This is a genomic window from Polyangium sorediatum (genome assembly GCF_029946465.1).
GTDB classification, from domain to species: Bacteria; Myxococcota_A; Polyangia; order Polyangiales; family Polyangiaceae; genus Polyangium; species Polyangium fumosum.
In genome coordinates this window covers 1-230686 of the sequence record NZ_JARZHI010000008.1, presented here as the reverse complement: position 1 = coordinate 230686, position 230686 = coordinate 1, and the positions used below count along the sequence as shown (strand labels likewise).

At 69.6% G+C, this 230686-nt stretch carries 157 protein-coding genes, 1 tRNA gene and 1 pseudogene (1 of these 159 cut by a window edge); 80 read left to right on the top strand and 79 right to left on the bottom strand.

Annotated features, from left to right (window positions below; all coding sequences use genetic code 11):
• Positions 1 to 53: the 5' portion of a hypothetical protein gene (locus QHF89_RS12890; RefSeq protein ID WP_136934311.1), read on the bottom strand. It extends 163 nt beyond the left edge of the window; the window shows 53 of its 216 coding nt (coding positions 1–53); the start codon lies at positions 51 to 53; the stop codon falls past the left edge of the window.
• A gap of 846 nt (positions 54 to 899) precedes the next feature.
• Here QHF89_RS12890 and QHF89_RS12885 point away from each other — a divergent pair.
• The 8 genes from QHF89_RS12885 to QHF89_RS12850 all read left to right on the top strand — a co-directional run bounded on the left by QHF89_RS12885 (position 900) and on the right by QHF89_RS12850 (position 16499).
• The gene (locus QHF89_RS12885; protein WP_136968645.1) at positions 900 to 1346 is read left to right on the top strand and encodes an acyl-CoA thioesterase; all 447 of its coding nucleotides are present in this window, start codon (positions 900 to 902) and stop codon (positions 1344 to 1346) included.
• An 89-nt stretch (positions 1347 to 1435) separates the two neighbouring features.
• A complete protein-coding gene (locus QHF89_RS12880) occupies positions 1436 to 3025 on the top strand; it encodes an ABC transporter substrate-binding protein/permease (RefSeq protein WP_284720425.1) in 1590 nt (529 codons plus the stop codon).
• A gap of 11 nt (positions 3026 to 3036) precedes the next feature.
• On the top strand, positions 3037 to 3729 hold the full coding sequence (locus tag QHF89_RS12875) for an amino acid ABC transporter ATP-binding protein (RefSeq protein ID WP_136934307.1): 693 nt from the start codon (positions 3037 to 3039) through the stop codon (positions 3727 to 3729).
• A gap of 56 nt (positions 3730 to 3785) precedes the next feature.
• A complete protein-coding gene (locus tag QHF89_RS12870) occupies positions 3786 to 9275 on the top strand; it encodes a trifunctional serine/threonine-protein kinase/ATP-binding protein/sensor histidine kinase (RefSeq protein WP_136968643.1) in 5490 nt (1829 codons plus the stop codon).
• A 120-nt stretch (positions 9276 to 9395) separates the two neighbouring features.
• Positions 9396 to 11564, top strand: a complete 2169-nt coding sequence (locus QHF89_RS12865) for an FAD-dependent oxidoreductase (protein ID WP_136968642.1) — start codon at positions 9396 to 9398, stop codon at positions 11562 to 11564.
• Positions 11565 to 11731: 167 nt separating this feature from the next.
• On the top strand, positions 11732 to 12559 hold the full coding sequence (locus tag QHF89_RS12860; RefSeq protein ID WP_136968641.1) for a hypothetical protein: 828 nt from the start codon (positions 11732 to 11734) through the stop codon (positions 12557 to 12559).
• Between the two features lie 17 nt (positions 12560 to 12576).
• Positions 12577 to 13602, top strand: a complete 1026-nt coding sequence (locus QHF89_RS12855; RefSeq protein ID WP_136968640.1) for a polyprenyl synthetase family protein — start codon at positions 12577 to 12579, stop codon at positions 13600 to 13602.
• A 41-nt stretch (positions 13603 to 13643) separates the two neighbouring features.
• Complete coding sequence (locus QHF89_RS12850) at positions 13644 to 16499, top strand: acetoacetate decarboxylase family protein (RefSeq protein WP_136968639.1); 2856 nt, start codon at positions 13644 to 13646, stop codon at positions 16497 to 16499.
• Between the two features lie 22 nt (positions 16500 to 16521).
• Here the strand turns inward: QHF89_RS12850 and QHF89_RS12845 are convergent, their stop codons facing one another.
• Positions 16522 to 17286 (bottom strand): SDR family NAD(P)-dependent oxidoreductase, encoded by a 765-nt coding sequence (locus QHF89_RS12845; protein ID WP_136968638.1) that lies wholly within the window; start codon positions 17284 to 17286, stop codon positions 16522 to 16524.
• Positions 17287 to 17393: 107 nt separating this feature from the next.
• Positions 17394 to 18395, bottom strand: coding sequence for an NAD-dependent epimerase/dehydratase family protein (locus QHF89_RS12840; RefSeq protein ID WP_136968637.1), 1002 nt, complete (start codon positions 18393 to 18395; stop codon positions 17394 to 17396).
• A gap of 114 nt (positions 18396 to 18509) precedes the next feature.
• Here QHF89_RS12840 and QHF89_RS12835 point away from each other — a divergent pair, with 114 nt between their 5' ends.
• Positions 18510 to 19205 (top strand): LamB/YcsF family protein, encoded by a 696-nt coding sequence (locus QHF89_RS12835; protein ID WP_284720424.1) that lies wholly within the window; start codon positions 18510 to 18512, stop codon positions 19203 to 19205.
• Between the two features lie 297 nt (positions 19206 to 19502).
• The gene (locus tag QHF89_RS12830) at positions 19503 to 20279 is read left to right on the top strand and encodes a hypothetical protein (protein WP_136968635.1); all 777 of its coding nucleotides are present in this window, start codon (positions 19503 to 19505) and stop codon (positions 20277 to 20279) included.
• 371 nt (positions 20280 to 20650) lie between these two features.
• On the opposite strand, the gene QHF89_RS12825 is transcribed toward QHF89_RS12830, so the two are convergent.
• The 4 genes from QHF89_RS12825 to QHF89_RS12810 are packed head-to-tail and all read right to left on the bottom strand — an operon-like array spanning position 20651 to position 25323.
• On the bottom strand, positions 20651 to 21241 hold the full coding sequence (locus QHF89_RS12825; protein ID WP_136968634.1) for a hypothetical protein: 591 nt from the start codon (positions 21239 to 21241) through the stop codon (positions 20651 to 20653).
• 4 nt (positions 21242 to 21245) lie between these two features.
• The gene (locus QHF89_RS12820; RefSeq protein WP_136968633.1) at positions 21246 to 22910 is read right to left on the bottom strand and encodes a vWA domain-containing protein; all 1665 of its coding nucleotides are present in this window, start codon (positions 22908 to 22910) and stop codon (positions 21246 to 21248) included.
• Positions 22907 to 23797 carry a hypothetical protein gene (locus tag QHF89_RS12815; protein WP_136968632.1) on the bottom strand — a complete coding sequence of 297 codons (891 nt, stop codon included), beginning with the start codon at positions 23795 to 23797 and terminating at the stop codon, positions 22907 to 22909. The genes QHF89_RS12820 and QHF89_RS12815 overlap by 4 nt, the downstream gene beginning before the upstream one ends.
• The gene (locus QHF89_RS12810; RefSeq protein ID WP_136968631.1) at positions 23794 to 25323 is read right to left on the bottom strand and encodes an AAA family ATPase; all 1530 of its coding nucleotides are present in this window, start codon (positions 25321 to 25323) and stop codon (positions 23794 to 23796) included. Before QHF89_RS12810 ends, QHF89_RS12815 begins: the two co-directional genes overlap by 4 nt.
• Positions 25324 to 25488: 165 nt before the next feature.
• Here QHF89_RS12810 and QHF89_RS12805 point away from each other — a divergent pair, with 165 nt between their 5' ends.
• Together QHF89_RS12805 and QHF89_RS12800 are read left to right on the top strand one after the other, a co-directional pair.
• A complete protein-coding gene (locus tag QHF89_RS12805) occupies positions 25489 to 27432 on the top strand; it encodes a multicopper oxidase family protein (RefSeq protein WP_284720423.1) in 1944 nt (647 codons plus the stop codon).
• A 48-nt stretch (positions 27433 to 27480) separates the two neighbouring features.
• Entirely contained in the window at positions 27481 to 28533 is a 1053-nt protein-coding gene (locus QHF89_RS12800; RefSeq protein WP_136968630.1) for a C2 domain-containing protein, read from the top strand.
• Between the two features lie 4 nt (positions 28534 to 28537).
• Here the strand turns inward: QHF89_RS12800 and QHF89_RS12795 are convergent, their stop codons facing one another.
• The 3 genes from QHF89_RS12795 to QHF89_RS12785 form a co-directional block, all read right to left on the bottom strand.
• Entirely contained in the window at positions 28538 to 29317 is a 780-nt protein-coding gene (locus tag QHF89_RS12795; protein WP_284720422.1) for a Uma2 family endonuclease, read from the bottom strand.
• 102 nt (positions 29318 to 29419) lie between these two features.
• Positions 29420 to 29788, bottom strand: coding sequence for a copper-binding protein (locus QHF89_RS12790; protein WP_136968628.1), 369 nt, complete (start codon positions 29786 to 29788; stop codon positions 29420 to 29422).
• Between the two features lie 601 nt (positions 29789 to 30389).
• Complete coding sequence (locus tag QHF89_RS12785; RefSeq protein ID WP_284720421.1) at positions 30390 to 31142, bottom strand: VOC family protein; 753 nt, start codon at positions 31140 to 31142, stop codon at positions 30390 to 30392.
• 248 nt (positions 31143 to 31390) lie between these two features.
• On the opposite strand from QHF89_RS12785, the gene QHF89_RS12780 reads away from it, so the two are divergent.
• Both QHF89_RS12780 and QHF89_RS12775 read left to right on the top strand, forming a co-directional pair.
• Positions 31391 to 32146: a hypothetical protein gene (locus QHF89_RS12780; protein ID WP_136968626.1), complete on the top strand. Its 756-nt coding sequence runs from the start codon at positions 31391 to 31393 to the stop codon at positions 32144 to 32146.
• A gap of 88 nt (positions 32147 to 32234) precedes the next feature.
• Positions 32235 to 34220, top strand: coding sequence for a hypothetical protein (locus QHF89_RS12775; protein ID WP_136968625.1), 1986 nt, complete (start codon positions 32235 to 32237; stop codon positions 34218 to 34220).
• A gap of 368 nt (positions 34221 to 34588) precedes the next feature.
• Here QHF89_RS12775 and QHF89_RS12770 read toward each other — a convergent pair whose 3' ends face one another.
• Together QHF89_RS12770 and QHF89_RS12765 are read right to left on the bottom strand one after the other, a co-directional pair.
• Positions 34589 to 35278 (bottom strand): hypothetical protein, encoded by a 690-nt coding sequence (locus tag QHF89_RS12770; RefSeq protein ID WP_136968624.1) that lies wholly within the window; start codon positions 35276 to 35278, stop codon positions 34589 to 34591.
• On the bottom strand, positions 35275 to 35928 hold the full coding sequence (locus QHF89_RS12765) for a hypothetical protein (RefSeq protein WP_136968623.1): 654 nt from the start codon (positions 35926 to 35928) through the stop codon (positions 35275 to 35277). Before QHF89_RS12765 ends, QHF89_RS12770 begins: the two co-directional genes overlap by 4 nt.
• Positions 35929 to 36027: 99 nt before the next feature.
• Here QHF89_RS12765 and QHF89_RS12760 point away from each other — a divergent pair, with 99 nt between their 5' ends.
• Positions 36028 to 37071, top strand: a complete 1044-nt coding sequence (locus QHF89_RS12760; RefSeq protein ID WP_136968622.1) for a hypothetical protein — start codon at positions 36028 to 36030, stop codon at positions 37069 to 37071.
• A 21-nt stretch (positions 37072 to 37092) separates the two neighbouring features.
• Here the strand turns inward: QHF89_RS12760 and QHF89_RS12755 are convergent, their stop codons facing one another.
• Positions 37093 to 38511, bottom strand: a complete 1419-nt coding sequence (locus tag QHF89_RS12755; RefSeq protein WP_136968621.1) for a serine/threonine protein kinase — start codon at positions 38509 to 38511, stop codon at positions 37093 to 37095.
• A 9-nt stretch (positions 38512 to 38520) separates the two neighbouring features.
• Entirely contained in the window at positions 38521 to 41307 is a 2787-nt protein-coding gene (locus QHF89_RS12750) for a hypothetical protein (protein WP_136968620.1), read from the bottom strand.
• 97 nt (positions 41308 to 41404) lie between these two features.
• Here QHF89_RS12750 and QHF89_RS12745 point away from each other — a divergent pair, with 97 nt between their 5' ends.
• Positions 41405 to 42877, top strand: a complete 1473-nt coding sequence (locus tag QHF89_RS12745; protein ID WP_136968619.1) for a multicopper oxidase family protein — start codon at positions 41405 to 41407, stop codon at positions 42875 to 42877.
• A 111-nt stretch (positions 42878 to 42988) separates the two neighbouring features.
• Complete coding sequence (locus QHF89_RS12740) at positions 42989 to 44743, top strand: hypothetical protein (RefSeq protein ID WP_136968618.1); 1755 nt, start codon at positions 42989 to 42991, stop codon at positions 44741 to 44743.
• Positions 44744 to 44756: 13 nt separating this feature from the next.
• Here QHF89_RS12740 and QHF89_RS12735 read toward each other — a convergent pair whose 3' ends face one another.
• The 3 genes from QHF89_RS12735 to QHF89_RS12725 are packed head-to-tail and all read right to left on the bottom strand — an operon-like array spanning position 44757 to position 47576.
• Positions 44757 to 46031, bottom strand: coding sequence for a tetratricopeptide repeat protein (locus QHF89_RS12735; RefSeq protein ID WP_136968617.1), 1275 nt, complete (start codon positions 46029 to 46031; stop codon positions 44757 to 44759).
• Between the two features lie 22 nt (positions 46032 to 46053).
• Positions 46054 to 47223 (bottom strand): collagen-like domain-containing protein, encoded by a 1170-nt coding sequence (locus tag QHF89_RS12730; protein ID WP_136968616.1) that lies wholly within the window; start codon positions 47221 to 47223, stop codon positions 46054 to 46056.
• Positions 47220 to 47576, bottom strand: coding sequence for a hypothetical protein (locus tag QHF89_RS12725; RefSeq protein ID WP_284720420.1), 357 nt, complete (start codon positions 47574 to 47576; stop codon positions 47220 to 47222). Before QHF89_RS12725 ends, QHF89_RS12730 begins: the two co-directional genes overlap by 4 nt.
• Positions 47577 to 47667: 91 nt before the next feature.
• On the opposite strand from QHF89_RS12725, the gene QHF89_RS12720 reads away from it, so the two are divergent.
• Together QHF89_RS12720 and QHF89_RS12715 are read left to right on the top strand one after the other, a co-directional pair.
• A complete protein-coding gene (locus QHF89_RS12720) occupies positions 47668 to 48852 on the top strand; it encodes a hypothetical protein (protein ID WP_136968615.1) in 1185 nt (394 codons plus the stop codon).
• Entirely contained in the window at positions 48849 to 49967 is a 1119-nt protein-coding gene (locus tag QHF89_RS12715; protein WP_284720419.1) for a metallophosphoesterase family protein, read from the top strand. The genes QHF89_RS12720 and QHF89_RS12715 overlap by 4 nt, the downstream gene beginning before the upstream one ends.
• A gap of 483 nt (positions 49968 to 50450) precedes the next feature.
• On the opposite strand, the gene QHF89_RS12710 is transcribed toward QHF89_RS12715, so the two are convergent.
• Entirely contained in the window at positions 50451 to 51995 is a 1545-nt protein-coding gene (locus tag QHF89_RS12710) for a short-chain fatty acid transporter (RefSeq protein ID WP_136968614.1), read from the bottom strand.
• Between the two features lie 148 nt (positions 51996 to 52143).
• On the opposite strand from QHF89_RS12710, the gene QHF89_RS12705 reads away from it, so the two are divergent.
• Positions 52144 to 53265: a serine/threonine-protein kinase gene (locus QHF89_RS12705; protein WP_136968613.1), complete on the top strand. Its 1122-nt coding sequence runs from the start codon at positions 52144 to 52146 to the stop codon at positions 53263 to 53265.
• A gap of 39 nt (positions 53266 to 53304) precedes the next feature.
• Here QHF89_RS12705 and QHF89_RS12700 read toward each other — a convergent pair whose 3' ends face one another.
• Complete coding sequence (locus QHF89_RS12700) at positions 53305 to 54345, bottom strand: WD40/YVTN/BNR-like repeat-containing protein (protein ID WP_136968612.1); 1041 nt, start codon at positions 54343 to 54345, stop codon at positions 53305 to 53307.
• A gap of 913 nt (positions 54346 to 55258) precedes the next feature.
• Between QHF89_RS12700 and QHF89_RS12695 the strand changes: the two genes are divergently transcribed.
• Both QHF89_RS12695 and QHF89_RS12690 read left to right on the top strand, forming a co-directional pair.
• The gene (locus QHF89_RS12695; RefSeq protein ID WP_136968611.1) at positions 55259 to 55708 is read left to right on the top strand and encodes a VOC family protein; all 450 of its coding nucleotides are present in this window, start codon (positions 55259 to 55261) and stop codon (positions 55706 to 55708) included.
• A gap of 48 nt (positions 55709 to 55756) precedes the next feature.
• Positions 55757 to 57238: a C39 family peptidase gene (locus QHF89_RS12690; RefSeq protein ID WP_136968610.1), complete on the top strand. Its 1482-nt coding sequence runs from the start codon at positions 55757 to 55759 to the stop codon at positions 57236 to 57238.
• Positions 57239 to 57419: 181 nt separating this feature from the next.
• Here QHF89_RS12690 and QHF89_RS12685 read toward each other — a convergent pair whose 3' ends face one another.
• On the bottom strand, positions 57420 to 60521 hold the full coding sequence (locus tag QHF89_RS12685) for an efflux RND transporter permease subunit (protein ID WP_136968609.1): 3102 nt from the start codon (positions 60519 to 60521) through the stop codon (positions 57420 to 57422).
• Complete coding sequence (locus QHF89_RS12680; RefSeq protein WP_136968608.1) at positions 60518 to 61711, bottom strand: efflux RND transporter periplasmic adaptor subunit; 1194 nt, start codon at positions 61709 to 61711, stop codon at positions 60518 to 60520. Before QHF89_RS12680 ends, QHF89_RS12685 begins: the two co-directional genes overlap by 4 nt.
• Positions 61712 to 61818: 107 nt before the next feature.
• On the opposite strand from QHF89_RS12680, the gene QHF89_RS12675 reads away from it, so the two are divergent.
• Positions 61819 to 62622, top strand: coding sequence for a hypothetical protein (locus tag QHF89_RS12675; protein ID WP_136968607.1), 804 nt, complete (start codon positions 61819 to 61821; stop codon positions 62620 to 62622).
• Between the two features lie 19 nt (positions 62623 to 62641).
• Here QHF89_RS12675 and QHF89_RS12670 read toward each other — a convergent pair whose 3' ends face one another.
• From QHF89_RS12670 to QHF89_RS12645, 6 genes are all read right to left on the bottom strand, one after another.
• On the bottom strand, positions 62642 to 63496 hold the full coding sequence (locus QHF89_RS12670; protein WP_136934620.1) for a hypothetical protein: 855 nt from the start codon (positions 63494 to 63496) through the stop codon (positions 62642 to 62644).
• Positions 63497 to 63578: 82 nt separating this feature from the next.
• Positions 63579 to 64211 carry a hypothetical protein gene (locus tag QHF89_RS12665; RefSeq protein WP_136968606.1) on the bottom strand — a complete coding sequence of 211 codons (633 nt, stop codon included), beginning with the start codon at positions 64209 to 64211 and terminating at the stop codon, positions 63579 to 63581.
• Positions 64212 to 67259: a tetratricopeptide repeat protein gene (locus tag QHF89_RS12660; protein WP_136968605.1), complete on the bottom strand. Its 3048-nt coding sequence runs from the start codon at positions 67257 to 67259 to the stop codon at positions 64212 to 64214.
• A 15-nt stretch (positions 67260 to 67274) separates the two neighbouring features.
• Complete coding sequence (locus QHF89_RS12655; protein WP_136968604.1) at positions 67275 to 68444, bottom strand: hypothetical protein; 1170 nt, start codon at positions 68442 to 68444, stop codon at positions 67275 to 67277.
• 100 nt (positions 68445 to 68544) lie between these two features.
• Positions 68545 to 69063 (bottom strand): hypothetical protein, encoded by a 519-nt coding sequence (locus tag QHF89_RS12650; protein WP_136934616.1) that lies wholly within the window; start codon positions 69061 to 69063, stop codon positions 68545 to 68547.
• Between the two features lie 207 nt (positions 69064 to 69270).
• Complete coding sequence (locus tag QHF89_RS12645) at positions 69271 to 70434, bottom strand: DNA alkylation repair protein (protein WP_136968603.1); 1164 nt, start codon at positions 70432 to 70434, stop codon at positions 69271 to 69273.
• A gap of 143 nt (positions 70435 to 70577) precedes the next feature.
• Between QHF89_RS12645 and QHF89_RS12640 the strand changes: the two genes are divergently transcribed.
• Positions 70578 to 74486: a serine/threonine-protein kinase gene (locus QHF89_RS12640; RefSeq protein WP_136968602.1), complete on the top strand. Its 3909-nt coding sequence runs from the start codon at positions 70578 to 70580 to the stop codon at positions 74484 to 74486.
• A 171-nt stretch (positions 74487 to 74657) separates the two neighbouring features.
• The gene (locus QHF89_RS12635) at positions 74658 to 75272 is read left to right on the top strand and encodes an OmpH/Skp family outer membrane protein (RefSeq protein ID WP_284720418.1); all 615 of its coding nucleotides are present in this window, start codon (positions 74658 to 74660) and stop codon (positions 75270 to 75272) included.
• A gap of 93 nt (positions 75273 to 75365) precedes the next feature.
• Here the strand turns inward: QHF89_RS12635 and QHF89_RS12630 are convergent, their stop codons facing one another.
• From QHF89_RS12630 to QHF89_RS12620, 3 genes are all read right to left on the bottom strand, one after another.
• Complete coding sequence (locus QHF89_RS12630; protein WP_284720417.1) at positions 75366 to 76541, bottom strand: hypothetical protein; 1176 nt, start codon at positions 76539 to 76541, stop codon at positions 75366 to 75368.
• Complete coding sequence (locus tag QHF89_RS12625; protein ID WP_284720416.1) at positions 76541 to 77593, bottom strand: hypothetical protein; 1053 nt, start codon at positions 77591 to 77593, stop codon at positions 76541 to 76543. The genes QHF89_RS12630 and QHF89_RS12625 overlap by 1 nt, the downstream gene beginning before the upstream one ends.
• Positions 77594 to 77711: 118 nt before the next feature.
• Positions 77712 to 78443 carry a hypothetical protein gene (locus tag QHF89_RS12620; protein ID WP_136968599.1) on the bottom strand — a complete coding sequence of 244 codons (732 nt, stop codon included), beginning with the start codon at positions 78441 to 78443 and terminating at the stop codon, positions 77712 to 77714.
• Positions 78444 to 78557: 114 nt separating this feature from the next.
• On the opposite strand from QHF89_RS12620, the gene QHF89_RS12615 reads away from it, so the two are divergent.
• From QHF89_RS12615 to clpA, 3 genes are all read left to right on the top strand, one after another.
• Complete coding sequence (locus QHF89_RS12615; protein ID WP_136968598.1) at positions 78558 to 81113, top strand: glycogen/starch/alpha-glucan phosphorylase; 2556 nt, start codon at positions 78558 to 78560, stop codon at positions 81111 to 81113.
• A 100-nt stretch (positions 81114 to 81213) separates the two neighbouring features.
• Positions 81214 to 81537 carry an ATP-dependent Clp protease adapter ClpS gene (clpS, locus tag QHF89_RS12610; protein ID WP_136934609.1) on the top strand — a complete coding sequence of 108 codons (324 nt, stop codon included), beginning with the start codon at positions 81214 to 81216 and terminating at the stop codon, positions 81535 to 81537.
• 5 nt (positions 81538 to 81542) lie between these two features.
• Complete coding sequence (gene clpA, locus QHF89_RS12605; protein WP_136968597.1) at positions 81543 to 83867, top strand: ATP-dependent Clp protease ATP-binding subunit ClpA; 2325 nt, start codon at positions 81543 to 81545, stop codon at positions 83865 to 83867.
• A 63-nt stretch (positions 83868 to 83930) separates the two neighbouring features.
• Here the strand turns inward: clpA and apaG are convergent, their stop codons facing one another.
• Positions 83931 to 84317: a Co2+/Mg2+ efflux protein ApaG gene (gene apaG, locus QHF89_RS12600; protein WP_284720415.1), complete on the bottom strand. Its 387-nt coding sequence runs from the start codon at positions 84315 to 84317 to the stop codon at positions 83931 to 83933.
• Between the two features lie 234 nt (positions 84318 to 84551).
• Here apaG and QHF89_RS12595 point away from each other — a divergent pair, with 234 nt between their 5' ends.
• Positions 84552 to 85487 (top strand): rhomboid family intramembrane serine protease, encoded by a 936-nt coding sequence (locus QHF89_RS12595; protein WP_284720414.1) that lies wholly within the window; start codon positions 84552 to 84554, stop codon positions 85485 to 85487.
• Positions 85488 to 85493: 6 nt separating this feature from the next.
• On the opposite strand, the gene QHF89_RS12590 is transcribed toward QHF89_RS12595, so the two are convergent.
• Positions 85494 to 86705 carry a hypothetical protein gene (locus tag QHF89_RS12590; protein WP_136934606.1) on the bottom strand — a complete coding sequence of 404 codons (1212 nt, stop codon included), beginning with the start codon at positions 86703 to 86705 and terminating at the stop codon, positions 85494 to 85496.
• Positions 86706 to 86785: 80 nt separating this feature from the next.
• Here QHF89_RS12590 and QHF89_RS12585 point away from each other — a divergent pair, with 80 nt between their 5' ends.
• From QHF89_RS12585 to QHF89_RS12570, 4 genes are all read left to right on the top strand, one after another.
• Positions 86786 to 86986, top strand: a complete 201-nt coding sequence (locus QHF89_RS12585; protein WP_136968595.1) for a hypothetical protein — start codon at positions 86786 to 86788, stop codon at positions 86984 to 86986.
• A 125-nt stretch (positions 86987 to 87111) separates the two neighbouring features.
• Positions 87112 to 88263 carry an acyl-CoA dehydrogenase family protein gene (locus tag QHF89_RS12580; RefSeq protein ID WP_136934604.1) on the top strand — a complete coding sequence of 384 codons (1152 nt, stop codon included), beginning with the start codon at positions 87112 to 87114 and terminating at the stop codon, positions 88261 to 88263.
• A gap of 5 nt (positions 88264 to 88268) precedes the next feature.
• Positions 88269 to 88898 (top strand): hypothetical protein, encoded by a 630-nt coding sequence (locus QHF89_RS12575; protein ID WP_136934603.1) that lies wholly within the window; start codon positions 88269 to 88271, stop codon positions 88896 to 88898.
• 132 nt (positions 88899 to 89030) lie between these two features.
• Positions 89031 to 90599: a hypothetical protein gene (locus tag QHF89_RS12570; protein ID WP_136968594.1), complete on the top strand. Its 1569-nt coding sequence runs from the start codon at positions 89031 to 89033 to the stop codon at positions 90597 to 90599.
• On the opposite strand, the gene QHF89_RS12565 is transcribed toward QHF89_RS12570, so the two are convergent.
• Complete coding sequence (locus QHF89_RS12565) at positions 90596 to 91711, bottom strand: 1-aminocyclopropane-1-carboxylate deaminase/D-cysteine desulfhydrase (RefSeq protein WP_136968593.1); 1116 nt, start codon at positions 91709 to 91711, stop codon at positions 90596 to 90598. The two genes, QHF89_RS12570 and QHF89_RS12565, sit on opposite strands and share 4 nt — an antisense overlap.
• A 117-nt stretch (positions 91712 to 91828) precedes the next feature.
• On the opposite strand from QHF89_RS12565, the gene serC reads away from it, so the two are divergent.
• From serC to QHF89_RS12540, 6 genes are all read left to right on the top strand, one after another.
• Positions 91829 to 92917: a 3-phosphoserine/phosphohydroxythreonine transaminase gene (gene serC, locus QHF89_RS12560; RefSeq protein ID WP_136934600.1), complete on the top strand. Its 1089-nt coding sequence runs from the start codon at positions 91829 to 91831 to the stop codon at positions 92915 to 92917.
• Between the two features lie 172 nt (positions 92918 to 93089).
• Positions 93090 to 94541, top strand: coding sequence for a serine/threonine-protein kinase (locus QHF89_RS12555; protein WP_136968592.1), 1452 nt, complete (start codon positions 93090 to 93092; stop codon positions 94539 to 94541).
• Between the two features lie 52 nt (positions 94542 to 94593).
• Positions 94594 to 95646: a tetratricopeptide repeat protein gene (locus QHF89_RS12550; protein ID WP_136968591.1), complete on the top strand. Its 1053-nt coding sequence runs from the start codon at positions 94594 to 94596 to the stop codon at positions 95644 to 95646.
• An 87-nt stretch (positions 95647 to 95733) separates the two neighbouring features.
• Positions 95734 to 96387, top strand: coding sequence for a helix-turn-helix domain-containing protein (locus QHF89_RS50170; RefSeq protein WP_136968590.1), 654 nt, complete (start codon positions 95734 to 95736; stop codon positions 96385 to 96387).
• An 851-nt stretch (positions 96388 to 97238) separates the two neighbouring features.
• Positions 97239 to 97538 carry a KGG domain-containing protein gene (locus QHF89_RS50165; RefSeq protein ID WP_136934640.1) on the top strand — a complete coding sequence of 100 codons (300 nt, stop codon included), beginning with the start codon at positions 97239 to 97241 and terminating at the stop codon, positions 97536 to 97538.
• A gap of 159 nt (positions 97539 to 97697) precedes the next feature.
• Positions 97698 to 98441 (top strand): MBL fold metallo-hydrolase, encoded by a 744-nt coding sequence (locus QHF89_RS12540; protein ID WP_284720412.1) that lies wholly within the window; start codon positions 97698 to 97700, stop codon positions 98439 to 98441.
• Here QHF89_RS12540 and QHF89_RS12535 read toward each other — a convergent pair whose 3' ends face one another.
• The 6 genes from QHF89_RS12535 to QHF89_RS12510 form a co-directional block, all read right to left on the bottom strand.
• The gene (locus tag QHF89_RS12535; RefSeq protein ID WP_136968588.1) at positions 98442 to 100907 is read right to left on the bottom strand and encodes a M1 family metallopeptidase; all 2466 of its coding nucleotides are present in this window, start codon (positions 100905 to 100907) and stop codon (positions 98442 to 98444) included.
• A 31-nt stretch (positions 100908 to 100938) separates the two neighbouring features.
• Entirely contained in the window at positions 100939 to 101874 is a 936-nt protein-coding gene (locus QHF89_RS12530; protein ID WP_136968587.1) for a fatty acid desaturase family protein, read from the bottom strand.
• A 155-nt stretch (positions 101875 to 102029) separates the two neighbouring features.
• Positions 102030 to 102320 (bottom strand): type II toxin-antitoxin system RelE/ParE family toxin, encoded by a 291-nt coding sequence (locus QHF89_RS12525; protein ID WP_136968586.1) that lies wholly within the window; start codon positions 102318 to 102320, stop codon positions 102030 to 102032.
• Complete coding sequence (locus QHF89_RS12520; RefSeq protein ID WP_136968585.1) at positions 102317 to 102547, bottom strand: addiction module protein; 231 nt, start codon at positions 102545 to 102547, stop codon at positions 102317 to 102319. The genes QHF89_RS12525 and QHF89_RS12520 overlap by 4 nt, the downstream gene beginning before the upstream one ends.
• An 82-nt stretch (positions 102548 to 102629) precedes the next feature.
• Positions 102630 to 103958, bottom strand: a complete 1329-nt coding sequence (locus tag QHF89_RS12515) for a M18 family aminopeptidase (RefSeq protein ID WP_136968584.1) — start codon at positions 103956 to 103958, stop codon at positions 102630 to 102632.
• A gap of 123 nt (positions 103959 to 104081) precedes the next feature.
• On the bottom strand, positions 104082 to 105647 hold the full coding sequence (locus tag QHF89_RS12510; protein WP_136968583.1) for an alpha/beta fold hydrolase: 1566 nt from the start codon (positions 105645 to 105647) through the stop codon (positions 104082 to 104084).
• 771 nt (positions 105648 to 106418) lie between these two features.
• On the opposite strand from QHF89_RS12510, the gene bla reads away from it, so the two are divergent.
• From bla to QHF89_RS12490, 4 genes are all read left to right on the top strand, one after another.
• On the top strand, positions 106419 to 107258 hold the full coding sequence (bla, locus tag QHF89_RS12505; RefSeq protein WP_284720411.1) for a class A beta-lactamase: 840 nt from the start codon (positions 106419 to 106421) through the stop codon (positions 107256 to 107258).
• 222 nt (positions 107259 to 107480) lie between these two features.
• A complete protein-coding gene (locus QHF89_RS12500; protein ID WP_136968581.1) occupies positions 107481 to 108614 on the top strand; it encodes a GNAT family N-acetyltransferase in 1134 nt (377 codons plus the stop codon).
• A 104-nt stretch (positions 108615 to 108718) separates the two neighbouring features.
• Entirely contained in the window at positions 108719 to 110746 is a 2028-nt protein-coding gene (locus QHF89_RS12495; RefSeq protein ID WP_136968580.1) for an OPT family oligopeptide transporter, read from the top strand.
• A gap of 70 nt (positions 110747 to 110816) precedes the next feature.
• Positions 110817 to 112001 carry a mechanosensitive ion channel family protein gene (locus QHF89_RS12490; RefSeq protein ID WP_136968579.1) on the top strand — a complete coding sequence of 395 codons (1185 nt, stop codon included), beginning with the start codon at positions 110817 to 110819 and terminating at the stop codon, positions 111999 to 112001.
• Here QHF89_RS12490 and pbpC read toward each other — a convergent pair.
• Together pbpC and QHF89_RS12480 are read right to left on the bottom strand one after the other, a co-directional pair.
• Positions 111982 to 114420, bottom strand: coding sequence for a penicillin-binding protein 1C (gene pbpC, locus QHF89_RS12485; protein WP_136968578.1), 2439 nt, complete (start codon positions 114418 to 114420; stop codon positions 111982 to 111984). The genes QHF89_RS12490 and pbpC overlap by 20 nt on opposite strands.
• A complete protein-coding gene (locus QHF89_RS12480) occupies positions 114417 to 120155 on the bottom strand; it encodes an alpha-2-macroglobulin family protein (protein WP_136968577.1) in 5739 nt (1912 codons plus the stop codon). The genes pbpC and QHF89_RS12480 overlap by 4 nt, the downstream gene beginning before the upstream one ends.
• A 237-nt stretch (positions 120156 to 120392) precedes the next feature.
• Between QHF89_RS12480 and QHF89_RS12475 the strand changes: the two genes are divergently transcribed.
• Genes QHF89_RS12475 through QHF89_RS12460 form a run of 4 tightly spaced genes read left to right on the top strand, consistent with a single transcriptional unit; the run spans position 120393 to position 125162 of the window.
• Positions 120393 to 121487 carry an ABC transporter ATP-binding protein gene (locus QHF89_RS12475; RefSeq protein WP_284720410.1) on the top strand — a complete coding sequence of 365 codons (1095 nt, stop codon included), beginning with the start codon at positions 120393 to 120395 and terminating at the stop codon, positions 121485 to 121487.
• On the top strand, positions 121484 to 122206 hold the full coding sequence (locus QHF89_RS12470) for an ABC transporter permease (protein WP_136968576.1): 723 nt from the start codon (positions 121484 to 121486) through the stop codon (positions 122204 to 122206). The genes QHF89_RS12475 and QHF89_RS12470 overlap by 4 nt, the downstream gene beginning before the upstream one ends.
• Positions 122197 to 124155 (top strand): Gldg family protein, encoded by a 1959-nt coding sequence (locus tag QHF89_RS12465; protein ID WP_136968575.1) that lies wholly within the window; start codon positions 122197 to 122199, stop codon positions 124153 to 124155. The genes QHF89_RS12470 and QHF89_RS12465 overlap by 10 nt, the downstream gene beginning before the upstream one ends.
• On the top strand, positions 124152 to 125162 hold the full coding sequence (locus QHF89_RS12460) for a DUF4340 domain-containing protein (protein WP_136968574.1): 1011 nt from the start codon (positions 124152 to 124154) through the stop codon (positions 125160 to 125162). Before QHF89_RS12465 ends, QHF89_RS12460 begins: the two co-directional genes overlap by 4 nt.
• 987 nt (positions 125163 to 126149) lie before the next feature.
• Here QHF89_RS12460 and xerD read toward each other — a convergent pair.
• Positions 126150 to 127040, bottom strand: coding sequence for a site-specific tyrosine recombinase XerD (gene xerD, locus QHF89_RS12455; protein WP_136930798.1), 891 nt, complete (start codon positions 127038 to 127040; stop codon positions 126150 to 126152).
• A gap of 177 nt (positions 127041 to 127217) precedes the next feature.
• Here xerD and QHF89_RS12450 point away from each other — a divergent pair, with 177 nt between their 5' ends.
• Both QHF89_RS12450 and QHF89_RS12445 read left to right on the top strand, forming a co-directional pair.
• Complete coding sequence (locus tag QHF89_RS12450) at positions 127218 to 128138, top strand: N-formylglutamate amidohydrolase (protein ID WP_232379684.1); 921 nt, start codon at positions 127218 to 127220, stop codon at positions 128136 to 128138.
• A gap of 40 nt (positions 128139 to 128178) precedes the next feature.
• Complete coding sequence (locus QHF89_RS12445; RefSeq protein WP_136968573.1) at positions 128179 to 129417, top strand: hypothetical protein; 1239 nt, start codon at positions 128179 to 128181, stop codon at positions 129415 to 129417.
• A 378-nt stretch (positions 129418 to 129795) separates the two neighbouring features.
• On the opposite strand, the gene QHF89_RS12440 is transcribed toward QHF89_RS12445, so the two are convergent.
• On the bottom strand, positions 129796 to 130845 hold the full coding sequence (locus tag QHF89_RS12440; RefSeq protein ID WP_136968572.1) for a hypothetical protein: 1050 nt from the start codon (positions 130843 to 130845) through the stop codon (positions 129796 to 129798).
• Positions 130842 to 131960 carry a bifunctional chorismate mutase/prephenate dehydratase gene (locus tag QHF89_RS12435; protein WP_136968571.1) on the bottom strand — a complete coding sequence of 373 codons (1119 nt, stop codon included), beginning with the start codon at positions 131958 to 131960 and terminating at the stop codon, positions 130842 to 130844. Before QHF89_RS12435 ends, QHF89_RS12440 begins: the two co-directional genes overlap by 4 nt.
• A gap of 150 nt (positions 131961 to 132110) precedes the next feature.
• Between QHF89_RS12435 and QHF89_RS12430 the strand changes: the two genes are divergently transcribed.
• Complete coding sequence (locus tag QHF89_RS12430) at positions 132111 to 132245, top strand: hypothetical protein (protein ID WP_284720409.1); 135 nt, start codon at positions 132111 to 132113, stop codon at positions 132243 to 132245.
• 26 nt (positions 132246 to 132271) lie between these two features.
• On the opposite strand, the pseudogene QHF89_RS49965 reads toward QHF89_RS12430, so the two are convergent.
• Positions 132272 to 132418 (bottom strand): annotated as a pseudogene (locus tag QHF89_RS49965) (FmdB family zinc ribbon protein); the annotation flags it as partial.
• Between the two features lie 259 nt (positions 132419 to 132677).
• Between QHF89_RS49965 and smc the strand changes: the two are divergent.
• Entirely contained in the window at positions 132678 to 136280 is a 3603-nt protein-coding gene (gene smc, locus QHF89_RS12425) for a chromosome segregation protein SMC (protein ID WP_136968569.1), read from the top strand.
• Between the two features lie 42 nt (positions 136281 to 136322).
• Here smc and QHF89_RS12420 read toward each other — a convergent pair whose 3' ends face one another.
• Positions 136323 to 137354 carry a DUF933 domain-containing protein gene (locus tag QHF89_RS12420; RefSeq protein ID WP_136968568.1) on the bottom strand — a complete coding sequence of 344 codons (1032 nt, stop codon included), beginning with the start codon at positions 137352 to 137354 and terminating at the stop codon, positions 136323 to 136325.
• Between the two features lie 98 nt (positions 137355 to 137452).
• On the opposite strand from QHF89_RS12420, the gene QHF89_RS12415 reads away from it, so the two are divergent.
• The gene (locus QHF89_RS12415; RefSeq protein ID WP_136968567.1) at positions 137453 to 137929 is read left to right on the top strand and encodes an acyl-CoA thioesterase; all 477 of its coding nucleotides are present in this window, start codon (positions 137453 to 137455) and stop codon (positions 137927 to 137929) included.
• Here the strand turns inward: QHF89_RS12415 and QHF89_RS12410 are convergent.
• From QHF89_RS12410 to QHF89_RS12360, 11 genes are all read right to left on the bottom strand, one after another.
• Entirely contained in the window at positions 137892 to 139343 is a 1452-nt protein-coding gene (locus tag QHF89_RS12410; RefSeq protein WP_136968566.1) for a class I adenylate-forming enzyme family protein, read from the bottom strand. The genes QHF89_RS12415 and QHF89_RS12410 overlap by 38 nt on opposite strands.
• Positions 139325 to 140398 (bottom strand): mandelate racemase/muconate lactonizing enzyme family protein, encoded by a 1074-nt coding sequence (locus QHF89_RS12405; protein ID WP_284720408.1) that lies wholly within the window; start codon positions 140396 to 140398, stop codon positions 139325 to 139327. The genes QHF89_RS12410 and QHF89_RS12405 overlap by 19 nt, the downstream gene beginning before the upstream one ends.
• Positions 140399 to 141349, bottom strand: coding sequence for a 1,4-dihydroxy-2-naphthoate polyprenyltransferase (locus QHF89_RS12400; RefSeq protein ID WP_136968565.1), 951 nt, complete (start codon positions 141347 to 141349; stop codon positions 140399 to 140401).
• A complete protein-coding gene (gene menD / locus QHF89_RS12395) occupies positions 141346 to 143127 on the bottom strand; it encodes a 2-succinyl-5-enolpyruvyl-6-hydroxy-3-cyclohexene-1-carboxylic-acid synthase (protein ID WP_136968564.1) in 1782 nt (593 codons plus the stop codon). Before menD ends, QHF89_RS12400 begins: the two co-directional genes overlap by 4 nt.
• Complete coding sequence (locus QHF89_RS12390) at positions 143124 to 144533, bottom strand: isochorismate synthase (RefSeq protein ID WP_136968563.1); 1410 nt, start codon at positions 144531 to 144533, stop codon at positions 143124 to 143126. The genes menD and QHF89_RS12390 overlap by 4 nt, the downstream gene beginning before the upstream one ends.
• On the bottom strand, positions 144534 to 145277 hold the full coding sequence (ubiE, locus tag QHF89_RS12385; RefSeq protein WP_284720407.1) for a bifunctional demethylmenaquinone methyltransferase/2-methoxy-6-polyprenyl-1,4-benzoquinol methylase UbiE: 744 nt from the start codon (positions 145275 to 145277) through the stop codon (positions 144534 to 144536).
• Positions 145274 to 146482: a hydroxymethylglutaryl-CoA reductase, degradative gene (locus QHF89_RS12380; protein ID WP_136930811.1), complete on the bottom strand. Its 1209-nt coding sequence runs from the start codon at positions 146480 to 146482 to the stop codon at positions 145274 to 145276. The genes ubiE and QHF89_RS12380 overlap by 4 nt, the downstream gene beginning before the upstream one ends.
• Positions 146479 to 147468, bottom strand: coding sequence for a 3-deoxy-7-phosphoheptulonate synthase (gene aroF / locus QHF89_RS12375; RefSeq protein ID WP_136930812.1), 990 nt, complete (start codon positions 147466 to 147468; stop codon positions 146479 to 146481). Before aroF ends, QHF89_RS12380 begins: the two co-directional genes overlap by 4 nt.
• 5 nt (positions 147469 to 147473) lie before the next feature.
• The gene (locus QHF89_RS12370; RefSeq protein ID WP_136968562.1) at positions 147474 to 148613 is read right to left on the bottom strand and encodes a polyprenyl synthetase family protein; all 1140 of its coding nucleotides are present in this window, start codon (positions 148611 to 148613) and stop codon (positions 147474 to 147476) included.
• Positions 148614 to 148675: 62 nt separating this feature from the next.
• The gene (locus QHF89_RS12365; protein WP_136930814.1) at positions 148676 to 149245 is read right to left on the bottom strand and encodes a GbsR/MarR family transcriptional regulator; all 570 of its coding nucleotides are present in this window, start codon (positions 149243 to 149245) and stop codon (positions 148676 to 148678) included.
• Positions 149246 to 149470: 225 nt separating this feature from the next.
• Positions 149471 to 151219 (bottom strand): phosphoenolpyruvate carboxykinase (GTP), encoded by a 1749-nt coding sequence (locus QHF89_RS12360; protein WP_136930815.1) that lies wholly within the window; start codon positions 151217 to 151219, stop codon positions 149471 to 149473.
• Between the two features lie 140 nt (positions 151220 to 151359).
• Between QHF89_RS12360 and QHF89_RS12355 the strand changes: the two genes are divergently transcribed.
• On the top strand, positions 151360 to 152220 hold the full coding sequence (locus QHF89_RS12355) for a metallophosphoesterase (protein WP_136968561.1): 861 nt from the start codon (positions 151360 to 151362) through the stop codon (positions 152218 to 152220).
• Here QHF89_RS12355 and QHF89_RS12350 read toward each other — a convergent pair.
• From QHF89_RS12350 to QHF89_RS12330, 5 genes are read right to left on the bottom strand one after another with little or no spacing between them, the layout of a single operon-like run.
• Entirely contained in the window at positions 152217 to 154193 is a 1977-nt protein-coding gene (locus QHF89_RS12350; protein ID WP_136930817.1) for an FTR1 family protein, read from the bottom strand. The two genes, QHF89_RS12355 and QHF89_RS12350, sit on opposite strands and share 4 nt — an antisense overlap.
• A 44-nt stretch (positions 154194 to 154237) precedes the next feature.
• Positions 154238 to 155188 (bottom strand): GNAT family N-acetyltransferase, encoded by a 951-nt coding sequence (locus tag QHF89_RS12345; RefSeq protein WP_284720406.1) that lies wholly within the window; start codon positions 155186 to 155188, stop codon positions 154238 to 154240.
• The gene (locus tag QHF89_RS12340; protein ID WP_136968560.1) at positions 155185 to 156381 is read right to left on the bottom strand and encodes an aminotransferase class V-fold PLP-dependent enzyme; all 1197 of its coding nucleotides are present in this window, start codon (positions 156379 to 156381) and stop codon (positions 155185 to 155187) included. The genes QHF89_RS12345 and QHF89_RS12340 overlap by 4 nt, the downstream gene beginning before the upstream one ends.
• A 16-nt stretch (positions 156382 to 156397) precedes the next feature.
• Entirely contained in the window at positions 156398 to 157636 is a 1239-nt protein-coding gene (locus tag QHF89_RS12335; RefSeq protein ID WP_136968559.1) for a hypothetical protein, read from the bottom strand.
• 56 nt (positions 157637 to 157692) lie between these two features.
• A complete protein-coding gene (locus QHF89_RS12330; RefSeq protein WP_136968558.1) occupies positions 157693 to 159438 on the bottom strand; it encodes a M14 family metallopeptidase in 1746 nt (581 codons plus the stop codon).
• Between the two features lie 127 nt (positions 159439 to 159565).
• Between QHF89_RS12330 and QHF89_RS12325 the strand changes: the two genes are divergently transcribed.
• Positions 159566 to 163009: a protein kinase domain-containing protein gene (locus QHF89_RS12325; RefSeq protein WP_284720405.1), complete on the top strand. Its 3444-nt coding sequence runs from the start codon at positions 159566 to 159568 to the stop codon at positions 163007 to 163009.
• Here QHF89_RS12325 and QHF89_RS12320 read toward each other — a convergent pair.
• From QHF89_RS12320 to QHF89_RS12305, 4 genes are all read right to left on the bottom strand, one after another.
• Complete coding sequence (locus QHF89_RS12320; protein ID WP_136968556.1) at positions 163006 to 165294, bottom strand: Rv1355c family protein; 2289 nt, start codon at positions 165292 to 165294, stop codon at positions 163006 to 163008. The genes QHF89_RS12325 and QHF89_RS12320 overlap by 4 nt on opposite strands.
• On the bottom strand, positions 165291 to 168065 hold the full coding sequence (locus tag QHF89_RS12315) for a hypothetical protein (RefSeq protein ID WP_136968555.1): 2775 nt from the start codon (positions 168063 to 168065) through the stop codon (positions 165291 to 165293). The genes QHF89_RS12320 and QHF89_RS12315 overlap by 4 nt, the downstream gene beginning before the upstream one ends.
• Positions 168066 to 168466: 401 nt before the next feature.
• On the bottom strand, positions 168467 to 168931 hold the full coding sequence (locus tag QHF89_RS12310; protein ID WP_136968554.1) for a hypothetical protein: 465 nt from the start codon (positions 168929 to 168931) through the stop codon (positions 168467 to 168469).
• 163 nt (positions 168932 to 169094) lie between these two features.
• Positions 169095 to 170105: an RNA polymerase sigma factor gene (locus QHF89_RS12305; protein ID WP_284720404.1), complete on the bottom strand. Its 1011-nt coding sequence runs from the start codon at positions 170103 to 170105 to the stop codon at positions 169095 to 169097.
• A 104-nt stretch (positions 170106 to 170209) separates the two neighbouring features.
• Between QHF89_RS12305 and QHF89_RS12300 the strand changes: the two genes are divergently transcribed.
• The 8 genes from QHF89_RS12300 to QHF89_RS12265 all read left to right on the top strand — a co-directional run bounded on the left by QHF89_RS12300 (position 170210) and on the right by QHF89_RS12265 (position 179579).
• A complete protein-coding gene (locus QHF89_RS12300; RefSeq protein WP_136968553.1) occupies positions 170210 to 170749 on the top strand; it encodes a L,D-transpeptidase family protein in 540 nt (179 codons plus the stop codon).
• A 60-nt stretch (positions 170750 to 170809) separates the two neighbouring features.
• A complete protein-coding gene (locus QHF89_RS12295; protein WP_136968687.1) occupies positions 170810 to 171247 on the top strand; it encodes an EVE domain-containing protein in 438 nt (145 codons plus the stop codon).
• 33 nt (positions 171248 to 171280) lie between these two features.
• Entirely contained in the window at positions 171281 to 172033 is a 753-nt protein-coding gene (locus tag QHF89_RS12290) for a hypothetical protein (RefSeq protein WP_284720402.1), read from the top strand.
• Positions 172034 to 172543: 510 nt separating this feature from the next.
• On the top strand, positions 172544 to 173629 hold the full coding sequence (locus tag QHF89_RS12285) for a 3-oxoacyl-[acyl-carrier-protein] synthase III C-terminal domain-containing protein (RefSeq protein WP_136968552.1): 1086 nt from the start codon (positions 172544 to 172546) through the stop codon (positions 173627 to 173629).
• Positions 173626 to 174732 (top strand): NAD(P)/FAD-dependent oxidoreductase, encoded by a 1107-nt coding sequence (locus tag QHF89_RS12280; RefSeq protein WP_136968551.1) that lies wholly within the window; start codon positions 173626 to 173628, stop codon positions 174730 to 174732. The genes QHF89_RS12285 and QHF89_RS12280 overlap by 4 nt, the downstream gene beginning before the upstream one ends.
• Positions 174733 to 175946: 1214 nt before the next feature.
• Positions 175947 to 176255, top strand: a complete 309-nt coding sequence (locus QHF89_RS12275; RefSeq protein ID WP_136968550.1) for a hypothetical protein — start codon at positions 175947 to 175949, stop codon at positions 176253 to 176255.
• Positions 176256 to 176642: 387 nt separating this feature from the next.
• The gene (locus QHF89_RS12270; protein WP_284720401.1) at positions 176643 to 179099 is read left to right on the top strand and encodes an efflux RND transporter permease subunit; all 2457 of its coding nucleotides are present in this window, start codon (positions 176643 to 176645) and stop codon (positions 179097 to 179099) included.
• A 42-nt stretch (positions 179100 to 179141) separates the two neighbouring features.
• Positions 179142 to 179579, top strand: a complete 438-nt coding sequence (locus QHF89_RS12265) for a hypothetical protein (RefSeq protein WP_136968548.1) — start codon at positions 179142 to 179144, stop codon at positions 179577 to 179579.
• Between the two features lie 13 nt (positions 179580 to 179592).
• Here QHF89_RS12265 and QHF89_RS12260 read toward each other — a convergent pair whose 3' ends face one another.
• From QHF89_RS12260 to QHF89_RS12245, 4 genes are all read right to left on the bottom strand, one after another.
• A complete protein-coding gene (locus QHF89_RS12260; protein WP_136968547.1) occupies positions 179593 to 181197 on the bottom strand; it encodes a DUF1501 domain-containing protein in 1605 nt (534 codons plus the stop codon).
• An 8-nt stretch (positions 181198 to 181205) separates the two neighbouring features.
• On the bottom strand, positions 181206 to 182216 hold the full coding sequence (locus QHF89_RS12255) for a hypothetical protein (RefSeq protein ID WP_136968546.1): 1011 nt from the start codon (positions 182214 to 182216) through the stop codon (positions 181206 to 181208).
• 1 nt (position 182217) lies between these two features.
• Positions 182218 to 183990 (bottom strand): hypothetical protein, encoded by a 1773-nt coding sequence (locus QHF89_RS12250; RefSeq protein ID WP_136968545.1) that lies wholly within the window; start codon positions 183988 to 183990, stop codon positions 182218 to 182220.
• A gap of 69 nt (positions 183991 to 184059) precedes the next feature.
• On the bottom strand, positions 184060 to 185166 hold the full coding sequence (locus QHF89_RS12245; RefSeq protein ID WP_136968544.1) for a hypothetical protein: 1107 nt from the start codon (positions 185164 to 185166) through the stop codon (positions 184060 to 184062).
• A gap of 379 nt (positions 185167 to 185545) precedes the next feature.
• Here QHF89_RS12245 and QHF89_RS12240 point away from each other — a divergent pair, with 379 nt between their 5' ends.
• Together QHF89_RS12240 and asnB are read left to right on the top strand one after the other, a co-directional pair.
• Positions 185546 to 186931, top strand: a complete 1386-nt coding sequence (locus tag QHF89_RS12240; RefSeq protein ID WP_136968543.1) for a KamA family radical SAM protein — start codon at positions 185546 to 185548, stop codon at positions 186929 to 186931.
• Between the two features lie 75 nt (positions 186932 to 187006).
• Positions 187007 to 188761: an asparagine synthase (glutamine-hydrolyzing) gene (gene asnB, locus QHF89_RS12235; RefSeq protein ID WP_284720400.1), complete on the top strand. Its 1755-nt coding sequence runs from the start codon at positions 187007 to 187009 to the stop codon at positions 188759 to 188761.
• Positions 188762 to 188771: 10 nt separating this feature from the next.
• Here the strand turns inward: asnB and QHF89_RS12230 are convergent, their stop codons facing one another.
• From QHF89_RS12230 to QHF89_RS12220, 3 genes are all read right to left on the bottom strand, one after another.
• Positions 188772 to 189953, bottom strand: coding sequence for an ABC transporter substrate-binding protein (locus QHF89_RS12230; RefSeq protein ID WP_136968541.1), 1182 nt, complete (start codon positions 189951 to 189953; stop codon positions 188772 to 188774).
• A gap of 289 nt (positions 189954 to 190242) precedes the next feature.
• Positions 190243 to 191205: an SUMF1/EgtB/PvdO family nonheme iron enzyme gene (locus QHF89_RS12225; protein ID WP_136968540.1), complete on the bottom strand. Its 963-nt coding sequence runs from the start codon at positions 191203 to 191205 to the stop codon at positions 190243 to 190245.
• Positions 191202 to 192107, bottom strand: a complete 906-nt coding sequence (locus QHF89_RS12220) for a hypothetical protein (RefSeq protein ID WP_136968539.1) — start codon at positions 192105 to 192107, stop codon at positions 191202 to 191204. The genes QHF89_RS12225 and QHF89_RS12220 overlap by 4 nt, the downstream gene beginning before the upstream one ends.
• A gap of 324 nt (positions 192108 to 192431) precedes the next feature.
• Here QHF89_RS12220 and QHF89_RS12215 point away from each other — a divergent pair, with 324 nt between their 5' ends.
• From QHF89_RS12215 to QHF89_RS12190, 6 genes are all read left to right on the top strand, one after another.
• Positions 192432 to 192692, top strand: coding sequence for a hypothetical protein (locus QHF89_RS12215; RefSeq protein ID WP_136930839.1), 261 nt, complete (start codon positions 192432 to 192434; stop codon positions 192690 to 192692).
• Between the two features lie 103 nt (positions 192693 to 192795).
• Positions 192796 to 193650 carry an MNIO family bufferin maturase gene (gene bufB, locus QHF89_RS12210; protein ID WP_284720399.1) on the top strand — a complete coding sequence of 285 codons (855 nt, stop codon included), beginning with the start codon at positions 192796 to 192798 and terminating at the stop codon, positions 193648 to 193650.
• On the top strand, positions 193640 to 194482 hold the full coding sequence (locus QHF89_RS12205; protein ID WP_136968538.1) for an HvfC/BufC family peptide modification chaperone: 843 nt from the start codon (positions 193640 to 193642) through the stop codon (positions 194480 to 194482). Before bufB ends, QHF89_RS12205 begins: the two co-directional genes overlap by 11 nt.
• 60 nt (positions 194483 to 194542) lie before the next feature.
• Positions 194543 to 194977, top strand: a complete 435-nt coding sequence (locus QHF89_RS12200) for a secondary thiamine-phosphate synthase enzyme YjbQ (RefSeq protein ID WP_136930841.1) — start codon at positions 194543 to 194545, stop codon at positions 194975 to 194977.
• Entirely contained in the window at positions 194974 to 195393 is a 420-nt protein-coding gene (locus QHF89_RS12195) for a hypothetical protein (RefSeq protein WP_136930842.1), read from the top strand. Before QHF89_RS12200 ends, QHF89_RS12195 begins: the two co-directional genes overlap by 4 nt.
• The gene (locus QHF89_RS12190; protein WP_136968537.1) at positions 195390 to 196097 is read left to right on the top strand and encodes a lysophospholipid acyltransferase family protein; all 708 of its coding nucleotides are present in this window, start codon (positions 195390 to 195392) and stop codon (positions 196095 to 196097) included. The genes QHF89_RS12195 and QHF89_RS12190 overlap by 4 nt, the downstream gene beginning before the upstream one ends.
• Before the next feature lie 13 nt (positions 196098 to 196110).
• On the opposite strand, the gene QHF89_RS12185 is transcribed toward QHF89_RS12190, so the two are convergent.
• A complete protein-coding gene (locus QHF89_RS12185; protein WP_136968536.1) occupies positions 196111 to 197010 on the bottom strand; it encodes an SGNH/GDSL hydrolase family protein in 900 nt (299 codons plus the stop codon).
• 96 nt (positions 197011 to 197106) lie between these two features.
• On the opposite strand from QHF89_RS12185, the gene QHF89_RS12180 reads away from it, so the two are divergent.
• The gene (locus tag QHF89_RS12180; protein ID WP_136968535.1) at positions 197107 to 198543 is read left to right on the top strand and encodes a site-2 protease family protein; all 1437 of its coding nucleotides are present in this window, start codon (positions 197107 to 197109) and stop codon (positions 198541 to 198543) included.
• A gap of 349 nt (positions 198544 to 198892) precedes the next feature.
• On the opposite strand, the gene dut is transcribed toward QHF89_RS12180, so the two are convergent.
• Together dut and QHF89_RS12170 are read right to left on the bottom strand one after the other, a co-directional pair.
• Positions 198893 to 199330: a dUTP diphosphatase gene (gene dut / locus QHF89_RS12175; RefSeq protein WP_136968534.1), complete on the bottom strand. Its 438-nt coding sequence runs from the start codon at positions 199328 to 199330 to the stop codon at positions 198893 to 198895.
• A 14-nt stretch (positions 199331 to 199344) separates the two neighbouring features.
• Entirely contained in the window at positions 199345 to 200121 is a 777-nt protein-coding gene (locus QHF89_RS12170; RefSeq protein ID WP_136930846.1) for a S1 RNA-binding domain-containing protein, read from the bottom strand.
• A 236-nt stretch (positions 200122 to 200357) separates the two neighbouring features.
• Here QHF89_RS12170 and QHF89_RS12165 point away from each other — a divergent pair.
• Positions 200358 to 200433 (top strand) — tRNA-Lys (locus QHF89_RS12165).
• A gap of 534 nt (positions 200434 to 200967) precedes the next feature.
• A complete protein-coding gene (locus QHF89_RS12160) occupies positions 200968 to 205233 on the top strand; it encodes a DEAD/DEAH box helicase family protein (RefSeq protein WP_284720398.1) in 4266 nt (1421 codons plus the stop codon).
• A gap of 155 nt (positions 205234 to 205388) precedes the next feature.
• On the opposite strand, the gene QHF89_RS12155 is transcribed toward QHF89_RS12160, so the two are convergent.
• A complete protein-coding gene (locus QHF89_RS12155; protein ID WP_284720397.1) occupies positions 205389 to 208418 on the bottom strand; it encodes a DUF4215 domain-containing protein in 3030 nt (1009 codons plus the stop codon).
• A gap of 337 nt (positions 208419 to 208755) precedes the next feature.
• Here QHF89_RS12155 and QHF89_RS12150 point away from each other — a divergent pair, with 337 nt between their 5' ends.
• On the top strand, positions 208756 to 211074 hold the full coding sequence (locus tag QHF89_RS12150) for a WD40 repeat domain-containing protein (RefSeq protein ID WP_136968531.1): 2319 nt from the start codon (positions 208756 to 208758) through the stop codon (positions 211072 to 211074).
• On the opposite strand, the gene QHF89_RS12145 is transcribed toward QHF89_RS12150, so the two are convergent.
• Positions 211063 to 215499, bottom strand: a complete 4437-nt coding sequence (locus QHF89_RS12145; RefSeq protein ID WP_136968530.1) for a protein kinase domain-containing protein — start codon at positions 215497 to 215499, stop codon at positions 211063 to 211065. The genes QHF89_RS12150 and QHF89_RS12145 overlap by 12 nt on opposite strands.
• A 155-nt stretch (positions 215500 to 215654) precedes the next feature.
• Here QHF89_RS12145 and QHF89_RS12140 point away from each other — a divergent pair, with 155 nt between their 5' ends.
• Positions 215655 to 216998, top strand: a complete 1344-nt coding sequence (locus QHF89_RS12140; RefSeq protein ID WP_136968529.1) for a sigma 54-interacting transcriptional regulator — start codon at positions 215655 to 215657, stop codon at positions 216996 to 216998.
• Positions 216999 to 217088: 90 nt separating this feature from the next.
• Positions 217089 to 217499, top strand: coding sequence for a DoxX family protein (locus tag QHF89_RS12135; RefSeq protein ID WP_136968528.1), 411 nt, complete (start codon positions 217089 to 217091; stop codon positions 217497 to 217499).
• Between the two features lie 377 nt (positions 217500 to 217876).
• Here the strand turns inward: QHF89_RS12135 and QHF89_RS12130 are convergent, their stop codons facing one another.
• Complete coding sequence (locus QHF89_RS12130; RefSeq protein ID WP_136968527.1) at positions 217877 to 220918, bottom strand: LVIVD repeat-containing protein; 3042 nt, start codon at positions 220916 to 220918, stop codon at positions 217877 to 217879.
• Positions 220919 to 221426: 508 nt separating this feature from the next.
• Here QHF89_RS12130 and QHF89_RS12125 point away from each other — a divergent pair.
• The 4 genes from QHF89_RS12125 to QHF89_RS12110 all read left to right on the top strand — a co-directional run bounded on the left by QHF89_RS12125 (position 221427) and on the right by QHF89_RS12110 (position 230219).
• The gene (locus QHF89_RS12125) at positions 221427 to 221882 is read left to right on the top strand and encodes a hypothetical protein (RefSeq protein ID WP_284720396.1); all 456 of its coding nucleotides are present in this window, start codon (positions 221427 to 221429) and stop codon (positions 221880 to 221882) included.
• Between the two features lie 577 nt (positions 221883 to 222459).
• On the top strand, positions 222460 to 226320 hold the full coding sequence (locus tag QHF89_RS12120; RefSeq protein ID WP_136968525.1) for a serine/threonine-protein kinase: 3861 nt from the start codon (positions 222460 to 222462) through the stop codon (positions 226318 to 226320).
• The gene (locus QHF89_RS12115; protein ID WP_284720395.1) at positions 226317 to 227936 is read left to right on the top strand and encodes an SIR2 family protein; all 1620 of its coding nucleotides are present in this window, start codon (positions 226317 to 226319) and stop codon (positions 227934 to 227936) included. Before QHF89_RS12120 ends, QHF89_RS12115 begins: the two co-directional genes overlap by 4 nt.
• Positions 227937 to 227948: 12 nt before the next feature.
• A complete protein-coding gene (locus QHF89_RS12110) occupies positions 227949 to 230219 on the top strand; it encodes a patatin-like phospholipase domain-containing protein (RefSeq protein ID WP_136968523.1) in 2271 nt (756 codons plus the stop codon).
• Positions 230220 to 230686 lie beyond the last annotated feature (467 nt).

Genomic DNA, 230686 nt, shown 5'->3' with positions numbered 1-230686 from the left:
TCGTCCTCCGGGCAGCGGACGGTCAAACCATCGATTTGGACGAGCACGTGCAATGTTCCACTCCGAGCCAATGCCAGCGGAGCACGACGAGGGCCATCGGCGCCGCACGCGGCGCAGGGCCGGGGGCTCACGTGGCGCTCGTCGCGCGCCTTTCAACGGTGGAAACCGCAGCCGTTGGGCTCAGGTCGAGCCCCGCGACGGGCGCGGCGGGGCTCGGGCAGGATGCGGCGTGCGACGCTCGAGAAACCCGCCCGCCTCTGCCCGGCGATGCGAAAGCGCTTGGGCGCGCTCCTCCGCGAGGAGGCGCTCGCCTTCGATGCGGGTGGATGCCCATGGCAGCGCGCCGGTGGGAGGGTCGATCGCGGGGGCGTTCGCTTCCGAGGCGCGCGAGCGGGTCGACAGGGACGATTGCGAAGGGTGATCTCCCCGCTCGTGCACCGCGCCCGGCGGCGGATGTCGATGCAGCCCGCTCGAGGCCAAAGGCGAGGCCTCGAAGCGACGCCCGCCCGACGACACGAACCGCGCCGCCTGCGGCACGGCCCCGCGCCCGCCGTGCATCCCTCGCGTGAGGACCGCGGCAAAGCAGCCTCCCTCGACGCCGAAAAAGACGCCGAGGAGCACGAGGACCGAAAGCACGGTGACCACGACGCCCGCGCGCGTTCTCCCCCGCCGCCTCGCGCAGCCGGCATCCACGATGCCCGAGGGAAGAGAAGGGGCGCAAATCATTGGACCTCACAGGTTCTAACGGCGGGCCGCGCCCAAACTCAAGGACAAAGCGCGCGACGCTGAGGTTTTTCTGCGGGAACACCTCGAAGGCTTCGATGGAGGCCGCGGCACGCTTGCCCCCGCGCCTCCGCTTCCGCCTCCGCCTCCGCGCCCGTTTCGTGTATGGGTTCGCCATGAGCGAACCGGCCTCGCGCGACGGCTACCCGCACTTCTTGGTCATTCCGACGCGGTGGATGGACAACGACATCTACGGCCACGTCAACAACGTCGTTTATTACTCGTATTTCGACACCGTCATCAATCGCTGGCTCATCGGCGAAGGCGGGCTCGACATCGAGCGGGGCGACGTGATCGGCGTGGCCGCGGAGTCGCATTGCCGGTACCTGCGCGGCGTGTCGTTCCCGACGGACATCGACGCGGGGCTCCGCGTGGGCAAGCTCGGCCGCTCCAGCGTGCGGTACGAGATCGGGCTCTTCCCGCGCGGCGAGGCGCGCGTGGCCGCGGAGGGTTATTTCGTCCACGTCTTCGTGGATCGGGCAAACCGCAAGCCGACGCCGATCCCCGATCGGATCCGCGCCGCGCTCGAGCGGCTCGTCGTGCCCCCGAGCGCGGTCGGATGACCTCCAAAGGTCTTGCGTTCGTCCCGCCCGTCCCGCATCCTTCGCGCTCGTTCGGGATCCTTCCCGGTAGGAGGTGCTCGAAGAAAACGATGCGCAAGCGTCGCCTCGCGGTCACGCTTCTCCTTTTGCTCCCGCTGCTCGCGCTCGTAGCCCCCGGAAGGGCGCTCGCCGAGGAGCCCGCGACTGCGCCCGCGACGGCGAGGAACGCCATCGCCGAGGCGCGCGCCCGTGGGGAGATCCGCTGGGGGAACGATTCACAAGGCGGCGCGCCGTACGTCTTCCAGGATCCGATGGATCCAAACCACCTCATCGGCTTCGAGGTGGATTTCGCCGCCGCGCTCGCGAAAAAGCTCAGCGTGCGCGCGAGGCCCGTGCAAGGAGCGTGGGACGGGCTGCTCGCGCTGCTCGAGCGCGGCGATTTCGACCTGGTCATCAACGGCATCGAGGTCGCCGAGGAGAAGAAGCGCGTCGCCGATCTGTCGCGCCCTTATTACGTCGCCGCCATGCGGCTCACCGTGCGCAAGGGCGACGCGGGCGCGCCGCGTACGCTCGGCGCGCTCCGCGGGCGCAAGGTCGGCACCTTGCCCGGCTCGCTCGCCGCGCGGCTCTCGGAGCGCGAAGGCGCCGAGGTGAAGACGTACGACGGCGGGCAAAACGACATCTACGACGACCTGCGCATCGGGCGCACCGACGCGGTGCTGCTCGACGATCCGATCACGCTTTATTACGGGGCGATCGATCCCGCGCTGGAGGTCGTCGACGGCTCGTTCGGCGAGGTCTCGTATGCGGTGGGCGTCCCGAAGGGGGATGCCGAGACGCTCGCCGCGGTAAACGGGGCGATCGAGGCGCTCGCGAAGGAGGGCACGCTCGCCGCGCTGTATGCGCGCTGGGGCCTCTGGAACGAGCCGACGGAACGATTGCTCGGCGGGCCGAAGCCCCCGTCCACGGCCGTCGCCGAGGCGCACGACGCGTGGCGCGCCGCCGTCGGAAGACCCCTGCCCTTCTGGTCGCGCGTGAAAGAGCGGTACCCGGCCACGCTCGGCCTGTTCGCGCGGGGCGCGCTGCTCTCGCTCGTGGTCTCGCTGCTCGCGATGACCGTTGCCGTCACGCTCGGCATGGCGCTCGCGCTCGCGCGGGTCTACGGGCCGAAGCCGCTCCAGTGGCTCGCCGTAGGCTACATCGAGATCTTCCGCGGCACGCCGCTGCTCGTGCAGCTCACGATGGTGTACTTCGGCCTGCCCGAGCTCGGCGTGACGCTCTCGCCCTTCGTCGCGGGCGTGATCGCGCTCGGGCTGAACTACGCCGCGGCCGAGGCGGAGAACTACCGGGCGGGGCTCGGGAGCGTGCCGGCGGGGCAGATGGACGCGGCGCGGACGCTCGGCCTTTCGAAGCTCGCGTCGCTCCGCCACGTCGCGCTGCCGCAGGCGATCCGCGTGGCCTTGCCGCCGACGACGAACGACTTCATCGCGCTGCTCAAGGACAGCTCGCTCATCTCGGTCGTCACGTTGACCGAGCTCACGAAGACGTACACGAGCCTCGCCAGCGCCATGCGGGATCACCTGGGCCTCGGCCTCGTGGTGGCGCTGTTTTACCTTGGCTTGAGCCTCCCGTTCGCGCGCCTGTCGCGCAGCGTGGAGGAGCGGCTCGGATCGAAGGTCCGGCGGCCGGCTTCTGCTTAGAGGAGGGAACGATGTCGATCTGCGTCACCGATCTGGTCAAGCGACATCCCGGCGCCGCGGCGCCCGCGCTCGCGGGGCTCTGCATGAAGGTGCCGACGGGCAAGATCGCCAGCGTCCTCGGCCGCAGCGGCGCCGGAAAGACCACGCTGCTGCGCTGCTTGTCGGGGCTCGATCCGTTCGACGACGGGACGATCGACGTCGGCGGCGTGACGTTCGGCGCGGGCGCGAAGCACGGCTCCTTCGGCGGGAGAATCGGGCTCGTCTTCCAGACGTTCGAGCTCTTCCCGCACCTCTCGGTGCTCGACAACTGCACGCTGGCGCCGCGCGTCGTGCGCGGCGAGGCGCGATCCCGCGCGGAGGCGCGGGTCAAGGAGCTACTCGCGGAGCTCGGTATCGAGGACAAGGCGAAGGCGTACCCGGAGGCGCTCTCCGGCGGGCAGAAGCAACGCGTGGCGATCGCCCGCGCCCTCGCCATGGAGCCTTCGGTGCTGCTCTACGACGAGCCCACGAGCGCGCTCGATCCGGCGCTGAAGCATGAGGTCGGTCGGACGCTGCGGCGCGTGGCCGGCACGGGCGTCACGCAGATCGTCGTGACGCACGATCTACCCGTGGCGCGCGAGGCCTCGGATCTCGTCTTCGTGCTCGACAAAGGGCGCGTGGCGGCCTTCGGCCCGCCGGCTGAGGTGATCGCCGAAGCCGCGTGAAGCGACCGGATCCTTGACAAGGGGAGGCACCTCGTTTCCCCTCGTTTTGGGGATCCATGAGTCTCTTTCCCGGCTACGAGATCACGACGAAGCTGCACGAGACCACGCGGACGCTCGTGTACCGGGGCCGCCGCGCGCACGACGGGCTGCCCGTGGTGCTGAAGGTGCTGCGCCTCGACCGGCCGAGGCCCGAGGAGCTCGCGCGATTCCGCCGTGAATACGAGATCACGAGCGGCCTCAAGCTCGACGGCGTCATTCGCACGCACGAGCTCCTGCGCCACGACGGCCGCCTCGCGATCGTGCTCGAGGACTTCGGGGCCGAGCCCCTCAGCGCGTTCCGGGCCCGCGCGCGGCTGCCGATCGAGGAGCTCTTGCCGATCATGGCCGAGCTCGCCCGCATCCTCGGCGAGGTCCACGGGCGCAACATCATCCATAAGGACGTGAACCCGTCCAACATCGTCATCCACCCCGAGACCCGCGAGATCAAGCTCATCGACTTCGGCATCGCGACGGCGCTCTCGCGCGAGAGCGCGCCGATGCGGGATCTCAACGTGCTCGAAGGCACGCTGCGTTACGTGTCCCCGGAGCAGACCGGCCGTACGAACCGCGCCGTCGATCACCGCGCGGATCTCTATTCGCTCGGCATCACGTTCTACGAGCTCCTCACGGGCCACGTCCCGTTCGAGTCCTCCGACGTGGTGGAGCTCGTGCACCAGCACATCGCGCGCGAGCCCGTGCCCCCGCACGAGCGCGCCCCGCAGATCCCCGCCGCCGTCTCCGACATCACGCGCAAGCTGCTCGCGAAGTCCCCGGAGGATCGATACCAGACGGCCTTCGGGCTCGCGGCCGATCTCGAAGCGTGCGTCGCGGCGCTCGAAGAGGGCCGCCCGATCGAGCGCTTCCCCCTCGGCCGGCGCGATGTGCCGGACAAACTCCAGATCCCGCAGAAGCTCTACGGCCGCGAGGCGGAGATCGGAAAGCTGCTCTCCACGTTCGACCGCGTGAGCGAGGGCAAAGCCGAGATCGTCCTCGTCGCCGGCTACTCGGGCGTCGGCAAGAGCGCCCTCGTCAACGAGGTGCACGAGCCCATCCTCGCCAAGCGCGGCTACTTCGTCTCCGGCAAGTTCGATCAGCTCAACCGCGACGTCCCCTACAGCTCGCTGATCCAGGCCTTCCGCGACCTCGTCCGGCAGTTCCTCACCGAGAGCGAGGGACACCTCGTGCTCTGGCAGAAGCGGCTCTCGGCCGCGCTTGGTCCGAACGGACAGGTGATCCTCGACGTCCTCCCCGAGGTCGAGCTCATCGTCGGCGCCCAGCCGCCGATCTCGCCGCTGCCCGCGAACGAGGCGCAGAACCGCTTCCATTTCGTGTTCCAGAGCTTCGTCCGCGCCCTGACGGCCGGCGGGCATCCGCTCGTCATCTTCCTCGACGATCTGCAGTGGGCCGACGCGCCGTCCCTGAAGCTCCTGCACCTGCTCGTGACCGATCCCGACATGAAGCACCTGCTCGTGATCGGCGCGTACCGCGACAACGAGGTCGGCTCCGGGCATCCGCTGCGATTGACGCTGGAGGCGCTGGAGAAGGCCGGCGCGCCCGTGACCGAGCTCTCGCTCTCGCCGCTCTCGATCGAGCACGTCGAGCAGCTCGTCGACGACGCGGTGCGCAGCGGCGAGGGCACGCTGCCGCTCGCGGAGATCGCGCTCGAAAAGACGGGCGGAAACCCCTTCTTCCTCGGCCAATTTTTGCGTTCGCTCGCCGACGAGCGCCTGCTCCGCTTCGATCCGTCGGCCGCGCAGTGGCGGTGGGATCTCGGCGAGATCCGGCGCCGCGACATGACCGACAACGTGGTCGAGCTCATGGCGGCGAAGATCCAGCGGCTCCCCGAGCGGGCCCAGCGCGTGCTCGAGCTCGCGGCCTGCATCGGCGCGCGCTTCGAGCTCGCGACGCTCGCGAAGGTGCACGATCACCCGCTGATCGAGACGGCGACGGGGCTCTGGGACGCGCTGCGCGAGGGGCTCGTCGTGCCGATCGGCGACGCCTACCAACTCGCCGAGCCCGCGGTGCTGGAGAGCACGGACGGGATCCCCGACGCGCACTACAAGTTCCTGCACGACCGCGTGCAGCAGGCCGCCTACTCGCTCATCGAGGAGCACCGGCGCGCCGACATCCACCTGCAGATCGGCCGCCTCCTGCTCGAACGCACGCCGCCCGAGAAGCTCGACGAGCGCCTCTTCGACGTCATCAGCCAGCTCGATCAAGGCAGCGAGCGCATCGAGAGCCCCGAAGAGCGCGCCGAGGTCGCGCGGCTGAACCTCATCGTCGGGAAGAAGGCCAAAGCTTCGGCCGCGTACGAACCCGCGCTGCATTACCTCGACGCCGGCATCCGCCTCCTGCCGCCGGGGAGTTTTTCAGAGCGGTACGAACTCGCGTTCGAGCTCTACATCGAGGCCACGGGCGCCGCGTACCTGAATGGCGATTTCGAGCGCGCGCAGCGCCTCTCGCAGGGCGCCCTGGAGCACGCGCGGACGGCGCTCGACAAGGTGCGGATCCACGAGCTGCGGATGCTCTTCCACACCGCGCGTATCGAGTTCGACGCGACGATCCGCGTGGGCCTCCAGGCGCTCGAGCTGCTCGGCGCGCCGCTGCCCGAGGACATCGACACGAATGGCATGCTCGCGCGGTACGCCGAGACGGCGGCGCTCATCGGCGACAGGCCTGTGGAGTCGCTCGCGGATCTGCCCGACATGGCGGATCCGACCCAGGTCGCGCGGCTGCGGCTGCTCGTGACGCTCACGGCCCCGGTCTACATCGGCAAGCCCATGCTCTTCGTGCCCATCGTCTGCGAGATGGTCAAGCTCTGCGTCGAGCACGGGCACTCGCCGCTCTCGCCGTTTGCCTTCGCCGAGTACGGCGTCGTGCGCAGCGCCTTCGGGGATCCGGACGCCGGCAACGTCTACGGCGACCTCGCGATCCGCCTCATGGATCGCTTCGACGCGCGGGCCCTCAAGGCAAAGGTCTACACGCTCGTCGGAAGCTTCATCAAGATCTGGAAGGAGCACCTGCGTGTCTCCTTCGACTTCCTGCGCGAGGCCGTCACGACGGGCCTCGACGTCGGGGATCACGAGTTCGTCGGGTACTCGGCGGCCATCCACGCCGCGGCGATTTTTTACGCGGGCGAACCGCTCGACGTCGTGGTCGCGGACGTGGCCCAGCACATCGACGTGCTTTCGCGCGTCAAGCAGGAGCACGGCCTCTCCTTCGCGCGCATCGTCCGGCAAACCGTGCTGAACCTCATGGGCAAGTCGAAGGACCCGGTCCTGCTCGTGGGCGAGAGCCTCGACGAGCGGACGGCGATCCAGCACTTCCTCGAGGTGAAGAGCGAGAACGCGCTCGGCCTCCTGCACATCTCGAAGTGCATGCTCGCGTATCTCTTCGGGGACACGGCGCTCGCGATCGAGGCCGCCGACGCGGCGAAGCCCTACCTGAACGCGCTCACGGGGCACATGACGGCGGGGCAGCTCCCGCTCTACCACTCGCTCGCGCTCCTGCGGGCCGCGCGCGTGGCGACGCCCGAGAAGCGCGCGGAGCTGCTCGCCCAGGTGGACGAGAACCAGGCCCTCGTGAAGCGCTGGGCCGATCAGGCGCCGGCGAACTACCTGCACAAGTACGAGCTCGTCGAGGCGGTGCGCGCGCGGCTGCTCGACCGCGCGGCCGAGGCGATGGACCTCTTCGAGCGGGCGATCAAGGGCGCCGCGAAGCACGGGTTCGTGCAGGAAGAGGCGCTCGCGTACGAGCTCGCGGCGGAGCATTACCTGGAGCTCGGGCGCACGAAGATCGCCGCGACGTACATGGGCGAGGCGCGCTACGGCTACGTGCGCTGGGGCGCGTCGGCCAAGGTCGCGTCGCTGAACAAGGAGCACGCGGAGCTGCTCGGATCGGCGGCCCCCCCGCCGCCGAGCACCGCGCAAGGCCCCGCCACGGTGAACCTCGGCGTCGAGTCCACGACCGGCAGCGGCGGCGAGTCGATCGATCTCGCGACCGTGATGAAGGCCGCCCGCGCGATCTCCGGCGAGATCGTCCTCGAACGGCTGAGCTCCACGCTCATGCGGATCCTCCTGGAGAACGCAGGCGCGCAGCGCGGCTTTTTGATCCTGGAGCGCGAGGGCCAGCACGTCGTCGCCGTCGAGCACACGATCGATCAGGCCGACGTCATCACGCACGACGCGACGCCGCTCGATCAGGAGAAGCGCCTCTCGGCTGCGATCGTGAAGTACGTGAGCCGCACGCGCGAGAGCGTCGTGCTCCGTGACGCGGCGCGTGAAGGCCGCTTCACCGCCGATCCGTACATCGCGTCGGCGCGGCCGAAGTCCGTGCTCTGCGCGCCGCTCCTCGATCGCGGCGCCGTGACGGCCATCATCTACCTCGAAAACAACCTCATCGCGGGCGCCTTCACGGCGTCGAGGCTCGACGTCCTGCGCCTCCTGCTCTCGCAAGCTGCGCTCTCGCTCCACAACGCGCGGCTCTTCGCCGACCTCGAAAAGACCTCCACGCGCCTGCGGGCCTCGAACGATCTGCTCGAAGAGTACAGCCGCACGCTGGAGCAGAAGGTCGACGAGCGGACGCGGGAGCTCTCCGTGAAGAACGCCGAGCTCGGATCGACGCTCGAACAGCTCCGCGACACGCAGCAGCAGCTCGTGATGCAGGAGAAGCTCGCGAGCCTCGGCGCGCTGACGGCCGGCATCGCGCACGAGATGAAGAACCCGCTGAACTTCATCATCAACTTCGCCGAGCTCTCCTCCGGGCTCGTCACGGAGCTCGACGAGGGGCTCACGCAGCTCGACGGCGCGTCGGAGCCGGTCGCGCTCGAGGAGATCCAGGAGACGCTCTCCCTCTTGCGCCAGAACGTCGCGAAGATCGGCGAGCACGGCGTGCGCGCGAACCACATCGTGAACGGGATGCTCCTGCATTCGCGCGCGGGAGGCGGAAAACACGAGCCGGCGGATCTGAACGCCGCCCTCGCCGAGGGGCTCGATCTCGCCTACCACGGCTATCGCGGCAAGCTGCCGGGGTTCCACCTGAAGATCGAGAACGACTGCGATGCCTCGATCGGCCTCGTGGAGATCGCAGTCCAGGACATGGTCCGCGTATTCATCAACGTGATCAACAACGCCTGCTACGCAATGCAGGAGAAGCAACGAACGGCCGGCCCCGGCTTCGCGCCGACGCTCGGGATCCGCACGCGCAGCGACGGCAGCCTGGTCGAGGTGCGCATCCGGGACAACGGGACGGGCATCCAGGACGAGATCCTCGGAAAAGTCTTCAATCCGTTCTTCACGACGAAACCGCCCGGCGAGGGCACCGGGCTCGGGCTCTCGATCTGCTACGACACCGTGGTCCAGGGGCACCGCGGTTCGATGCAGGTGCACACCGCGCAGGGAAAGTACACCGAGTTCGTCATAACGCTGCCCAAACGTCAGAAGCAGCCGGGCGGCGCCGCCGGGCCCGCGTCTTCAAGCGGCGTGGACTCACGAAAAACCATAAGCTGACGCTAGGGAAGGTTCCGCGGACGGCCCGCGAGCAAGTCAAAAAAAACGTAGTGGGCTCACCCATCTCGTGCCGTTCGTCCTTGAAGAAGGAAGAGACCTGCTGCATTGTCCATAACGGACATGCACGTTCCCGGACGCCCCATTCGGGTGGCAATCATCGGAGGCGGGTGCGCATCGATGGCGGCCGCCTTCGAGCTGACGCGGCCCGAGCATCGCGGCCTCTACGACGTCACGGTCTACCAGATGGGCTTCCGGCTCGGCGGCAAAGGCGCCTCGGGCCGCGGGCCGTCGGGCCGCATCGAGGAGCACGGGCTGCACCTCTGGATGGGGTTTTACGAGAATGCGTTCCGCCTGATGCGCTCGTGTTATGCCGAGCTCGGGCGGAATCCGCGCGCCTGCCCCATCGCGACGTTCGAGGACGCGTTCGCGCCCGCGCCCGTCGTTGGCGTGACCGATCGCCTGCCGAGCGGCGCGTGGGAGCCCTGGGTCGCCCATTTCCCGCCTGGCAAGGGCATGCCCGGCGATCCGCTGGAGGAGCGCAACCCCTTCAGCGTCGCGGGATACCTGGAGAAGGCGCTCGCGCTCGTCCCCGAACTCTTGCGTTCGGCGAATGCGGGGCGCCCTGCGCCTGGCTGGCCCGCCTCCGAGGGCGCGCGCCGCGCCGCGGCGTCGCCGGGCGACGTGCTCGGGATGATCGAGCGGATCCTGCGGTACGGACAGCTCGCCACGACGGCGGCGGTGTTCGAGGCCGTGGACCTCCTGCGCACGGCGCTGCAATCGTTGTTCGCCCTGTCGCCGCGGGACAGCGTGCAGGCGACGCTCCTGCGGCTCCTCGACGCGATCGGCGTGGTCGTGCGGCGGGAGCTCGACGCGATCGTCGGCGGGGACATGGGGCTGCGGCGCGTGTGGGAGGTCGTCGAGCTCATCCTCTGCATCGTGCGAGGCTCGCTCCGGTACGGGCTCGCGTTCCACCCGGATGGGTTCGACGCGATCAACGAGTACGAATGGACGGATTGGCTGCGCCGAAATGGCGCGTCCGAGCGCTCGCTCGACTCCGGGTTCATCCGCGCGCTCTACGATCTCGCGTTCGCGTACGAGGAGGGCGACGTGCGGCGCCCGGCCCTCGCGGCGGGCGTCGCGCTCCGCGGCGCGCTCCGGATGTTTTTCACGTACCGCGGATCGCTGTTTTTCCGCATGCAGGCCGGCATGGGCGACATCGTGTTCGCCCCGATGTACGAGGTCTTGAAGCAGCGGGGCGCGCATTTCGAGTTTTTCCACCGCCTGCGCAACGTGAAACTCGCGCCACCCGAGGCGGGGCCGGCGCACGTCACGGCGCTCGAATTCGACGTACAGGCCGAGATCGTGGGCGGCGGCGAGTACGCGCCGCTCGTCGACGTCAAGGGGCTGCCCTGCTGGCCCGCGAAGGCCGACCCCCGGCAGCTCGTGGACGGCGAGCGCCTGGAGCGCGAGGGCTGGGCCTTCGAATCGCACTGGGAGACGCGTCGCGCGCGTGAAAAGACGGTACGCGTGGGCGACGATTTCGATTTCGTCGTGCTCGGCGTGAGCATCGGCGCCATTCCGCACGTCGCCCCCGAGCTCGTCGAGCGGGCGCCGTCGTGGCGCGCGATGGTACAGAACGTGAAAAGCGTCGCGACGCAGGCGTTCCAGGTGTGGCTCCGGGCAGACGCGCGGGAGCTCGGCTGGTACCGCCCCGCGCCGGTGAACCTCTCGGGGTTCGTCGAGCCGTTCGATACGTGGGCGGACATGACACACCTCGAGCGCGTGGAGAGCTTCGAGGAGCCGGTCCGGTCCATTGCGTATTTTTGCAGCGTCTTGCCGGACGTCGCGCCCGAGGGCCCGGATCTGCCGGGCATCGCGCGCGCCTACGTGCGCGACAACATCGTGCGTTTCCTCGATTGGGACGTGGGCTGGCTCTGGCCCGCGGCCGTCCGCAGGCCGGGCGAATTCCGCTGGGATCTGCTCGTCGACCCCGAGGAGGCGCGCTCCGGCGCGCCGCGGAGCACGGGCCCGGCGCGGTTCGATTCGCAGTTCTGGACCGCCAACGTGAATCCTTCGGATCGGTACGTCCTCTCGATGCCCGGGAGCATCAAGTACCGCATCTCGCCGCTCGACATGACCTTCGACAACCTGACCATCGCCGGCGACTGGACGCGCTCCGGGCTCGATACGGGCTGCGTCGAGTCGGCCGTGATGTCGGGGCTGCTCGCCGCGCACGCCATCAGCCATCACCCTCCCCTCGACGAAATCATCGGATACGATCACCCATGAGCCAATGGAATCCGCATGATCGCCCTCCCCCCCACGACGCGCCCGTGCACGACCGACTGCGGCGGGATCCTCCCGCGCGCACGCAGCCCATTCGGGACGTGCCCTTGATGTTTCGCTCCCCGCCGGAGCGCCGCCCCGAACCCAGCCCCGCGCCGAATGGTTCTTCGATGCCGAACGGCCGCCCTTCGCTCGAAACGGGCGTGTCCACGGCGTATCGCGTGTACGACGAATACATGCGCCGCGGCAGGGACGCGGCGCGTGGATTCGGCGGCTCGTGGAACGAGGTCGGGCCGCTCTCGTATGGCGACATGGCGCGCAGGGCGATGCGGTACTGGTCGGACGCCCTTGGCATGATGTTCGATTTCGCCGGCCCCATGGGCTTCATGCCTCAGGGACGCGCGCCGCAATCGCCGTATGCACCGCCCTACGGCGGCTACGATCCGCGCGCGGCCTATGCGCCGCAAAACCGATACGAGCCGCCGCCGCCCTATGGAAGGCCCGAGCCCCCGCCCCCGTACGGCCGATACGAGCCGCCGCCGCCCGAGCGCTACGAGCCGCCTCCGCAAGGCGCGCATGCGCCGCCGCCGCGCGAGCGCTACGAGCCGCCGCCGTTCGAGGGGCCCCGCGCCCCGCCGTGGGCCAGCCGCGGGCCGGGTCCCGCGGCCCCCGCGCCCCCTCTGCGCCCGCCGCTCGAGCCTTCGGCGCGGGAAGCGGGCATTGCATTGCGCTTCGACGTGCACCTCGGCCGCGCCGCTGAGGTGCGCCTCCACCTCGGGCCCGGCGCCGCCGGAAAACCCCTCGTCGCCCCGGCGCTCGCCGCGCTCGACGTCGAGGGCGCGCCGCCGCTCGAAGGGGTCCGCTTGTCGAATGACGGCGCCATCGGGATCACGCTGCAAATCCCGCCCGAGCAGCCCGCCGGCACGTACAGCGGCGTGGTGATCGACGAGGCGAGCCGCTCCCCCGTCGGTCGCGTGACCGTCACCTTGAAGGCCTGACGAAGGCCGAGGACGCCATGCTCGCCGAGATCGTCCCCGCCGTCTTGCAAGAATACGGTGCGGCCGCGCGCTCGCGGCTCTTTCAATACATCCCGACGCGCGAGCCGCGGCGCTGGCTCTACGACCTCGTGGCGGAGTATCCGCAGCGCGGCGGCCGTGGCTTCCGGCCGAGCCTCTGCATCGCCACGGCCCGCGCCTTTGGCTGCCCGCCCGAGGACGCCCTCGACACGGCCGCGTCCATCGAGCTCTTGCACAACGCCATGCTCGTCCACGACGACATCGAGGACGAGAGCGAGCGCCGCCGGGGCAAACCCACGCTGCACACGACGCACGGCGTCCCCATCGCCATCAACGTCGGCGACATGCTCGGGCTCCTGGGCCTCCGCCCGCTGCTCGTGAACTTCCGGACCCTCGGCCCGCGCCTCGCGCTGCGTATCCTCGAAGAGACCGAGCGGATGGCCTCGGAGTCGGCCGAAGGGCAGGCCATGGAGCTCGGCTGGCGCCACGAAAACTCGACGAGCGTACGCGAATCCGATTACCTCGAAATGGTCCTCAAAAAGACGTGCTGGCTCGGGATGATCCACCCGATCCGCGTCGGCGCGATGATCGCCACGTTCGACTCGGTCGATCCCGACTCGTTCATCCGGTTCGGCTTTTTCCTCGGCGCGGCCTTCCAGATCCAGGACGATCTTTTGAACCTGACCGGCGACGAGAACGATTACGGCAAGGAGCTCGGCGGCGACATCCACGAGGGCAAACGCACGATGATGCTGATCCGCCTCTTCGAGGCGGGGACGGCGGAGGAGCGCGCGCGCCTCGGCCGCCTGCTCGCGCTCCCGCGCGCCGAGCGCACCCGCGAGGAGATCACCTGGGTGCGCGAGCGGATGGACCATTACGGGTGCATCGAGTACGCGCGTGAGGTCGCGCAGGGGCTCGCGGGCGCGGCCTCGCACGAGTTTTCCCTCCTGTTCGGCGCGCTGCCGGACTCCAAGGACAAACGGTTCCTCGAGGCCCTCCCCCGCTGGGTCATCGAGCGGGCTTGACGAGCGGGCGCGGCAAGACGACAACATCCCGGAGACGAACCATGGCAAAACCGCCCTTCAACGTGGCGCGGGGCCTGTATCCCGCGATGCAGCTCATCCCTCCTTTTTCATTCAAGGGGGTGACGATGCGGGTCTTCCCGCTCCTCGCCGACATGGAGCGGGTGCAGCGGTTCGTCGACCAGTACCTCAACCACATCGCCCCGGACAAGGTCGGCCAGTTCCGGGTGTTCCTGCCGTACGTGTACCTCCAGCTCGTGCATTACGGCAAGATGTCGATCGACGCCGCGAACCTCGGCTGGATCGCGCAGCACGAGATCAATTTCACGATCCCGCTCGCGTGGTACGAGGAGCAAGGGTCGAACCTCGTCTTCAAGGACTGGATCTACCTCACGCCGTACATCTTCGTGAACAACCCGCTCTCGATGACGACGGGGCGTGAGGTCTACGGGTGGCCGAAATCCCCCGGGTATCTCGTGCCGACCCTGAGCGGGTGGGTCGACGACCCCATGGCCCCGCAGCTCCTCGCCAAGGTCGCCGCGCAGCTCTTTCCGCGGACGTACGCGGGCGAGAAGCTCGAAGAGCGCACGCTCCTCGAATTCGTGCAGGCGCCGCCGCTCACGCCGTTCGAGTGCCCCCCGGACCTCACGCAAGCGTTCTACCCCTGGGCCGCGGCGCAGAACGTCGTGAACAGCGCGAGCCGCTGGATGTCGAGTTGCCTCGACATCCTCTACGGAATGGGGATCCTGCACAAGCAGCCCGGCGCGACGGCCGCGAATGCCGTAAAAATGGCCCAGCAGCTCGCGCAGCTCATCGTCGGGCTCTACACCTCGAACCCGTATTGGACTGCGCTCAACCTCAAGCAGTTCCCGAGCGCCACGAAGCCACACCTCGCCGATTACCAGGGGTTCGTCACGACGAAGCTCCTCATCGACGGCATGAACCAGGTCGGCTTCTTCGGCAACAGCCACCTCCTGCTCGGCGACATCACGGGCGGATATCGCGTCCACATCCACGGGTATTCGGATTTCCCCCTCGTCGACACGCTCGGGCTCCAGGTCTCGGGCGCGCCCACGCGTGGCCCACACGGCGAGCCGGTGGACGTGCTCGAGCCCGTGTTCCCGTTCTGGCTCGATTTCGACGTGAAATACCCCTGGGGCGAGGTGCTCGCGTGGCGCACGCCCTTCTCGGGCGGCTGGAAGAGCGACGGCTGGGTGCCCGATTCGCTCACGGCGCCGGACCCGGAGCCCATCCCGCTCTTCAACACCGCGCGAGGCGTCCCGGTCGACCCCATCCCGGGGCCCTTTTATTTCCCGGACGCGACGCTCCGCGTGCTCCCGATGCTCGCCGACCGGGGAAAACTCCAGGCCTTCTGCGACGCTTACCTCAACGGGATGCTCCAGGGCACCGGGTATCAAATCGACGCCTGGGGCACGCACGTGTACATGATGGTGTCGAGCGTCGACGAGGTCGGATCCGAGACGAACAACGTGGGCGTCTGGACGGACCGCGACGTCGAGATCCTCCTGCCGGTGCTCTGGTATTTCAACGGCGAGCTGCGCGGCGGGGCGATGATCCCGATCTTCTCCTACGCGAATCGCGCCACGGCCGCGATCTCGGCCTCCGAGGTGAGCGGCATTCCCACCTTGCCCGCCACCCTCGCGAGCCCGCCCGATCGATGGATGGACCACGCCGGGCCCTCGCCGAAGACGCCGCAGCCCCTGCTCACCGTCGTGGCCGAGGTGCTCCCCGCGGTCGGGTATGGCCAGAAGGCCGAGCAGCAGCCGGTCATCGAAATCATCCAGGGCGCAACGACGCCGCCCGCCCCGACGAGCTCGTTCCTCCTGAACGAGAGCCTCCCGCACCTCCTGCAGCAGGAACACAAGCGGAAGGTGTCGACGGCGAACGAGCTGCGCACGGAGCTCGAAATGGCGCGCGCCCTCGCGCTCGGGCCCCTCGTGATGAGGGCTTCGCTCGACATCCTCACCTTGAAACAATTCCGCGACGCCCAGGATCCGATCGCCGCCTGCTACCAGAGCGTCGTCCTCATCGAGCGCGTGCTCGAGAACGTGTTCGAGCTCGACGAGTTCGAGCGGCCCCTGGAGATCCGGCTGCACGAATATCCGAGCCAGCCCATCGTGAAGACGCTGGGGCTCTCCTGGAAGGCCGTGGACGTGAGCGGCCCGGCCGAGGTGTACGTCATCGAGCCCGTGCGGCCCTTCTGGGCCCGCGTCGCGATGCGGCAGCACCTCGGCCGAAACCTCGCGATGCGCGCGGGCTGCACGCAGTGGATCATCCCGCCCCAGGAACAACTGCTCGCGTCCCTCCTCGAATCGCCGAGCCTCGGCATGGAAATGCTCGCCGACGTGGACGCCGGGGTGCCGCGGCAAATCGGGCCGCGCGCGCGGGACATCGCCACCTCGATGGGGGGGGCCCTGTCGCAGCCGAACCGCGCGCAGGTGCTCGCGACGATCGATCCCCAGATGGTCGTCGAGACGATCCTGAGCGGAGAATGGGAGGACCAGGGGCCGACGCGCTGGGAGCGAGGCAAGGCCGAGATCGTCCGGACCCTCGACGCGATTCGCGCCGAGGCCGGGCCCGACGAAGCGGCGGCGCGCGCCGGGGAGCTCACCTCCCTCACCGTCGAAGTGGATCGACGTATCCCCAAGGAGAGCCGGCTCCGCCCGTACGCGGAGGCGGCGCTCCAGCAGCTCGCGACCGCTGCGGCCACGGCCGGCGGCTCGGCGAAGGCGTTCGCGCCGGAGGCAAAGGTCGCCTTCTTCGCGCCGGACCCCTCGGCGTCCTTCGGGGCGACGCCCGAGGATTACGCGAAGGCGCTCGACGGGGTGATCCTGATCCTCGCGAAGGCCTGGCAGAAGGCCGATTTCGTGGAGCCCTGACGAAGGCGGGGCGCGCCGGCGCTCAAAGGGCGCCGAACGCCCCGTCGGCCGCGAACGTGGAGCCGCTGCAGAACGAGGACTCGTCGCTGCCGAGGAAAAGCACGAGGTCGGCGATCTCCTCGTTCGTGCCATAACGACCGAGGGGGATCATGCTCGTGAACTTGTCCTTCACGGAGTTCGGCGCGTCCGGGGCCGCCAATCGCTCGATCGAGCGCATCATGCGGTTGTCGACGGCGGCGGGGTGAATCGAGTTGACGCGCACGCCGACGGGCGCGAGCTCGAGCGCGGCCGAGCGCATGAGGCCGGTCACCGCGTGTTTGCTCATCGCGTACGCGCTGAGCCCGGCCATCCCCGAGAGCCCGAGGATCGACGAGTTCACGATGATGCTGCCCTTGCCCTGCTTCACCATCGGCGGGGCGCTGTGCTTCAGCGTGAAGAACGTCCCGCGCACGTTCACCCGATAGACCTCGTCGAGCTCCTCCGCCGTGATGTCGGTGATCGGCTTGACCACGCCCTCGACGCCGGCATTGGCGAAGACGATGTCGAGCCGCCCGAATGCGTCGAGGCACGCCGCGACCGCGCGCGCCACGTCCGCCTCCTCGGTGACGTCGCCGGTCGCCATGGCGACGGACGCGCCGTGTTGCGCCACGGCGTCGCGCAGCGGCGCTTCCTGGCGAGCGAACGCGAAGACCCGCGCTCCCTCCCGTACGAACTTGTCGATCGTTGCTCTGCCAATCCCGCCCGTGGCGCCCGTGACGAGCGCCACCTTGCCCTCGATTCGACCCATGGGGACGACCTCCTCCGTTTGCGGATCCACCCGGAAAAACCGCGTTTGCCCGAGTCTATGCCCATCCGCCTCGCTTTGGAAACAGCACGACGACGGCGCGCGGCCGATCAGGCGCGCCGCTGCGAGCGGTACCACGCAATCGCATCACGCAACGTTTCGTCAAGCGGGCGGACGCCTTCCCCGAAGCGCATCGTGGTGCTCGGGGCGCCCATGGCGTACGCGTCGAGCACGAGCAGGAGCGCGAGCGACGGGAGCGGCGAAGGCCGGCCGCCGAGCGAGAGCGCCGCCTCCATCCAAAAAGCCCCCGTGGCGGAGAGCCGGGCCGAGGCGCGCAAAAACGGCGGCCTCACGCCCGCGAGCTCGCAAATGCGCGCGGCGAGCACGTCCGTCGGGACGTCGTGGCCCGTGATCGGCAGGGGCGCGCCGAATGCCTCGGCCTCGAGCGCGCCGCGGATCGCCGCGGCCGCGTCGCGAACGTCGACGATGTTCACGACCCGCCGCACCGTGGCCGGGACGGCGCCTGCGAGGAGCTGCGGGACGAGCGCGAGCTCCGTGGGTTTGTCGTCCCAGGGGCCGAGGAAGGCCGTGGGATTGGCGAGGACGGCGGGCAGGCCGTGGCGCGCGGCATCGAGGACCATCCCCTCCATGTGCGCCTTGACGGCGAAGTAAGGATGGCTCTGCCGGCGAAAGCTCGTCTCGAGCGCGGCGAGGCCCCCTTCCTTCCGCGGCAGGGTCGTGAACGAGCCGATGTACACGAGGCGCGCGCCGCTGCGGAAGGCGGCGTCGAGGACCGCGCGGGTGCGCGTCACAGCATACCGGAGCGGATCCCGTTCGGCCGAGGATTGCGGGGCGAACCGGTTCACCGGATAGGGCGCTGCGGCGTCGACGAGGACGTCGTGTCCGCGGGCCCACGCGTCGATCTGGCCTGGCGCGTCGGCGTCGCCGACGGCGAGATCGACGTCGAGGCCGGCGAGGTTCGCGGGGCTCTTCCGACGCGTGGCGGCGGTGACGTGGTAGCCGCACGCGAGCAGCTCGCGCACCATCGCTTGACCGATGTGCCCCGTGGCGCCGAGGACGAGGGCACGGGCGCGGGCGCCGCTCGAGAGCATCGACCGCGGAAACCACGCCGGCCCGGCGGCGTCAAGCACCCACGCGGCGGGCGCGGCGGGCGCTTCGATGAGACTACCCAGGCGGCGGCGCCCTGCGTTACGATGGTCGTCCTCATGCGCGCGGTCAGCCTCAACATCCCCGTGGGCCTTCGACAGGACGAGCCACGGGAGCTCTACAAGTTCGCCACGATGGCGAGCATCACCTGCGGAGGCCCCGGCGTCGACGAGCGGTCGATCAAGCGCGCGATTCAGCAGGCGAAGGAGTCGTGGGCGAAGATCGTCGCGCTCGTCTCGTTCCCCGCGCACGGAGGACCGATCGGGCCTTCCGTGGAGCCGGAGGACGTGCGAAGCGCGGTGCGCGATCAGTGTATCGCGATGCTGCGCGTGGCCGAGTGGCAAGGCGCGCGGATCTTCGCGGTGAAGGCGACGGACGCGCTCCTGCTCGCGGCGACGGCGAACCGGCACGTGGCGGACGCGATCCTCGACGGCGCGTTCGAGGGGCTCTCGATGGACGTGCCGGTGATCGGCCCGTTCGAGGGCCCGATGCTCGACTACGTGCGCACGGGCGGGCTCGATTATCTGCGGGAGGCGTACGCGGATCGGGGCTACCACGCAGACGGGAACCTGATCCCGGAGGGCGAGCCGGGCGCGAGGATCGAGAGCGCCGCAGCCGCCGCGGAGAACGCGCTGCGTCTCGCGAGGACGAGCCGCTTCGACGCGATCGGGGTGCATGGCGAAGGCCCCTTCGCGGTGGAGATCGCAGGGGCGGTGCGGACGGCGCTGGAGAGCCAGGGGCTCCTGTCGCGGTAGGCGCAGCGGTCGCTCTGCGCGTTCCAGTCGTCACGCCGCGAGCTACAGCGGTCGGTTCGCGAGCTACAGCGGTCGCTTCGTGACGTACAGCGGTCGCTTCGCGAGTTCCAGCGGTCGCTTCGTGGCGTACAGCGGTCGCTTCGCGACGTACAGCGGCGATGCCGTGACGGGCGCAGGCGGCGCTGCGGCGCGCAGCGGTCGTTTCGGGACAGGACGAGGCGACGAACGGACAGGCGCAGGTGGTTTCCTGACGGCCGGAGGTTCGTTACGCTACGCCGCATGCCTACGAATCTCGAAATGATTCCGAAAACACGCCGGCTCACGCTCCTTCGATTGGGCGAGCAGTTCGGCTCGCAGGACACGCTCGATCAGGCCCACCAGACGCTGGCCGCTTACGAAACGTTCGCGCCGCTGCTCAAGACGTCGGGCTTCGGCGCAAAGCACGCGGCGGAGCTCGGAGGCGCGCGCGACGGGCTGATCCACGCAGGCGTGGGGCGGGAAGCGGCGAAAGGCAAAAAGAAGGTGACCGGGGAGGCCTACGTGAAGGCCTGCAACCAGGCGACGACAGCGCGCATCAACACGCGCGCGGTGCTCGCGGGGGTCAAGGAGGACCTGGAAGCGAGTGGGGAGTCCGAGGAGGCCGCGGCGACGGTCTCGGCGGCGCTTCGGCAGACGCGGTCGGCGGCGAAAAAGGCAGAGCCCTTGGCGCAACAGCTCGCGCTGCTCGGCGACACATTGAAGCACCCGGTGGTGGCGGCGGTGGCAGCGGATCAAGGCGGGCCCGAGGCGCTCGTGGAGATCGAGGCGTCGATCACGGCGCTACGAAAAGCCGATCAGGAAGACGTGGGCGTGCGCGGGACACCGGTGGAGACGGAGACCCTCGACCTGCTCGACGGGATCATCGTGCAGCTCGTGCGAAGAGCGCGGCGGGCCGCGATCGCCGCGTCGAAGCGGCTCGGGAACCCGGCGATGGCGGAGGCGTTCAAGCTCGACAAGCTTTACCGATCGAAGGGCGGGAGCAGCGCGGAAGACGAGGGCGGCGAGGACGAGGATGGGGAGGATGTCAAGGGGTAAGAGGGGCGTGGCGCGTCGCGCCGGGGCGCTGCCCCGGACCCCGCGGGGGCTGTCCGCCCCTCGACCCGGACCAGGCACGGCCTGGACCGAGGTGGAAGAACTGCGCTCCGCGCAGTTCTTCCAACGGGCCGGTGGCAAGACCATCGAGGTGGGTTCCAACCTGGCGACACGAACGTGGCCGGCTGAACCTGCAGCGCCGCGGCCTCCGTGGACAGGATCGTCGCCGGTCTTGCCACTGGCTGTTCGATGAACTGCGCATCGCGCAGTTCATCGACCCTGGGTCCAGCGCCTCGCTGGTCCGGGGTGGAGGGGGCGGACAGCCCCCTCCTGGGGCCTGGGGCAACGCCCCAGCGAAACCGCTTCAGAGAGGCTCACCCCTTCCCCGCCGCCCGCCGTGCCCGCTCCGCCTCGGCCATCAGCCGGCCGTAATCGAGCCGCTCGAGCGCCGCGCGCGCCTCGGCGAGGCTCTCCCCCGCGACGGACGCGCCGAGACCGAGGACGAGCCTGCGCGCGAGCTCCTCGCGGCGCAGGGGGCTTCCGCGGAGCAGGTCGAGCGTCACGAGGCTGGTGCCGCGCGCGACGTCGAAGAGGCCTTCGCGTGCTGCGGTGCGCGCGCGTCCCTCGAAGATACGTTTTAGCGTGGATTCGGGGATCATGCGCCGTTCGAGCACGAGCACGAGGAGCGCGAGCCGCTCGATTGCGCCTCGATCGAGCCCTGCGGCCACGGGGTCGAGCTCCAGCGGATCGACGGGCTCGATCGCGAGGTCGCGGCAGAGGTCTGCGAGTTTGGCCCGCGCGACGTCGACGTCCAGCGCGGCTGGCTCGATCTCCGCGAGGACCTGGCCGAGCGCGGCGAGGATTGGCGCGAGCTGGAGGGGCACGCTCTCCGGCAGGAGGCGGGCGTCTTGCGTGGCCGGCGCGGCGGCGGTGGGCTTCGCGGTCCAGTTTTTCAGGAAGGACATGGCTTTATCCGCTGGGGTTCGTCGTGCCTGGATCGTCGAACAACGAGAACGCGAGCTCCGCCGCGACGCGCGGGAAATCGCCGAGCGCGCGCACGGCGACGACACGCGCTCCGGCTTGCTCGTAGCGGCGCACCTTCTCGCGGCTCGGCGCGTGCAGGAGGAGCACGAAGGCCGGTGAGCGCTCGGCTGCGCGCGCGAAGATGGCCGCGTTTTGCCGGGCTGCGTCGTAGTTTGCGTCGAAGTCGCTGTCGGTGATGACCACGCGGATCGGCTGCTCGTCGCGGGTCTCCTCGACCGAGGCGGCGAGGATGTCGAAGGGGAAGTGCGTGCCGCCGCCGATGTAGCGCATCAAGAACTTCGAGAGCACGCGCTCGGAGCGGCAGAAGTCCCACGCCTTTTCGTGGCCCATCGAATAGACGAGCGCGCGCGCCGCGCCGCCTGCGCGGATCGTGCCTGTCGCGAGGATCTGCGCGGCGAGGGTCATCGCGTTGAGGGCGCGCTTCGGGTCGGGCATGGAGCCGCTGACGTCGAGGTAGATCTCGGTGCGGCCGAGGAAGGACGGCGTGCTCTGGCCTTCTTCGTCGGCGATGCGCTCGCGCAGCAGCGGCATCGCGGCGCCGAGCGTCTCGCCGCGGCGGAGGAGCGTGGCGACCCAGTCGATATCGGCGACCGGATCACCGGGCTCCCATTCGAGGTGCGTGGTGGGCACGAGCGCGTCGGCCCAGACGCGTGCGGGCGGCGGCCGGAAAAGATACTTTTCGGCTTCGCGGCGGTAATGGGCCGCCATTGCGGTCGTGAGCAGCTCGGATTTGCCCGCGCCGTCGCCGGGCATCGCGCCCGCGCGGCGCTCGAGGCTCTGATCGGCGAGCTTTTCCGCCAGGTCTTTCGGGAAAAAACCTTCGCGGATCGCCCGCTCGATCGCCGCTTTTTCGGACTTTTTCGGCACGAGCGCCGCGGCGAGGTCCTCGGCGGAGAGCTCGCCTTCGGCGCAGTCGCCGCCGCCGGTATGTTTTGGCGCGGGGCTCGCCATGGCGTATCGCCAGGCGATCGAGGCGAAATAGAGGTACTGGAGCGTGACGTCGGGCGCGAACGCGAAGAGGTTTTGCGCGACGAGCTTCGCGTCGAGGCGGTGGTCCGGAAAGGCGCGCTCGAATGCGGCGGCGGTTGTCCCGAGAAGCTCCCCTTCCCTTCGTTGCCAGAGCTCTTCCATCACAGCGCGCTGGAACGTGAAGAGCATGTCGTCGGGTGAGCGCGCGCCGCGCGCCGCGAGGATGCGGCAGAGATCGTCCTCGATCGAGGGCAATCCCCCCTGTCCGAGCCTCTCGTCGACGAGCAGATCGTAAAATGGCCCCGTGAGCGAGCGCGGCAGGCGCGGAAGGAACGTGCGTTCGAGCAGGAGGAGGCGCGCGTGCTCGACGGGGCTGCCGGGGAACGCCACGTGGTGGCCAATCTCGTGGGCGATCAAAGCTTCGAGCGCGTCTTCGAGCGCGGCCTCGGTGATCGGGCGCGCGCCGAGGCGGATCGTGCGCGAGGTGAGGTCGATGCGGGCGAAGGTCTCGCCCTCGGGATCCACGACGGGCTCGCCGAGGAGGAGATACGGCGAGTACCGGGCGCGCGCGCGGGGGAAGGCGCGCGCCGCGAGGGAGGTGATGCGCTCCTCTGCGCTCAAGGGCTCTCCACGAGCCAGAGGCGCTGCGAGTCGAGCGCGGTCGCGACGACGAGGCCCGCGCGCGAGGCGGCGACGCTGTGCCCACGTTTCCAGTGCGGGAGCGGGACGCGCGTGTCGCTCACGTACACGACGCCTTGCCCGAGCGTGACCGTGGGCAAGCTCGGATCGGCCTCGATCTTGTCGGCGAGGCACGGCGAGCGGAACGCGAGGTTCGGGGCGCCGCGCGCGCCGAGGAGCACACCGGCGGCGAGATCGGGCCGCTTGCGATCGTGGACGCAGACGAGCGTGGGCGCGCCGAAATGCACGCGGCCCGGCAGAAACGCGGACTCGACCTCGCGCAGATCGACGGTCCGCACCGAGAACGGGCCTTTCCACGTGGAGCGAGCGCGCGGCGCGAGGGCGGCGTCGAGGATCTTGAGGAGCCGGCCTTCGAGGTCGAGCAGCGCGCCGGGGTTCGAGGACGTGCTCGGCGCGGCCATCGCCGCGGCGACACACAGGTTGAGCCACGGCGGCTCGCCGAAGAGGCCTTCGCCGAGGTTCCACGCCTTCGCGAGCAAGCCCAAACGCGTCTCGACGGGGAGCGTCGGGAGCTTGTCCGGGAGAACGTCCACGAACAGGAGCTCCACGAGGTTTTCGGGCCTGCGCGCGCGCGGCGTCTCGCCCTCGCCCACGACGCCGGGGCGGATGTAGCCGAGCCCGATCGCCTCGACCACGAGCCCGAGCCAGGCCTCGAAGATGCGGAGCGAGGCTTCGGAGCCGTCGAGGTTCCCCGCGAGTCGCTTGCCCGGGCCGAGGACGAGCGCTTCGAAAAGCGCGCCGTCCCACCGGGAAAAACGGCGTTCGCCTTCCCGGAGATGATGTGTCGCCAGCGCTTCGAGATCCGTCACGAGGCGCCTCCTTCCAGGCGCTCGGCGGCCGCGAGCCTGCGTTGGTAGCTCTCGTGGAGGCTCTTCAGGAGCACGAGATCCTCGTAGATCGGCCCCGAGAGATCGGCGCGCTTCAGCAGCTCTTCCATCGCGCGCTGCACCTTGCCCACGCGGCGCTTGAGCTCGGCCGTGGTGACCCCGAGCGCGCTCGCCTCGGCCTCGGCTTGCAGCGCGCGCACGCCCTCGCGCAGCGGCGCGTAGGCCGCGTGCTGGACGGCGGCTTGATCGAAGAGGCGCGTGATCCAGGTGGCGCGGTCGAGCAAAAGGACGCGGGCTTCGGCCTTTTGAAAGAACGCGCTTTGCGGGTTCGGGCGGAGCTTGTCGAAGAGCGTGAACGGCAGGACGAGGCGCACATCGGTGACGGAGACCTCGCTCTTGCCGCGGAAATACGCGAGGGCCTTGGCGAAGAGCAGGATGGCCTGGAGCGCGCGGGCCGAGACGCCATTTTCGGTCTGCGTGCAGACGTGGACGTTCTTGTCGAGCGGGCAATCCTCGTTGCAGACGTGCGCGACCTTCTTGCCCGCGAGGTGGAGCGTGTCCTTGTTGCGGTATTCGAGGACGTCCGAGGCCCGGCGGCAAAAATCGAGCTGGCCGGCGAAAAAGCCGAGCACGTCGAGCACGCGCGCGGGGACCGGGACACAACGGATCTCGGCCTCGGCGCGATCGAGCTCGTCGGCGGAGAAGACGACGTCGGCGGGGATGCGGGTCTCGGGCGGGCGGGCTGTCGCGACACGCTCGGCGAGGGCGTCGAGCGAGCGGGCGTGGAAGGGCGGCGCGCGGACGACGGCGTCGATGCGATCCTTGAGGGCCTCGATGACCTGGAACGTGCCGCCGCCGGAATCCTCGTTCGCCGTGAGGTACCAGGCGGATTTGCCGGCGAGCGCGACCTGCTCGAAGCTCTCGGCGTAGCCCTCGGCGAGGAGCGAGAGCAGCGCGGACTGGGTCTTCGTGGGGATGCGGTTGTACTCGTCGATGATCTTGACGCGCTTGCCGATCCAGCGGCGCCACTCGACGCGGATCTCGCCGGACGCCTCGGCCTTGACGAGGCTCGCGGGCAAGGGGCTGCCGAGCAGATCGGCCGTGGTGAGCTGGGGATGGCCGTGCTGGACGATGCGGCGGATCTCGTCGAGGGGGATGCCGGCGAGCGCGGCCATGATCGTGGCCATCGTGGTCTTGCCGCGGCCCGGGGCGCCGACGAAGAGCAGGCGTTGCGAGGTGACGAGGCAAAGGAGCGGCAAGAGGACGTACGAGGCGTGCGCGGCGCGGCCGAGGTCGACGCGCGCTTCGCCTTTGCCGAGCGTCGTCGATTCACCGAGCTCCATGTCGAGGTACGGGCACACGAGGGCTTGCGTGGCGATCCACGTGTAGGCGCGGCGGAGCTTGCCCGAGAGGCCCGCGCTCCTCGGCGGCCCGAGGACGAGCGCGCCGTCCTTTTCGACGCGGGCGCGGCCGTCGAGCCAGGATGCGACGAGGCGGTGGGGATCCATGCGTGACGACGACTATGCCAGAGTTTGCCTCCTCGATGACCAGATCCTGGCCATCCAGTGACCACCTCTGGCCATCCGAGAGGACGCCTGATCTTTTACACTCCCTCTCGTTCAGCTCGAAAGCAACGAACCACCGGCGCGCGGAGCCGGGAGCGGAGGGATGAGATGAAACAAGCGGTCCTTGGCTTACCAATGCATCACGCAGGTCGATGCGCGTTCCTCTTGCTGAGCGCGGCGCTCGGCGGCTGCTCGGACGAAGCCGCGACGCCCGCGGGTCCGCCGGAGATCTTCGAGAACCCGCCGGAGCTCGCCCCGAACGCGGCCGGGGTCCACGAGCTCCGGCTCGCGCCGAGCGAGGTGAAGATCGGCGGGAAACGGTATTGCCTGCGGACCTACAATGGCTCGATTCCGGGCCCGACGATCCGCGTGCCGGCCGGCGCCGATCGCAAGGTGCGGGTCAACCTCCACAACGATTTCAAGCGCTCCGATTACCGCCTGGTGGCCGGGGCCGCGAATACGTCGGCGGTCACGTGCCACGATTTCAACCTGACGAACCTGCACGCGCACGGCACGCACGTGCAGCCGAACTACGCGACGCCCGCCGCGGGAGACCCCTGCGAGGGATCGGGCTGCGGCCCGGACGCGCGGTACCACGCCGACGACGTGCTGCACGAGGTGCCGCCCGGCGAAATGGCGCAATACCGCTGGGATCTCGACGAGGACGGGCCGCACCACGAGGGGTTCAACTGGTATCACCCGCACATCCACGGCTCGACGGCCATTCAGGTGACGAACGGGGCCGCGGGCGCGCTCGTCATCGAGGGGGATCTCGACGAGGTGCCGGGCATCGCCAAGGCGAAGGAGCGAATCATGGTCCTCGGCGGCGTGCCCATCAACGTCGAGTCGACGCGGCCGCTCGCGGACGGCGAGGCTTGCAGTGAGGATACGCTCTCGGCGAACGATTTCGAGGGCGCGGAGAACGATACGAAGCCGACGCTCGTGAGCGGCAAGCTCTTGCCGCACATCAAGACCTCGCCGAACCAGGTCGAGCGTCTGCGGATCGTGCACGCCGGCACGCCGAACGAGCTCGGGATGAAGCTCCACCCCTCGGACGATCCGACCTGCGAATCGTTCGACGTGCTGCATCCGATCGAGATCACGCAGATCGCCCGCGACGGCATCACGCTGCCGCAGTTTTACGTGAGCGATACGATGTGGGTATCCCCCGGGTATCGGATCGAGGCCCTCGTAAAGATGCCCGCCGAGAAGACGACGCTTTGCCTCGTGGGGCGGCGCCCGTCCGATCTGCTCGGGAGCCTCGTGGCGATCTTCGACGTGGATGCGGAAAACGGAGCGCCGACGGAGACGAACATGCCGGAGGCGTCGGCCGTCGCGGCCCTCGCCCCGCCCACGACGTTCATGGGCAAGGTCGACGGCCAGATGGTGCAGGCGAGCTGCGAATCGGTCGACAAGATCCACCAGAAGATCGCGCTGCTCGTCCCCACGCCCGGGGAAAAACCCGACCCGGAGAAACCCGCCGAGCTCGGCTCGTGTGATCCGGGCGACCACATGCACGGCATCGATCCGGACGCGCCGACGTGTTTTTGCCCCGCCCCGAACATCAGTTGCCGCCGCTTCGACGATCGGCGCGCCTGGGGGTACCGCAGCGACCGGGTGATGGAGGTGGGGACGACGGAGAAATGGGAGATCCGCGCGTTCGACGGGCACCCGTTCCACATTCACATCAATCCGTACCTCGTCTGCGCGAACGATTCGAACAAGGAGCCGAACTTCCCGCACTGGCGCGACACGTTCTGGGTGCAGGCGGAGGACGGGCCGCGGCAGATCCTGACGAACTTCCGCAAGTTCACGGGCCAGTTCGTGCTGCATTGCCACAAGCTGAACCACGAGGACATGGGGATGATGGAGCTCGTCGAGATCTGCCCCGAGGGCGACACCAATTGCCTTTGCCAGGGCACGGACGCGAACGGCAATTGCATCAGCCAGGGCGGGTGCAAGGCCGAGGATCTCCAGTGCCAGTTCGCCAAAGCAGCGACGGAGGCGTACCCGCTCCCGCCCGCGCCAAACCCCGCGCTCTGCGGGCCGTGAGGCGGCGCGTCCCCTACCCTTCCCGCTCGTTCTGGCGTACGGTGGGGCATGCGCCGGATCGGATTCGTTTCGCTCGTGCTCCTCGCCGCGGCCTGCGCCGAGCCGATGGGGGAGCCCGGGACCCCGAGTGCCTGGAAGGAGCCTCCCTGGCTCGTCGTCCGTGTCGACACGGTGGAAGTCACGCCGTACCGGCCGGGCACCGAGGTGCCCTGGGACGACATCGAGCCCCAGCCGACCGACGGCACGGCCTGCGGCATGCTCGGCCGCGTGATGGCCACGACCGATCCGATCACGGGCAAAGGAGCCGAGGCCCTTTGCCCCATCGATCCGCGCCCGCGGCCCGCGAACGCCGACCCGCGGCTGCCCGATCTCGTGGTGCTGCTCGGCGTGGGCAACGCGGCCCATTACCAGACGCCGACCGCGCACGACGCCATGCAAGCCACATTCAACGGCGAATTCGTGATCCCGACGAATTCGATCCCGGCCGAGGGCATCACGCTGGCGGTGGTGGATCGGGACGGGGCGTCTGCGGAGATCATCGGCGGGGTGAAGCTCAGCCGGCAGGAGCTGCTCGCGGCGCAGGCGACGCGGCCCGTGTTTTCGATGCGCGGCGGGGGCGTGATGCGGATGGATCTCGCCGTGATGGCGTATACGAACCCGATGGAGACGGCCGAGGCGGCAGTGACGGCGCAAGCCGGCGGCGCGCTGGTGTCGCTGCGGCCGATTCGCGCGGGCGAGGTGGTCGAGATTGCGGCGCGCGGGCAATACCGGATCGGCACGGGGCGCGGCGCGTGGATCGATCCGCGCGGGTATTTCGAGAACGAGCCGCACGACCCGAACTTCGACAACGAGCCGTTCCGGTCCGCGCCGCACGGCGCCGGCATTGCCGTGGTGGGCGGCGGCGACGCGCGGATGGGGGCGATCGTGGCGCCCTGCGCGCGTTTCGTGGCCCGCACGCCCGGGCTCGTGTGGGTGGGGCTGAACGACGCGGACCCTCGCAACAACGAGGGAAACGCGACGTTCACCGTGAAGGTGGCCGGGCCCCTGCCGGCCGAGTGGTCCGAGGGGAAATCGACGACGCCGTGCGGGACGTTTCCGTGAAGGGTCAGCGCAGGGCTTCGTCGGCGGTCTTCGCGACGAGGGCCTGATCGAGCCAGCGGTCGAGGGTCGCGAGGTCCGCCGTCCTGTCGATGCGCGCGTCCTGGGCTGCGTCGAGCGTCATCCCGCGCTTGCCGAGCTGCCGGCGGAGGACCGCCCGCGCGTGGGCGAGCTGGCCCGTGCGCTCCCCCTCTTCCCTCCCCACCTCCCGCACGGCCTCCAGGCTCTCGTAGCCGCGGCGCTGCAAGAGGTTGCGCAGCGTGACCTCGTGCGCGGCCTCGCGGTCGTACAGGGCCTCGACCGGGACCGCGTTCTTGAGGATGCCCGGCGCCACGAGGGATTCACCCGGCCCCAGGGTCCGAAGCTTCGGCCCCGGCGTGTAGACCTCGACCCTTCGCGGGCCCGTCAGCCGCACGACCCACACGTGCTGCGTGCCCGCCGCGAGGAGCTCGGCGATCTTCGACTGCAGCTCCTCCTCGTCCTGGCCGCGATCCGCGTACTCCACCGCGAGCGGCGGCGCACCTTGCACCCAGCCGGCCACGTCCGGCACGTTGCCCACGGCCACGTCCGGCGCCCGCATCATCCCCGGCTCCGGCGTGAATCCAGCGTCCACACCCGCCTGCTCGACGGCCGGATCCGTCTCCAGCACGGTGCCGCCGAGCAGGTTCGCCCGCGCGCCGCGCCCGCCCGTCGGCAGACACAGGACAGGATGACCCTTCGAGAGCTCGTACGGATCCCCGGAGCGGAGCTGATGAGCCTGGAAAGGACCGGGCGCGAAGAGCTTCACACAGGAGACGATACCACGGGAAGTGGCGGGGAACAGGCTGTTTTTGTGACGTCGAGGGTCGAAAAAGGCCGAGACAAACGGGCCTTTCGAGACACCCCCTGACTACTTCGGGGCCGCGGGCGTGATCGACTCGATGAAGAGGCGCCCGTCGCGGTCCGAGAACGTGAACGACACCTCGTCGCCGACCTTCACGTCGCGCAGGAGCTCGGGCTTGGCGACCTCGAACATCATGCTCATCGCCTTCATGTAGCCGGGGATGTCCTCGTGGGCGATCGTGATGTTGTCCTTCTTCTCGCCGATCGCGCGCACCTTGCCGCGCGTCGTGTACGTCGCGCTCGGGGCAGCGGTCGGGACAGCCCCGCCGCTCGGTTGCTCCTGCGAGCGCGAACAGGCAGGCGCGGCCGCGAGCAGCATCGCCAAGGCGATCGCAAGCACCGCCGGGCTCGTTCGATGAATGGAAATCACGCGCATGCGGATGCTCTACCACCGAGGAGGCAGAAGCGAAGGCGGAATCCGAAGCAGAGGCGGACGCGGGGGGCGGACGCGGCAGGGGGGGCGGAAGAGCCTCGGTGGCTGGTGCCGAACACCTGCGCCGCGTGCGGCACGACGCATCGGTGTGCTTCCGCCCTGACGCGAGGGTCTCCAAACGTTCGACCCCCCTCGCGTCCTCGTCGCGCGAGGGTCTCCAGGCGTTCGAACACCCGCGCGTCACCGTCGCGCGAGGGTCTCCAAACGGTCGAACCGCCGCGCGTCACCGTCGCGCGAGCCCGTCCGAACGTTCGACCCCCCGCGTGTCACGTTCGCCTCGGGCTGTCGGGACGTCGGAACACCCGCGCGTCACCGTCGCGCGAGGGTCTCCGAACGTTCGAACCCCCGCGCGTCACGTTCGCCCGCGCCCCTTCGAACGCTTTCCCACCCTCGCGCGCCCGAAACCTGCGTTGTCTATCCGGACGTATCCAGGGGCGCCGGACCTCCCGCCGCAGACCGATCCCTGGAACCACTCGAGGTTCTAGAGCGCTGACCCGTTCGGCGCTCGGCGAGATCACGAAGCGATCTCGCCTCGGGCGATGTTCTAGGCGCGCGGCGCGGACGCGTGCAGGGCAAACGCGGCGCCCTGCGCGTCTTCACACACCGCGATCCGCTCCCCGCTCGGGAGCTTCCGCGGGGTGAGCACCTTGCCTCCGCGCGCGTTCACCTTGGCGAGGGCCTCGTCGAGGTCCTCCACGTGGAAAGCAAAGAGCCAATGCGGATGGATATGCGGCAGCCGCGCGCTGCTGACCATGCCGCCCACGCTCGCGCCCCCTTCGTCCCACGAGAACTTCGCATACACGCCGAACTCCGGATCGAGCTCCTCCGTCTCGGTCGCCTTCCAGCCGAAGAGCTCGGAATAGAGGGCCCAGGCGCGCGCATGATCCCGCGTGTTGAGGTCATGCCACACGACGACGCCCGTGCTCGCGGCGTGGCCCGGCGAGACGAGCGCGAGGACCGAGCCGAACGGGTCCCGCAGGATCACGCGCGTCGCGCCGCCTTCCAGCGTGCGCGTCGGTCCGAGCGGCTCCCCTCCCTGCGCGAGGATACGACGCGAAAGGCCCTCGACATCCCGCACGCCGATATGCCCGAGCCAATGCGCCGGAGCGCCCCGGGCCGCGGCGCGCTCGGGCAAGGGGGAACATCCGGCGACCGCCTGATCCCCACGGAAAAATACGCTGCCGCCCGGGGTGTCGCGCATCTGAAACCCGAGCACGTCCGCGTAAAACGCCTGCGCCGCGCCCGTATCGGTGGTCCTGAGCTCGTACCAGCAAAACCTGGCCATCGCTTCGTTCACCACGCGCAAGCTATCCGCGGCGTAGGGGCCTCGCAACGTTCCATGCGTTCCGGCGGCGTGATCCAGGATGCCGCGGCGGGCCATCCACGAGCGCGCCAGGTGGTCCTGACGAACCAGCCCCCGGCCCTGCCCGCCGCGCCGCGATCCGCCTCGAACCCCCCCGCCGAGGAAGGACCCACCCGCCCGAGCAGCGCTTCCCCGCCCGCTTCCGCTCGCGCGGAGCCCGTCCCGTGGTATGGGACGGCTTCGTGAGCGCCACCTGGTTCCTCTACAGCCCCCTCTCGCCCCGCGCGCTCTCCGCGCTCGCCGACGAGTACGAACGTCACCTCGAGGCCTACATCGACGAGCACGTCGAGCGGATCGACGAAGACGAGACGGTCCCCGAGGTCGCAGCCGGCGGCGAGATCCCGCCCGTCGCCGAGCTCCAGGCCGCGTACGCGCTCGCCAAGCGCCCGCTCCCGAAGCCCATCCTCGCCCGCTACCGCGCCTGCAAGTCCGTCATCACCCTCGACCAGGCGTCCGACCTCGAGGTGGGCCCCTGCCGCGGCCTCGTCTCGACCTTGCGTTACCTCCTGCCGCGCGCCGGCGAAGGCGCGCTCGTCTTCCCGAACGACGTGCCGCTCGTCCCCGTCGAGGAGATGCTCGCCCGGATCGAGACGAAACGCGGGCTGCCAGGGTTCGACGGCGACGAGGACGACGACGAGGACGACGATTCCCCCATGCTCGGGGCCCTCCAGGGCAAGACGAAGGAGGCGCCCGGCCAGGTGCGCGCGCTCCGCGTGCTCGCCTCACTCGAAGGGCTCATGAACGACCCGGAGCTCTCCCTCGATCTGCGCGGGACCCTCCAGCGGTCCACGAAGCTCGCGCAGCGGTACGCGGCCCTGCTCGTGGAGGATGGTGCCGTCTCCGACGCGAGGGCGAGCAAGGAGCTCGGCGTGACGGTAGAGGAACTCACCAAGATGGCCGATGCGCTCGATCGGACCCTGCTCGCGCTGAAGGAGTAGCCGGCGCGCGGCCGCGGCCCGAGGACCACCTTTCCGGAGAGACAGTCGCGAAGACGTGGGGTAGCGTCGCGCACCCGCCCTCGAAGTCATGACCAAGCGCCGCATGCAACAGCTCGACCTCTTCGGAGGTTTCGAGCCCCCCGCCCCGCCGCCTCCGTCCGCGCCGATCAAGATGGGCCGCTCCGAGCCGCTCGTCTGGGTGGCCGAGGTCTGGTTGCTCCGCGAGTACGACGCGTCCGAGGCCTCGATCCTCCGGCACCTCACGCTGCGCAAAGGCCTGAACGTGCTCTGGGCCCCGCCCACGCCCGAGGACGTGGAGAACCGGCTGGGCGACGGGCAAATCACGGGGCACACGGCCGGCAAGACGACGTTCTGCCGCATGCTGCGCTACCTGCTCGGCGAGCAGCGCTTCGGCACGACGCGCGCGCAGGAGAAGATCCGCGAAGCGCTGCCCGAGGGCTGGGTCGTGGCGACGATCGTCGTCGGGGACGAGCGCTGGATCGTGGGGCGGCCCTTTGGCCTCGGCCTGCATCCGTTCGCGGCGCGCGGGCTGTCGTTCGCCGAGGCGCTCGCCGAGCGCGGGCGCGGCGGCTATCAGGACTTCCTCGCGGACATCCGGCGCGTGGTGATGGAGCCCGTGCCGGTGAAGGAGCTGCCGCACCAGCGGGAGCCGATCGCGTGGGAGCACGTGCTGCCGTGGCTGACGCGGGATCAGGAGTCGCGGTTCGCAGGGCTCGTGGAGTGGCGGGATCCGTCGAGCGAGTCGGAGAGCCCGCGGCTCGTGCTCGACGATCGGCACGTGGTGCTGCGAGCGCTCTGCGCGCTCATGTCGGACGAGGAGAGCGAGGCGCAACGTCGCTACGAGGATCTCGCGCTGGAGAAGCAAGGCCTCGAAGAGAGGGCGCCGAGGCTGGCAGATCGGGCCGCGGAGGATCGGCGCAGGCTCGCGCGGCTGCTCGGGGTCGAAGACGACACGAACGACGCGGGGCCGCTCTTCGCCGCGCGCTTCCGCGAGACCGTGACGAGGCGGAAGGCGAGCCTGGCAGCCGCAGAGGAGGCGCTCGCGGCGCAAGCGCTCGAGGTGGAGCAAGCCGAAGGCGCCGCACAGCAAGCAGCCGAGGCGTGCGGCGCGCGGGTCGAAGCGCTGCGCGAGGCAGAAGCGCGTCGCGAGGAGGCAAAGCGGCCAAGCGAGAAGAAGCGGGAGGCCGATGAAGGCACGCCCGCGCCGCTGCCGATGCGCGCAGGCCTGTGCAGCGTGCCGCTCGACGTGGCGATGGCGAAGGGATGTCCGCTCGCAGCTTCACATCCGGCAGCAGCGCCGATGACGCGCGAGGGGAAGAAGGCGCTCGCCGAGGCGGTGATGGAAGCGAAGCGGACGCTCGCGGAGGCGCGAGCCGCGCAGAAGGAAGCGGCGGCCGAGCACACGCGGCGGCGAAGCGCGCTGTCCGCCGAGGAGAAGCGCATCGCGCGGGAAAGAGCCTCGATCGAGGAGGTCGAGCGGCTCTACGACTACATGACGGCCGCCGAGCGCGAAGCCGACGCAAACACGGAGCGGCTCGCCGTGGTGACGGACGAGGTGAAAGCCTCCTCGGAGCGGCAAGCCGCGCTGCGGCGCGAGCAGGAGGAGGCCGAAGCGCGAATCTCGGAGCGGTTCCGCGACGTCGTGCGCGCGCTGCTCGGCGACCACGTGGAAGCACGCGTCGAGGTGAAGGGCCGGCGGCTGGAGCTACGCGTCGAGGACCGAGGTGAGCGAGACGGCGCAGCGATGCAGACCATCAAGCTGCTCGCCTTCGACCTCGCCGCGATGAAGCTCTCGATGGACGGTCACGGTCAACTCCCAGGGCTGCTCGTCCACGACGGCCCACGCGAAGCCGACATGGACGGGCGCATCTACGAGCGGCTGTTCCTCTACGCACGCCACCTGGAGGAGAGCGCAAACGGGTCGCTCGCCTTCCAGTACGTCGTGACCACGACAGCCCCGCCGCCAAAGGAAATGCAGAAGGAGCCCTACCTCCTGTTCCCGCTGCTCGACGCCTCGAAGCCGGAGGGCCGGCTGCTCAAGATGGATCTCTGACGGTCGCGGCACCGCGCTGGCTGGGGCTTTGCCCCAGGCCCCACCAGGGGTTGTCCACCCCTGGACCTGGACCAGCGAGGCGCTGGACCCGGGGTCGATGAACTGCGCTCCGCGCAGTTCATCGAACAGCCGGTGGCAAGACTGGCGACGATCCTGCCCACCACGGCGCGGCATGTCGAGCCGGCAGCGTGCCCGTCGCCGGCTCGAAACCCACCTCCATGGTCTTGCCACCGGCCCGTTGGAAGAACTGCGCGTTGCGCAGTTCTTCCATCCTCGGTCCAGGCCGTGCCTGGTCCGGGGTCGAGGGGGCGGACAGCCCCCCGCGGGGTCCGGGGCGGAGCCCCGGGTGCGGCGCGGCGGCTGCTAGGTCACGGATTGTCGAGGATGATTCGTTCGGGCGGCAGATCTGCGGGCTGCGGGGGGGTGGTTCCGTCGGGCTCCGGCAATGCGGGGGGGAGCATGGGCACTTCGGGTTGGACGGGAACCGGATAGATGGGGGCGGGTGCGGCTGGTGGATCGATGTATTGCGTTTGTGGGATTTCGGCGCCGCGTGGACCACAACGACCGCCGAGGCTGCCCACGGCGTCGTTGTAATAGTTGACGGCGTCGACGGCGTTGCCGTGTGCGTCGATCTTCGTGGCGCGACCGACGGCTGTCATGATGAGGCCGATGGCCTCGACGCCGATGCCGCCGAGCAAAAGGCCCCACATGAGATCGGGGTCGTTTTGGTAGGCGAGCCCTGCGAGGCCGGCCATGCCGCCCACGCCGAGCGTGAGGCCTGCGATCGTCAGCCCTACGGCGGCGTCGCCTGCGCTTTCGGCTGCGAGGGCGTGCCGCTCGGCGTCGGGCACGCAGGCTACGTAGTCGGCCAGGCCTCGATATCGCACGCCGGTTGCGACGAGGCCTTGGGGCGAATGCACCTGGAATTCGTTCTCGTAGCGGAGCGTGAGCTCGTGTGGGGCGAGCACGCGCGGCTCGACGGTGGTGAACCCGGAGCCGCAGCCTGCGAGCGCGGCTGCCGAGAGCCCGAGGATCACGAAGGCGTGCCGTGTGCTCATTGGAGTCCTCCGGCGGGCCGGGCCGCGCAAGGTGAGTCGGGCAGGCGCGCGAGGTCGTTGTAGGCATTGACCTCGTCGATTGCGCTCGCGACGTCGGCCTCGGGCTCTGGCCGGGTGAAGCCGAGGCTCAGCGTGATGATCGGGAGCGTCAGGAGTGCCACGACGGCGAGCACCACCGCGGCTTTGCCCAGGTCGCCGCCGCCGCCTCCCCCGCCTCCGCCGCTGCTCTTGCCGCCGCCGCCTCCCCCGCTGATGCTGCTGGAGCCGCCGCTCGATGCGACGCTTGGGGTCGCCGCTGTCCGGGGGATGGCCCGAGGCGTGGTCGAGCCGCTGCCGGATCCCACGATCACCAGGGGCGAGGGGCGCACGACGATCCAGGGACGATAATAAACCACGCCGGTCGATCCGCCGTAATACGACGAATACTGCTGCGGCTCCGCCGGCAGGTTCCGGACGGCCTCGCTGCAGTTGATGCCGGAGATCTCGCTCGGGAGCGAGGCGACGACGTGATCGTCTTGCCAGAGGACACGGGCGCGCCCGTCCTGCGGCGGCACGTAGTCGGACGTGTAGCTGCCGCACCCGGCCAGGATCCCGAGGGACCCGACCGCCAAGATTGCCTTGCTCGTGCCCCACGGGCTCGCCATCGCCATACGCGGCTCCTCTGCAATTGCATGTTTTCGCACTGCCTCCGCGCCCCGTAAAGGACAATTTGCCAGATCCGCGCCGTCTCACGTAGACTCCGACCCCCCATGAAGCTCGGCGCCCGCGCCCTCCTCGCCGCAGGCCTCTTCGCGAGCGCCACGCTCGCGCCCTCGCCCGTCCGCGCCGAGGAGCCCACGGCGAGCGCCGAGGCGAAAGCCGGGGCCCGCGCCGCCGCCGAGAACGGCACGAACGCGTTCAAGGCGTCGCGTTACGCCGAAGCCGTCGACATGTTCCTGCGCGCCGAGGCGCTCTTCCACGCGCCGACCCACGTGCTCATGCTCGCGCGCTCGTATGCGGCCCTTGGAAAGCTCGTCCTCGCAAAGGAGGCCTACCTCTCGATCGTGCGCGAGGAGCTCGGCCCGAAGGCGCCCGCCGCGTTCAGGAACGCCAAGGCCGACGCGGAGAAAGAGCTCGCCGACCTCTCGCCGCGCATCCCGTCCCTCCAGGTGAGCACCACGCCCGAGGCGAAAAATGTCGTCGTCACGGTCGATGAAAAGCCGCTCCCCGCGGCGCTCCTCGGCATCCCGAGCCCGATCGATCCCGGCACGCATGTCCTGCGCGCGACGGCCGAGGGCATGGCGGCGCCCGAGAAAAGCGTGACCATCAAGGAGGGGGAAAAAGCGGCCGTCGTGCTGGAGCTCGCGGCCGTGGCGAGCGCCGCGCCGATCACGCCGGTGCGCACGCCCGTGGGGCCGACGGGGCCCGCAGGTGGGCGGGAGCAGCCGCCCGGGAAGACGAGCCCGGGGCGGATCGCGGGGGTCGTGCTCATGGGGCTCGGCGTGGCGGGGCTCGGGGCCGGCGGCGTCTTCGGGGGCCTGTCGCTGGCGAAACGGGCGGAGGCGGACGAGGCGTTCGACACGTGCGGCGCCGGCTGCTGGGGACCACCGGCGGATGCGGTGCGCGCGCTCGACGAGGACGCGAATCAAAAAGGGACGATCGGCGTCATCGGCCTCGCCGCGGGCGGCGCATTGACGGTCACCGGCGTCGTGCTGTTCGTGGTGTCGAAAGGAACGCCTGGGAAGGCGCCGTCGAAGGCGCTCGTGACCCCGTGGATCGGGCCCCAGGGCGGCGGGGTCGTCGGTCGGTTTTAGGTTTTACGGGGCAACCCCCGCTCAATACCCGTAGTCCGTGACGACCTTCTTCGTCACGCTCTTCTTCGTGGCCGCCCCTTGGGTCGTCACGGCCGGCGCGGCGCTCGACGTCGAGGCGGGTTTGGCCGCGGCAGAGGCGCTCGCCGGAGGCGCGATCGTGGCCGCCGAGGCCGACGGCGAGGGCGCCGGGGCGGCCTGTTCGGGCTCGGGCGTGGGTGCAGGGGCGGCCGCGGCGCTCGAAGGTGCCTCCGGGACCCGGGAGCCGCCGCGGAGAACGATGTACCCCCCGCCCGCGGACACGGCGACCACGACCGCGAGGCCCGCGGCGACGAGCCCTCCCTTGCGTTTGCCCGCTGGGACCGAGGCGCGCTCGCTCTGCGCCCAGGTCTGCCGCGTCAGCGAGGCGCTGTTGGGCGGCGACGACCCCGGGTCGGAGGGGCTGCTCGGCGGGCCGGCGAGGGCACCCGCGCCGAGCGGCGTCGAGACCGGCGGCGGCTCGGGCGTGGCCACGCCCAAACGCGGCGGCAAGGAGAGATCGGAGACCGAAGGGAGCGGCGAACGCTTGAGCTGCCCGCTCGCGCGTTTTTCCTCCCAGGCGGCGAGCGCGACGCGGAACTCGTCGGCGCTCTGGAAGCGCGCGGCCGGATCGCGGTGCATGCCCTTGACCACGATGCCGCAGATCTCGTCGTCGAGCATCGGGCTCACGGCCTTCGGGTGTGGCTGCGACTCGAAGACGATCTTGAACATCAGCTCGGCGAACGTCTCGCCGCTGAAGGGCACCTGGCCCGTGAGCATCTCGTAGAGCATCACGGCCACGGTGTAGAGATCGCTGCGCGCGTCGACGGAGCTCGCCGCGCGCGCCTGCTCGGGGCTCATGTAGAACGGCGTGCCCATCACGACGCCGGTGCGCGTGTGCTGCGCGGCCTCGCCCGACATGCCCGAGAACTTCGAGATGCCGAAGTCGAGGATCTTCACCCAGTCGTCGTGCCCGGCCTTCTTCTTCTGGAGGAAGACGTTGTCGGGCTTGAGGTCGCGGTGGATGATGCCCGCGGCGTGCGCGGCTTCGAGGCCGTCGAGGAGCTGCCGGAAGAGCTCGACGATCTTGTCGATCGAGATCCGCCCGCGCTTGGCGCGCTCCTTCAGCGTCTCGCCCTCGAGCAGCTCCATCACCATGAAGCGATCGCCCTGCTCGGTCGTGCCGAGATCGAGGACCTCCACGATGTGATCGGAGCCGATCTGCCCGGCCGCCTGCGCCTCGCGTTCGAAGCGAACGAGCGCGTCGCCGTGCAGCTCGGTCGCGGCGCGCGAGAGCACCTTGATCGCGACCTGGCGCTTCACCCGCAGGTTCTCGGCGACGTACACGACCCCCATCCCGCCGCGCCCGAGCAACCGGACGATGCGGTATTTTCCGTCGATGATCGCGCCTTCTTCGAGCTTCATCGGGATCCGCTAGATGGGGCAGAGGAGCGGGCTCATACAGGTGCCGCCGCAGCAAATCGTCGGGTCGGCGCACTCGTTGTCAGGGTCGGTGTACTCCAGGATGGCCGCGCAAATGCCGTTGCCGAACGTGTGCTTCGCGCCGCTGCACGACATGCACGTCCCGGCGCAGGCCGAATTGCAGCAGAAGCCGTCGACGCAGAAGCCCGTCGTGCACTGGGCCGCGGTCGAGCAGGCCGAGCCGAGCGGCAGCGCCCCCGCCGCCGTGCACGTGCCGCCCGAGCAGGTGAACCCGGCCGCGCAATCCGCGTTCACCGCGCACGTCGTCTTGCACGCCGTCGTGCCGCAGACGTAGGGGCTGCAGGCCTTCGTGCCGGCGTCGGTGCAGGTGCCCGTGCCGCTGCACGTGTCGGCCTTGGTCTCGACGCCGTTCGTGCAGCTCGCCGCGACGCACACCGTGCCCGAGGCGTAGAGCTGGCAAGCGCCGGCGGCGCAGAAGCCGTTCGCGCCGCAGGTCGAGGCCGCGGCGGCCGTGCACTCGTTGTCCGGGTCGGTGCCGGTCGTGATGCTGCCGCAGACGCCGTTCGTGCCGCCCTTCTTCGCCGCCGAGCAAGCCTGGCAGAGGCCCGTGCACGCGGTGCTGCAGCAGAAGCCGTCGACGCAGAAGCCGCTCGCGCATTCGTTCGTGCCAGCGCACGCCGCGCCCGTCCCCTTTTTCGCGACGCAGGCTTGCGACACGCAGTAGGACGTCGAGGCGCAGTCGGCGTCGGCGGCGCACGAGGCCTTGCAAGCGCTCCCGCTGCACGTGTAGGGGCTGCAGGGCTGCGTGCCGGCGTCGATGCACGCGCCCATGCCGTTGCACGTGTCGGCCTTCGTGAGCGTCGATCCCGAGCACGAGGCCGCGACGCACGCGCTGCCCGCGGGATAGAGCTGGCAGCTCCCCATGCCGCTGCAGAAGCCGTTCGTGCCGCACGTCATCACGCCCTGATCGGTGCACTCGTTGTCCGGGTCGGTGCCGACGAGGATCACGCCGCAGGTGCCGTTCGTCGAGCCGCCGCCCTTCTTCGCCGCCGAGCAGGCCTGGCAAAGGCCGGAGCAGGTCGTGTCGCAGCAGACGCCGTCGACGCAGAAGTTGCTCTGGCACTCGTTCGCCGCCGCGCAGACCGTGCCGAGGGGCTTTTTCGTGCCGCAGATGCCGTTCACGCAGGCGTTGCCCGACGTGCAGTCGGCGTCGGCCACGCAGGTCTGCTTGCAGGTCCCCGCGCCGCAGGCGTAGGGCGCGCACGCCTTCGTGCCGCCGTCGGCGCACGCGCCCATGCCGTTGCAGGTGTCGGCGTTCGTCTGGGTCGATCCCGTGCAGCTCGACGCGATGCAGACCGTGCCCGCGGCGTAGAGCTGGCAAGCGCCCGCGCCGTTGCAGACGCCGTTCGTCGCACACGAGGGCGCGCCTTGATCGAGGCACTCGCTGTCCGGATCGGTCCCGACCACGATGGCCCCGCAGACGCCGTTCGCGCCCGAGCCCTTCTTCAAGGTCGAGCACGCCTGGCAGGTGCCGCCGCAGGCCGTGTTGCAGCAGACGCCGTCGACGCAAAAGCCGCTCGCGCACTCGTTCGCGCCGCCGCAGCTCGCGGCCGCCGCCTTTTTCGGCACGCACGCGCCCGCGGCGCAGTACTGGCCCGCGGCGCACTGCACGTCAATCACGCACATCGAGGCGCAGACTTCGCCGGCGCACGCATACGGCGCGCAGCTCGCCGTGCCCTTGTCGACGCAGCTCCCCATGCCGTCGCAGGTGTCGGGGTTCGTCTGGACGCCGCCCGCGCAGCCGCCCTGCGCGCAAATCGTGCCCGCCATGTAGTTGCGGCACGCGCCCTTGCCGTCACACGTGCCGTCGTTCCCGCACGAGCTCGGGCCCTGATCCAGGCAATCCCCGTGGGGATCGGTCCCTTCGAGGATGGCCGCGCACGTGCCGTTCGCGCCGCCCGTGAGCGCCGCCGTGCACGCCTCGCAGTTGCCCTCGCAGGCCGCGTCGCAGCAGACGTCGTCCGCACAGAAGCCGCTCGCGCACTGGTTCGCCTTGTTCCCCTGGCACGCCTCGCCGATGGCCTTCTTGTCGAGGCACTCCCCCGAGGCCCCATCGCAGTATTTCCCGGCCGCACAAGCGTCGTCGTTCGTGCAGTCGGTCGCGCACACGTTGTTCACGCAGGCGGTCGGCGCGCAATCGACCGTCCCCGTGTCCATGCAGGTGCCGGCGCCGTCGCAGGTCTTCGCGAGCACCTTCGTTTGATCGACGCAGGACTGCGGCGCGCATTCGGTCCCTGCCTTGTAGAGCGCGCACGCGCCCTCGCCGTCGCAGGAGCCATCGTGCCCGCACGACGACGCGCCCTCGTCCGCGCACTCACTCTCGGGATCGAAGCCCGCGATCACGGGCGCGCACGTGCCGTTCGACTGCCCCGTATCCGCCGCCTTGCAAGACACACACGTGCCCGTGCACGCGGCGTCGCAGCAAACGCCGTCCACGCAGAAGCCGGATCCACACGCGAGGCTGTCGCTGCACGGCTCGCCGTTCGCGTCGCCGCCCTGCCCGCCCCCGCCGCCCATACCGCCGCCGCCTTGCCCCGCCGTGCCCCCGTCCGGAGGGCCCTCGCCGTAGGGCCGATCGGGCGAGACGCACCCGTACGTGAGCAGCAGGATCGACAGCGAAACGAACACGAACGTCCACGCCCGTCCCCCGCGCGCGATCATCGAAGAGCGGCGCAGGTGGCGAGGCCCGACAGCCGAGCCGGAGACGTGGACCGACATCCTGGGCATCCTACGAGCAGATGCCTTTCGCTCGCAAGACGCGCCGTCGCGCCGCGGCTTGCATTCGTGAGGGGCTCGGCGGATGCTCGCTCCTGCGATGTCGAAGCTCCCTCTCGCCGCGCCCCGGAAAACACATCTCCCGCGCCGCCGAGCGCCGCTCGTGCTGCTCGGGCTCCTCGGCCTCGGCTGCGGTGGCCCGGACCCGGGTGCGCAGCCCGAAGGCTGGGATTCCGCGGTCGCCATGCGCCCCGCGACGGACCGAAACATCGATCCAAAGACCTTCGAGATGGACCTCGAAGCTCGCATCGAAGAGCTCGAGCTCGTCGCCGGCCTGAAGACGCCCGCGTGGACCTACGACGGCAGCATCCCCGGGCCGTTCGTGCGGGCGAACGTGGGCGATCGGCTCATCGTGCATTTCCGCAACACGCTGCCCGAGCCGACGACGATCCACTGGCACGGGCTACGAATCCCCGCGGCGATGGACGGGGCGGCGGAGCACAGCCAGCCGGCGATCCAGCCGGGCGAGACGTTCACCTACGATTTCGTCCTGCCGGACGCGGGCCTCTTCTGGTACCACCCGCACGTCCATTCGGCCGCGCAGCTCGGCTTTGGCCTCTACGGCGCGCTGCTCGTCGACGACCCGACCGAGCCCGCCGATCTCGGCGACGAGCTCGTCCTCGTGCTCTCGGACATGGCGATCCGCGATGACGGCTCCCTCCAGGATCCGCAGACGGGCCTCGATTTCGGCACGCTCTTCGGGCGCGAGGGTGATCTCTTGCTGGTCAATGGCCGGAAGAACCCGGTCATCCAGGCGCGCGCGGGCCGGCGGCAGCGGTGGCGGCTCGTGAACGCCGCGAAGAGCCGATATTTCCAGCTCGCGATGAAAGAACACACCTTCACGCGTATCGGCAGCGACGGCGGCTTCATGGAGAAGCCCGTCGAGTCCGCGGCCCTCGTGCTCGCGCCGGGCGAGCGCGCCGACGTGCTGGTCGTGCCCCGCGGCGCGCCCGGATCGACGTTCGCCGTGCGCTGGGTGCCCTATGATCGCGGCTATGGAACGACGTTCAACCGGCCCGAGGAGGAGGTCTTCCGGGTGCGCCTCACGGACGAGGCCGAGGTCACGGAGACGCCGCGACCGAAGACGGATCGCGTGATCACGCCGCTGGATCTCGCGGGCGCGACGCCCATCACGCTCGACCTCACGCAAGGCGAGGTCGACGGCAAGATGGTAATGGGCATCAACGGCGTGCCCTCGTGGGAAGCCGTGCCGGTCCCCGCAATGGTGGGCGAGACGCAGGTATGGACCGTGAAAAACACGATGGACTTCGACCACCCATTCCATTTGCACGGCTTTTTCTTCCAACCACTCGACGCGTCGCTCGCCCCGATCCACCCGATGGAGTGGAAGGACACGGTCAACGTCCCCGTCGACGGCACGGGCCGCTTCGCCGTGCGGTACGACGATCGGCCGGGGATGTGGATGTTTCATTGCCACATCCTCGATCACGCCGACGCCGGGATGATGGGCATGCTCGATCTGCAAGGTGGATCCGGGCATTCCGCGCACTGACGGGCCGGCTGCCGGGGGGCGCCACGTTATGCCCGCGGACGTTTCCGTGGCCGGGCCCGCGCCCTCGACCTTGTGCCCCCGCCCTCTCCTCGTGGATGATGGCTCGCCCCGATGCGCAGCCGCCCCGACGTCACCGTGTACCTCGACCCCGCCGAGCCGACCGCCGGCGACACGCTCCGCGTTCACGTTCACCTGAAATCCAAGACCGAGACGCCCTTCGACGCGATCGACGTCGAGCTCGTGGGCCGCGAGTCGCGCTACAAACGCACCTCCTCCAGCGGCAAGACCCGCACCCGCAGATACCATCGCCGCGAGATCGTGCGGCTCGGGAAGCGTTTTCCCGCAGGCGTCCTCCAGCCGGGGACCTTGGACCAGGCGATCGATTTCCCCCTCCCGCACGGCCTCCCGCCCACCTACCGCAGCGGATACAGCACGATCGAGTACGAAATCTCCGTCCACGTGCACATCCCGTGGTGGCCCGATCGACACGAAACGTACGTCATCCCGATCCGCGTGCCGACCACGCGGGCCGCGCCCCCCGAGCCGCGCGTGTTCACGAGCCAGGCCGGCGAACACCGCGGCGAAGACCCCGTGATCGAGCTCTCCCTCGAAGATCAACGCCTCCCCGTCCACGGCGGCCTCACGGGCGCCATCGCGCTGACGGGCCTCGGCGATCGCAAGCTCCGGCGCATCGAGCTCGCCACGAGCGCGATCGAGACCGCGCTCGTGACGAGCACCGCCGGCCCCGCCGAGGTCGACCGACGCACGTGGACCCTCTTCGAAGGCACGCCCGAGGAAGGCACCTCGATCCCCTTCCGCATCGGCATCCCCGCCGAGCTCGTGCCGACCTTTCACTCCCCGTTCATCCGCGTCGACTACGCGCTCGAGGTCGTCGCCGTCGTGGCCTTCGGCCGCGATCTCTCCCTGCGCGTGCCCGTCGCCGTCGAGCGCCAGAAAGGCCTACGCAAGCCCACGAAAGGCCTGCCGCTCGTCGGCAAACAACGTCACCTCTCCGTCTGGCGCGCAGCCGCCGAGGCCATCCGCGCCGCCGGGGCCACGGTCGTCGACTTCGATCCCGAGCAGGCCGTGCTCGTCCTCGACGTACGAGGCATCCGCATCGAGGTGACCGAAGAGCATCGCGAGGGCCTCGGTCCGTGCGTCGTCGCCGAGCTCTCGTTCCCCGCCCTCGGCCTCGATCTGCGCCTCGCCGAGCGGCGCTGGACCGATTTCGGCGCAAAGCTGCCCGGCCTGGACAAACGCCTCGCGAAGCGCTTCACGGTGCGCGCGCGCGAGCCCGTCCAGGCCGCCCGCCTGCTCAGCGCCGAGGTGCACGAGGCCCTCGACGTCTTCGACGAGGCCGCCCTCGACGACGAACACACGGTGGTCGTGCAGAAAGGCGGCGTCTACCAGGTCGCAGGCCTCGAGCGCTTCCTCGCGCGTGCCCAGTTGCTCGCGCACCGCCTCGCGCACGCGATCGCCACGTTGCCCCCGCCCGCCGCGCTCGCGCCGGCCCTTCCCGCCTTCCAGCACTTCGCCGCGCAGCGCGGCGCGCGCCTCCGGGTCGGCGATCTCGCGGTGGAGAACTTCTCCCGCGCAGGGATCCCCCTGTCGCTCGATCACCGCTGGGAGGGCGAGCGCCCGGCCGAGAGCCGGCTCTGGTCGCCGCGGCCCGAGCGCGAGCTTCCTGCCTCGTGGAGCGCGACGCTCACCAAAGCCACGGGGCGCGAGCCCCTGCTCGAAGAGACACGCCTCGGCGTTCGTTTGCCGCTCGTGCAGGACCCCGAGGAGATGCTCGCCACGGCCGACGCGTTCGCCGCTGCCGTCGCCTCGCTCGCGGGCGCGGCGAGTCTCGGGCCCTATCGCTGAGGGCGGTCGTGCGTCAGGGCGCAGGCGCAGGCGTGGGACGTGGTGCGGACCGTTCGAGGACCGCGAGTTCGATGCGGTGCAAGAGATCCACGCTCCGCGCGTCCCCAGGCGTGGCCTCGACGAGCTTGCGCGCATGGTGCTTCGCCTCCTCGAAGATCCCAAACCGCAGCGTCAACAGCGCGAGGTTCCGGCGCGCAGCCGTGAGGCCCGGATCGGCGCGCAGCGCGGCGAGGTAACGCTCCCGGGCGCGGTTGTAATCGTTCTTCTTGTCCGCGATGATCCCCAAGTCGAAGAGCGCCTCCGCGTCGTTCGGGGCTTCCTTGGCGATCGGCGCGAGGACCTTCTCCGCGCCGTCGAGATCGTTCTCGCGGATGAGCAGCGCGCCGAGCAGGACGGCCGCGTCACGACCGGCCCCTCCCTCGAACGCCCGCCGAGCGGACGCGACCGCCTCCGCCGCCCGACCTTGCTGATCGAGCGCCAGCGCGAGCGCGTAGTCGAGCAGCGGCTCGCGCGCGTCCACGAGCGCCGCGCGCGCGACCTCCTCGGCCCGCTTCCCCTCGCCGTTCGTGGCAAGCGTGGCGGCGAGCGCGGCCTGCGCGAGCGCATCGGCCGGGCACCTGCCCGCGGCGTCCTGCGCGGCTTCGAGCGCGCGCGGCATGTCCCGGAGGTGGAGCACGACGAACGCACGGCGCGAGGCGCAGGCGCAGCTCGCGGGCTTCAGCGTGAGGCACCGATCGACGACGGCAAGCGCAGCCGCGTGATCACGCGCCCGCGCCTGGGGCTCGGTGATCACGTCGAGGGCGCGCCGCGCGTCGCCGTCGCGGAGCACGGTCTGCCACCACATCTGCGGCGTCGAAAAGAGCCACTCGGCCGACGCGCCGAAGAGCACGAGGCCGAGGGCCACGACGGCGGACGCGACGAGCCGCGCGTTCCTGCGCGGAGCCACGATCGCCGCGCACGCGGCGAGCCCCACCCACAGGGGCACGGCGACGAACAACACGCCGCGGCCGAGCGGCGCGCGAGGGCCGCGGAAGTACGCGCCGACGACGAGGGACGCGACGACCGAGAGGACGAGCGCGACCGCGGCGATCCGCGCCTCGGGTGAGCGGACGCGGGCGGCGAGGCGGAGCGCGCCGAGCACCACGGCCGCGAGCACCACGGCCGCGACGAGGGCGCCCCCGATCGAACCGGAGCCGGGCTCGGGCGCGAAAAGCGGCGGCGCGATCGCGAGGGCGAACGCGTGCGCCGCGCGCGTGACCGTGTCTACGAGGATCGAGAGGATGGACACGACGAACGAGGACGCCCGTCGCTCAGTTGGTCACCATGACCCAGCCGTTGATCGCGTCGTTCGAGTTCAGCGAGGTCGCGGAGACGTTCCGCACGCAGAACCCGACGCTGTACGTCCCTACCGCGAGGCCCGACACCGTGCCGGCGGCGGCGAACGGCGCGCGCGCCGAGATGCTCGCCGTGGTCGTGTACGAGGTCGGGTAGAACGGGATGATCTGACCTCCGGAGGCCTGGTAACAGAGGCCAAAGCCGACCGACGTGGCCGTCCCCGAGCTCGACCCGAGGATGGCCACCGCCGAGCCCGTGATCCGTTGCGCGGCCGCGACGACGTTCACGCTCACCGGCGTCGCCGCCCACGCGAACACGAGCGAGCCCCCGTTCACGGAAATGCCCGGCGCATCGAGGCTGCGGACCGATACGATGCCCGTATCGCCCTTCGGCCCCTGCGGACCGATCCCACCCGTCTCGCCCTTCGGACCCTGCAGACCGGTCGCGCCCGTCGGCCCCTGCAGACCGGTCGCGCCCGTCTGACCCGTCGCACCCGTCGCACCCGTCGCGCCCTTGGCACCGATCGCGCCCGTCGGACCCGCAGCACCCGTCGGACCCGCCGCACCCGTCGGCCCCTGCGGACCGGTCGCGCCCGTCGCGCCCTTGGCACCGGCCGCGCCCGTCGGACCCACGGGACCTTGCGGCCCCATGGGACCCACGAGCCCCGTCGGATCCCCGACCCACTTGCCCGTGCCGTCGATCACGAGGGTATCGCCGACCCAGACCGACGTCGGGTGGATGTCGCCGATCGCATCGCCCGCGACCATCGCGTAGGGCACGCTTTGCACGGGGGATCGCGGCGTCATCTCGGGATCGCTACCGACCTTGATGCCGAGATACCGCACCGAGCCGTCGAAGACGTTCTTGTCGAAGGCCGTGACCGTCCCGAGGTTCGCCGAGAAGTACCCCTCCTCGAACGTGATGTCGTGCGACTCGGTCCAGATCGGATCGGCCGCCGCGGGATCGGCGTAGAGCGCGAACGTCACCTGGAGCGTGCCATTCACCGGGGCATTCTTTTCGTCGTAGAGTCGGCCCTGCTGGGTGATGGTCTGCGGCACCGCGGCCTCTGCGACGGCGGCGCCGGCAGAGAGCGCGAAAGCGACGGCCGAAGCCGAGATCAGGCGCGTGATCATCCCGTTGCTCATGGCAAGCTCCCGTTCGCTCCAATGAGGCCGCCCTGCATCCGATAGCTGGGCGATGTCGTCTTCGTCTGGTTCTGCGTCGGCTGCCCGAGCGTGAAAACCATCTTGTAGCTCGGGCTCCTCACCACGTTGCCGGCGCTCACGGTGTCCGTGCCGGGAGGCCCTGGCGGGACGGGAGGACTTCCTCCGTCGCCGCCCGTGCCGCCGTCGCCGCCCGTGCCGCCGCCACCACCGCCGCCGCCCGTGCCGGCCGTGGATCCGGTCGGCGTGGTGGACGACCCGTCGCCGCCGCACGCCGCCATCCCCAAAAGGAGCAGCGCTGAGAGATACAGAGCCCCGTATTTCATCCGGTTCATGGATGGCCTCGCGGTGGTACGCCTCCGAAGAGCATTAAACAGCCGTTCAGGCTGGAAAGACAAGCTCGAATTTCAGCTAAGCTCTGCGATCGTGACAGGCTTCATCGCTTCCTCGAGGCGGCCTTCGATACACGGACCCGCCCTCGCAGCCGCCGCCTTCCTCTTCCTTCCCGCGCTCCCTGCCGCTGCCGACGAGGCCCCGCGGAACGCCGACGCGCCGGCCGCCACGAAAGCCCAGGCCGCCGGCGAACCCAAGGCCCCGCCGAATCCGCCTCCAAGCAGCGGCCGCAAAGCCCTCGCCGTCGCCGGCTCCTTCGTCCCCGGCGCGCTCGTGCATGGCACGGGGCACCTCGTCCTCGGCCATACCCGCACCGGCCTCGTGCTCCTCGGCGCCGAGGGCCTCGGGGCGGGGCTCATCGTCGCCGGGCTCGGCGGCGCGGCCGCGACCGGCGCGACGCGCAGGTTCATCGGCCCGATCATCCTCGGCACCGTCACCGGCGCCGCGTTTTTTTTCCTCTCGGCCCTCGCCGACATTTACGGCGTCCTCGCGCCCGAAGGCGGCACCGGCAGCCCCCCGGTCTATTTGCCCTCGGTCGAGACCCAGCTCGGCGTCATGTTCGTCCACGACCCGAACTTCGCCTACAACGCCTTCCTCACGCCCGGCGCCGACCTCCGCGCTGGCTCGGTCCGCCTCTCGGCGCTCGGCTATTTCGCGCTCGACGACACGAACGCCCGCACCCGCATCTCCGCCGCGTATCGCTTCTTCGGCCCCCGCACCTCGACGAGCGAACGCGCGCGCGACGGCTCGTACCTCGACATCGAGGTCGCCCTGACGAACCACAGCTACGGCACCGAGGGGTTTTCGGTGACGACGGGCGAGGTGAACCTCCTCGGCCGGCTCGACCTCGCCCGCATCGGCCCCACGTTGCGCGGCTCCTTCGCCGAGCTCGGCCTCGGCATCGCGTATGCCGCGCACCGGTACCCCGGCATCGGCGTCGAGGCGAACGATCTCCTCACCCCCCGCATGGCGTTCGGCATGTACCTCGGCCACAGCGGATACCCCCGCGGCGAGGCCATGGCCTATTACGAGCACCGCCACGACGGCTTCGCCGGCGGGCTGAAGAGCCCTGGCCTCGGCAGCGGCATCGCTGGACATTTCGGGGCGCAGACCCGGCTCTTCTTCTCGCCTCGCTGGGGAGCGCTCTTCGACGTGCAGGGCGGATCGGCGCTCGTCGGCCGCGCCTCGCTCCTCTTTCGGTATGGAGGGAACCCGTGAAGCCCATCGCCTCGTTCTTCGCCGCGCTCCTCGTCGCGTCCGCTGCGCCGCTCTTCGCCTCTTGCCTCGACGTCGCCGAGGGCCGCGCCCGCCGGGATCTCGACATCGGCCGCGCCTCGCAGGGCGCCGTCCGCGTCGACGTCGCCGAGGGCCTCGCCGCCGTTCGCCGCCTCGGCCCGCGCGAGCTTCATCTCTGGGCCTCCGCGCCCACGCTCTCGTTCCGTTTGACCACGGGCGCCGCCGAGGGGGGCGCCTGGGACGTTCGCATCGAAAACCTCCTCCCCGACGCGGAGCTCGTCGCCGCCACGAAGGCCGGCGCGCCCCTGCCTGTCGAAATCGTCGCCGCGCCCTTCCCCACCGAGCGCACCTTCCGCCTCGAACTCCCTGCGAACGAGGAGATCACGCTCTCGCTCGCCGCGCCCGATCGGGCCTTGCTCGACCCGTGGCGGTTTGCCGTCTTCGCCGACGTCCAGGAGGCCATCGGCGACGTCCAGGACATTTATTCGAAGATGAACACGACGCCTGGCATCCGCTTCGCGCTCATCAGCGGCGACCTCACCGCGCAGGGCACGCCCGAGCAGCTCGAAACGTTCCAGCGCGAGATGAAGACGCTCGTGTTCCCGTGCTACGCGACGCTCGGCAACCACGAGCTCGGCACGCGGGACGACCTCTACCACGAGTATTTCGGCCGCGGGAACTACACCTTCGATTTCCGGGGCGTGCGCTTCACGATGATCGACTCGGCGAGCGCCACGCTCGATCCACTCGTCTACACGTGGCTCGACGGCTGGCTCGAAGGGAGCCGCGACCGCTTGCACGTCGTCACGATGCACATCGTGCCGATCGATCCGGTCGGCTCACGCAACGGCTCGTTCGCGAGCCGGGCCGAGGCGGACAAGCTCCTCGCGCAGCTCGCCCGGGGCGGGGTCGACCTCACGTTTTACGGGCACATCCACTCGTATTACGCCTTCGAGAACGCGGGCATCCCGGCGCACATCACGGGCGGCGGCGGCGCGATCCCGGAGCGGATGGACGGCATCGGCCGTCATTTCCTGACGGTCGACGTCCTGCCGCCCGGCAGGATCGAGCAAGTGGCCATCGTTCGCGTCGATTGATCCCGCGAACAAAAAGAAAAAGCGCCTACTCGACGGCGGGGGGGGGGAACCGGAGCAGGCGCTCGCGGAGGACTAAAGCAACCCGCGTACCAACCTCAGGAGCCCCCTGCTCCGCGAAGATCCACGCCGGATCGACCTTCCGACATCGCAATCTTGCAAGGAGGCGTTGCATCCGTGCGAGACGCCCTCGCCTCCACCGCACATCGGCAATGCTGATCACATTGTCGAGCGATGGATAAAAAAAGAGCGCCTACTCGACGGCGGGGGGGGGGGCCGGAGCAGGCGCTCGCAGAGGACTAGAGCAACCCGCGGGCCAATGGAATCGATTCGATCTTTCCACGGCTTAGGTGCGCCCTCCCCCCCTCGAATCGCATCTCTGCAATGCACGGCGATCACTTCTGCATTCACAGAACGTGCCCATTGTCACACGGCGCAGGATGTCGACATGAAGGAACGGATTCGCGCGTCGCCGCATTCGGCCGTTCAGAGCGGATACGGCAACGTCGCGCCGAGCACGGTCACGAGCAGAAGCACGACCGGCAAGAGCACGAGGAATACGATGAACGTGTAGCCCATCACGTCGCGCGCTTTGAGGCCGAACAGGCCGAGGATGGGCAGCATCCAGAACGGCTGCACCAGGTTCGCCAGCGCCTCGCCGAGATCGTAGACGGCCACCATCCAGCCGAGATGCACCTTCAGATCGTGCGCCGCCTGCATCACGTACGGCGCCTCGATCACCCATTTCGACCCCCCGCTCGGCACGAACACCCCGAGCACGGCCGAGTACACCGCCACGACGGCCGGGTACGTCCGAGGCGTCGAGAGCCCCACGAAAAAGCCCGCGATCGACTCGTTGAGATGCGTCTTGACGATCAGCGCCGCGATCCCCGCGTAGAACGGAAACTGCAGGATCACGCCCCACACGCCCGGCGTCGCCTCCTTCACCGCGCGCATCAGCCGCGCCGGCGTCCCGTGCAGGAGCACCCCGAGCGTCAGGAAGATCAGGTTCACCGTGTTGAGGTTCAGCGCGTTGAGCCCCTGCCCGCTCGAAGCGAAGTACCCCACGAGGTAACCACCGGCCAGGAGCACGAACAACACGCTCAGGATCGGCGCGTGCTCGAGCCACTCCCCCGGCGTCGCCTTCCGCAGCGGCTCATCGGCGTCGAGCGGCGAGCGCCCGAGATCAATCCCGAGATCCGCCGCACTCCGCGCCCGCGCCGCGGACGGCGCGTACAGGTACACGAGCACCGTCACGAGGACGATCTCGACCCCGACGGACACGAGGCTCTGCCACAGGAAGATCGTGTCGGACAGCGGGATCACGCCGCCCGGCACCTTGCCACCTGCCTCCACGATCGCGCGCGTGGCCGGCTGCAGCGCGCTCGGCGTCGCCATCTGCAGGGCTGCGCTCCCGCTGAGCCCCTGCGCCCAGATGCTCCCGAGCCCGAGGAACGCGCTCGCGGCGACGGCGCGGTAATCGACGCCGCGCACGCGCCGCGCCGTCTCCTTCGCGAGCATCGCGCTGAAGATCAGCGAAAACCCCCAGTTGAACCACGACGACAGCATGGCGAACAACGCCACCCACGCGATCGCCACCCGCGGCGAGCGCGGCACGGCGGCGAGCGCGCGGATCAGCCGATACACCGGCCGCGTCGTCGCGACGACGTAACCCGTGATGATCACGAGCGACATCTGCAACGTGAACGGGATGAGCTCCCAGAACCCGCCGCCCCAGATCGCCGCGACCTCGGCCGCCGCGCTCGCTGCGCCCTGCTTCGACGACAGGCTCACCCACGCCGCGATCACCACGAGGAACGTGGCCACGAGCGCGAACACGAACGCGTCGGGGATCCACCGCTCGGCCCACGCCGTGAACCGCGCCGCGATCCGCTCGAGCGCGCCCGCGGGCGGATCGTCGTTGGAGGACGGGGGTTCGGGGGCGTGGCTCGGCCCGTCCGAGCGCAGCCCCCGAGCGTTGGAGAGCGCTTTGGGCTTTTCGAGGGAGCTCGGCAGCTCGGCACCGGACATACGGCGGAGGGTACTCGCCTCGCGCGCGGCTGTCGCGCTCGTCTACGAATGAGATCCGCCGTCGGGATTTTGGTCCTTGCTCCTCGGTCGTGCTCGACTGTTTGTATCTACCGACCCATAGGCGCGCAGAAGTCGAAGCAGGTGCATCATGACCGGAAGCTTGGAGTCGTACGTCCGCGTTGGGAGCGTCATTGCCGACAAGTACGTGGTCGAGCGGATTCTCGGCCGGGGCGGCATGGGGATCATCATCGCCGCGCGCCACACGGTGCTTCACGAGCGCCGCGCGATCAAATTCATGTTGCCGCACGTCCTCTCCGACGGCACGGCCGTCGAGCGCTTCCGGCGCGAGGCGCGGGCAGCATCCAAGCTCAAGAGTGAACACGTCGTCCGGGTCCACGACATCGATCGCCTCGCGAATGGCGCCTTCTACATCGTGATGGAGTACCTGGAGGGGCAAGACCTCAAGGCGGTCGAGAAGGCCCGAGGTCCCCTGCCCTTCCGGGAAGCGTGTAGCTACGTGCTCCAGGCGTGCGAGGCGATCAAGGAGGCGCACGACGCCGGGATCGTTCACCGCGATCTCAAGACGGCCAACCTGTTTCTCACGAAGGGCCCGCGAGGCGAGCCGTGGATCAAGGTCCTCGATTTCGGAATCGCGAAGCTCGTCGACGAGGCTGAGGGGAAGCGGATGGACATCACCGAGACCAAGCTCGCGCTCGGCACGCCCGCATTCATGGCGCCGGAGCAGATGAAATCGTCCCGGCAAAGCGACGCCCGCGCCGACATCTGGTCGCTCGGCGTCATTCTCTACAAATTGACGACCGGGGTATTTCCCTTCGATGCACCGTTCCTCAACCAGATGGCGCTCCGGATCCTGTCGCCGGAACGCGCCATGAAGCCCTCGACGCACAACCGCTCGTTGCCGCCGCTCTTTGATGCCATCGTCGGCCAATGCCTCCAGAAAGACCGTGAGCGGCGCTTCAGGAGCGTTGCGGAGCTCGCAGACTTTTTGTGCGCGCTCGTCGAATCCGCACCAGCCGTACGCGACGAGCAGGACGACGCGAGCGACGCCGTGACGCTCGACATAACGACGAAGAGGCAACCTGCGGCGGCTGCAGGAGGCGGAGCGCCCGTGAGAGGAGGGCCCAATCGCGAGGTCATCTCGCCCAAGCTGGGCGACTCGTGGAAGTCCGTGCCATTCGTGAACTCCGTCGAGTGGGATGTGTCTGAACGAAGCGGGGAGGATGTGACGACGCAGCGGGCGCGGCGATGAGGGAGCGCCCCTCGACCTCGGCCGCGGCGCGCCATCGCCTCACCCGCCCACGAGTTCCATGACCTCGGTCCCGAGCCCCTCCACGGCGAGGTGCACGATCGTCCCCTGATCGCCCACCAGGAACCCATCGGCCCCGTCGAACACGACGCCGTGAAGATCCTCGCGGACAGGGAGCTTGATTCGCTCGAAAGTCCGTTGGTCCTTCTCCCACCCGCCGTGCCACAGCGCGCCGCCACGGCCGACCACGAGGTGGTCGCCCGACCATTTGTTTTGCCAGGCCGCTTCCATCCCCTCCGCAGGCGGCGCGGAGCTTCCATCACGACGCCACAGCTTCCAGACGGACAGCGGGATCCTCCCGACCTCCGTCATCTCGCTGCTGATCACCACGTTCGGGTCCCTATGAAAAACATTGATGAAGTCCGCCGGCAGATCCCCGCCGGCGAAGGACGGCCTCGGATGGCATGAAAGCTCCCCGGCCGTTTGCGCTTGGTCGCATTCGACGATCGCGCCTCCGGAGCCGAGCACGCACAACCTGTGTGGCTGGCACGCATGGAAGGCGTAGAGGTCGGCCGTGCTGCCCGAAGGCACCGGCTTCCATGTCCCCTCCCCGATCCCATTGTCGAAGCGCCGCAGGATCACCCCGCCGGCGCCCAACGCCAGCGTGAGCGCCCGATCGTGATACAGGCCGAGGAGATCCACGTCCGTGCCCGTCTCTTCGATACGCCACGTCCCATCGGCCCTACGCGCGGCCGCGGTGCCGTGCGCGCCGACCACGAGGAGCATGTCCGGCTCTGCCATGGGCCTCGTCGGCACCTGCACCATCGCGAACAAGTCCTTGGTGGTGCCCGTCGCTTCGCGCTGCCAGCCCTTCTCGTCGTCCCGCCGCAGCGCCACGCCGCGATCACCGACGGCGAAGGCCCGCTTCTGCATGATGCTCACCGCGCGCAGCGGGACCGTCGTGCCCGAGGACTCCCGCTCGAAGCGGTATTCGACGGGGCGTGACGCATCACAGACGCGCATGGGGCGCAGCGCTCGACCCTCCACCCGGAAGGGCGCCGGATCCTGACCGAGCGAGCGCATTGGCTCCATCCGGACGACCCCTCCATTCGAACACGGGCCCGTCGTGGGCCGGGCCGTCGGCGTCATGGACGGGGCGCAGGCCGGAAGGAGGAGGCAAAGGAGGGCGCCGGACCAGGGAGAGAAGCGAACGAACGGTGTCATCGTCTGGACCGTCTCCGGGGGAACCAGGACACCGACCTCCTGTCAATCAGAAACACAGTTTCCCGGACAACCCAGCACCATCTCGTCGAGACGGCCATCGACAGAACCCCGAACACGAGCCGGGGTCTCCTCCCCAAGGAGAGACCCAAGCTCCACCCTATGGCGGCGAGGGGCGCGGAGGCCCGGAATCTGGCCGAACATGTGCCCTCTGCCGTCGACGGCGCGTGTTTGGCGTCGCAACGGATGTGTCCCGCGGGCGACCCCCCGAAGGACGTTGCCCGCCCCCCCTGACGCTGGCCTCGACGCTGGCGGATGGGCCCCTCGACAAGGCCCATCACGGGCGGACGCGTGAGGTCTTGCAGCTCGACGAGGACCCTCGGCCGCCTCCGGCCCTTGTCTTCAGGCTCGACCTTGCCCGGTGCACACGCCTCGCCACGTGTCCGGCGGCAAGACGCTTCCTCTGTCGCGCCGACGCACCCTGGTTCCGCTTCGTGCCTCGATGACCTGCGGCGACGACGTAGCTCGGCGCGGCGTGGAACAGACGAGGACGGGGGCCGATGCCGCCTGTCGAGGATGCCGAGGGGCAACGGCTCGGGAGGAGCCTCTCGAGGACGAGCCCATCGCAACGCTCGTGGTCTCCCGCCGGCGTTCGTCAGCGCCGCGCACTTGGTGGGCAGGATCGTCGCCTGTGTTGTCCAAAGCCCCAGCACGGCGCCTTCGTTGTCAACGTGCCCCTCGTGAGGCACGATGCCTCCGAGGGGAGGCAACACCCATGGCCGTCCAATTCAACCACACCATCGTTCTCTCGCGTGACCGGGAGAAATCCGCGCATTTCCTGGCCGACATCCTCGGCCTCGTCGTGGCCAAGCCGTTCGGGCCGTTCTTGCCCGTCGCCACCACCAATGGCGTCACGCTGGATTTCATGACCGTCGGCACCAACATCGCGATCCAGCACTATGCCTTCCTCGTCTCCGAAGAGGAGTTCGACCCGATCCTCGCCCGCCTCGTGCAGCAAAAGGTTCCCATTTGGGCAGATCCGCACGGCCAGCACCCGGGCCGGATCAACCGCAATGACGGCGGGCGGGGCGTGTACTTCTTCGATCCCTCGGGTCACGGCATGGAGGCCTTCACCCGCCCGTACGGCAGCAACCCGTCCTCCGAGCTGAACGGCGTCACGGAAGAGGTCCCAGGCGCCGCGGCTTCGAACGAATTCCCCCGCTGATCCAAGCCTTGGGAACTTTGCGCGTCCAAGCACGTTCGGAGTCCCTCGATGCCCTCTGCCCGCCTCCTCGCCGTCCTCGCCCCGCTCCTCCTCCTCGCCTGTAGCCGCAGCTCCTCGCCTCCGCCGCCCGAGCAGGTCGCCTCTCCGGCTCCGCTTGGCCTCGCTCGTGTAGACCTCGCGAGTGTCCTCCTCGAAGGCATCCCGCACGTACGACAAAAGCCCGATTTTTGCGGCGAGGCTTGTGTCTCCATGGCGCTCGCGCGGCTCGGCCGCCCGCTCGATCAGGACGAGATCTTCGCGAGGACCGGCCTCGATCCGGCGCTCGGCCGCGGCGCGTACACCGCCGAGCTGAAGCGGGCCGTCGAGGCCGTCGGCTTCGACCCGGGGCCCGTCTGGTACCGCATCGACGTCGTGAAGGCCGACGAGGCGCTCGGGGCCGAGCTCGCCGCGATCCACGCCGATCTGCAGAAGGGCATCCCCTCGATTGTCTGCATGCATTACGACGAGAGCCCCACGACCACGGAGCATTTCCGCCTCGTCGTCGGCTACGACGCTTCGCAGGACGAGATCATCTATCACGAGCCCGCCAAGGACGCGGGCGGCTACCTCCGCATGTCGCGGGCGCGGTTTCTCTCGCTCTGGCCGCTCAAATCCAGCAAGGACGCGTGGACCGCGATCCGGCTGCGCCTCGCCCCGCGGGATCTCGAGCTCGCCAAGGCGACGCCAAGCAAGCCCGGGTTCTCCCCGGCCGATTACGCGCAAAAGGTGATGGAGGTCAAGGCGAAGACCTCGCGCCTGCGCGGCGACTTCACCGTCCTCGTCGAGCCTCCGTTCGTCGTCGTCGGGGACGGCCCCGAGGCCCGTGTGCGCAGGGGCGCCGAGGGCACCGTCCGCTGGACGACCGAAAAACTCAAGAAAGATTATTTCGCCAAGGACCCGTCGCGGATCCTCGTCGTCTGGCTCTTCAAGGACCGGCCGAGCTACGAGCGGAACGCGATCACGCTCTTCGGCGAGAGGCCGAGCACGCCGTATGGGTATTACACCTCGAAGCACGGCGCGCTCGTCATGAACATCGCGACCGGCGGCGGCACGCTCGTGCACGAGATCGTGCACCCGTTCGTCGAGGCGAATTTTCCCGATTGCCCGCCCTGGTTCAACGAGGGCCTCGGCTCGCTCTACGAGCAGAGCGGCGAGGAGGACGGCCGGATCCACGGCTACACGAACTGGCGCCTGCGCGGCCTGCAATCAGCGATCGCGGAGAACCGCGTCCCCTCGTTCCGCGCGCTCACCGGGATGAACGACGAGGCATTTTACGAGGGTGATTACGGCGTTCATTACGCCGCCTCGCGTTACCTGCTCTATTACCTCCAGGAGAAGCGCCTGCTCGTCCGTTACTACCACGAGTTCCACGCGAACCGCGAGAAGGACCCGACGGGCTACGACACCCTCCGCCGTGTGCTCGGCGAGGAGGACATGGCGGCCTTCAAGAAGCGCTGGGAGACGTACGTGCTCGGGCTCTCGTTCCCGTGAGTCGCACGGCGCGGAAGCGCGACGGCCTTGGTAGGCAACGCCGCTGCCGGTCTTGACCGGGCCTGTTCGATGAACTGCGCATTGCGCAGTTCATCGAGCTTGGGTCCAGCCCCTGGCTGGTCCGGGTGCAGGGGCGGACAGCCCCTGCTGGGGCCTGGGGCAACGCCCCAGCGAATCGGCGTCACGCGAGCCGCCGCGCCCGCCGCTCGGCGAGCGCCTCGCGTGCTCGTTTCTCGGCCGCGTCGAGGTACGTGTAAATCACCGGCGTGATGTAGAGCGTGAGGAGCTGCGACACCACGAGCCCGCCGACGACTGCAATGCCGAGCGGCCGCCGTGACTCGGCGCCTGCGCCGAACCCGAGCGCGATTGGCAAGCTGCCTGCGAGGGCCGCCATCGTGGTCATCATGATCGGCCGGAAACGAATGCGCGCCCCGAGCACGATTGCCTCCGCCGCGGGCTTTCCGTCGCGCCGCTCCGCCTCCAGGGCGAAATCGATCATCATGATGGCGTTCTTCTTGACGATCCCCACGAGCAAGAGGATCCCGACGAACGAATACACGTTGAGCTCCTGGCCGAGGACGAGCAGCGCGAGCAGCGCCCCGAACCCCGCCGAGGGCAACCCCGAGAGGATCGTGATCGGGTGGACGAAGCTCTCGTAGAGGATCCCGAGCACCACGTAGATCACGAGGATCGCGAGCAGGAGCAACATCCCCAGGTTGCCGACCGATTCCCGGAAGACCTGGGCGCTGCCGAGGAACTGCGTCCCGAGGGTGTCCGGCAATCGCTCCCGCGCGAGCGCCGACACGCGCGCGACCGCCTCGCCGAGCGGCGCGCCCGGGGCGAGGTTGAAGGAGATCGTCACCGAAGGCAATTGCCCGAGGTGATTGACGCTGAGGGGGCCTGCGCCCTCCTCCGTCCGCGAGACGGCCGCGAGCGGCACGAGCTGGCCGCTGGTCGCTCGCACGTACAAAAGCCCGAGCGCGCTCGGATCCTGCGTGAAGCGCCGATCGAGCTCCAGGATCACGCGATACTGGTTCGTCGGCGCGTAAATCGTCGAGACCTGCCTGCCTGCATACGCCGAGAAGAGCGCCTCTTCGATGCTCTGCGCCGAGACGCCGAGCGTCGCCGCGCGGTCCCGATCGATGACGAGCGTGGCCTCGGGCGTCCTTCGTTCGAGATCACTCGTCACGTCGATGAGCCCCGGGATCCCGCGCATCGCCTGTTCGAGATCCGTCGCCGCGTCGTAGAGCTCGTCCACGTCCGCGCCCGTCAACGTGAATTGATAGAGGGACCGCGTGAGCTGGCCGCCGAGGCGAATGGGCGGCGGGTTCTGGAGGAACACCTCGAGCCCCGGGATCTTCGCGAGTTCGGGCCGCAGCTCGGCGATGATGGCCTCGGGTTTCTTGCCGCCGCGCTCGTCCCGATCCTTCAAGCGAATGAAGAGCCGGCCCGTGTTGCCCGCTCCGCTCGGCCCTCCGGCGCCGTAGCTCGACATCACCGACGAAACGCCCGGATGCGCGCGCACGATGGCCGCCGCCGCCGCTTGGTAGCCGCGCATCGCCTCGAACGACGTCCCCTGCGCGGCGCGTGTCAATGCGAAGATCTGCCCCGTGTCCTCGCTCGGAAACAGGCCCTTCGGCACGATCACCGCGAGCACGATCGTCCCTGCGAAGAGCACGAACGAGGCCATCAGCGTGGCGAACCGGTGCCGCAGCACGAAGCCGAGGCTTTTCGCGTATGCGCGATCCATGCGCCCCGACGGGCCTGCGTGCGGATCGCCTCTCGTTTCGTGCGCGTCTGCGTTCTTCAATCGCAAGAATCGGCTCGCCAGCATGGGCGTGAGGAACAACGAGACCACGCCCGAGACGAGGATCGCGATGCTCATGGTCACGGCGAACTCGCGGAGCAGCCGGCCCACGATCCCGCCGAGGAAAAGCACCGGCACGAACACCGCGACGAGCGAGGTCGTCATCGACACGACCGTGAAGCCGATCTCCCCCGCGCCGTCGAGCGCGGCCTTCAGCGGCGGTTTCCCCATTTCGAGGTGCCGGAAGATGTTCTCCAGGACGACGATCGCGTCGTCCACGACGAACCCGACACAAAGGGTGAGCGCGAGGAGCGAGAGGTTGTCGAGGCTGTAGTCGAGCGCCCACATCCCCGCGAACGTGCCGATGAGCGAGACGGGGAGCGCCACGCTCGCGACGATCGTGGAGCGCAGGTCGCGCAAGAAGACGCCGATCACCAGCACGACGAGCCCGATCGTGACGAGCAACGTGTGCTCGACGTCGGCGACCGATTCACGGATCGAGATCGACCGATCGTAAAGGGTCGCGATCTCGACCGAGGCCGGGATCTCGGCGCGAAGCGCGGGCAGGAGCGCGCGCACGGCGTCGACCACGGCGACCGTGTTCGTCCCCGGCTGGCGCTGGATCGCGAGGACGATCGCCCGCTTGCCGTCGTAATGGCTCGCGACCCGATCGTTCTCGACGCTATCCGTGACCGTGCCGAGCTCCTCCAGCCGGACGGGCGCGCCCTCGCGATAGGCCACGATGATGGGCCGGAACGCGCTCGCCCGGTCGAGCTCGCCGCTCGCCTGCACCACGTACGTGCGCGCGGGCCCTTCGAGCACGCCCGTCGGCAAATTCACGTTCTCCCGCGCGACGGCGGCGGCGACCTCGTCGATGCCAATCTCGCGCGAGGCGAGCGCCTGCGGGTCGAGCCGGATGCGCACGGCGTATTTCTGCGAGCCGTAGACGAGGACCTGCGCGACGCCGCGGATCATCGAGATGCGCTGCGCGATCGTGGTCTCGGCATATTCGGAGACCTCCGACAGGGGCAACGTCTCGGCGTGCAGCGCGAGGTACATGATGGGCTGCTCCGCCGGGTTGACCTTTTGAAAGCTCGGCGGCGCTGGCATGTTGGGCGGCAGATCCCGCGCCGCGCGGGAGATCATCGATTGCACGTCGAGCGCCGCCGCGTCGATGTCGCGCGAGAGGTTGAACTGGAGCACGATCTGCGTGGTGCCGAGGCCCGACGTCGACGTCATCGAGTCGATGCCCGCGATGGTCGAGAACTGCCGTTCGAGCGGGGTCGCCACCGCCGCGGCCATCGTCTCCGGGCTCGCGCCCGGGAGCGACGCGCTCACCTGGATGGTCGGAAAATCGACATTCGGCAGATCACTCACCGGGAGCGCGCGAAAACCCGCGATGCCGAAGATCACGATGGCCAGCATCGAGAGCGTGGTCATCACGGGTCGCAGGACAAAAGGCCGGGAGACGTTCATCGCGCCTCCACGCCCGGCGCCGGCGCCGCACCCGCTGCGCTCCCCGGACCTTTGCCCACGATCGTCACCTTCGCGCCCGGCTGAATGCGCAATTGCCCATCGGTGACGACGCGCTCGCCGCCGGTGAGCCCCGATTGCACGAGGATCCGCCCGCCGGCCACGCGTTCGCCCACCTGCACGGGCCTCATCTGCGCGGCCTCATCCGCGCCGACGACGAAGACGAATGTGCCCGCCGGCCCGGTTTGCAGGGCCTCCGACGGGATCACCACCGCGCCCTCGCGCACGCCGAGCCGCACGGTCGCCTGCACGAATTGCCCCGGCCAGAGGGTGCGTGAAGTATTTTCGAAGGTCGCGCGCAGGCGCAAGGTCCCGGTCGCGCGATCGATCGTGCTGTCGATGAACGAGAGCGTCCCCTCTTCGCCAGGGTTCGGGGCCCCCGCGTCGCCCGACGGCGCCGCCGCGGCGGAGACGGGCAGCGGCCCGGACGAATTCGCCATCGCCTGCTGCAAGGTCGGCACGCTCGCCTCGGGAATGGCGAACGAGACGAACGCCGGCGCGAGGCGGACGATCTCGACGAGCACCGTCTCATTGGCCCGCACGAGATTGCCCTCGCGCACGAGGATGCTCCCGGTCCGCCCGGCCATGGGGGCACGAATCGTCGTGTATTCGAGATCGAGGCGCCGCGCGACCATGGCCGCGCGAAACGCGTCGACCGCCGCCGCCGCGGCCCGCGCCTCGGCGCGCCGGAGCTCGGCGTCCTGCCGGCTCGCCACGCCCTCTCTCGCGAGCTCTTCGTATCGATCCGCCTGCGCCGCCGCATTCGCCGCTTGCGTCCGGCTCCGCTGCAAGTTCGCCTCCGCCTCGCGCAAGGCGACCTCGAACGGCCGCTTGTCGAGGACGAAGAGCACGTCCCCCTCGGCCACGTCCGCGCCCTCCTGGAATTTCACGGCCGTGACGAGCCCGGTCACCCGCGGCCGCAACGAGACGCGCGCCGAGGGTTCGACCGTGCCAATGGCAGAGAGCTCGATGGGCACGGTCGCCACGTCCGAAAAGGCCACGCGGACCGGCGGCCTCGGCGGCTCGGCGGGCCCTTTCCGCTCGCGCGAGCAAGCAGGCCCGAGGACGAGGAGGGCGAGGACGAGCAGGAACGCTCGCATTCGCGCGGCGTCGATCGAATGGAGGAAGATCACGGCTCGCACAGAGTCCGATGCCACGCGGGACGATTTGGGTGCGCGGCCAGGCGAGCGCGTCAGGCGGGTTGCCACGCGGCGCGCGCTCGTTGTAGGCTCCGCCGCAGATGGAGACGTCGACGCGATCGACCGCGATCACCACCCTTGCCATGGGTGTAGCCGCGTATTTCGTGGCCACGGTGGGTCACGAGGGGCTGGGTCACGGGGGCGCGTGCGTGCTCGTGGGCGGGAAGGCGCTGCGGATGTCGAGCGCCTGGTTCGATTGTGACAAGACCGGCCTGAGCGAGTGGGGCGTGCGCGCCGTCGAGGCAGGCGGCACCGTCGCCAACTTGCTGATCGGCGCCCTGTCGCTCGCCACGATGCCACGCGCGCCCGGGCGCCCTGGCAATCGCTGGTATGCACACTGGCTGTTCGCAGCCGTGAACCTCTTCATGGGCGCGGGTTATCTGATGACGTCTCCCCTCGCGAACCATGGCGACTGGGCCGATTTCATCGTGGGCCTCCCGCGCCCGCTCCTCGTTCGCATGGCATTGACGCTCGCCGGGGCCGTGATCTCCGCCGCGGCGCTGCGCGTGCTCTTGCGCCGGCTCGATCCCCACCTCGGCGCCGAGCTCCCCGCGCGGGTGAGCGCCGCGCGCGTCCTCTGCTGGATTCCCTACGGCGCCGTCGGGGGCGTGCTCTTCAGCGTCGCGGCGCTCCGAAACGCCGAGGGAATGCAATTCGCGCTGTCCTCCGCGCTCGCGACCCTCGGCGGCACGTTTTTCCTGGCATGGCTCCCCGCGTGGGTCAAAGCGCCACGAGGGGAGGTCGAACGACCGCTGGAGCTCGCGCCGATGCCGGCGTGGGTTTTGACCGGCGCCGCGCTCACGGCCCTGACGCTGGGCGTCCTCGGGCCGGGATTCCACTTCTGAGCAGGCCCCGCATTCCGAATCACCGCAGGAGCGCGAGATACCTCGTTGCGCGCCGCTCCCCTGCATCGGCGCAGGCCAGGAGCAGGCGGCGCGCCTCGATCTTGCGGCGCGCGAAATGGGCGACGAGCGCGCGCGCGAAAAGGACGCTGGGCTCCATCCCTCCGGCTGGGTCCCCGAGCCAGTCGTGCCAGGCGAGCGCGAGATCCCAGAACCCGTCGGCGTGGACCTCGGGTTCGTCCTCGTGCACGAGCAGGCCCTCGAGATCGTGCTCCACCGCGTGGCAGAGGACCAAGAGGCCCAGGAACGGGAGCCCATCGCCATGGCCGCGGAGCGATGCCCCTTGCAGCGCGAGCGCGTCCGGGCCCTGCCCCGCCGCCCCCCGCAGCATGCCCATGTCGAGCCGCTTCGGGGGCGGGAGCGCGTCGTTGACGAACGCGAGCATCTTGGGCCAATCGGCCCGCGGCAGGTGATGGCCGGACTTGCCCGCGAGCGTGAGCTCCCGGAGCGGCCGCTCGGACTCCGCGTCGATACGCTCGACGATCGCGACCACGTTCTCGGCCATGGCATCCTGAACGAATTCGAGCGGGACGTGGTGCGGATCGTCAACGCGGATCCAGTCGCCGTCGAGCTTGCGCAGGAGCGCCGCGAGCTCACCTTGCCGGCTCGCCTTGCCGCGCTCGACGAGCGCGCGCCCGAGCGCGAGGCAGCTCCACGAGACGGGCGTGTCGTCCCCGCCGGCGCGCCCGACCATCTCGGGCACGACGAGCGACATGCCCGCCCCGGAGACGGCCGCGAGGGAGAGCAGGTTCACCGGCTGCTCGCCCTCGACGTGCGTGTAAGAAAACCCCTTTTGTCCGCGAATGGTTCGTCCCATCGATCTCTCGCCCGAGGCGCGCGCGGGATAGCGCGGCAGTCTCCCAGCGTCGGGCGAACCGGGCCGCTTCGTCAAGCCCAAGTCACGGACGCTCGGCGCTCTTCGCCCATTTCTTCCGGAAATGAACGAACGCCACGATCACGACGGTGACGAGCGTCAAGGGCAAGGCGTGCTTGACGACCTCTGCCCGCAGCACCGCGATCCAGCCGAGGAGCGCCTCGCCGAAGAAGCGGCAGAGGCCGATCCAGAGGGTCTGCGCCACGAGGATCGCAGGCACGAGCAGGCGCGCCGGGGCGGCGAACGCGCCCGCGAGGGTGCTGGCGATGGGGCCCGGGACGGCCATCACGAGCAGGGGTGCGCTCATCCGCATCGGCTTCATGAGACGCTCGACGCGCCCCTCGGAGGCCACCCCCCGCGCGACGAGCCAGCGCAGGGCGTGGGTCCCCTCGGAGCGACCGAACAGGTACGCGAGCAGGCATTGCCCGACGCAGATGGGCCATGCGACGGCCCAGTACGCGACCGGCGAGGAGACCCCCGCGACGAGGACGAGGTTCGCGGGGACCGGGGAGAGCGCGAGGAGCGCGAGGGGCGCGTGCGCGAAGAGCACCGGCGACAGCGCCGTCCCGAGGATGCGGGCGCCCATGATCACCACGAAAGCCGCGGCCAGATACGGCCGGCGCGTCGCGAGTACGTCGTTCCCCGGGCCCTCGCTCATTCAACCGTCCTCGTCGTCGCCCTCGTCGTCGCCGTCCGCGTCGTCGTCCTCGTACCCGTCCGCGTCTTCGTCGTCTTCGTCTCCGCCGTCCTCGTAACCGAGACGCCGATTCATCTCGCTGTCAAGGTACGGATTGCCGAACGGATCACGCTCCCAGGGCGGCGGCTCGTCGCTCTTCGCCTGCGAGGCCTTGCCCTGTTCGGTGTTTGCCTCTTTGCTCTCGACCGAAGCCGCGACGGAGGAGATGGCGAGCTCTTGCAGGTCGTGCAGCGTCTCGTCGAGCGTGCGGCCGCCGGCCTCCGCCGTTTGCAGCGCCACGAGCGTGACGACGATGTTCGTGCCCTGGGTCGTGGAGATCTCCTGGACAAACCCGGAGAGCGCCTCGGTCGCGCCCGCGACGCGCGCCACCGCGGGCGGCGGCGGCTCGCCCCGCAGCGCGTCCTTGAGGCGCGCGAGGATCACGTCGTCCCCGAAGCCTGCCTCGCGCAGCGCTTGCAGCCCGAGACGAATGCGCGACCAGCGGAAGCGTGATTCGACGACCTCCGCCGGCTCCTTGGGCATGACCGCGTCGGCCAGGGCCTCGAAGGTATCGAGCGCACCTTCGACCCCCATCTCCATGAGCGCTTGCAAAGTCTGCGCGAGGGAGGTGCGGAGCCTCGGATTGATGCGCGTGCCCAGGTGCTCTGCCTGCGCGACCGCGCCCCGCGCCGCCTCGATCGCAGCCTCGTGCTCGCCGCCCTGCGCGCGCGTGACGAGCAGATTCGTGCACGTCGTGAGCAGATCGACGCGCGCCTCGACGAGCGAATCGTCGTCCGCCGCCCGCCCCTCGCCCTCGAACCCGGCGATCACCTTTTCGAGGATGGACCGCGCGCGGTGGAGCCGCTCGATCCCCTCGTCCCTCCGGCCCGCGCCGAGCGAGAGGCCCGCCATGTCGCCCCAGCTCTTCGCCGCCATCGCGCTCTCGACCCCGTCGTGTTTCTCCCGGAGCGCGAGCGCTTTCCCATAATGAACCTCGGTGCCCTCGGCATCCCCGGTCATCCCGAGCGCGCTGCCGAGGTGGTGATAGGCCTCCCCAGCCTCGCGCGAGCCGGCGTCGATTCGCTCGCGAATCGCGACGGCGCGGCGGAGCGCGGCCACGCCCTCCTGCGGATCACCGCCCCAGGTCGCGGCGAACCCGAGGTTTTCGAGGCACGTCGCGAGGCCCGGATCCTCGGGCCCGAGCGCCTTTTCCGCCTTGCGCAGCGCCTCGCGCCCGGCCGTGATCGCCTCCTCGTACCGCCCGAGGAACGCGAGCCCCTTCGCGTGGTCGGCGAGCGTCTTCCAATCGAAGGGCGCGCTCTCCGGCGGAAACTCGTACGTCCCCGCGAGGATCCCCTCGAAGCGCGGATCCTCGCGGACCGAATCGAAATAATCGTCGGCCCGCGCCTTGTCGATCCATTCCTTGTCTTTTGCGACGACGAGGGCGAGATCCCGCAGCGCGCCCTCGGGATCGCCCGTGATCGCGCGCTCGCAGGCCCGGTTGAACCAGAGGACGTCGTAGCTGCCGCCGAGCAGCACCTTGCCGTCCTTGTCGACCCGCGCGATCGCCTCGGTGTACGCCGCAATCGCGTCCGCATGGCGCTTCATCGACGTGAGGATGAAGCCCTTGTCCATCCAGGCGAGGGCCGAATCCCCCGCGGCGAGCGCGCGCTCGGCGGCGCGCAGGGCGCCCTCGTTGTCGCCGCGCTTCTGCAAGATCCGGATGTGCTCGCGGATGAGATCCTTCGGCCTCCGCGCCTGGTACGCGAGGATCCCCTCGGCCCACGCGTCGAAGGAGGCGATCTCGGCCGAAGGCGGATCGGCCTTCCCTTTCGCTGCGAGCTCGCGCTGGGCCATGGCTGCTGCGAGCGCCTCGGCGTCCGCGAGCGCCTCGTCCCCCGTATCGTCCGATTCATGCAGATACGCGAGGAGCGCGAGCGGCGTGATCGCGCCCGGCAAGAGTTCCCGGAGCTTTTTCGCGAGCGGCCGCCCTTCGGGGTCATTGCGCTGCGAGATCGCCCGGAAGAGGACACGCTCGGCTTCGAGGTTCTTTACGTGCGCGTCCATCGCGTCGATCGCGCGGTCGCACGCCGCCGTGTAGTCGTCGTTCAATCGGTCCCGTACGATCCAGAGGATCGGGTGCAGGTCCTCCCGGGTCGGCAGATCCTCGCGCGAGGCCAGCGTCGGCTCGATCTCGGCCCGCACGACGGCCGCGAGGCCTTCTTCCCCGCGAGAACGATCGATTTCCGAGACGAGCAGCGCCGCGAAGTACGCCTTCCAGACGCGCCCGGTCGCCGCCATGGCCTGCGCCCACGCGGCCGCCGCTTCGAGCTCGTAGAGCGGCATCTCCTTCCACAGGAGCCGCGCCGCGGCGACTTCCACGCGGCGCCATTTTTTCTCCGTCAAATCACGCCGGAGCGCGTCGCGCAGGTAATCCTCGTTCTGCGTGTCGAGATCATCGACGAAATCGCCGCGCACGGCCTTTTCGGCGAGCGCGTGGAGCTCACGCGCCCATGTTTCCATGTCCTCGGGCACGGGCCCGCCCGCGAGCATCTCGCCGAGCGTCTGCTCCAGCGACGCGTCCGACAGCGCCATGACGGCCTTGTGCGCCATCCAGCGGACGGGCTCCTCTCCGTCACGTAGCCTCGCCGCGAGCACGCTGCGAATTCGATCGGGCAGCATCGGCGCCGTCACCGCGACGGCCTCGCAAAGCGTGGAGAGCTTTTCCTCGGGCGCCTTCGCCTCCTCCGCCCGCGTCGCGAGTTCGTCCACCGAGCGACGCACGACCGACGATTCGAGCCAGGCGGGCATCGGCTTGCCGCTCCGCCATTCGATGTAGCGGACGCCGAACAGGGGAGAATCGACGAGCACCATGTGCCGCCCTTCGCCCATGTCGACACTCCAGAAGGGCGGCGCATCGGCCCTGCGCGGCGCGCGCCGCACGATCTGAAAACCCTCCCGCTCCATGCCCTCGAAGATCGAGCGCAGCGAGACGGCTTCGCGAAGGAAATACACGACTTGTTCGCTCACGATGTTCCTCGAAGGTCAGGGTCGGAGGGCGCGCCGCAAATCCTCGATGTTCCCGGCCTCCGTCTCGCGAAGGAGCGCCTCGTGAAGAAATCGCTTGTGCCGCGCGAAGGAAGCGAGCTGATAGCCGAGGCCCCGCTGCCGGGGATCCTCGCGGCCTCCGATTTCAGCGAGCAGGGTCCGCACGGCGGCGCCGTCGTCGCCCATCGTCGCGAGGCACGCCATCCCGTGATAACCGAGCGACGGCGTCTCCTCGGGATTGCGGACCATTTCGAGGAGTTCGTCCGCCTGATATCCACGAAACCGCGCCACGACCGCGAGCGCGTCGACGGGCATGTCCGAGGGCAAACCCTTGGGCAACCCCGGCAAGAGCTGCGTGAGCAGCGGCAGGATGCTCTCGTGCGCGACGGGGGCATACCGGACCTCGAGCACGCAGAACTTGTTCATCGAAGAGATGGTGATCGTGGCGCCGAGGCGGCGTGAGCGCAGCGTGATGCTCGGCACGGCCCCGTCAGCTTGCGCCATGTTCTCGGGCATTCGATAGCCGGCCCCGACGAGCGCGATTCCCGTGGGGTGATCCGGCCACGGATCCTCGGCGAACCGCGTGCCCCAGGGCAGGCTGTCGGTGCCGGGCAGGCCCTGGAAGAACCGCACGATGGTCTCGAAATCGGCGCCCATTTCGGTCTCGGTGCCGAGGAAGATCCGGACGCTCCGGGGCAAACCGACCACCGCCGGCAATGGATCCTGCGTCTCGGGCCAGGCGTACGGCGCAAAGGCCGCGGCGAGCGACGCCGCCGTCGTCCCCGCGGGGATCCAGAGCGGCGGCGGCGTGGTCTCGTGCAGCGCGATCCAGAGCTGATCCGGCCGCGCAGGATCGGCGAGCAACGTCGGATTGTGGATCTTCCGCATCCAGCGGTCGGCGCGCACATCACCACGCGTCGCGAGCGGGACCGCGCCTTCGAGCATACCGAGGCAAGCCTCGTGCGCTTCCGCGGGGATCCACGCCCCAAGCGGCGCGTCGTCCTGCGCCTCCGCGCTGTGGATCCGCGCGGACGCCTCGCGGCTCTCGTGCTCGCTCAGCCACACCCAGCCCGTTTTCCCGGGCTGCCCCGAATCCCCCGCGGTGTCTGCGAAAAGCGCGTCGAGGAAAGGGTTTCGATCCTTCCACCAGTGCGAGGGGAGGCCCATGTCCGGGACGCTCGCACGACCTCGGCGCGAGGACAACGGGAAAGCAGACCTGCGCATCCGCGCCTCCCGTTTGACGGCGCAAACGGGGCGCCGGGGTTCGTCAGCCGAGGCTGCCGAGGGCCCAGCGCTCGGCCGACTCGACGTCGGGGAACATGCGGTAGGGATAAGGCGGCGTCGACATCCAGAAGATCGCGGTGAGCGCGCCTTTGGGAAAAGCCGCGTCGACGACGAACGCGCACGCCGAACAGCGACGATAAATCTCGACGTTCTGCGCGAGGTGATCCGCCATCGTCTTGCGTTGCTTGGGCGAGAGCTCTTTCGTCCCGCGATAATCGTGCAAGAGGGCGAACCTGCCTCCGCGGCTCCGGAGGACGAGCGCCAGATTTTTGACAAACTGCTCGGTTTGCGCCTCGTTCGCGCGCGGATGATTGACCAGGACGACGAGCGGCCAGCGCGATACGTCGAGCACCCCCCCCTCGAGTACGCCCTGGCCTCCCGAAAGCGAGGCGAGCCGGCCCGTGTCACGCGGCGCCGGCAGGCCTCCCGGAGGAGGAACCACCGAGGCGCGGCCGCTGCTCGGCGGCGCCGGCGGTGGTGTGGACTTGAGGATGAACGACATCGTGGCGAAGATACCACCCTTGCTGCGAAACTGCCACAGGGACATCCCCCACGCCCACGTCCGAAACAGGCTCGCCGACCTGGACGTGTTCACCCTTGCCAGGGCCGTGACGCGGGGGAAGCTCGTCGTCCCCTGTGGATCCATTTCGATCCACCCTTGAATCGTCGCACGCGACGATTCTTGCACGAAATGGCCGTTCGGCCATTGCTACCGCGTGCGGCGTTGCCTGGAAGATGCGGATGGCGATGTTCCTCCAACGCGCGACGCGATCGCCTCGAACTGGCCAAGCTCGAAATCCTCGCCGTTGATCCGGAGGTCGATCCGGTGCTCGCCCGGGTAATGGCGGCGCGTCGTCAAATCGACGAGCGAGACCCGGCCCTGAATCGTCTCCCGCCCCGACGGCGAGAGTTCGAGCGTGCGCACCTTGAAGACCTTGGGGCGGAGTTTTCCGCTCGCGCCGGGATAATGAATCACCGCGTCGACGACGAGCCGCTGCGGCGCGCCCGCGCGCGAGACGATTTCGCAAGAGAATCGCGCCTCCTCGCCGAGGGGGACCTTCTTCGGCGTGACGCTCGCCCGCTCGATTGCGATTTCCGGCGCGGCCGAGGCGCCGAGGAGCGCGAGCGCCCCCGGATGCCCGCGCTTGACGAGCCAGCGGAGCGCGTGCCGGACGATCCACGCGCGGCCCGGCCCCGCGCCCTCGAGCCAGTGGCGGCACAAGGCGACGACCCGATCCGGATGATCCTTGGCAATGTCGTTGAGGTTGTTCGCCACGCTGTTGCGAACGTACGGCTCGGGATCGTCCTTCAAGATCTCGAGCAGCTCGAGGACGGGCGTGGGATCCGCGATGAACGCAGGCAATCGCTCGGCCCACGGAAGCCGCGGGCGCGTGCCCTCGGAGACGAGGCGGCGCACGTGGGCGCTCGGATCGGAAGCCCAGACCCGGAGCCGCGCGAGCGACCGCTCCGGGTCGCGGAGGAGGAAGGGCCGGATCGAGAACTCGGCCGTGAACACCTGGGTGAGCGCGTGCTGGGCGCGCATCGAGGCCTCGAAGTGTTCGAGCCCCCGCTCCGCCACGAAGGTCAGGTGCGGGAGGTAGAAGAAGCTCGACATCGCGCCCTCGTCGCGGGACGCAGGCGTCTCGAGCGAGCGGAGGAGGATGTCCACGGCGCGCTCGAAGTCGGCCGGCAAGGCGCGCCCGAGCGCCGCGGCGATGTGGCGCCCGCGCTCCTTGAGCTCCTTGTCGTCGAGCCCGGTCTTGGCCTCGGCGATGAACGTTCGCGCTGGAAAGTCGGGCCAGGCGCCCCGGATCGAGGCCGCGATGCGGCGCACGAGGCGTTCGTCGAAGAAGAGCTTGAGCGGCTCGGCCATGCGGGCGTCGCCATGACACGAGGCGGCGGAGGCGGGAAGGCGCGGGCGCGCGCAGACGAAATTTTTCGGGGTGGGGCCTTTCCCGTCCTTTCCGATCGGAAATCTACCCAGGCGCGCGGGACCTCGCGTAGCCTGTACGCGCAGTGGTCCCGGAGTTCAGTCAGGCGTCGGACCGGTTCCTCATCGAAGGTCGCGCAGGCAGCGGCGGCATGGGGGACATTTACAAGGCGACCGACCAGCTCACGGGACAAGAGGTCGCGCTGAAGCTCCTGCGCGACAGCGCAACGCCGCAGGAGCGCGTGCGGTTCATGCGCGAGATCGCCATTCTCGCGGACCTGCGCCACCCGAACATCGTCCAGTACATCACGCACGGGACGTGGAACGACGGGCGGCTGTTCTTCGCGATGGAATGGCTCGACGGCGAGGATCTCGGCCAGCGGCAGCGGCGCGCGCCGCTCGGCATGCGCGACGCGGTGGAGGTCGTCCGGCGATCGTCGGCGGCGATGGCCGCGATCCACGCGCGGAACGTGGTTCATCGCGACCTGAAGCTCTCGAACATCTTCCTCGTCCGCGGCAAGGGCACGGCCATCAAGCTGATCGATTTCGGCGTGGTGAAGCCGCCCGTCCCCGACGAGTACCAGACCGAGCGCGGGACGATCATCGGGACGCCGCATTTCATGGCCCCCGAGCAGGCCCGCGGCGAGCCCATCGACGAGCGCGCCGACGTGTACTCGCTCGGCGCGGTGCTGTTCCGCCTGGTGACGGGACGGAACGTCTTCGAGACGGAGCACGTGATCGCGCTGCTCGGCCGCCTCGTGCTGGAAGATCCGCCGAACCCGCAGAGCATCCGCTTCGACGTGCCCGAGGCGCTCGCCGACGTGATCCTGCGCTCGGTCGCGCGAAGCCGCGAGGATAGATTCGAAAACAGCGGCGAGCTCGCCCGCGCCCTCGCCCGCGTCGGCCAGCTCAACAACGATCCGCCCGCGACCGATCGCAGCAGCGCATCGGCGGTCCGCTCCCTGCCCGGCCAGAAGCCGATCACCATCACCGACGCAGGCGCGCCGCCCGTGCCCGCCTCGCGCCCCGGATCCGCCGAGCGCCGCGTGGTCGCCTCCGTGCTCTTCGAGCTCGCCGGCGCGCGCCTCGACGCCGAGGCCGATCAAAAGCTGCGCGCCGTGCTCGGGGACGACACGCGCCTCGAACCGCTGCTCGATCAGCAGATGGTGGCCGTGCTCGGCGTGGAGCACTCGCGCGGGGACGAGGTGATGCGCGCCGCCCGCGCCGCGCTCGTCGTGACGCAAGCGCTGCCGACGGCGCGCGCCGCCGTGGCGATCGGCCTGGCGATCCGCGGCCGGGCGAACCTCGCGGGCCAGGCGCTCGAGCGCGCCGTGGGCCAGATCGAGCTCGCGAGCCCGGGCACGGTCCGCGTCGACACGCACGCCGCGAGCGCGCTCGAAGGTCGGTTCGTCCTGCAAGCCGACGCGCGCGGGGGCGTGCTGCTGCGCGAGGACACGAGCGGGTTCGTCGCGCGGCAGCTCCTCGGCCGTCCCACGCCGACCGTGGGCCGCGAGAAGGAGATCGCGCTCCTGCAAGGCATCTACGGCGAGCTCCTGGAGGACGCGACGCCGCGCGGCGCGCTCGTCCTCGGCGCCGTGGGCATCGGCAAGAGCCGCGTGCGGAGCGAGCTCGTGCAGCGGCTGGAGGTCGCGCCGGTGCGCCCGGAGCTGCTCATCTGCCGCGGCGACTCGCTCAGCCAGACGTCGAGCCTGTCCGCGCTCGGCCGCGCGCTCCGCGCCGTGATGGGCCTGCAGGACGGCGAGGCGCCGGCCGATCAGGTGGTGAAGGTGCGCCGGCACGTGGCCTCGCGCCTGCCGCCGGGACAACGCTTCGTCGCGGGGTTCTTGGGGGAGCTCGTCGGCGTGACGTTCCCCGATCAGGACGACGAGCCGCTGCGGGCCGCGCGCGCGAGCGCCGAGCTGATGCAGGCGCGCCTGCGCATGTCGCTCGAAGCGTACATCCGCGCCGAGGCGGATCGCGCGCCGCAGGTTCTCGTGCTCGAAGACGTGCACTGGGCCGACGACACGACGCTCGAAATGGTCGACTGGCTGCTCGGCTGCGCGGACCTGCGTTTCGCCGTGTTCGCCTTCGGCCGCACGGAGCTCGCCTCGCGGCTCGGCGGGCTCTGGGAGCGCCGAGCCATCACGCGCCTCTCGCTCGCGCCGCTCTCCCCGCTCGCTGCCGATCGCCTCGTCTCCGCGGCCCTGCCGGGCATGGACGCGGCCACACGGGCGAACCTCGTGAAACGCGCCGATGGCAACGCGCTTTTCTTGGAGGAGCTCGTCCGCTGCGCCGCCGAGGGCCGCAACGAGCTGCCGCTCACGGTGCAGGCCGTGGTGCAGCTCCGCCTCGATCGTATGTCCTCCAAGGTCCGCGAGGTCCTGCGCGCGGCCTCCGTCTTCGGCCAGTCGTTCTGGACCGGCGGCGTGACCGCGCTCATCGGCCGGAGCGTGGGCCTGGAGCTCTCGGAGCTCTTCGCCGCGGAGATCGTGGCCCGGCAGCCGGAGTCGCGTATCGCCGGGGAAGACGAGTGGATCTTCCGCCAGGCGCTCGTGCGGGACGCCGCGTACGAGGCGATCCTCGACGAGGATCGCGCCGCGCTGCACCTCGCCGCGGGCAACTGGCTCGAATCCGTGGGCGATGTCGACGCGGGCCTCATCGCACGGCACGCAGACGCAGGCGGCGCGCACGAGCGCGCGGCGCGGCTTTACGCGCGGGCCACGAAGCAGGCCTACACGAACGGCGCGCAGCTCGAGACGGCCCTCGAGCTCGCGAACCGCGGCCTCGCCTGCGGGGCGGCCGGCGAGGTGCGCGTGCAGCTTCTCGTCGCGCGGGCGCAGTTCTCGATCTTCATGGGCCGGCTGCTCGACGGGATCGCCGCGGCCGAGGAAGCGGCGCAGCTCGCGCGCGCCGGCTCGGACATGTGGGGCGAGGCGCAGCGGCTCGCAGCAGCCGCGCTCATCGAGTCGGGCCGCGCCGCCGAGGGAGACGATCGCGCGGCGAGGGCCCTGACGCCGCCCTACGCGAACACGCTCTCGCCGCCGATCCGCGCGAGCCTGCTCGCGGTGCGCGTCCGCGGCCTCGTCGATCGCCTGCAGCCCGGCGAGGCGATGCGCGTGGCGAACGACGCCGTCGAAGCGGCCCGCGCCTCCGGGGCCAGCGAAGCGCTCGTACGCGCCCTCGACGCGCGGCTCTTCGCGATCGCCCACATGAACGACCCTTCCGAGGTCGTCACCACGGGCGCGTCGCTCATCGAGGTCGCCGAGAGCATCAGCGACATCGCCTTCGCCACGCGCGGACGCCTGAACGTGGGCTCCGCGCTGAACCACCTCGGCATGTTCGAGGAGGCGCAGTCGATGCTGGAGCGCGCGCTCTTCGACGCCCGCGCGCGCCGCATGCGCATCCTGGAAGCCTTCGCGCTGCACAACCTCGGCATGAGCTACGCGCGCCTCGGCAACCTCGATCTCGGCATCGACCACCAGCGCCAGGCCGCCCGCATCGCCGACGAGACGAACGCCGCGCGCCTGCGGGTGAATACGCGCATCTACGAGACGATCTTCCTCGTCTGGCGCGGCGCCCCCGGCGACCTCGCCACCGCGCTGAGCCTCGCCCGCTGGGCGATCGAGGAGACACGCGCGCAGCCGGCCCTCCAGGTCCTCGCGCTCTTCGCGCTCTCCCGCGTCCAGCTCGCCCGGCGCGCCGTCGACGCCGCGGTCGAGACGGCTCGGGACGCGAACGCGCGCCTCGCCTCGGCGCCCGTCGAGGAGTGGGAAGAGGGCATCCGCGTGACGCTCGTCGAAGCTCTGCTCTCGGTCGGCGAAGACGAAGAGGCGAACGCCGTCCTCGACGCGGCCTTCACGGCCCTCACGGAGCGCGTCCGCACGATCCGCATGCCTCACCATCGCGAGGCCTTCGTTCGTCGCAACGAAGAGGTCTATCGGATCGTCCAGTATGCCTACCACCGGCTGGGCCGGTATTTTCAGGCGGGCACCTGATCGGCGCGCGACGCGCTTCTCCGCTCGAACGCGGAAGGTTCGTTCGGTAGCACGCAAGAAATCGTTGCGTCGACCCGGCTTCGGGGTTAGTCCCCCGGGGTGATGCGTGCAGATCGTACTGGTTTCGTGGGTCCTCGGCGTTCGTCTTGGCTCCAAGGGTTGCGGGCCCCCGTGCTCGCAGCCGCGCTCGTCGCAGGTGTGGGCGGGTTCTTCGCGGCGGAGGAGACGGCCGCGGCGCAGTCGAAGATCGCCGTCATCGACGTGCGTCGCGCGATGCTGGAGACCGAGAAGGGCCTGCGTGTCCAGGCGACGCTGAAGAAGCTCTTCGACAGCCGGCAGGTCGAGCTCGACGCCAAGCAGCAAAAGCTCCAGGCCGAGAAGGAAGCGCTGGAGAAGGACGCGCAGAACAAGAAGGTGTCCCAGGACCAGCTCCAGCGGCGCTTCGAGGCTCTGCAGAAGCAGGCGGCCGAGCTCCAGGCGATCGCGATGGAGTACCAGCGCGAGATGCAGCGCAAGGAGACGGAGATGACGACGCCGATCTACCAGGAGATCATCGGCATCGTGCGCCGGATCGCGGCCCAAGACGGCTTCGAGATCATCCTGGAGAAGACCGCGGTCCCCTACATGCGCGCCGATCTGGAGATCACGGATCGCGCGATCCAGATGTACAACACCGCTCAGGGCGGCGGTGACGCAGGGGGCAAACCGCCTGCGACGCAGCCGGGTAAGCCTGCCGCCCCCGCGGCGCCTGCGACGGCTCCCGCGCCCGCGCCGAAGAAGAAGTAAGCGGCTCGCCTCCAGGCGAACCCCGCAGATACGAAAGCCGGATCCGAGGCGCGAGGAGCGCAGGATCCGGCTTCGTCCGTTCGAACGTGTCGTTCAGAGGATGCGGCAGCAGAACGTCGTCGCGTTGTCCGGCGTGATCGCGCCCGTGGCCTGTCCGCCGCCGGAGACCGCGCAAGCGCCGCCGCTCGGTGGGTTCGTGATCGCCGCCTTGCGCCCGAGGATCGTCGCGAAGTTGTTCGGCAGGTTCGCGCACTGGCCGGCCGTGAAGCTCGCGAGCTCGCTGTTGCAGCCGGTGTCGCTGGAGACCTGGATCGTGGCGTCGCACGAGCTGCCCGTGGGCGAACCGCAGGTGCATGTGGTGCATGCACGCGAATCCTCGACGTCCTCGTAGAAGAGGTGCTTGTCGGCGTACTGCCCGGCGGGGCAGCTATTGTCGCCGCCCTTGAAGACGCAGACCTCGCCCAGGAACGGCAGCGGCGCGCGCGGCTGGCAAACCTCGCCCGCGCCGCATCCGCCGCCCTTGGGCGCGTTGATGCACGCCTTGCCGAGGAACGCCCAGCTCTCGAGCGGCTTGTTCGCGACGCCACCCGCGGGATCGCAGCTCCCGCCGACAATCGTGGGCTTCGGCGCGCTCACCGAGGGATTGCACGGAGCGCCGCCGCAGACCTGCTCGAGCGCATAGCCGGACTGCGCGGAGCAGGCCCCCGTCCAGTTCTGCGGAGGGTTGAAGGGGTTCGAGATCCCCGCCACCTGGCCGCAGGGTTTGTCGGAGAGGGTGATCGTGGTCGGCAACGTGCAGGTCTGGCCCGTGGGCGATCCACACGTGCAGGCCGAGCAGGTATGCGGCGGCGTGAGCAGCGTGTGGTTACCCGTGTACGTATTCGAAGCGAACGCGCCCGAACACGACGGCTCCTGCGCCTCTGCGCCCTCGAAAAGCGCGGCGAACCCCTCCCAACCGACGGGCGCTTCGGGCACGCAGGAAAACCCCGGCGTGCAATCGTCGTCCGCGCAGTCGACGAGCGTATCGCCGTCGTCGTCGGTGCCGTTCAGGCAATCCTCGGCGCCGGGCACTCCGCCCTGCCCGCCCATGCCGTCGCCGCCCTCGCCGCCCTGCCCGCCCTGCCCGCCCGAGCCGCCGCTGCCCGAAGGCTCGGGTTCGTCGAACGTGTAAGCCGGATAGAGGCACGCGGCCGGCATCGCGACCACGCCGATCCCCGCGACCAAGAGCCACGAAGCCACGCGCACGGACGAACGTGCTCGACGCGTCATCAGAACCTCCCCACGAGGCTCACGCCGCCGAGGCTCGCGCCGGGCGCGGCGCCGATGAACCGCGCGCCTCGCTCGGTCTCCGCCGAGGCCGATGGCGCCGACGACTTTTTCGAGCCCCCCGTCGCGAGCAGGATGACGCCCGTGATCAAGCTCGCGGCCCCGACGCCCACGGCCGCCTCGGCGATCCCCGTGAACAGCCGCCCTTGATCCGCGGTCGGCTTCGCCGACGGCGGGCACGACGTATCGCCGCCGCAGAGATCCTCGAGCTCGTTGATCGTCGATTGCCGCGGCCCGAAGAAGAGCGCGAGCCCGGCGCCGATGCCTGCGACGCCGATGCCCGTGAGCACGATCCCCGGGATGCTGGGCCCGCTCGACGGAGGCGGAGGCGACGGAGGAGGAGGCGACGGCGGCGGCTTCTCCTCGTTTTTCGGGCCGTCCGACGTCGCGGGCTCGTCCTTGACCACGACCTCCACGGTCTTCTTGTCGCGCTCGGGGACGTTGATCGAGTCCTTCCAGATCTCGCGGTTGCCGAGCTTCGCCACGATGTAGTGCGGGCCGGGATCGACGGGCATCTCCACGCCGACCTGCGTCGCGCCGAGCTCGGTGCCGTCGAGCTCGATGACGGCCGCCTCCGCGCCCTTGCCACGCGCGATCGTGAGCTTCGGCAGGCGCTCCTCGATGGCCGCGATCTTCGGCGTGGCCGCGGTGGCGACGTCCGCGGCCTTCTTGTCGCCCGCGGCCGCGCTCGCCGCGAGCCTGTAATTGCCGAGCGCCGAGAGCAGCTTGCCGAGCTTCTCCTCGCACTCGGCGATGTTGAAGGCGACCTGCGGGGTCATCTTCACGGCGGCGACGGCCTTGAACTTCACGAGCGCGCCGGAGCAGTTGTTCGCCGCGCTGAGCGCGATGCCCTCGCGGAAGAGCGTGCGCGCCTTGTCGAGCTCTTCTTTCGATTGTGCAGAGGCGTCCCCCTGCGAGAAGAGCGCGATCGCCGCGGCGCCGGCCATCCACGCCACGCGCGCCGCGCGACGCGCCCTTCGCTGAGACATGTTCATCGACCTCTGCTCCCGACGCCCGCGATCCCCTCGAGGCTGCGAGCGATTCGATTCTACCCGACCCCCGCGCGCGCCGGAACACCCGCGCGAACGCCGCGCGGGCTCCGCAGAGCCAAGGTCACTTCTTCGCCTTGCCGAGGTCGAGCTTGACGCGCGGCCGCCCCGTGGACGTCGTCGCCGTCGCGCTCGCCGTCGCGGTGGTCGTCGGGGCCGCGCTCGCCGTCGACGTCGCCGTCGCGCTCGCCGTCGCGGTGGTCGTCGGGGCCGCGCTCGCCGTCGACGTTGCCGTCGCGGTGGCCGTCGCCGTCGTCTTCACGGTCGTCGTGGGCGCCGTGAACTTCGTCCGCTCCCCGATCGGGATCCGATCATCGCCGAGGATGCACATCTTCGTCGTGTCGCTGGCCGTGAGCGTGTCGCAGAGCTTGTAGCCCTCGGGGCACTCGCCAGGGCCCTGGCACGTGGCCGAGCAGAAGCCGGGATCGCTCGGCGCATCGGCCTTCTTCAGGCAGAAGCCGTGGTCGCACTCCGCCGCGGTCGTACAGCTCGCGCCGACCTTCGAGCCGGCGGCCTTGCTGCACTCCAGCCCCGAGCCCGTATCCTTGGCGCGACAAACGAGCCCATCGCCGCAGTCCTTGTCGTACGTGCAGCTCTTCGTGCAGATGCTGCCCGTCGCCGCGCACTGAAGCGATGCGCAGTCCGTGTCCTTCGTGCAGGCCACGCCGAACGCCTTCTTCTCGGGTTCCTCCTGCTTCAAGAACCCACAGCCAACTGCCCCGAGACCGAGGAAGAGCGCGATCATCGCCCCGCCTCGCAGCGCCCCACCCACCATCGCCCCACGGGTCTTGCTCATGGTTCCTCTCTCGCCGCGCGAGAGCGCGGGCCGTGGGTCCGTCTACCACAGCACGGCCGCCGAGGGACAAGCTCCTGCGGCGCGCCCCGGCGGGTCCGCTATGATGCGTGCCCGATGACCTCCTTCTTCCAGGGCCCTCCCCCGCCGCCCGACGGCGCCTTCGCCGCCTCCGCCCAAGACCCCGTGCCCTCGCGCGTCCGCGTCGAGGACGACCGGACGGGCATGCACCCCGCCGCCCTCCGCCGTGCGTTCACCGACCACGTGCAGTTCTCGCGCGCCCGCGACTTCGAGGCCGCGACGAGCTTCGACCGCTTCGTCGCGCTCTCGCTCGCCGTCCGCGATCGCCTCGTGGAGCGCTGGTCGCAGACGCAACGCACGTACTACGAGAAGGACGTCAAGCGCGCCTACTACCTCTCGGCCGAGTTCCTCCTCGGCCGCGCGCTCCAGTCGAACCTGCAGGCCCTCGGCGTCGAGGAGACCTACCGCACGGTCCTGAAGGAGCTCGGGATCGACCTCGACGAGATGATGGAGCTCGAGCACGACGCGGGCCTCGGCAACGGCGGCCTCGGGCGGCTCGCCGCCTGCATCCTCGAATCAATGGCCACGCTGGAGCTGCCTGGCCAGGGCTACGGCATCCGGTACGAGTTCGGCATTTTCGAGCAAATCATCCGCGACGGCGCGCAGGTCGAGCGCGCCGACGAGTGGCTCAAATTCGGCAATCCCTGGGAAATCGAGCGGCCCGAATACGCGGTCACCGTCGGCTTCGGCGGCCGCACCGAGATGGTCCAAGACGGCCGCGGCGGCTACCGCGTCCTCTGGAACCCGGCCGATCACGTGCTCGGCGTCCCTTACGACACGCCCATCGCGGGCCACGGCTCGGGCACGGTGAACACGCTGCGGCTCTGGGCGGCCCGCGCCCACGAGGACTTCGACTTCGGCCTCTTCAACGCCGGCGACTACGTGAGCGCGGTCCAGCAGAAGAACGCCTCCGAGGTCATCTCCAAGGTCCTCTACCCGAACGACAACTTCGACAAGGGCAAGGAGCTCAGGCTCCGGCAGGAGTACTTCTTCGTCGCCTGCTCGATCCACGACATCGTCTGGCGCTACACGAAGACGCACGACGACTTCTCGAAGTTCGGCGACAAGGTCGCGATCCAGCTCAACGACACGCACCCGGCGATCGCGATCGCCGAGCTCATGCGCGTGCTCGTCGACGAGCACGCCCTCTCCTGGGACGAGGCCTGGACGCAGACCGTGCGGGCCTTCGGCTACACGAACCACACGCTCCTGCCCGAGGCGCTCGAGCGCTGGCCCGTCGCGCTCTTCGAGCGCATCCTGCCGCGCCACCTGGAGATCATTCAGGAGATCAACCGGCGCCTGCTCCGCGCGGTGACCGTCGCCTTCCCCTACGATCAAGGCCGCGCCCGGCGCATGAGCATCTTCGAGGAGGGCCCCGAGCGGATGGTCCGCATGGCGCACCTCGCGGTCATCGGCTCGCACTCGGTCAATGGCGTCGCCAAGCTCCACAGCGAGCTCGTGCGCACCTCGCTCTTCCGCGACTTCCACGAGTTCTGGCCCGAGCGCTTCAGCAACAAGACGAACGGCGTCACGCCGCGCCGCTGGCTCTTCGCCTGCAACCCCAAGCTCTCCCGGCTCATCACCTCCCGCATCGGCCCGCGCTTCGTCACCGAGCTCGAGCGCCTCGCCGAGCTCGAGCCCGCCGTGGACGACCCGTCGTTCCTCGCGGAGCTCCGCGCGATCAAGCGCGCGAACAAGGAAGCGCTTGCCCGCATCGTCAAGCGCGATCTCGGCTTCGACGTCGACGTCCGCGCGATCTTCGACGTCCAGATCAAGCGCCTGCACGAATACAAGCGCCAGCTCTTGAACGCGCTCCACATCGTCACGCTCTACCTGCGCGCCAAGCGCGGCGAGCGCGTGCACCCGCGGCTCTTCATCTTCGGCGCCAAGGCCGCGCCCGGGTATCGGCAGGCCAAGCTCATCATCAAGTTGATCCACGCCATCGCCTCCGTCGTGAACGGCGACAGCCGCGTCCCCGAGCTCAAGGTCGCCTTCCTGCCGAACTACCGCGTCTCGCTCGCCGAGAAGATCATCCCGGCGGCCGACCTCTCCGAGCAGATCTCGACGGCCGGCATGGAGGCCTCCGGCACCGGCAACATGAAGCTCGCGATGAACGGCGCGCTCACGATTGGCACCTACGACGGCGCCAACATCGAGATCCGCGAGGCCGTCGGGGCCGAAAACTTCTTCCTCTTCGGGCTCACGGCCGAGGAGGTCGAGGCGCGCCTCGCTTCGGGCGTGCCCGGCCGCGCCGTGTACGAGGCCGATCCCGAGCTGCGCGAGGCGATCGACTTCATCCGCTCTGGCTTCTTTTCGCCGGACGAGCCCGACGCTTTCCACCCCCTCGTCGACGAGCTGCTCGGCCGCGACCGATACCTCGTGATGAGCGATTTCCGCGCGTATGCCGACGCGCAGAAGGTCGTCGAGCGGGCGTTCCTCGACGAGGAGGGCTGGTCGCGCAAGGCGGCCCTCAACATCGCGCGGGTCGGCAGCTTCTCGTCGGACCGCACGGTGCGCGAATACGCGAATGAAATCTGGCAGATCGAGCCCTGCCCCATCCGCCTCGTCCCCGAGGATTCTGCCGCCGAGTAGGGCCCCTCTGCCCGCTGCGCCCCGAGCATATCGATTCCCGGCGCGCGACCACCGGCGCGCCGGGCCCTGGCTTGCTAGTCTGTTCGGCCCCCCGAGACGTATGGCGAACGATCCGCGTGAACGAGAGGACCACGAAGGCGATCTCGCGACCCAGAAGAAGCGCAAGGTCGAGAAGGTCCGCCGCTACAAGGTCCTCCTCCACAACGACAACTACACGACGATGGAGTTCGTCGTTCTCGTGCTCGTGAAGTTCTTTCACAGGACCGACACGGAAGCGACACACATCATGCTCAGCGTGCACCACAAGGGCAGCGGCGTCGCGGGCGTCTACACCAAGGATGTCGCCGAGACGAAGGTCACCCAGGTGCAGAGCTTCGCGAGGCAACACGGCATGCCCCTCCGGCTTTCGGCCGAACCCGAGTAGGAACCATGAAGATCAGCCCCGAGGTCGAGATCGCCTTCAAGCTGGCCACGCACGAGGCCATCCGCCGACGGCACGAGTACGTGACCGTCGAGCACCTTCTCTACGCGCTCACGTTCGACGAGGAGACGGCGAACGTGATCCGCAAGGCGGGCGGAGATCTACCGAAGCTGAAGAAGCTCCTGGTGCGCTTCCTCGAAGAAGAGATCGAGGCCTTGCCCGAGCACGTCGAGTCCGAGCCCGTCGTCTCGCTCGGCTTTCAGAACGTCGTGGGCCGCGCGGCCGTGCACGTCCAAAACACGAACCAGAAGGAGCTCAAGGGCGCGAACGTCCTCGTCGCGGTCTTCTCCGAGCGTGAGTCGCCCGCGGTGCAGATGCTCCGTGAGTGCGACGTGCAGCGCCTCGACGTGGTGAACTTCCTGTCGCACGGCATCGCGAAGGAAGGCGAGGACGACGAGATCGGCCCGGAGGACGCGACCGAGGGCGCAGACGCCGCCGAGGCCGAGGGCGAAGGCCGCGAGAGCCGCCGCGATCCGCTCGCCTCGTTCACCGTGAACCTGAACAAGGAAGCGGAGAGCGGGCGCATCGATCCGCTGGTCGGCCGGACGATCGAACTCGAACGCACGATTCAGGTCCTCGCGCGCCGCCGCAAGAACAACCCCTTGCTCATCGGCGACGCCGGCGTCGGCAAGACCGCCATCGCCGAGGGCCTCGCCATGAAGATCGTCAAGGGCGACGTCCCGCAGGCGATCAAGGGCGCGACGATCTACGCGCTCGACATGGGCGCGCTCATCGCCGGCACGCGTTACCGCGGCGACTTCGAGAACCGGCTGAAGGGCGTGCTCAAGGCCCTCGAAAAGCAGCCGGGCGCGATCCTGTTCATCGACGAGATCCACACGATCATCGGCGCCGGCGCCGCGAGCGGAGGCACGATGGACGCCTCGAACCTGCTCAAGCCCGCGCTCGCCTCCGGCCGCCTGCGTTGCATCGGCGCGACGACCTTCCAGGAGTACCGCGGGCACCTCGAGCGCGACAGCGCCCTCGCGCGCCGCTTCCAGCGCATCGAGATCAACGAGCCCTCGGTCGACGAGACGCGCCAGATCCTCGAAGGCCTGCGCAAGCACTACGAGGAGTTCCACAAGGTCCGCTTCACGGACGCCGCGCTCGAAGCGGCCGCGAAGCTCAGCGACCGCTACCTCCGGGATCGGCGCTTGCCCGACAAGGCGATCGATCTGCTCGATGAGGCCGGCGCCGCGGCGCGCCTCGCCCACGGCGAGGGCTACACGGTCGACGTCTCCGACATCGAGATCGTCGTCGCGAAGATGGCGCAGATCCCGCCGCGCCAGGTCTCGACCTCGGATCGCGCGCAGCTCAAGGATCTGCAGAAGGAGCTCGAAGGCGTGGTCTTCGGCCAGGCCGAGGCCGTCTCGCAGCTCGCGAGCGCCATCAAGCTCTCGCGCGCGGGCCTGCGCTCGCCGGAGAAGCCGATCGGCTCGTTCCTCTTCACGGGCCCGACGGGCGTCGGCAAGACCGAGCTCGCCAAGCAGCTCGCGAAGGTCATGGGGATCGAGTTCCTCCGCTTCGACATGAGCGAGTACCAGGAGCGGCACACGGTCTCGCGCCTCATCGGCGCGCCGCCTGGCTACGTCGGCTTCGATCGCGGCGGCCTGCTCACCGAGGCGATCGCGAAGACGCCGCACGCCGTGCTCCTGCTCGACGAGATCGAGAAGGCGCACCCGGACATCTTCCAGGTGCTCCTGCAGGTCATGGACCACGGCACGCTCACGGACAACAACGGCAAGAAGAGCTCCTTCCGGCACGTCGTGCTCATCATGACGAGCAACGTCGGCGCCCGGGAGCTCACGCAGACGCGCCTCGGCTTCGGCGAGCGCGGCAACGTGGGCGACGACGATCGCGCCTTCAAGAACGTGTTCAGCCCGGAGTTCAGGAACCGCCTCGACGCGCGCATCATGTTCAAGCCGCTCGATCCGAGCGTCATGGGCAGCATCGTCGACAAGTTCATCCGCGAGATCGAAGCGCTCGTGGGCGACAAGGGCGTGACCATCCAGGTCACCGACGCGGCGCGCGATTACCTCGCGAAGAAGGGCTACGATCCGGCCTTCGGCGCGCGCCCGCTCGGTCGTGTCATCGAGCGCGAGCTCAAGCCTCGGCTCGGCGACGAGATCCTCTTCGGCGAGCTCGAGCACGGCGGAAAGGCCGTGGTCGACCTGAAGGACGACGCGCTCTCGTTCTCGTTCCTCCCGAACGAGCCGCCGGCCGACGAGAAGAAGGTCGAGCCGCCGAAGGAGACCGAAGCCACGGCCCAGGCCTGACGCGAACCGGCGCGGGCGAACGAAGCGGGGGCTCTTCCCACGGGAGGAGCCCCCGTGTTCGTTTCAGTTCAGCGAATACGGCATCGCGAGCGTGAACTCTGCGATCTCGGCGTCGAACGCGGGGCCGCCGCGCTCGGGGTACATCTGGTAGGTGCCGCGCATCGAGCCACGCGGCGTCTCGAGCACACAGCCGCTCGTGTACTCGAAGTGCTCTCCAGGCCGGAGGGTCGGCTGCTTGCCGACGACGCCGGGGCCTCGGACTTCTTCGACCTTTCCGTTTCCGTCGGTGATGATCCAGTGCCGGGTGCGGAGCTGCGCGGTCTCGCTGCCCTCGTTCGAGATGCGCACCGTGTAGGCGAATACGTAACGCCTCGCGCTCGGCATGGATTGCGACGGCACGTACACGGTCGTGACGTAGACGCGGATTCCGTTCGTGATGGCGGTGGACACGTTCCTGCCGTGCCACGCGCCCGCGCCGTCCACAAGGGGACTTTCGGAGGTGACGGAAAGCCGGGCCGTGTTGACAGCTCTCATGCTCGTCCGCACGTTCCCCGAACCGTGAACGACAACGACGACCATTCAGGCGAGAGAGCTGTTCCGGCGCAGGCTTCGTCCCTCCCCTCCCTCTCCTCGCCTTTCGCGGGGGTCACGGGAGCCGCGTCGCCCCCGGCGCCGGGGGGGCTCGTGCCGGTCGACCCGCTCCCGGGCCTCACGGCCATCGGCCCGGTGCACGAGCGCAAGGCGCGGGATTGGTCGCTCGTCCTGCAGTCGATGTCGGTCTGGCACATGATGCGCTGGACGTTCCGGGGCTGGGTCCTCGTCGTGCGGGACGAGGATTACGATCACGCGTCGAGCTCGATCGATCGGTACGAGGCCGAGAACCGGGATTGGCCGCCGCAAAAGGTCCGCGAGCGGCCGCGGCACGCGCCCTCGATCATCGCGCCGCTCCTCTTTGCCGCGCTCGCCCTGTTTTTCGTGGTCACGGGTCCCGTCGCGCACAACTCGTTCTGGTTCCAGCGCGGCCGCGCCGAGAGCAACCTCGTCCTCGGCGCGGAGCCTTGGCGCGCGCTGACGGCGCTCACGCTGCACGCGGACTCGTCGCACGTGATCGGCAACGTCATTTCGGGCGCGATCTTCGCGTCGGCCGTGCAACGCAGGCTCGGCCCGGGCGGCGCGGCGCTCGCGATCCTCACGGCGGGCACGCTCGGCAACGTCGCGAACGCGGTCGCGTATCACACGATGGGCCACGACGTGCATCGCTCGATCGGCGCGTCGACGGCGGTCTTTGGGGCGATCGGGCTGCTCGCGGCCACGCAGCTCGCGCTCGACCGGGATCACGCGGCGGGGCGCAAGCGCACGATGCAGGAGATCGCGGCGCCCATCATCGGCGGACTCGCGCTCCTCGGCGCGCTCGGCGCGAGCCCGCAATCCGATCTCGGCGCGCATTTCTTCGGGTTTGTCGCAGGCGTGGTGGTGGGCCTCGGCGCGGCGCTCGTCGTACGCAGGACCCGGCCTTCGCCGCGGCCGTGGCTCCAGGCGGGGCTGCTCGGGGCCACGATCGCGCTCCTGCTCGGCGCGTGGCGCCTGGCCCTGCCGTACCGGCTCGTCTGGCCGTTCTGAGTCGGATCAGTCGACGGGCCAGAGCCCGACCGTGCCGCCGACCCAGGTGAGATCCTTGTTCTGATCGACGCCGAGCATCTTGCCGCGCGAGAGCCGCACGAGGTTCAGCACGAGCTGGGGCGCGGGCTCGTCGGGCGCGCGCAGGAACATCATCCGCACCTCGCCCTTCACGCCCGAGCCGTCGGGCATCGGCAGCGCGGGCTCGTACTGGATCTTCTCCTGCAAGAGCCAGCCGTGCCGATCCGACGCCGGGATCGCCGCGATGTCTTCCTTCGTCGGATCCACCTTCACGCCCGCGCCCGCGAACGAGAAGAGCGGCTTCAGCACGTAGCGCTCGAGATCGTGCGGGATCTCCTCGAGCTCCGAGAGGTACCGCGCGCGGGGCACAGCCGGGTGATCGATGTACGGCAGCGTGTACTTCGACCACGTCCAGTACCAGTTCGGGTGCGAGCACCACGTGATGTCGAGCTCCTCGGTGTAGCGGAACGGCAGCTCGATCTTGCGCGCCTCGAGCTCGTCGAAGACCACGCGGTTGTAGATGCGGCGCACCTGCACGAGCTTGCCGTTCACCTTGCGGAAGAGCCTCCGCCCCTCGCGCACGAGCGCGGTCGGGCAGACGGCGTCGACGCCGACGAGCTCCTTCGTCGCGAGGAAGTCCGGGTAGGTCTTCTGGTTCGGCGGATCGATGTCGAGCAGCACGACGTTCGCCGGATCCTCGTCCGCGAGCACGGCCTTGCGCAGCCGCGCGACGAACGCGTCGCGATCGAGCCCGCCGAAGAAGATCGACCATTTTCGATCGAGCCCCGGCATCGTGCGCATCACGTCGGCCATGACCTCGCTCTGCAGCACCATGAGCGCGTAGAGCGAGGGGAAGGCCTGCAGCTCGACCACGCGCCCTTCGAGCTCTCCGCTCGGCCCGCGCACGATCGCGAAGTCGACCTGCACGCAGTTCGGCAAGGGGTCCATCCCCGGCGCGTCGAGGTGCGCGGGGATCGCGCGCTTCATCGTCTCGATCACGTTCGGCCGCGAAATCTGCTGCACGATCTCGGTCGCGGATTTCGCGAGATACGCGCGCAGCCCCTCGGGCAAGAAGAGCGGCGTCTCGGCCACGCGGAAGGGGATCTTCGAGCCGACCCTGCGCTCCAGGCGATCGAGGTAATCCGCGTAGGTGTTGGGTCCGAAGGCTGCGTTGTAGGCGCGGCGAAAGGCGGGATCCATGCGCTCTCTTTGGTAGCACGAGCGGGGTGCGTCGCGGCAGGGGATGGATCCCGAGGCGCGTCGGGTGCTAACGTCCCCCCGTGCTCACCCGACGATCCATCACGGCCCTCGGGGTCGTGATCCTTTCGCTCTCGGCGACGGCGTGTTCGTCCCTGACGCGGCCCGACGAGATCACCATCAAGGCTGAACCCGCGGCGGCTCCCGCGCCCCCGCCTGCTCCGGCGGCACCTGCCGGGCAGCCCGGCGCTGCGGCGGCCCCTGCGCCTGGTGGAGGTGGTTGAGGCGATTGACGAGGCTCCGGTCTGGAGCCTGAAATTCCCTGCCTCGAACCCCGCCCTCCGCCCCGCGACATTTCGCATGCGCTAGGCACGAGTTCGCTCGTGTCGACCGGAACGGACGGTACCCCGTGACATCCCTGCCCTCGCTCCACGAGACCCCTGAGCACGCCCGGCTGCGGGACGAGATCCGCCGCTTCGCGAGCCGCGAGATCGCGCCCTTCGCCCATGCCTGGGAGGAGGCAAACGAGTTCCCCCGCGAGCTCTACGAGAAGGCCAGCCGCGCCGGCTTGCTCGGCATCGGGTATCCCGAGGCCTACGGCGGATCCGGCGGGGATCTCTCGCACGCAATCGCCGCGACCGAGGAGATGATCACCGCCGGCACGTCCGTGGGCACCGCCGTCGGCCTGGGCAGCCACGCGATCGCGCTCCCGCCGATCCTGAACTTCGGCACCGACGCGCAGAAGCAGCGGTTCCTCCCGCCCGTGCTCGCGGGCGAGAAGATCGCGGCGCTCGCGATCACCGAGCCCGGCGGCGGCAGCGACGTCGCCTCGCTCGCGACGCGCGCGATCAAGGACGGCGATCATTACGTCGTCACGGGCGCCAAGACGTTCATCACCTCGGGGTGCCGCGCCGACTTCGTGACGACCGCCGTGCGCACGGGCGGCGAAGGGCACGGCGGGATCTCGCTGCTCGTGATCGAGCGCGGGATGCCCGGTTTTTCCGTGGGCAAGAAGCTCGCGAAGATGGGCTGGTGGGCCTCGGACACGGCCGAGCTCGTCTTCGACGGTTGCCGCGTTCCGCGGGACAACCTCATCGGCGAGGAGAACGCCGGGTTCATCCCGATCATGACGAACTTCGCCGTCGAGCGCCTGCTCCTCGCCGGCAACTGCGTGGCGATCGCCTCGCTCGCGTACGACGAGGCCGTGCGCTACGCGCGCGAGCGGCGCGCCTTCGGCAAGCCGATCATGGGCTTTCAGGTGCTTCGCCACAAGCTCGCGAACATGGCGACGCGGATCGCGGCGGCGCGCGCCCTCATGAACGACGTCGTCGCGCGCTACCTGCGCGGCGACATGGTCACGGGGCTCGCCGCGATGGCGAAGAACACCGCGACGGACGCTTGCTCGTTCGTCTGCGACGAGGCCGTGCAGATCTTCGGCGGCCACGGCTACATGCGCGAGACGCTCGTCGAGCGCCTCTACCGCGACGCGCGGCTCTACCCGATCGGCGGCGGCACGCGCGAGATCATGAACGAGATCATCTGCAAGACGGAGGGCTACTAGCCACCATGGCAACGCGAAACCGACTCCTCGCTGCTCTGCTCGCGCCTGTCGCGATCCTCGCCCTCTCGGCCTGTGAGAAGACGCCCGAGCCTCCCCCGAGCGGCGCGCCGGACAAGGCGCGCCCCGCCCCCGCGGCGCCCGCGGGCAGCGCGAGCCCGGGCGCAGCCGCGCCGCAGCGGAAAGGCCCGACCGACGTCGCGTACGACGTCCCCGAGGGCTGGCAGAAGGCCGAGAACCCGAGCCCGATGCGCAAGGCGACCTTCAAGATCCCGCGGGCCGAGGGAGATTCCGAGGACGCCGAGATGAGCGTCTCGCAGGCCGGCGGCACGATCGATCAGAACGTGCAGCGCTGGTCGGGTCAGTTCGAGCGCGGAAAGGACGACACGACCACGCGACAGGATCGCAAGGTCGGGGAGCTCTCCGTGACGGTCGTCGAGATCCACGGCACGTTCTCGGGCGGCATGGGCATGCCGGGCGCTGCGCCGGCCGGGCCGAAGCCGAGCTGGGCGCTGCTCGGCGCGATCGTGGAGACCGATGGAGCGCTGACCTTCTTCAAGCTCACGGGCCCCGAGAAGACCGTCACCGCTGCGAAGCCCGCGTTCGAGAAGTTCGTCGAGAGCCTGCGCGCCAAATAGCCCTCGACGTCGCCCTCGCCGCGTTACACTGCTTTGTGCCGCGCCCCCGGAATCCCGGCTGCGGCGCTCTTCCCTCGCACGTACGTTTCCTTCTTCAGCCATCACGCCCCAGCCCGGGGCGGGAGGAGTCCCATGCGTCGCCGTCGCCGCTCCTTGAAACCGCTTTTTTATGTGCTCGCGGGCCTCACCACCGGCGCTGCCATCGCCGCCGGCTGCGCGGCTACGTCCCCCGGCAACAAGTTCGAGCCCGGTGAAGGCGGGTCCGGCGGAGAAACCCATAGCGGCGGCGGCGGCAGCATGCCCACGTCGTCCTCGAGCGGGATGGGCGGCGAAGGCGGGATCTTCATCCCGAACGACGACGGCGGAACGGACGCGCCGATCGACGTCCCGATGAACCCCTGCGGCACGCAATGCGGCCCCACGGAGCACTGCGACCCCGACCACCTCGGCACCGACGACGACTGCGACGGCGAGACGGACGAGGATTGCCCCTGCGCCGCGGGCCAGGCGCATCCCTGCTTCAAGGGCGATCCGTCCTACCGCGGCACGCCCGGCTGCTTCGACGGCACCATGAAGTGCAGCGAGAACGGCTACTGGTCGTCCTGCAACGGGGGTGTCCACGCGACCGACCTGTGCTTCCTGAACGACACGAGCGCGTGCCACCCGATGACGACGGCGCCGTTCGTCGACGTGAACCTCAAGGACGGCACGGGGAACTTCAGCGCCGACGCGCTCCCGGGCTCCGAGACGTGGACCGTCACCTGCCCCGACGGCGTGAACCCCTGCCCCGGCGTGAACGGATCGGCCCCCGCGGACGACTTCAAGCCGCTCCAGTCGGGCGAGTACACCGTGACGTACACGAAGGGCGTGGCCGGCGGCGGAACCGCGACGTGCACGTATCCGCTCTTCGTCGGCGCGCCGGGCTTGCGCGTCGAGCTCGAGTGGGAGCACGACCTCGGCGGCGACGGCGTCGACCTCGATCTGCACCTGCACCAGCCGAACAACACGCAGCCCTGGGCCATCTCGGGCGAGCCGCAGGACTGTACGTGGTCGAACTGCGTCTTCTCCTACTTCGACGACAACTCGTCCGACGCGCCGTCCTGGTTCCCGGCGAACGGGAACCCGCCGGACCCCGTGTCCTGGTACCTCGACCCGGTCTTCGAGAAAAACACCTGCTACTTCGCGCCGCGCGGCGTGGGCCAGAAATGGCAGTCCCTCGGCATGGGTTGCCACAACCCGCGGCTCGACCTCGACAACATCGACTGCGATCCGACTCTCACGGACCCGAACGCCCCCAAGTTCTGCGCGCCGGAGAACGCGAACGTCGACTTCCCCCCGAAGAACCAGTGGTTCCGCGTCGGCGTGCACTACTACAGCAATGACGCCAAGACCTACGACGTCCACCCGACGGTCAAGATCTTCTGCGACGGCGCGCTCTCGGCAGAGCTCGGGCCGAAGGGCTACTACGATCCCGAGTTGCCGATCACGTTCACCCCAGTCGACGGCGCGAAGCTGCCCGGCGGCAACCGCTTCTGGCTGGTCGCGGACGTGGCCTTCCGCGAGTCCAACCAGTGCGGCGCGCGCGGCTGCGTGGTCAAGCCGCTCTACTCGGACGAGGCCGGCAAGACCCCGCTCTTCACCTACGACGAGATCGCCGAGCAGAGCTTCGGCCCCGCCGTCCCGCCCCCGGTCTCGCCCTAGATCGGGACGTCCCCTTCGAACACCCGATGAAAGGCCGGAGGCAACACCTCCGGCCCGATCGAAGGCTCCGGCCACGTGGCCGAGAGCGTATTCCAAAGCAGAATCGTCTTGCCCGGATGGGCCACACACGCGTGGCGCAGGCCCACGAGCGCCTTGCCGCTGTACGTGATCTCGCCCGGCACGCCGAGGAGCCGCGTCACCTCGGGCGCGGCTTCGATCGCCTCGGGCGTCGGATGCCCGTAGCCGCGCCCCGCGACGCCGTGATCGACCTCGAAGCGCGGCGGCGGCAGGTTCCGCCGCAGCACGCGTGATCCCGCGTGACGCGCGAGCTTCTGCGCCGTGGCCTCGACGAGGAGCCGGAGCGTCACGCGGTTGCAGGCGAAGCGCTCGGTGATCCGCGCGGCGATCACCGTCGTCGGCCAGCCGAGCAGCATCATGCCGAGCGAGAGCGCCGCCACCGTACCGCCGCTCCCTGCGGGCAAGACGATCAGATCCGGCCGTGGCATCTCGCCCCGCGCGACCTGATCGGCGAGCTCGAACGCGGCCCCGACGTAGCCGAGGTTCGCCATCGGCCCCGACGCGCCGGGCGGCACGAAGTACGCCTTGCGCGCCCTCGCGAGCTCGCGCGCCGTGAGGATCGCCGTTCGGGCGTAGCCGCCGCCGTGGATCAGGCGCCCGCCGGCGGAAGCTTGCACCAGCAACGAACGACGCGCGAACGAGGTGATGGGCTGGTCGAAGAGCACGCTCGTCACGTCGAAGCCGAGCGCGCGGCCGAACAGGATCGTCGCGGTCACCTGCGTCGAGGCGAGGCCGCCCACGGTGACGATCTCGCGCGCGCCGCGCGCCTTCGCGTCGGCCAGGATGTGCTCGAAGCGCCGGACCTTGTTGCCACCGAAGAGCGGCGACACGAGGTCGTCGCGCTTCATCCAGACGTCGTCGCGCCCGAGGTAGTCGGCGATCGCCGTGCAGCGCTCGACCGGCGTGGGTGCGGCTGCGAGCGGCAGCCAGGGCACCACGCGGGCGAGGGCTGGGTACTCGGCGAAGAGGCGCGGCTCGCGGGGGCCCTCCGCGAGCGCGCCCGGGGTCGTCCTGGCTGCCGCGTCGTTCTTCATCGCCGGTGCGAGTAGAGCACCACGCGCGCGGCTCCGCCAGGAGGCGCCCTCGTGCTATACGGTCGCGCCACGAGGCGCGCTGCCGTTCGCGCCCGCATCGCAGAGGAGACCCGACCGATGGCTCGCGTGCACAACTTCAACGCCGGACCTGCCGCGCTCCCCCTCGCCGCGCTCGAGCGTGCCCAGCGCGAGCTGCTCGATTTCGAGGGCACGGGCATGTCGATCATCGAGCACAGCCACCGGGGCAAGGCGTTCGAGGGCGTGCACGACGAGGCCCTCTCTCTCTTCCGCGAGCTGCTCGCGATCCCCGACGACTACCACGTGCTCTTCCTCCAGGGCGGCGCGAGCCACCAGTTCGCGATGGTCCCGCTGAACCTCCTGCCTCCCGGGAAAAGCGCCGATTACGTCCTCACGGGCGGCTGGTCCGAGAAGGCGTACGAAGAGGCGGGGCGGATCGGCACGGTCCGCGTGGCTGCGACGACGGCCGAGGGCAAGCGGTACACCCGGATCCCGCGGCAGAACGAGCTCTCGCTCGATCCGAGCGCGGCGTACGTGCACATCACCACGAACAACACGCTCTTCGGCACGCAGTGGCACGACGTCCCGGTCGCGGGCGACGTCCCCCTCGTCGCGGACATGTCGAGCGATTTCCTCTGGCGCCCCATCGACGTCCGCCGGTACGCGCTGATTTACGCCGGCGCGCAGAAGAACATCGGCCCCTCGGGCGTCACGGTCGTCGTCGCGCGCAAAGATCTCGTCGAGAACAGCCGCAAGGACATCCCCAAGATCTTCCAGTACCGGACACACGCCGAGAACAACTCGCTCTACAACACGCCGCCGACGTTCGCGATTTACCTCATGCGAAACGTCCTCGCGGTCGCCAAGGAGCTCGGTGGTTTGCCCGAGATCGAGCGGAAAAACAGGGCGAAGGCGGGCTTGCTCTACGGCACGCTCGACGAGCTCTCCGGGTTTTACCGCGCGCCGGTCGAGCGCGAGAGCCGCAGCGTGATGAACGTCGTCTTCCGCCTCCCCACCGAGGAGCTCGAGAAGCGGTTCGTCGCCGAGGCTGCGAAACAAGGCATGGTCGGGCTCGCCGGCCATCGCGTCACCGGCGGCATCCGGGTCTCGCTCTACAACGCCGTGGAGCTCGCGTCTGTCGAGGCGCTCGTTCGCTTCATGAAGGATTTCGCGAAGCAATCGGGTTGACGGTGAAGTAGCTCGCAGAAAGGCCCCATTCCGCGGCCATGGCTCTAAGTCACGCGTGTGAATGCACGGGCTCGTGACGGTCACATGACGGCCCCACGCACGCCGCACCGTAACTTTCCTGCGCGCACGATCCTTCCACGCTCGGTACGACTTGGAGTAAGCTCGGACGAGCATGAGTAGCTTGGGCCCCGGAGCCGTGATTGCCGGGAAATATCGCCTGATCGGCCTCCTCGGAAAAGGAGCGATGGGCGAAGTGTGGCGCGCGGAGCACGTGACGCTCGGCGCGCCCGTCGCCATCAAGCTCATCGACGTCGATCTCCTCGGATCGAACGGCGCGAACGAGAACAGCGAGATCGTCCAGCGCTTCTTCCGCGAGGCGAAGGCCGCCGCCGCGCTGCGCACGCCGCACGTCGTGCAGATCCAGGATCACGGCTACGACGGAGCCCTTCCCTACATCGCGATGGAGATGCTCGAGGGCGAGACGCTCGAGCAGCGCATCGAGCGCGTGCGGGTGCTCCCGCCGCTGATGATCACCACGATCATCACGCATATCGCGCGCGCCGTGGGCAAGGCGCACGAGGCCGGCATCGTCCACCGCGATCTCAAGCCGAGCAACGTCTTCCTCGTGCGCAACGACGAGGACGAGATCGCGAAGGTCCTCGACTTCGGCATCGCGAAGGCCATCGGCGGCGGCGTGCTCGGCAGCCAGGGCGGCGTCTCCACGCGCACCGGCTCGGTCGTCGGCACGCCTTGCTACATGAGCCCGGAGCAAGCGCTCGGGAACAAGACGATCGATCAACGCGCCGATCTCTGGGCGCTCGGCGTCATCGCCTACGAGTGCGTGACCGGCATCCGCCCCTTCGACAGCGAGGCCCTCGGCGATCTCATCGTGCAGATCTGCGCGCGCCCCTTGCCCGTGCCCTCCGCCGTCGCGCCCGTCCCCGATGGCTTCGACCATTGGTTCGCCAAGGCCTGCTCGCGCGAGCCGAACGAGCGCTTCCAGACCGCGAAGGAACTCGCCGAGTCGCTGCGCTGGATCCTCTGCCCGGATCAATCGGGCGTCTGGAAGCTCAGCCAGACGCATCCCTCGCTGCCGAACATCGTGATGCCGCATGCGCGCGTCTCGGCCCCGGGCCCTGAGCCGTCGGCGTTCGCCAAAACGAGCACGCCCGATCCGACGACGATGACCCACCGCGGGCTCGTCTCGGCCGTCGCGCCGGCCCAGCCCGCGCAAAAGAAGACGCGCCCCGCCGTGATCGTGGGTGCGATCGCGGCCCTCGTGATCGGCGCCGCGACCGTGGGCGTGCTCCTCTCGACGAAAGGCCCGTTCGCGACGACGGACGCGACAGACCCCTCGGCCTCGCCGCCCTCCGCGTCCCCCGCGGCGCCTCCGCCAGCGGAGTCGGTCGCCGCGCCGACGACGGCTTCGGCGGCCCCTGAGCCTGCTCCTTCGCCTTCACCTTCGTCTACCGTGTCGCCCACGAGCGAGCCTGCCGCGGCGACCCCGAGCACCGCGCCGACGCCCAGCGCGGCGCCGTCGACGACCACGCGGTACCCGATCAACAAGGGCGGGACGACGACCAAGAAGTCCGGTACGACCAAGAAGCCCAACTGGGGGATCTGACGGCGACGGGCACTTCCGTTCGCGAACGGATCGAAGGAGCGTGAGGGAAACGATGCGGTTGTCGAAGTGGATCGGCTCGCTGCTCGTAGGCGCAGCTCTCTGCGCCTCGCCGGCGTGGGCGCAGCCGATCGACGATCAAGTGCGTATCGCCGCCCGCGCGCTCGCGGACGAGGGCTACGCCCTCTACGAGCAGGGCAAATACGCCGACGCGCTCGTGAAGTTCGACCGCGCCGACGCGCTCGTCAACGCGCCCACCGTAAAACTCCTCGCGGCGCGCACGCTGGAGAAGCTCGGCCGCCTCGTCGAGGCCGCGGAGCGGTACCGCTCGATCACGATCCTGCAGCTCGACGACAAGGCGCCCGAGGCCTTCCGCGACGCGCAGGAGACGGCCACCAAGGAGCTCGCCGCGCTCTCGCCGCGCATCCCCACGATCGAGCTCACCGTGCAGGGCGCCGGCGCAGAGATCGCGACCGTCATGCTCGACGGCAAGGTATTTCCGCGCGCGCTCATCGGCGTGAAGACGCCGCTGAACCCCGGCGTGCACCGCGTCGAGGCCGACACGCCGGCGTCCGCGGCCGCCCTCGACCTCAAGATCGACGAGAAGCAGGCCGCCCGTGCCGTGCTGGAGCTCAAGCCGAAGAGCGGCGTCGAGCCCGTCGGCGGCGACCTCGTCACGCCCCCCGGCGGGAGCCCCGACACGCCGCCCAAGCCCCCCGGCGCCACGCAGCGGCTCCTCGGCTACATCAGCCTCGGCGTCGGCGGCGCGGCCGCGATCGGCGGCGGCGGCGCGCTGATCAGCGCCTACACCACGCGCAGCGAAATGAAAGCGTTCTGCGAGCGCGAGGTGAACGGCGACAACCCCTGCACGAACAAGAGCGAGACCGACGACACCCCCGAGTCGCCTGTCAGATACAAGAACTACCGCGACAGCATCGACACGAAGGCGGCGATCTCGACCGCCCTGTTCGTCGTGGGCGGCGTCGGCCTCACGGCAGGGGTCGTCCTCCTCTTGACGGCGCCCAAGGCCAAGCCCGCCTCGCCCGCGAAGGCGAGCATCGAGCCCTTGATCGGCCTCGGAAGCGTCGGCCTGCGCGGCACCTTCTGACCTCGCCCGCCGGCCTCGCCGGGGCCCCGCTCGGCCGCCTGCACAAAGACTGAGAACGGGCGGGGGCTGGGCACATGTTCACCATCGATGGGACGAGCGAACCCGCCGATGGGATTGACCCCCGACGAACGTTTGGTGCTCGAAACGCGCGCCCGGGCCCCGACCGAGAAGGACACGCACGAACACACGCAGGCGGTGCGTGCGAAGATCGTGCTCGCTTGCGCCGCGGGCCATGACGTCGCGTACGTCGCGACGCACGTCGGCGTCGGGCGGCGGGTCGTCACGCGCTGGCGCGACAGGTTCGTCCGCGACCGGCTCCCGGGCCTGGAAGACCGCCCCCGGCGCGGCGCCCCCCGACGCATCTCGGACGCAACTGTCGACGAGCTCCTCCGCCGCGCGCTCGAACCTACGCCCGAGGGCGCTCGCCGCTGGTCCCGACGCACCCTCGCCAGGGCCACCGGGCTCAGCCGCTCCACCGTCGACCGCGTCCTGCGCCGTTTCTGCGTCGCCATGGGCCCCCAAAGCCCACGCCGCCCGCCCGCGCGTACCGGCTACCCGCGGAGCGCCGGGGGGCCTGCGCCTCCTCCCGGGACCGACATCGGCGCCCCCGGGTCCACATCTTCGCGCCGCCGACGGAGCGATTCCAGCCGCGAGGGGCAGTCCTCGACGGCCGACGGCGCCCCGCGGACATCCACACCCTCGCTCTGGCCCACAAAGCTTCGCCTTCGCCCGCTCGTGTAGGTAAGGCCCTCGCCTTACGTGGGATCGCCGAAAAACCCGGCCTCTCTGGCGCAATGCAGGAGGGGTTTGGCGTAACGCACTTGATCTGTTGCGAAAAACCTCATGGTCGAGGGCGGCCGCTTCCCTCGTGCTTTTGCAAGCCGATGGGCGGGCTCGTGCATCGAAGATTGCCGTCGCGCCCGCTCGATTCCGAGGAGCGTCCATCGTGGCGAAGCCGCGTGGTCTCTTCTTTGATTGGCGAGCGTATGCGCCGGAGGGGTGTGCACCTCCTTGCCCGCACGCCATCGCGCGCTCGCTCGGGCAAGGACGGGACAGACCTTTCCATGAGGCGCCGTGTTCGTCCGCTCGCCGAAAGCGAGCGAGCGATCGCGCGCTTTGCAGCATCGAGAATGAGGCTCTGCCAAACCCGATGAAGTCGTCTGTCCGGCCCGATTCTCCCATGCTCGAGCGCCCCCGTTCGTCGGGGCAAAACACGAGCATGCGAACGGTTCGGGCCGTCGTGCACGAGATCGCTCGCTCCGCGACCATTTCTCACGGCATCAGGAACACGCGCTACCGAGCGCAGCTTGACGTCATTTCGCGCGGCCCAACAGCAATCCGCGAAGCAACACGGCGCCCGGCTGGAGCATCGAGCGGGGCGTCACAAGGAGGGGCACATGATCGAGAAGGACCAGCACGAGACCGCGAGGAACAGCGGCGAGGCCGAGGACATGCAGCAGGCGGAGACGTCGCAGGTTCGCGCGGCACAAGCCGCCGAGCAGGCGGAGGAGCACGAGGAGGGGCCGGTCTCTTCGAGCGACCTCGGGCCGGCGACCGATCGCAAGCCCGCCTCGCAGCGAGGCTTCGCGGCCATGGAGCGCGACAAGCAGCGCGCCATCGCGAGCAAGGGTGGCAAAGCCGCGCACGAAAAGGGCACGGCCCACGAATTCACGCCCGACGAGGCGCGCCAGGCGGGCAAGAAGGGCGGCGAGGTCGTCAGCCAGAACCGCAAGCACATGGCCGAGATCGGCCGCAAAGGCGGCGAGCGCGTGAGCCAGGACCGCGAGCACATGGCGCAGATCGGCCGCAAGGGCGGCGAGGCCGTGTCGAGCGATCGGGCCCACATGGCGCAGATTGGGCGCAAGGGTGGTGAGGCGCGCGGCACCCATTGATGGCAATCGCTCGCGGGGGAGCGGCGCCCGTCGCTCCCCTCGCGCGAAACGGGTAGAGCCCGCTGGCTCGGCTCGCCGTGATGGGGCACCATCGGGGCGCGCCATGGCCATGTCTCAGCCCGGAAACCAAGGAACGACGCCGCACGACGGGAGGCTGTCGTGAGCTCGCTCGTCGTGCGTGTCGTCGGCGTGGGGGATGCTTTCACCACGCGTCATTTCAATGCAAGCTTCCTCGTCGAGGCCGGCGCGACGCGGATCCTCGTCGACGCGCCGCCCGCGCTCGGGCGGGCGCTCGGCGATCTCGGCGCGCGCGGGGGCCCTCCGATCGGGCTCGCCGACATCGATCACGTGGTCATCACGCACCTGCACGGCGATCACGTGGGGGGGCTCGAGCAGCTCCTCTTTTATCGGCGGTTCGTCACGGGGAAACGCGTCGCGCTGCACGCGGCGCCCGAGGTGCTGGCGGGGCTCTGGGAGACGCGTCTCCGGGGCGGAATGGATACCCTCATGTCGCCCGACGGAACCCGTACGTCGCTCACGCTGGACGATTATGCGGACGTGTCGCCGCTCGCTGCCGGGACGAACTCCATCGGGGATCTCGACCTCGAATGGCGCCCGACGATCCACCACATTCCTACGTCGGCGCTTCGATTTTCCGCGGGCGGGGCTCGCTTCGGGTACAGCGCCGACACGGCGTTTGATCCCACGCTGATCGACTGGCTCGCCGAGGCGGATCTCTTTTTCCACGAGACGAACCTCGGCATCCACACGCCGCTCGCCTCGCTCGTGGGGCTGCCGGAGGACGTGAAGCGCCGCATGCGGCTCATTCATTACCCGGATTTTCACGATCCGGAACACTCGCCCATCGTGTGCACGCACGAGGGCGAGCGTTTCGAGATCTGATCAGAAGCACGCGTCCGGCGTTTTCAGGAGCGCCCGCGCCGGCTCCGAGAGCGGCGCATCCGCGAGATCGCCGAGGAACGCGGTCGTCGCGGCCGGATCGTCGGCGAGCATCCGCACCCCGATGCAGATGGCCCGCGCGTGCACCGGCCGCGTCGCTTCGTCGTGCAGGAGGTCGCGCAGCACGACCACGAAGTCGCTGATGCCCGTGGCCGTGTTGAAGACCGCCCACGAGGCCCCGTTCATCGCCGACGACAAGGTCTCCGCGGTCCGCGTCGCGCGGAGCAGGTCGAGGTAAAACGTCACCCACGAGGCCGAGGTCACGTCGCGCGCGCGCCGCGCCAGGTGATCGAGGGCGATGCGACGCGCCCGGAGCGAGGGCGCCTTCGTGGCCACCACGCCGAACGTGGCGAGCTCGTGATCGTCTTGGAGCCGCAACGACGCGAGGTACTGGAGCCGCGTGAAGGCTACGTCCGCGGCCGGGAGGCCGGCTTCGAGCTTCGCCCATTCCGCGCTGAAGAGCTCATCCACCGGCACGACGTCGCTGCACGCGCCGAGCCCCGTTCCGATCCACCCGAGCCCGAACGAGGGCGGCCCCGCTTCGACGAGCGGCGCGAGGGCCGCCGCCCAGGCCTCTCGCTCCGCTGGATCCTCCGCGCTCGCCGCGAGCCCGCAGCCGAGCTGCAATGCGAGCGCCTTCGCCCCGTCCGCGTCGAGCTCGCCGAGGAGCCCCGTGATCTCGGCCGGCGTGATCATCGCCGCGCCCGACGCGCCGGCCACGCGGAGCGCATTCATCTGCGCCGCCCCGCCGAGCCCCGCGAGCACGGTTTTTCCGTTCGCCGAGAGCGGCACGCGCGCCGCGAGCCATGCGGCCGTGTTCACGTCATCCCCCGTGACCTCGAAATCCGGGTGCACGTCGCCCGGATCCACGACGAGCAAGACGTCCGTCGCCGCGGCCGGAATCACGGCCCGCGCGCCGCCGAGCAGCGAGACTTCCTCGGCCGATCCCTCCGCGCCATACCAGCGCACCACGAGCGGCGCGACGAGCGCCCCGTCGGGATCGTCGAGCCCGATCGTGAAGGCGGCATTCGCCTCCGCTTGAAGCTCGATCCGCGGCATCGCTCTCGCGTCGATCGCGCGCCGCACCCGTGCCGTCGCCTCGGGCCCGAGCGCCTCGGCAAATGCGTCGACGAACGCGTTGGTCCCGATCGTGCCGAACCTGTGCGCGTCGAGGAGCTTTCGCAGCGTCTCGAAATACACCTCGTCCCCCGCCAACCCCCGGATCTGCGCGTGCAGCCAGGCCGCGCGGCCGTACGGGCCCGACGTGTATTTGTCGGCCGGCGCGAGGGAGGGATCGCGGATGGGCACCCCGTCCTCGGGGTAGAATTGATCCCCGTGCAGCGACCCCTCCGCGCTCGCGTCCGTGAACGCGCGCCCGGCCTCGTATTCGAGCTGGTTCGCCATTCCCTCCTTGATCCACACGTCGTCCCAGGTCTCGATCGTGACGAGGTCGCCGAACCATTGATGCGCGAGCTCGTGCGCCGCGAGGTAAAAATCACCGGCGATCGCGGGCTCCGTGCTGATCGTCTCGCGCTGGAACGAGATGCCCGCGTTCTCCATGCCTCCGCCGGGGAACGAGGGCACGAGCACGAGGGCGTATCGCTCGAACGGATAGGGCCCGACGAGCGGCTCGAGCCGATCGATCATGCCGGCGAGCGCCTTCGCCATCTCGGCGTGGCTGCCGGGGAGCCCGCGGCGGTGCCAGACCTCGACGGGCAAGCCGGTCTTCGTCTGGGACTTGGCCACCTCGAACTGGCTCACGGCGAACGCCATTTGATAGGTCGGCAGCGTCCACGAGGTCTCGTATTTCACGCGGTGCGCGCCCGGCCCCTCCTCAGCGTCGAGCACGAGCCGGCCATTGGCGATGAGCTGCTCCGCGGCCGGGACCTTCAAGGCGACGGAGAACGTCGCGCGGTCGCTCGGATCGTTCGTGCAGGGCATCCACCACGACGTGCCGAGCGGCTCGGAGTCCGTGAAGACGGCCCGGCCGACGACAGGATCCCCGAGCCGCGTGGAAATGGCATACAGGTTGTCGCTCGTGCCGGCCTCGTAATCGATCTCGATCTCGACCGTTTGTCCCTTGCTGGGGTTGGGCGCGTCCTCCAGCGAGATGGCGAGCACGCCGCGCTCGGCGTCGACCTCGTACGCGGGATCCTCCACGCCGGCGATACGAACGGCCTTCACGGCGACGCGGCTGTCGAGGGCGATCGCAGGTGTATCCTCCGTAAGCGTGAGCGTCACGGAGACGGTCGCGTCGAGCTTGCGCGTATTCCAATCGAACGCGCCGTCGAGCTCGTATCGATCGACGTCATAACCGCGCGTGGCCTCCTCGAGCGGGGAGCTACCGCAGCCAATGGTCAGGAACGGGATCGTGAGGGCGGGAAGAAAAGCGAGGCAAAGAGGGCGCATGTCGCCATGCTACCCGGGCGGGCTCGGGACGCTACATGGCGATCGCGCCGAGGTCGTGTCGGACCTCGCGCGGCGGCGGGATCCACTCCTCGTCGGGGCCCTCGGCCGGGATCTCGACGGGCCTCCCATCGTACATGCGGCGCTTGGCGGGCCAGCCGAAGGTGCGGAAGAGATACCCGAGCATCGAGGGCTGATCGAGCTCCGGGTGGATGAACGGCGCGACCCGCTTCGCGTGCTCCGCGGGCAAGAGGCTCCAGTGCAGGCCCGGCTCCATGTGGTGGATCGTGTGGTAGCCGTTGTTGTAGGCCATGAAATTGACGAACTTGCCGAGGAAATTCCGCGAATGGTTGTATTCGCTCTCCTGATCACATCCGTCGTGCTGGAGGTAATTCATCGAGATGATGCCCCAGGCCGCATACTGGTGCGGGATGATCACGTAGATCAGGAATTTCTTCCAATCGAGCGCGAGGAGGACGCCCATCGTGCCGAGGAAGACCGTCGCCTCGAGGATCATCTGCCGGAACCAAGGCGGGTTCTGGCGATACATCGCCTTGAAGTACCTCATGTCGGCGATGAAGACGTCCCTGCCCACGGTCGGCATGAAGAGCAGGCCGTTCAGCAGGTTCCAGCGATACCGCACCTTCGTCGTGCGCATCACGTCGCGCCGCGTCTGCGTGTGCTTGTGGTGGCTCAGGTTGTGGCCAGGCACGAAGGCGCTGACGGGATGGCCGTAGGTCAACGTGAGCACGACCTGGAAGATGCGGTTCACCCAGCGCTTCTTGAACACGGGGGAATGCACCGTGTTGTGCGTGGCCACGGCGCCGAGGAACGAGAACACACACGTCACCGCGAGGAGCGGGATCGCGAGCCAGAGCGCGCTCGGCGCGTAGACCCACTGCACGGCGACCAGCGCGAAGTAGATCGCCACGAAGCACAACGTTCGGAGGTCCGCTCGGTAACGAAGCATGAAAAGTCACCCGGCGGGCAGCCCAGCCCACGTGTCGAAAGTTCGACACTGTGTAGCGCATTTTGGACCGTCCAGGGCGTCGAAAATGCGGCGTGGCCCGCAGGGAGGGCACGATGCTCCGGAAGTTCAGATTTCTGCGGGGGCGGGGACGCTCCTCAGCGGCTCTTCCAGGTGTCCGGGTGACGGTGAAGGTGCATCACCGCGACGATCTCGATCCGGTCCCGGGCCTCGCGATAAAGGATTCCGTAGGGGAACCGCCGCGTCTGGCAACGCCGTACGCGCTCGGAGAGCTTGGGCCATGCTGTAGGAATCTCGCAGATGCGCCGGAGGGTCGCCTCAACCTCGTCGAGGAACTCCTCGCCCAGGCCCTCGGCACGGCCCTCGTAGAACGCCGTGGCCCCCCGCAGCTCCTTCCGGGCTGCGGGGTGGAAGAAAAAACGCTTCACCGGGAGCGCGCGCGGAGCTCGCGGAGCACCTCGTCCCCATCGAGGAGCTCCACCTCACCCGCGTCGATCTGCCGGCAACGCTCCTCCGCTATCTTCGCCCACGTCCGCTCGACGGCTTCACTCTCCGACCGGCTCAGGCTCTCCAGGATGCACTGAAACAACACGGTCCGGGAGGGGACCGGCAAGGAGAGGATCTCGTCGGCGAGCCGTTGCAGTTCAGGCGGCATGGGAGTGCTCCTTGGAAGGAACTCTAGCAGGAAGTCCCGAGCCGCGCGAGACAGGTTCGTCGCGGGGTCGTTCAGCGCTCCCCTACCCCTGCAAAAACCGCCGGTATGTCTCGATCGACCAGTGCACGTCGAGGGTCCCGCACATCTCGCGGCACGAATGCATGCTGAGCATCGGCGCGCCCACGTCGACCGTCGCGATCCCGAGCGCGGCCGCCGTGATGGGGCCGATCGTGCTGCCGCAGGGCAGGTCCGAGCGGACCACGAACTTCTGCGCCGGATAGCCGACGTCGCGGCAGAGCTCCTCGAACACCGCCGCCGTGCCGCCGTCCGTCGCGTAGGACTGATTGACGTTCGATTTGATGACGAGGCCCTTGTTCAACATGGGCTGGTGCTGCGGCTCGTGCAGATCGGCGTAATTCGGGTGGAGCGCGTGGGACATGTCCGCGCTGACCAGGAACGAGCGCGCGAGCGCCCGCTGCAAGCCCTGCGGCTCGTGGTGAGGGTAGGCCTCGAGGATCCGCGCGATCGTGTCCTTGAGGACCGTGCCGGCCGCGCCCGCGGCGCTGCGGCTGCCGCACTCCTCGTGGTCGTAGAGCACGATCATACGGGTCGAAGCGCCGGGGCCACACGCGGCGGCGAGCGCCGCCGTGCCCGCGTGACAGCTCGCCAGGTTGTCCAGGCGCGCCGAGAGGACGAACTCTTGCGACAGGCCGGCGATCGCGGCCTTGGCCGTGTCGTAGAGGCAGAGATCGTAGCCGAGGATCGCCTCGGGCCGCTCGTCGAGCTCACGGGCCACGAGGGCGCGCACGTCGGGCGCGGCGCCGAGGCCGACGACCGGGACCAGGTGCTTTTGCTCGTTCAGGACGAGCCCTTCCTTGTTGACCGTGCGATTGAGGTGAATCGCGAGGTTCGGCACGCGGGCCACGGCGCGGCCGAGGTCGACGAGGCGCGCCACGGGCCGCTCGCCCTTGCGCTGGCAGAAGACGCGGCCGGCGATGGAGAGATCGCGGTCGAGCCAGGTCGAGAGGAGCACGCCGCCGTAGATCTCGACGCCGAGCTCCTGGTAGCCGGAGCGCGCGAGGTCGGCGTTGGGCTTGACGCGGAGGTTCGGCGAGTCGGTGTGGGCGCCGATCAGGCGGAAGCCGCCGAGCGCGGGGTGCTCGGCGCCGACGACGAAGGCGACGAGGGTCCCGGCGCGGAGGAAATAACGGCGATCGCCGGGCGCGAGGTGCCAGGCGTCGTGCTCGGAGAGCGCGGAGAACCCCTGCGCGGAGAGCCGCCGCGCGGCCTCCTCGGCGGCGTGGTAGGGGCTCGGGGCGTGATCGAGGAAGGCGCAGAGATCACGGGCCGCGGCGAGGCCCTGGGCGCGGAGATCGCCCTCGCCCGCTTGCAAAAGGAGGGTGTCGGTCATGGTCATGGGCGGGGCCGATGATAGCAGGCGAAACGCGCGGCGGAAGCCACTTCAGCCATCGTCGCCGTTCGCCTGCGTGCACGCGCGCCCCGCCCCAGGGTTAGCGTCCCTTCTGCCTCGTGCTCATTGAATGATGACGATCTCGGAGAACTCCACGCTGTCGAGGAGGAACGAACGGCCATTGCCGGTCGTGCCGTTGAATTTGATCTGCACGGACGTCACGTCGTTGCTCGAGCCGAAGTCCCACAGCGGGATGCGGAACGTCTGCATGTGGGCGAGGGTCCGGATGTCCGCGCAACCGAGCCCCGACAACCCCTGGACGCACATGGTGCGCGGCTGGGGGATCGCGCTGTAATCGCTCAGGTTCACGAACGTCGTGACCCCACTGTTGGTCAAGCCGATCTGGATGTCGGTCCCCGTGGCGCCCGAGAGCTGCCCGAGCCGGAAGCTCAGGTACTTGAAGCTCGTCACGTCGCGCTTGTCCGCCGGGATCGCCCAGCGAACGAAGCCGTTCGTGCCGTTCGGGGAGACGACGAGGAGCCTCGTGTCGTGAGGCGTGCCGAGCGTGAGGCTCCCGTCCGAAAGCGTGATCGATCCAATGCCGGACGTGGTCACCGTATCCCCGATGCTGCTCGGCGAGAGATTGGCGCGCTGCGCGTTGTCGATGACACGGCGGGCGGTGGGGTCGCTATACTGGCTGAACAAGCTCCCCGCGTAGCTGCCGGGCAAGGCATTGCCTCGGATGTAGTCCTCGTAATAGCTCCAATCCGACTTCAGGTGCGCCCGCAGGTACGCGTGCACGTACCCCTGCGTCGTCTCGCGCTGGGTCGCGGATCCCAGGTCCGAGAAACCGACGTGTGTGCCGCCACCGAAGAACTTCATGCTCCGGAAGAGGTCGAACGCCGAGGGTGTGCTCCAGTCGTTGTTGCCGGCCTCGTCATGGGCGCCGAAGCCGGGCAGGACGCCGACGTCTTGATCACTCGATCCGTGAAGCAGGAGATATCCCTCGGTCTGCGTGCCGAAGATGCCCTGCGTGGTGTGGCGCGTCGGGGACAATGCCACGACGGCGCGGACGTCGAAATCGTTCGCTCCCGCGAGAAGCGAGGCGACGTAGCGGGCGGTCTCCCCGCCGCGGCTATGACCCACGACGCCGAAGTGCTGCTTGTCCACGGGGTTCGCGACGGTGAAGTTGTCCACGAAGTTGTTCTGGAAGCAGGCGCTGCGCAGGTAATCGATCGCGTCCTGGGCCGCCTGCCCGTGCGTCGTGGCGTCGGGTTGAAGAAATCCAGGGGGCGCCGCCGCCACCACGTCGATGCTCGCGCTCACGAAGCCATTGCGCGCGAGGTGCGCCTGGAGGTACCCGTACTCGTCGTACCCGTATCCATTGCCGTGCAGGATCATCACGAGCGGCATGTTCGACGGCGCGGTCGACCAGCAATCGGCGCCGCTCTTGCCCCAGCGCATCTTGCCCGTCACGCCGCCGCAGGTGATGGTCCAGGAGCAGGTGCTCGAAAGCGTGGTGTCGCCTGCAGGATCCCCCGGCAAGAGCGATTGCTCGGCCTCCGCGACGTTCTCGTCGACCTCGAGCATGGCCTCCCCATCCTCCATCTCGGCCACGCAACCCACGGGCAAGAGGAGCGCGGATGTGATGGTCGCGAGCCTGCAAAGGAAAGAAGCACGAATGGTCATGGTTGGATCTCCTTGTCGCCCTCGTGTTCGCGAGGGTTCCCGGGTATCACACGGTCCATGCCAGCGGCGCGGTGCACAGGGAATCGCGCGAGATCCGAAGGACGCGTCGCCGAGGGCGCTCCTCGGGCGACACGGCGGCGTGACAGATGTGATGGCCACGTGACACCGGATCTTCGTTCGGTGTCATGCGAGCGCGACACCCCGAGGGGTTCGTCTTGACCGCCCACAACGAGCCCGAGGGCGCTCTTGCCGTGCCGATCTCGGCAAAGGCCTTCGAGGCACTTCGCGCGGGTTCCGCGACCGGCCTCGCCCTCCGGGGGGTGCATGGCGCACCCGACGGCCACGTCGCCCCAACACAGGCCGCGCCACGCAGCCATGATTCGACCGATCGCCGCGCGCAACGCGCGCAAACGCCATTCGTGACGCCCCGGGTGCCGCGTGCAGCCATTGCAAGCCGCCCTCGCACCGCTCCGAGACCCGCCCACAAGCGTTGCAAGCACCTCTCGTCCCCCTCCGAACGTCGCTTGCAAGCGTTGCAAACGCCCTTCAGGGCGTACCAAACGCCGCTTGCAACGCCTGCATGCGGCGCATTGCACGCGCACATCGCGCCTTGCAAGCGTTGCACGCGGGTCCCCTGACGCGCAGGGGGCTCCTGAAAGCGCCGCGCCGACGCAGAGCCCTTATGGAATGTCCACACACGTGCGAGCGTTCGACGCGACCGTGACTCGGCACTGGACACGAAGACAAGTTTTGCTCGGCACCACCGCCACGTTGGCGACCGCATGCGCCCCGTCACGTCGTGCCGTCCCGCCGGACCCCCCAAGCCGCGCGGAGCGCGCCCTCGCCGAGATCGAGGCGAACGTCGGCGGGCGCGTTGGCGTCTTCGCCCTCGACACCGGCACCGGGCGGCAGCTCGCTCGCCGACCGGACGAGCGCTTCGCGATGTGCTCCACGTTCAAGTGGGCGCTCGTCGCGGCCGTCCTCGCGCGCGTCGATCGCAGGCAACTATCACTCGACGAGCGCGTGCCCTATGGCTCGACCGATCTGCTCGAGCACGCTCCCATCACACGCGCGCATGTCGCCGAAGCGTCCATGACCATCGACGCCCTCGCGCAAGCCGCCGTCACGGTCAGCGACAACACGGCAGCCAACCTGCTGCTCGCGAAGGTGGGCGGTCCCGCAGGCTTCACGCATTTCGTCCGTCAACAGGGCGACTCTGTGACGCGCCTCGACCGCGACGAGCTCACCCTCAACAACAACGAGCCCGGCGACCCCCGCGACACCACGTCGCCACGTGCCATGGTGGGCCTGATGCGTCAGGTCCTCTGCGCGGACGCCCTCTCGCCCGCCAGCCGCGAGCGTTTGCTGGGCTGGCTGCGCGCGTGCGAGACGGGCAAGGACCGCCTCCGCGCCGGCCTGCCCCGGGATTGGACCACCGGCGACAAGACGGGTACCTGCCTGCGCTGCGCCGTCAACAACGTTGCCATCACGTGGCCGCCAGGTCGCGCCCCCATCCTCATCGCTGCGTACATGAGCGACGGAGAAGCGGGGCTCCTCCGCCTGAAAGCGGCACACGAGGACATCGGCAGGCTGATCGCGCAGGAGCTCTGAATCCACCCGATCAAGTTCGAGCAGGCTCCTTGGGGATGAGCTCGCCGTCCGCGGGCAAACTCCCTTCCCTCGACAGCGCGCAAAGCGCGCTGTCGCCTTCGGTCCAGGCCGTGCCTGGTCCGGGGTGCAGGGGGCGGACAGCCCCTTGCTGGGGTGCGGGGCGACGCCCCGCTCTCCCATGCCCCTTGCCAACCCCCCGTCTCCCGCCGAGGATACCGCCGAGTGTTCGAACTCCGCGTCCACGCCACGATCCGCGACATCCCCGAAGAGGCCTGGGACGCCCTCGGAGGCGTCTCCGAGGCCCCGTTCCTGGCCTGGGCGTTCTTCGACGTCCTCGAACGGACGGGCTGCGTCGAGCCGAAGTCCGGCTGGCTCCCCCACTACCTCACGCTCCACGACGAGGCCGAGCGGCTGGTCGCGGCTGCGCCTGCGTTCCTCAAGGGCAACAGCGAGGGCGAGTTCGTCTTCGACCACGCCTGGGCCAGCGCCGCCCACCGCGCCGGGATCGAGTACTTCCCCAAGCTCGTCGTCGCCGTCCCGTTCACGCCCGCGACGGCGCCGCGGCTCCTCGTCGCCGAGGGCGCAGATGCCTCGAAGGTCGCCGCGGCCATGGCCGAGGGCCTCCGGCAGCTCGTCACGCGGCTCGAGATCTCGAGCGCGCACGTCCTCTTCCCGCCCGAGGAGCAGGCGGCCGACCTCGCGCGCGCCGGCCTCGCCGAGCGGTATGGGCTCCAGTTTCATTGGAAGAACCCCGGGTACACGACGTACGACGATTTCCTCGCGCGGTTCTCGTCGAAGCGCCGCAACCAATGGAAGCGCGAGCGGCGCGAGGTGGCCGCGCAGGGGATCGAGCTCGTCACCCTGCGCGGGCGCGAGATCACGCCGGACCTCGTGGACGCCATGTATGGGTATTACACGGCCACGGTGGACAAGTTTTCTTGGGGGCGACGGTACTTGAACCGCGCGTTTTTCGAGGAGATCGTGCCGCGGCTCGGCGACGGCGTGGAGGTCGTGCTCGCCCGGGAAGGGAAACGGCCCATCGCCGGGGCTTTCAATTTCGCCGGGAAGGACGCGCTGTACGGGAGGTACTGGGGCGCCTCCGAGGAGCGGCCTTTCCTCCATTTCAATGTCTGCTTCTATCACTCGATCGAGCAGTGCATTCTGCGGAAGATCGGGCGGTTCGAGCCCGGCGCCGGGGGAGAACACAAGATGACCCGGGGGTTCGAACCCACGATCACGCGGAGCCTCCATCACGTCGCCGATCCAAGGCTCGACGCGGCGATCCGGGATTACCTCGCCCGGGAGCGGCAGGCGCTCGCGCGAGAGGCGGCAAATCCAGAGGTCGCGTTCCGCTAGGGCAGGTCCGAGGGGGTTTGGGGGCGTAGCTCCGCTCGCGGAGCTATGCCCCCAAGCGATGAGAGACCGGACGGTTCACCCCGTCTCCATGCTATGTGGCGGAGATGAGCGAGATCGAGACGCCCGCAGGAGAGGCGCGAACGGCCTCCGTCGTGAACGGGGGCCCGCTCCTCCAGCAGGCGCCGACGACGGAGGCGGAGTTCGAGCGCGGCAAGCCGCTCGACATCGCACCAGAGGCCGTCGGCGAGATGGATGAGGACACCTGGTACGCCAAGGCCTACCGGGGCGACGCGACGGCGCAGCTCACGCCTCGGGCCATCGGCATGGGCGCGGCGCTCGGGTTCTTGCTCGCGTTCACGAACCTCTACGTCGGCCTGAAGACAGGCTGGCACCTCGGCGTCGCCATCACGGCGTGCATCCTCTCGTTCTCGATCTGGGGCGCCTTCCTGCGCGCCGGGATCGTGAAGACGCCGATGACGATCCTCGAGAACAACTGCATGGCGTCGACCGCGTCCTCCGCGGGGTACTCGACCGGCGGCACCATGGTCTCGGCGATCCCGGCGCTGTTCATGCTGACCGTCTCGGCGGACAACCCCAAGGGAACCCACATCCCCTGGCCCGTCCTCGCCGCGTGGACGGTGTCGCTCGCGTTGCTCGGGACGGTGCTCGCCATCCCGATGAAGCGCAACATGATCAACCAGGAGCGCCTGCGCTTCCCCTCGGGCACGGCCGCGGCCGTGACGCTCCAGAGCCTCTACAGCCAGGGCACGAGCGCGCTCGAAAAAGGCCGCGCGCTGCTCGCGTCGGCCGCGGTGGCCGGGCTCATCCCGATCCTCAAGGACCTGAACATCGTCAAGTCGGTGGACGCGGCGGGCGTGGTGACGCGCGCGGCGCTCGTGCCGGGCGCGTCGGCGATCTTCGACTGGCTGCCCAAGGTCACGGCGGCGGGCAAGGCGTACCCGCTCTCCGCGTTCAACATCAAGCTGGATCACGGCGCGGCGCTCGTCGCGGCGGGCGCCATCGTGGGGCTCCGCGCGACGATCTCGATGATGGTGGGCGCGCTCGTGCTCGCGTTCGTCGTGACGCCGATGGCGCTCGAAGCGCAGTGGACGAACCAGCTCGGCCAGGTGGTGACGGCCGCGCTGAAGCCGCAGACGGCGTGGAAGGACATCGGGCTCTGGATCGGCGCGCCGATGCTGGTGGCGTCGGGCCTGCTCTCGTTCGTGTTGCAATGGAGGACGATCGTCCGGGCCTTCAAGAGCTTCGGGAAGGCGGCGGGCGGAGACGCGGGGGCTTCGCGGGCCGGGGTCGAGGTGCCGATGCGCTGGTTCGCGATCGGCGGGTCGATCGCGACGGTCAGCGTCGTGGTGATCGCCTGGCGTTTCTTCGGCGTGCCGCTGCACCTCGGCCTGCTCGCCGTGGGGCTCACGTTCGTGCTCTCGCTCGTGGCGTGCCGCGCGACGGGCGAGACCGACATCACGCCGACGGGCGCGATGGGCAAGATCATGCAGCTCATCTACGGCGTGCTGATCCCGCAGAGCGCGACGGCGAACCTGATGACGGCCGGCATCACGGCTGGCTCGGCGAGCGCGAGCGCGGATCTCCTGAACGATCTCAAGTCGGGGTACCTGCTCGGCGCGAACCCGCGGCGGCAGTTCGTCGCGCAGATGCTCGGGATCCTGCCGGGGACGATCGCGACGGTGATCGGCTTCTACATGCTGGTGCCGAACGCCAGCGTGCTGATGGGCGACAACCCCGCGTTCCCGGCGCCCGCGGCGCAGCAGTGGAAGGCCGTGGCCGAGGTGTTCAAGCTGGGCATCGACAACCTGCACCCGATGGCGCGGACGTGCATCGCGGTGGGCCTCGTGGTGGGCACGGCGTTGGTGGCCGTGGAGAAGCTCCTGCCGAAGTACAAGAAGTACCTCCCCTCGGCGACGGGCATCGGGCTCGGGTTCATCCTGCCGTTTTATTACCCGCTCGCGATGTTCCTCGGCGCGCTCCTCGCCTTCGTCACCGGCAAGCTGAGCAAGAAGGGCGAGGAGATGATCGTGCCGATCGCCTCGGGCGTCATCGCAGGCGAGAGCATCATCGGCGTGGTCGTGGCGACCCTGAACAACTTCGTCCTGACCTGACCGCAAAAGTCCTTGCGATGCCGATCGTCTGAGGCACATCTCATTTGTGCACCAACGATCTGCCGTTCTGATGGGAGCGCTCGCCGCGGAGGGGGACGCGGCGAGCCGGGCGTCGTGGATTCTCCATCGCGAGACGCCTTTTGGGCTGCTCGCGTGGCAGGTGCTCGTGGTGCTGGTGGCGCCGGTGATCGGCTGGATCTCGGGCGCTGCGGTGGTGCGCCTGCTCGGCAAGCTCACGTCGCGCACGGGCGCGCGCTGGGACGATCGGCTCGTCGAGGCGTCCCGGGGCCCCTGCCAGTTCCTCCTGGCGGTGCTCTTCGTGCGCGGGGCCGTGGCGGCGTTCGAGCCGACGGCGGCGACGGAGGCCTGGCTCGAGCGGATCCTGCGTCCGCTGCTCGTGATCGGGTGCGCGTGGGCGGCCGACCGTGCGCTCGGCGTGGGCACCACGGAGATGGCCGACCGGTACGAGGGGAAGGATCAAGATCCCGGACACGTGCGGGCCGCGCGGACGCGGATCTCCATGCTCCGCCGCATCGGGAGCGTGAGCATCGCGATCCTGGCCGCGGCGCTCGTCCTGATGCAGTTCGATCTCGTGCGGCAGGTGGGCGTCTCGCTGCTCGCGTCCGCGGGCATCGCGGGCGTCGTGCTGGGCTTCGCCGCGCAGCGCTCGATCGCGACGATCCTCGCGGGGCTCCAGATCTCGATCGCGCAGCCGGTGCGGATCGGCGACGTGGTGGTGATCGAGGGCGAATGGGGCACGATCGAGGAGATCACGCTGACGTTCGTGGTGGTGCGGATCTGGGATCAGCGGCGCCTGGTGCTGCCGATCTCGCAGCTCCTCGACAAGCCGTTCCAGAACTGGACGCGCTCGTCGCCCGAGCTGCTCGGGACGGTGTTTTTGCACGTGGACTACACGGCGCCGATCGACGTGCTCCGCGAGGAGGTGCGGCGGGTCTGCGAGGCGGATCCGGACTGGGACGGGAAGGTCGCCGGGCTCGTGGTGTTCGACGCGCTCTCGACGACGCTGCAGGTCCGGGCGCTCGTGTCGGCGCCGAGCGCGGGGCAGCTCTTTGATCTCCGGTGCCGGGTGCGGGAGCGGCTGGTGCAGCGGCTGCAAGGGATCGACGGCGGGCGTCATCTGCCGCGGACGCGGTTCGAGCCGACCGCGCTGGAGGAGAGGCGCGCGGAGGGGTTGCCTGTAGAAACGCCGGGGGCGACTCCCCTGCCCCAGCCGCTCACTGCACCAAGAACCTGACGGGCTCGGACGAGGCGCCGTCCGCCTCGACGACGAGCGTGTGTTCGCCGGGCACGAGCGGGAGCGAGCGCTCGAAGGGGGGCGTCAGGACGACGGCGCGGCCGTCGACGAGGAGGCGCACGGCGCGGGCCTCGGACGGCGCGTCGACGCGGACGCGGATGGCTTCTTCGGCCGCGAGGGCGCCGTCACGCACGAACCGCGCGCCGTCGGGCGGGAAGGCGATACGGAGGCGGGAAGGCAAAACGCGATCGGCCTCGGGGCAAAAGGGGGACGAAGCGCGCGGCGCGACGGGGCGGCCGGCGTTCTCGGCCCAGGCGACGAGCTCGGGCGGGTACCGCTCGAAGACACGCACGTCGACGGAGGCGTCGCCGCAGGCAGGGCCGGCGCGCAGGCCGTTTCGGCGATCGATGCGGACACGCTCGTGCATGTCGCAGGTGGCGAGCGAGGTCTCCCGCGGGACGATCTCGCTGCGGCGGTGCGGGCACGCCGGGCCGGGACGAGCGCCGGAGAGCGGGCAGATGTCGACGTCGACGAGGCCCTCGGGTCGCTCGAAGTCGCGCTCTGGAGAGAGGCGTGAAGCGGCGAGCATGGCGTCGTGGAAGAGCGGGCCGGCGCCGGTGACGCCGCTGACGCCGCTCATGGGCGATCCGTCGAAGTTGCCGACCCATACGGCGACGGTGACGGTGGGCGTGAAGCCGACGGTGACGTTGTCGCGAAATCCCTTGGAGGTGCCGGTCTTCGCGGCGACCGGGAACGGCAGCTCGAGGACGCTGTTCTCGCCGAACGTGGCGAGGCGCGCATGCCGATCGGCGAGGATGTGCGTGAGGACGTAGGCGGCGCGCCGATCGAGGATGCGGCGGGGCGGAGGCGCGGGGAGCGGGAGGAGCTCGCCCGTGGCGGCGCGGGCCTCGCGGACGGCGCGCGGGGCCACGGAGAGGCCGCCGCGCGCGAGGGTGGCGTAGGCAGCGGCGAGCTCGATCAAGCGGACCTCGCCGTCCCCGAGCGCGAGGGCGACGCCGTAGTCGCGGGCGCTGCGATCGAGGGAGGCGAAGCCGAGGTCGCGCAGGCGCGCGAGGAGGCGCTCGGGGCCGATGCGGGAGGAGGCGACGACGGCGGGCACGTTGAAGGAGCTGCCGAGGGCCTCGCGGACACGGACGGGGCCGTGGAAGCGGCCGTCGTAGTTGTTCGGGTGGTAGTCGCCGTCGGGCGTGGGGAAATGCAGGTCGACGTCGGGGAGGATCGTGGCGGCGGTGAAGCCGCCGATCTCCATGCCGAGGCCGTAGACGAAGGGTTTTAACGTGGATCCGGGCTGGCGTTTGGCGAGGACGCCGTCGTTGTGGCCGAGGCGCGCTTCGTTCTCGATGTCGGGCGATCCGACGTAGGCGAGGACGTGGCCCGTCTCGTTGTCGAGGACGACGACGGAGGCGGCCGTGACGTGGCGCGGGGCGAGGCGCTCGACCGTTTGCACCGCGAGGATCTCGATCTCGCGCTGGAGGCCGCGATCGAGGGTGGTCGTGATCGCCGTCGCGCGCCCGGCGAGCTCGTCCGTGCCGATCCCCTTCCCTCCCCCGAGCAGCGCGCGGCGGAGGTGCGGGATGCCGAGGCCGCTGCCGCGCGGGGCGAGGACGAGCGGTTCGCCGAGGGCACGATCGACGTCTTCATGATCGGCGAGGCGCGCGGCGCGCATGCGTTCGAGGACCCGATCACGGCGGCGCTTCAGGAGGTCGGTGCCGCGACGCGGGTCGTAAAGCGTGGGTCCACGCGGGAGGCTGGCGAGCGCGGCCGCCTCGGCGAGGGAGAGGTCCCGGGTGGATTTGTCGAAGTAGAAGCGGCTCGCGGCCTCGACGCCGCGCAGCGAGGGGCCGAACGCGACGCGGTTCAGGTACTCTTCGAGGATCCGCGGCTTCGAGAGCGAGGCCTCGATCCGCAGCGCGAGCGCCATCTCGCGGAGCTTGCCGACGACAGAGCGCGGGCGCGGGACGAGGGTGCGCGCGAGCTGCTGCGTGAGCGTCGAGCCGCCGGAGACGATGCCCCGCGCGAGGAGGGCCTGCCCGGCGGCGCGGGTGATCGCGATCGGATCGACGCCGGGGTGGAGGTAAAATCGTTTGTCTTCGGCCGCGAGCACGGCGCGGGGGACACGTGGATCGATGTCGGCGAGGCGCACGGGGCGCGCGCGGGTGCCGTCCTTGGCGCGGACCTCGCAAAGGACCGTGCCGTGGCGATCGAGGAAGACCGTGGAGGGATCGGCGGCGGTGAGATCGGCCGTCGCGAGCTCGGGCGGGAGCGGCGTGAGCGCGGCGGCGAGGCCGAGGCAGAGGATCGGGGAGACGATCGCCGCGAGCGCGAGCTCGATCCGGCGGCGGCGGCTGCGAGGCACGAGCCACCGGACGAGCGCACGAGCGAGGCGGGATCGGGTCACTTGCTGGCGGTCACCGTGATCGCGCCGGCGGCGGTCCTTCCAAACACCTCGGGCGCGTACATCTCCTCGGCGCGCGCGGGCGGAAGGATGAACGTGCCGATCGAGGTCGCGCGCGCGAGGTAGCGGTAGCGATACATGCCCGCCGGCATGCGGTCGATGAAGAAGAGGACGCGGTCATCGCGCAGCTCGCGCAGGTAGCGGCTGGAGAGGTACGCGCGGCCCGTGGCGACGGCGTCGTAGCCGCCCTCCTCGTCGAACGTTTCCTCGGGATTCTCGTTCTCCTCGTCGAGGCTCGGGCCGCTCGCCGTCGTGGCGAGGCGCGCGTCGACGGGCTCGAAGCCGGCCGGGAGCGGATCGTCGACGACGACGTAGTCCCGCGGCGAGGGCGTGACGACGACGATCTCGCCGAGGACGAGCTCACCGCCGGGGAAGGTGCTCACGCTCTTGCCAGGCGGCGCGGCGAGCAGGCCGGCGAGCTCGGCCGGGGTCACGGGGCGGAGCGTCTTCTGCACGAAGAAGCCGCGATCGAGCGGCGCCTTCGGCAGCTCCTTGCGGGCGTAGCGCAGGCGCGCCTCGTAGAAGAGGCGGCCCGAGCCCTCGACGTCGAAGGCGAGCACGCTGCCGCCGGCCGAGGTGAGGCGATCGGCGGGCACGGCGATCCGCGCCTGGTTCACGTCGCGGCCGCGGAAGGCCTGCGTCGCGATCTCGGCCTGCCCGAGGAAGACGTGCGCCAAGAAGTCGGGCGTCGCCTTCTCCTGCGCCTTGCGATACGCGTCGAGCGCGACGAGCGACCAGGCAGACTCCTGCGTGTTGCGCCAGGAGCCACCCTTGCGATCCGCAAGCAGGCCCATGGCGAGCTTGGCCGCGATCGGGTGGTTCGGCCGCGCCGCGAGCAAGGCGCGGAGGATGAGCGCCGTCGTGCGGGTGTCGGAGTCCATGAGCACGGCGTACTTGTCGCCGAGGTTCGTCGCGGCGCGCGCGACGTTGCCGTCGAGGCGGAGGGAGCCTTCGAGCTCGTTCGCGAGCTGGTCGATACTCGCGCGATCGTGCTTGCTCACGACCATGGCGTGCGCGAGGAACGCCTGCGCGAAGAGCGGCAAGGTTTTCCGTTCCTCGAAGAGTCGCGTCGTGCGGCCGGTGTCGGGCTGGCCGTTCACGGCGAGGACGTCGAGGATGAAGGGCGCGGCGGCGCGGGAGTACTCGTCGTCGAGCTTCTCGAGCGCGTCACTGACGTGCCGCGCGGCCGACTCGATCACCGTCTCGGGGATGTTCACGTTGCGGCGCTTGGCCTCGCCGAGGCCCCAGAGCGCGTAGGTGGTGGCCCAAAGGTTCGAGCGATCCGAGCCCGCCCACATGCCAAAGCCCCCGTCGCCGCGCTGGTGCTTCAGGATCTCGGCGACCGTGGACTCGATGATCGCGCCCGTGTTCTTCGGCAGCGGGATCTTGAAGTCGGCCGCGAGATCGCGGAGCGGCAGCATCGGCACGAGCTTGCTCACGAGCTGCTCGGTGCAGCCGTACGGGTAGTCGATGAGCTGCTCGACGCCGCCGCCGAGCCCGACGAGCGCGGTCGAGGCCATGCTGACCTCGAGCCCGCCCGTGTCGTCGCGCATCGCCGAGAGATCCCCGAGCTTCTCCGCGCTCTCCGTGGTCGTGTCGCCGTAGAGCGCGACGGCCTCGGGCGAGAGCGGGACACGGACGTCACGCTCGACCTCGACGGCGTCCTCCAAAGCTTTGCCGGACTCGGTCGCGCGCACGACGAAGCCGATCTTGGCCTTGCCAGCCTTCGGCGCCGTGACCGGGAAGCGGACCTCGACGGGCGTGCCGGGCGCGAGATCGATCGTGCGTTTCGTGTCGCCCGAGAGCGTGAGCCCGTCGAGCTTGATCTCGACCGTGGCGTTGGTCTTGCCGATGCCCTTCGAGCTCAGGACGACGGACGCGTCGAGGGCGTCACCGGCACGCAAGAAGCGCGGGAGCGCAGGGCGCGCCATGAGCGGGCGGCTCGCGACGACGCGGTTCTCCGCGAAGCCGAAGCGATCGTCCTCGGCCGCCGTGACGGCCATGAGGCGGTAGGTCGTGAGCGTGTCCGGCAGGCGGAACTTCACCTTGGCGCGGCCCGCGTCGTCCGTGACGATCGAGGGGACGAACGTGGCGCTCGCGCGGAAGTCACGCCGCACGGAGGTGCCGCCGCCGCCGTCGCCGCCGTCGAGGCCCTTGTCCGCGCCGAGATCCCCGTAGGGCCGGAAGACACGGGCGAGCGCGGCGCGCACTTCGAGGGAGGTGACGCGCAGCGGGCGCGGGGCGCCGAAGACGCCGATCGGATCGGGCGTCTTGTACCCGATGAGCGAGAGCACGCCCTCGTCGACCGCGTAGAACGTGACCTCGGCGCGCGCGGGTTTGCCCGCATGATCACGCACCACGACGTCGACCTCGACGTTCTCGCCGGGCTTCGCCTCCGTCTTGTTCGGCGTGAGCGCGATCTTGAGCCTGCGCTTCTCGGGGTTCACGAGCAGCGGCGCGTACCCCATGCGGAACGCGGGCGCGCCGACGTCCGGGTCCTTCGCGTTCGTCGGCACCGGCTTGGTGCGGCCGCGGACGAGGAGGACCGAGACGAACGCGTTCGGGCGGAGATCCTCGGTGACCGGGATCTCGACCGTCGGCATCGCGCCCACGAGCTTGACGCGGCGCTGCGAGAGGATGCCCGCGCGCTCCACGGTCACGAGGGCCTCGGCCGCGGCGAACGGCGACTTCACGAGGAAGCGCGCCTTGTCGCCGATCTCGTAGCTCTCCTTGTCGGCCACGAGCTCGACGGCGAGCCGGTCGCTGTCGCCGAAGCCGCCGCCGGACGCGCCGCCGAAGACGTAGAGCGGATCCGCAGCGCCGACGGGATTTTTCCGGGCGTCGACCGCGGTCGCGTGGACGATGTGGTAGCCGGACGCGGCCGGGGTGAGCTTGCACGAGACGGGCTTGTCGCCGCCCGTGGTCGTGACCGTGCAGCTCTCGACGACACGGTCGACGGGCTCGGCCACGGTGTGCGCGAGGCCGCCGGCGGTCGCTTGCCGCGCGACGGTCCACGTGCGCGACACGAGCTCGATCTTGATCGGGACGCCCGCGACGCGCGCGCCCTTGGGATCGACGGCGAAGACCTCGGGGTTCACGGGCTTGCCCGCGTCGACGAAGAGGTCGGATCCCGTCCGCAGCGCCACGTAGAACTCGGCCGGGTGCACGATCGCCGTGGTGCTGCCCGCGATGTACTGGCGCGAGACGTCGTTCACCTCGGCCTCGGCCGTCACGCGCTCAGGGCCACGCTGGCCGGGGAGCGCGAGCGCCGCTTCGATCGAAACCGTGCCCTTGGCGTCGAGCTTCGTCGTGCTGCTCTGGATCTCCCCTTCCCGCGTGGTGCGGTCGGTGAAGTCCGCGTGGAACGTGTCTTCGGAGACCGTGAAGTCGTCGGTGTTCGGCGGGCGGAAATCGGCCTCGCCGCGCGTCACGGTGACCCGCGCCTCGGCGCCGGCCATGGGCGCGCCGTAGAGGTAGTCGCCGCGCGCGATCCACTTGCCCTTGTCGCCGCGCACGTAGCTCGGCTTGTCGCTCTCGACGGAGACCGCGAACTCGGCGGGCCGGTACTCGGCGACCTCGAAGTCACCGCTCACGTCGGCCCAGCCGGGGTTTCCTTCCTGCACCGTGGCGCGCACCGAGTACGTGCCGAGCCGGCCGGCGCGCGGGACGACGACGTCGATCGCCGTGGTGCCGAAGGGCGAGAGCGTCTCCGTGCGCGAGACGATCTCGTCGCCGTCGGGGCCCTCGACCTTGATCTCCACGGGCAGGCCGACGGGCGTGACGGTGCCGGGGTTGCCCTCCTTGCGGAAGATGCCCTTGATGTGGACCGTGTCGCCGGGGCGGTAGATGCCGCGATCCGTGAACACGAGGCCAAACGGCCGGTCCGGCCCGGGATCGACCTGCACGTCGAAGCGCCAGGTGTCGAGCGTGTCCGTCAGATGCTTGTAGGTCCAATCCTTGCCGTCCTTCACGAGGAGGACGGCGCGATCGGCGCCCGAGCCCCCGCGCGCCCAGACCTCCGGCGGCAGCTTGATGAAGCCGTTGTCATCCGAGCGGAGCGGGCCGAGCGGCGCCTCGCCGGGCGTCTCGATCGTGACCTCGGCGCCCTTGACCGGCTCCGCCGACGAGAGGCGGCTGATCCAGAGGAGCGAGCCACGCGTGGACAACTTGCCGCTCACCGCGAGGTCGCTGACCTTGGCGATCGCGGTGTTCGTGACGGCGCGCTGGTGGTTCGAGCCCGGCCAGCCGATGTACCGGATGCCAAGCGCGACCGCGCCGCGCGCGTCCTTGCCGCCGAGCGCCTCCTCGATCTTGACCGCGTGCCGCGAAGCCTTGTTGAGCGGCGCGTTCGACGGGAGCTTCGAGACCTTCGCGCCGGGCAGCTTCAGGATTTCGTCGTACGAGGGCGTGCGGCCCGGGCCGTACGGGTCGTCCTGCAAGTGGATCGCGTCTTCCGGGGTGAGCGGGGCGACGACGAGCTCGAGGTCGTTCGTGTTGATGGAATCGATCGGGATCTCGCGGCGCGCCGCCGGCTCGAAGACGCTGCCGCGCAGGCCGATGTCGGCCTTGGGCCAGAGGTCGTCGAAGGCGACGTCGGCGCGGTGATCGGCCGCGAGCTTCTGCCCGTACACGTCGCGAAGCCCCTTGCCGACGACGACCTTGACGGCCTTGCCCGGGACGAACGCGCCATAGACCGTGACACCCGCGGTCATGTGCTCGTCGTCGAGCCACGAGGGCCACGTGACGTCGATCTTCGGCTCGAAGCGGACGGCCTTCTTCAGCTCGGCGAACGTGACGGGGTTCGTCAGGTAGATGCCGATGCCGCCGTCGGGCGCGCATTTGCCGTGCGGCGTGTCGTGATCACACGGGAGCGCCTTCACGGCGAGCGGGCCGTAGGTGCGGAACTCGAACCGCTGTTCTTTCTCGGATCGGAGGCTCCCCTCCTTGCCCGCGAGGCCCTTCACCTCGACCACGACCTCGCTGTCGAGCGGGAGCGGCGCGCGCGGGGTGATCTCCACGAGCTGATCGTTTTGCGGATCGGGGCGCTTGACCGTGAAGGCCCACTTGTCCTGGCGCTCGCCGGCCGTGATCTTCAGCGCCTTCTCGAGCTCGCGCTCGTCGACGGGCTGATTGAAGCGCAGCGTGAACTTCGCGTCGGGCCGCAGGCCGTCCGAACCCTCGGAAGGATCGATCGAGGTGATCTCGGGGCGCGCCGTCGTGAAGCGAAGCTCGAACGGTTTTTCGAGCGCCGAGCCGTCGAGCGCCTTCGTGCCGGCCGGGACCGTGACCACGAACGCGGTGGCGCGCGGCAGGCGCTTCTCCGGCACGAACGAGAGCGCGTTCGTCCCGACCCACTGCCAGCGGCCGGGTACGGCGGGCTGGATCGTCGCGGGCGGCGTGCTCTCGTCGCCCGCGAGCTCGAGCGGCCGCATCGGGCGGTTGAAGACGAGGCTCACCTCGGGCGGGTCGTTCGTGTCCCCGCGCGGCGTGCCGAACACGACGGCGAAGGCCCCGCGTGTGTCGACCGTACCCGCACCGTCGGCGGCGCCGGGGACGAGGGTGCCGCGGGGCGCGACCTCGGGCGGGCGATTCCCCTGCATGCAGGCCATGCCGAGGGCCATCGCGGTGACCGCGAGGAAAGCGTTGCGGGGACCTGGAAACCTGGCTCGCGCCGTCATGGCGCGGCTCTTCTCGCAAGCCCGCCCCGGCGGCAAGGCCGATGAGCGGGATCCCGTGGAAACGTTGGACCTCACGGGGGATCCCCCGGCCCCGCGAGGCCCGACCCCGCGCCCCGGCCGGAGCGCGGCTGCCCTGGGCGGCCCCGACGGCGTTCGGGCGTCGGATCCCGACGAGGTCGGGAATCACGGGCGCGTGCTTCTGTTATAAGGGCGCCGTCGCCGGGGAAACGGCGGCGCATGACGAAGGCTTTTGCCGTGATCGAAATCGTCGACCTCTACAAGTACTACGGGGAGAGAAGGGCGGTCGGACCGCTCTCGTTCTCCATCGAAGCCGGCGAAATCGTGGGCTTGCTCGGGCTCAACGGCGCCGGAAAGACCACGACGCTCCGCATCCTCGCCTGCGACCTGCTCCCGTCCTCGGGCTCCGTCCGCGTGAACGGGCTCGACGTCGTGGAGAGCCCGCACGAGGTGCGGTCGCTCATCGGCTACCTGCCGGACACGCCGCCGCTCTACGGCGAGATGACCGTGCGCGCCTACCTGCACTTCGCCGCGCGCCTGCGGGGCCTTTCGAAGGCCTCCGCAGACAAACGCGTGCCCGAGGTGCTGGAGGCGACGTCGCTCGCCGAGGTGCAGGACCAGCTCATCGCGTCCTTGTCGCACGGGTACAAGCAACGCGTCGGCATCGCCCAGGCCATCGTGCACGGGCCGAAGCTGCTCGTGCTGGACGAGCCAATCAGCGGCCTCGACCCTGTGCAGATCGTGGAGATGCGGGAGCTGCTCCGCGGCCTGAAGGGCGAGCTCACGATCCTTTTGTCCTCCCACATTCTCTCGGAGATCAGCGAGACGTGTGATCGCCTCCTCGTGATCCGCGACGGCCAGATCGCCGCGAGCGGCACCGAGGCGGAGCTCAGCGCGAAGCTGCTCAAGAACCAGCGCATCGAGGTGACGGTGCGCGGCGACGAGGAGAAGGCCAAGGAGGCCGCGGGCGCCGTGCCGGGCGTGGTGTCGGTCGAGGCGATCGACGCGGCGGAGAGCGGCGAGGGCGTGTTCGCGCTCCGGATCGAGTCCGAGGGCGACGCGCGCGAGGCCGTGTGCCGCGCGCTCGTGACGGCCGAGATCGGCCTGCTCGAGGTGCGGCGCGGCGAGCGGGAGCTCGAGAGCGTGTTCCTGGAGCTCGCGGGCGCGGAGACGACAGGCGAAGGCGCCGGGGCCTCGCCGAAGAAGAAGCGGACCGGCAAGAGGAGCGCGAAGAAGGCGCGCGCTTCGGCCGGCGAAGGTGATGCCGGGGCGAAGGACGCCGCGGCGGAGAAAGAGGACGGGAGCGGGACATGAGAAACGCTCTGCTCGTCGCGGGGAGGGAGATCGGCTCGTACGGGCGATCCCTGCTCGGCTGGGCCATCGGGGCTGCGGCGCTGCTCGTCGAGGGCTTGTGGTTCAGCGCGAACGGCCTGACCGGATCACGCATGTCGGCCGACGTGCTGCGCGAGTTCTTCAACGGCGCGAGCGGCGTCACGATGATCGTGGCGGTGCTCATGTCGATCCCGCTTCTCGCGGGGGAACGTGAGCGCGGGACGCTGGTGCTCCTGAACACGGCGCCGATCCGGGACATCGAGATCATCGTGGGCAAGTACCTCGCGGCGTTCGCGATGATCGCGCTCATCACGCTGGTCAGCGTGTACATGCCGCTGCTCATCTTCGTGAACGGCAAGGTGAGCCTCGGGCACGTGGCCGTGGGCTACACGGGCATCCTGCTGCTCGGCTCGGCCGCGCTCGCGATCGGGATGTTCACGTCGGCCGTGAGCCGGAGCCAGGTGATGGCGGCGATCCTCGGCGGGCTTTTGCTCGCCGTGATGGTGACGCTCTGGCTCGTCGCGAAGGTGACCGAGCCGCCGGTGAACGGCGTGCTCGCCGGGATGGCGCTGCACCACCAGCGGCAATTCCCCTTCATGACCGGCGTTTTGAAGCTGGAGAACGTGGTCTATTACGTGGCCGTCACGTACTTCTTCCTGCTCGCGGCCACGAAGACGCTGGAGGCGCGGCGATGGCGCTGAAACCGAAAGAGGCGGCTCCGGCCGCCGAGAAGGCGCCCGAAGGCAAGGCCGACAAGGGCGACAAGGCCCCCACGCCGCCGAGCTACGCGCCTTTCCTCGCGCCCGCGTTCGTGGGCTCGCTCGTGCTCGTGTTCATCGGCGAGCGGATGCTCGGCAACGTGGAGACGTGGCGGCTCGTGTTCTCCGCGCTCGGCGTGCTCGGCGCGGTGGTCTCGACGGCGCTCCGCTTCGTGCACGCGTCAGCCGAGAAGGATCCGGAGCGGCGGAAGATCGAGCGCGCGCTCTCGCTCTTCGCGGGGCTCGGGCTCGTGGCCCTCGGGATCTACTTCGCGGCGAACACCGAGGCCGGCCGGCGCATGCTCGGCATCCTCGACGCCGCGCCGGACAAACGCGCCCGCTTCGACGGGGCGAGCACGGTGGCGTGGGTCGTCCTGATCCTCGTGTCGGTCCTGCCGCTCGTGTTCGGCGAGATCGCGCTCGCGCCCATGCGGCGCGCGCCGCGCGTGGAGGGCCGTCGCGTGCGCGCGGCGACCATCGCGGGCCTCTCGCTCGCGCTCGCGGTGGCCTACGCAGCGCTCTTCACGTACGCAGCGGGCGAGCTCGACGCGAAGGTCGACTTCTCGTACTTCCGCACGGCGAAGGCGAGCGAGTCGACGAAGAAGATCGTGACGAGCGCGCCGGACACCGTGGAGGTGCGCGCGTTCTTCCCGCCCCTGAACGACGTCGGCATGGAGGTCGAGGGCTACCTCGCGGACATCGCGAAGAACGCGCCGAACTTCAAGTACGGCTTCTACGACCGGCTCCTGAATCCGCAGCTCGCGAAGGACAACAAGGTCACGCAGGACGCGGTGATCGTGATCCTGCGCGGGCCGACGCGCGAGACGCTCACGCTCGACAAGGAGATGGCCAAGGCGGCGGCGAAGCTGAAGACGCTCGACGCCGACTTCCAGAAGGCCCTCCTCAAGGCGATGAAGGAGCAACGCACGGCCTACTTCACGGTCGGGCACGGCGAGCTCAACGAGGGGCAGGGCGCAGCGGCGGCCGAGGGGCGGACCTCGAAGGTCCTGCGCCGCCTGCTGGAGAGCCAGAACTACGTGGTGAAGGACCTCGGCATGCCGCAGGGCCTCGCAAACGCGGTGCCCGACGACGCGTCGATCGTCGTGGTGCTCGGCCCGTCGCAAGCATTCCTGCCCGAGGAGATCACGTCGCTCGACAAGTACGCGGCGCGCGGCGGCAAGCTGCTGCTCGCGCTGGATCCGGAGACGAAGGGGGATCTCGCTCCCCTCGCCGCGCTCGCGGATCTCGCGTTCGATCCGACGGTGCTCGCCACGACGGACCAGCTCTTCGTGCCGCGGCGGCGCAACGCCTCGGACAAGGCCAACCTCGTCTCGAACCGCTTCTCGTCGCACGCCTCGGTCTCCACGCTGAGCCGCGTCTCGCAGCGCGCCGTCGTGCTCGTGCCCGTGGCCGGCTCGCTCGACAAGAAGGCCGGATCCGAGCCGAAGGTGGACTTCGTCCTCCGCTCGTCGGGCGCAGCCTTCGCCGACAAAAACGGCAACTACGAGCTCGACGGCGACGAGAAGAAGGCGACGTTCAACCTGGCCGCAGCAGTGACGAAGCCGCTCGCGGACGGCGTGGACAAGGCCAAGGTGAAGGGCCCGCAAGAGATGCGTGCCTTCGTGCTCGCAGACGCAGACGCGCTGAGCGATCTCGCGCTCGGGGTCGCCGAGACGAACCAGCTCTTCGCCGTGGACGCGGTGCGCTGGCTCGGCGGCGACGAGAGCTTCAGCGGGGAGATCGTGACGCCCGAGGACGTGCGGATCGAGCACACGAAGCAGAAGGACATGTACTGGTTCTACGGCTCGATCATCGGAGCTCCCGCGCTCCTCTTGGGCGTGGGGCTCCTCGTGACGCGGCGGGCGCGCCGCACGGCCGGGAGGAAGGCATGAGCGTGGGACGTGGTCTCTTCGTCCACGTAGGGCTCTTCGTGCTGGCGTCGGCCAGCGCGGTGGCCGTGTGGACCCGCGACGAGCAGCCCAAGGCGCTCGTGCAAACCGAAGCGACGGTGTGGTCCGGTCGTCCGGCCGACGTCGCGAAGGTCGTCTTCGAGGGCAAAAACCGCAAGGTCGCGCTCGAAACGAAGTCAGACAAACTCGGCGTTTACTACCTCGGCACGCTGGAGCGCGAGGCCGCGCCTCCGCCGGCAACCCCCGACGCAGGCGCGCCGCCGCCCGCGCCCGCCGGCAAGACGAAGACGGACTTCGTCAGCGTGGGCGTCGCGCAAAAGCTCGTCGAGTCCCTCGCGCCGCTGAAAGCCCTCCGCGCGCTCGGCCGCATCCCAGACGATCGCGCAGCCGAATTCGGGCTCGCCGAGCCCGACGGCACACTCACGATCACGATCGGCGGCGCCGAGCGCAAGCTCGTGCTGGGCGGGACCACGCCCGGCGGCGGCGATCGATACGTACGCGAGCCGCAGTCCGGCGAGACGTACGTGATCGACGGGAGCGCCGTGCGCGACCTCGACACAGCAGAGTCGCGTCTCGTGGAGCGAGAGTTGCACGGGTGGAAGGAAGCCGAGGTCTCGACCGCAGAGCTCAGCGCCAGCGGAAAGAAGCGGCAAATCGTGCGCGGCGGGCCCGAAGGCAAGCGCTTCTGGGCCGATCCCGCAGCCGCCGATCAGAAGGACGAGACGGCAGCCAACTTCATGGCAAAGCTCGATCGGCTGCGGCCGACGGACTACGTGATGACCGAGCCCGCAGGCAAGCAGGACGTGCTCCGCGTGGAGTACGCCGCAGGCGCGTCCCTCGGCTTCCTCGAAGTCGTCCGCGTGCCTGCAACGGATCCCTTGAGCACCGTGGAGTACTTCGTGCGCACCGAGCGCACGCGCCTCTACGCAAAGGTCCCCAGGCAGACGGCAGAGCAGGTCGAGCAAGACCTGGGCTCGATCCTCAAGTAGACGCGTTGCGCCGGGGTTTCACCCCGGACCCCGACGAGGGGCTGAGCACGGGTCTCCTCGTGGAGCCGCTTCGTTGGGGCTTTGCCCCAAGCCCCACCCGGGGCTGTCCGCCCCGGGACCCGGACCAGCCAGGGGCTGGACCCAAGCTCGATGAACTGCGCAATGCGCAGTTCATCGAACAGGCCCGGTCAAGACCAGCAGCGACGTTGCCAACCGAGACAGGCGCGTGGCCGTCCAGCGGGGGGTTCGCTGGCGTCGGTTCGATGAACTGCGCGATGCGCAGTTCATCGATGAGGCCGTGTCTTCAAGCTTGGGGGCCGAGCCAAAAAGCGACGGGGACGTGTGTGCGAGGGATGGCGGGCATGGTCCGAAGAGACGACGTCGAGTCTCCGGAGACACGAGGTCGTGCCTTGGAGGTACGAGGTCGTGTCTCCGGGGCGTGGGGTCGAGCCTCCGGGGGTACGAGGCCGTGCCTTGGAGGAACGGGGACGTGTCTCTGGGGCGTGCGGTCGAGCCTCCGGGGGTACGAGGCCGTGCCTTGGGGCAACGGGGGCGATGGAAGGAGCGGCGGGCTCGTGGCTTCGAGAGATGGCCGCGATGCAGGAGACCATGGGCGCATCGCCCGAAGACCCACGACCCCATCACGTGGAGGGACGGAGCCGTGCTGTTTGGAACGTGAGGCCACGACGTCATGCGACGAGGCGTTGGCCGCCGACCTGTCCGCGCTGCGGCCTTTGGTAGGCAGGCTCCTCCCTGGTCTTGACCGGGGCCTGTTCGATGAACTGCGCATCGCGCAGTTCATCGAGCCTGGGTCCAGCGCCTCGCTGGTCCGGGGTCGAGGGGGCGGACAGCCCCTCGCGGGGTCCGGGGCAGCGCCCCGGCGCGGCGCTCCCCAGATGAGACCCATGCTCAGGACCCGGGACCAGGGCCAGCCCTGGACCTCAGGTGCATCGCCCGCGATGCGGTCGATGCAGAGGGGGATTCGCCTTACGAACGAGGGTGCGAGCGGCGGTACACGGTGCGGACATGATCGTCCGTGAGGTGCGTGTAGATCTCCGTCGTCGTGATGTCCGCGTGCCCGAGCAAGGCCTGCACGCTGCGGAGATCCGCGCCTCCTTCGAGCAGGTGCGTCGCAAACGAGTGGCGCAGCTTGTGCGGCGAACTCGGCTTGGTCACGCCGACGCCACGCGCATAAGCGCCGAGCAACTTCCACACCCCTTGCCGCGTGAGCGGTTTGCCCCGGGGCGACAGGAAGAGCGCAGGCGTCATCGCAGCGCGCGGGTGATCCTTCCGGACGGCCAGATACGCATCGAGCGCGTCGAGCGCAGGCTCCCCGAGCGGCACGATGCGCCGCTTGCTGCCCTTGCCGAACGCAAACACGACGCCCTGCTTCCGATCGACGTCCGCAATCTTGAGGCCCACGACCTCACTCACGCGGAGCCCCGCCGCATACATCACGTGCAGCATCGCGCGGTCGCGCAGGCCCCGAAACGAGCGGCCATCCGGCGCCTCCAAGATGCGCCCGATCTCCTCCACGGAGAGCACCTTCGGCAGCTTGCGGCTCGTCCGAGGTCGCTCGACGAGCGCCGCTGGATTCGCCGAGATCGCCCGTTCCCGCAGCAGGAACTTGGAAAAACCCCGCACCGCCGAGAGATGCCGCGTCGCCGAACGCGCGCCGAGCCCCTGCCTGCCGAGCTCGACGAGGTACGTCGAGACGACCGTCGCGTCGAGCTCCCCCGGCGAAGAGATCCCGCTCGCCTCGCACAACGCGCAGAGTTTTGCGAGGTCCCGAGCATACGCCTCCAGCGTGCGCGGCGAGAGCGCGCGCTCGACGCGCAGGTGATCCAGGTACGCATCCACCCAGGCGTGCAGGTCCACGCGACGAGCCTACCCCTCCTCTCAGCCCCGCCGAAGAAATGCGCGAAACGCAAGGGGGGTGGCGCGGACGAAACTTCGTACATGGGGCGGACGCACGAGCGAGGCAAGAGGCCCTTCCGTGCTCCCGGCGAGCGCTTCACCTGCGGCCGGGCGCTTTATGGGGTATGAGTGTTCGCCGTGGTCGATCCCCGATACGACGATTGGGGGCTCCGCTCCGCCGGCGGAGCGACGCCGCCCAGCACCCAGTTCGAGGTCATCGAGCCCAAAGGGGGCGAGACCCCCGTGGTCGTCGAGGTGCCCCACGCAGGTCTGTCCCTCGACGCCGAGACCCTGTCGTTCACCGTCGCGCCCGCGCGCAGCATCGCCCGCGACGCCGACCTGCACGTCGACGCCCTCTTCGAAGACGCGCCCGCCGAAGGCGCCACGCTGCTCTACGCCCGCGCGAGCCGGTACGTCGTCGACCTGAACCGCGGCGAGCAGGACGTCGACCACGACGCCGTCGACGGCGGAGGCCGAGCCCCCTGGCCACGCGGCCTCATCTGGCGCCTCACGACGGACGGCGAGCCCATCCTCTCGCGGCGGTTGCCCCGCGCCGAGCTCGAGCGCCGGCTCGACCTCGTGTATCGCCCCTACCACCGCGTCCTCGAACAGCTCCTCGCCCGCAAGCGCGCCCGCTTCGGCTTCGCCATCCTCCTCTGCGCCCACTCGATGCCGAGCCAGGCCCGCCGCGGTCACGAAAGCGCCGGGGTCGCCCGCGCCGACATCGTCCCGGGCACCCGCGGCCGGACAAGCGCCTCCGCCGCGGTGATCGACGTCGTGGATCGACACGCGCGTTCTTGCGGCTACACCGTGCGCCACGACGACCCCTACCGGGGTGGATTCTCGACGGGCCACTACGGGACCCCGGCGAGCGGCATCCACGCCATCCAGGTCGAGATCTCTCGACGGCTCTACATGGACGAATCGACGTTACGGACGGATCCCCAGGGCTTCCAGAGTGTGCGAGAATTCGCCCGCACCCTTGTCGCCCGCCTCGCCTTCGCCGAAAACCCCACGACGCTCGACGCCCTCCGGGGGTATGCTCCGGGCGGTACCTGATCGACCGCGGGCGATCCAGATGGCCTCTCCAGCGCAGAACATGGACAGCCCGGCTTCGTCGAGGCCGGCCCCCACCGGCACGGCAAGCAGCGAGCCGCCGCCATCGGCGCGCCGCAGCGACCCCGCCGCCACCCTGGCCGCGAAGGCCGCCGCTGAAGCCGAGCCCGCCGAGGCGCCTGCGAGCGCCCCACGCTCGAAGCCTCGGGACCTCGCCGTCGTCGCGGAGGGCGCAGCGGCCGCAGCCGAGGGCGTCGAAGCCTCCTCCGACGGCGTCGCGGTGAGCGGGGTTTCCCCCAAGCTCGTTTCTCCCGCCGAGACGACGCCCTACCCGGCGACCTCGGCGAACACGTCGTCGCCCCCTCCCTCGTTGGGTCCGTCCTCGCCGCGCAGCGAGCCGCGCCCGCGGGAGACGCCGATCAAGCCGCTGCTCGCGTCCGAGGCGCTCATGGAGGACCTCGCGCCGATCGAGCCTTCGCGGCAGGCAGCGCGGTTCTGGTGCGCCGCCGTGGGCCTCGGGTTCGCGGGGCTCGGCGCGTTGCCGCTCGTGGGGGTGCGTCCGGGTGGTACGGGTGCCGCGCTCGTGTCGTTCTTGTTCGGCGGCGTCACGCTCGCGGCTGCGCTCACGCGTGTGAGTTATCGCCATCGTGGCGTGGCCATGCTGGTGCTCGGCATGCTCGTGGCCCTCGTGGGTTTCGGCGGCGCGGGGCCCGCTGCGGGCATCGCTGCGAGTGCGCCTCTGCTCGGCTTCACGCGCCTGCTGGCCGCGACGACCTTACCGGCGGCGCTGCTCTTCCGCGCTCGCTACCGTGCTTATGCCGGGGCGCGATGGCTGCTCGCCGGCGCGTTCGTGTGTGCGTTGCCCTTCGTGGTCCTGACGGTGCTGCGCCTGGCTGCGCTCTTGCCCGAGCTCGCGACGGCTGGCTCGTTCGTGGCCATCGTCGTGGTCGCGGCGGCGCTCGTAGGGTTCATGGGGTCGGAGACGACGGGGGCTGGCACGTACGTCGGCCTCGGAGTGCTCTGTGGCCTCGGCACGGAGCTCGCGATGGCGGACCTCAGCCATCCCGGCGCGTTTGCAACGTGGCAGGGGCCGACGAGCACGATCCTGGCTGCAGTGGCGTTCGTGGCGGCGACGGGGCTCTCGGCGATGGGGCTCTTCCAGGTCTTGGCGTCGCGCCTCTCGGGTGACGCGCGGCGGATCGACATCCACGCGGCGGTCCCGGAAAAGCCGCGCCGGAAGCAACAGCCGCCGACGGCATCGGACTGGTCGTCTTCGGACTGACAGGCCGCAGGCCAGGGTGGACAACCCCTGGTCCTGAGCATGGGTCTCATCTGGAAGCGCCGTGCCGGGGCGCTGCCCCGGGCCCCGCGGGGGGCTGTCCGCCCCCTCGACCCCGGACCAGGCACAGCCTGGACCGAGGGTTGAAAAACTGCGCTCCGCGCAGTTTTTCAAACGGGCCGACGAAGAACCCAGGGGGCCAGCAGAACCCGCAGCGCGGCTGTCTCGGTGGGCAACGTCGCTGCTGGTCTTGACCGGGCCTGTTCGATGAGCTGCGCGGAGCGCAGTTCATCGAGCTTGGGTCCAGCCCCTGGCTGGTCCGGGTGCAGGGGCGGACAGCCCCTGCTGGGGCCTGGGGCAAAGCCCCAGCGAAGCGGCTCCTCACCGCGTCAACAGCGGCCACACCCACCCGCTCGACGGCGCTTGCCCGGTCGTCGCCTTCTTCGCGACGTCGCCGAGCATCCCCAGCAAAAACCGCGCAAAGGACGTGTCGACGGGCATCGTGAAGGCGACGTCGTTCTCGCGCTGCGCCACCTGCATCTGCGGCACGGGCCCCATCAGCCCGAGCGAGGAGAGCAGACCCATGAAGCCTGTCAGCTTCTGCAGATCTCCGAGGTTGGTCGTCCCGGCGGCGGCTGATCCTGCGTCTGCGTAGGTCAGCGACCCGGCGAAATTCATGCCTGGCGGCTGGAAATTGCCGAGCGCCCGCACCTTCTGCAGGCCTGTCAGGAACGGCATCTTCTGCGTCGCGGCTTCGACGGTCCCCTGCCCGCTGATGTCGCCTGCGAGCGCGAGGGCAGCGTTCGGCGTGTTCAGAAGCTCGATCATCCATGGCGGCACGGCGCGCTTGATCTCCGAGGTCCGCAGCCGATCGAGCGCGCGACGCATGCCCGTCTCGTTGCCTGTCAGCGCTGTGTGCGGCGTGAGCAGCACGAAGCCCACGTTCCCCGCCGTGTACAGGTCCATGTCCGCGTAACGCGAACGCACGAGGGGCAGGCCGGAGCTCACCTTCGTGCGCGCCTCGGCGGCGCGGTGGATCGAGGCCACGTCGAAGTTGCCCTGGATCACGGCGCAGAAATCGGCGCCTTGCATCGCGTAGATCCCGCCGTAGACCCGCGTCACGTCTCGTGACGGCACGAAGTTCGACTCGGGGCCGAGCGGCAGGACCGCCGTGATGATCGAGCCGACGTCGGGGCCGAGGCTCGACTGGAACATCGCTGCGGCGTCGAGGTAGCCGAGCATCACGGGGGAAGATGGCAGGAGCGCGACGGGATCCCGATCGATCACCGCGGGATCGACCTGCCGGCCGCCGACGAGGACGACGTTTTGCTCTCCGCCTCGGCAGCCGGTGGGGCCGAGAGGGAGGAGCGTCGTGGAGAGGGCCAAAGCCAAGAAACGCGCCGCGTGGGCGCGAACTGCCGCAAGGGTCATGACGTTCGACGACGAGCCTCCGCCTCGGGCGTGACGTGCGTGGGCCGCTCGAGCGGGAACGAGCCCACGATCTTGAGCATCTTCGCCTCTCGCTTGATCCCCTCGAGGGCGGCGACGAGGTTCCGGTCGGTCACGTGGCCGAAGACCTCGACGTAAAACACGTACTCCCAGCCTTCGCCCGGCACGGGACGCGACTGGATGCGGCGCAGGTTGCAGCTCCGCTCCTTGAAGTGCTGGAGGATCTCGTGCAGCGCGCCGGGCTTGTCGTGCACGCCGAAGAGCAGCGCTGTCGCGTCGGAGCCCGAGCGCGGCGCCGGCAGGCGCGAGACCACGCCGTACCGCATGCGCACCTCGCCTTGATCGCCGATGTTCTCGCGCGCGACGCGCACGGGCGTGTCCGGGCCGAGCGCTCCGCGCGGCACGATCGCGGCGCTGCCGTGGTTCTCCGTGGCGGCCTCGATCGCGACGAACGGCGAGCGCACGTCGACGACGGCCGTTCGCGGGTGGTTCGACTCCAGGTACCGGACCGTGGCCCCGTGATCTTGCGGCGTGACGAGGATCTTCTCGACGTCGCTCGGGTTCCCCGTGACGTTCGCGAGGACCAGGACCTGCGAGAATTCGTGCTCGCCGACGAGCTTCAGATCGGCGGCGGCGATGCCCTGGATGGTCGGGAAGATCGGGCCGTCTTCGAGCGACTCGTAGGGCACGACGGCGAACTCGGCGCGCTCGCGGACGACCTCGTCGAGGGCGCCGAGGACGGTCTCGCCGCGGACGAGCTCGGCGCTCGGGCCGAACTGTTCCCGCGCGGCCATCCAGCCAAAGCCGCCTTCCGAGCCGAGGAACACGACGCGCGGCGCCACGTCGAACACGCGGCAGGCGGCGTCGATCGCGGCGAAGGTCGGGCGGACGGCGCTCGCTGGGAGGGGCGGCTCGGCGGCTCGTTCGAGAGCGAGCAAGTGTTGCCCGTCTGCGATGGGCGCAAAACGAGCAGTCCCGCTGCGCAGCTTGATGATGTCCTGGGCGACGCGCGCCCGACGTTCGAGCTGGCGGAGCATCTGGTGATCGATCTCCGCGAGCTGCGCACGAAGCTCATCGAGCCGCTTTCTCTCGTCCATACCCCGACAACCTAGCATTCCTCGGACCGACGCGGGGCGGCCTCGCCTTACACGCTTGGGGGCTCCGCGCCGGAAACCGGCTTGCCTCGAACCCCCTCACGGCGGCGGGACGAGAGGCCCGCTGCGCGTGCGGATCGGTTGGTTCAGGGCGTGGCTGTGGAGGGTGTCGAGGACGTGGTCGACGTGCTGTCCGAGGACGTCGTCGACGTCGACGAGGAGCTGCTCTCGGAGGAGCTCGTGCTGCTCTCGGACTTGGACGACGCCTTGTTGCTGGGCGAGCTGTAGAGATCGGCGTACCAGCCGCTCCCCTTCAGGATGAAGCCCGTGCCGCGGGAGATCTGCCTTCGGGCGGTCTCCGCGTGGCAGCTCGGGCACTCCTTGAGGGGATCTTCACGAATCGACTGCTCGGTTTCCCACTCGTGGGCGCAGGACGTGCAGGCGTACTCGTAGGTAGGCATAACGAATACCTCTCGAAATTTCGCCGTGCAGGTACGGCTTCGTTGGACGCCTGTCAAGGCGACGAGGCGACGGCCCGCCATTCTGTCCACCCAGGTCTTCGGTGGCCAGCCCTTTCGACCCCCTCCCCGTTCGACCCGGCCGGCGACCATCGCGCTTGCCGCGCCCCCCTGGCGGGTGTAACCCTAGCGCTGCGCGATGCGTGGCGGTACGTGGCATTATGTGACGCCATGTGACCGTCCCCATCGCCGGTGACGACGGATGCGGATTCGTAAGCTCGAGATTGCCGGCTTCAAGTCGTTCGTCGACCGGACGGTGGTTCATTTCGACGTCGACGTCGTGGGCATCGTCGGGCCGAACGGATGCGGCAAGTCGAACATCGTCGACGCGATCCGCTGGTGCATGGGCGAGCAGAGCGCCAAGCACCTGCGCGGCCGGAGCATGGCCGACGTCATCTTCAACGGGTCGGAGTCGCGCGGGCCGCACGGCATGGCCGAGGTCACGCTCACGTTCGACAACACCGACCCCGAGCTCGCCCAGCAGCTCCCGCTCGAATACAAGGACTACGCCGAGATCGCCGTCACCCGCAAGCTCTACCGCGACGGGACGAGCGAGTACCTGATCAACAAAACCCAGGTCCGCCTGAAGGACATCACGGACCTCTTCCTCGGCACGGGCGTCGGCACGAAGGCGTACTCGATCATCGAGCAGGGCAAGATCGGCCTCATCGTGTCGGCCCGCGCCGAGGATCGGCGCATGCTGATCGAGGAGGCCGCGGGCATCACGAAGTACAAGGCCCGGAAGAAGCAGGCCGAGCAGAAGATGGACCAGACGCGGCAGAACCTGCTGCGCATCGGGGACATCGTCTCGGAGATCTCGCGCAGCCTCTCGTCGCTCAAGCGCCAGGCTGCGAAGGCCGAGCGGTACATCGCCTACCGCAAGGAGCTCGAGGACCTCATGCTGCACGAGGCCTCGCACAAGCTCCTCGAGATCATCGTGCTGCGGCAGCGCGAGACGGGGGCGCGGGCCGAGTACGCCGAGAAGGTCCTCGCCTCCCGCACGGCGCTCGCCGCGCGCGACGCCGAGCTCGAAGTGCAGAGGCTCGCCGCGCACCAGAGCGAGGAGCAGGCCGAGAAGGCGCAAAACGCGGCGTTCTCCGCCGACAACGACGTGCGCACGTTCCAGGCCGAGCTCGCCCGCGCCAAGGATCGCTTCAAGCACCTCGAAGAGCGCAGGGCCGCGGCCACGGTCGAGCAGCAGGATCTCGAGAAGACGATCGCGGATCTGCGGGTCGAGCGGGCCGAGCTCGAAAAGCAGCTCGAAAACGTGGCGGCCGAGGAGCAACGCGAGAACCGCGAGGCGCTCGAAGAACACGAGCGGCTCGAAGAGGTGCGCGCAGGCGAGAAGGAAGCCGAGCAGGAGGCGTCACGGCTGCGCAAGCAGGCGGCGGAGGCGGCGGCGAAGGTCGCCGCGGCCGAGGCGACGCTGACGGGCTACGAGCGGCGCTTCTCGGACATGATGGTGCGCCGCGAGAAGCTCGACGACGAGCACGGGCGGCTCGTCTACGAGCTGGAAGAGCTCGAAAAGAAGCGGGAGGCCGGGGCTCTGCAGGTCGCCGAGCTCGCCGCGCTGAAGAAGGATTCGGGCGAGCAGCGGGTCGCGCTCGAAGCGGAGGCGAAGGCGCTCCGCGAGCAGGCGGTCGCGAGTGATCGCAAGGTCGAGCAGGCGAAGAACGAGCACAACCAGAAGCGAAGCCGCCTCCGGGCGCTCGAAGAGATCCACGCGCGGCTCGAAGGCGTGGGCGCCGGGCCGAAGAGCCTTTTGAAGACGAAGGATCCGTCGATCGTGGGCCTCGTGGCCGACCGGATCGAGGCGCCTTCGGAGCTGCTTTCGGCCTTCGCCGCGCTGCTCGGCGACAAGCTGCAAGCGATCGTCGTGACGAACACGGAGCGCGCATCGGCGCTGCTCGGCGAGCTCGCCGCGAAGAAACAAGGGCGCGCGACGCTCGTGCCGGCGCGGCCGCGGTACGTGGCGGGCGGGCCCGTGGCCTTGCCGTCGGGCGAGGACGTGGTGGGGCCGCTGTTCGAGCGGCTCCGGTTCTCCGCGGAGGACGAGCCGCTCGTGCGGGCGCTCGTGGGCGACGCGGTCGTCGTGCGCACGGCGGAGGCGGCGATCCGGCTCGCGACGTCGGGGGCGACGGTGACGCTCGTCTCGCTCGACGGGACGGTGGTTCGTCCGGATGGAACGGTGAGCGGCGGCGCGGGCGACGCGGTCGCGGCGGGGATGCTGGAGCAGAAGCGGGAGATCCGCGAGCTGCACGACGTCGTGGGCAAGCTCGGCGATCAGGTGACGGCGCTGCTCGAAGCGCAGACGGCCGAGCGGCAGCGCATCGCCGAGCTCACGGCGGCCGTGGACAAGGCGCGGAGCGAGGCGCACACGAGCGAGATCGCGCTCGTGACGGCCGAGAAGGATTTTCGGCGCGCGGAGGAGCAGCTCGCCGCGTCGCAGAAGCGGCGCAGCGCGGTGCAGCGGGATCTCGAAGAGATCATGGACGCGCTGGAGAACGCGGGCGGCGAGCAGGAAGAGGCGCGCGAAAAACTCGAAGAGGGGCGGCGGCTGCGCGAGGAGGTCTCCGGGCGGCTCGCGACGAGCGAGGAGCTCGCGGCCGAGTGGCGCGAGCGCGTGATCGCGCAGCAGTCGGTGGTGACGGAGCGCAAGGTGCGCCTGGCGCGCGTGCGCGAGCGGGCGACGGCGGCGCGGTCGACGGTGGAGCGGCTGGCGCGGTCGTGTGACGAGCTCAGCGGGCGGATCGCGCGGCTCGACGGGGAGCGGACGGACTGCGCGGAAGGCGCGGGCGTGGCGGCGGCGACGATGATGCTGTCGCGGGAGAAGCTCGACGACGCCGTGCAACGCGCGCAGAGGGCACACGCACAGCTCGAAGACGCGCGGCGCAGGCTCGACGCGGCGCGGCAGACGCTCGCCGCGAAGGAGGCCGATCTGAAGGGCCTCCGGCAGGAGCTGACGGAGGCCACCGAAAAACTCCGGCAGCACGAGATGGCGCTCGCGCGGCTCGACATCGAGGAGAACCACCTCATCGAGGGCGTGCGCGAAAAATTCCGCGGGCTGTATCTGCCGACGGTCGTGGGCGACTACCACAAGCGCGCGCCGGTCGATCAGCAGCACCGGTCGCGCATCCAGGAGCTCGGCGAGCTGCTCGATCGCATGGGGCCGGTGAACCTCGACGCGATGCGCGAGTACGCCGAGGCCGAGGAGCGGCACAAGTACTACGCGCAGCAGAAGGACGATCTCGAGAGCGCGCTCTCCGACTTGGAGAAGGCGATCGCGCAGATGAACCGCGAGTGCAAGAAGCTCTTCAAGACGACGTTCGACGCGGTCAACGCGCGCTTCAAGGCGCTCTTCCCCAAGATGTTCCGCGGCGGCGCGGCGGAGCTTCGGCTGACGAACCCCGAGGACATGCTGGAGACGGGCATCGAGATCCTCGCGCAGCCGCCGGGCAAGAAGCTCGGCAACATCGAGCTCATGAGCGGCGGCGAGAAGGCGCTGACGGCGGTGAGCCTCATCTTCGCCATCTTCCAGTTCAAGCCCTCGCCGTTCTGCGTGCTCGACGAGGTCGACGCGCCGCTCGACGAGGCGAACGTCGCTCGTTACAACGAGGCGATCCGCTCGATGACGGCGCACTCGCAGTTCATCCTGATCACGCACATCAAGCGCACGATGCAGTCCGTCGACGTGCTTTACGGCGTGACGATGCAGGAGCCGGGCGTGTCGCGCATCGTGAGCGTCAAGGTCAACGAGAACGCGAAGTCGAAGGACCACCCCGCCGAGACCGTGGCGGTGGCGTGACCCCCTCCCTTCTCTCTGCGGGAGAGGGGTCGGGGGTGAGGGTCACGTACCAGATCGGAAGTGCACGACATCGCCGTCCTTGACGATGTAGTCCTTCCCTTCGAGCCGCATCTTGCCCTGGGCCTTCAACGCGGCCTCGGTGCGCGCGATCTCCAGGTCCTCCGGCCTGTAGATCTCCGCGCGGATAAAACCTCGTTCGAGGTCGGAGTGCACCTTGCCCGCGGCGCGCTTCGCGTTCGTGCCGCGGCGGATCGGCCAGGCGCGACACTCGTCGGGGCCCGCGGTCAGGAAGCTGATGTAGTCGAGCAGGCGGTAGGCCTCGCGCACGAACACGTTCCGCGCAGGCTCGCCGAGGCCGAGTCCTTCGAGGAAATCTTTCTGCTCGTCGACCGGCAAGGCCGCGATCTCCGCCTCGATCGAGCCGCAGAGCGCCATCTTCACCCACTGCTCGCCGTGCTTCGTCTCGCGCAAGAGCGCGCGGGCCGGGTCGTTCCACGCGTCCTCGGAGAGGTTGTAGAGCGTGATGAGCGGCTGCATCGAGAGGAGCTGGATCCCAGGGCCGAGCGCGCGCAGCTCCTCTTCCGAGAGCTCCAGCGTGCGCAAGGGCTCGCTCTTCTCGAGGTGCTCGATCATCTTCGTGTTCACCTCGACCTCGGGGCCCTTCTTCGCCTCTTTTTTGAAGCGCTCCTTGCGCTTCTCCAGCGTGCCGAGGTCGAGCAGGAGCAGCTCCTCGTCGAACGCCTTTTCGTCGCGCGGCGGGTCGGGCGGCGTCGTGAGCGAGGGGTTTTCGAAGCCTCGCACGACGTGCACGACCACATCGGCGTTGCGCATGCCCTGGAGCACCGCAGGCGGGAAGGCGCCGCCCGAGCGCGTGCCGCTGCCGACGTCGACGAACGTGATCTCCGCGAAGGTCGTCTTCTTCGGGCTGAAGAGCGCGGCGAGGAAGTCGACGCGCGTGTCGGGCACCTTGATGTTGCCGTAGGCGATCTCGCGATCCGCCTTGCCGCCGGGCGCGAGCGCCCGAAAGACCGTCGTCTTGCCTGAACCCGGGTAACCGCAGATTCCTACGTGCATCCTCGCCCCTCCTTCCGAAGTCCCCTGCTTCGTGCGTGTGCGACGATACCATCTCCGGCCGGCTGTCCGCTCCCCACGCTTGCGGTACGCTCCCGGCCATGTCCGACAGACCCCGCCTCTCCCCCGACGATCTCGTCCACGCGACCACGGTCCTTCATGCCGAACCTCGGCCGGTGCGCTTCCAGGACGTCGACGCCGCCGGGATCATCTACTTCGCCCGCGTGCTCGAGTACTTCCACGACGCGTTCCTGAGCCTGCTCCGACGCGCCGGCATCGACCTCCCGGGCATCCTGCAGGAGGGCAAGTGGGGGATGCCGCTCGGGCACGCCGAGGCCGATTACCTCGGGCCGATGCGGTTCGGCGACGACGTGGTCGTGGAGATCGTGCGGCTCACGCTGAGCGAACGGTCGCTGCACGTGGGGGCGCGGGTGCGCTCGACGGAGGGGCGCGTGCTCGCGATTGGGCAGGCCGTACACGTGTGCATCGATCGGGAGACGTTCCGGTCGAGGCGCCTCCCGGAGGAGACCGTGGCGGCGCTCACGGCCGTCGGGGCACAGGGGAAAGGCGCGGGCTGAGCTCACGGACGGCACGGGCGCGATCGAGCTTGCCCGAGGCCGTGAGCGGCAAGGAAGCGACGGCGGCGACGAGGCGCGGGCGCTTGTGGGGGGCGAGGCGCGCGGAGGCTTCGGCGACGAGGGCGGCGGCGTGGGCCGGGTCGGGCGGGTCGAGGGCGAGGCCGGCGGCGACGATCTGGCCCCAGCGCTCGTCGGGGACGCCGAAGACCACGGCGCGCGTGACGCCGGGGAGCGCTTCGAGGGCCTGCTCGACCTCGGCCGGGTAGACGTTCTCGCCGCCGGTGACGACGAGGTCCGTGCGGCGGGCGTGGACGAAGAGGCGGCCGTGTTCGTCGAGGGCACCGAGGTCGCCGGTGTCGAAAAATCCGTCCTCGGTGAGCGAAGTACGCAGGGGCTCGCCAGGTCCGGCGAGGTACCCGCTCATGAGCATGGGTCCGCGTACCTGGATGCGGCCGACTTCGCCGGGATCCGCAAGCGTGCCGGTGTCACGGAGGGTGCGGATGTACACACCAGGGAGCGCTTTTCCAGATCCTGGCTCCATCGTCCCCGCGGCTCGGAGGGGCTGGCAGGTCACCTGCGAACAGGCTTCGGTGAGGCCGTAGGTCGTGAGGGCGAGGACACGGCGGGCGGCGGCCTCTTCGAGGAGCGCGGGGGGCGCGCCGGCGCCGCCGACGAGGACGAGGCGGAGCGTGGCGAGGGTGCCGTCCCGGTCGGCGTCGAAGAGGGCGCGAAGCATGGTGGGGACGACCGAGAGCAAGGTGACGCGCTCGCAGCGGATGGCGCGGAGGACGGCGTCGGGGTCGAAGCGAGGTTCGAGGACGATGGGCCTGCGGGCCGCGATGCACCGCATCACGATGGAGAGGCCCCCGACGTGGGCGAGGGGCATGCAGGCGAGCCAGCGGTCGTCGGGGGTCCAGCCGAGGTTCTTGGCGCTGGCCGCGGCGCTGGCGGCGAAGGCTCCGCGGGAGAGGACGGCACCCTTTGGACGGCCCGTCGTGCCCGAGGTGAAGAGGATCGCGAGGGGCGTGGACGGTTCGGTGGTTGTGCGCGGAAATGATCCAGATTTCGGAAGGTTGTCGCTTTGGATGAAAGGCAAAATCTGAAGGTCCGGACGCGCGTCTTCGGTGATGACGCGCACCTCGGCATCGGTTAGCCGCGGGTGGATCGGGACGAGGGCGACGCCGAGCTCGATCAGGGCGAGGATCGTGACGACCGTGCCGGCATCGCACGTCGTTCGCAACGCGGCGCGGCATCCAGGGCCGAGTCCTTGGGCCACGAGGGATGACGCGGCGCATTCGACGTGCGTCGCCAACTCGCCGAACGAGATCACGCGGCCGTCCTCGATGAGCGCCGGTTGTGTTGCGATCCCGGGCTCGCGGATCGCGTCCAAGATGCTCAGTCCGTCGTGATCCATCGGTTTCGGGCCTCCTCCGAGAAGCCGAGGCCCGGGAGCGCCGCCTCCCGGACCGTCCCCGACCGCCCGCGCTGCGGGATCGCCATCGCCGGATACGTCGACAGGCCCGCGTGGGGTTCTAGCCCACACGCGAGCGGCGGCTTGGGCAAGGCACGCGCGAGCTCGGCGGCTGCGGCGAGGCCCACGGGACCGTCAGCGAAATGTGTGACAACGAGGTCGAGGCCCGCCTCCGCGCCGATCGCCGCGACGGCGAGCGCCCGCTCGAGGCCCCCGAGGGCCGCAGGCTTCAGGATGAACGCGGCGCACCCCGCGGCGCGCGCGAGGCGCTCGGCCATACCCGGGAGGAGCAGGGACTCGTCGGCGGCCCAGGGGACGGCCGCGGGGCCGAGGTCGGGCAAGAGCGCGGCGGGGACGGGTTGCTCGACGTACCGAGGCGCGACCTCGGCCAGGCGGGCGAGCTTTTCCTGGGCCTCGGGGATCGTCCACGCGCCGTTCGGGTCGAGCCGGAGCTCGAACGGCGGCGGGAGGGCCTCCCGCAAGGCCCGGAGCGCCGTGAGCTCCCGCGCAAAGCCTGCCTCGTCCCGGGCGCGAAGCTTGACCTTCACGGCGTGGAGGCCGGCTTCGGCGAAGCCGCGGGCACGCTCGACGAGGTCGGGCGCCGAGGCGTCGAGCAGGGCGTTCGTGGGCACGGTGGCCAGGCGCTCGGTCCCGGCGAGGCAGGCCGCGACGGAGAGGCCGCGGCGCAGGCCCACGACGTCGAACAGGGCAGTCTCCACGGCGAACCGCGCCGCGGGGTACGGGGCGAGGGCGCGCTCGACGGGGGCCAGCGCGGCGGCGACGGCCTCACGCGGCGGGAGGTCGTCGCGCGCCGTGGCGAGGCCCGGGAGGGCTTCCCCGAGGATGACGGCGAGGGCGGAGGCGACGTCGGCGCGGAACGGGGGCAAGGGGGAGGCTTCGCCGATCCCGAGGCGCTTGTGCTCGTCGCGGAGGCCGAGGCGCACGAACTGGCGGTTCGGCCCGTAGGACGGTTGCGCGGCGCCGCCCCGGATCCGCACCTACGCGCCCCCGACCATGAGCCCGACGCTGAACAGGATGCCGAAGAGCAAGAGCAACATGGCCGTCCGCGCGAGGACGGCGTTCAGCGGGCGGCCTTCCCGGGTCGCGAGGGCGCGGAGCAGGCCGAGGGCGAGGGGCAAGGAGACGAGCGGCAAGAGCGCCCAGGGCGAGCGGCCGAGGGAAGCGACGCAGACGACGGGCGCGGCGTAGGAGGCGGCGAGGAGCGCGGCGTATTCGAGGATGCCTGCGCGGCGGCCGAAGCGCACGGCGAGCGTACGCTTGCCGGCCTTCACGTCGGTCTCGCGGTCGCGGACGTTGTTGACGACGAGGATCGCGGTGGCGAGGGCGCCCACGGGGACGGCTGCGAGGAGGGCGAGGGACGGAACGCCGCCGACCTGGACGAAGGTGGTGCCGCAGACGGCCACGAGGCCAAAGAACAGGAAGACGAAGACGTCGCCGAGCCCGTGGTAGCCGAGCGGGTACGGTCCGCCGGTGTAGGCGATGCCGGCGAGGATCGAGGTGATGCCGATGGCGACGATGGGCCATCCGCCCACGGACGCGAGGTAGAGGCCGGGGAGCAGGGCCAGCGCGATCGTGACGGCGAGGCCCATGCGAACCTCACGCGGCGTGAGCAGACCGGTGGCGGTGGCGCGGGTCGGGCCGAGGCGCTCCTCGGTGTCGGCGCCCTTCTCGTGGTCGAAGACGTCGTTCGCGAAGTTCGTGGCGATCTGGATGAGGATCGAGCCGAGCAGGGCCGCGAGGGCGGGCAGGACACGGAACGAGCCGCTCGCGTGGGCGACGGCGCTGCCGACGGCGACGGGGACGACGGCGGCGGTCAAGGTGGCGGGCCGGCAAGCGAGCACCCAGGCGCGGACCGAGCCGGGGCGGACCGGGGGCGCGGAGGCGGCGGAAGGCAAGGACCCGAGGGTCGCGGTCTTGTCGGGGCTCATGAGAGATCCTCGCGGGCGAGCGTGGCGGCAAGCTCGCTCCGGAAGCAGGTGACACGCGTGCGGCCGTCATCCGGCGGGACCACCGCCTCGATCAGCGTCGCGCCCGGCGTCTTCAGGGCCTCGGCGAACGCGCGGACGAAGGCCGACTCCGTGTCCGTCCGGGCGAACCGAACGCCGAAGGCCGCCGCGGCCGGCGCGAGATCAACGGGCTCGTGCATCGTGAAGTACTTATCGAAGCGCTCGACGTCGACGGCGCGAGCGATGGGGAGGCGCTCGAAGATGCGGCCGCCCTGGTTCTGGACGACGACGACGACGAGGGGGACGGGGGCACGGCGCGCGAGCGCGAGGCTCGTGAGGTCGTGCAGGACGCTGGTGTCGCCGAGGAGGAGGACGACAGGCCTGCCGGCGACGGTGGCCGCGCCGGCGGCGGAGGCGACGAGGCCGTCGATGCCGCTGGCGCCGCGCTGGTGGAGGACGCCGAGGGGGCTCGGACGAGGCGGGGCCCAGAGGTCGACGTCGCGGACGGGCAAGCTGTTGCCGACGGAGAAGAGCGCGCCCGCGGGGCAACCGGCGATGACGAGGCGAGCGACGGCGGCCTCGGTGAGGTGGGCCGCGGAGGCGTGGGCCTCGGCGAGGGACCACGCGAGGGCGTCGGCACGGCGGAAGCTCTCGGCCCACAGGCTCGGCGAGGGCCGACGCGCAGGGCCGAGGCGCGCGGCGAGGGCGCGCGCGGTCTCGACGGGATCGGCGAGGACGAGGGCGGTCGCGTCCTGGGCGGGATCGTTCCAGCCGTGGGGTGCGATGACGAACCGCGCGGCGGTCGGGTGCTTCGCGAGGTACTCGACGTATCCCTGGGACGTGGCGGGCGCGCCGAGTTCGATGAGGAGGTCGGGGGCGTGGCGCGCGGCAAAGGCGGGATCCCGCAGCAGGGTGTCGAAGGCGGCGCAGGCGACGACGTCCGGCACGGAGGAGCCGAAGCGGGCCTGGCTCGTGGTCTCCGCGAGGAGGGGGAAGCCGGTGGCACGGGCGAGGGCCACGGCAGCTTCGCGCAGCGGGGCTTCGGGGCGATCGACGGGCGCGGGGCCGCAGACGATGAGGCCTCGTTCCGTGTGAGAGGCGAGCTCGGTGAGGGCGTCGAGGGCCTCGGGCGGGGCGGCGGTCCGGGGCGCGAAGACGCGGGTCGTGCCGCGGCGGAGGACGTCGGTGAGGCGCGTGGATCGGTCGGCATCGGGCCACGGCTGGGAAGGCTCGAGTGGCTTGCGGAAGCGCGCGTTCACGTGCACGGGGCCCGGATCGGGGCCGAGGGTTCGTGCCGCGGCGTGGAGCGCGACGCGGGCCGGGGCTTCACGGGGCGCGCCGGGATCGGGCAGGCCGAGCTCCACGAAGAAGCGCACGTGCGCGCCGAAGAGCTTCGTCTGATCGATGGTCTGCGACGCGGCGACGTCGACGGCCTCCCAGGGCCGATCGGCCGTGACGAGGAGGAGCGGGACGTGGCTCTGCGAGGCCTCGATCACGGCGGGGGTGAAGTGCGCGCCGGCCGTGCCCGAGGTGCAAAGTACGGCGCTCGGGAGGCGGGTCACGCGGGCCTGACCGAGCGCGAAAAAGGCCGCGGCCCGCTCGTCGACCGCCGTGTGGATCCGCAGGCCCGCCGTGACGTCGGCGGCGAGCGCGAGCGGCGTGGAGCGGGAGCCCGGACAAACGACGACGTCACGCACGCCGGCGGCGGCGAGCGCGGCCATGAAGGTCTCGGCCCAGGCGAGGTGCTCGTTCGTGCTCATTGGATTCCCAGGGCCGCGAGCATCGGAGCTTGCTTGGCGCGGGTCTCGGCGTACTCGGCCAGCGGATCCGAGCCCTCGACGATCCCGGCGCCCGCGTAGAGCCAGGCCTCGTCGGGCGAGACGAGCCCGGCGCGGATGGCGACCGAAAAATCGCCGTCCCCGGCGGCGTCGAACCATCCGACAGCGCCCGTGTACCAGCCGCGCGCGTCGGGCTCGTGCGTGACGATCCACGCGGTCGCCTGCTCCCGCGGCGTGCCCGAGACGGCGGGCGTCGGGTGCAAGGCCTCGACGAGCGCGAGCACGTGCGTGTCGTCGCGCAGGGCGCCGCGGATCGGGGTCCACAGGTGGTGGACGTTGGGGAGGCTGCGGATCGACGGGGCGTCGGGGACGTCGAGCGTGTCGCAACGAGGGCCGAGCACGGCCGCGATCGCTTCCACCACGAGGGCATGCTCGCGTCGCTCCTTGGCGTTCGCGAGGAGCGCCTGCACGAGGGACGCGTCGTCGGCGCCACGCCGCACCGTGCCCGCGAGCCCGTCCGTGCGGACGACGCGACCGCGGCGCGAGATGAGCCGCTCGGGCGAGGCGCCGAGGAAGACGTGCTCCCCGCGCTGCACGGCGAACCGCGTGGTCTCGGCGTACGCCTCCGCGAGACGCGAAAGGGCAACACGCGCATCGAGCGGACGAACCGGACGAACGCGCGTCGCGGCGACGGGGACGACCTTGTCGATCTCGCCCGCACGGATGGCGTCGAGCGCCTCGCGCACGAGAGAGCAGAACGCCTCGTGGCTCGTTCCCTCGATCCGCGCGCCCTCCCCTGCCCCACGCGGCAGCGCGTCCTGCGCAGGCTGCACTGCGATCACGAAAGCGGCTTCGATCGACGCGATCTCGGCCTCAATCGCAGAACGCTCCGACGCGAGATCTCCGTCACGCGCCAGAAGCCAAAGCCAAGCCTCACCAGGGCGGGTCACGTACATCCACCGCGCAAGGGAAAAACTCGCATCCGCGAACGCGGTCCACGGCGGCACGTGACGCGCCTCGGTCCGGAAGGACAAACCCCCGACGAACCGCGGCCCCGGCGCGCCGCCCGCCTCCGCATCGCGCTCCTCGCGCAGCGTCGCGAAGATCCTTCGCGCCGCGCTCGTGATCTGCGCGAGACGCTCGGGTCCGCTCCCTTCGACCCGCGCGACCTCCCCAAACCCCACGACGCCGATCGGCTCCTCGCCCTCACGTGGAGGGGCCTGAAACAACACGATCGGCGCGGCGGACGTGCACGCGGCGACGAGCCGGGCCGCAGGCACGACCGGCGCCGGGGCCACGACGGCCACGAGCTCCCCCGCCGATCCCGCACCTCTCCTCGTCGCCCGTGAAAGGCGCGCGAGGAGGTCTGCCCCGAGGCCCGAAGACACCTATACCTCCTCCCGACGCGTCCCTTCCCCGAGCGGCGTACCCACGAAGAGGTGCGCGACCCCAAACGTGAGCGGCGAAGCTTCGAGTACGGAGAGCCCCGCTTCCTCCATCATCCGCGAGAAGACATCGGGCGACGGAAACGCCTCGATCGAACGCTGCAAGTAGCGGTACTCCTTCGCCCCGGAGAGCGCCGCGCCGATGCGCGGGACGATCTCGTGCACGTACGTACGCGCGAGCAGGCCCATCACGCCGGCGCGAGGCTCGGAGAGCTCCAGCAGGACGACACGTCCCCCCGGCCGCGTGACGCGCGCCATCTCGCGAAGGGCCTTTGCCCTGTCGGGCACGTTGCGGATGCCAAACGCGATGGCCACGCCGTCGACACTCGCGTCCTCGAACGGCAAAGCCTGCGCGTCACCGATGCGCAGCGTGACGCGGCCTTCGAGGCCCGCCGCCGCGAGCTTGTGCGCGCCCTCGGCGAGCATGCCGCTCGACGGATCCAGGCCGATCACCGCAGCGTCGGGGTGCGCCTTCGCGATGGTCATCGCGAGGTCCGCGGTCCCCGTGGCGAGATCGAGCACGCGCGCGCCTGAGCGGAGCGCGAGCGCCTCGACGGCGCGGCGCCGCCAGCCTTGATCCATCCCGAGCGAGAGGATCCGGTTCAAGATGTCGTAACGCGCCGCGATCGCGTCGAACATCTCGCCGCTGCCTGCGCGCGGAGCCTTCGTCGTCTCTTGGCTCATCATCCCACCTCGCTTCGAGGCCCGCTCGGCGCGGGCGGCGGATCGGTGGCCTGCACGCTGTTTTTCCGCTCGTGCAGGCGCATGTGACCTCGCTGGATGCCCTCCCCTGCGAGCGCGCGCAGCGCCGCGAGGTTCGACGCGAGCCCGACCGACGCGAGCGCGATGGCGAGATCGCCCGCCGTCGCCGCGCCCAGCATGTCGAGCGCCGCGCGCACGCCGGGATGCGCGCTCGACAGGCCCCCGGCCGTGCCCACCGCGAGCGGCAGCTCCGCCTCGCCGACGAGCCCGCCGGGCTTGCGCTTCCACGTGCTGAGCGGCCGGTACGACCCGCGGTGCGCGGCGAACGCGTGCGCCCCCGCCTCGATCGCCCGGAAATCCTGCCCGAGCGCGATCGCGGCCGCGTCGAGGCCGTTCATGAAGCCCTTGTTGTGGGTGACGGCGCGGAAGACATCGAGCTCGGCGAAGCGGCTGGCGCGCGCGATGCCGCTCGCGAGCTCCGATCCGCCCACGTCCTCGTCGCTCACCTCCGCGCGCACCCGCACGAGGCGCCGCAGCGGCAGGTTCGTGAGGATCCGGAGCCCCATCGTCCCGCCCGTGATCGCGTGCACGGCGGGCGCCATCGCCTCGGCCACCGTGTCGACCGTGTTCGCGCCCATGCAGTCGCCCACGTCGACGTGCACGTGCAGCACGATCACGCCGAGCGCCTCGTCGAGCACCCGCACGTCGAGATCACGCACGCCGCCGCCGCGGGCCACCATACGCGGGATCGACGCGTCGCCGAGCGCAGAGAGCCGCGCGCGCGCTTCGAGGATCCGCGCGCAGGCCGCGGTCGGATCGGGCACGTCGTCGAGCTGGATCTGGGCCGTCATGATCGGCGGATCCGCCTCGCCCGAGAACCCGCCCGAGGCGCGCACCATACGCGCCGCGTTCGACGCCGCGGCCACGACGCTCGGCTCCTCGACGGCCATGGGCACGAGGACATCGCGACCGTTGATCACGAAGTTCAGGCCCACACCGAGCGGCAACGCGTGCGTTGCGATCACGTTCTCGCTCATGTGATCGGCCACCGTCACGTCGAGGAACCCGCCCCGCGCGAGGTGCGCGAACGAGACGTCGTCGACGGCGCCCATCTCGCGCAGCACGACGAGACGCGCCTCGGGCGATCGCTCGTAGAACTTGCTGAGGCGGCTCGTGATCGCGCGCTTCATCGGGCCCCCTCCGCCGAGACGAGCCGACCGAGCAGCGCGCCGAGCTCGCCGAGCGGCACCGCCTGCGGACCATCCGAGAGGGCCGTCGACGGATCCGGGTGCGTCTCGATCATGAGGCCCGCTGCGCCCGCCGAGAGCGCCGCGCGTCCGAGCGGCGCAACGAGATCCCGCCGGCCGAGGCCGTGCGACGGATCCACCACGACCGGCAGCCGATGCACGTACCGGAGGAGCGCAACGGCTCCGATGTCGAGCAAGTTCCGCGTCGAGTCGTCGAACCCGCGGATCCCACGCTCGCAGAAGATCACGCCCTTCGATCCGTGCGAGAGCAGGTACTCGCCCGCGAGCAGCCACTCCTCGATCGTCGCGGACATGCCGCGCTTCAGGAGCACCGGCTTCTCCGTCTTGCCGATCGCCTTGAGCAACGAAAAATTCTGCATGTTGCGCGAGCCGACCTGCACGAGATCCGCGTACGCCGCGACCGCGGAGACGTGCCCCTCGCCGAGCGCCTCGGTCACGACCCGCATCCCCGCCGCGTCGGCCGCGCGCCGCACCCATTCGAGCGCGACGTCGCCGTGGCCCTGGAACGCGTAGGGGCTCGTCCGCGGCTTGAACGCGCCGCCGCGGATGAACGACACGCCGAGCGACGAGAGCACAGAGGCCGTCTCGTGCACCTGCGCCTCGGATTCGAGGCTGCACGGTCCGCACATGAAGACCGGTTTGTCCGTACCCACCGGCAAGCCGCCCACGTCGACGACGGGGCCTTGTGCCGAGACCAACGGGTGCGCGGGCTTCGGTGTCGTCACCTCGGCGACGCCGTCGATCCGCGCGAGCTCCTCGGGATCCGCCGGCTGCGAGTGCGGCGCGATCACGTAATGCACGGCGTTGCCCGACGTGCTGCGCTCCACGCGCGAGACCCAGAGCCCCCGCCCCGTGAGCTCCCTGAGCACGTTCGCCGCGTCGGCGCCGCTCTTCAAGGACACGATCATGGCGCTTACCTCCTGCGCTCGGGCGTCGCGCGCGCGACGGTCACGAGCGCACTCTTGGCGACTCCATCCGGGATCGACGAGAGCCCCGCGATGGCCTCCTCGCAGAGCTTCCGCGCGAGCGCGAGGCACTCGTCGACCACACCCGACGAGCGGAGCTGCGAGGCCACGCGACCGCCCACCTCGGGACCGACCTCCTCACCCGCGCACACCGCTTCGAGCAGCGGCACGAGCTCCGGGCACCGTTCGAGCGCGCAGAGCAAGGGGTACGTCATCTTCCCCTCGCCGAGATCCGCGAGCAGCGTCTTGCCCGTGGCCTCGGGATCTCCCGCGACATCGAGCACGTCGTCGACGAGCTGGAACGCGACGCCGAGCTTCTTGCCGTAATCGACGAGCGCCTCGCAGCCCTCGTCGCTCACGCCGCCGGCACGCCCGCCCGCGAACATCGCCCACCGGAAGAGCGAGGCCGTCTTGCCGTCGACGATGTGGAAATAGTCGCTGGCGCTCGTGTCGAGCTTGCCGCGGCGCGCGAGCTGCATCGACTCGGCGATGACCATCTCCTTGATGACGTCGAGCATGCGCGCGAGGACCTCAGGGCTGCCCGCGCGCTGGATACGGCAGAGCGCCTCCACGAGCAGCCAGTCGCCGCCGAAGATGCTCGCGGCGTTGCCGTAGATGACGCGCGCCGCGTCGGCTCCGCGCCTGCGCGCGCCGACGTCGACCACGTCGTCGTGCAGGAGCGTCGCGTTGTGCACGAGCTCGACGGCCACGGCATAGGCGCGCGCCGCCTCGTTGAAGCCCTTGCCCACGTGCGCCGCGAGCGCGACGACGATGGGCCGCAGGCGCTTGCCGTCCTGCGCGAGCAGGTGCCGCGCGCTCGCCTGGGCCGGCGTCTGCGACGTTCCGGCGTCCTCCGCCCCGAGGCTGTTCGACGTTCGGGGCTTTGGATCGCCTCCGGCGTCCTCCGCCCCGAGCCCCACGGCCGCGATGGCGCGATCGACCTCGTCGAGGTCCTTCGCGAGGAAGAGGCGGAGCTCCGCGAGCTTGCCTGCGAGCGGATCGAGGCCGTGCTCCTGGCAGCCACGCTCGAGGGTTCCGACGACGTCGTGATGCGGGACGCGCTGGATGGGATACGTTGCGATCGACATGGGTTCTCCCGCCGGGGCACGGCGTTTCCGCGCCGTCCCCGGACCGAAGGGTCTCGAGATGGCTAGGCCCTGCGCTTGCGTGTCGCCACGCGAAGCGGAAAACGGATGAGGTCGCCGAAAGGCGAGAAATCCACGCGGCGCGATCGGATGAAGCCGTCGAGCGCAGTCTCCGCGACGATGACGAAGGAGAGCAGCCGGCGCACTCGATCCGCGCGTTGCTCGGCGCCCGGCAGGCGCGGGCGAGCTTCGAGCATCGTGACCGCGCGTTCGAGCCGCGCCCGCACCGACTCGGCGAGCAGCCGCTCGCGCTCGTCGAAGACCTTCGAGATCATCTTCCAGAAGTCCGTCTCGGCCTCGAAGTACTCCTTGCGCTCGCCCGGCTTGAAGACGCGGCGGACCACGCCCCAGCGCTGAAGCTCGGTGAGCGACATGCTCACCGCCCCGGCCGACAGGCTCAGCCGCTCGCCGATGACGGCCGCGGGCAAGGGCTCCGCCGCGATGAACAAGATCGTCCACACACGCCCGAGGACACGCCGAAACCCCCAGTGCTCGATCACGTCGCCGATCGCCTCGGCTGCGATGAGCTCGGCCTCGTGGCCGTCGTCCTGTCTCGGGGTCTCACGCTCGGACATGGCAGAATGAACTTTCAAAAGATTTTGAATGTGCAGGTAGCGATAAAACAAGGTGCGGTCAAGATGGAGCGCAGCGTTTTCACGCGCAGCGCAGCGCGTCGGAGTCACGGCGCAGCGTGACGACGCGGCGCGAAAGGTGGCGGGAACGTCGATGCGCACGATGGAAACGACGCGGCCCCGACGATGTCGCCGGGGCCGCGGGAGAAGCGTCGCGAAGCGATCGCTTCAGGTCTGGAGGTGCGATCGGAGCGTGCGGTGCTCGCGCCAGATCCCCTCGGGCATCTTGTCGCCGAACGATCCGAAGAACGCCTCCTGATCGGTGAGGTCCGCGAGCCACGCCTCGCGATCGATCGAGAAGAGATCGCTCATCGCGGATGCCGGGAGATCGAGCCCGCTCGTGTCGATCTCGCCCTCGTTCGGGAAGATGCCGAGCGCCGTCTCGCGGCCCTTCGCGCGGCCGTGCACGCGCTCGTTGATCCAGCGAAGCACGCGCAGGTTCTCGCCGAAGCCGGGCCAGAGGATCTTGCCCGCGTCGTTCGTGCGGAACCAGTTCACGTGGAAGACCTTCGGGAACGCCGGGCGCCCGCGCCCCATCTCGAGCCAGTGCCCGAAGTAGTCGCCCATGTTGTATCCACAGAACGGGCGCATCGCCATCGGGTCACGGCGCACAACGCCCACCTTGCCCGTGGCCGCCGCCGTGGTCTCCGAGGCCATCGACGCGCCGAGATACACGCCGTGCGCCCAGTCGCGCGCCTCGTACACGAGCGGCGCGAGCTTGGCCCTGCGGCCGCCGAACACGAACGCGCTGATCGGCACGCCCTCCGGCGCCTCCATCAACGACGACACGCACGGACACTGCTTCGCCGGCGCGCAGAAGCGGCTGTTCGGGTGCGCCGCGGGCTCCTTGCTCGTGGGCGTCCAGGACCTGCCCTGCCAGTCCGTGAGCTCTGCCGGCACCTGGCCGTCCATGCCCTCCCACCACGGCTGCCGATCCCGCGTCATCGCCACGTTCGTAAAGATCGTGTTGCGCTGGACCGTGGCGAGCGCATTCGGGTTCGTCTTCCGGCTCGTGCCCGGAGCGACGCCGAAGAAGCCTGCCTCGGGGTTCACAGCCCAGAGCCGACCATCGGGGCCGACGCGCAGCCACGCGATGTCGTCGCCGACGGTCCACACCTTCCAGCCCTGCTGGCTCGCGGGCGGCACGAGCATCGCCAGGTTCGTCTTGCCGCAGGCGCTCGGGAACGCAGCGCAGATGTACGTGACGTTCCCCGAAGGATCCTCGAGCCCCATGATGAGCATGTGCTCCGCGAGCCAGCCCTCGTCGCGCGCCATGGTGCTCGCGATGCGCAGCGCGAAGCACTTCTTGCCGAGCAGCGCGTTGCCGCCGTAGCCCGAGCCCACGCTCCAGATGAGGCGCTCCTTCGGAAAATGCGCGATGAAGCGGCGGTTCGGGTCGAGGTCGCCGAGCGAGTGAAGGCCCCGGCAGAAGTCACTCGACGCGCCGAGGTGATCGAGCGCGACCTTCCCCATGCGCGTCATGATCCGCATGCTGGCCGCGACATAAGCGCTGTCCGTGATCTCGACGCCGACCTTCGAAGCGGGCGAGCCGACCGGGCCCATCAGGTACGGGACCACGTACATCGTCCGTCCGCGCATCGAACCGTTGAAGAGCGGGCCGACCTTCTCGCGCGCGTCCGCGGGCGACATCCAGTTGTTCGTCGGCCCAGCATCCTCGGCCCGATCCGAGCAGATGAAGGTCAGATGCTCGGTGCGCGCCACATCGGACGGATGGCTCCGGTGCAGGTAACACCCGGGGTACGCGGCCTGATCGAGCTCGTGCAGCGTGCCGTCCCGAAGCATGGCCTGCACGAGGCCGCGATACTCTTCCTCGGAGCCATCACACCACACCACGCGGTCGGGCTCCGTCTGGCGGGCCACCTCGTCGACCCACGCGGAAAGGCTCTGATTGTTCATGGCGCGGTAGAGTAGCCCCCACGAAAGCGAGACGCTACCGGGTGAGAATCCGCGGGGAATCGCGGTCACACCGCCCGATGTGACGAGGGCGTGCGCGCTTTCCCGGGCAAGATGGCCGAAGTGCGGTACTCTCGCCCGCTGTGCGACGCGTCGTCGTGCTTCCAGAACGCGGCAAGCTCATCGTCGCCACGGACCTGCAAGGGCACGTGGACGACTTCGAGCGTATTGCTGCCATTTTCGAACGCGCCGCCCGCGAGCCCGACGGGGCCGTCCTGGTCGTCACAGGCGACCTGGTACACGGGCCCGAGCTCGCCGAGATGGATTGGCCTGACTACCTCGGCAGCTACTACGAGGGCGACTCGCCGGAGGTGCTCGAACGAGCGCGGGACCTGCAAAACAGGTACCCGGGGCGTGTTCACTATCTGCTCGGCAACCACGAGCACGCGCACGTGGGCGGCCCGATCGTCGCGAAGTTCTTCCCGGACGAAGCGATGCGGCTCGAGGAGCTGCTCGGCGACGAGGGCACGCTGGCGATGCGCGCCTGGTTCCGTACGTGGCCGTTCGTCGCGGTGGCCCCGAAGGCTCAGCTCGTCATGCTGCACGCGGCGCCGCACGCGCGCATCCAGAGCCGCGACGATCTCGAGAACCTTTCGCTCGACGGCTGTACGGGCCTGACGCTCGAAGAGATGGCCGCGCGCGGGACGCTCGGGGCATTGCTTTGGGCTCGGACGACCTCATCCGAGCGCGCCTGGGCCTTCCTGCGCGCCATCCACCCGAACGCGCGTGTCGCCGTGTACGGCCACGACGTCGCGCGGACGGGCTACGCGATCGATCGTGAGCCGATGCTCTGCGTGTCGACGAGCTTCGGCTGCTTCGACGGGGACAAGATGTATCTGGAGTGGGATCTCGCGGAGGCCGCCGCGAACGCCGAGGACGTGGCCCGCCGAGGCCTCCGGCTCTTGCACCCGGGGGCCCCGGCGGTTCACCGGGTCGCGTTCTAGCCCTTCGCCGGCGCGGGCGTGGCGCCGCGCGGCGGGGGGCCGGCTGCGGGCGAACGCTTGTTCCAGACGTACGCGCCCACCGCGAGCGCGAGGAGAATGAGCTGCGCGGTGATCGTCTCCAGCGTCGGGTAGAAGCCGACGACGGGCACGCTCGGCAGGCCGACGCGGTGCGCCGGCACGACGCCCGCCATCTGCAACGCCGAGAGGCCCTGACCGATGAACACGACCGCAAGGCCGTAGAGCAAGTAGCTCGAGATGCGGAAGAAGACCTGCGGCGGCGCGAAACGTCCGGCCCGGGTGTACGCGGACACGATGATCACGAGCACGACCGCGCCGACGGCTGCGCCCACGACGGCCGCGAGCGACGAGGCGTCGGACGCGAGCAGGGCCTGGTAGAAGAGGACGGTCTCGAACGCCTCGCGGTAGGCCGCGAGGAACGAGACGCCGAAGAGCGAGAGCGCCGCCTTGCGGGGCGAGATGTGCTCCTTGAGGAAGCGCATCCAGCGCTGCACCTCGCGCTTCGCGAGCAGCGAGTAGCTCACGTAGAAGAGCACGGCCGTCGCGAGCAGGGCCGTGACGCCCTCGATGAGCTCGCGCTTCGCGCCCGAGATCGTGACGAGCCGGAGCGAGAGGAGGAACGTGAGCATGCCGAGGACGATCGCCACGGCCCACCCCGCGTGGACATAACGCTTCTTGTCCCCATGGCCCGCCTGCGCCGCGAGGCCGAGCAGCGCCGCGACGAGCAGCGCGGCCTCGACGCCCTCGCGCACGACGATGCCGCCACTCGAGATCGCCGTGGACACGAAGCTCGTCCGCTTCGCGCCTTCCTTGAGCCGCGACTCGGCCGCCGTCAGCTCCGCGAGCGTGCGGCTGATCGAAGCGTTGAGCTCGGCCGGCGTCTCGCCGCGATCGAGCGCGGCACGCAGGCCCATGTAGTGATCCTCGATCCGCGCCACGACGCCGGCGTCCATCGACTTGAGCTGCGCCTCGACTGGCTCGACGCCTTCGAGGTAGCTGTCGATGATCTGCCCCTTCGCGCCTTCACGATCGCCGCGCTGGAGCGCGACGCGCGCCCGATCGAGCTTCGCCCGCGCGAGCGCGAGCGGCGAGCGGGCCGCGCGATCCTCGTACGGCGCGCGCTTGCGAAGGTCCGCGAGCGTCGCAGACACACGATCCTGCGCGATGCCCGCAGAGAGCAGCTCCTCGCGCAGCGATCCATCCGAGCGGGTCGCGAGCTCCCCGAGCGCGTACGTCGGCGAGCCGTCTGCAGGCGCCTCCGTGTGGCGCAACGAGACGACGTAGAACGCGACGTCCCACCGCTCGGCCTCGCTGAGCTGCGAGAACGGCACCATCGCGGTGCCCTGCACGCCGAAGCGCACGGTGCTCGCGACGCGGAAAGGCGTCATGCCGTCCGCCACGTCCGGATCCCAGAAGTTCGCGGGCCGCGGGTTCAGCGTCGCAGCCTTCGGCGTGTCGCCGCGGCCCTGCTCGCCGTGACACTCGGTGCAGTGCTTCTGGAAGATGGCCCGGCCTCGCTCCGCGTTCGGGGCCGCCGCGGGCGCCTCCGCGAGGCGGAACGCGCCGAGGATCGCCGTGCGCGCGTCGAGCGTCGCCGCCGTCACCTCGCTCGCGGGCGCCTTCTTGTCGACGAGCGTGCGCACCTTGCCGACGAGCGAAGGCAGATCCACGCGCGGCGCATCCGCAGGCAGCGCGGGCTGGATCCTCCCGGCGATCTTCGCGCCGTCGTCGAGCAGCGAGAGCTGCTCGTCGTATTCGCCCTGGTTCGTGATCGCGCCGTGGTCCACGGCGCCGCCGTAGTCCGCGCCCACGTAGCCGAGCACGTGCACGAGGCGCTGCGCTTCGACCTCGGGCGGATCGCCGTAGTCCGCCCTCGCGAGGGGCGCGGCCACGACCACCAGCGCCGCCGCGAGCAGCGCCACGAGCGACCGGAGACGGGCGAAGATGAAAATCATGTTCAACAACTGTACCGAAACCGCGACCCGTTGCAAGGGCTGGATCAGAAGTGATCCAAGGACCCGAAGAACGTTTTTCCGGGATCGATCATGGGAAAACCCTCGCCGAGTGCAAGCACCATCGCGATGGCCGTGGGGCGGTTTCTTGCGACGAACGGTTCGCCTTCGAGGGGCGGAGGCAGCCAGCTCGCGACGTGCGCCGCGCCCTCGGTGAGCGCGATCCGTCGGAGGGCGCCGAGGACGTCCTCCCGCGGGATCCCGGGCGCGGCCCACTCGTCGACCCACAACGTGCGGGGCGGCGGGGCGGCGCCGTCGTCACGGTTGCCGCCGTGGAGCGCGGCGAGCAAGTACCCGACGTCGCGCCCGTCGCGGCGCAGGATCCAACCGAGATCACCGTGGTTGCGGAAGCGGAAGTAGCGCAGGATCTCGAGCGTGCGCGCGGGCCGCACGAACGACGGATCCCAGGACGCGTCGTACGTGTCGAGCATCCAGGGCTCGTCCTCGGGCGTGGAAGGGCGCACGTCGAGCGAGGTCTCGGCGGGGAGCGCCGAGGTGGTCGTCGTGTGTTCGAGCGCGGGCAACGCGACGAAGCCGAGCCGCTCGTAGAAGCCGGGATCGATGTCCGAAAAGAGCAACGCGAGCGCGACGCCGTCCGCGCGCGCTTCGTCGAGCACGGCGCGAAGCAGCTCGCTCGCGGCGCCGGTCCCGCGCGCGTCGGGCCGCGTAAAGACCGCGCCGATGCCCACGCCCGGGGCCTTGCCGCCGCCAGGAATGCTCACGGACAAGCCGTACCGCTTGATGCCCGCGACGAGCCGCCCCGTGTCGTCGAGCAGGCCCGTGTACCGCAGGATCGCAGGTCCGGCGCGGCGAAGCTGCGCGCGCTGGGCCTCGATGTGCGCGTCGACCGAGCGGCCGCCCGACCAGATCACGTGCGTCTGCCGTGCCGCCTCGGCGACGAGCGCATCATCGAGCTGAGGAACGTAGATGCGGCTCACGACGACGCGACCTCCCGGCGAATCTCCTCGGCGACGGCGAGCGTGCCGTGATCGATCTCGTCGTCCGTGAGGTAAGGCGCGGGGCCGATGCGCACGAGGTCGCCGCGTGAATCGACGAAGATCCCGCGCGCGCGGAGCCGATCGACGACACGCCCGGCGCCCGGCGATCGTACGGCCACGAAAGCGCCGCGCCGCTCGTCCACGCGGGACGAGGCCACGTGCTCCGCGATTCCCGCCTCGTCGAGCTTCGCGAGGATACGGCGCGTTTGCCGCAGGGAGATCGCGCGGAGCGCCGGGACGTCGAGCCCGAACCTGTCCCAGTGCTGGAGCACGGCATCGGCGCGATAGACCGGCGTGGCATCAAACGTCGCGCCCGAGAAGCGCGCGCCGCCCGGCCCGTACCCCACGGTCTCCGCGCGCTCGCCGTCGAGCGCCGAAAAATCCGCGAACCAGCCGGTGTCCGCCGGTCGAAGGTTCGTGGTGGCGGGGAAGCGCAGAAAGCAGATCCCCTCCCCCATTTGCGCGTACTTGTACCCGCCGGCCGTCACGAAGAGCGTGTCCTTCGCGGGTCCCCACGCGATCGGGACCACGTTGAACCCGTGGTACGCATCGACGAGCGGGACGGCGCCGACCTCCACCGCGCGCGCCACGATCTCGCCGATCCGCGGCACGACGAACGCGTCCTCGAAGAGCACGGCCGAGAGCGCGACGAGGCTCGTGCCGGGCACGATCGCTTCGAGGAAACGATCCACGAGGCTCTCGCGATCCGCCGTGTCGACCCACGTGACCCGCAGGCCGTCCTCCGCGAGCCTGGATAGTTGGCGGTGCAACGAATGAAACTCCGACCGCGTCGTGACCACGCGCGGCCCCGAGGCGAGCGGGAAACACGAGAGCAGCCGCGTGACGAGCTCGTGCGTGCTCTTGCCGAAGGAGATCGCGTCCCCCTCGTCGAAGCCGAGGCGCCCGAGGATGCGGCGCCCGACGGACTCCATCTTCGGGAAGACCGCGCGGTACCACTTGTCGTCCACGAGCCGCGCGGCGTCGTCGAACGCCTCGATCATCGCGGCGCGCGCCACGTCGGGCCACGCCTGGTGCGAGTGGCCCGTGAGCAGCACGCGATCGTCCGTCAAGAACCGGCCGTACGCGGCCCGAAACGCGCCGAGATCCAGCGCGCGCCCCGCCTCGTCGCTCATGCGCCTGCCTCCCCGATCACTTCGCGCCGGGCCGCGAATACGACACGGTCACGCTCGTGTCGACCGAGGTGTTCTGTTTCTCGGTCTTGCCGCCCGCGCTGATCTGCACCTCGAGCGTCATCGCGCTCTTCACGGTCATCGAGCCGCCCGTCGGCGCGACGTCCGTCGTATCGAGCACGCTCGTGCCGCTGCCCTGCGACTTGAACGCGACGAGCCGCGCCGACGCGCCCGGGGGCATGCCCGGCGGCGTCACCGTATCCTTCGCCGCGAGCTGCTTCACCGCGACGTCCAGCGTGAGCACGTCGCCCTTGCGCTCCTTCAACGTGAACGTCGAGACCTGCAAGAGATCCGCGCCGTTCGCCGTGAGCCGGCCGAGCACCTCCCACTTCGCGCCGGCGCCCACGGGCTCGTCCGGCAGCGGCGCCATCATCGACTCGATCGACTGCGTCATGCCCGTCATCATCTGCTGCGCCGCCTGCGGCACGGCCTTCGGCATGCTCATGGTCACGTCGTGCACGCGGCCCTTCTCGTCGACGAAGTACCGCATCCCGAGCCCCTTGATCGGCTCGAGCTGCGGGCGCAGCGCCTCGGCGATCTTGTCCTGCCCCGCCCCCTGCGACTCGACCGCGACGTCCTTCAACGTGCCCTCGATCGGCCAGTCGTTCCCCTTCTTGTCGCCGGTCGAGAAGTCGAACGTCATGACCATGCGCGGCATCTTCGTGGGCGGCAGGTTCATGCCCGCCGCGCTCATCGCCATCTCGAGCGCCATGCCCATGCGCAGCGGCTTCGACGTGCCCTTCACGAGCGCGTAGGACGCAGCCGATCGCGGCTCGCCGCCCGCCACGAGCAGCCGCACGACCGGCCGCCCGCCCGTCGGGACGAGTTTGTCCGCGACGCCCTTGGGCAAAATCCCGTTCGGCGCGTCGGGCACCGAGGTCTTCGCGGCCGCGTCGGCCGCGGGCTTCGTGTCGCCCTTCGGCGCCGCCGCCTTCGCTTCTTCCTTGGGCTCCGACTTCGCCTTTTCGTCGGCCTTGGGCTCGTCCTTCGGGGCCTCCGCTTTCGCCTCCGCCTCGGGCTTCGGCGCCTCCTCGGCCTTCGGCTCCGCTTTCGCCTCGGGCTTCGGCGCGTCCGCCTTCGCCTTTGCCTCGTCGACCTTCTCCGGCGCGGGCACCGGCGCGGTGTCCTTGGACTCACACGCTAGAAGCGAAAAAGCGAGCAGGCCGGCGAGCGGCAACCCCAGGAGTGACCTCGACATCACGAAACACCCTCCACAGCCGGCCCGACCGAACTCTGGCGGCGGCCGAGCCTGCTTTATCCCACTTCCAGGCGCGCTTCCACTTTGCCCACGCGCGGCGAGCCCGCGTGGATCGTGATCCCCCCGCGCCCCCGCACGATCCAGCGCACGCGCCCGCGGCGCGGACCACCACCCGTCCGCGGAAACCCGGGCGAGCTCATCGGATCCACCGCGCCCCAGCCTTCGAGGTGCCCCACCACCGCCTCGTGTTCGCCCGACACGAGCGTCACGCCCTCGCCGACCGAGATCCGCGCGCGCACCACATCGTTCCAAGGCAAGCTCTTCGCCGACGAGAGCACGAACGTCGGCAGGAAGCCGAGGTTCTCGACGACGGCCGAGACCTCCCACAGATCCCCTTCGATCCGCGTGGCCCGCACGTCCACGAGCCGCGGCCGCGGCGAGAGCGAGGCGAGGCGCAGGAAGAAACGCGACTGCCGCTCGCAGAGCTCGCCGAGCCGCTCCGGCGGCGGGTTCCAGATGCCGAAGCGCGGATCATGCCCGCCGATCTCGACCGGCCCGAGCTGCGGGTGCACGAAGGGCCGCCACGCGCCGATGATTCGCTTCTGGTTGTGCTCGCGATCCCACGCGGCCATGCGAAGCGTGTCCTCCCGCGTGCGCCGCTCGTAGTTCCAGACGAACGGGCGCAGCACGGGCAAGCCGACCTGCTTCCAGAAGTCCCACAACTCGCACACCATCGAGACCGCGCCGCGCTGCGTGTACGCGTAGGCGCTGAGATCGCCGCAGAGAGGTTTGTCGGGTTCGTAGAGGAACTCCTCGAAGCCGCTCACCATGGGGTAACCGGCGAGGTCCTCGGCCCACTGCCCGAGCATCCGGTAGAGCGTGAGATCCGTGGGATCCATGCGGCTATCGGGCTTCTCCCCCGACGGGCGGATGTACACGCCGCCGAAGCAGTGCAGGTTTACCCACGCGAAGATGTTCGGGTGCTTCGAGGTGAACGCGACGACCGCGCGCGACTCGGGCTCGCTCGTGGCGTACGCGCCCGCGCCCTTCTGGTGCGGCTCCGGCGCCCAGCCGTAGGGAAAGTTGCGGTTCATGTCGACCGCGTTGTCCGAGAGGTAGTCCGGCGCCGGGATCAAAAAACCGTCCCAGTGCTCGATCGTGCCCTCGGGATAGACCGCGTAAAACGGCCCCGCGTCCTCGACGCGCCGCGGGAGCATGAGGTCCGGATCCTCCGGCGAACCGACGAAATCCCCGGCCGGATCGAGCCGCCGCATCGAGAGCGCGATCCCGTCGCCGTCGACGTCCCCGATCTTCCAGAACGGCGCGCCCCGGCCGAGCCGATCGTCGCGCGGGTTCGATCGCACGTAGCCGCCCGTGCGCAGCACGCTCTCCGCGCCGTCCGGGCACATGCGCGGCAGCACGTAAAACACCACGTCCTGCCGCAAGAGCGCCCCCAGGTGCGCGGGCAGATCGTGCAAGGGTTCGGTCGGACAAACCAGGTTCCGGATCACGTCCTCGGCGATGGCGAGGGCCACGCTCGACCCGGCGAGCTCGACCGCGTGCATGTTGCCGTCCACCCACGCCGCGGGCCCGTCGCCGTCCGGATCACGGCCGATCGCGAGCAGCCAGATGTCGCGCCCCTCCGGCGTCTTGCCGAGGCTCTGGAGCCGCACGATCTCCGGAAACCCTTCCGCCCAGGCCCGCACCTGCCGCGTGAGCTCGTCGTACGTCACGTAGCTCGCGCGAAACCCCACCGACATCGCTTCGAGCTGCGCCCGCGCCCCGCTCGGGTCCTTCGACATGTCCGCACCCTCGCAAACGAAAGGCCGCCTCGCAAGCGCACGAAATCCTGCCCCACGAGAAGAAGATGGTAAAAACGTTGCCCACGCCCGTCGTTCCAGGGAATCATCGAAGGCTAGAGGCACCCCCTTGCGCGCGCGCGCCGAATTCCTCGACGGACTGCTCGAGCTCCACAGGTACGAAGATCGCAGCGCGCGCCGCAGCGTCTTCCGGCAAAGCATCGCCTCGCTCGCGATCGAGGCCTCGCTCGACGGCCCCCCGCCGCTCGACGGCTTGTCCGCCGAGGCCCTGCTCGCGGGCATCCGCGTCGCGCTCGCCGACGGGCTCTTCGACGATCTCGGCTGGCTCGCGCCCGCGGCCGCCGCCGTCGCGCTCTACGAGATCACCGGCGCCCTCCCCCTCGGCCCGGAGCGGCGCGAGATCGGCCGCCGCGTCCTCGCCCAGCTCTACGACGGCAGCGCCGCCACGTTCGTCGCGCTCGCCACGCGCATGGCCCTCGGCAGCGCCCGCGCCCTCGCCGGCGCGCCCGTGCGCGCGCGGATCGCCCTCGCCTTGCAGCTCCCGGGCAGCGTCGACGTCCCCGTCGATCCGCTCGCGCTCGCGCTCGTCTCGCGCCGCGACCTCGCACGCGACTGGGTCGGCACCGCGTCCACCGGCTCGCTCCCCGAGCGCCGCCTCGCCGCGCGCCTGCTCGAACGCGCCGCCCGCGAGGCCGTGCGCCGCGCGAGCCAGGGCGACGACGACGCCTTGCGCCTCTTCCGCGGCCTCAACGCCGACGCGCCCGCCTCGTCGAGCCGCGCCACCGCGCCCGACGTCGTCCTCGAGGCCTACCACCTGCTCCTCGCCGATCGCGAGACGCTCGTCTGGCGTCACGTCGCTGCCGCGCGTGGCTTGCTCTCCGGCGCGCTCCCCGAGCTCGAGCGCGAGATCCGGAAACACCTCGCGCCGAACCTCACGCCCACCGAGTGGCGCCGCGCCGCGACCTCGCTCGTCGCGAGCATCGCGGTCGACCCCGAAAACAACCTCGCCACGAGCCGTGATCTCCTCGCCTCGGGCCTGCTGCGCGAAGATCCCGGCCTCGCCATCGCCATGATCTGGGGCCTGCCCCGCGCCGCCGACGCCGAGCCCGAGGCCGCCGAAGCGCTGCTCGAAACGATCACCGCGGCCCACCCGATCGCCGTCGCCGACAGCGTCGCCGATCTCCGCCTGGAGCTCGGCCCCGCGTTCGGCATGCGCGCCCGCGCCGCGTGTGTCCAAGCGCTCGCCGTCAGCCTCGCCGCCCCGCAGACCGACGACGGCCTCACGGCCCTCGGCCAGAGCATCCTTCGCGACCTCGAAGGACGCGAGCCCTCCGAGCTCGGCGCCACCGTGCGCAGCGCCGTCGACGCGTTCGTCGAAGGAGGCTCGCGCGAGGCCCACGCCCGCTCCCTCGCCGCCCTCGACCTCGCCGCGAGCACGCTCGACGCCCTCGACGCTCTCGACGCGGGCGGAAGCCCCACGCCCTCGACACGCGGCGGCCTCCCCGTCAAACCGAGCGCCCTGCCGCCCGGCCTCCCGCAGACGAACCTCTCCCGCCGCGCCGCGGCTCGCCTCGTCCGCGAGCTCGATTCGAACCTGTACGAGTCCGGCGCGCTCCGCAGCCTGCTCCTGCTCGAACGACGTGGCTCCGGCACCGACGGCGCCGCGCAAGGCCTCGACACACTCGACGATCGCATCACCCGCTGGCTGCTCCGCGTCGAGGCCCAATCCCCGCCCGAGGGCACGCCCCCGCACGCCACGTTCCACCAGCGAAACCTCCGCGCCCTGCTCCACGTCGTCGACGGCGAGAGCACCGACGGCGACAGCGACGGCGACGCCGCCCGCGGCCGCGGCAAGCGCCGCCTGCTCGACACGTGCGACGTGCTCTCGAAGCGCCTCACTGCCGAGCCCGGATCTCCCCTCCGCCGCGCCGTCGTCGCCACCGTCGCCCGCGCCTTCGACGCGCTCGTGCGCACCCACGCCGCCGACGCCGCCGACGTCCTGCTCTTCGCGTGCATGCGGAGCGGCGATCCCGACACGCTCGCGATCCTCGCCGAAGCGAGCGTCCACCCCGACGTCCGAAAGCTCCTCGCCTGCCACTCCCGCTTCACCGACGCGATCAACGCTGCCACGGCCGAGCGCGGCGCCGACGAGCGCATGGACGCCGCCCTCGCCGCGCTCGAAGCCCTCGTCGCCGAGCTCCCGCAGGGCACCTCGCAGCGCACCGAGGCCTTGCGCACCGCCCTCGCCCGCCTCGCCCGTGGCCTCGACGCCGTCCGCGCCGCGCGCGCCCTCGCCCCGCTCGCCGAGTCCGCCACGAAGGAAGGCTCTCCCCTCGTCTCCCTCGAAGACGCGCTCGTCGCGCTCGCGCGCCTCACCGCCTCGGCGCGGCGCCGCTTCGGCGACGGCGAGAGCGACGAGGCCCCGCACTCCACGCTCCTCGGCGCCCACGCCCTCGCGCTCGCGGCCGGCATGGCCCGCGAAGGCGGCGCCACGCCCGAGCTCCAGGGCGCGATCGAAAAACTCGTCGACGCCGCCCGCGCCTCCGTCCCGGCCCCGATCGCCGTCCTCGCGTCGCTCGTCCTGCCGCGCCTCTGCGCCCTGCCCGGCCAGCGCGCCGGCGGCGCGAGCGAGCCCGACGACCTGCCCACGACCGACCTCCCCCTGCCCGCGTGGCTCCCGCCGCGCCGCACCATCGGCGGCTACTTCGTCCACCGCAGGCTCGGCGGCGGCGCGGTCGGCACGGTCTTCGTCGTCACGCGCGCCGAGGAGCGCCACGACCCGAACGCCGAACGGTTTGCCCTCAAAGTACCCGACTACGACGCCACGGCCGCACGAAGCGTCTCCGAGGCCGAGTTCTTGAAGCTCTTCCGCGACGAGGCCGGCGCGCTGCTCTCGCTGCCCGACCACGCGAACCTGCCGCGCTTCGTCACGTTCGACGCCGGCGCGCGGCCGAAGCCGATCCTCGTGATGGAGCTCATCGAGGGCGTGCGCGGCGATCAGCTCATCGACAGCCGGAGCCTCACGATCCAGACGGCGCTCGCCCTGCTCGACGGCGTGCTCGCGGGCCTCGAAGCGATGCACTCGGTCCGCATCGGCCACCTCGACGTCAAGCCCTCGAACATCATCCTGCGCGGCGGCAAAGGTCCCGTGCTCGTCGACTTCGGCCTCGCCGGCCGGCACATCCGACCCGGCTGCGCCACCGCGAACTACGGCGCGCCCGAAGTCTGGGACGTCGTGCCCGAGGGCGCGACCGCGACGCCGCTCACGGCCGACATTTACAGCTTCGGCTGCCTCGCCTACGAGGCGCTCACCGGCGACACGCTCTTCGACGGGCCGAGCGACGTCGCGCTGATCTCGGCGCACCTGACGCACGACGGCCTGCCCCCGAAGATCCGCCGCCTCTCGCAGGGCCGGCTCGCCTCGGTGGGCATGTTCCTGTTCCAGTGCCTGCGCCACAACCCGGAGCAACGCATGACGGCCACGTCCCTGCGCGCCGAGCTCCGCCGCATCGCCCCCGAGATCCTGCGCCTGCGCTGGCCGATCGCGGACTAACCGAAGGAGAGCACGTCCTCGACCGGCTTCCGGAGCGACCGCGCCGTCGGCGGATCCGCCTTCGAGAGCCGGAACAGGAGGATCTCCGCGTGCTCCGCGGGCACGTCGAACACCCGCAAGAACCGCTGCCGGAGCTCGCCGAGCCGATCACGCACCTTCGGCTCGAGCCCCTTGCCCGCGCCGCGCTCGAGCCGCGCGAACAGATACAACATCGCCGACCACGGCTGGATCGCGATCCCTCGCGACGTCGCCTCCAGCCACACGCGCTCGAGCGCCCGCCCGCCCTCGAAGTACGAGCGCGACGCCGTGCCCGGAAACACCACGAGCCCAACCGCGGACGACGACCCGAGCGCACGCCGCGCCGACTTCACGAGCGCGCCGCCACCGCCCATCTTCGCCGTGAACTCCACGGCCTTCCACGTGGTCGCGAGCCGCACCGCTGCGAGATCGGAGGCCGCCACGTCGAGCGTGAGCACGTCGAGCCCGTCGCGCGTCCGCAGGATCTCCTCCTCGGTCCACCGCAGCTCCGCGCCCATCTCCTCGTTGTGCTTGCGCGACAGGAACATCATCCGATCGGCCTGCCCGAGGATCTCCCCCACCTCGGCGACCGCCGCCCGATCGGTCGCGAGCAGGAGCTTGCCCCCGCGCGCCTCCGCTGCCTCGGCGAGCCCCGCCGCCGCCCGCTCCGAGAGTGGCGCCCCCGTGCCGAGCTTGCGGTTCGTGCAGCGCGCGCCGAGCACCGCGCAGAGCGGATCCACCGCGTACGACGCGTCGTCCACGCGGAACACCACGTCACACGCCGCGAGCGGATCCTTCGCGTCCGGCGCCAGGGCGACCTCGGCCGACAGGCCCATCGCGGGCGCGGCGAGGACCATGTTCTCCACGGCCGCGCCGAGCGCCACGAAGCTCGCCGCGTGCTGGAAATCGTTCAGCGTCCGCCCGCCGTCCGGCGACACCTTGCACCGCACCCGCCCGCCCTTCGCGACGAACCTCCACGGCTGCGCGTTCCCGCCCGACGGCGCGAGCACGCCGAACCCCACGAGCCTGCGCACGTCCTCCCGCGTCACCGTGCGCTTGTCGGCCGGCCGCGCGAGCGGCGGCGCGTCCGGCGACGGCAGCGGCTTGCGTATGAACGCCTCCTCCAGCGCCGCGTCGACCTGCACCTCCGCCTCGCGCCCGTCCTTCACGATGGCGTCGAGGTCCACGAAATAACGCCCCGACCGCGTCAACTCGCCGAGGAGCACACGCCGCGCCGCGTCGGTCGACACCGCGCCGCCGAGCATCGTCCCCGAGGCGAGCTGCGGCCATGACGTCGTCGTCTCCTCGACTTCAAGCAGCGACGCCCCGAGCCGGCCCTTGAGCGCGTCCGGACCGAGGATCCGGAGCACGATGGCCACCTTCTGCGCCTGCGTCAGCCCCTTGAGCTCCGCCGCCGAGAGCCCCCGCAAGAGCGAATGCAGCACGGGCCGATCCGGCTCCCGATCGAAGCGCTCGACGTCGAGCATCCCCCGATCGTTCGTCTCCATCAGGACCGGGATCCCGTGCGCCCGCGCCCGCTCGCGCAGAAACACCTTCGTATAAAGGTCGTCGCACTCCTCGATCAGGAGATCGAGCTTGCCGCCCTCGGTCAGGAACGCCTCGACGTTCTCCTCGGTCACCCCCGTTCGGCTCACCTCGACCCGCAAAAACGGGTCGATCTCCGCGATGGCGCGCGCCGCGATCACGCACTTGTGCACGCCGATCTCGTGCACCCCGGCGCGCAGGCGGTTCATGTTGGAGAGCGCGAGCTCGTCGAAATCCGCGAGCCGCAGCAGCCCCCCCACGCCTTCGAGCGCGAGCGTCACCGCGCTCGCCTGCCCCACGGAGAGCCCCACGACGCCGATCCGCTTGTCCCGGAGCGCGGCCTGCTCGTCGGGCGTGATCTTGTATCGATTGCGCGAAAATCGCAGCTCGCGGTAATCGGCCTCGCCGAGCACGTGCACGAGCCGCCCGCTCCACGGGTAATGGACCCAGGTCCCGCGCTCCTCCGGCGGACCGTCCCCGAGCGCCGCGCGCACCGCCTCGTCGAGCGCCTCGCCGCGCAGCTTCTGCTTGGGCGAACGCGTCGCGCAGAGCTCGGCGAGCTGATCGACGTACCGATCGTGCACCTCGCGGACCTCTCCCCCGACGACGAGCGCCTCGACCTTCCGGCGATCCCACGCATCGGCGAGCGAAAACAGCGCCGGCTGGTACGTCCCCTGGTCCACGCCCGCGGCCAGCGCCGCGAGCCGCTCGGCGAGCTTCATTCCTTCCCCTGCTTCGGCTTGTAACGACCGATGGCCGTGAGCTCGTAGACGTGCTCCAAAAACTCCGGGAGGATCTGCGCCGCAATCGCCCAGCAATTGCCCGGCCCGAGATCCAGCATCTTGCAGCGCTCGATATGCTCCCCGTCCGGGTGCTCGTGCATGTACACGAAGCTCGATTTGCCCCGATTGCGATAAAACTGTCGCGCCTCTTCGATCAGCGGGACGAACGCGGCCTTGCCGCCGCGCCCGAACTCATACAGGCGCACACAATCGAGCAGCCGGAACAGATTCGTCCCCGTCTCGCCCGTCTCCACGATCGCCGCCGCCACGGGCACGCCCGCCCGCCGCGCCGTGAAGAACACGCGCTCGCGCCCCATCCCCGCTTCTTTCCAGAGCCGCGCCGTCTCCCCGAGCTCCACCCGGTCCGGCACGAGATCGAGCGCGTCGAGCAGCGCCGCCGTATGCGTCTTGCCGAGCTCGTCGACCAGCCACGCGATCTCGAAAGGCGCCGCGGGCCCGACGTCGAATCGCTCGCCCGAAATCGCCTCGCTCGTCCCGGCCGATTGCGCTTCGAGCAGCCGGAACGGCCGGATCGCCGCGAGCCCCTGGTCCACGTAGGGCCGCGCGAAATCGAGGTGCGCCATCGACCAGGGCACCTCGCCGTCGATATACGCGAGCGCCCAGGTGAAGGCCGGATCGAGCTGCGGATACTCGAATGCCCGCAGATAAATGTCGCGCAGGATCTGCCGCACGTGCGCGACGCCGGGCGCCTTGCCCGGGCGCTTGGCGAGCTGGTGGATGAGCCAGCTCCCGCTGTAAATCTTGGCCACCGAGAGCGAGGCCTCGATCCCGCGCTCCGAGGGCCACACCGCCTGGCAGATGATCCGCGGGGCCGCCGCCGCCCGCGCGCCGAACTCGAGGAACGTCTTCTTCAGCGGCTCGAACTGGTCCGGCGTTTTACCGGACAAATTGAAATAGCCCGATTGCTGGAGCAGGCTCCACATCGACTCCGGCGTCTCCGACCCGCCGAGCGTCTTTTCGTGGAGCTCCTGGCTCACGAGCCGCATCCAGGGCCCCTCGTCCTTCGACGTCCGCGGCGCCACCTTGAGCCCGCAGCGCGCCTTCGCCCCATTGCGCGCCGGGAGCACGTACCGCACCTCGCCGTGCATGTGCAGCGGCGCCTCGTCCCCGACGCACACCTCGATGTCGGGCATCTCCAGGCCCGGAAACACGAGATCCCGGTCGGCGTCGACCTCGAAGCACAAACCCGCGAACGAGACGTCGAGCACCGGCCGCCCGGACACGACCACCTCGGGCCATATCGGGTGCTTGAACGACGCCGTGACCGGGCGCTGCACCTTGCAGCGCCGGAACCAGCGGTGCCGCACCCGCTCGATCCGCGTCGGCATCGGCGTCGTCACGCGCCCATCGGCCTCGAACTCGGCCTTGTCGAGGTGAATCCGGTGAATCGAGTTGTACCCGCCGAGGTCGATGATGTACGGCGGCGCGCCCCAGCCGCGCGCCGAGCGCCACACGAGCCGCGTCTCCTCGCGCGCCTCGATCTTCTCGGCCTTGACCGGCACGTCCGCCCCCACGAGGAGCCCCTCGCTGCCCGCGTGAATCAGCGCGCGCAGGATCGCCCGCACCCGGCCCGGATCGTCGATCTGCTCGCGGACGCGCGACAGGCTCCGCGCGAGCTCCGCGTGCCCGATGACGTAAAGCTCCTGCAGAAGGCCGAGGATCTTCCGGCCGAGCTCCTGCGTCACGCGCTCGAACTGCACGCTGACGAGCACGTTTCCCTGCGGCCCCGAAGGCTCGATCGACACCACCACGCCCTCGACGGGCCCGACCGCGCCCTTGCCCGAGAGCATGTACGCCGTCACGCGCCCGCCGAGCCGCGGGATCAGCCCGTCGCCCGGGGAAAACCACACCGCCGAGGGCGAGAGCCGCACCACGGACGCCGGCAGGATCCAGCGCCCCTCGGTGAGCAGCGCGACCGCGCACGCCCCCTCGCGCAGCCGGTAGCCCGGCCCCGCCTCGCCGCTCACCCGCCGGAACCGGACCGAGGGCGGGCTCTCCGTGTAATCGGCCGAGCGCGGCGCCTCCGAGGGCCGCGGCGGCCGCATGTCCGACAGGCGCCGCGACGGGAACCGCACCGACCCCGGAATCTCCCCGAGCGGCTCGTCCTCGCGCATCCCGAGCGCCGCGCGCCCTTCCGCCGTCAGGCGCGGGAACCGCACCGACGCCGGGCCCTCGGAGAGCACCTCGTCGTCGCGCCCCGGCGCGCGCTCCGACGCCGACGCCGACGGCGCGATCGACCGCGGGAACCGGAGCGACGGCGGCGGCTCCGCGAGCCCCTCCTCCTCGCGGAGCAGGCCGACCGGCGGCGCCGAGAGCGGCGGACCCGAGAGCGGCCGCGGGAACCGGAGCGACGGCGGCGGCTCGCTCAAATGCTCGTCATCGCGCGGCGGCCCCCACGACGAGTGCCGCGCCTCCGGCATGGATCGCGGAAATCGCACCGACGGCGGCGGCTCGCTCAAATGCTCGTCATCGCGCGGCGGCCCCCACGACGAGTGCCGCGCCTCCGGCATGGACCGCGGAAATCGCACCGACGGCGGCGGCTCGCTCAAATGGTCCTCGTCGCGCGGCGGGCCCCACGACGCCGGCATTGCGCGCGAAAACCGCACCGACGGCGGCGGCTCGCTCCGCCGGTCCTCGTCCAGCATATTGAGCGCCGCGCGCCCATCCGCGGTCAGCCGCGGAAATCGCACCGACGACGGTCCGTCCGACAACGGATTGACGCTTGGCGGTGCCGGCGACTCCGGGGTCGCGGCGGATCGTGGCTCACCGCCTGCGCCCGGCGCCCGTTCGCTGCTCACCCCTCACCCCCTCGGGGAGCCGTCGAAGCACGGAAGCGCCGACTCTTCGCGTCAAGCAAGGTGCGATGCCTCCAGCGGTCTCACGTTCGGGCGACGAAAAGCCTCGGACCCCAACCTCGGGTCCGACATTCGTCGTGGCCGGAGCGCGTTCCCACGCGTTCGAGCCACGGACCAACACCCGTTTTTATCGAACGGCCCCGACAGCGTCAAGGCCGTCGTCACGCGCTACCGTGTAATTGTCACCACCAACCGGCCCCAAGGTTCGTCCCCTGGTCGTTGGAATCTCCGCGCTGTCAGCCCTCGTCCGGCATCGTCTTCGACGGCCCCGCGCTCTTGGCCTTCTTGAGCTGCATGCGCAGCGTCTGGACCGCGGTCCTCATCGCAATGTGATATCGCGGCGGAACGTCGAGATACATGAGCGCCTGATTGATATGATCCGGCGGAAAAGCCGCATACGCATCGTGGTAAAACCACCGGAGCGCCGTGAGCACGCCGCGGACGAACGACGACGCAGTGACGGTCGCCACCTTCGGCTCTTTCTTGTTCGGCACGTAGTTCGGTGAGGCGCGCAGCTCATCGACGCGCATTTTCAAGCGCTTCCGTTGCGAAGCCGTCGGCGCTCCCCCGTCCGTTACGATGAGAATGGACTCATACGTGTAGTGCAGCATCCATTCGTCCCACTCCTCTTCGGTGGGCGCCATGGCGTTGTGGACGAGGACGAAGTAGTCGCCCACTTTCTGGAAGGCCAGGTTCTTCATCCAGATCGCTCCAGCCGCACCGCCGCCGCAACGCTACCGATCACTCCTCGTCTCGGCCAGCGTACAGGAGGGCCGAAAGCTTGGCAAGCAAGGGCCAAGCCCCGCGGGTTTCGCCGGACAAGACCCCTCCACCAGCGCAAGGCCCATGAAAACGGGCCCTGGCTCACTTCTTCAGGAAGTCGACGTCCCCCTTCTTCTGCGTCTTCGAGGGCTTCGCCTTCTCGTTCTCGGTGCCCCGATCCAGGAGCTCCGGATCGAGCTTCGGCTTCACGCTCGTCGGCACCGGCTTCGGCGCCGGCGCGGCCTTCTTCGGCGCCGGCGCATCCTCGTTTCTCTCGCCCTTCACGTCCTTGGTGTCGCGCGGCGTCGTCGTGGGCGTCGGCGGCACCGTGAGCGCCCGCCGCGCCCGCTCGCGCGCCGCTTGCACCTCCGGCGCCTCATCCCCCTTCGGATCAAGCTGCCGCGCCGCATCGAGCTCCTCCACGCAGATACGATACGACCCGCGCTCGCACCACCAGAGCGCGTCCGCCCGGAGCGCCCGCGCCCTGTCGAACGGCGTATCCAACGGCGCCGGCACCCGATCCGGTAGCGGCAAGATCGCCTCCGGATCCTCGGCATCCCGCGCCACGCGCCACAACACCACCGCGAGGACCACGAGCGCCGCCACGGCCGCGAGCTCCGCGAGCCACCGCTCCTTCATCCAGCGCCGCATCCGCGACACGCGTTGCCGCACGCGCGCCGCCGGGACCTGCTCCTCCTCGGCGATGCTCTCGAGCTTCTCGCCCTCGCCCTCCCGCGCCATCCAAGCGAGCGTCTTTTTCGCCTCCTCGGTCGCCGGCGCCTGACGCTCGGCCCAGCGGAGGAGCGCCTCTTCCTCGACCGGCGGCGGGCCCGCCACGAGCTCGGGCGGATCCCGCACCTCCTCGCGCGCCGTGCGCCGATGCGCATCCGCGACCTTGTGCCGCGCGATCCCAAGCAAGTACTTGCGCAGCTCGGCGCCGTCGTCCGGGCGGTTCTTCGCGATGAGCGCCTCGCAGAGGACGGTCTGGACGATATCGTCGGCGTCCGCAGGCGAGACCCGGCGGCGCACGAAATCGAGCAAGAATCGCCGCAGCTCCGGATCCGCCAGCGGCTCGGAAACCCTCGGTTCGTCCATGGGCATCGGAGCGCTCATCGCCCCCTCATCGGAGAACGTACCCGGAGTGTGACAGGCGAAAAAATGATTTTTTTCGCGCGCCCGAGCCGTCACGATCGCCCCAGGATCCCCGACAGCGGGGCATGAACGCCCTCTTCGCGCTCCTCCTGCTCCCCACGGTCCTCCTCCCGTCCCCGCTCCCCGGCGCGCCGGCCGGAGCGCCTGGCAAACCCAAGGTCGAAGCAGCCGCGCTCATCCGCGTCGACAAGAGCGAGCACCGGCTCGAGCTCGTCGCCCAGGGCGGTCGTGTGATCAAGACGTACAAGGTCGCGCTCGGCAGCGGCGGCGCGGGCCCCAAGCGCTTCGAGGGCGACAAGGTCACGCCCGTCGGCACCTACCGCGTGAAGGGCCGCTTCAAGGGCCTGTTCCATCAGTTCCTGAACGTGACCTACCCGAACGACGAGGACCGCGCGCGCTTCGCCGAGCTGAAGCGCCGCGGCGAGGTCCCGCCCGGCCGCACCGTCGGCTTTGGCATCGGCATCCACGGCGTCGGACAGCGCGACTGGAACGCCGTGCACAAGCAATCCGACTGGACCCACGGCTGCATCGCGCTCGACGACGCCGAAATCGACGAGCTCTCCCGCCTCGTCCCCGACGACACGACGCTCGTCATCACGGACTGATTCCTGTTGAGGGATCGGGGAGTCGGGCTGTATGGTCCCGACGAACCGATGACGACGGAGATGCATTGCTGGCTCGTCAAGAGCGAACCCTACAAATACTCGTTCGCCCAGCTCCTCGCCGACAAGCGGGCCGTCTGGGATGGCGTGCGCAACTACGAAGCCCGAAACAACCTGCGCGCCATGAAGAAGGGCGATCTCCTGCTCTTCTATCACTCGAACGAAGGCAAGGCCGTCGTCGGGATCGCCCGCGTCGCCCGCGAAGCCTACCCAGATCCCACCGCCGCAGGCGAAGACTGGAGCGCCATCGACATCGAGCCCGTCATCGCCCTCAAAGCCCCCGTCGAGCTCGAAGTCATCAAGAGCGATCCGTTCCTGACCGACATCGCCCTGCTCAAGCGCTCCCGCCTCAGCGTCGTCCCCGTCTCAGCCGAGCACTTCGAACACGTGCTCGCCCTCGGCAAAACAAAGCTCCCTGTCCGAAAAACGCGGCGGACTTGACGAAAGGCCCCCCCCGGGGCAACGCTGCGCGCCGTGATCCGCCCCAGCCTGCGCTCGCGCACCGCGTTCACCCTCGCCGCACTCCTCGCGGCCTCCCTCGCCGCCTGCTCCAACGTACAAGTCACGTCAGCCGTCACGAATGAGCCCGTCTGCGCCGATTTCACGCTCGGCGGCCCCAACAACAAGATGCGCGGCGGCCTACGCCAGCCAGTCCGGATCACCGTGCTCGACGGCGACGATCAAGTCGCGCGCGTCCTTCTCCTCGGCAAACGAGCCGAGGCAGACCCCGGCGTGCGGCTCGTCCTGCCGGACAAGGACGCCGAGTACAAGGTCGAGTGGTCCCAGTGCAGCAACGAGCGCGCCTCCGTGCCGCTCCGCGCAGGCAAGACCCCCGAGCGCGAGCTGACGACCTACGAGTGCGGCGAAGCCAAGGTCTACAAGACCGACCCCCTGGCCACGAAAAAAGGCGACCGCGCCTCCCACGCGTTCACCTTCCAGCCCCCCCCGAACCCAGCCTGCTGGGTCGACGAGCGCCCCGCCGAAGAACCCCCAAAGCCCGCCGCCGTCCCCGAACCCCCCCCGCCCGCCGAACCCGCCGACGCAGGCGCCGACGACGCCGCCCCCGCCGACGCAGGCGACGCCGGCGACGCCGGCACGGACGCAGGCGCCGCGAAGCCGGCCGACGGCACGAAGGACAAACCAGCCGAGGCACCAAAGGTCGAAGCACCGAAGGCCGTAGTGCCCCAGTCCGCGCCCGAAGCCCCGAAGCCTGCGGCGACGCCGTAGCGCTGGAAGGCGTTGCGCTGGGGCGTTGCGCTGGGGCGTTGCCCCAGGCCCCAGGAGGGGGCTGTCCGCCCCCTCCACCCCGGACCAGCGAGGCGCTGGACCCAAGCTCGATGAACTGCGCGATGCGCAGTTCATCGAACAGGCCCGGTTCAAGACCAGCAACGACCCTGCCCACCGAGACAGCCGCGTGGCGGGTTCGGCTGGCGACCAGGGTTGTTCGGCGGCCTGTTTGAAAAACTGCGCGCAGCGCAGTTTTTCAACCCCGGGTCCAGCGCCTCGCTGGTCCGGGGTCGAGGGGGCGGACAGCCCCCCGCGGGGTCCGGGGCAGCGCCCCGGCGCGATGGCTTCCGCGTGGGGTGGTTCCCGTGCATGTCTATGCCGGACCATAACCCGTTGCCAGCATTGTGCGTCGACCAGTTGAATGGCGCCGCCCCGGACGCCGCGCCTGATCCGTGCGCCCCCTGCCCACGGGCCTCTCGCGCACGAAAATTGCCGCTGTTCCCCGCCTGAATGGCGATCATCGAACAGACGTGGACGTTCTTTCCGGGGCGCTCGTATAGCCAGGTCGAGCTCTCCGAGGCGCTCCCCCGGTGGCTCGATGGACGCGCCCTCGGGCTCGCCCGCCAGCTCTTCCGGAGAAGCGCGGTCGAGCGACGCAACATGGTCATCACCCCGGAAGAGCTCGTCTCCGTCGGCCGCTCCTTTGCCGCAAAAAACGAGCTCTACCGCACGACCGTCCGTGACGCCTGCGGCGCGCTCGCCCGGCGCATCGCCGAGGGGACGACCGAAGACGAGCGCGACAGCATCGACCTCGTCATCACGGCTTCCTGCACGGGATTCCAGATTCCGGCGATGGACGCGACGCTCGTCGCGGCGCTCTCGCTCTCGCCGAACGTCCGCCGCATCAACCTCACGCAGCACGGCTGCGCGGGCGGCGCCGCGGCCCTCGCGATCGCGCACGAATGGCTCGCCGGCCGCCCCGAGGCCCGCGCCCTCGTCGTCTGCGTCGAGCTCTGCTCGCTCACCTTCTTGCCCGAAGATCGAAGCGAGGAAAACCTGGTCTCCGCGGCGATCTTCGCCGACGGCGCCGCCGCCGTGATCCTCGCGGGCGAGCGAGCCGAGCGGCGTGACGCGAGGGCGCCGGCGCTCCGGGTCCGCGACACCTTCCGCGAGCTCTTCGCCTGCACCGAGCACTTCATGGGCTTCGAAGTCCGCGCGGAGGGGCTCAAGATCAAGCTCTCGCGCGACGTCGTCGCCTTCGCCGAGCGTGGCCTGCCGGATCTCTTCTCGCGGGTGCTCCGCCGGTTCGACGTGCCCGACCCGAGCTGCCTCTCGTTCGGCGCGGTGCACCCCGGCGGCCGGCGCGTGCTCGAAGCGCTCGAAGATCACGCGCGGCTCCCGAAGAGCGTGACGCGCACGAGCTGGGACACACTCGAGCAGCACGGCAACATGTCCTCGGTGACCGTGCTCGTCGCGCTCGATCAAATCCTGCACGAAGAGGGCCCGCGCGGGCCCGGCGCGCTCGGGCTCGTCACCGCCTTCGGCCCAGGGTTCTGCGCAGAAATCGGCCTCCTGGAGACCACCGCCGGCCAATGAGCGAGAGGCCTCCGCTCGGGATCGTCGGCGGCGGGATCGCAGGCCTCGCCGCAGCCATCGCAGCGGCCCAGCGCGGCCGCGAGGTCATCGTCTGGGAGAGCGGCGTCATCGGCCGCGACAAAGTCTGCGGCGAGTTCCTCTCCCCCGAAGCCGAAGAGGATCTCGACGCCCTCGGCTGCGGCGATCTCACCTCCGCGCTGAAACCCGCGCCGCTGCGCACCGTGGCCCTCTTCGGCGCCGGCGGCGCGCGCCTCGACCTCACGCTCCCCGGCCGCCCCGCGCTCGGCCTGACGCGCGCAGCCCTGGAAACCTTCCTCGCCCGCCGCGCGCAAGACGCCGGCGCGACCGTCCTCGAACGCACGCCCGTCCGCGCGCTGGCCCCCAAGCCGCCACGCACCCTCGAAATCCAAACCCAAGCCGGCGCGCGCGCCGTCCGCGGCCTCGTCCTCTCGATGGGCAAACGCTCCCCCCTCGACGCCCCCCTCGCCCTGCCACGCGCCCGCGCCGACCGCCCCACCTTCGTCGCCCTCAAAGCCTACTGCGCGCCCACGCCCCTCGAAGCCGACGTCGAGCTCTACCTCGTGCCCGGCGGCTACATCGGCGTAAACCCCGTCGAAGACGGTCGCATCGGCATCTGCGCGCTCCTCGACAGCGACGCGCGCCCCGACTGGCAAACCCTCGAAGCCCAAGCCACCCGTCACCCCGCCCTCGCCCAACGTCTCGCCGCCCTCGGCCCCCCCACGCAAAAACCCCGAGGCCTCGCCCGCTTCGGCTTCGGCCCCCAAGCCATCGCGCGCACCTGCCCCACCACAGGCGTCCCCCTGCTCTTCGCCGGCGACGCCGCACGTCTCGTCCCCTCCTTCACAGGCGACGGCATGGCCATCGCCCTCCGCAGCGGCCGTCTCGCCGCCCTCGCCACCTTCTCCCCCGACCCCATCCACGCCTACACCCGCGCCTTCTCCCGCGCCTTCACAGCCCGCTTTCTCGTCGCCGGCGTTTTGCACGGTCTCCTCCTGCGCCCGCCCATCTTCGAGCTGCTCGCGCCGCTGGTGGGTCGTGCGCCAAGGGTCGTCGACATGTTGTATCGCGCGACGCGGGGGTGAGGAGGGAGGGAGGCGTCGCGCCGGGGCGCCGCCCCGGGCCCCGCGGGGGGCTGTCCGCCCCCTCGACCCCGGACCAGCCAGGGGCTGGACCCAGGGTTGAAAAACTGCGCTCCGCGCAGTTTTTCAAACAGGCCGAGGAAGAAGCCGGGGGGCCAGCAGAACCAGTAGCGCGGCTGTCTTGGTGGGCAGGGTCGTTGCTGGTCTTGACCGGGCCTGTTCGATGAACTGCGCATTGCGCAGTTCATCGAGCTTGGGTCCAGCCCCTGGCTGGTCCGGGTGCAGGGGCGGACAGCCCCTGCTGGGGCCTGGGGCAACGCCCCAGCTCCGCGCCTGTGCCTTCACGGGTCGGCCTCGTGCCTGCGTGACGGCAACGTCTGCCGCGGCGAGGCGAGTGTGTGCATTTACACGTCGGCGCGCTGCATTCCTGCGGTCGGTGCTTGCATCCATGGGTTCGATGTGTGCCGTCACACGTCGAGAGTCTGCCTTGGGGGGGACTGAGTGTGCCTTTGCGGGGAGAGGGGGTGCCTTCGCGGGTGGATGGCGTGCCGTGGCGGGGTTTGGGGATGCATCCATGGGGGAGGCGTTTGCCGCGCAGGGGCGGGGGCGTGCAATCGAGTGCTTTCGGCCATGAGGAGCCGGCCGTCGCGGAGAATCGACCGCGCCCGGTCGAGGCGCCCGTGCCCGGCCGGATTGCAGCCCCCCGCAGGCATTGTGGCCCCTTGCGCAAGACGTCGCAGCGGGCGGCACGCGACCGTCGTACGCAAGGCCAGGTCCGCGGGGGCTTGGCCGGGCCTCGCGCAGCGCATCGAGCAGACCTGGACCTCGACTGGACAGGCTCCGGCCGAGCCATGTACGCTCTCTCGCGTTCCGAAGCGTGCAAAGGAGCATGCCCACACCATGGACACGAACGTGCAGGCCCAGGTCGCCGGAGCGTGGGGGGCGCGCGTGAGGCGGTGGCTGGCGATAGCGTCGGTGATGGCGCTGGTCGCTGCGTGTTCGTCGGCCGACGACCCTCCGCTTACACGATGCGAGCGAAAGGCGATTGCGTGCCAGAACAGTTGTTTCAAAGCGGGTGGGGGCTCGGCCTGCCTGAGCTGCTGTTCGACCAATGCCGCCGCCTGCGCAAGAGGAGAAGATTATGGATTTTTCGGGTGCCCTGGTATCGAGTAGCAGCGGGATCGGCTCGTCGGCGTCACGGAGGGGGCCCCTCCATCATGCTTGAACGAGTGCGATTCGCGCTCTTCGTCGGCGCCTGCGTGATGTCGAGCCTGGGTTGCGAGCAAAAGCCCAACAAACCCGCGCGACCCAAGAACGATGCTGGACAAACGATCCTGCGGGTCGAGTGTGACGTACCCTCGCAGCAATGCTTCACAGGCTGCATCAAGCGTCAAGAGGAGCGGTTTTGTCCTTCGTGTTGCCTCGACCAGTTGATGTTATGTGACGACGGCCATCCCTACTCCTTCGAGTCGTGCGACGCCGCCGACAGCAGCTCGTCTCCCCTTCGTCCTCCCTTTCAAAAGTAACGGCCTCGTTATCACATGGGCGGGCCACCGTGGGGCGCACATCGTGCCGTGCGTACGCGGCTCGACGCGCGCACGGACTCGCTGCTGGTTCGGCTGGCCCCCCGGCTTCTTCCTCGGCCTGCTTGAAAAACTGCGCATCGCGCAGTTTTTCAACCCTGGGTCCAGCGCCTCGCTGGTCCGGGGTCGAGGGGGCGGACAGCCCCCCGCGGGGTCCGGGGCGGCGCCCCGGCGGCGGCGGCGCTTCCCTGCGGTTTGGGGGTGAGGACTCGCCTCGTTTGCACTATATGGGGCGCTTCCAGGATTCCCTTCGCTCCTCCGAGGTTTGCCCTGAGCGCTGCACCTTCTTCCCGCCGTTCGCCCGAGCGCCTGTTTGACCGGCTCGGCCGCTTGCAGTTCGAACGCCCGCTCGTCCCGCTCCTCGTCGCGGCGGCGCTCACGGTCGTCTCGGTGGTCCTTGCGTTGCGGCTCACCATCCAGACGGGGTTCGAGTCGCTCTTGCCCTCCTCTCGCCCGAGCGTGCAGGAGCTCAATCGGGTCGCTGCGCGCACGGCGGGCGTCTCCACGCTCTTCATCGTCCTTGAAGGCGGCCCGAACACGCCCACGATCGCGCTCCGACAGGCGGGGGATGCTCTCGTGCCTGCCCTTGCGGCTGTGGGCGCGCCCTGGGTGGGCAGCGTCGAGGATGGGGTCCATGAGGCGCGCGCCTTCCTCTCGCCTCGCGCGGGCCTTTATGCGGAGACGAAGGACCTTGAAGGCCTGCGCGACGACATCGAGGCGCGGTATGCTTACGAGGTCAACAAGGCCACGGGCACCTTGCTCGATGAGAGCGAAGAGCCTCCGGCGCTCGACGCCGAGAGCATCAAAAAGCGCTTCAAGCTCGGCACCGAGGCCACGCCCGATCGTTTCCCCGACGGCTATTACCAATCGAAGGATGGCAAGACGCTCGTCGTCGCTGTCCGCTCCAAGGTCATCGGCAGCGATTTCTCGCGGGGGAGCGAGGCCTTGCGCCGCATCCGCGAGGCCGTCGTTCGGGTGAACCCGGCCTCGTTCCACCCCGAGATTCGCTATGGCTTCGGCGGTGACCTCCAGACGGGCATCTCCGAGTTTGCCGCGATCAACGCGGACCTCACCGAGGTCGGCCTCTTTGGGGCGGCGCTGCTCGCGGGCGTCGTGTTCCTCTATTACCTCCGCATCCGCACCCTCTTCGCCATGCTGATCACCATCGGCATTGGCGTCGCGTGGACGTTTGGCGTCACCGAGCTCTTGATTGGCCATTTGAACATGGCCACGGGCTTTCTTTTCACGATCGTCGCGGGCAACGGCATCAATTTCAGCATCATCTACATGGCGCGGTACCTCGAAGCGCGCAGGGACAAGGTCCCGCTCGCCGAGGCGCTCGATCTCGCGCGTCGGGAGACCTGGCGCCCCACGCTCACGGCGGCTGCCGCGGCCGGCGCGGCGTATGGCTCGCTCGGCGTCACCGAGTTCCGCGGCTTCCGCGATTTCGGCGTCATTGGCGGCATTGGCATGCTCCTCTGCTGGATCGCGACCTACCTCGCCCTGCCGAGCATCCTCACGCTGATGGAGCGGCTCCTCCCGCTCGATCGCGAGGCCAAGGGCGTCTGGGGCCGCATCCAGCGCGCCACGCAGGGCGGGCTCGCGTTTGGCCGTCCGTTTGCGGCCCTCGCCGAGCGCGCCCCGCGCTTGCTCACGGTCCTCGGCGTCGCCGTGGCCCTCGTCGGCGGCGCCGTTGCGGTCTTCTACGTGAAGAGCGACCCGATGGAATACGACCTCCGGAACCTGCGCACCGACGCGAGCGCGCGGGCCGAGGAGATTCGCCTGAGCACGCTCGCCGAGCAGATCACTGGCTACGTCGGCACGGACGGCATGGCCATCCTCGTCGATCGCCCCGAGCAGGTCGAGCCTCTGCGCGAGGCGCTTGATGCGAAACGCGACGCCGCGCCCCCGGGGGAAAAACCTTTCGAGAAGGTCCACGCGCTCCAGGACTTCGTCCCCGCGGCGCAGGCCGAGAAGATCCCGATCCTCGAAGAGATCAAGCAAAAGGTCCTGAAGGCGCATCGCCGCGGCGTCATCCCGGACGCGGACTGGAAGACGATCGAAGAGGTCTTGCCCCCGGACGACCTGAAGCCGTTCGGCATCCAGGACCTGCCGGCGGGCCTCGCGCGTGCGTTCACCGAGACCGACGGCACGCGCGGCCGCATCGTCTACATCAGCCCGACCGAGGGCCAGACCGTCGACGACGCCCATTACCTCTTCCGCTGGGCGAACGCGTATCGACGCACCGTCTTGCCGGACGGCAGCGTGATCCTCGGCTCGGGCCGTGCGGTCATTTATGCCGACATGTGGGCCGCCGTCATCGACGACATCCCGCCCGCGGTGCTCTTGTCGCTCCTCGGCACGGTCCTCGCGGTGCTCGTCGCCTTCCGCCGCGGCCTCCCCTCGGTCTACGTGCTCGCCGCCTTGCTCGTCGGCATCGGCTGGATGGCGCTCGCGCTCGTCATGATGAAGGTCAAGCTGAACTTCTTGAACTTCATCGCATTGCCGCTCACGTTCGGCATCGGCGTCGATTACGCGGTGAACATCGTGCAGCGGTATACCCGCGAGGGCACGGGCGGCGCGATGGCCGCGGTGCGCGAGACGGGCGGCGCGGTCGTGCTTTGCAGCCTCACCACGGCGCTCGGGTACATGGCGCTCGTGCGCTCGAATAACTTCGCCGTGCGCAGCATGGGCGTCGCCGCGGTCATCGGCGAGGTCACCTGCCTCTTCGCCGCCGTGATCGTCCTGCCCGCGGCCCTCGTGTGGATGGACCGAAAACGCGCGTAGCAGACGCTTCCCTTCGCGGCCGGCTCGTCTTATCGTGCCGCCGTGACAAAGCCCGAAGATCGAGGTGGGGGAACGACGGAGCGCAGTGGCTCGGGGCTGCGCTCCGCGGCGAGCCTCCTGTTCACGGTGGCGCTGCTCGCGGCGACGGGCGCGGCGCTTTACAACGTGTTTGGCGTGAGCGTGGAGATCGAGGCGCTCGCCTCGGAGACCGCGTGCCAGGGCCAGGGGCCCGCGTGCAAGGCGCAATTCACCTACTGGGAGCGCTCGCCGATCGCGCACACGTTCGCGATGCAGACGCCCCAGGGCAATCACCCCGTGGTGTGCAAACGCGAGTACATCCTCGCGGGCGCGTGGAGCTGCAAGGGCAAGGACGGCGCCGCGACGGCGACGGCGGAGCCGAGCCCGTCGGCCTCCGCCGCGCCGTCGACGAAAGCGCCGGCGAAGGCGGGGCCGGCGAAGACACCGGGGAAGACGCCCTGACGAGGGCGCGGGCTCAAACGAGCAGCGCGCCCTCGAATTCGCCGTAGCCGCCGGGAATGAAAAAATCCTTCCCCGGCTGGAGGCCAAAGGCGCGGATCACCGTCGCCGCGATGTCCTGCGACGTCGGCGGCCGCGTCGCCTTCGTACCCGACTCCTCGATGAGGTTGACCGGCGCGCCGAGCGGCGAGCCAGGCGCCGTTTCGTCGTAGCCGCCGAGCATCTGGTTCCCCTTCACGCTCCCGCCGACCAGGATGCCACACGTGGCCGGGTGATGGTCCGTCCCGTCCTGCGGGCTCCGCGCGAACGTGCGCCCGAAATCGCTGTAGATGTAGACCAGCGTCTCGTCGAGCAGCGAGCCTTGCCCCGAGGACGCGGGCGTGAGTTGCATCTCGTTGAGCACCTGGCCAATGGCTTCGAGCGCGATCCGCAGGTGGCTCGTCTGCGCGCGCGCGCCGCCCGAATAATGCACGTCGAACCCGGTGTTCGCGATGCTCGTCGCGCGCAGCGTCACGCTCGTCACGAGGTTCGACTTGAGCAGGCGCAACGCGAAGTCGAACGAGCCGCCCGCGAGCACGCTCCCGCAGACGTCGGCCGATCCGATGCACGCGGTCTGGAACGGCCCGCCTCCATAAAGCGGATCGGCCTTCAGGAACTCGAACCCCTTCGTCTGATCGAGCACGGAGAGCACGTCCCGCGCCACGGTCTTGCTGAGGCCCGCATACGTGTCGTGGATCTGCCGATAAAGCTCGTCCGTCCCCTTCGTCGAAAGGCCGTTTCGGTCGCGGATCGCTTCGAGCACCGCGCGATCCGTGATCGTGAGCGGCAACGTCTCGCCGGTGGGCGTGCCGTCGAACGCCATTCCCTCCACGTCCGTCCGGGTGCGGAGGCCGTCCCACGCGCTGTTCCGGCGGTCCGAGATCGTGGACTCGACGAGCGCGAGGCTCGTGAGCGTATACGGCGTGGCGAGCGAGGGCAGGTCCAGCGCCGCCGGCAGCGTGCCGCCGAGCGACGCGTTCGGGACGGGTCTGTCCGGGAAATACGCCGCCATGTGGTTCGCGATCACGGCCTGCACGCTGGGCGCGCGGAAGGTCGAGCCCGCGACGCCGCACATGCTCGCGATGATGCCGCTCCCGTGCGACGCCGTGCCCTGATCGGCGCCGACGAGCACGCAGGTGCGCTCATACAGCTTGTACTTCGGATCGACCCACGAATAGCCCCACGGGCGATAGGTCTGCGTGCCGCCGGAGAGCGGATTCGAGCCCGTCGTGTCGGCGGGGTTCGCGTCGTTCCAGGACACGGGCCCGCGGAGCTTGCGGGTCGGGTTCGTGGACCCGAGGTCCGCGGCCGTCCCGTCGAAGTTCCGCACCTGCTCCTTCGAATACCCGAACGGGTGCACGCCGCCGTCGGGCGGCTGGATGAATTTGTCGATGCCGGCGCCCGTCAGCGGCGTGAAAAAATGCTCCCAGTTGCACCCGCCGTCGAGCCAGATGCAAAGGAGCTTCGTGGGCCCGCTCGGGGGCGGCGCGGCGGACGCGCTTCGCACGGCGAAGCGGCCGAGGAGCGCGAGCTGGGAGGCCCCGAGGGCGGCGAGGAGGAATGTTCGGCGGCTCGTATTCATCGGGGCTCTCAGTAGAAGATCCAGTCGGGGTGGCGAATGAAATAGGAGCACGTGCCAATGTAGGCGTTCCGCGCGTCCTTCTCCATTTCGAGGGGGACGAACACCGTGGAGAACACGCGATCGACGTCCGCGTCGGTCGCGTCCACGGCGTGGAAATGCAGGTACCAGGCGCGGAGGACGGCCTTCACGCTCGCCGCGTCGGCGCTGCCCGTCTGGACCGAGGCCCCGGCGGGAAGGAGCGCCGGATTGCCCGCTTTGTCGAGCGCGAGCGCGCACCAGCGCTGCGAGACCTGCGTGATCACGCCGAGGAAGCTCGGGGAGACGGTGCCATCGGCCTTGAGCTGGTTCGGCGCCGAGCCGCCCCCGAGCGCGGCGTACCGCTCGACGGGCAGGTTCTCATAAGGCCCCGGGATCGAATCCGGCGACGTGAAGGGATACCCGTCGTCGCTCTGGGCCGTCTTGTGCGGGATATCGAAGCTCGACGCGGCGACGTAAAAGTCGTCGTCCGACAGGCCGAGCTGCTGGTAGAGGGCGCGCCCGACGTCATCGGCGGAGAGCCGGGTGATGCGGCGGGCCTCGATCGACGGCAGAGGATCGGCGGTCCGCGCTTCGAGGTTCGTCACCCACGCGCGGATCTGGGCCATGGTCATCTTCGTGGCTCCGCTCGCCGCGATCTCGGCGAACGGCGGCCCCGCGATGGGCATTTGCTTGAACGCGCGTGTCCCCTTCCCTTCGAGGAGGCGAATGAGCTCGCTCGTATCGGGCTTGCCCGGCACGACGACCGCGGCGTTGTAGACGACGAGCGATTCGAAGGCCTCGATCGACGCGAAATACCCGCGCGCCCCCGTGACATGGCATCCCTGGCAGGACGGGGCGAGCGCGTCGAACACTTCCTGGTTTCGCGCCCGCTCCTCGGGCGTCGGCCCGCCGCAGGGGTTGCTCTCGTCCCCTTCGCAGCTCGCGACCCCGAGGGCCACGACGAAGGGGGCGACGATCTTGAAAAGGATTCGTTTTCGCATGTCATTGCCCCCTGCGGAACGACGTGGACTGCGTCAGGGACTTGATGAAGGGCCGCACGAGCCGGCCCTTCGACACGAACGAGGCCGTGAGCGTCTCGAGATACCCATTCTCCGTCACCGGATCGATGTCACGCCCGAGGACACGCTCGTGCACGCGGCGCACGACGCACCGGTCGAACGATCCCGCGGCCACGATGAGCTTCGCGAACCCGAGCGGCCCCACGGTCCCGTCGCTGGTCTGCCCGAGCAGGGTGAGCTCCGGCGGCAGGAAATCGAGGAACAGAGCATAAGGATTGGCGTTCGCCTCCTCCTCGGTGGCGGGCGTGAGGAGCGAGCCCGGCAGGTACCACTTGTTCCATTGCGCGAACGGCTCCTCGGCGTACGGCCATGCGCCCGTGCGCCACGCGGGATCCCATTGCCAGTTGCCCACGCCGGGCATGTAGTACGCTGCGCCCCAGCCCTCGAACGCGTGGCCGGCCTTCGCATACCGCTTGAAGTGCATCGCCGCGGTATCGATGCGCGCGTGGCAATGCTGGCACGGGCCTTCGCGGCCGGGATCGGTCTCGTACGTGTTGAACGCGACGTCCCCGCCCGGCGGCAAGAGCTGCTCGCAAGCGAGGGTCTCGAGCGCGCGCGCCGCGCGCAGGCGCTCACGCGGGTACGTGTCGAGGAAGCCGAGCGAGGTGAGCATGCCGGCCGAGGGAAAGCCCTTCGAGGTGCCCGGATCCTTGCGCGGATCAAACGTGTACGCGCGCTCCTTCAGGAAGAACATGTTCCGCGCGGAGATCGAATACTCGCGCCACGCCTTTGGATCCTTCGCGTCGTGACGCGGATCCACGGCCGCGCCGGCAAAACTCGCCGGGTTCCACCAGCTCTCGTCGTCGAGCACGTCGAGCGCGCCGCCGGCGAGGGATTGGTTGACGTGGGCCGCCTGGACCTCGGTCGGGCCGACGGACGAATCCGAGAGGATGAGGTCGGTCGCGGGCCGGTTGTGCCAGACGAGGTGCGCGAACAGGCGCGCCGGCTCCTCGGCGAGCAGGCGCCGCTGGCCGTCCGGGTTCGTCGCGATGTACGGGGCATGGCCGGGATAGGTGCCGGGATCGAACCAGCAGCTCACGGCGTTCTTGCCGCAGCCGCAGGTGCCCTCCGCGCGCTGGTTGCATTCGATGTCGACCGGCGCGCCGTTCGGCTTGATCTGGCCGGTGTTCGTCGTATTGGCCGCGCTCCCGACGAGCGTCACCGAAGTGCCCGGCGCCCACCAGGGCTCGACCGTGGTCTTCGCGGCGCCGGCGGCGCAGTTCACGTCCGGGGAGGCAACGTCACGGAAATAGTGAAGCGCGCCCTCGTTCGCCGTGCCCGCTTTGCACGCGGTCAGCACGCGTTGCTGCTTGGGCCCATATTCCGGCGCGTCGGCCGTGCGCGGGATCAGCGGGAGGTTTACCCACTTGCGCGCATGCTCGAAGGTGATGTCGTAAAACCGTGGGTCTTCGAGGGCCTCATCGATGAAGCCGTCGACGTACACGAACTGCGCCTCGGGCGTCGCCAGCGCGAGGAGCGCCTGCATTCGCTCATCGGTCGGGGGCACGCCGAGCAGGGCAATGCTGGCGCGTCGGAGCAAACGGAGCGGGGTGAGCTCGTCCTCGGGCTCCTCGCGCTCGGGCGTGACGCCGTCACCTGGGTTGACCGTGCAATCGGGTTTTCCCGAAGAGGAAGCAGGATCCCCCTGGGAACACGCGACGAGCGTGATCCCGAAAAGGAATGTGTACCTGTGCATGATGCGCGGCACATTAAGGGCCGCGTCGACACGCGTGCAAGAAAGCGACGCGCGCGCCTCCGCGGCGCCTCACTCCCCCGGCAGAAATCGCGGCACGCGCAGCAAGCTGCTCGTCGTCTCGTCGGTGCTGCTCGAACGCCAAACGGCGATGTAATACAGACAGGACGTATCGAGCGTGAACTGCTGGATGGCGTCCGGCGAGGAAAAGATCTGCACCTGCCCGCCCCCGGTCTTGGGAATGCGGTTCATGATGCGCGCCTGGCCATTGGCCCAGTACAGGTAATTCTCGTCCTGCGCCATTGCGGGGGCGAGGTCGCTGCTGGCGAATGGCCACTCCGTGAGGGTCTTCGCCTCACTCCCGTCCTTCCGGGCGCGCACCAGGCGGACGGGGCTCGCGTTCGTTGCAATCCAGAAGAGGAACGTCGAATCGGCAACGAAATGCGTGGTGGCGGCGCCATCGATGACGAGGAGCGCGCCGCCCTCCTTCGGCGTCGCGTGAAAGCCCGGCATCGACCAGAGCACGCTGGCCGACCAGTATAGCTTGTCCTCGTCCGCGATCATGCGCGGCACCATGTCCGGCGTGAGATCCTTGTCCTTGGCCAGGGTATCGGGCGTGCCGCCCGACTTCGAGACCCGCCGCACGGCTTGATCGGCCAGAGCGATCCAGTACACGAACGATGCGTCCACCGCGATCGACATCGAGCCCTCCTCGTTGTCCGCGAGGAGGCTCGTCCCGCTCCCGTCCTTCGAGGCGCGCATGACCCGATCGCCGTCCATGAAATAGAGCGAGCTCGCATCCGCGACGAGGGACTCGGTCCAGGCCGACGCCGGGACCACCGTCTCGATCGCCCCGCCGGCCTTGGGCACGCGCAGCACCGCCCCCCCGGCGCCATACTGGGTGAAATACACGTGATCGCCGTCGGCGAGCACGCCCGAGAGCCGCTCGGCCCCGCTGACGAGGACCACCGGCGCCTCGCCGGCCGTGCAAAGCGGGGCCTCGCAGACGCCCGCATTGCAGGACCCGCCGCCGCAACACGCCGCCGACGTGCGGCACGCCTGCCCCTCGGCCGCGCAGACATCCTCGCTCCGCTTGCTCTCCGACAGCTCCGTCCGCGCCCCGCAGCCGGCCCCGACGAGCCCGACGACGAGCGCCGCCATCACCTTCCTGTTCGCCATGAAAGCTCCTGCGCTGAAAGATCCGTGCAACACGACGTTCATTCGCGTACCACGACCGAGCACACGACGCTCGTCGCCGCGCTGATCGTTACATGCTGTCGCGTGGTGTGGGGGGCGCGCGTGGCGTGACACGCCCGCGCGCGATGGAGGCGGCGCATTCCCGGGTCGCGCCCCTGAACATCGCGGCGAACACGGCCTCGCGGGCGAGGACGAAGCGCGCACGGCAGCCCTTCGTCGTGCTTCAGGTCCGGCTGGCCGCTCGGAGCCGAGCGGCCGCGGGGCCGTCGTCACGGACGTAACTTTGTGCTTGCATGGTTTGATGTCAAATCATATATCTCGCATAGACATTTTGACCTCAAACTTTCTACGCGGAGGCTGCGTGGCGGAAACAAGAGCTCCACAGACGAACAAACTGCGTGTGTTCCAGCGCAAGGACATCGACAACATCCCCCAGCTCGCCGCGCTGCCGGCGTCCGAGCGGGAGGCGATGAAGGTCGTCTCCGCGGTGCTCCCATTTCGGGTGAACAACTACGTCCTGGAGGAGCTCATCGATTGGAATCGCGTCCCGGATGACCCCATGTACCGCCTCACGTTCCCTCACCGGGAGATGCTGAGCGACGACGATTATCGCATCGTCGAGGCGCTCGTCCGCGAGGACGCGCCCGCGAACGTGGTGCAGGCGGCCGCGCGCGAGATTCAGACGCGGCTGAACCCGCATCCGGCCGGTCAGATCGAGCTGAACGTGCCCCTGCTGGACGGCCACCCGGCCCGTGGAATCCAGCACAAATATGCGGAGACGGTGCTCTTCTTCCCCACGCAGGGGCAGACGTGCCACGCGTACTGCACCTACTGCTTCCGCTGGCCCCAGTTCGTCGGACTGGACGACCTCAAATTCGCCAGCAAGGAGGCGGGGGATCTCGTCCGGTACGTCGAGGCGCACCCCAGCGTGACGAGCGTGCTGCTCACGGGCGGCGATCCGCTCGTGATGCGCACGGCGCTGCTCCGTCGCTACATCGAGCCGCTGCTCGCGGTCCCGCAGATCGCCTCGATCCGCCTCGGCACCAAATCGATGGCCTACTGGCCGGCTCGGTTCTTCGACGACAACGACGCAGACGACCTCCTGCGCCTGTTCGAGGACGTCGTCGCCGCCGGGAAAAACCTGGCGTTCATGGCTCATTATAGCCATCCGCGGGAGCTGTCGACGCCCGCCGCGGAGCGCGCGATGCAGCGCATCCTCTCGACGGGCGCCACGGTGCGGTGCCAGGCGCCCCTGATCCGCCACGTCAACGACGACGCCAGCGTGTGGGAGACGATGTGGCGCCGGCAGGTCCGCCTCGGCGCGATCCCCTATTACATGTTCATCGAGCGCGACACCGGCGCGCGCCATTACTTCGAGGTGCCTCTCGTCCGCGCGTACGAGATCTTCCGGGACGCATACTCCCGGGTCTCGGGCCTCGCGCGAACCGTGCGCGGACCTTCCATGAGCGCATTGCCTGGCAAGGTCGCCATCGACGGCATCCCGGAAATCCTGGGGCGCAAGGTCCTGGCCCTCCGATTCCTGCAAGCGCGGGATCCCTCGTGGGTCGGGCGCCCGTTCTTCGCGCGCTTCGATCCCCGCGCCACGTGGTTCGACGCGCTCAGGCCCGCGTTCGACGAGCCCGAGTTCTTCTTCCAGCCCTCGCTCGAAAGAATGAAGCGCGCGCGGCGGACGACCGGAGCCTCGAAGCATCGGCTCCCCATGCACGACGACGTGGCCTGCGCCTGAGCGCACGACCGCCCGGGGGCGGCTCCGCCATCCGACAAACCACTGGCCCGACGAGGAGGATTCATGTGCGGAATCGTGGGAGCGTTCTCCCCCCAAAAACCGTTCGACAAATTGCCGTTCACGACCAGGAACCTCGACCGCATCCACCACCGCGGTCCGGACGCGCAGGGCTTCTACGTCGATGATCACGCGATGCTGGGGTTCCGCCGGCTCGCCATCCTGGATCTCGCGGGCGGCGGGCAGCCGCTCTACTCCGAGGACGAGCAGATCGTCGTCCTCATCAATGGCGAGATCTACAACCACCACGAGCTGAGGCAACGGCTCGCCGACAATCACCGCTTTCGCTCCCGGGTGGACGGCGAGGTCCTCGTTCACCTGTACGAGGAGCGCGGGCTCGATTTCGTGAACGAGCTCCGGGGCATGTTCGCCTTCGCGCTCTACGATCGCAAGAGGCGCCGCCTCGTCCTCGGCCGCGACCGGGCGGGTCAGAAGCCGATGTTCTACCAGTGGAGCCATGGGTCGCTTCGGTTCGCGTCCGAAATCAAACCGCTCCTGCAGGACGGCGACAAACCCGCTGTCAGCCGCGCCGCCCTCGCCGAGTACCTCCGTTTCGGGTACGTCCCCTCGCCGCGGACGATCCTCGAGGGGATCCACAAGCTGCCCGCCGGCTCGGTCCTCGTCGCGGATGCCGGCACGACCCCGCGCACGATCGATTACTGGAAGCTCCGCTTCTCGCGGGACGACGGCCGGACGGTGCCGCCACGCGAGGCCGAGCAATGGTGCAAAGATCTGCGGAGCACGCTCTCGTCCGCCGTGAAGATGCGCCTGGAGAGCGAGGTGCCGATGGGCTTCCTCCTGAGCGGAGGCGTCGACTCGGCCAGCGTGTTCGCGCTCGGCGTGGGCGGCCTCGACAAACGCCGGGCCCAGGCCTTCACCATCGGCTTCCGGGGCGCTCCGATCGACGAGTCCGAGGCCGCGGCCGAGGTGACCCGCCGATACGAGGCGAAGCATCGGATCATTCACCTGGAGCGCAGCGAGGCGACGTCACTCGACGAGATCCTCCATCGCGTGGAGGAGCCGGTGTCGACGGACGCGCTGCTCCCGACGGCGTGCGTCTTCGAGGCCGTATCCCGGGCGAAGGTGACCACGGTGCTCTCCGGCGAGGGCAGCGACGAGCTCTTCGCCGGCTACACGAAGTTCGCGCGGGCCACGCGGGATCCGGAGCTCGAGCGCGTCGGCCCGCTGGAGCGGTATCTGCGTCACGAAGAGTTCGTCTTCACGGCGGAGGAGCGCGCGACCTTGCTCGGCGAGGACATCGTCGATCCCCGCTTCGACGAGCTCGAGCGCGAGGCGCGGGAGCTCGATCCGCTCTCCCAGATGCTCCTCCTCGAGACCCGCCTTCGCTTGCCCGATCGCATCAACCTTCGGCTCGATCGGACGAGCATGGCCCATAGCATCGAAGCGCGCGCGCCTTTCATGGACCACGGCGTGATGGAGTTCGCCGCGACCCTGCCCCACGCGGTCCGTACGGGGCCGAACTTCAACAAGCACGCGCTCCGCCATGCCATGCGCGATGCATTGCCCGAGGTCGTCTTGTCCGCGCGCAAGGCGCCGTTTCACGCCCCGGACACGTGGTTCACCGACGCTGGGCAGGACGAGGCGCTCCTCGGCCCGGACGCCATCGCCGAGGCGGGCCTCGTGAAGCCGGAGCCCGTGCAAGCGCTACGCGCGCGGGCGCGCGCCGGAGACCGGGCGGCGCAGGAGCGGGTCTTTTCGCTGTACGTGCTGCACGCCTGGCACCGGGCCTTTTATCGCCGGCTCTGCGCGTGATCGCGGGCCGCTATTTGTCGCCGACCGTCGAGTGATACGTGAACTTCTTGCCCTTGAGCTGCACGATCACGAGTGGTTTGTCCGCGTTTCGCTCGGCGTTGATCGCGATCTTCCCGGTGGCTCCCTGGAAATCCTTCGTCTCGGCGATGGCGTCCCGGATCGACGCCGGGGTGTCGCCCTTGGCTCGGCCGATCGCGTCGGCGAGCAGCTTCGCGGCGTCGTACCCCTGCGCCGCGAGGGCGGAGGGCTCCCTCTTGAAGCGCGCGGCGTACGCCTTGACGAATGCCTGCGAATGAGGCCAGGGCACGTCGGGGGAGAAATGGTTCGTGAAGTACGCCCCCTCGATCTCCTCGCCCGCGTCGGTCACGAGCGAATCGGCGTGCCACCCGTCCCCGCCGACGAACTGGCTGCCGGGAATCCCGGCCGCCTTGGCCTGCCGCGCGATGGGCACCATCGCGTTGTAATAGACCGGCGCGTAGATGATCTCGGGCCTCGCGTCGCGAATCTCGTTCAGGTACGTCGTGAAGTTCGTCTCGTTCTTGAGGAAGCTCTTTTCGAGGACGACCTCGGCGCCGAGCTTCTTGGCCTCCCTGCGGAACTCGTCCGCGAGGCCCGACGAATAGAGATCGTCGGAGGCGAAGAGGACGGCGAGGCGCTTCTTGCCGAGCGTCTCGACGACGAACCGCGCGCCGACCTGGCCCTGCTTGTCGTCGGTATAACAAGCCCGGAAGACGAAGGGGCCGACCTTCGTCACTTCCGCGTTCGTCGCCGAGGGCGCGATCATGGGGATCTGGTTCTTGTTCGCGACGATCCCGGCCGCCTTGGATCGGGCCGAGGAGACCTCGCCGAGCAGCGCGACGACCTTGTCGCGGTTGATGAGCTGCAAGACCTTGTTCGAGGCCTCCTGGGGATTCGACTTGTCGTCCTCGAACAGGAGCTTGATGGGTCTGCCCTTGACCCCGCCCGCCGCGTTGATCTCGTCGACGGCCAGCGCGATCCCCTCGCGCGTATCGACGCCGAACGAGGTATCGGCGCCCGAGAGGCTCAAATAGACGCCGACCCTCCATTCGTTCGCCGACGCGCCTCCGGAGCCCGCGCCGCTCCTGTCGCACCCCGGCGCGGCGAGCGCGCTCGAAAGCGCGCCACACGCGAGCGCCGTGATCCATTCCCTACGCCCGTATTTCTCACCCATCGCTGGCCCTCGAACGGTCGCGGTCCCACGCTCGTCCCTCCATGACCACAAGAAGAGCGTTTCTGCCGGATCGACCGCCAATCCGAGGGATCGACCTTATCATCCATTCGATCGGGCGGACAGCAGGAACGTGTCAATTTCGCCCGTCCCCGACGATTTCACATTTCGCGTACAATCGGCGGCGGAGCTCCATCGTTCATTCGATTCGACCAGCAGAAACCGCAGAAGCTCCCGTCCTTCCGGGCGCGCGCGAGGCGCCCCGAGGTCGCGCGGACGCCCCGCTGCCGGGTCAAAGATCTTTACAGCATCGAACGCCGGTCGAATAGTCGAAGTAATCGAACGGATGCGCCCGCACCATGGAGGCACAACCGTCCTTCTTCGATCGCGCGTAAAACCCGCCGACGAAGGTCCCCTCGGGATCGTCGATCCACTCGTCGATGTTGCCGACCATGTCGGCGATGCCGTCGCCCTCCCACCGGCTCGTGCAGGCCCGCGTCTCGCCCGTGCGGCGGAGGAGCGGCTTGTCCCCGGCCTTCACCGTGTTGAGGCGTGGATCGCTGTGACCGATGCTCGGATTGCCGTGGAGCAGCCCCGCGGGGTGCGCCTCGCGGAAGATGTTGCACTTGCCCTGCTCGTACGTGTCGCCATAAGGAAAGTTGCGGTCGTCCTCGCCCCGGCACGCCGTCTGCCACTCCGAGAGCGAACAAAGGCGCTTGCCCGCATTCTTGCAAGCGAGCGCGGCGAGCGGCCCCGTGAGGTAGCCCTGGGGGATCCGGCTCTTCTTCGACATCGCCTTGGGCTCGAAATTGCGCTGCGCTTGCCACGGCGGCAGCGGCGGCAGCGCCATCTCCCGCGCCTCGGTGGGCCCCACGGTGAGGCGCTCCTGCTCCCATAGTTTCTGGATCGAGAGCGCCTGCTTGCGGGAGGGCACGTAATACGGCGAGAGGTCCTGCCCCGTCTCCGTATCGATGAGGCTCGCCTCGTACCGATCGACACAATAACTCTTCTTCACGCGCACCATCTCCGGCGGACACGTGGGCGTCGCCGGCTCGACGAGCGCAAAATCGTCGGGCCGCTCGGGGAGCGCCACGGGAGCGGGCGCAGAGGCGGACGCGGCGGCGGGCTCGGGCGCGGCGGCGGACGCGGACGCAGCGGCGGACGCGGCAGGCGCGGGCACGGCTTCGGGCTTTTTGTCCTCGCACGCCGTCAGGAACACCACGCCGGCCAGGATCATGCAGGCCAGAGACTTCATTGAAAGGCATGCCCCCACGGGTCGCGGCCCGAGGGCTCCGGGCAGAGGTAACGTCGGACCACGATCCAGTGGTGCATCGGATAGAGGATCGTGTCTTCCTTCATCGACAAACCCATCCGGCTCGTCTGCGCGCCGGGGAACGGCGTCTTCGGGTAGAACGGCACGATCCCCGAGAGCGCCTCGTACTCGTCCACGAGCCCCAGCAAATGCCCCGCCTCGTGTGCGATCACCGGCAGGGACCAGCCGCTCCGCAGCGACCAGAAATACGGCGTCCGCCCGCACGTCGTCGACAGCGGCAACGTGAGATCCACCGGCACGCCTTCCCGCGCAGCCTGGTCGTGCGGCAAGAACGTGAAATCGTACCGGACCGGCAAACCATATCGCTCGGCGTCCCGGTTCCAGTACTGCTCGGCCTCCTCGGACCAGCGCGCGAGCAGCGCCTCCATGTTGCGCCGCGTCCCCGCCACCCGAAATTCTCCCGAGGCCGGGCACGCCACCGTCGTGTTCGATCGGGAGAACGGGACGCCCCGGCACACGACCTCCCCCTCGTACCGTTCTTTCCCGTCGCAATCGGCGAGCTCCAGCGTCCCGCCCTCCCGCGGGAGCACCACCGCGAACCGCGCGGACACCTCCCAGCGCCCCGGCGCGCCCCCGCGCGCCCCCACCCGCCGCACCTGATAATGCATCGGGCCAAAAAAGAACCGATAATGCGGCATCGACCCGCGAATCGTACGCTCGCCTTCCTCCACGTCGCCGAAAAAGACCTCCCGCGGCGACGGCGCACACGTATAAGCGTCCTCCGCCAAGGTCGTCGCGAGCACGTCCCGAAAGGTCGCGCGCGCCTCGGCGCCGAGCCCGGGTGTCATGGACTCGAGCTCACGCGCGACGTCGTCGGCCGGCAAGAATCGCGCATCGAACCGCGACGCCGTGCATCCCGAAGCCGCGATCGCACTGAAAACGACGAGCGCCGCGGCACGAGCAGGCTTTGGCCCTCGCCATCCGGCGCTTTTCCTTGCCTCGTCCCTTCGCATCGGGCTACCACCATGGGCCCCACGCGCGCTGCTCGGCAATCCGGATCCGGACGAGGGGCAGGCACGTAGGGGGGAGACCCCGACACCCCGGGGGGAGACGATCATGGCGGGGGGAGGTTTCGCACGAAGCGCTCGAAGTCGCGACTTCCCTGGGGTGACGGTACAAAAAAGACACGCTCGGAACGGAGATTGACCATGAGCATGAACAAGATGATGGCGACGCTTGCAGTGGGCGGGATGATCGCGGGCCTCGCGGCGTGTGGCGGCAGCCAGGCGCAGCCCGAGAACGCCGACAGCAAGGCGGGCGCCGAGGCCGGCACCGAGGCCAAGTGCAGCGGCGCCAAGGGCGGCGAGGCCGGCGGCGAGCACAAGTGCTCCGGCGGCAAGTGCAGCGGGTCGAAGGAAGCCGCGCCGGCCGACGGCGCCGCCCCCGCCCCGGCCGACGCGCCGAAGTGATTCGAGCGGCCCCCCGCGCCGCTCGAGCCCGAAGGGCCGCCGCTTCCACCTCGGGTGGCGCGCGCGGCCCTTCGTTTTTACACCGCTGCCCCGGAGAACCGCGATGACCGCACCCGACCGCATGCGCCTCGGCCTCCCCGACCTCGGGATCGGCGTGGGCCTGCGCCTGCCGCACTACGAGGAGATCTTCGAGACCCGCCCCAAGGTCGGCTGGCTCGAGATCATCAGCGAGAACTTCCTCGTGCCCGGCGGCGTGCCGCTCGCGAACCTCGACCGCGCCCTCGCGCACTACCCCGTGATCCAGCACGGCGTCTCGCTCTCGATCGGCGGCACGACCCCGCTCGACTTCGACTTCCTGAAGAGCCTGCGCGCCCTGCTCCGCCGGACGAAATCCCCCTGGGTGAGCGACCACCTCTGCTGGACCGGCGTCGCGACCTTGAACACCCACGACCTCTTGCCCCTGCCCTACACCACGGACGTCGTCCGCCACGTGGCCGCGCGCGCCCGCATCGTGCAGGACACGCTGGAAGTGCCACTCGCGCTGGAGAACGTGTCGAGTTACCTCACGTACACGTCGAGCGAGATGACGGAGTGGGACTTTTTCAGGGCCGTCGTCGAGGAAGCGAACTGCGCCGTCCTGCTCGACGTCAACAACATCTACGTCTCGTCGCAGAACCACGGGTTCGATCCGAACGCGTACGTCGACGCCATCCCGGCCGAGCGTGTCGTGCAGATCCACCTCGCCGGCCACACGAACTACGGCGACTACATCATCGACACGCACTCGGGCCCGGTGATCGATCCGGTGTGGGATCTCTACCGCCGCGCGATCCGCCGCATCGGACCCGTCTCGACGCTGATCGAGTGGGACGAGGACATCCCCCCGCTCGCGACGTTGCTCGCCGAGGCCGAGAGGGCGCGTATCGTCCGCGAGGAGGCCCTGTCCCATGCGAAATGATCTCGCCTCCGTGCAAGCGTTCCTCGCGAGCGTGATCCCCGGCCGCACGAAGATCCCCGACGATCCGGCCCTCGCCGAGACCGCCGCGCGCTTCGTCACCGGCAATGCGCGCCTCACGCCGGCCGCGCAGGTCGACATCTACCGCCGCCAGTTCTGGTACCGGCACCGCGAGATCCTGAACGACGACTTTCCGGCCCTCGCGCGTCTGCTCGGCGAAGCGAAGATGGACGCCTTCTGCCGCGACTTCCTCGACGCCCATCCGCCCGCGCACGCCCCGTTCCGCAAGATGATCGAGCCCGTGCCGAGCTTCGCCGCGACATGGCCCGGCTTCGAGACGGACGCAGGGCGCACGTTCGCCGCGGACATGGCGCGTTACGAGATCACGATGCTCGACGTCCGCGCCGGCGCCGACGCGCCGCCGCTCGATCCGCAGAAGCTCGCGGGCCTGCCAGAAGACGCCTGGGAGCGCGCGCGGATCGTGCTGCATCCCGCGGCCCGAAGGCTCGTGTTCTCGTACCCCGTGCACCGCCTCCGCAAGGCGTGGCTCGTCGCGGGCGAGCCGGCGATCCTGCCGGAGGCCCCCTCGCCCGCGCACATCGTGCTCTACCGCAACCGCGAGCTCGTCACGCACTTCGAGGAGCTCGAGCCCGAGGCCTTCACGTTGTTCGGCCTGCTCGACGAGGGCGTGCCGCTCGTGCCCGCGCTGGGCCGCCTCGCCGAGCCCTTGCCCGAGGCGCAGCAGCAGCACGTCGCGGCGAACGTCGGACGCTGGTTCCAGCAGTGGACGGCCCTCGGCCTCGTGGTCGACGTCGACCTTCCTTCATCTTCGTAGTTGCAGAGAGCCCCGACCATCGGACACGGTAGGAGCCACGTACGGGGGGGCCACGGTCCGATGAGGGAGAACGTCCACCAGAAGACCCTCGACATCCGCACCCGCGGGCGAGGTCTCTACGACGTCACGAGCGCGGTCGCCGCCGTGCTCGACGACGCCGGCGTCACGATCGGCCTCTGCTCGCTCTTCCTTCAGCACACCTCGGCGAGCCTCGTCGTGCAGGAGAACGCGGATCCGGCCGTGCTCCGGGATCTCGATCGGTGGATGGCGCGCGTCGCGCCCGAAGGCGCCGGCTACGAACACGACGCCGAGGGACCGGACGACATGCCCGCGCACATCCGCGCGGCCATCACCAGCACGAGCCTCACGATCCCGATCACCGCGGGCAAGCTCGCGCTCGGGACGTGGCAGGCGATCTACGTCTGGGAGCACCGAACGAGCCCGCACACGAGGCGCCTCGTGGTCACCGTCCTCGGCGCATCCAAGAGCCCATGAACGCACGCACATCGATCCTCGTCCGCGCCCTCGTCGTCCTTCCTTTGCCCCTCGCGCTCGCCGCGGCGCTCGTCTCCGCCTGCGCCGGTGGCCTCCCCGGCAGCCTCGAAGACGGCCGCTTCGCCACGTGCGAGTCGAACGACGACTGCATCGCGCGCGACGCAGGCACCGAGGCCGGCATCTGCTGGAACCTCCGCTGCGTGCAGTGCCGCTACGACACCGACTGCGCCGCGGGTGCGTACTGCGCCGACAACCTCTGCAAGACGCTCGACCCGAAGCCGGCCGAGGAGCAAGACCCGACGGACGCGAACGCGAAGACGATCGACGAGTGCATCAAGGCGTGCACCGACAAGGAGTGCATCGACACGTGCAACGCGCGCTTCCCCGACGCGAAGAAGAAGCGGAGGGGGCGTTGACGTTCGTCGAGACGGCCAAGGGCATCTTCGACACGGCGCGCATCAGCGTGCCCACGGTGCTCGACGCTGCGACGGGTCGCCTCGACGCCGAGGCGTGCGACGAGCGGCTCGCGTGGTGGTCGAGGAAGCTCTTCGCGGACGCGGAGGTGAGCCTCGTCGTGCGCGGGCGCGAGCACCTCGGCGAGGGCCGCGAGACGTTCATCGTGATGTCGAACCACCAGAGCCTCTACGACATCCCGGCGCTCTACCGCGCGATCCCGGACCGGCGGCTGCGCATGGTGGCGAAGGCGGAGCTCTTCGACGTCCCCGTGTGGGGCCACGCGATGAAGGCCGCGGGGTTCGTCCGCGTCGAGCGTGGCAACCGCGCGCAAGCCGTCTCTGCGCTGCGCACGTCGAGCAGCATGCTGGAGGAAGGATCGCTGCTCTGGATCGCGCCTGAGGGGACGCGCAGCACGACGGGGATCGTGGGCCCGTTCAAGAGCGGAGGATTTCACCTCGCGCTGGAGACGGGTCACCGCATCTTGCCGGTGGCGATCGACGGCACGCGGGACGTGCTGCCGGCGCGCGGGACGATCGTGCGCAAGGGCAAACGTGTCGTCGTGACGATCCTGCCGCCGATCGATCCGAACACATACGGCAAGGAGCACCGCAAGGAGCTGACGGCCGCGGTGCACGACGCGATCGTCGAGGCGATGGGGCGCTAGAGAGAGCGCCTCGCTAAAGCTGCGTCTGCGCGGTCTTCTGCAGGCTCGGGCCTGGGCTCGCGCCGTTTTTCTCCGGGCGCAGGCGCCAGGGGTTCACGGCGTGCCTGCCCGATCCCTTCGGCAGGGCCTCGCCCTCCTTGGGCATCGGCGCGCGCTCGGCGAGCAGCCAGCGGAAGAACGCGTCGGCCCACGCGGTGCCGCCGGCGGCGTCGGGGTGGATGCCGTCGGGCTGGCGCGAGATCGGGCCGGCGTGCGCGTCGGAGTCGAAGAAGCGGCAGGGCGAGGTGTGCTTGCGGAAGATCTCGATGATGCCGGTGTCCTTGCGCCAGAGCGGCGGCGAGACCCACACGCAAGGCCTGTTGCCGACGATCTTGACCAGCCGCTCGACCGCGTCGGCGCGCGCCGCCGGATCGGTCAACGTCACCTCGTTCGCGCCGAGGTTGATGATCACGAGATCGGGGTGGTAGTCGCCGACGAGCTTCGCGAGCTTCAAGTGCCAGCTCGTGGTGTACGAAGCCTGCTCGGAGCGGACCTCGTAGAGCGCGCCGACCGCCTTCATCTTGGGCCGCAGCGCCTGGGAAAAGCCGGCCATGAGGAACGAGTCGCCGATGTGCAGGACGATGGAGCGAGGCTCGATCGGCGGCGCCGCCTCCGCCGGGACCTCCCCTGCCGCACCCACGGGCACGGCCGCAGGCGCAGCCGTGGAAGCCCCCGCCGTCTCCGGGGCCGGAGCCGCGGCCGCAGCCACCGCAGGGGACGTGCGGGCCTCCGGAGGCGCGGCGACGTCGCCCTGTACGTGCGTGGCGCTTGCGGGCGTGCCAGGCTGCGCCTCCGGAGGCGCGGCGGAGGCGCACGCGCCAACGAGGTAGAGAAGCGTGGGCGCGAGGAGCGGAGCAAAGCTCGAAGAGCGCATCGGAGGTCCCAGGGCTCCGCACTCTAAGCCACACTTCGTCCGAGCCGCAAAGAATCGGCCCGCCTCGGGCGGGCCTGCACGAGGAACTTCGAGGGCATGAATTTCAGGCTGTTCGGCATCGACGTCGAGGTCCAGGCGAGCTTCTGGTTCACCACGGTGCTGCTCGGCATCAATTTCGTGGACCTGTCGCGCGGGCCCGCCGGTCTCCTGCCGCTCGCCGTGTGGGCGCTCGTCGTGCTCGTGAGCGTCCTCGTCCACGAGCTCGGCCACGCGCTGGCAATCCGGCGGCACCGTATCCAGCCGGAGATCACGCTCTACCTGATGGGCGGCGTGACCCGCTGGCAGCAGGTGCTCCCGCTCCGGCGCATCGACCACATCCTCATCAGCCTGGCCGGTCCCTTCGCGGGTTTCGCCTTCGCGAGCCTGTTCTTCGGGCTCGACTACTGGCTCGACCACCACGCGCCGGCCCAGGTCGCTGCGCGTATCCCCGCGATCGGCCGCTTCGCGCTCGACGTGCTCATCTACGTCAACTGGTACTGGGGCCTCATGAACCTCCTGCCCGTCCTGCCCCTCGACGGCGGGCACGTGCTCGAGCAAGCGCTCGGCCCGCGGCGCGTCCGGCTCGTGGCAGGCGTCTCGATGCTGGCAGGGTTCGCCGTGGTGCTCTACGCCCTGAGCGTCCAGCCGAGAAACCTCTTCCTGGCCGTCATGTTCGGCATGCTCGCGTTCCAGAGCCTGCGGCGCCTGCAAACGCTCGGGCCCGGCGACACCGAGGAGGACCCGCGGCCACGCGCGCCGATGCCCGACGTCGAGCCTGCACTCCCAGGCGAGCTGCTCTCGCTCCTGCTCCGCGCCCGGCAAGCCGTCGCAGATGAGGACCTCGGTCGCGCGCGGAGCCTCGTCCAGGAAATCTTCTCCTACGAGCAGCGAACAGGCGAGCCGCTCCCGCCGCGCGGGCGCCGCGAAGCCTTCGAGGTGCTCGGCTGGGTCGCGCTGGCCGCGGACCACGTCGACGAAGCAGCCCAACGCGTGGCCGAAGCGCGCAAGCTCGGCGAGGTCGATCCGGCACTCATGGGCGCAGTGCATTTCGCCAAGCGCGAGCTCAGCGCAGCGCGCCGCGTGCTCGAAGCAGCACGCGCGAGCGGCGACGATCGCAAGGAGATCGTGGGCCCACTCGTGCAAATCCTCATCGAGCAAGGCGAGATCGCGCGGGCCTCAGCGATCGCCTATGACATCGTCGACTCCCTCAGCGAAGACGACGCGCGCAAGATGGCGAAGCTCGCCTTCGACGGTCGCGCCTTCGACTGGTCAGCCCGCCTCTCCGAAGCCGTCTTCGAAAGGCAAAAGAGCGCCGAAGACGCCTACGAGGCAGCCCGCGCGCACGCGCAAGACGGCGCCTACGAGCGCGCACTCGACATGCTGCGCAAAGCCGTCGAAGCCGGCTTCAGCGACCGAGGCCGCGTCTGGTCGGACAAAGCACTCGAAGCACTGCGCGCACGAAGCGGCCTCGAAGCCGTCGTCCCGCGCCCGTGACGTCGCGCCGGGGCGCTGCCCCGGACCCCGCGGGGGCTATCCGCCCCTCGACCCGGACCAGGCACGGCCTGGACCGAGGTGGAAGAACTGCGCATCGCGCAGTTCTTCCAACGGGCCGGTGGCAAGACCAGGAAGGTCATCGCACGCAGCGGCACGTTGCCGCTCGAAACGTCAGCGCTGCCGTCTTGGTGGGCAGGATCGTCGCCGGTCTTGCCCCTGGCTGTTCGATGAACTGCGCACCGCGCAGTTCATCGATCCTGGGTCCAGCGCCTCGCTGGTCCGGGTGCAGGGGCGGATAGCCCCTGCTGGGGTCTGGGGCAAAGCCCCAGCGAGGCGCCTCCGACGCGCCTCACTGCCCGGTCGAACCGTACCCGCCGGCGCCGCGCGTTGTGTCGTCGAGCGACTCGACGATGACGAGCTCGGCGCGCGCGACGGGACAGATCACGAGCTGTGCGATTCGCTCCCCGCGACGTACGACGAAGGGTGCGTCGCCGTGGTTGATGAGCAGCACCATCAGCTCGCCGCGGTAGTCTGGATCGATCGTCCCTGGCGCGTTCAGCACGGTGATCCCGTGCTTCAGCGCGAGGCCCGAGCGGGGCCGCACCTGCCCTTCGTATCCTTCGGGGATGGCGACACGTAGACCTGTCGGCACGAGCCTGCGCTCGCCGCGGCCGATCGACACGTCGTCGACCACGGCTGCGCACAGATCGAGACCGACGGCGCTTGCGGACTGGTATGCCGGCAGCGGCGTGTCCGGGCTGCCTACGCGTACGCAGGGGATGCGCACGGGTCCTCGGGCTGTCACTTCTTCTTCTTCGACAGCAGATCGCCGAGCGTCCCGAACCCGCGCGGCTCGGGCTTCTTCGCGCCGCCTTGCGGCGCCTTCTTGCCATCGGCCTTGGGTTTGTCTGCTGCGGCTTCGGCCTTCTCGGCGCCGCCGTCCTTGAACTTCTCGAACGAGTTGCGCTCCTCGTCGCGCGCGACCGCGGTGATCGACAGGCGGATTTTGCCTTCCTGGTCGATGTTCACGATCTTTGCTTCGACCTCTGCGCCGACCGTGAAGTGCTTCTTCAGGTCTGCGCCGCGCGGCGTGCCGGTCTCCACGGTGGGGATGAGACCACGACCGCTCCGCCCTTGGGTGCCTGCGATCTGCACGAACACGCCGTAGCGCTCGACGCCGGTGACGCTGCCCTTGACGCGCGCGCCTTCGACGAGGACGGGGGACTGGCCTTTGGCGCCGAGGCCGATGGAGGTGGTGAGTGGATCGCCTTCGGCGTTGCGGATGAAGAGGGGGCTCAGGCGGACCTGGCCGGTGCCGCGCTCGATGGCGGCGACGGTGGCGCTCACCTTGTTCCCGACGGCGACGAGCAGCTTGCCGTCGGGATCGGTGAGGTCGATCCGTTCGAAAAAGCCCTCCTGCTTGCCGCCGAGGTCTGCGAAGACGGCGTTTTGGGCGACGACGACGATGGTCACTTCGAGCTTGTCGCCCACGTGGAAGCGGCGTCGCTCCTGGCGACCGCCGCCCGCTTGCTCGAACAGGGCCCCGAAGGACTCCGACGTTTCCCGGCGCTCGGACATGGTGGACCGCCTCTTAGCGCGGCTGCGGCAGGAAGGCGAGGGAACGGATGCGGAGGCGAAAGCGGCGGTGGAAGCAGGGACGGGGGCGGAGGCGGAGGTGGGGGGTGCGGGTGTGGGGGCGGAGGCGGGAGAGGGTGGACGGACGGAGGGGTCGTTTCCTGCTTGTCGCAGACGGGCCGGATCGTGCTAGGGTGCGCCCGCGATGTGCCGGTGGGACCACCCCGCCGGAACGTCCAGGGTCGATAGCTCAGTCGGTAGAGCTGCGGGCTTTTAACCCGTAGGTCCAGGGTTCGAGTCCCTGTCGACCCACCAAAGCGGAAGTCGTTGAGGCGTTGGCTCCTGGGAGGAGCCCCCTCGACGGCCTCTCGCATAGCTGATCGGAGGGGGTTCCGAGCGGGTCGAGGACCCTTGCGACCCACCATGCCGACGGGGTGGAGCTGGTCGAGGACCGTCACGACTAGCTCCGGCGACGGCTGCAAGCAGGTCGAGGACCCTTGCGACCCATCGCGCCGACGGCTGCGACCCTGGTCGAATAGGCTCGTGATCCCCTGCAACGAGGGCTGCGAGCCGGTCGACGACCGTGGCAACCAACCCCGGCGAGGGCTTCAAGCCGCTCGACGACCGCCACGACCTACCCCGGCGACGGCTGCGACCCTCTTCGAGGAGGGTAACGACCCACCACCACGATCGCTCCGGGCAGGTCGACGACTGTCACCACCCTCCCGGTGACGGCTGCGACCCTCTTCGAGGAGGGTCACGTCCCACCACGACGAGGGCTTCGAGTTTCTCGGAGAGGGTGTTCATCATGTCGCACTTCACCAAACACCTTCCCTTACTCTCTGCCCCGTGTCGCCCTTCCTCAGGATCCCCTCGTCCTCCTGGATCGCGAGCAACGCCCTCGCCTTTGCGGTCCCGGACCTCTACCCGGTGAGCCGCGGCCACACCCTCGTCATCCCGCGCCGCCTCGTTGCGACCTGGTTCGACGCCACGCCCGAGGAGCAGAGGGCCCTCTTCGAACTCGTCGACGACGTCAAACGCAAGCTCGACGCGGAGCTATCCCCGGACGGCTACAACATCGGCATCAATGCAGGTGAAGCCGCAGGACAGACCGTCATGCACCTGCACGTGCACGTCATCCCACGGTATCGCGGCGACGTCGACGATCCCCGCGGCGGCGTGCGGCATGTCATTCCGGGCAAAGGCAACTATCTCGCGAATCGCTCCCCTCCCCTCGCGCAAGGCGGCACGGACGATCCTTTCCTCGCCCATCTCGCCCCCCTCTTTCGTCGCGCCACGGACATCGCCATTCTCGCAGCCTTCACGCAGGAACGAGGGCTCGACCTCCTGGAGACGCACGTCTTTGCCGCCCTCGCGCACGGAGCCCGGGTCCGGCTCGTCACCAGCGATTACCTCCAGATCACGTCCGCCGAAGCGCTCCGAATGCTGCTCGATTGGATGGGTATGGTGGCCACGCTCGCCGAGGCCAGAAAACTTTCAGGGTCCTTCGAGGCACGCATCGTCGAGATCGCGGAGCTCCCCAAAGGCATCCCGTCGTTTCACCCGAAGTCGTGGCGTTTCGCCGGCCCCGGCTTCGGGGCGGCGTTCGTCGGCTCCAGCAACATCTCTCAGCCTGCACTCGGCGCGGGTGTCGAGTGGAACCTGCGGATCGAGAAAGACCGCGATCCAGACGCATACCAGGCGATCGCCTTCGCCTTCGATCGCTGGTGGAATGCGGCGTCGCCGCTTTCTCCCACCTGGATCGATGCGTACGAGAAACGACCTCGCCCCTCGCCGGCGCTCCCTCCCTCTTCCTCCCCGGAACGGGAAGACCTGCCGCCACCGCCTCCCGAGCCGCACGAACTTCAATGCGAGGCCCTCGCGGCGTTGCGGCGCAGTCGCGAAAGCAGCCACCCGCGTGCGCTCGTGGTGCTCGCTACCGGGCTTGGCAAGACATGGCTCGCAGCGTTCGACGTCTCCGCGTGGAGCGTGGAGAACAAGAAGCGTCCACGTGTGCTCGTTCTCGCCCATCGCGAGGAGCTGCTCGTCCAGGCCGCGAAAACCTTCCGAAGGTTGCCGCTCACGGCGAACGCACGCTTCGGCTGGTTCGTCGGAGACAAGAGCGATTTGTCGGGTCAAGTCGTTTTTGCCTCCGTGCAGAAGCTCTCGCGCCCCGACCATCTCGCACGCCTCACGCCCGACGGCTTCGACTACGTCATCGTCGACGAGGTCCACCACGGCACGGCGCCCAGCTATCGCAGCATCATCGACCGGCTCACACCTCGGTTTCTCCTCGGCCTCACTGCGACGCCGGAGCGGGCCGACGGTGCCGACGTGGCGGGGCTCTTCGACGACCACGTCGCTTACCGCGCCGATCTCGGCGTGGGGATCCAGCAAAAGCATCTCGTGCCCTTCTCCTACTTCGGGCTCAAGGACGACACGAATTATGGATCCATCCCCTTCCGCAATCGTCGATTCGACCCGTCGGCCCTCGAAGAAGCCATCGACACGGACGCTCGGCTCGAACGGATGTTCCGCGCCTGGCAAGAGCATCCCGGCCAGCGCACGCTCGTCTTCTGCGGCTCGATTCGCCACGCCGAACATGCCTGCGCTTTTCTGAAGGAAAAAGGTGTCCGCGCAGCCTCCGTTCACTCGGGCCCGACCTCGGCGGCGCGCGAGGATGCCATCCAAGCCCTCGTCGACGGGACATTCGACGCGCTTTGCACCGTGGACCTCTTCAATGAAGGGATCGATGTCCCCCTCATCGACCGCGTCGTGATGCTCCGTCCCACGGAATCACCCGTCGTTTTCCTCCAGCAGCTCGGCCGAGGCCTACGCTCCGCCAGCGGAAAAACGCGGCTCGTCGTGCTCGACTTCGTGGGCAATCATCGGGTCTTTCTGGAGCGCGTGCGCACGCTGATCTCGCTCGGCCCCGAGCCCACGAGCTTGCGTGACTTTCTGGAGGACGACCAGGCCGCGAGAATGGCCCCCGGGTGTACCATCGACCTCGAACTCGAAGCCAAGGATCTTTTGGCGAAGTTGCTTCCGCCGCAGGGGGGAAGCCCGGCGGAGCAGGCCTACCGCGATCTACGCGAGGTCCGGGGGCAGAGGCCACTCGCAGGCGAGCTGTACCGCATGGGGTATAGCCTCAAGAAGCTGCGCGACGCGCACGGGGGCTTTTTCGATTTCGTGGCCTCCATGGGCGACCTCGACGAGACGGAAACACGTGTCCTCGACGTGGCGGACGAATTTCTCCGCGAGCTCGAGGTCACCGCCATGAGCAAGTGTTACAAGATGGTGACCCTGGAGGCATTGCTCGAAGCGAATGCGCTTCGAGACGGCCTCCCCACGGTCGACCTCGCGCAAAGAAGCTACGCCGTCATGGCTCGGTCCCCCGAGCTCTTGCGAGATCTGGAAGGCGTGACCGATTTCCCGGATGTGCATGCGCCGGACATGCGCCGCATCGCCGCGTACTGGCGAATCAACCCGATCGCCGCATGGACCAGCGGGCCAGGGAAGCGTTTTTTCGCGCTGGAAGGCGACCGCTTCGTCTCGCGCATCCCCTGCCCTCCCGGCGGCGAAAAGGCGCTTTCGTCGATGGTGCGCGAACTCGTCGACTACCGGCTCGCGATGTACCGCGCGAGGCAATCCGAAAATGTCGCCGGCGTGTCGTTCTCGGCAAAGGTCCTCTGGAACAAGCGGGACCCCATTCTGAAGTTGCCGACGCATCAAGGTCGAGAGGAGATCCCTCGCGGCGAAACGACCGTACGCCTCCCGGACGGCACGCCGTGGCTCTTCCGCTTCATGAAGGAGTATTGCAACGTCGCCCGTCCCGTGGGTTCGCACAAAAACGAGCTGCCCGATCTCCTGCGGCGCTGGTTCGGGCTCGCGGCGGGGAAACCCGGCACGAATTTCCGCGTTCGTTTCACGCATTCTCCCCAGGGGCTCTGGATCGAACCGGACGAACCGCTCGCCAGTGCCGATACCCCCCGAGGCCTCCTCCTCACGTTTCCGACGCTCCGCGCAGCCGCAGGCTCGACGCGGGCTCCCATCACGCTCGCGCCCGAGGGGGAGCAGGTCCGGCTGCCAACGAAGGCGCGTGGGGAGGGCTTGTTCGCCGTGCGCGCGACGGGCGATTCCATGAACGGCGGCAAGGAGCCAATCCGCGATGGTGATTGGCTCGTGATGCGATTTGCACGGAGCGCCTCCCGCGAAGCCATCGGGGGCAAGATCGCCCTGGTCGAGGTGCCGGATTCTCATCTCGGCGCGAGTTATCTGATCAAGCGTCTCGTCCGAGAGGACAAGCTGTGGATCTTGCGCTCGGAGAACCCGGCACACGCTTCGATCGACGCGACGGCGGAAACCGTGCCCATGGCCACCCTCGTGGAGGTGGTGAAGCCCGAATCCCTCGGGCCCGAGGTCGGCGCGATCATCGAGAACGAAAAGCTCGCGGCGTCCTTTGGCCTCTCGGAGCCTCCGCAAACCGGGCGGGTCGACGGGCATCTGTTCCTGCTCATCGAAGAAACAGGCAGGCTCATTGCACCGGACCGGATCCGATTCCCCGGCATCGAGCCTCGGCCCGGCGAAACCGCGTTCGTCCTGACGCGAGCGGACGGCTCGAACCCATGGCGTCACGCAGGTGTCGCCCGCTTCTTGGAGGAGGATGGATCATGGGCATGCGCGGGAATCGACTTTCCCACGTTTCGTGCGCTCGGCGAAGGTCGCGAGGCGTCTCGCACACTCGCGCGAACCATCGAGGATCGGGCCCGTCGTCTCGTCGAGGATCTGCTCCGCAAGAAGGGAGCCGGCTCCCTCGTCGAGCGGGAAGGAAAGCGCTTCCGGATCGTCGGGCCGGCCAAGCGAGGGGGGCTGCGTATCGACGGCGGGCCCGGTGGATTCGAGGAACGAACCGTGTCGCTCACGGATATCGGCTGGGTCCTGTCCGCGCTCTCCGAGGTGAACGAGGAGCCGCGCCTGCTCCAGGAAGAGCTCGTTCACCGCTTGCGATATCTAGAAGGCACGCCGAAGGGCTCGACGCGTTACATCGATACGGCCTGGGCCCTCCTGCTCGTGAAAGAGGCGTCCGCCGCGAAAGGCAGCCCTGCCGATGGTTGAATCTCCTTGACAGATCCTCTCGAACCCACCCTCCCGCCTCGGTTTATCCGCCGGGGGACGATCTCTGCATGAAATGAACAAAGGCCACGCAGCGCCCCCAGAATCGAGGCGCCGCGCGGCCTTCTTGATGGCGCGCAGCTCAGCGCGTCAACGCATCAGGGCGCCACGCAGATCGCGAGCGACCAGTTGTTCAGCGTGCCTGAGACGTACTCCTCGTCGTCGCTGACGACGAGCTTCCACGCCCCTGCGGACGCTTGCCCGTTGAGCGTGGCGAGCGGCGCCTCCGGCGTGTAGCACCCGGTGAAGGGCGGCATCCCGGCGGTGATGGGGTTCGCGCAGGTGTCGTCGAGGACCGTGTTCACGTAGTTGACGCCGTCCTCGCCGTTGTCGCTGGTCAGGTCGATCAACGTGCCCGCCGGCGACGTGAGCTCGACGTCCACGTCCTCGATCCAGAGGTGCGAGATGTTGAGCCGCACCGCCGCGCGCTGGATGGTCCCCGTGACGCCCGCGTTGATCGTGCTCGACGTGAAGTCCCAGTCGGGGATCGCCAGGGGCGTGTCCTTCGACGTGTACACCACGAGCTTCTCCCCCGCGGCGCACGGGGTCGCGAGGCCGCAGCCGAACGCGCACTCCGAGTCGGCGCAGTCGATGCTGCCGTCGCTGTCGTCGTCGATGCCGTCGTTGCAGACCACCTCCCGAAGCTGCTCGCAGGTCGCGGTGCAGCCCGGGGTGCCGTCGCACTCCTCGGTGCCCTCCTTGACGCCGTTGCCGCAGAGCGCCGTGATCTTCACCTGGAGCTTGTAGGCGGGGATGACGGTGTTGTCCTGGTAGTCGATCACCTTCACGCGGTAGGTCCCCGCGGGGAGCCTGCGCGCGTAGGTGTTGACGGCCGGGTTGATCCGCGAGCAGTTGCTGATTCCTCCCTGATCCTGCTCCGGGCCGACCGGCGTCGCGCAGTCGGAGTAGAGCTGGATCACCGTGTCGACCGACACGCAGTTGCCGGGGCCGTTCGCGTCGAACGTCTCGAGCCACACGTCGGCCGTGCCCGGCAGCGTGAAGGCGTACCAGTCGTCGTCGCCGATCGGCGTGATCGCGCCGCTGAGGAGCAGGCCGTCGGCGCCCAGGGGCACCGGGAACGGGCCGGTCGCGGCGGCGCAGGTGTCGTTCGGCTCCACCTCGGGCTTGCCCTCGAGCATGCAGTTGGAGGCGCAACCATCGCCGTTCGCCACGTTGCCGTCGTCGCACTGCTCCGAGCCCGCCTTCACGCCGTCGCCGCAGAGCGCGTTGAACGAGATCTGGACGGTGTAGCTCGGGATCTGGCCGTTGTTCTGGTAGTCCTCGACGCGCACGTAGTACGTGCCCGGGGCCACGCGCCGGAGGGGCGCGTTGGCGGTCGAGGTGAGCATCGAGCAGCTATTGATGCCGCTCTCGTCGTCCGTGGCGAGCACCGTGGTGCAGTTCGACCCGCGGAACTCGATGACCGTGTCGATGCTGGCGCAGGTGCTCCCCGTGCCGTCGAAGGTCTCGATCTTGAGATCCGCCGTCGCGGGCACGGTGAAGGCGTAGAAGTCCTGATCGCCGACCGGCCGGATCGAGCCCCGGAACGTCACCGGCGCCGCGACCGCCGCCGGCGCCGCGGCGCAGGTGTTGTTCGGCTCGATCTCGCAGCCCGCCTCGATCATGCAGCCCGCGGCGCAGCAGTCGCCGGCCGCCTGGTTGCCGTCGTCGCACTGCTCGACGCCCGTCTGCTGGTAGCCGTCGCCGCAGGTCGCCACCTGGCAGCCCGCGACGCACCCGTCGGTGTTGATCTGGTTGCCGTCGTCGCATGCCTCGACGCCGGCCTGCTGGAAGCCGTCGCCGCAGGTCGCGGTCTTGCAGCCCGTGACGCACCCGTCGGTGTTGTCCTGGTTGCCGTCATCGCACTGCTCGGCGCCGTTCTTCACGCCGTCCCCGCACACGGGCGCCTGGCAGACGTTGCCCGTGCAGACGCCGCTCGTGCAGTCGGCGTTGCCGGTGCAGGGGAGGCCGTCGCCGCAGGGGCCGCAGGTCGGGCCGCCGCAGTCCAGGCCGATCTCGGTGCCGTTCAGCTTGCCGTCGTTGCAGGCCGGCGCCGCGCAGACGCCGCTCTTGCAGACGTCGCTCGTGCAGTCCGTGTCGATCGAGCAGGTCTTCGTGTCCGCGCACTTGTTGCAGAGCGGGCCGCCGCAGTCGGCGTCGGTCTCGTTGGCGTTCTTCACGCCGTCGGTGCAGGTCGGCACGCAGACCGAGCCCGAGCAGGTACCGCCCACGCAGTCGCCGTCGACGGAGCAGCCCTTCTCGGGGCCGCAGGGCGAGCAGCTCGGGCCGCCGCAGTCGACGTCGGTCTCCTCGCCGTTCTTCACGGTGTCGGTGCAGGTCGGCGGCACGCACACGCCGCCCGTGCACACGCCGCTCTTGCAGTCCGACGGAAGGGCGCAGGGGGACGCGTCGTTGCAGGGCGTGCAGTCCGAACCGCCGCAATCGATGTCGGTCTCGCTCCCGTTCTTCACGGCGTCCATGCACGAGGCCGCAACACACGTGTTCGACACGCAGACATTGCTCGCGCAGTCGGCCGCCTGGATGCACTCGACACAAGCGCCCTCGCCGTCGCACACCTTGCCGACGCCGGCGCTGCAGGCCGTGCCCGCCGCGGCGTTGTTGTTGATGGGCGCGTCGCCGTCGCAGAGGTCGGCGGTGCAGGGGTTCTCGTCGTCGAGCACGTCGGTCGCATCGGAGACGCTCGTGATCTCGCCCATGCCGTCGCACACGCTCTGCTTGCAGTCGCCGGCCGACTGATCGGTCGTCGCCGTGCCCTGGGCCGCGTAAGCGACCCCGCAGACGCCCGCGTCGCAGGTGCGGCTCGCGCAGTCGGTGTCGGTCCCGGGGCAGTCCTCGGGCGCCATGCACTCGCTGGTGCTGCCGCCCTGACCGCCCTGGCCGCCGCTGCCGCCGCCGCCCTGGTTGCTGCCGCCGCCCTGGTTGCTGCCGCCGCCGCCTTGGTTGCTGCCGCCGCCGCCCTGGTTGTTGCCGCCGCCGCCCTGGTTGCTACCGCCGGCGCCTGCACGGCCTCCCGTGCCTTCCGGGTCTTCCCCGGAGCAGCCGGAGAGCGACCCCAGGCCCGCGGTGAGCACCGCCGCTGTTGCCAGCGATGCCAGAAACCTCGTCACCGAGGAATTGAGTCTACCGTTTCTCCTCACCATCCACCTCTTTGAAAGAAAGGGAGGAATCGTAAATTTGCACCTCCATAGACCCGAAGTTTTTCGGCGGCGTCAAGACATACCCGTCTGCCCTCGAAAGAAACGACCGGCATGTGACCCAGGGTTCGTCGGAGCGGATCGCATCGACGCACCCCCGACGTTCCGCTCTCGTTGTCCCGCGACGTAACGGCTCCCTCGTGCAGCGGTGTTTTTCCGTACCGAACACCACGTCCACGCGAACGGGGCCTCTTGCGCGTGACGCAGGCGCGGTTGTGATTCGCGGGGGCGTGATACGATCCCACGGGCCATGGATACGCCCCCGTGTTCCCTGCCGTTCCGGCGCGACGATCGGTTCGTCGGCCGTGGAGCCGAGCTCGCGCAGATCCACGCGGCCCTCCAGCGCAGCAATGTCATCGTCGTGCGCGCCGCGCGCGACGTGGTGGGTGGGGGCGTGGGGGTGACGGCGCTCGTCGTCGAGTATGCCTATCGCTACCACGAGGCGTACCGCGGCGTGTTCGGGGTGGTGCATGAACAATTGCCCGGTAGGCGCGGCTGGGACGCGGACGCATGGCAGGCGCGCTCCCGCCGCGCGCTTTCGCCGTGGGGCGAAAGCGACGTGCGCAACAGGATGCGGCAGGCAATGCCGCAGCAGCGTTCGGAGCCGCCGCTCGGGCTCTTCGTATCCCTCGGCGGGGCTTTGCCGTCGAAGAGCCCCGCGCAGATTCGCGGCGCCGAGAAGGCGCTCTTCACCACGGAGGGTTATGATCTCGCGCTCTCCTGTACGACGGTCGAGATCGGTCCCTTGCAAAAGCGCGACGCTTTCGCGTTGCTCGGGCCCTGCGTGGATCGTGATCCCGCCAGCGCCCGGGCCCTCGTCGACGCGACCCGCGGGATCCCGCTCGCGCTCCGCCTCGTGACGGGGACGCTCGACGAGGACCCGGGACGCAGCCTTCGCGACATCTTGCCGTTTTTCTCGGCCGTCGACGACACGGCGTCGCCCGGGGCGGCCATCGACAGCGCGTTCCGGCTCTCGTGGGATACGCTCGTGAACGAGGAGGCCCGACGTGTCGTCCGGCTCCTCTCGCTCTTGCCGGCGCGCATGGCGAGCTCGATGGCACAGATCCAATCGCTCCTGAGCGACGACGGCGACGATGCGGATCGCCTCGCGACCGGCGTCTCCTTGCTGCTCCGACGAAAGCTGCTCGAAGAGCGATCCGACGGCAGGGTCTCCTTGCACCCGCGGATCGCAAAACTCGTCAAAGCCACGGTCCACGACGTCGAGGCGTTCGTCACTTCCTGTGACGAGCGCCTTTCAAGACGGATGGCCGATCTCGATTGGCTCGAGGAAGCGGTCCACCTGCGCGGGGTGCCGGCGGTCCTCGAGGACGCGGGTGCCGTCGTATGGCTTTTCTCTCATAACAACATGGGATACCCGTACGAGCATCCGATCCGCCCGGTCGTCGATCTCCTCCGGTGCATCGCGCAGCGGCGCCGGGAAGCGTCACGCACGCACACGCTCTTCCTGCAGCAGATCGCACTCGCAGACGTCATGGGGCGTCCGGGGGAAAACGTGCCGGCCGAGCTTTGCGTCCAGGCGCGACGCCGACTCGAGGAGCGCGACGAACCGCGCTTCTTGCCCTGTACACGTCCCAAAGGGGCGGTTGTCGGCGTCGATAGAAGTCCGGGCTGGAGCGCCGCGGCCTTTTGCCTGGATGGCTGCCATGCGATCACCGTGGCGCAGAACGGACACGTGGCGATATGGGACGTCACGCGCGGAGAAAAGGTCGAAGAGCGGTCCCTCGACGCTTCCTTCCGCGAAGCGCTCGTGATCGCCCCGGAGGGCCTCGTGCTCGCAGGCGAGACGAATCGGGGCATCGAGCTGTTCGATCTCACGGACGGCGCCTCGCTCGGCGTCGTGACCCCGAACCGAGGCCAGATCGCACTCACGCCCGACGGACGACACCTCGCGCTCGTGGCGTCGGACGCCACGCTCACGCATTACGATCTTCGCAAGCCCACGCCTCCCCGACAAACACGGATCGAGAAGGCCTCCGTGAATGTCTCCTCCCGCTCGCGAAGCCCGAGGATCGCCCTCTCGAACGACGGGCAGCGCGTCTTCGTGCTCACGGACAACCATGATCTTTGCATCTGGGATACGGCGAAGGAGCGCTACGAACTTCGTACCCTCCAGGATCCCAGCATGCAGCATTTGATGCCGCGGCACGCCATGGCATCCCACGACTCGCGCTACGAGCCGGTGCTCGTCGTGTCCCGAGATGGCCGGGTCGCCGTTTTCACGCTGTTCGACAAGCTCGTCGCCTGGGAGTTCGCGCCCCAGGCCCACAGCCGTGTCCTTTGCGATCTGAACGAAGACGTACACTCGTTGGCCATGACGGGGGACGGGGTCTACATCCTCGTCATCTCGGAGGGTTGCGCGTTCATCTGGGAGCGCGCGTCGGGCCAGCTCGTCTCCGTGGCTCCCATCGAGGCAAACCCCGTTTTCAGGCTCGAAGAATTCCCGCTCTCCATCTCGCGTGACGGCCGCAGGATCCTGATCGCAACGCGCCACCCGATCTTCCTGACATGGCAGCATCACGACAAGAACAAGGGAGGGTTACGCCTCTAGATGAATAAAATGCACGCGTGACAAAACGAAGTTGTCGAACACGATGGTCCCCACGGCCTGCGGAGGCGGGATCGGGTATTTTTCGAGGACCCCGTGGTGCCTGCCTGCGAGGACAACGGTACGCCCCTCGGGCGTCATGGCGACGAAGCTCGGGCGATCGTACACCGGGAATGGGAGGGACAGCTCGGCCTCCAGGCGGTCGGCCTCGACGTTCCAGATCTGCAGGTAGCTCCCCAGCGTCGCCATGAAACGGCCATCGAAGCTCGCCGCGACGACGTGGCCCCTCATGGCGTGCGTTTTCTTCGAGAACGATCTCGTGATCGAGCCCCGAGAAAAATCGACGAGGACCGCCCCTTGCTGCGTGGCAAACCAACCACGACGACCGGAGCACACGGCGACGAGGGTCGCTCCTCTTTCGAGCATGCCGTCGAGCGGCTGGACAACGGCGCCCGTCGCGAAATCAACGAGCTCGAGCGCCGTGCTCCGTTGGATGAGCACGTGATCCGGGTCGAGAAAGGTCGCCGATGCCCGCCCGGCGCCGTGGTCCGTGCGTACGACCTGCGCGTTTTCGAGGTCCCAGAACAGCGGGCCTTTCTCTCGTGAGATCAGCGCGCGGCGGCCGTCCTCCGAGATCGACGCAGCCACCCGATGGCCGACCGGCGCTTCGAATGTGCGCAGGAGGTTCCCGCTGTCCAGGTCGAGCACGTGCACCGCGCCTTCGCCGACGATGTAGGCGCGGCGTCCTGCGATCCTGAAACGCTCGTTCGGGTGCTTTACGCCGTCGGGCAACCGCAGCGTCCGCACGGGCTCCCCCGTCTTCACGTCCCACACGGCGAGATCCTTGCCGCTCCCGCACGTGGTGATCACCTGCTCCCCCTCCGGCGTCATGACGAGGACAGAGATCTCCACATCCTCCCGGGCCGGACCCGTCTTCTCCTCGTACCGGGCCACCGGGCCATGCTCGACATCCCAAGAGAGGACCATGTGGTCCGCTCCCCCGGTGATCGCCGTCCTTCCATCGAGGCTCGCCGCCACCGCGGTGACGCGCCCCGTATGCCCCGTCGTACCATAATATTGATGGAGATACGGCTCCCCACCGGGCCGATGGCGCACGAGCCTCCGGCGGAGCTCGCCCGTCTTCAGGCTGTAGACCCTCGCGACGGCGTCCTTCTCGGCGACGATGCAATGCTCGCCGCAGGCGGCCACGGGCGCGGGATCCATGACCAGCGTCGCGCCGACCTCGCACACGACCGCGCCGCTCTCCACGTCCCGGAATCGCAGCCCGCCGAAGGGCCCCTTCGTGTGAACGAGCGTCCGCGAAGACGTGCGCGAAAATCCGAGCGGGGATTCGTGGATCCCGATCGATCGAACGACGGCGCCGGAATCCACCTCGAACCACCATATCGTCCCGCGCGGCGAGGCGACCATCACCCGGCCGTCGTCCTCGGAGAACGCCAACGCCGCCACGGACATCGGCCACCACGGGACCCCTGCATAGGGGGACAGGGACCGCAACGCGCGCCCCTTTCGTAGATCCCACACGCAAACGAATCCATCCTCGGCCGCAGAAACGGCGCGACGTCCGTCGGCGGAGATCGCGAGGGCATCCACGGGCGCGGCGTGCCCTTCGAGGGTGCACCATCGACGGCGCTCGTCGAGATCCCATACCTCGAGCGCGCCGTCCTCCGCGGCCGACAGGGCCATCCTCCCATCGGCCGAAAGGGCGAGGCGACGCAGCGGGGCCGAGCGGCCGCGCAGCTCGGCGAGAAGGCTCCTCGTCTCGACGTCGTACACGCAAAGCGAACCATCCGCCGCGCCCGAGACGGCGCGTGTTCCGTCCGCCGACACGGCCACGGCCGTCACCGTGGCATCGTGGATCCCGAGCAACTTCGGCTTTGCTTGCTGATGGTAGGTCCACCTCCGCAGCCAGGGCGCGTTCGCCTCGCGCAGCGCGGCCTCCACAGCCTCGCGCACGTCATTGCACCCGAGCTCCAGGGCCGCATCCCTCAATTGGGCGAGAAAGCGCGGATAACGCGCGAGCGCGCGCTTTCCCTCGGGGACGGTTTGCCCGAGACGTCGGCCGATGGCATCCACGTCGGGTTCATCCACGAGGCGAGGCGCTTCCGCCCCCAGGACCTGCGACAGCTCGGCGAGCCATCTCGGCGCAGCGGCCGCTCCCCTTTGCGCGAGTCGTTTTACCTCGACCACGACAGCGTCGACGCTCCGCGCCTCGATCTCCTGATAGAGCGCAGGCATCCTCGACAGCCAGGTCGTGACGCGGACGAAGCACGCCGCGACCCACGCAGGCTCGACCCCGAGCGCGCGTTGCCACGCCACCCCCGAGCGAAGGCGCGTCGCTTCCGGCGTCGATCGGGGACACAGGAGGCCATACCGATCGAGCTCCGCCCACGCATCGGCGACGTCTCCGACGGGCATGTCGAGCAGGCGCCCGAAGGCGCGGAGGGAGAGAGGTTCGTCGGCGAAGACCACGGCCGCCCGCAGCAGGGTCTCCGCATTCGGTGGCAATCCCTCTGAGACGAATGCGAGGAGCGCCCGGAGCGCGGCCTCGTGGGGTGTCGCAACGGAGGTTTCCGCCGGCATCCGCGCGGCCAGCGCCAGCAGGCCCCCTCGCGCATCGCCGGCCCCACGCGCCGCGACCGCGCGGCCCGCGACGTACGCCGGGGCAGGCATTCCCCCGAAGGCGCGGGTGATGGCCTCGGCAGCGGCGCGGATCTCCGGGGAGGGTTCGCTCGATCCGGCGGAACGAAGGAGCACCTCGGCAGCGTCCACCTCGTCAAGCGGGCCGAGCACGTGGTATCCGGGCGTTTGCCACGGCTCGAGTCGAGACGTGTGGATCACATGGGGGAGCACCTGCGCCTCCCGCATCGCCCCGCGTCGCAGAGACATGTCGACCCAGCGCGCGACCGTGGAACCACGATCGGTGGCCGTGTCGATGATGAGGAGACAGAGCGGGCGTCCTCTTATGGCGCGGCCCAGCGGCGCGAACCGGTCCTCGAAGGCCTCACGCCGCCGAGCGGCGCTCGGCTCGTCTGCGCCGATTTGCCTGTCGATTTGCGCGTCGATGTCTTCAATCCCGTCGAACCAGAACACACCCCCGGGGTACGTATCGCGATAGCGCCGCGCATATGCGGCCACGAACTCGGTCTTTCCAATCCCCGCGGCCCCCCCGATGCCCATCATGCTCGCGGGCCTGAACCAGCTCGGCGTCGCGGCGGAGAGAGCCTCGTGCAACGCGGCGAGCTCACGATCGCGCCCTGCAAAGGAGGGATTTTCGGGGAGGGGCACGCTGAACGGTATCGTCATCGGCGGCTCCGACGCGGGCGCCGGCGGGACGGGCACGTGCTCCGGCTGCCGCGGAGACGCCGCCGGAGGCATGCCCGTATATCCCCGCGCGAGGATCGCCCGCTGTCGGTCGAGGACCTTCGGCATGGATCCATCCGCAGACTTCCTGCCATCGGACGTGAACGAGCACGTGGACATCGTCCCCTGCGTCGTCCCCTCCTCCCCCGCCCCGGGATCCAGATAATGCTCCAGCGCGACCTCCGCGGGGTGGCGCAGCGTCTCCAGCACGGTAGACAGCTCGGTGGCGTTCTGATAACGATCGTCCGGGCGTTTGGCGAGGCACTTGGCGATCACCGCGTCGATCTGCCAGGGCAGCTCCGGACGCACGCCGGTCGGCGGCTCGGGCGTCGCGTGCAGGATGCGGTGGCCGATCTCCGTGACGTTGTCCGCCGCGAAGGGCGCGACCCCGGTGAGGAGCTGATAAAAGACGGAGCCGAGGGAAAACAAATCGCTCCGGGCATCCACGTTCTTGGCGGCCGTCAATTGCTCCGGCGACATGTAGAGCGGCGAGCCGAGGAACGCATCCGTGCGGGTGAGATCGATCTCCCCCTCCCCGGCTTTCGAGATGCCAAAATCGATCAGCTTGATGATCGGGGGCTTATCCGGTCGCTGCGCGAGGAAGAGGTTCGAGGGCTTGATGTCGCGGTGCACGACGCCGATCGCATGCGCGACCGAGAGGCCGGCGCAGGCCTGGATGACGTATTGCAGCGCCTCCTGAAAGGGCAACGCGCCGCGGCGCTCGAGCACCTTGCCGAGATCCTTGCCCTCGAGGTACTCCATGAGGATGTAAAGCTCGCCGGTGACGAGGCGCCCCACGTGGTGCACCTCCGCGACGTGCGGCGACCGGACGCGCTTCGTGATCTCCGCCTCGCGCCGGAACCGCTGCTCCGACGCGAGTCTTCCCGCCCTCTCCCCGACGAGCAACTTGAGCGCAAACCACGCGTCGTGCCCCGCATCCCGGACGGCGAGGACGAGCCCCATCCCGCCCTGACCGAGGACACGCTCGACGCGGTATCGGACATCCAAAACGCGGCCCACCCAGGACGTTTCCTCGACGGTCATCCTGCCCCGAGACTGTCAGAAGGCGCGCCCCGTAGCAACGTAGACCCGCCGCGCGCCCCACGATCCGCGAACGGAGAGGCCCCGCGCCGGTCGCGACGCAATACCACAAAGGTGGTATCGACATGGGACACGGCGCGAGCAGATAGCCGAAGTCCATGAAACGCGAAGGTGCGAAGTCGACGTGGCCCGTGGAGACCGATACCGGTCTCTCCCTCCGCTCCCGCAAGATCAGCGTCGAATGCATTCGAGGCCCCCTCGCCGGAAAGGTGTTCGAGCGGCCGGGGCCCGAGGTGCGCGTGGGGAGCGGCACAGATTGCGACCTCGTCATCCCCGACCGAACGGTCAGCCACGTGCACCTCTCCCTGCGGATCGAAGGCGACGCCATCCGCGTCCTCGATACGAAGAGCCGCAATGGCACCTACGTGGACGACGTGCGAATCAAGGACGCCTACGCCCGGCCCAACGCGACGATCGTGCTCGGCGCCTCGGCCATCCGGCTCCGCATGCTCAAAGACGAAATCGAGCTCCCGCTCCCGGACCGCGACCATTTCGCCGGCCTCATCGGCAAGAGCATCGCGATGCGGCGCGTGTACGCGCTCCTCGAGCGCTTCGCAGACGCCGATGGGACCGTACTGCTCGAAGGAGAGACCGGCACGGGAAAGGAAGTGGCCGCCGCGGCGATCCACGCCAAGAGCAAACGGAAGGATCGACCCTTCGTGGTCTTCGACTGCTCAGCCGTCCCGGCAAACCTGATCGAAAGCGAGCTGTTCGGGCACGTCGCCGGCGCCTTCACGGGCGCCGTCAGCGCTCGCAAAGGCCGGTTCCGGGAGGCGGAGAACGGCACGCTTTTCCTCGACGAAATCGGCGAGCTGCCGCTCGAGCTCCAGCCCAAGCTGCTCCGCGCGCTCGAAGCGCGCGTGATCCGCCCGCTCGGCGCGGAGAAGGACTGGCAAGTGGACGTACGCATCATCGCCGCCACGAACCGCGATCTCGCGATCGAAGTCGACAAAGATCGCTTCCGCGAGGACCTGTACTACCGCCTCGCCGTGCTGCCCGTCCGGCTGCCACCCCTGCGGGAGCGGGTCGAGGACATCCCGCTGCTCGTGCGCCATTTCGAGAAGGAATGGCGCGACCGGCCGAACCCGCCCGCGCCGCTCCCCGACGCCATTCTAGAAAAAATGAAGTCGATGCCATGGCCAGGCAACGTGCGCGAGCTTAGGAACCGGGTGGAGCTCATGCTCTCCCTCGGGCTCCCCGACACGACCCGCCCCGCGCAAAGCACAAGCGAAACCTCCCCCGCGCGGGTCGAGGTGGACATCCAGGTCCCCTACCACGTCGGGCGCGAGCGGCTCGTCGAGCAATACACAAAAGGATACTTCCTCGAAGCACTCCGTCGCACCGACGGAAACGTATCGCGGGCAGCGCAGCTCGCAGACGTGGGCAGAGCATTCGTACAGAAGGTCATGAAACAACACGGCCTCACGCGCACCGGGCAGTAGCCGTGTTCCAGCACGCCAAACGCCCCGGCGCGGCGTGACGACGTGCTTCCACCTTGACGCGAGCGCGCGTTCAGACCTTCCATCCGCGCCATGGCCGAAACCTCCGCGGGTTCACGCAAACTCACCATCGCCGGATGGGCGCTCTCCGGGCTCGTCGCCCTCTTCATGGGCGTCATCAGCGCAGCCGGCAAATTCATTCAGCCGCCGCCCCCAGGCGTCCTCGAAACGGCGCAACACCTCGGGCTCCCCATCGAAAAATACCCCGCCATCGGCATCGTCGAGATCGCCTGCGTCCTCCTGTTCCTCCTCCCACGCACAGCCTTCGTCGGCGCCATCCTCGTCGCCGCCTACCTCGGCGGCGCCACAGCCATCCACGTCCGCGTCAGCGACCCATGGTTCATGCCCCCCCTCATGGGCGTCCTCGCCTGGATAGGCTACGGCCTGCGCCGCCCCGACATCATCCGAGCCGCATTCGCAGCGCCTTCTAAAAAAGCCGATTGAAGCGCGGAGCTGGGGCTTTGCCCCAGGCCCCAGCAGGGGCTCTCCGCCCCTGCACCCGGACCAGCCAGGGGCTGGACCCAAGCTCGATGAACTGCGCGATGCGCAGTTCATCGAACAGCCGGTGGCAAGACCACAGGCGATCCTGCCAGCCAAGACGGCAGCGCTGACGTTTCAATCGGCGAAGTGCCGCTGCGTGCGACGACCTCCACGGTCTTGCCACCGGCCCGTGGGAAGAACTGCGCATTGCGCAGTTCTTCCCCTTCGGTCCAGGCCGTGCCTGGTCCGGGGTCGAGGGGGCGGACAGCCCCCCGCGGGGTCCGGGGCAGCGCCCCGGGCTCCCGGCTCCCGGCTCCCGGCTCCGCGCCTTTGCGGGAGAGCTACTGGCTTCCGGGCAGATTCACGTCGTCGTCTTCGGACTGGACGATGCCGCGACGTCCGAGGGCGTAGAGGATGTCGTCGCCGTCGACGAGCAGGGCGGGCTGCGGCTCGGGGTAGTATTCGGGGTAGGTGCCTTGCGCGGGGATGTGGAAGAAGCTCAGGGCCTTTGGGGTCTGCTTGGAGGCCACGGTGAGCACGCCGCCGGGGACGTTGAAGAACAGATGGTCCCCGCGGGCTGCGGTGAGGCTCATCCACAGTTGGATCAGCGATTGCCCGCGCACCGTATAGCCGCGCACGCCGGAGCCGGAGGCTGGCTTCAGGAGCGTCAACATGGGCCGGGAATCCCATGGCTGCCCGTTGTGGTACGACCAGAAGGGCTTCCAGCCGAGACCGTGCGTTACGGCGGGCCGGCCGTCTTCGTCGGCGACGACGGAGGTCACCGCTCGGCCTGGGAATCGTTGGTAGTTTTTCAGCGCGGCGAGACCGTCGTCGAGCACCACGCGGGCGACGGCGGACTCCAGGAACACGTCGCCCCAGACGGGGTCTTGCAGGGTCAGCTCGTCGTCGTCGACTCCGACGACGCGACCGGGCACGTTGATCTTCGACACGACTGGCTGGCCGGATTGCCCGAAGTCGATGTGCTCCACGTAATACTTTGCGTGTGGACGCGGATCACCTGGCTTCGTGGCTGGCTCCTTCGTCGTGATGTACATGTCCTCGCCGTCCGAGAACTTGCTCACGTATTCTTCTTCCGGCGCGAACGTGATGGTGGGACGCACGGCCGGGTGCGCTGGATCCGAGAGATCGAGCACGCCGACGCTGGCGTGCCGGACCTCGCGATAGGTCGTCGCGGGCTGGCAGCCGCCGACGATGTAGGGTTGTGCTGTCGCGAAATCGACCTGCACGCATGTGGGGTCGGCGCCGACGTGATAGGTGCATTGCGCGAAGCCACCATCGCAGCCGTATTGCCCTGTGCCGAGCGGCGCCTGGCAGTGCAGATTGCCCGTCCAGTAGGTGCAACCCTCCTGGCCGTAACAAGTCGAGAATTGCTCGAGCGTCTGATACCAGCAGGCGTCCACATCGCCGCCGACCTGGTACGTCGGGTTGGACGGCACGGCCACGAACGTGAGCGACTTGTGCGTCGGGTGCACGACCGGCTCGATGCTCCCGGTGAACGGGAGCCCCGTGGCCACGAAATCACCCTTCGATTGGGGATGCAGCGGATCCGAGAGATCGATGATGGTGACCGTGTACTCCAGCCACTTCAAACTCCGCACGACCGTGAGCAGGTTGCCCACCTTGTAATAATACGCGTTCGGCGGCACCTCGATGCTCGCGAGCGTCGGCGCGTATTGGGCCTCTCCCGATCGGGAGATCACCTCGACACGCGCCTTCGCGTTTGGCTTGTTCCAGTAGCTCGTGTCCTCGGGGTTCTGCACGCGCACCCGGTAATTCCCGTACCGGAAGATGCCGAGGTAGTTCGGCGCGAGGAAGAGGTGACCTTGTTTCGTGGGGTTGTCGACGTCGCTTCGATCGTACAGGCCGAGCTCGGTCGCGGTCAGCCCTGCGGCGACCGTGCCCGAGGTGGGGAATGCGCGCTGCATGCGGCTGTTCAGCGGCAGGAACCCGCGCCGCGTGACCGTGGTGCCCGAGAACGTGAAGAGCTGCACGCCCGAGATATACGGAGTGTTGCTCCAGTCGCCGTTGTTGTAGGGCAAGAGCGCGAGCCCCGTCTCCGTCTCGCCGCTCGGCGCCTGCACCGTCACGGCATTCTCGAGCACGGTGAAGGCGCGCCCGCTCTGACGGAGATCCGGCTGCGAGGAAGAATCGGACGAAATCGGGTCCACCGCGGCGCGCACGAGCAGCGGATTCGAGCTGTTCGCGTCGAACAGGCTCACGGCATACTGGTAAGGCGACTTGCCGACCCGACCGGCGCTGATCAGACGGCTGCCTCCGAAGACCGAGCGGAGATGATCCTCCGCGCCGTGCTCGGGTGACGTGCCGAGCAGCGTCACGTGCCCGGCCGCGTCCACGGAGAACACGTGGAACGTCCCATTCTGCACCAGCGTCGTCGAGACGTAGGCCTTGTCGTCGGTGAACAACGCCCCTTGAATGGACGCGCCCGGCGCGAACTCCACCGTCTCGATCGGCGTGGGGTTCCCCGGTCCAGACGTGCTCCACGTCTGCAGGCGCGCGACGGCCGTGGGGAAGTCGACCTTCAGCCCGGAGATCACCCGAAGCGTCTGCCCACGTAGATCCACATGGCCCTCGGAGGGAATGACCTCCGGCGCGACGACCGTGCCGCGCACGCTGAGCGCGCCGCCCGCGCCGATATCGACGATGGAGACGTGCGTCGCCGGATCCCGGGCGACCTTCTGGGTGTGCACCGCGACCAGCGCGCTGCCCTGGTGCACGAGGCCCCGCAAATCGCCGGGGAACCCGGCCGTGCTCGTGAGCGCGAGGCCGTTGCTCGTCAAGGCGAACCGCTTGATGTAGGTCTGGTGCCGCGCCTCGGGCCAGGGGGACCCGGGAACGGGGAACGAGCCATACTCGGTGGTGCCCACGTACAGCGTGTCCCCATTCGCGCCGCTCTCGAAGCGGGTCGACTTGACCGTGCCCGACAGCAACGTCCGCGAGCGAACCTCCGGCTCCTCACGGTCGCTGATGTCGACCTCCAGAATGAACGCGCCCAGGCTGTCGTGCATCGCGAGCCGGGCCGGATCGGAGCGATACGCGAGGGCACCGCTCATCACGACGAGCGCGCGATCCCCCTTGACGTGCATCTGGACCACGTCCCCGGAGATCGGCAGCCGACCAACGATGCGCGGGTCCTCGGGGTCCTCCACGTCGATGATCTGCAACCCCCGAAAGCGGCTCAGATGGAGCACATGTCCATCGCCGAGCACCTCGTAGATGTCGCCCTGCGCGAGCGCCGCACTCGGCGCTACGGCCTCCTCGTCGCCCCCCGCAAAAGCTTGCCGCTCCTCTTCCTCTTCTTCTTCCTCCTCTTCCTCCTCGCCCCACGTCCACACGGGAGGCATAGGGTCCGCCGATAAAAAGGACGTCGGTCGTTGGCTCGCCTCCGTGCTCTCGGCCGTTTCTTCCGACAATGGTTCCGTGCTGGTCACGCACCCCGGCCCGACCAGAAGAAGCAGCACGGCCGAGTTTCGCGCAGCGCGCGTCACGCGACCGTCCTTGATGAAGGTCCTCATGTTCATGATCTCCTGTCGTCACCCATCCCATGGAAGGAAGGGCGAACGACGCACCATGACATCGGTATGACGGTGAGCTGTCAACCCACGCGAACCAAGCGCCGAGCGATCCACGTCCCGTGTGGCCGCCGCAACACGCCGCGCCGGGGCGCTGCCCCGGACCCCGCGGGGGCTATCCGCCCCTCGACCCGGACCAGGCACGGCCTGGACCGAAGGGGGAAGAACTGCGCAATGCGCAGTTCTTTCCACGGGCCCGTGGCAAGACCGGCGAGATCCGGGGGACGTCGTGCGGCGCAACCCGCTCGACAGCGCCGCGGCTGTAGACGAAGATCTCCACGTGAAACCCGATATCGCGCCTCCCCATCGGAAGCCAGCCATGAACACGCCGCGCCTGTCCCTCCTCCTCGCCCTGGGCCTCGCAAGCTGCGCGTCCCCGCCCGGGGATGCCCAGGTCGACGCGCCTTCCCCCCTCGCCTCCTCATGCCCAACGAACGAGCTTGCATTCACGCAGGCAACCGGGTGCATGAACGACGGCTCGGTCGAGTTTTGCCTGCCGACAGGCAACGAGGCGCTGCTCGCGCACGTCCGGGAGATCGCGCCGTCGATCGAAGCAGGCTCGTCCCGCGGCCGCGCAGGCTGCAATCTACCAGCCGAGACGCTTTATTTCTTCCCCACGGGCGAGGCCGAGTGCGTCGCCCACCACGGCGCGCTCGTGGACGCGGCGTGGGACAAGCTCTGCCGGATCGCAGCACTCCCGGAGGTCCGCGCAATCGTGCCGACATGGTACGAGTGAGCCCTCGAGCAGGACGCGCACGCGGCAGGGGAACCACGAGGACACCTTGCCTCGAAGCCGTGCGCACCTTGCCGGGAGGGTGAACACACCTTCCCTCCTGCCTGTCGACGGCCTCCAGGCAGGACGACCACGCCTTCCCCCCACCACGTCGACAGCTTCCGGGAGGGTGAACACGCCTTCCCTCCTGCCTGTCGACGGCCTCCAGGCAGGACGACCACGCCTTCCCCCCACCACGTCGACAGCTTCCGGGAGGGTGAACACGCCCTCCCTCCTGCATGTCGACGGCCTCCAGGCAGGACGACCACGCCTTCCCCCCACCACGTCGACAGCTTCCGGGAGGGTGAACACGCCCTCCCTCCTGCATGTCGACGTCCTCCTGGCAGGACGAAGACGTCTCCGCCCTTCACGTCCACGCCCTCTGCGAGCGTGTCCACGACGACCAGGGACCCCGTCGACGACCTTTGCGGCCGCGCCCACGCAGGCCGCGCACCACGAAGCCGCGCGGCTCCGTGCATGGACAGGACTTCCGCGCGTCGGGTAAGCTGCCACGGCCGTGCGTACGGTCGGAGGTCCCCGGATGCAGCGTGTCCTGTCGGCGGGCGAGGTGGTCGCCGGACGGTTCGAGGTCGAGCACCTCGTCGCGCGGGGCGGGATGGGCACGGTCTATCGGGCCCTCGACCGTGCGGAGGGCGCGGCGGTCGCGCTCAAGCTCATCCCGCTGCCGGCAGAGGCCACGGACGCGCCGTCCCGCTTCGAGCGCGAGGCAGCGCTGCTCGACCGGGTCAAGCACCCGCGCATCGTGCGCTCCGTGGCGCGCGGCTTCCTGGATGCCGGCCACGCGTACCTCGTGATGCAATGGATCGACGGCGAGGATTTGCGCTGTGTGATCCAGCGCGGGCCGCTCGCCGCGGACGACGCGCAGCACGTGCTCGCGTGCGCGGCCGAGGCGCTCGCGGCGGTGCACGCCGAGGGAATCGTGCACCGCGACGTGAAGCCCGCGAACCTGCGGTTGCGCGGCGGGAGGAGCACCGACGTGGTGCTGCTCGATTTCGGCATCGCGCGGTCGATGAACGCGACGAAGCGGCTGACGGCGACGGGCCACCTCGTGGGGACACCCCAATACATGGCCCCGGAGCAGCTCGTTGAAGGCGGGAGAATCGGCCCGGCCACGGACGTGTTTTCCCTCGGGTGTATCTTTTACGAATGCCTCACGGGCAAACCCCCCTTCGACGCCGAGCACGTGGCCGGCGTGCTCGCGCGGATTCTTTACGACGTCCCCGCCCCGGTGCGCGCAGTTCGCCCCGCCATCCCGCAAGCATGGGAAGACCTGCTCGCGAGCATGCTGCACCGAAACGACGAGCAACGGCCGCGCGACGGCGCGGCGCTCCGGGGCCTCGTCGCCAAGCTGCCCGCGCTCACGGCCCCGGAGACCCTGCCCGTGTCCTTGGTCCCCGCCCCGCCCCCCGGGGCCGGCGAGCAGACGCTCGTGACGCTCGTGTTCGCGACGTTCGACCCTCCAGAGGGCAGCGACGAGGCGGCGCGGCAGGCGCTCCCGCGCATGGGGTTCGACGTGGAAGAACTCGCGGAGGGCTCGATCCTCGCGGCCGTCGCGGCGCGCGGCATGGTCACGGATCAGGCGCGGATCGCCGCGCGCGGGGCGCTGTATCTACGCGAGCTGCGGCCCGACGCGCGGATCGGCGTCGTGACGGGCCGCGCCTTGCTGGGGCGGACGACGCGCATGGGCGAGGCGATCGATCGCGCCAAAGAACTGCTCGAAGGCCGGCGCCACGAGGCGCAGGAGGGCGTGTGGCTCGACGCCGTCACGGCCGCGCTGCTCGAACCGAGGTTCGTCACCGAGGACAAGGCGAATGCGACGCTCTTGCTCGCGGAACGGCCGGACGAGGGCGCCGGGCGCCTGCTCCTCGGCAAACCGACGCCCTGCGTGGGGCGCGAGGTCGAGCTGACGGAGCTCGAAAGCCTGCTCGGGCGGGCCATCGAGGACGGCGAGCCCCAAGGCCTCCTCTTGCTCGGGCCGCCGGGAACGGGCAAATCACGGCTCGTCGGGGAGCTCGCGCGCAGGATTCGCGGGGCCTACCCCGAGACCTCGCTGCTCATCGGCCGCGGAGATCCGCTGACGACGGGCTCGCCCTACGGGCTCTTGCGGGACGCCTTGCGGAGGCACGCGGGTCTCGACGCCGTCGAGGATCCCGCGCGCGCGCGGGAGGTGGTGCTCGAGCGGCTCTGCGAGCCCGTCGACGCGGGAAAACGGCGGCAGGTGGGCGAGTTCCTCGGCGAGTTGTGTGGTGTCCCCTTCCCTGCGGAGGCGAGCCCGCCGCTTTGGGCCGCGCGCAATGACGCGCTCGTCATGGAGGAGCAGATCGGGCAGGCGTTTTCGACGTGGATGGCGGCCACATGCGCGGCGCAGCCCGTGACCCTGGTCCTCGACGATCTGCAATGGGGCGACGCGCTCACCGTGAAGCTCGTGCGGAGCCTTTTGCGGAGCCCCGGGCAGATGCCGCTCTTCGTGTTTTGCCTGGGAAGGCCCGAGACGCGCGAGCTGTTCCCCAACGTGACGTCGTCGCGGATGTACGAAATGACCTTGAGGCCGCTCCGCCGGCGGGCGATCGAGCGGCTCGTCAAGGCCGTGCTCGGCGAGGCCGTCGGCCCGGCGACGGTGGAGCGCATCGTCAAGCTCTCCGAGGGCAATGCGTTGTTTCTGGAGGAGCTCATCCGGGCCGCCGCCCAGGGGAACATGAACGAGGCGCCGGAGACGGTCGTGGCCATGCTCCAGGCGCGGCTCGCGAAGTTATCGGCCCCCGAGCGGCGGCTCCTGCGCGCCGCGAGCGTCGTGGGCGAGACATTTTGGGTGGGCGGGGTCCGGCGCATCGTGGCGGCGTGGGGCGCGCGCGACGACGTCGACGGGTGGCTCGGCCGGCTCGTCGAGGAGGAGCTCGTCGAGCTGCACAAGGAGAGCCGATTTCCTCGGGAAATCCAGATGGGCTTTCGGCACGCGCTCGTGAAGGACGCGGCGTATGGACTGCTCACGGACGCGGATCGGCAAAACGCGCATCTCGCGGCGGGTGCATGGCTCGAAGGCGCGGGCGAGGCCGATGCGATGGCGCTCGCGGGGCACGCGGAGCAAGGCGGCGATCGCGCGCGGGCGGCGCGGTTTTACGCAAATGCCGCCGCGGAGTCGCTCGGGCGGAACGATCTCTGGCAGGCGGCGGAGCGCGCGGCGAAGGGGCTCGACAGCGAGGCGGAGGGCCTGCTCCGCGGGGAGCTTTTCGCGATCCTCGCCCTCGCGAAATACGGCCTCGGCTTGTGGCAGGCGTCCACGTCGGCGGGGCGCGAAGCGCTCTCGATGCTGCCCCAAGGGAGCTTCTGGTGGTGCCGGACGGCGGAGCGCATGATCCACGCCTTGCCGCAGGTGGGGGCGTTTGATGCTTTCTTCAAGCTCGCGGAGGAGGTGTGCCAGGTGGAGCCTGCTCCCGAGGCGCTCCCCCCGTTCGTCTGCGCGACCGCCATTCTGCACTCTGTCTCCACGGCGCTTTTTCCGAGCACGCTCGGGGAGGTGCGCCGAAAGACGCGGGCGCGCCTCGAGCACTTCGACGCGCTGGAAGAGCCCCGGTCGCGCGGCATCGCGCGCCTCTGGCTTTCGCTCGCCGCCATGTACGTGGAGCCCTGCCTGACGCAGATCCGCGCGCGCATCGAGAGCGCCATGGAGGTGCTCGCCGAGGGGAAGGTCTTCCACGAGCTCTGCCTGGCGCACGTCCTCCACGGCCTCGCGGCGCGGGAGCTCGGCGACCTCGACGTCGCCGAGGCGTCCTCGCGCAAGGCGCTCGCCCTCGCCGAGCGGATCCAGGACGGGTATCAAACGGCGAATGCGGCCTTTTACCTGAGCGAGGCGCTGCTCGAACGAGACGACCCGTCGGCCCTCGAGGAGAGCGAATCCCTCGCGCGGAGGGCGCTCGACGCCCCCGTGGGGGCCTTTTACGAGGCGGCGTGCTTCCGTGTCCTCGCGGAGATCGCGCTCGTTCGCGGGCAAACGTCGCTCGCCGAGGCGCACGCGCGGCGGGCCGTCGACGCCGTGGGGGACACGGGCGGCATGCTCATGTACTGGCACGCAGCCACGCACCTGCGCGCGCTCGTCGCCTGCGGGCGCGTGGACGAGGCGCGCGCGACCGTGGACAAGCGCCTCCCCTCGTTCCTCGCGCTCGACGGCGCCGGGTATCTCGACGTCCCCTTCCGGCTCGCCGTCGCGGAGACGTGGGACGCGGCCGGAGACGCCGCGGCCGCCAAGGACGCCCTGCGCGAGGCGCTGCGGCACATCGAGGTCCGCGCCGAGCACATCCACGACGCCCGGACCCGCTCGCTCTACCTCGCCCGAAAGGACAACGTCCGCGCCTTCGCGCACGCGCGCGAATGGAGGCTCCGATGAGCGGTCATCTCTTCATCGTCCACGGCGATCTCACGCTGCTCTCGTGCGACGCGTGGCTCGTGCCCTGCGATATCGACGCGATGCCGTCGAGGAGCTGGACGCGCTCGTTCAACCATCTCCAAGGCCGGGCCCAGCGCTGGGCCGAACCGACGGAAGAATGGCGGCGCGGAACCCAGCGCATGCTGAAGGTGGTGGAATGGGAAGACCACCTGCCCCGCCCCTGGGTCGGCAACGTCGCCGCCGTCCCGAGCACGGACGTCTCCTGGTTCGTCGCGGGCGCGGAAGAGTTCATCGAGCGCGTGACGGACGATCTGCACGCGCACGCGACGCCGCCGCGCAATGGGCGGGCCAAGCATTTGCTCGCCCTGCCGGTCATCGGCACGCGGTACGGCGGAAAACGCCACTGGACCGGAGACGTGGTGCGCGCGCTCGTCCCCGTCTTGCAAAAAATGGCGGCCGTGAAGGACGTGGACATCGCGCTCGTGAGCAACGACGAGCTCACGTATGCGTCGGCGCAGGCGCAACGCGGGGCGACCCCCGCGGCCTGGCCCGACCTCGACGAGCGGCTGTGGCACAAGGGGGAGCGCCTCGCGCACATCGCCGCGAATGGAGACCTCGTCCTCTTCGTCGGCGCTGGCGTCAGCAAGAATGCCGGGTTGCCGGATTGGGGCGGGCTCTTGCGGGACCTCGCCCGGAACGCGGGGATGACCGAGGAGGAGCTCGGCGCGCTGAAGGAGCTCGGCGCGCTCGATCAAGCCCGCGCCATCGAGCTGCGCCTGGAGACGGGCCTGCCGCCGCAGGCGAGCAAGCGTATCCTCGGGGAGAGAATCGCGGACGCCTTCGCGCGGGTCCACGGCTATGCCCTCTCGCACGCGCTGCTCGCGGCGCTGCCCTCGCGCGAGGTCATCACGACGAACTACGACACGCTCTTCGAGCGCGCCTCGCAGGCCGCCGGGATGACCGTCTCGGTGCTGCCCCACGAGCCCCAATCCGGGGCGTCGCGATGGGTGCTCAAGATGCACGGGTGCGTGACGGATCCCGACAACATCGTGCTGACCCGCGAGGATTACATGCGATACGACCTCCGCCGGCAGGCGCTCGCGGGGATCGTGCAAGCGCTGCTCCTGATGCGTCACATGCTCTTCATCGGGTTCTCGCTCCGCGACGACAATTTCCACCGGATCGCGGACGCCGTCCGGCGCGCGCGTGTCCCCGCGAAGGCGGACGCGACCTCGCCCGCCGGCCGGTTCGGCACGGCGCTGTCGCTCTTCTCGTCGCCGCTCGAGCAAAGCCTCTGGGGCAACGATCTCGACTGGGTGAACATGCAATCGACGTCGCCGCCGGCCGGCCGGAGCGAGGAGAGCGACAAGGCGTGGGCCCACGCCGCGCGGCGGCTGGAGCTCTTCCTCGATAGCTTGCTCGCCAGGACGGGGACGACCGCGTACCTCTTGCACCCGCGCTTCGAGGGCGCCTTGAGTGATCCCGAGCGCGGCCTCGCCGACAAATTGCAGCGATTCCTCGACGAGGTCGATCGGGACCCGACCGTGAAGGCGGCGCCGGCGTGGAAATACCTGGAGTCGCTCCTGCACCGGCTCGGCTGGCCGCGGACGCCCTGACGAGGACCATCCATGCCGGAGACCTTCCGAAAGCTCCTCGATACGCCGCCGTACCTGTTCCGCGTGGTCCTCGACTTTTCGCGGCACCTGCTCCTGCTCGGGCCCCTGATCGGGGTCCTCGGGGTGCTCTTTCACGATCTCGGGCGCGCGTTCGGGCTGCCGTATCTGTTCCGGGGGCAAACCCGCAAGGCGCAGTTCGCGATCGGGCTCTCCCTGGCGATGCTCGCGAGCGAGCTCTTTTACGTGAGTTACCTCGTCTCGCCCGACGAGCTGCACCTGTGCCGCGGGCACGGCATTCCCCTCGACATCCTGAATTACCTCGGCGCGCTCTGGGGCGTGCTCGCGACGGTCGCCTTCGTCTCCCTCGTCTCCCGCTTCGTCCGCAAGAGGGACGGGCGCCCGCGGCGCGACTCGAAGCGGCTGCTCGCCGATCTCGGGACCACCGTGTACACGCTGCTCGGCGCAGAGCTCGGCGTCGTCCTCACGCTGGGGTTCGTCTTCGGGGGGACGAACGGCGCGATCCTGGCGCGCGTCCAGGGCCTCGGCGAGCGGTTTCGCCCGTGCATCCACGGGCTCGGGGACTGTCTGTCGCAGACCTCGCGGGCGGAGGCGCCCCGGGGGATGCTGCACGAGCACGTGTACGCGGCGGCGTTTTTCGCGCTGCTGGCCGTGATGTACATCGTGGCGAGCTGCTTCCGGGCGAGGAAGATCCCCGCGGCCGCCGGGCTTTGCGTCCTGCTCGCGCTGCTCGGCGCGACCGACGGCTTTTTCGTGTACTGGCTGGAGGAATGGCACTCCCTGCTGCTCGTCGGCGTGACCATCCTGGTGCTCTACGTGCTCGGCCGGAATCGATATGCGGCCCGGTTCACCGATTTGATGGACGCGTATCGGCACATCGAGGAGCAGCCTTGTCGCGAAGGGTGCAAGGCGGCCGGGCACACGCACCTCGCGGACTACGAGGCGCCCGGCCTGCACGCCGGGCTCTTGCCGCGGCCCGTGGAGGAGTTCCGCTGGACGGACGAGAACGGCCAGAAGCGGCCGCTCGTGCTGGTCTGCACGAGCGGCGGCGGGATCCGCGCGTCGGTCTGGACCGCGGCCGTCCTGCGCGAGCTCGAAAAGCAGCTCGATCAGCCCGAGCGCCGAGAATTCCCTTATCACGTGCGCATGATCAGCGGCGCCTCCGGCGGGATGGTGGGCGCGGCCTACTGGGTGGCGACGCTCGAAGGGCCGGCGCACACGGTCGGTTCGTCGGAGTATCACAAAGAAGATGCGCCGGAAAACCGCACGGCGGACGCGGAGGGTTCGGACTGGCTCGTCGCCAACGTCGCCAAGGAGTGCCTGTCGCGCGTGGCCGCGGCGCTCGTGTTCAGCGACGTGCCCGCGCGGATCGGGGCATGGGCAAGACCCTCCGTGCACCGGGAGCTTTACGACCGTGGCACGGCGCTGGAGCATGCATTCGTGGAGAACATGCCAGCGCTCGGCACGAAGCTCTCGCGGCTCGGGCACGACGAGCGGGCCGGATGGCGCCCCTCGCTCGTGTGGAGCCCGATGCTCGTCGAGGACGGCAAACGCCTCCTCATCTCGAATCTCTGTCTCGATACGTTGCTCGTCCAGCACGGGCCGGCCATCGGCGTCGAGGGCCAGCACGTGGTCTATTCGCGCTCCGGCTACGAGATCACGCGGCTCTTTCCCGTGCCCTCACGGGAGACGCTCCGCCTCGCGACGGCGGCCCGGATGAGCGCCTCCTTCCCGTTCGTGTCCCCCGCCGCCGCCCTGCCGACCGTACCCCGCAGGCGCGTCGTGGACGCCGGCTACTGGGACAACTACGGCGTGAACGTCGCATGTGGTTTTCTCGACGAAATGCTCCGGACAAGCTGGCTCGAACAGAACGTGAGCGGCATCCTGCTCGTGCAAATCCGCGACGGCATCGAGCGGCCAGAGCCCGCAGGCAACCATTTCAACGACCGGATCGCGCGGGCCCTCGAAGGCCTCACGTCCCCCGTCTCCGCCGTGCTCGCGGCGCGGGAGAGCGTGATGCGCTTCCGCAACGACGAGCAAGTGGAGGCCGTGGCCCGGCGCATCCACCTCGACAAGCGATTCGGGGAGAGCTTCTTCCAGCAGGTGACGTTCGAATTCCCCGGCGACGCGGCCCTGAGCTGGTACCTGACGCCCGAGGAGCAGCAGAGCCTGAAGGACGCGGCGAAGGCCACGGTCGGGGACAAATCAGACGCGCTCCGGCTGTGGTGGGACGAGCGCCGGGGCGCGGCATCAATGGCGGCGTGAGGGCGCCGCCGCGCTGGGGCGTTGCCCCAGGCCCCAGCAGGGGCTGTCCGCCCCTGCACCCGGACCAGCCAGGGGCTGGACCCAGGCTCGATGAACTGCGCGATGCGCAGTTCATCGAACAGGCCCGGTCAAGACCAGCGACGGCGTTGCCAACCGAGACAGCCGCGCCGCGGGTTCTGCTGGCCACCCGGCTTCTTCGTCGGCCTGTTTGAAAAACTGCGCGGAGCGCAGTTTTTCAACCCTGGGTCCAGCGCCTCGCTGGTCCGGGGTCGAGCAACTGTTTTCGTTCTCGGCCTCAGCTGGCAGGGCCCTCCGACAGGGGCGTCCGCCATCGCCCTTCAGACGGTGGCGCCGTGCTCGCGAGCGTCCAGGCTCTTCGACCCGCAACGCGGGCGCACCGCGGCCTTGACGCTCGCTGCGCGCGGCGCTCGATGATGCGTTGGGCGATGGTGGACGCGAAGTCTCGC

What these genes read in the sequence shown, in the direction of transcription:
- QHF89_RS12885 (WP_136968645.1), top strand. Translation starts at nt 900, where the DNA reads ATGAGCGAACCGGCCTCGCGCGACGGCTACCCGCACTTCTTGGTCATT.
- QHF89_RS12880 (WP_284720425.1), top strand. Translation starts at nt 1,436, where the DNA reads ATGCGCAAGCGTCGCCTCGCGGTCACGCTTCTCCTTTTGCTCCCGCTG.
- QHF89_RS12875 (WP_136934307.1), top strand. Translation starts at nt 3,037, where the DNA reads ATGTCGATCTGCGTCACCGATCTGGTCAAGCGACATCCCGGCGCCGCG.
- QHF89_RS12870 (WP_136968643.1), top strand. Translation starts at nt 3,786, where the DNA reads ATGAGTCTCTTTCCCGGCTACGAGATCACGACGAAGCTGCACGAGACC.
- QHF89_RS12865 (WP_136968642.1), top strand. Translation starts at nt 9,396, where the DNA reads ATGCACGTTCCCGGACGCCCCATTCGGGTGGCAATCATCGGAGGCGGG.
- QHF89_RS12860 (WP_136968641.1), top strand. Translation starts at nt 11,732, where the DNA reads ATGCCGAACGGCCGCCCTTCGCTCGAAACGGGCGTGTCCACGGCGTAT.
- QHF89_RS12855 (WP_136968640.1), top strand. Translation starts at nt 12,577, where the DNA reads ATGCTCGCCGAGATCGTCCCCGCCGTCTTGCAAGAATACGGTGCGGCC.
- QHF89_RS12850 (WP_136968639.1), top strand. Translation starts at nt 13,644, where the DNA reads ATGGCAAAACCGCCCTTCAACGTGGCGCGGGGCCTGTATCCCGCGATG.
- QHF89_RS12845 (WP_136968638.1), bottom strand. Translation starts at nt 17,286, where the DNA reads ATGGGTCGAATCGAGGGCAAGGTGGCGCTCGTCACGGGCGCCACGGGC.
- QHF89_RS12840 (WP_136968637.1), bottom strand. Translation starts at nt 18,395, where the DNA reads ATGCTCTCGAGCGGCGCCCGCGCCCGTGCCCTCGTCCTCGGCGCCACG.
- QHF89_RS12835 (WP_284720424.1), top strand. Translation starts at nt 18,510, where the DNA reads ATGCGCGCGGTCAGCCTCAACATCCCCGTGGGCCTTCGACAGGACGAG.
- QHF89_RS12830 (WP_136968635.1), top strand. Translation starts at nt 19,503, where the DNA reads ATGATTCCGAAAACACGCCGGCTCACGCTCCTTCGATTGGGCGAGCAG.
- QHF89_RS12825 (WP_136968634.1), bottom strand. Translation starts at nt 21,241, where the DNA reads ATGTCCTTCCTGAAAAACTGGACCGCGAAGCCCACCGCCGCCGCGCCG.
- QHF89_RS12810 (WP_136968631.1), bottom strand. Translation starts at nt 25,323, where the DNA reads ATGGATCCCCACCGCCTCGTCGCATCCTGGCTCGACGGCCGCGCCCGC.
- QHF89_RS12805 (WP_284720423.1), top strand. Translation starts at nt 25,489, where the DNA reads ATGAAACAAGCGGTCCTTGGCTTACCAATGCATCACGCAGGTCGATGC.
- QHF89_RS12800 (WP_136968630.1), top strand. Translation starts at nt 27,481, where the DNA reads ATGCGCCGGATCGGATTCGTTTCGCTCGTGCTCCTCGCCGCGGCCTGC.
- QHF89_RS12790 (WP_136968628.1), bottom strand. Translation starts at nt 29,788, where the DNA reads ATGCGCGTGATTTCCATTCATCGAACGAGCCCGGCGGTGCTTGCGATC.
- QHF89_RS12775 (WP_136968625.1), top strand. Translation starts at nt 32,235, where the DNA reads ATGACCAAGCGCCGCATGCAACAGCTCGACCTCTTCGGAGGTTTCGAG.
- QHF89_RS12770 (WP_136968624.1), bottom strand. Translation starts at nt 35,278, where the DNA reads ATGAGCACACGGCACGCCTTCGTGATCCTCGGGCTCTCGGCAGCCGCG.
- QHF89_RS12765 (WP_136968623.1), bottom strand. Translation starts at nt 35,928, where the DNA reads ATGGCGATGGCGAGCCCGTGGGGCACGAGCAAGGCAATCTTGGCGGTC.
- QHF89_RS12760 (WP_136968622.1), top strand. Translation starts at nt 36,028, where the DNA reads ATGAAGCTCGGCGCCCGCGCCCTCCTCGCCGCAGGCCTCTTCGCGAGC.
- QHF89_RS12755 (WP_136968621.1), bottom strand. Translation starts at nt 38,511, where the DNA reads ATGAAGCTCGAAGAAGGCGCGATCATCGACGGAAAATACCGCATCGTC.
- QHF89_RS12750 (WP_136968620.1), bottom strand. Translation starts at nt 41,307, where the DNA reads ATGTCGGTCCACGTCTCCGGCTCGGCTGTCGGGCCTCGCCACCTGCGC.
- QHF89_RS12745 (WP_136968619.1), top strand. Translation starts at nt 41,405, where the DNA reads ATGTCGAAGCTCCCTCTCGCCGCGCCCCGGAAAACACATCTCCCGCGC.
- QHF89_RS12740 (WP_136968618.1), top strand. Translation starts at nt 42,989, where the DNA reads ATGCGCAGCCGCCCCGACGTCACCGTGTACCTCGACCCCGCCGAGCCG.
- QHF89_RS12730 (WP_136968616.1), bottom strand. Translation starts at nt 47,223, where the DNA reads ATGAGCAACGGGATGATCACGCGCCTGATCTCGGCTTCGGCCGTCGCT.
- QHF89_RS12725 (WP_284720420.1), bottom strand. Translation starts at nt 47,576, where the DNA reads ATGAACCGGATGAAATACGGGGCTCTGTATCTCTCAGCGCTGCTCCTT.
- QHF89_RS12710 (WP_136968614.1), bottom strand. Translation starts at nt 51,995, where the DNA reads ATGTCCGGTGCCGAGCTGCCGAGCTCCCTCGAAAAGCCCAAAGCGCTC.
- QHF89_RS12705 (WP_136968613.1), top strand. Translation starts at nt 52,144, where the DNA reads ATGACCGGAAGCTTGGAGTCGTACGTCCGCGTTGGGAGCGTCATTGCC.
- QHF89_RS12700 (WP_136968612.1), bottom strand. Translation starts at nt 54,345, where the DNA reads ATGCGCTCGCTCGGTCAGGATCCGGCGCCCTTCCGGGTGGAGGGTCGA.
- QHF89_RS12695 (WP_136968611.1), top strand. Translation starts at nt 55,259, where the DNA reads ATGGCCGTCCAATTCAACCACACCATCGTTCTCTCGCGTGACCGGGAG.
- QHF89_RS12690 (WP_136968610.1), top strand. Translation starts at nt 55,757, where the DNA reads ATGCCCTCTGCCCGCCTCCTCGCCGTCCTCGCCCCGCTCCTCCTCCTC.
- QHF89_RS12685 (WP_136968609.1), bottom strand. Translation starts at nt 60,521, where the DNA reads ATGAACGTCTCCCGGCCTTTTGTCCTGCGACCCGTGATGACCACGCTC.
- QHF89_RS12675 (WP_136968607.1), top strand. Translation starts at nt 61,819, where the DNA reads ATGGAGACGTCGACGCGATCGACCGCGATCACCACCCTTGCCATGGGT.
- QHF89_RS12670 (WP_136934620.1), bottom strand. Translation starts at nt 63,496, where the DNA reads ATGGGACGAACCATTCGCGGACAAAAGGGGTTTTCTTACACGCACGTC.
- QHF89_RS12665 (WP_136968606.1), bottom strand. Translation starts at nt 64,211, where the DNA reads ATGAGCGAGGGCCCGGGGAACGACGTACTCGCGACGCGCCGGCCGTAT.
- QHF89_RS12655 (WP_136968604.1), bottom strand. Translation starts at nt 68,444, where the DNA reads ATGGGCCTCCCCTCGCACTGGTGGAAGGATCGAAACCCTTTCCTCGAC.
- QHF89_RS12650 (WP_136934616.1), bottom strand. Translation starts at nt 69,063, where the DNA reads ATGTCGTTCATCCTCAAGTCCACACCACCGCCGGCGCCGCCGAGCAGC.
- QHF89_RS12645 (WP_136968603.1), bottom strand. Translation starts at nt 70,434, where the DNA reads ATGGCCGAGCCGCTCAAGCTCTTCTTCGACGAACGCCTCGTGCGCCGC.
- QHF89_RS12630 (WP_284720417.1), bottom strand. Translation starts at nt 76,541, where the DNA reads ATGACGCGTCGAGCACGTTCGTCCGTGCGCGTGGCTTCGTGGCTCTTG.
- QHF89_RS12625 (WP_284720416.1), bottom strand. Translation starts at nt 77,593, where the DNA reads ATGAACATGTCTCAGCGAAGGGCGCGTCGCGCGGCGCGCGTGGCGTGG.
- QHF89_RS12620 (WP_136968599.1), bottom strand. Translation starts at nt 78,443, where the DNA reads ATGAGCAAGACCCGTGGGGCGATGGTGGGTGGGGCGCTGCGAGGCGGG.
- QHF89_RS12615 (WP_136968598.1), top strand. Translation starts at nt 78,558, where the DNA reads ATGACCTCCTTCTTCCAGGGCCCTCCCCCGCCGCCCGACGGCGCCTTC.
- clpS (WP_136934609.1), top strand. Translation starts at nt 81,214, where the DNA reads ATGGCGAACGATCCGCGTGAACGAGAGGACCACGAAGGCGATCTCGCG.
- clpA (WP_136968597.1), top strand. Translation starts at nt 81,543, where the DNA reads ATGAAGATCAGCCCCGAGGTCGAGATCGCCTTCAAGCTGGCCACGCAC.
- QHF89_RS12590 (WP_136934606.1), bottom strand. Translation starts at nt 86,705, where the DNA reads ATGGATCCCGCCTTTCGCCGCGCCTACAACGCAGCCTTCGGACCCAAC.
- QHF89_RS12575 (WP_136934603.1), top strand. Translation starts at nt 88,269, where the DNA reads ATGGCAACGCGAAACCGACTCCTCGCTGCTCTGCTCGCGCCTGTCGCG.
- QHF89_RS12570 (WP_136968594.1), top strand. Translation starts at nt 89,031, where the DNA reads ATGCGTCGCCGTCGCCGCTCCTTGAAACCGCTTTTTTATGTGCTCGCG.
- QHF89_RS12565 (WP_136968593.1), bottom strand. Translation starts at nt 91,711, where the DNA reads ATGAAGAACGACGCGGCAGCCAGGACGACCCCGGGCGCGCTCGCGGAG.
- serC (WP_136934600.1), top strand. Translation starts at nt 91,829, where the DNA reads ATGGCTCGCGTGCACAACTTCAACGCCGGACCTGCCGCGCTCCCCCTC.
- QHF89_RS12555 (WP_136968592.1), top strand. Translation starts at nt 93,090, where the DNA reads ATGAGTAGCTTGGGCCCCGGAGCCGTGATTGCCGGGAAATATCGCCTG.
- QHF89_RS12550 (WP_136968591.1), top strand. Translation starts at nt 94,594, where the DNA reads ATGCGGTTGTCGAAGTGGATCGGCTCGCTGCTCGTAGGCGCAGCTCTC.
- QHF89_RS50170 (WP_136968590.1), top strand. Translation starts at nt 95,734, where the DNA reads ATGGGACGAGCGAACCCGCCGATGGGATTGACCCCCGACGAACGTTTG.
- QHF89_RS50165 (WP_136934640.1), top strand. Translation starts at nt 97,239, where the DNA reads ATGGAGCGCGACAAGCAGCGCGCCATCGCGAGCAAGGGTGGCAAAGCC.
- QHF89_RS12535 (WP_136968588.1), bottom strand. Translation starts at nt 100,907, where the DNA reads ATGCGCCCTCTTTGCCTCGCTTTTCTTCCCGCCCTCACGATCCCGTTC.
- QHF89_RS12530 (WP_136968587.1), bottom strand. Translation starts at nt 101,874, where the DNA reads ATGCTTCGTTACCGAGCGGACCTCCGAACGTTGTGCTTCGTGGCGATC.
- QHF89_RS12520 (WP_136968585.1), bottom strand. Translation starts at nt 102,547, where the DNA reads ATGCCGCCTGAACTGCAACGGCTCGCCGACGAGATCCTCTCCTTGCCG.
- QHF89_RS12515 (WP_136968584.1), bottom strand. Translation starts at nt 103,958, where the DNA reads ATGACCGACACCCTCCTTTTGCAAGCGGGCGAGGGCGATCTCCGCGCC.
- QHF89_RS12510 (WP_136968583.1), bottom strand. Translation starts at nt 105,647, where the DNA reads ATGACCATTCGTGCTTCTTTCCTTTGCAGGCTCGCGACCATCACATCC.
- QHF89_RS12495 (WP_136968580.1), top strand. Translation starts at nt 108,719, where the DNA reads ATGAGCGAGATCGAGACGCCCGCAGGAGAGGCGCGAACGGCCTCCGTC.
- QHF89_RS12490 (WP_136968579.1), top strand. Translation starts at nt 110,817, where the DNA reads ATGGGAGCGCTCGCCGCGGAGGGGGACGCGGCGAGCCGGGCGTCGTGG.
- QHF89_RS12480 (WP_136968577.1), bottom strand. Translation starts at nt 120,155, where the DNA reads ATGACGGCGCGAGCCAGGTTTCCAGGTCCCCGCAACGCTTTCCTCGCG.
- QHF89_RS12475 (WP_284720410.1), top strand. Translation starts at nt 120,393, where the DNA reads ATGACGAAGGCTTTTGCCGTGATCGAAATCGTCGACCTCTACAAGTAC.
- QHF89_RS12470 (WP_136968576.1), top strand. Translation starts at nt 121,484, where the DNA reads ATGAGAAACGCTCTGCTCGTCGCGGGGAGGGAGATCGGCTCGTACGGG.
- QHF89_RS12465 (WP_136968575.1), top strand. Translation starts at nt 122,197, where the DNA reads ATGGCGCTGAAACCGAAAGAGGCGGCTCCGGCCGCCGAGAAGGCGCCC.
- QHF89_RS12460 (WP_136968574.1), top strand. Translation starts at nt 124,152, where the DNA reads ATGAGCGTGGGACGTGGTCTCTTCGTCCACGTAGGGCTCTTCGTGCTG.
- QHF89_RS12445 (WP_136968573.1), top strand. Translation starts at nt 128,179, where the DNA reads ATGGACAGCCCGGCTTCGTCGAGGCCGGCCCCCACCGGCACGGCAAGC.
- QHF89_RS12440 (WP_136968572.1), bottom strand. Translation starts at nt 130,845, where the DNA reads ATGACCCTTGCGGCAGTTCGCGCCCACGCGGCGCGTTTCTTGGCTTTG.
- QHF89_RS12435 (WP_136968571.1), bottom strand. Translation starts at nt 131,960, where the DNA reads ATGGACGAGAGAAAGCGGCTCGATGAGCTTCGTGCGCAGCTCGCGGAG.
- smc (WP_136968569.1), top strand. Translation starts at nt 132,678, where the DNA reads ATGCGGATTCGTAAGCTCGAGATTGCCGGCTTCAAGTCGTTCGTCGAC.
- QHF89_RS12420 (WP_136968568.1), bottom strand. Translation starts at nt 137,354, where the DNA reads ATGCACGTAGGAATCTGCGGTTACCCGGGTTCAGGCAAGACGACGGTC.
- QHF89_RS12415 (WP_136968567.1), top strand. Translation starts at nt 137,453, where the DNA reads ATGTCCGACAGACCCCGCCTCTCCCCCGACGATCTCGTCCACGCGACC.
- QHF89_RS12410 (WP_136968566.1), bottom strand. Translation starts at nt 139,343, where the DNA reads ATGGATCACGACGGACTGAGCATCTTGGACGCGATCCGCGAGCCCGGG.
- QHF89_RS12400 (WP_136968565.1), bottom strand. Translation starts at nt 141,349, where the DNA reads ATGAGCCCCGACAAGACCGCGACCCTCGGGTCCTTGCCTTCCGCCGCC.
- menD (WP_136968564.1), bottom strand. Translation starts at nt 143,127, where the DNA reads ATGAGCACGAACGAGCACCTCGCCTGGGCCGAGACCTTCATGGCCGCG.
- ubiE (WP_284720407.1), bottom strand. Translation starts at nt 145,277, where the DNA reads ATGATGAGCCAAGAGACGACGAAGGCTCCGCGCGCAGGCAGCGGCGAG.
- QHF89_RS12380 (WP_136930811.1), bottom strand. Translation starts at nt 146,482, where the DNA reads ATGAAGCGCGCGATCACGAGCCGCCTCAGCAAGTTCTACGAGCGATCG.
- aroF (WP_136930812.1), bottom strand. Translation starts at nt 147,468, where the DNA reads ATGATCGTGTCCTTGAAGAGCGGCGCCGACGCGGCGAACGTGCTCAGG.
- QHF89_RS12370 (WP_136968562.1), bottom strand. Translation starts at nt 148,613, where the DNA reads ATGTCGATCGCAACGTATCCCATCCAGCGCGTCCCGCATCACGACGTC.
- QHF89_RS12365 (WP_136930814.1), bottom strand. Translation starts at nt 149,245, where the DNA reads ATGTCCGAGCGTGAGACCCCGAGACAGGACGACGGCCACGAGGCCGAG.
- QHF89_RS12360 (WP_136930815.1), bottom strand. Translation starts at nt 151,219, where the DNA reads ATGAACAATCAGAGCCTTTCCGCGTGGGTCGACGAGGTGGCCCGCCAG.
- QHF89_RS12350 (WP_136930817.1), bottom strand. Translation starts at nt 154,193, where the DNA reads ATGATTTTCATCTTCGCCCGTCTCCGGTCGCTCGTGGCGCTGCTCGCG.
- QHF89_RS12340 (WP_136968560.1), bottom strand. Translation starts at nt 156,381, where the DNA reads ATGAGCGACGAGGCGGGGCGCGCGCTGGATCTCGGCGCGTTTCGGGCC.
- QHF89_RS12335 (WP_136968559.1), bottom strand. Translation starts at nt 157,636, where the DNA reads ATGTCGAGGTCACTCCTGGGGTTGCCGCTCGCCGGCCTGCTCGCTTTT.
- QHF89_RS12330 (WP_136968558.1), bottom strand. Translation starts at nt 159,438, where the DNA reads ATGTCGAAGGACCCGAGCGGGGCGCGGGCGCAGCTCGAAGCGATGTCG.
- QHF89_RS12320 (WP_136968556.1), bottom strand. Translation starts at nt 165,294, where the DNA reads ATGAAGCTCGCCGAGCGGCTCGCGGCGCTGGCCGCGGGCGTGGACCAG.
- QHF89_RS12310 (WP_136968554.1), bottom strand. Translation starts at nt 168,931, where the DNA reads ATGAAGAACCTGGCCTTCCAGAAAGTGGGCGACTACTTCGTCCTCGTC.
- QHF89_RS12305 (WP_284720404.1), bottom strand. Translation starts at nt 170,105, where the DNA reads ATGAGCGCTCCGATGCCCATGGACGAACCGAGGGTTTCCGAGCCGCTG.
- QHF89_RS12300 (WP_136968553.1), top strand. Translation starts at nt 170,210, where the DNA reads ATGAACGCCCTCTTCGCGCTCCTCCTGCTCCCCACGGTCCTCCTCCCG.
- QHF89_RS12295 (WP_136968687.1), top strand. Translation starts at nt 170,810, where the DNA reads ATGCATTGCTGGCTCGTCAAGAGCGAACCCTACAAATACTCGTTCGCC.
- QHF89_RS12285 (WP_136968552.1), top strand. Translation starts at nt 172,544, where the DNA reads ATGGCGATCATCGAACAGACGTGGACGTTCTTTCCGGGGCGCTCGTAT.
- QHF89_RS12280 (WP_136968551.1), top strand. Translation starts at nt 173,626, where the DNA reads ATGAGCGAGAGGCCTCCGCTCGGGATCGTCGGCGGCGGGATCGCAGGC.
- QHF89_RS12275 (WP_136968550.1), top strand. Translation starts at nt 175,947, where the DNA reads ATGCTTGAACGAGTGCGATTCGCGCTCTTCGTCGGCGCCTGCGTGATG.
- QHF89_RS12260 (WP_136968547.1), bottom strand. Translation starts at nt 181,197, where the DNA reads ATGAATACGAGCCGCCGAACATTCCTCCTCGCCGCCCTCGGGGCCTCC.
- QHF89_RS12255 (WP_136968546.1), bottom strand. Translation starts at nt 182,216, where the DNA reads ATGCGAAAACGAATCCTTTTCAAGATCGTCGCCCCCTTCGTCGTGGCC.
- QHF89_RS12250 (WP_136968545.1), bottom strand. Translation starts at nt 183,990, where the DNA reads ATGCACAGGTACACATTCCTTTTCGGGATCACGCTCGTCGCGTGTTCC.
- QHF89_RS12245 (WP_136968544.1), bottom strand. Translation starts at nt 185,166, where the DNA reads ATGGCGAACAGGAAGGTGATGGCGGCGCTCGTCGTCGGGCTCGTCGGG.
- QHF89_RS12230 (WP_136968541.1), bottom strand. Translation starts at nt 189,953, where the DNA reads ATGGGTGAGAAATACGGGCGTAGGGAATGGATCACGGCGCTCGCGTGT.
- QHF89_RS12225 (WP_136968540.1), bottom strand. Translation starts at nt 191,205, where the DNA reads ATGAAGTCTCTGGCCTGCATGATCCTGGCCGGCGTGGTGTTCCTGACG.
- QHF89_RS12215 (WP_136930839.1), top strand. Translation starts at nt 192,432, where the DNA reads ATGAGCATGAACAAGATGATGGCGACGCTTGCAGTGGGCGGGATGATC.
- bufB (WP_284720399.1), top strand. Translation starts at nt 192,796, where the DNA reads ATGACCGCACCCGACCGCATGCGCCTCGGCCTCCCCGACCTCGGGATC.
- QHF89_RS12205 (WP_136968538.1), top strand. Translation starts at nt 193,640, where the DNA reads ATGCGAAATGATCTCGCCTCCGTGCAAGCGTTCCTCGCGAGCGTGATC.
- QHF89_RS12200 (WP_136930841.1), top strand. Translation starts at nt 194,543, where the DNA reads ATGAGGGAGAACGTCCACCAGAAGACCCTCGACATCCGCACCCGCGGG.
- QHF89_RS12195 (WP_136930842.1), top strand. Translation starts at nt 194,974, where the DNA reads ATGAACGCACGCACATCGATCCTCGTCCGCGCCCTCGTCGTCCTTCCT.
- QHF89_RS12185 (WP_136968536.1), bottom strand. Translation starts at nt 197,010, where the DNA reads ATGCGCTCTTCGAGCTTTGCTCCGCTCCTCGCGCCCACGCTTCTCTAC.
- QHF89_RS12180 (WP_136968535.1), top strand. Translation starts at nt 197,107, where the DNA reads ATGAATTTCAGGCTGTTCGGCATCGACGTCGAGGTCCAGGCGAGCTTC.
- QHF89_RS12170 (WP_136930846.1), bottom strand. Translation starts at nt 200,121, where the DNA reads ATGTCCGAGCGCCGGGAAACGTCGGAGTCCTTCGGGGCCCTGTTCGAG.
- QHF89_RS12150 (WP_136968531.1), top strand. Translation starts at nt 208,756, where the DNA reads ATGGATACGCCCCCGTGTTCCCTGCCGTTCCGGCGCGACGATCGGTTC.
- QHF89_RS12145 (WP_136968530.1), bottom strand. Translation starts at nt 215,499, where the DNA reads ATGACCGTCGAGGAAACGTCCTGGGTGGGCCGCGTTTTGGATGTCCGA.
- QHF89_RS12140 (WP_136968529.1), top strand. Translation starts at nt 215,655, where the DNA reads ATGAAACGCGAAGGTGCGAAGTCGACGTGGCCCGTGGAGACCGATACC.
- QHF89_RS12135 (WP_136968528.1), top strand. Translation starts at nt 217,089, where the DNA reads ATGGCCGAAACCTCCGCGGGTTCACGCAAACTCACCATCGCCGGATGG.
- QHF89_RS12130 (WP_136968527.1), bottom strand. Translation starts at nt 220,918, where the DNA reads ATGCCTCCCGTGTGGACGTGGGGCGAGGAGGAAGAGGAGGAAGAAGAA.
- QHF89_RS12120 (WP_136968525.1), top strand. Translation starts at nt 222,460, where the DNA reads ATGCAGCGTGTCCTGTCGGCGGGCGAGGTGGTCGCCGGACGGTTCGAG.
- QHF89_RS12115 (WP_284720395.1), top strand. Translation starts at nt 226,317, where the DNA reads ATGAGCGGTCATCTCTTCATCGTCCACGGCGATCTCACGCTGCTCTCG.
- QHF89_RS12110 (WP_136968523.1), top strand. Translation starts at nt 227,949, where the DNA reads ATGCCGGAGACCTTCCGAAAGCTCCTCGATACGCCGCCGTACCTGTTC.